Origin of the sequence: Synechococcus sp. WH 8101 (assembly GCF_004209775.1) — a bacterium.
Taxonomy (GTDB): Bacteria; Cyanobacteriota; Cyanobacteriia; order PCC-6307; family Cyanobiaceae; genus Synechococcus_C.
Window position 1 is genome coordinate 2,399,006 of record NZ_CP035914.1, and the last position, 223,990, is coordinate 2,622,995.

Consider the following 223,990-nt stretch of genomic DNA (forward strand, 5'->3'; position numbering starts at 1 on the left):
GCCGAAACCCGGTGCCGCCGCCCAGCACCTGGAACACGAACTCACCCAGCTCAGCCTGCGTTGGGCGGCGCTCGATGATCTGCTGCAGCAGATGGCCAGGCGACTCACCGACTTCACCGGTCTGATGAGCCTGATCACCCGACCCCATCGCAGCACGCCGAGCCTGCAGGCGGTGCGACTGGTGTGCAGCGGCGATCGCTTGCTGGTGATGCTTGTGGAGAGCAGCAACCAGGCCAGCCACCTGAATCTGCGCCTCCCCCATGGCTCAGGGCACCAGCTGGAGGCCATGGAAACCTGGACCCGCCGCCAGCTCGACAGCAGCACGGATGGAAGTCTGGACTGGAACAGCCTGCCCCTGCAGCTCCAGCCCTTCGGGCGGGTGCTCGAGGATGCCATCAGCAGCCACCAACAGCTGAAACAAGCGGAAGAGACGTCCGCTCTCGTCCATGGGGTCTCCCGTCTGATCGCCCAGCCGGAATGTATCGACAGCAGCCTGGTGCGGCCCCTGCTCGAATTGGTGGACCAACGACCGGGCGCCCTGGTGCCGGCGGACCATCCGCCCGAACGGGGGGTGTGGATCGGCGAAGAGCATCCGGAACAAGCCCTGCAGCAGTTCTCAGTGGTTCAGGCGCCCTACCGCAGCGGCAGTGAGGGCATCGGCCATGTGGCCCTGATCGGACCGATGCGCATGGCCTACGCCACGGGTCTGGCCGCGGCTCGCTCCGTGGCTCGAGCCCTGGAGCGCCTGCTGTCCTGAAGGCGCGTCAGCCGCCGAGGGCGTCCCCCAGCTTCTCGGCCACGGTGTTCACGTCCTTGTCGCCTCGCCCGGAACAATTGAGCACCACTTCGGTGCCCTCCGGCAGGGTGGGGCAGAGCTGGTCCAGCCAGGCGAAGGCATGGGCGGTTTCCAGGGCGGGAATGATGCCCTCACAGCGGCTCACCAGCTGCAGTGCATCGAGAGCCTGGGCATCGGTGACGGCGCCGTACTCGGCGCGTCCGATCTCGCGCAGATAGCTGTGCTCCGGCCCGACACCGGGGTAATCCAGACCCGCGCTGATCGAGTGGGCTTCCTGCACCTGACCGTCCTGATCCTGCAGCAGCAGACTCATCGCCCCGTGCAGCACCCCCACCCGGCCTTCCGTGATCGTGGCGGCGTGCCGGCCCGTGTCGACACCATCTCCGGCAGCTTCCACGCCGACCAAACGCACGTCGGTGTCGCCCACAAATGGGTGAAAGAGCCCCATGGCATTGGAGCCCCCGCCCACACAGGCCACCAGCACGTCGGGGTTGCGACCGAAGGCCTCATGGCACTGACGCTTGGTCTCCTCACCGATCACGGCATGGAAGTCGCGCACCAACATCGGATAGGGATGGGGACCCGCCACCGATCCGAGGATGTAATGGGTGGTCTCCACGTTGGTGACCCAGTCGCGGATCGCTTCGCTGGTGGCGTCCTTGAGGGTGGCGGTGCCGGCGGTGACGGGCTGCACCGTGGCGCCCAGCAAGCGCATGCGGAACACATTCAGGGCCTGCCGGCGCATGTCTTCGGCGCCCATGTAGACGACGCACTCCAGGCCGAAGCGAGCGCAGACGGTGGCGGTGGCGACACCATGCTGGCCGGCACCGGTTTCAGCGATGATCCGCTTCTTGCCCATGCGCAAGGCGAGCAAGGCCTGGCCGAGGGCATTGTTGATCTTGTGGGCGCCGGTGTGGTTGAGGTCTTCGCGCTTCAGCCAGATGCGCGGGCCACCCTCGCTGCGGCGGTAATGCTCCGTGAGCCGTTCGGCTTCATACAGCGGGTTGGGGCGCCCCACATAGGTGCGCAGCAGGTGGTGGAAACGATCGGTGAACGCCGGATCCTTCCAGGCTTCCGCCGCGGCCTGCTCCAGTTCGGCCAGCGCCGGCATCAGGGTTTCTGGCACGTATTGCCCGCCGAAGCGACCGAAGCGGCCCAGGGGGCTCGGCCTGGAGCTCACGGCCAGATCCGCGTCGGTGGGCTTGGGAGGCAGGGTGCTGGTCACGGAGCAGCCGACCGCGGAACGATCGTTGAAGCGTGGGGTCAGCGTAAGCAGGCGATCAGGCGATGCCGTGAGTCACGGGCGGTCTGGCGCCGATCCCGGAAACGGCAGGATGGGCAGGGTTGGGATCTCGAGGATGCCGAAGGGAGGCTGGCAGGAATTCAGCAGCGCCGACAGCCTGGCGCGCGCCCCTAACCCGGCGAAGGCCTCCACGCCGAAAAGCCAGCAGATGGTGCGAGTGCAACCGACCCGGGGGGGCCGGGGCGGCAAAACCGTGACCGTGATCCGGGGCCTCGAGCTCGATGCGGCCGGTTTCAAGACCCTTCTGAAAACGCTGAAAAGCCGCATCGGCAGTGGCGGCACGGCGAAAGACGGCATCGTGGAACTTCAGGGCGATCAGGTGGAGTTGGTGCTGGAGCTTCTCAGCAAGGAGGGCTACCGGCCCAAGCGCGCCGGCGGCTGACGCCTCAAGCTGGGCAACAATGACGGGCCGCCATCGCCCCTCGCCATGACCGCTGCTCGCGCCGAGACCCCCAAGGCCACCAACATCGTTTGGCATCACGCCTCGGTCGATCGGGCCGCCCGGGCTGAACAGCGCGGCCATCGCAGCGCCATCCTCTGGTTCACCGGCTTGAGCGGTGCCGGCAAGAGCACCCTGGCCAATGCGGTGAATCAGGCCCTGTTCGAGCGGGGGCTGGCCACTTATGTGCTCGATGGTGACAACATCCGACACGGTCTCTGCAAAGACCTGGGCTTCTCCGATGCAGACCGGGAGGAGAACATCCGTCGCATCGGCGAAGTGGCGAAGCTGTTCCTCGATGCCGGCGTGGTGGTGCTCACCGCCTTCGTGTCTCCCTTCCGCGCCGATCGCGACCGGGCCCGCCAGCTTGTGAGCGCCGGCGATTTCATCGAGATCCACTGCGCCGCCGACCTGGAAACCTGTGAGCAGCGCGACACCAAAGGGTTGTATGCCAAGGCCCGGGCTGGGGAGATCAAGGAATTCACCGGCATTTCCAGCCCCTATGAGGCACCGGAACAGCCCGAGCTGAAGGTCGACACCGGCAGCAGCGATCTAGAGGCCTGCGTGAATCAGGTGGTGCATCACCTGATTCAGCAGGGCATCATTCCGGCTCAGTCCTGAAATCGACCCAGGCATCGAGCAGGGTCTTGAAACAACTGGCGACCGGAACCGCCAGCAGCAGGCCCAACAGTTCGCCCACCCCCAGTAGATCGCCCGCCCTGGCCCCGAGGGGGAGGGCGATCAGCAGCCAGGCGGGTTGCAGGCCAACGATGCTGCCCATCAGGCGGGGCTGGATCACCTGATCCACCACCTGGCCCACACCGATCGCGGCCGCAAGGATCTCCAGCCCGGTGCGCGGATCCTGCACCGCTAACAGGGCGCTGACAGCGACGATGGTGAGGGCACTGGCGTAGGGAATCAGGGTGGTGAACCCGATCACCACCGCAAACAGCACGCCGTAGGGGATGCCGAGAACCGTGAACACCACGATCTGACCAGCGCTGAGGATCAGAGCAAGCAACACCTGGCCGGCGAAATAGCCCCGGAAGGTGCGGGTGATCGTGCTGACCACCAACTGACGCCAACGTTCCGGCAGCCAGCGCGCCAGACCGGCGGTGATCGCATCGCCTCCCAGCAGGAAGAACACCGCGAGCACCAGCACGATCACGGTGTTGATGGTGATGCCGAGGGTGGCTCCCAGGATCGCCAGCAAGCGCTGGCTGAGCTGGCTGGCCACCCGACTGACCCGAGTGAGCAGATCGCTGCTCAGATCACCGAATTCACTGGGCAAGCCGCGGGAGGCCGCCAAATCCTGCAGCCGATTAACCCAGGCCTCCGCCGCCACCAGCCAGCCGGGGAGGGCATTGATCAGCTGGGCGAGCTGGTCGATCAGGCGAGGCACCAGGGTGATGCCGGCCAGCACCACGCCACCCACGGTCACCAGCGTCACAATCAGGATCGCCAACCAGCGCGGCAGGCCGCGGCGGTTGAGCCAGCGACTGGGAATGTCGAGCAGAAAGGCGATCAGGGCCGCGGTGAGAAACAGCCCCGGAAAAGGCGCCAGCGGCAGCAACAACTGCCGGAGCACATAAAGATTCAGGGTGAGCAGCGGCAGGGCCAACCCCCACCGCAACCAGCTGGGCCAGGCCATGCGCATTCGCACCTTGGGCCATTGTGAGGGGAGGCCACCACAGCTGGCAGGGCCGGTCAGCGTCCTGGCATCGCCTCGAGATAGCGGGCGGCTCCGATCGACTGGAGGCGCGCATCCTTGGCCACCACCGTGGCGTGCAACGCCTGGCGATAGTCGGCCAGGCGTTGCGTCAGCTCCCCATCGGTGGTGGCGAGAATCTGGGCCGCCAGCAGGCCGGAATTGAGGCCACCACCGATCGCGACTGTGGCCACGGGAATCCCGCCGGGCATCTGCACGATTGAATGCAGTGAATCCACACCGGAGAGAGCCCGGCTCTGCACCGGCACGCCGATCACCGGCAGGGTGGTGAGGGAGGCGACCATGCCGGGCAGATGGGCCGCACCACCGGCACCGGCCACGATCACCCGCAGGCCGCGATCCCTGGCCTGCTGAGCAAAGTCGACCATCTCCAACGGCGTGCGATGGGCCGACAACACGCGCACCTCCACCGCCACACCCAAACGCTCCAGCACCTCCACAGCAGGTTGCAGGGTGGGCAGATCGGAATCACTGCCCATGATCACCGCCACCTGGGGTGCAGTCGTAGCCATGGCGTTGTCGTCAATGAAGCGAGACTGTCATCGTGTCGCACCCACCGCTGCCGGTCAGGCCCCATGCAACGGATCACCGATGTGCGACTGCCCCGCCGACCGGGTGATGCCTCCAGCCCGACGCTGTGGTGGCTGCAGCTGGATGCAGCGGGCTGCATCGACGCCCTGGGTCCCATGCCGGAGCGGGCGGCCTTGAGCGGCCAAAGCTGGAACGGTGACTGGCTCAGCCCGATGGGCGTGGATCTTCAGATCAATGGCGGCCTCGGACTGGCCTTCCCGGAACTGACGGAAGCGGATCTGCCTCGGCTGCTGCAGTTGCTGGACCAACTCTGGAGCGACGGTGTGGAAGCGATCGCCCCGACCCTGGTGACCTGTGCGGTGGAGCCGCTGCGCAGGGCGCTGGCGGTGCTGCGGCAGGCGCGCGAGCAGCACCAACCCCAGCGCTGCTGCCTGCTCGGGGCCCATCTGGAGGGTCCGTTTCTGGCGGAGGCGCGCCGGGGGGCCCATCCACGCGAGCATCTCTGCGCGCCGAGCCTTGAAGCACTTGAGCAACGCATCGCCGGCTTCGAGCATGAGATCGCCCTGGTGACCCTGGCACCGGAGCTGGCGGGCGCTGAAGCGGTGATCGAACGCTTGCGGGCGCTGGGCATTGCGGTGGCACTCGGTCACAGCGCCGCCAATGCCGACCAGGCCAATGCCGCGTTCAACGGGGGTGTGGCCATGCTCACCCACAGCTTCAATGCCATGGCCGGCCTCCATCACCGTTCGCCCGGACCTGTCGGCGAAGCCTGCCGCCGTGGCGATGTGGCCCTCGGTCTGATCGCCGATGGTGTGCATGTGTCCGCCACGATGGCGGTGCTGCTGCAGCGTCTCGCGGGCGACCGGCTGGTGTTGGTGAGCGATGCCCTGGCGCCCTATGGCCTCAGCGAAGGGCGCCACCGCTGGGATGATCGGGTGCTGCTGGTGCAGGACGGCACCTGCCGCCTCGAGGACGGCACCCTGGCTGGGGTGACCCTGCCGCTGCTGGAAGGTGTGCGGCGCCTGGCGCGCTGGGGTGGCGACTGTGAGGGGGCGATCTGGGCCGCCACCCTGGCGCCGAGAGCAGTGCTCGCGGGCTCAGACGCGGACGCGATCGCCTGGCGCAGCCTTTTGCTGCACCAGCCACTCGCCAACCTTCTGCGCTGGAGCGCCGGACCAAATGGTGATCTGCACTGGCTACACGCTGCTTAGGATCCCGCCGATCTGCCCGCCCGTTCACCCTGATGGCCCCCGATCAGCTGCTGGAGCAAACCAAGGCCGAGAAACAGGAGGTGAAGGGTTACTTCGAATCCACTGGTTTCGATCGCTGGAACCGCATCTACAGCGACAGCGATGATGTGAACAAAGTGCAGCGGAACATCCGCATCGGCCACCAGAAAACGGTGGATGAAGTGCTGCATTGGATCCAAACCAGCGGCGTGTTCCGCGACGTGAGTTTCTGTGATGCAGGCTGCGGCGTCGGCAGCCTCGCCCTGCCCCTGGCGGCCATGGGAGCTGGCTCCATCCAAGCGAGCGACATCTCCGAGGCGATGGTGCAGGAGGCGAAACGACGGGCGGAGGAGGCGGGGCTGGCCATGGACACACTCCACTTCCATACGTCCGATCTGGACAGCCTCAGCGGCTCCTTCCACACCGTGTGCTGCCTGGATGTGTTTATCCACTACCCCCAGGCCCCGGCTGAGGCCATGGTGCGCCACCTCTGCAGCCTCTGCGAAGAACGCCTGATCGTGAGCTTTGCCCCCTACACCCCTCTGCTGGCCCTGCTCAAGGGGATCGGCCAGCTGTTCCCCGGGCCGAGCAAAACCACCCGTGCCTACACCCTCAGAGAAGAAGGCATCGTGAGGGCGGCGATGGCCTGCGGCTTTCAACCGATGCGCCGCAGCCTGAACAAAGCCCCGTTCTATTTCTCCCGCTTGATTGAGTTCAAACGAGCCTGATCGCGCAGGGGCTCGGGCAACGGCGCCTCCAGCTCCAGCAGGCCTCCATCCGGACAGGCCAACCGCAACCGATGGGCATGCAAGTGGTAGCCCCCCTCCCCTGGCAGGGACTGATCAAAAGCGGCCCCACCAGGCAGGTAAAGCGGATCACCAGCCAACGGCGCCCCAATGGCAGCGGCATGAATGCGGATCTGATGGGGGCGGCCCGTGGCAATCGCCACCTCCACAAGGCAGCCCCCCGACCGCCGCTCCAGCAGGGTGAAGCAGCTGCGGGAGGGCAGCGCCTTGGCAACCGATGGATCGGCGGCGCACCAGATCTCCCCCAGCAACGGATGGGGATGCCGACCGATCGCAACGGTGACCTCGCGGGATTCACCCAAGGGCCAGTCGGGTGGCAGAGGCTCCGTGAGGGCGCGGTACACCTTGCGACAGGCCGAGGGGGCGCCGTCCGCGGTGCTGTCGCGCAGCAACCGACTCAGCCAGGCGCGGCTGTCGGGCCGGCGGGCACACACCAACAGGCCGGAGGTGAAACGCCCAAGCCGGTGCACCGGCTTGGGCGCCAGCGGCTCCCCCTGCTCCCGGCTCCACAGCACCAGCTGATGGCTGAGGGTATGCACCAGAAAGCCTCCGGCCGGCATCACCGGCAGCCCCGAGGGCTTGTTGATCACCAACACATCGCCATCGTCGTGCAGGGTCTCCCAGTGCTCGGGAATCGCCGGCTCGCACCAGGGGGGACGATGCCACCGAATCCGATCGCCAGCGGCGACCACGACATCCCCCTGCAGCACCCGGCCATTGAGGCCCAGCTCGCCGCTCTGCAACCGCTGCCGCCAGATCGCAGCAGAGGAGTGGCGGTAGCGGGCCGCCAGCCACGCACTCAGCAGCTGGCCCGACTGACCAGCGGCCACACGATCGCGATAAATCCAGCCTCGATTGAACGCCGCCGGTCGCCATGCCGGCAGAACGCGCCCCGCCGGGCCAGCCCCACTCACTCCACCAGGCGGTGCTGCAAGGCAAAGCGCACCAGCTCGGTGCGACTGGAGGTGCCGGTCTTGATGAACAACCGGCTCACGTATTTCTCGACATTGCGGATCGAGGTTTCCAACTGGCGGGCAATCTCTTTGTTCATCAGCCCCTCCGCCACCAGCTGCAACACACTCGCCTCCCGTGGCGTGAAGCTCAGCTGCGGCGCCTCCGCCGCAGCGACCGCCTCCGCCGCCGCTCCAGAGAGCATCGAACGGATCTCGTTGATCTGCCGCGCCATCTGGCCCACATCCGCATCGGCGAAGCGAGCCGCTTCGGCCAAGAGCCGGTCCTGACGCCGCACCACATTGCGCACGCGTGCCACCAGTTCCTCGGGATCAAACGGCTTGGGGATGTAGTCATCCACGCCGGCCAGATATCCCTGGGTGCGATCGGCCGTCATCCCCTTGGCGGTGAGAAAGATCACCGGGGTGCCGCCCAGACGCTCGTCCTCGCGCATGCGACTGAGCAAGCCGTAACCATCGCAACGGGGCATCATCACGTCGCTGATCACCAGATCGGGCAACAACTGCTGGGCCTTGGCGAAACCCTCCTCGCCATCCACCGCGGTGGTCACGTCAAAGCCCTCGTCCTCGAGGTAGGCCTGCACGGCGCTGCGCAAGCCGGGTTCGTCATCGACCAGGAGCAGGCGGGGGGTGGGCTGGGACGCCTCCGCGTTTGCCGGCGGTTCCTGATCGGCAGGACGGGGAGTCGTCATGGCCGGATGCTGCACTGGCGAAAATCTAGAAGCGTCAGGGACCTGGCACACGCAGGGTTTCCGTGGTTTCCGTGAGCAAACCGCTGTAACCGAGTTGCCGTGCCTGGTCGGCCAGCGTCGCCGGGTCCTTGCCCGCCTCGGCAGGCACGCAGGCCGCCCACCACACGAGATGGTCCTCCCGGTTGCTGTCGTTCACCACCCCGCCCGGGTTGAGGCGGCGGATGTAGATCGCTTCCTGATCGCGGGTGACCCGCAGGGGCTCCGTGGTGCTGCAGTTCACCGATTCGGTGGGCACCACCAGATCGTTGGGATATTCCTTCCAGAGCTTGTAGCGACGCAGATCCGGATCCGAGTCGTCACCCTTGATCGCAAAGATCGCCAGCGTGTAGTCGCCACCAGCCATCGGCTTGGTCTCCAGCACGATCAGATCGGCGGGACGCATGCGCTTCATCTGCTCCAGCAGCTCCCCCCGCTCGATCGCTTCCGCAGGGCCAGCCCCCACGGAGAGGGCACTCAGCGAGAGCCCGGCAGCCAGGCCCAGACTGCAGAGGCGGAAAACGGTGTCCATCCCGATCAGGAGCAAACGCCACACCATGCTGCCAAGCCCGGCCAAAACGGATCCGATCTGCCTCGACTACCAGGCCACCACCCCCTGCGCCGCCGAGGTCATCGAAGCGATGGCACCGTGGTGGCGTGAGCAGTGGGGCAATCCCTCCAGCCGCCAGCACCGCCTCGGGCTCCTGGCCGCCGCTGCCGTGAGCGAGGCTCGGGAGCGTCTGGGCCGCTGCCTTGGTGTGACACCGGAGCGGATCGTCTTCACCAGCGGCGCCACGGAGGCCAACAACCTGGCCCTGCTCGGCCATGCACGCGCCCTGGCGCGTCGACGCAGCAGACCCGGCCATCTGATCAGCGTGGCCACAGAACATCACGCCGTTCTCGATCCCTTGCGCCAGCTGGAACGGGAGGGCTTTCAGCTCACCCTGCTCACACCGGCTGAGGATGGTCTGCTCCAACCGGCCCAGGTGGAAGCGGCGCTACGCGACGACACCCAGCTGGTGAGCGTGATGGCAGCCAACAATGAAATCGGCGTGCTGCAGCCGATGGCAAGCCTGGGCCGGTTGTGCAGGGAGCGGGGCATCACCTTGCACAGCGATGGTGCCCAGGCCTTCGGAGCCATGCCTTTTGAGCCCGATGCGCTCAACATCGATCTGACCAGCCTCAGCGCCCACAAGATCTACGGCCCCAAGGGCGTCGGCGCCCTCGTGCGCCCCCTTGCCTTGCCGATCGAACCGTTGCAATGGGGCGGAGGCCAGGAGGGGGGGCTGAGACCAGGGACGCTGCCCGTGCCCCTGATCGTGGGCTTCGCAACAGCCGCCGAGCTGGCCCTGCGCGATCAAGACCGGCGCATGCAGCGGCTGCAACAGTGGCGCGACCGGCTCTGGATGGGCCTACGGACCGCCCTACCGGATCTGCTCTGCAACGGCAACCTGGAGCAGCGCCTGGCCCACAACCTCAACATCACCATCCCAGGGGTGAGCGGCAGCCGCCTGCATCAGCACCTGCGGCGGCATGTGGTCTGCAGCAGCGGTTCCGCCTGCAGCCGCGGCGAACCCTCGCATGTGTTGATGGCACTCGGCCGCAGCCGCCAGGAGGCTGAGGCCTCACTGCGACTCAGCCTCGGTTGGGCCACCACGGAGCATGACATTGACGCAGCCATTGCAGCGATTGCCGAAACGGTCACCAGGCTGCGCGCGTCAGCGTTGTGACAGGAAACCTGAAAAAAACAGTTAAACCCGCTACTTTCCGCCCAGATCCGCATTGCCCCAGAGCATGGCCGACACTCCCGTCAGCACCAGGCTGCACGTTCTCAAAGCCGTTGAAGACGGCTGGAATGCCTTCACCAAGGCCCCCTGGCCCTTCGTGTTGTTCGCCCTGATCGTGGGGGTGCTCTCGGTGGTGTTTCAACTGATCGGCAATGCCGCCACGGGCGGAGGCGACAACACCACGGTTGGGATCAGCGGAGTCATCCTCACGATCGTGGCCCTGGTCGGTTCGTGGATCGTGAGCCTCTGGGGCGTCACTGGGATGGTGCGGGGCTCCTGGATTGCGCTCGATGGGGGCAAACCCTCCTTCGCTGATTTCAGCCGTTGGGATGGTGCCGCGGCCGGGCGCCTGTTTGTGCGCTGGATTGCCCTTGGCATCGTCTTCTTGGTGATCGCCATCATCTGCGGACTGGTGGGTTTCGGTCTCGCCCAGCTCAACCAGGTGCTGCTCTGGATCCCCGCCGCCGTGGGCCTGATCCTGTTCATTTACCTGTCTGTCAATCAGAAATTTCTGCCCTATGTGGCCCTGCTCGAGCAGCGCGGGCCATTTGAAACCGTGCAGCGCGGCCGTGATGTGGTCGACCCATCCTGGTGGTGGGTGGTGCTGCTGCTGATCGTTGATGCCGTGATCATTGTGATCGGCACCCTGCTCTGCGGCGTTGGACTTCTGGTGGCTGCACCTGTGGTGGCCTGCATCACCACAGCGGCCTACCGCCAACTGTTCGGCAACGAGGATCAGACCGGTCTTCTCAGCGGAAACTGAGCGCCACAAACCCAGCGATTCCGACAAGGGCTAGCAACACCTGAGCCACGCGGCTCACCAGCAGGCCCGCCACAACCGCCACACCGACCACGGCACCACGCTTCATCGCCTGCGGCCATCCCATGGGCTGGGTTGACCGCAGGCACACCACCATTTCCGTTCCAGCCGCTGCCAGCCAAGGGCCAAACAGGGCACCAACCACCGGCCCACCCACGGGGAGCGCTGGCAACAGGCCCACGAGGCCCAGCAACAGACCAACCCCAGCCGCCACTGGAGCCCAACGGCTGGCACCGAGGCGGGCCGACGCCAGGGTGAGAGCCACCACATCGGCGCTGAGTCCGAGGCCGAAGACGGCAAGGGCCAGCACCACAGCGGGCCAGGCCACCGACCAGCCCGCTGCCAACCACCACAGCGCCGCTCCGATCGGCAGCCAGATCAGCCCTGGCAACAGGGGCAGCAGGGTGCCAGGAAGCGCCAGACACTGCACCAGCAGGGCCAGCCACCAGAAGCCTTCCACCGTCATGGCAACCCATCCTGTCCAGCACGGGTTCGCTCCAGGCTGCGAACGGTCTGATGGAGAACCCGCGCCTGGGCATCACTGCCGCCGGCGTGATCGATCCAGCCACGGATTGGCGCCAGCAGCTCCCAGGCTGTCGCCCGCCGGCCGCAGGCCGCGGCCCCGACCGCTTCCACCAGGGTCAGCCCAGCCGGTCGCCAGCACCACCCCGCCTCCGGTCCGGCCACCCGAGCCTGATCGCGGCAATGGTCGAGCAGGGTCTCCAGGTCCTGCTGCTGCCCGGCTCGCCCGAGGCACCAGGCGTAATGACAGGCGATGAAAGGAATCAGCGGCAGGCAAAGACGCTCTTGCACAAGCGGCACCAGCGCAGACCAGAGCGTCTCCTGGGGTTCTGCAGACAGATCAAGCCACCAGCCGAGGGCGATCGCATCGAGGAGGGGGCCGGTGCCCGTTTCGCCACGGAACTCCGCCAGAACATGGATCGCCCGGTCCGGCTGCCCCATCTCCAGGGAGAGGACGGCGGCATGCCAGCGGTTGTGCAGCCGCATCGCCGGCAAGGCCTCCGCCCAACTGGCCCGTCGCTGCCCGGCCCAGTCCAGAGCCCGATCCAGATCGCCCTGGCGTTGCCAGGCATGCAGCAGCGCGTGGTCGGCCCAGGGGTTGAGGCTGCGGGCGCCGATGGCCGTTTGGGCCGCTGCGATCGCCTCGGGACAACAGCCGCAGAGCTCCAGCGCGAAGGCATGAATCGCCAACCAGTCGGGATCGGTGCCATGACTGGCTTCGAGGATGAGGGTCAGATCGAGCAGGGCAGGGCCGTGGAGCTCCTGACCGCGGAGATAGGTGAGCCACTCAGCGATCTTGAGCACCAGCAAACCGTCCGGCGCGCGCTCCGCCAGATCCACCAGCCGCCGCAACGCCGAGCCCAGAGCGCCAGCACTCCAGAGCAGACCGGCTTCCAGCAGCTGCTGCCCCCAGGGATCCAACCGCTGTCGCTGGGCTTGGCACTGCTGCAGGCGAGCCATGGCACGCTCCTGTGCGTCAGGCACCTGCGCGGTGAGCTCCACAAGGGCGGCCAACAGTTGCAGCGGGATCACATCGACGCGCTCGGCCGCTTCGCCAACCAGCGCCATTCCCGGGCAAAACGACAACCAGCCTCGGGCGATCCGCTCGCCCAGGGCCGCGTCCGCAGACGCCATCGAGCCAAGAAAGGACGCCGGCAGGGATGGGCCTGTCATCACGACTCACTACGGCGCCTGGCGATTCGCAGTTTGGCGCTTCTACTGCGCGGGTTCCGTTCCTGCTCCTGCTCAGAAGCCACCAAGGGGCGACGGGTGATCCGCTCCAAACGCTCATCCTGGAGAAACGCCGTTTTCACGCGCCGATCCTCGAGGGAATGAAAGCTGATGATCGCCAGCAGCCCTCCGGGCTGGAGCCAATCAGGAGCGGCGCTCAGCAGCTTGTCCAGCACCCCCAGTTCATTATTGATGGCGATGCGCAGAGCCTGAAACGTGCGAGTCGCCGGATGGATCCGCCCACGCCTGGCCTTGGGTGGGTAGCAGCCGGCGATCGCGTAGGAGAGGGAGGCCGTGCCTGCATAGGCCCCCTGGGCCGCCAGATCAGCCTTGATCCGCCGGGCGATCCGACGAGACAGGCGTTCCTCGCCATAGGCGTAAATGAGATCGGCCAGGTCGGATTCCTCCAACCGCGCGATCAACTCCGCCGCCGTCTCAGCCCCACCCTCTGGATTCATGCGCATGTCGAGGGGACCGTCGTGGCGAAAGCTGAACCCCCGCTCCGCCACATCGAGCTGGGGACTGCTGACGCCGAGGTCCGCCAGCAGCAGCGCCACGGGCTCCTCCGGCCGGTAGGTGGCGAAGTTGGTGGCAACGATGCGCACCCTCTCCGCGCAGGGCAGCAGATGCTCGGCCGCTGCAGCGCGGGCTGTGCTGTCCTGATCGAGCCCGATCAGGTACAGACCGGGGTAATGCTCCAGCAGCAGGCGACTGTGACCACCGCCGCCGAGGGTGACGTCGAGAAGGAGGCCCTGCTGCCAGCGTGGATCGGCGTGCTCCTGCAACGCCTGCAGCAGCACGTCGGCCAACACGGGAACGTGGCTGAAGGCGTGGGCGGACGTTGAGGGCTGATCCGGCATGGGTCCTTCCTAAGATCAGATGCGATTGCTTTGCCACGGCCCCATGACGCAGCTGGAAACGCGCACGGAGCCGATGGTGGTCAACTTCGGCCCCCATCACCCCTCGATGCATGGCGTGCTGCGGCTGGTGGTGACCCTCGACGGCGAAGACGTGGTGGATTGCGAGCCGGTGATCGGCTATCTCCACCGCGGCATGGAAAAGATCGCCGAAAACCGCACGAATGTGATGTTCGTGCCCTACGTGAGCCGCATGGACTACGCGGCGGGCATGTTCTACGAGGCGATCGTGGTCAATGCGCCGGAGCGGCTAGCCGACATCCCTGTGCCGAAGCGGGCCAGCTACATCCGGGTGCTGATGCTGGAGCTCAACCGCATCGCCAATCACCTGCTTTGGCTTGGCCCCTTTCTGGCCGACGTGGGGGCGCAAACGCCATTTTTCTACATCTTCCGCGAGCGGGAGATGATCTATGACCTCTGGGAAGCCGCCACCGGCCAACGCCTGATCAACAATAATTATTTTCGAATCGGTGGTGTGGCAGCCGATCTACCGTTCGGCTGGCTGGAGAAGTGCCGTGATTTCTGCGACTGGTTCGGCCCGAAGATCGACGAATACGAAAAACTGATCACCAACAATCCAATCTTCCGTCGCCGGATCGAGGGGCTGGGCACCATCGGGCGCGAGGAAGCGATCAATTGGAGCCTCTCCGGGCCGATGCTGCGTGCTTCAGGCGTGCCCTGGGATCTGCGCAAGGTGGATCACTACGAGTGCTACGACGATTTCGATTGGGATGTGGCCTGGGAAAAAGAGGGTGACTGCTTCGCGCGCTATCGCGTGCGCATCGAAGAGATGCGCCAGTCGCTGAAGATCCTGCGCCAGGCCTGCGACATGATCCCCGGCGGCCCCACCGAAAACCTTGAGGCCAGGCGCATGGCCGAGGGCAAGAGCAGTGACTTCGCCGGTTTCGATTATCAATATGTGGCCAAAAAGGTGGCGCCCACTTTCAAGATCCCGGAAGGAGAGCTCTACACCCGGCTCGAATCCGGCAAAGGGGAGATCGGTGTGTTCATCCAAGGCAGCAACGATGTGACCCCCTGGCGCTTCAAAATCCGCGCAGCCGACAGCAACAACCTGCAGATCCTTCCCCACATCCTCAAGGGCCACAAAGTGGCCGACATCATGGCGATTCTTGGCTCCATCGACGTGATCATGGGATCCGTTGATCGTTGACGCTTCCAGCTGGCTGACCCTGTCGAGAACGGTGCGCTTCGGCGATACCGATGCCGCTGGCGTGATGCATTTCCATCAACTGTTGCGCTGGTGCCATGAGTCATGGGAGGAGAGCCTGGAGCGCTATGGCGTTGAAGCCGCCGTGGTGTTTCCCGGCTGTCGCCAGCAGGAGCGCTGGCCCGAAGTGGCCTTACCGGTCGTGCATTGCAGCGCCGACTTTCTGCGCCCGGTGCATGGCGGCGATCACCTGACCGTGAAGCTAAAGCCCCAGCGTCTCGACCCGGGCAGCTTTGCCGTGCGTTATCGGTTTCTGCTCAACCACCAGGATGTGGCCCGCGGCCAGATCCGTCAGGTGGCGATCAGCACTGTCTCGCGTCAACGCTGCCGCCTGCCGGAAGCGATTGATCGCTGGCTGGAAGCCTCAGGCCTCGGTCAGATCGGAGAACTTTCAGACGGTTGACTTTCAGAGGGTGGAGTTGCGGGCGATCGGCCCTGATGGATCCAAACCCAAACCAAGGCAGCCAACTGAAGGGGCAACAGACAGGCCAAGACGGGACGCAGAAACAGTTGCGAGCCCTCGGAGAGGTTGCCACCCATCGCAGCAGCGCTGCAGGTGGCACATCCCAGCAACAGGATGGTCGCTGCGGGGCGCGCCAATCGAGAGCGAGGCATCAGAACCAGGCCTTCTGCCCATCGAGATACAGCTCCCGGAATTCCTCCGGCGTTTTGGTGAGATAAATCACTCCCTCGATCAAACCGATCACACCCATCACAAACGACGCTGCCCCACAGGTCACAACGCCACCGGCAATGCTCACCACCAGCATGATGATGCCGGCATTGTGATAACCGAGCACAAATTTGTGCACCCCAAACGAACCGAGAAAGACACCCAGCAAACCCGCGGCCAACTTCTTATTGCTGATTTCCGTCTCGGACAGGCTGGTCATCACAAGCACGGGGCTGTTCCGCTTCTAGCGACTGAAGCCAGGCCTGCCAACGCGACCGTTGCCATTTTCCAGCCGCCGTGGGGGCCAGATCGGGGCAACCATGCCAGGCGATCGGCCGCTCCGCCGGCAACCAGTCAGCCACCAAAGCCTGCAACGCCCGCATCCGCTCCATGGCGCCATCACCAGAATCACCAGATCCCGGCGACCAGCGCACCAACGCCACCAGCCGCTCGCCCCACTCCGGATCTCTGACCCCCAGCAGCAGCAGGGCCTGCACAGGCAACTGATTCGCCCGCACCGATGCCATCAGCCGCAGCTCCAACTGCTCGGGGAACACCGTGACGCCGCCAGAATGAATCGCGCCATCCAGACGTCCGAGGATCCGCCAGCTCACACGCCCCTCGAGCTCACGCGGCGTCGCCAGATCACCGGAGCGCCACCAGCCACCCCCATCCGCCAGGGGCTCAAGCGACCCATCCGCCTGACAACGCGCCAGCGCCAGGCGCGGACAACGCACGGCCAGGCCCCCCTGGGCATCGACCCGCAGCTCCACATCATCCAGCGGCGCACCACAGCCATCGTCACCCCTGAGAAACGCCGCCGGGGTCTGGGCCGCCACCATCGCCGCCGTTTCCGTGGCGCCATAACAGGGCGACAGGGGAAGCCGGGCCTGCCGAGCCCGTTGCGCCAGGTCGTCAGGCAAGGCGGCACCCCCGACCCAGATCACCGTCATGGCACGCAACCACTCGATGCCAGCGGGATCCTTCAACAGACGGGCGAGTTGGGTGGGCACCAGCGACAGCAGCATCGGCCCATCGCGCCAGCGGCGCTGCTGATGGCACCACTCCAGCAGCGCACGGGGTTGTTTCATCAGGGCCGGAGGAAGCCAACCATGACCGGCCCCCCACTGCTGCGCCCTCCACCAAGGCATCAGGCCGCTCACGTGCTGCAGCGGCAACGGATTCCAGATCTGCACCTCCGAAGGGGTGAGGCCGAGGGTCTCCAACCAGCGACCTGTCGCGGCAGCCGATCGATCGCAGTGGGCGATCGGCTGCAGACAGTGCTGACGACCGCCACTGCTGCCACCACTGGCGAGCACCAGACCAGGCCCGGGCGGTAGATCCACAGACCGAGGCACCAACTCCGGATCTCCGGCCGAGGCACGGGGGCCCAGCAGCTGCAGCCAGCCACCAGCGGCGAGCTCCAGCGTCAAGCGTTCCGCCGCCTGGTCGAAGGCCTGCGGATCACAGCGCAACTGACGCCAAGCCGTCATGCCCCCTCCATCACCGTGGCGTTCTCCGCCGCCGCGTTCCACACCTGCTGCGGATCCTGGCTGAACAGAGGGCCCGGCGGACACCAGCCCGGGGCCAGGCCGGGAGCCGTGGGGGTGGGGCCCTGTTGCTGCAGCGCCGCCAACAAGGCGAGCCACCGCGCACCGATGCCGGTTTCAAAGGCGGTGCTCAACATCAGCCGCGGGGCACCCGCCTGCAACTGCCGCAGCAATGGGCGGGGGTCGCCCTCCAGCAGCGGCCGCCGCACCTGCCAACCGTGCCAGTGCTGCCGCCAGGACGGATGCACCTGCAACGTTTCATCCAGCGCCACGGGCACACGCTCCGCCAACTGCCCCAGTCCCTGCAGGTCATCCAGCGCCAGGGGCTGCTCCAACCACTCGAGCCGAGGATCACCCCTCAGCGCCTCAGCCCAGCGTTCAGCGGTTGGGCGATCCCACCCCGCGTTGGCATCCAGGCGCAACCGCACCTGGGGCGGCAGCCGCTCCAGCAACTCCGCCAACAACGCCCACTCGCGTGCGGGATCTGCCGCGGCCACTTTCCACTTCAGCGTTCCCCCCTCCCTGGCCTGACCTGCAGCCAGCCAGTGCTCCAGAGCCGCTGGCATCGCCTCGCCGGCTGGCAACAGCTGGGCCGAAGGGGGAGCCGGCAGCCAGGGTTGCCCATCACGGGCGGAAGATCCCACCACGCCATCCAGTTCGGCCAGGGCAGCACCAAGGGCAAAGGCCAAGGGCGGTGGCCCTTGGTGCAACCGGTCGTTGAGCATCGGCCGATCACAGCACACAGCAGCCGGTTGCAACCACCCGTCGAGGGCTGCAGCGCAGCGTTGCCCCATCCCCGGATCCAATGGCGCCAGCTCACCCCAGCCCAACCGACCCGTCGCGGGTTCCTCCAGGCGCAGCAACCAGCCGGAGCGCTTCCGCCAACAGCCGTGGGCCGTTTGCAGCGGCCTGTGGAGCGCAAAGCGATAGGGCCGGATCTGCAGCCGCAGCGTCATCGCTTCAACCGGATGGCCCCAGCCCCAGCACGGGCTCCAACACAGGCCCCAGGGCCAGGCCGAGGCTCAGACCCAGGCCATTGAGCGCCTGAAAACGCAGGGCCAGAAATTTGCTTTGGGTGATCCGCTCCGGCACGTGATGGTGATCCCGCAACAGGCGAATCAAGGCGGCACCGGCCGGCAGCCCTGCGGCCGCCAACAAGGCGGAGACAGGCCAGTCGCCCTGCAGCACGGGCGCCCACTCCAAAGCGAGGGTGCCGGCCACCATCCAGGGGATCAGGGCTGCAGCGCGGGCCGTGCCCAACCGCACCACCGGCGATCGCTTGCCATGGGCCGCATCCTCCTCCACCTGATGAAAGTGGGAACAGAAGAGCACCAAGGTGGTGGCCAGGGCAGGGCCGGCGCCCAGGCTCAGGGCCGTTCCCCAGGGCACCGCAGCTCCAGCGGTTGCGCCAACCGCGGCAGGGGAGAGAACAAGCAAGGCTGCCGCGGTCGCGAACGGACCGAACGCCAACCAGCAGAGTGGTTCTCCCAGCCCCAGATAGCCCAACCGGAACGGTGGCCCCTGGTAGAGATAGCCCAGGCCGCAGCTCATCAGCACCAGCACCAGCACGGCAGGGCTGCTGCGCCAGGCCAGGGCCAGCATCAGCATCAGACCGCTGAGCAGAGCGCCATGGGCGAGGCGGCGCACCGGACGGCGCCGCCCGAGCAAGGCCACCACCGAGTGGGGTTTGGCGACGGTGTCGACCCCGGTGTCGGCATCAAACAGGTCATTGCTGAGGTTCTCCCAGAGGAGCAGGAGCACCGCCGCAACCAGAAAGCCGAGAAACTGGCCCCAGCGCACCGTCTGGGCACTACCGAGACGCCAGCCCGCCGCCAGCACCACCGGCATCACGGCCACCGAATACATCGGCCACTTGATGGCGGCTTTCCACAACCGCCGGCGATCGCCTGCAGGGGCGTGAAGGGATGCAACAGCCTGGCGATCTGGCATGGACTGGACCCCTGAGGCCCGCATGAAGGCCCATACATTTGAGCAGCATCCCTTTCCCCGCCGCCCGGATGACGGCCGCGCCCGCCAATCCCCACGCTGTCTGCAGCTTCAGTGATCTGCTGGATCAGGCCCTGACGGCCTGGCGCGGGCGCCAGGGGGAGGAAGGGGTGGTCAGCCTGGCCTTGCCGCTGCATGGGGTCGATCCCCTGCTCCAGCTGCCGTTGCTGAGTGCCGCCGATCCGTTCCGCTTCCTGTGGGACAGCGCACCAGGCCTGAGCCTGGCCGCAGCTGGACGCTGCCATCACCTCGACCTGGCTGGCCCGCGTCGGTTTGAACTGGCCCAGCGCTTCAGCGATACAACCCTGTCGCGAATTCTCGATGCAACGCCGGAGGCCCCGGCACAGGCGCGCTCGCGAATCCTGTTGGCCTTCGCGTTTTTCGAGAGCAACAGCGAACAGCACCCCAAACCAGCCATGCCATCGGTGCAGGCGGTGCTGCCGCGCTGGCAACTCAGTCGCCATGGCCGCCAGGGCTGGCTGCGACTGCATGGCAGCGTCAGCCAGAGTGCGGATGTGCGCCACCTGGCGGAAACCCTCTGGCAGATGGCCCAACGGCTGGAGCAGAGTGTTCACGCCCCCTTGCCCGCGTGGTCAACTGCCGTCAGTGGCACCACCACGCCTGGAGCCTGGCAGGAGCGCTATGCCCCGGCTCTGCGCCGAGGCCTGGATCTGGTGAATGGGGGCGACCTGCACAAACTGGTGCTGGCGGTGCGCCAGTCGATTCAGCTCCGGGCCCCGCTCGACCCCCTGCCACTCCTGCAGCGTCTGCGGCAGCAGCAAGCCGGCAGCTGCCGGTTCCTCTGGCAACGCAACAGCGACGACAGCTTCTTCGGCGCCTCGCCAGAACGGTTGCTCTGCCTGCGCAGCGATCAGCTGCGCAGCGATGCCCTGGCAGGGACAGCCGGCCAAGGCGATCGCGGTGATGCCCTGCTCCGTTCCGACAAAGATCGGCGCGAGCACGAGCTGGTGGTGCAGGCAATCACCGACCACCTGCGCGCCCAGGGGCTCAGCCCCCGCAGGCCGCGCCGCCCCCAGCTGGCGCGCCATGGCCAACTGGTGCATCTCCACACCCCGATCACGGCCGCTGCCGCTGGGCGGGCACCGCTTGCTCTCGCGGAGGCCCTCCACCCCACACCCGCCGTGGCCGGCCTGCCACGGCGGGAGGCGATCAGCTGGCTGCGCAGCCTGGAGCCCTTTGAACGCGGGGGCTATGCGGCACCGATCGGCTGGATCGACAACGCCGGCGATGCCGACCTGCGTGTGGCCATCCGCTGCGGCCATGCCAATGGCTGCCAGCTCGATCTCACCGCGGGGGCCGGGCTCGTGCGCGGTTCGGTGGCGGAACGGGAACTGCAGGAAGTGGGCCTCAAACTCACCGTGCTGGCCGATCAGCTGGAGCTTCAGTCCGTTCCGCTCACCACCTGAGCCTGAAGCCGTTCGATCACCTGATCCGCAAGCGGTTGATCCATCAGTCGCTCCACCTCTCGAATGCCGGTGGGGCTGGTGACGTTGATCTCACTGAGCATGCCGCCGATCACATCAATCCCCACGAAGAACAGGCCCTCGGCACGCAGCGATGGGGCCAGCGCCGCACAGATGTGCCGTTCGCGCTCACTCAGTTCCGTGGCTTCGGGATGGCCCCCGACTGCGAGATTGCTGCGGAACTCCCCCTGTTTCGGGCGGCGATTGACGGCGCCGAGCGGTTCACCGTCCACCAGCAGAATCCGCTTGTCACCGTCACTGACTTGGGGCAGGAAGCGCTGGGCCATCACCGGCAGGCGTTCCTGCTCGGTGACCAGTTCCAGGAGCGCCCCGAGGCCAGGCGCATCCGCCGCCACCCGAATCACACCCAGACCGGCACGACCGCCGAGGGGTTTGAGCACGATGTCGCCCTGCTCCTGGGCAAAGGCCGTTAACTCGGCGACACGACCGGCCACCAGGGTGGGGGCCATCCAACGGCTGAAACGGAGGGCGCCGAGCTTTTCATTCCAGGCCCGCAGGGACGACGGACGATTGAGCACGCGCACCCCGGCCCGCTCCGCCACCTCCAGCAGATGGGTGGCGTAGAGATAGGCCTCATCCACCGGCGGATCCTTCCGCATCCAGATCACGCTGAACCCTTCGAGGGGTAGGCGTTCGAGAGCACCGACCTCGAGCCATGGCTCGGGCTGAACCATCGCCGCCATCGCGATCGGGGCATCGCCCATGGCGATCAGATCGGCGGGCGTGCAGGCCCAAAGTTCATGGCCAGCTCTGGCGGCGGCCTGCATCAGGGCTGCAGTGGAATCTTTGGCTGGATTGATGCGCTGGAGCGGATCCAGCACGAACAGGTGACGCATGAAGGGGAGCCTCAGGCGGCGCCAGCGAGCAGGGCGTCGAGCTCTCCGGCCCGTTCCATCGCATGCAGATCGTCGCAACCGCCGATGTGGCGATCGGCGATGAAAATCTGCGGCACGCTGCGGCGACCATCACCGCGGGCTGCCATCGCATCGCGCGCCGGCTCATCCCCATCAATGGCGTACTCGGTGTAAGCCACACCCTTGCGATCGAGCATCTGTTTCGCCCGGACGCAGAACGGGCAGAAACGCCAGGTGTAGATCTCGACGCTCGGCATAAACCCATCATTATGGATCTGGATTTTATGCGGAGCTGACTGCAACGGAGTGATGGCTCTCCGCCCACCTTCAGCCCAACAAATCCGCAACGCTTTCCAGGTGGGGTTCGCAGGCTTCCTGGCCACTGGCCTGTATCTGACCGCTGGCGACGAAGCCCTCCGCGTCGATGCCTTTTACCTGGTTTACGGAGTAGCGCGCAGCCTGCTGCCCACCCCTGAAGCCTCGCTGAAGGCAGCAAGGGCGAGGGTCGTAGGCACAGTCTTCGGTGGCTTCGTGGTGGCGATGCTGATCAAAGCGGTGAGCAACTGGCCCGCCGTGGGCATCGGTTACGTCCTCGTGAAACTGCTGGGACGGCGTCTGGGCATGGATGAAGCCACCTTGATGAATGGCGTGATCATGGCGTTGATGCTGGTGGCCGTGCCCGGATACCAGGAGCTAGGGGGCCTGTACGTGATGTACAGGACTGGCTGGCATCTGATCGGTCTGATGCTCGGCATGGCCGTTGAACGGTTGTTTTGGTTCAGTCCTCTGCTGAAGCGACTGCAAAGAAGCGAAATGGCGCTGATCGCCCTACTGGAAAATCTGCTGAAACAGGCACCGGCCCAACGCGACTTGGAATTAATCGGCGCGTATGACTCCCACTGCAGCCTGCGCAGCATCGTGCTGAGAAGCGGTCAAGCCGCCATGCTCAGCACTCCTGAATCCCAACAACGGCAAGAGTGGCTGGAACAGGCAGTTCGCCATGGCGTCGCTCGGCAACGGGTCAAGGGACCGCTCGTAAGCATCGATGCGGATGAATGCCTTGAAGCCCTGCGTCAGCTCAAGCGGAATAGCGGTATCGCGTGAAGGCGACCCCTCAACTGGCCCTGATCCTGCGCAACGGGTTCGTCCTGATGCTGGCCGTAGCAGCCGTGAACCAGGTCGGTCTTCCTGAGGGGCTATTTCTCGCCCTCGCCATGCTGACGGTTCTTGAGTCGGATCTGGGTGGTGGCGTCATCGCCGGCCGGGAACGAGTTACGGGAACGATCTTGGGATTGCTTGCAGTGGTTATCACCGTGGGAATCTCTCCGGCACTTCCACTGCCGGCACGGGTATTCAGCGGCCTGCTTCTTGTACGCCTGTTCGGCTTCACCGCAGGACTGAACAATGGCTTCATCGTGGGCGGCCATGTGGTGGCCGGCAGCCTCCTTCACGATCTCGACACCTGGTGGCATTACGCCTCATGGCGCACGTTGATGACCATCCTCGGAGTTCTGATCGGCGTGCTTTTGTCCCAGCGCATTTACAGCCAGCGCTCGGAGAGTCACTGGAGAGAGCGATGCCACAGCTGGACCGAAGATTTGGCGGATGCCCTGCTTCATCTCAACGTGATCCCTGACCAGGATCCGTTGTTTCTGACTCTTCGAGAGAGACGCAATGCGCTGCGCCGCAGCCTCCCCCAGCTTGTCGCTGAACAATCTTTGACACAAAGCAATCAGGATGCTGTTCTCTGGGCGCAGGCGGTTCTGCAGCACTGCAGCACTGTGATGAGCAGCTGCAGGGACATCAGTGCCTTGCTTCAGAGCCAGAGGGATCTGACACCTGCTCTGACGAAAACAACGCAAGAATTGCAGCGCTTGGGCAGCCACCGCCTGCGCGCGATCGGTCGTGGGACCTCCGTGCAGCAAGACGAATGGCCCCTTGTTCGCTGTCAACTGCAACAGGCGATCGAAACAGATCTCCTCCAGCCTCAGGGATCTGAAGGCCCCTTCCAGGATTCAGAGCAACAGGGGAGAGTTCTTCTGGCCAGTCGCCTGCTGCTGCTCGCGGATGCCCTTGAGCGACTGGCCGACTTGCCCATGGGGATGGAAAGACACCATGACTCGCTGAGATAAGGTCTCAAAATCTTGCCTTTATGCAACCGTTGCTCGACCTCACCGACTTCAAGCGCGACCTCTCCGAGCTCACTGACCGCCTGGGCCATGCCCAGGACTGTCTTTGACGTTCCTGCTCTGAAAGCCAGGCAACAGGATCTCGAACAACTGGCCTCCCAACCGGATTTCTGGGACGACCAGCAGAACGCTCAGAAGCAGATGCGCCGCCTTGACGAGGTGAAGGCCCAACTGCAGCAACTGGAGCAATGGCGTGGAGCGATCGATGACGCCCAGGCCACCCTGGAGCTCTACGACCTCGAACCAGACGACGACATGCTCAGCGAGGCCCAGGAGGGTCTCACCAACCTGCGCCAGGCCCTCGACCGTTGGGAGCTGGAACGGCTGCTGAGCGGCGAATACGACAAGGAAGGCGCCGTGCTCTCGATCAATGCCGGCGCGGGCGGCACCGACGCCCAGGACTGGGCCCAGATGCTGCTGCGCATGTACACGCGCTGGGCCGAGGATCACGGCATGAAGGTGAGCGTGGATGAACTCTCCGAGGGGGAGGAAGCAGGCATCAAAAGCGCCACGATCGAAATTGATGGCCGCTACGCCTATGGCTATCTGCGCAACGAGAAAGGCACGCACCGGCTCGTGCGCATCTCACCGTTCAACGCCAACGACAAGCGCCAGACCAGCTTCGCCGGCGTGGAGGTGATGCCCAAGCTGGATGACGAGGTCGACATCGACATTCCAGACAAAGACCTGGAAGTCACCACGTCCCGCTCCGGTGGGGCCGGTGGACAGAACGTCAACAAGGTGGAAACGGCCGTGCGGATCCTGCACATCCCCACCGGTCTGGCCGTGCGCTGCACCCAGGAACGCTCCCAGCTGCAGAACAAGGAAAAGGCGATGGCCCTTTTGAAGGCCAAGCTGCTGGTGATCGCCCAGGAACAGCGTGCTGCTGAGATCGCCGACATCCGCGGCGACATCGTCGAGGCGGCCTGGGGCAACCAGATCCGCAACTACGTGTTTCACCCGTATCAGATGGTCAAGGATCTGCGCACCCAGGAGGAGACCACCGATGTACAGGGGGTGATGGATGGCCATCTCGATCCTTTCATCCAGGCCCTGCTGCGCCAGGGTGTGGACAGTCCTGGACGCGATGAGGACGGCTAAACCATGCAAGACGAACCCCAGTCCACTCCGCCGACCCCCTCCTCACCGCCACCCAGCTTCGTGAAGCAGGCGATGCGAAACATGGTGCGCAAGGGGCGCCAGAGCCTGGTGCACTTCGGCCTGACCGCCGTGGGCTTCCTCGGCTTCATCCTTCTGGTCGCCTGGCTGGGGCGACCCACCCTGCCGCAATGACCCCAGGGTTCGAGCTTGATCTGGCCTTCGCCCCTGCCCCGGCAGGCCTGATCCCGGAACCCGGCGACCCTCCGACGCTGGCACGTCTCAGCGACCCGGCCCCCTGGATGGCCGATCTTTCCGCCTGGCTCACCCTGCTGTGTGCCGATGCCAACCTGACCTGCCCCGGGCCGGTGCGCACGGCCCAGGCGATCAGCCTCGGGCTCCAGTTCTGTGACGACGCCACGATTGCCACCCTCAACGGCACCTGGCGCCACAAACCCCAGGCCACTGATGTGCTCTCCTTCGCCGCCTTGGACGGGGATGGACCGATGCCTGACGCTCCCTGCGTGGAATTGGGAGACATCATCGTTTCAGTCGACACCGCCCGCCGCCAGGCCAAAGAGCATGGCCATGGGCTGGTGCATGAACTGCGCTGGCTGGTCAGCCACGGGCTGCTCCATCTGCTGGGCTGGGATCACCCGGATGAAACACAGCTGACCGCCATGCTCCAGTGTCAGGAGCGTCTCCTCGCCATCAGCGGTAAGGTTCAAACCCACGGTGAGATCAGCTGTGAATCAACAGATGGGATCACTGCTGCACTCTGAGGACGACCGGACCTTGACGGACGAGCTCAGCCAGGCCAGCAGGCAAAGAGCCGCCCATCGCGGCGCCTGGCGCATTGCCGGCGACCTCCCCGCCAGCTTCCGCTATGCCGCCCAAGGCCTGGGCTACGGCTTCATCAGCCAGCGCAACTTCCGCATTCACGTGATCATTGGTGCGGTGGTGTTCGCACTCGGCCTGTGGCTGCAGCTGGCGGCCCTGCCCATGGCTGTTCTGGTGCTGACCGTGGCCGCCGTGCTCGTGCTCGAGCTGCTCAACACCGCCATCGAAGCGGTGGTGGATCTGGCGATCGGTCGTCGCTTCCACCCCCTGGCCCGGATCGCCAAGGATTGCGCCGCGGCGGCCGTGCTGGTGGCGGCGATCAGCTCCTTGCTGATCGCCCTGCTCCTGCTGCTGCCACCTCTGATGGAGCGCCTGCAGGGATAATCGACGCCATGCTTCTGGTCATCGACAACTACGACAGCTTCACCTTCAACCTGGTGCAGTATCTGGGGGAGCTGGCCGCTGAGCATCCTGTTGCCGCAGAGCTGCGGGTGGAACGCAACGACGCCCTCAACCTGGAGCAGATTCGCGCTCTGACTCCAGACGCGATCCTGCTCTCCCCAGGCCCCGGCGATCCGGACCAGTCGGGTATTTGCCTCGAGGTGCTGCGGGAGCTTTCACCCACGGTTCCGACCCTGGGCGTCTGCCTTGGCCATCAGGCCCTCGCCCAGGTGTATGGCGGCCGGGTCGTGCGCGCCTCGGAACTGATGCATGGCAAAACCTCCCCGGTGCTGCATGCCGGTGAAGGGGTGTTCGCCGGGCTGCCCCAACCACTCACCGCCACCCGCTATCACAGCCTCATCGCGGATCGCGCCAGCCTGCCCGACTGCCTGGAAGTGACGGCCTGGCTCGAGGACGGCACCATCATGGGTCTGCGCCACCGCAACCACCGCCATCTGCAGGGGGTGCAGTTTCATCCGGAAAGCGTGCTCACCGAAGCTGGTCATCAGCTCCTGGCCAACTTCCTGCGTGACGCGGAGTGATGGCGTCACCGCTGCTAGTTTCCACACCCACCAGGATTCCGCTCCATGCCTGACCGTCCGATGGTTCCGGCCCTGCGGCCCGCCGCAACCCTCCTCGGTGCGGCAATGGCTTGCACCATGGCGGCGCCCATGTGGGCCGGCGGCGTCACGATCACCAGCTACGGCCACAGCGCTCTGCTGATCAATGGCGGTGGACAGACTGTTCTGGTGAATCCCTTCAAAGCGGTGGGATGCGCCCAAGGCCTGCGAGAACCGCGGCTGAACGCCACGGTGGTGCTGGCCAGTTCGGAGTTGCCCGATGAGGGCGCGCGCATCGCCGGCGGCACTTTTCTCTCGAAGCCCGGGTCCTATCGGGTCGGCGGCCTGAAACTGGAGGGATTCGCAGCTCCCCACGACCGCCTTGGCGGGCGGCGCTTCGGTCAGGCGACGATCTGGCGATGGCAGCAGGGTGGCCTGAGCTTCGCCCATCTGGGTGGCACCGCTGCGCAGCTGAGCGGCGAAGACAAAGTGTTGCTGGGCCGCCCGGATGTGCTGATCATCGGCGTCGGTGGTGGCGCCAAGGTCTACAACGGCGAGGAGGCCGCCAAGGTGGTGAGGGAACTCAATCCCCGTCGTGTGATTCCGGTGCAATACGTGAACGGGGACGCTCCCAGCGGCTGCGATCAAGGCGGCGTCGATCCTTTCCTGGAGGCGATGGCCGGCACGGAGGTGCGCCGGGTCGGCGCCACCCTCTCACTCCCGAGCGGCCTGGGTGACAGCACCGTGATCGATGTGATGCGTTGAGCACCCTTGGTGGGGTCAGTGCGTCAGCAACAGCTCAGCGATCCGACCGCGATCCATCCCCTGCAACAGAGCCAGCAACACCAACACCCTGGCTTTCTGGGGGCTGAGGTCATCGGCGGCCAGCAATCCGAGCGAGGCATCGTCGTTGCGGGCTGGCACCCGGCCGTTCCCCGTGCGTGAGGACCTCACGATCACCGGAGTCGCCTGACCGGCCTGCTGCCGCTGCCGACAGGCCTCCTCCAGGGCATCGCGCTCGAAACAGGAGAGCTGACCAGCCCCCGTTCCGGCCACAACCAGGGCATCAACGCCGCTTTGCAGCACACAGGCGAGCCAGGTGGCGGAAGGCTGCACGTAGCCATACAGGATCTCCACTGAAGGCCAGGCCTTCACCTCGGGCCAGGCCTCGAAGCTGGCGCCGCGAACTGCCAAGGCCGACGCCACGGTATGCCGATGACTGGGTGTGCGGGTGAAGCGCACCCCATCACCATCGACCGTGCCGAGGCGACCGTGACCTGGCGAGCGGAAGGCACCGACGCCGGCACAGGCCGCTTTGGTCACCTCCCGCGCACCATGAATCACGCCATCCATCAGCACCAGCACACCCCGACCCATCGCCTGGGGATCCACCGCCAGCTGCAGCGCCTGCAACAGATTCAGAGGGCCATCCGCACTGAGGGCCGTGGCCGGTCGCATCGCCCCCACCAGCACCACCGGTCGCGCATGGGCCAGGGCGAGATGCAACCAATAGGCGGTTTCCTCCAGGGTGTTGGTGCCGTGGGTGATCACCACCCCCGTGAGGTCTGGATCGGCCCTGAAGGCGGCATCAATCCGTTGCAGCAACCGGAACCAGAGTGCATGGCTCATGTCGGCGCTGTCGATGTTGGCGATCTGCTCCACCGTGAGCTCCGCCACGGCACGGGCTTCCGGAAGGGCTGCCAACAACTGTTCGCCGCTGTGCACGCCAGCGCTGTAGGTCTCGAGATCGCAACTGGAGGCCCCCGCACCAGCGATGGTGCCACCGGTGCAGAGCACCAGCAGCCGCGGGCGAGACTGGGAGGAGCACTCGTTCATGTTCGACCAGCCCTCAGGAAAGCGAGGCCAGTGCATCCAGGGAGACATACACCTCCCAGAACCATTGCATCTGCTCCAGCGTGCCGATACTGACCCGAAGGGAGCCATCGATCTGGGGTTTACCGGCCATCGAACGCACCAGGATGCCGGCCGTGCGCAGGTCAGCCTCCACCTCTTGAACAGACCGCTGCGGCCAGATCAGCAGATAGTTGCCGCCAGCGGCATGGTGCCTCACCTTGTGTTGCTCAAGCATCGACAGAAGCCAGCGGCGCGCTTGCTTCACCTCCGCCACATAGGCATCGGTGTAGGGCTGATCGCTGAGGGCTGCGAAGGCGGCCGTCACCGCCACGCTGTTGACGTCGTAGGGGCCGGTGACCCGACTGACGCGATCGACAACGGCGGCATGGCCGATGGCGAAACCGATGCGCAAACCGGCCAAGCCGGCGGTCTTGGCCAGGGATCGCAGCACCAGCAGGTTGGGCGTGACCTCGAAATCAGCGATGGGGAGAACGCTGTCGCCCGTAAAGGCCTCATACAGCTCATCCACCACCACGAGGGTGTCGGGAGCGGCCGCCGCCAACTCCAGCACCTGATCCGCCGCCAGGCGAGTGCCGGTGGGGTTGTTGGGATTGCAGAGCATCAGGATCCGTGGCGTCAGATCCAGAGCCCTTCGGATCGCGGCGAATGGGAAGGCGAAACCCGGCATTGCATGGGGGATCGCCTCGATCGCCATCCCCTGCATTGCCGCACAGGGGGCGTAGTAGCCGAAAGTGGGGCTGGTGGTGAGCAGACCATCACCGGGGCCGCCATAAGCATGGATCACGGCGTGAATCGCCGCATCCACGCCGTTGAAAATACCGATCTGATCCGGGCTCAAGGCACAGCCCAGTCCGGCTGGGGCAGCCGCCAGGTTGGCCAGCACCGCCTCCCTCAGGCCGGCGTATTCGGGATAGATGGCGAGGTGATCGGCGGGAATGGCGCGCAACGCCTCCAGCACCTTCGGGCTGGGGCCAATGGTGTTTTCGTTGAAATCCAGCCGCAACAAGCCGCGACGTCCTTCCAGAGGAGCGCTGTAGGCATGCAGACCCTCCACCTCTTGGCGGGGCTTGGGGAAGGGGGGGTGCACAGCGCTCAAGACTTCAGATCGCTCTAATCGCCACGGTGTCGCAAAGCCGGGTGGGGTTCTGTGCCAGTCGGCTGAGAGGGGCGTCACCACTCACGCTAGTCGCGGGCACGAATCACATGCGCTCGAGGGTGGCAATGCCCAACAGACCCAGACCCAGGTTGAGGGTGTCGGCCGTGAGGCGGCACAGGGCCAGACGCGAGCGGAGTGTGGCCCCCTCAGCCTTGAGCACCGGCACCTGGTCGTAGAAGCGGTTGAACACCTGGCTGAGTTCGAACAGGTAGGTGCAGAGGCGGTTGGGCAGCAACTCCTCCTCCACCTCGGCGATCACCGCATCGAACCTGAGCAGCTCGCGCACCAGGGCCCACTCCTGCGGTTCGTTGAAGTGGAGATCCGCACCGGAGCCTGCCGCAGCACCAGTGCCCGCCGCCGCCAGATCACCCCCCTTGCGGGCGATGCCGGCGATGCGCACCACCGCGTAGAGCAGGTAGGGCGCCGTGTTTCCCTGCAGCGCCAGCATCCGGTCAAAGCTGAACTGGTAGTTGGTGATCCGGTTCTGGCTGAGGTCGGCGTACTTCACCGCCGCCAGGCCCACGGTGGTGGCCACATGGTGGATGAAGGCCTCGTCTTCGTTGCGGCCCTCCTCCTCAAGGCGGCGGCGCAGGTCGGCCTCGGCGCGCTCCACCGCCTCATCGAGCAGGTCGCGCAGACGCACGGTGTCACCGGCGCGGGTTTTGAGCTTCTTGCCGTCTTCACCCTGCACCAGCCCGAAGGGCACGTGCTCGAGCCGGCCGTCTTCCGGCACCCAACCGGCGCGGCGCGCCACCTGGAACACACCGGCGAAATGGTTGGCCTGGCCGGCATCGGTCACATAAATCACCCGGCGGGCGCCATCGCCATCCGGGGCCCCGCCGAAGCGGAAGCGGATCGCCGCCAGGTCGGTGGTGGCGTAGTTAAAACCGCCGTCGCTTTTCTGCACGATCACCGGCAGCGGCTTGCCGTCCTTGCCGCTCACCCCCTCGAGGAACACGCAACGGGCGCCGTCGTCGACCACCAGCAGGCCGGCGGCCTCGAGATCGGCCACCACACCCTCCAGGTAGGGGTTGTAGAAAGATTCGCCGCGCTCGCTCAGGCGAATATCGAGGCGGTCGTAGATCTTCTGGAATTCACGGCGGCTCTGGTCGCAAAGCAGACCCCAGGCCTTGAGCGACACGGGATCACCGCCCTGCAGCTTCACCACCTCTTCCCGCGAAGTGGCCTGGAAGGCGTCGTCGTCGTCGAACCGCTTCTTGGCCTCGCGATAGAAGGCCACCAGATCACCGAGATCCACCGCATCGGCGGTGTCGAGCGCCTCGGGCGCCACCTGCTTGAGGTGGGTGATCAGCATGCCGAACTGGGTGCCCCAGTCACCCACATGGTTGAGGCGCAGCACGGGGTGGCCGCGGAACTCGAGCACCCGCGCCAGCGAGTCGCCGATGATCGTGGAGCGCAGGTGGCCCACGTGCATCTCCTTGGCGATGTTGGGGCTGGAGAAATCCACCACCACCGGCGCGCTGCCCTGCACCGATGGCACCCCCAGGCGCGGATCCCCCAGGCGCTCAGCCACCTCGGCCGTGAGCCGCTCGGGCCTGAGCGTGAGGTTGATGAAACCCGGGCCGGCGATCACGGGTTCCAGGCAGAGCGCGGTAAACGAGGGATCCGCCTGCAGTTGCTCCACAATCGCGCTGGCGATCTGCCGAGGCGCCTGCTTCAGCGGCTTGGCCAGGGGCAGGGCACCATTCGCCTGGAAATCCCCGAATTCGGGCTTGCTGGCCGGGGCGAGCTGGGGATCGAGGGGCTGCCCAGCCTCACGCGCTTGCGCTGCCGCGTCTGGAAACGCCCGGTCCATCGCGCCGCGCAACTGGTTCTCCAGGGTGTGGGCAATGCGCAGCATGAACAGAAATGGGGCGAAGCCAAGCGTTGATCATCCCCCGGCGGGTGGAACCAGCAGCATGAAGTGGTTCACCCACAGGCCCCCGATGGGGAGCGAAACCGATGGCGAGTTCAGGGCACGGCGGTCTACGCCGTGACGCTCTCCGCGCAGCACTCAGCCTGCTCGAAACCGCACGGGACCCGCGCCGCGCAGATCGCATGTATGCGCTGCTGGATGTGGTGACAGCGACGCCGCTGATGGATGCCTGCTTTGCACGACAGGCGCAGCGCTCTGATTTAAGGGAGCTGGTGATCAGCCGATACAGCGCGCCATGGCCCGATCCCGACGCCATGCGCTCCCTGCACCCCGACAGTCTCGGAGCCTGTCTGCAAAGGCGTTCGGATGCTCTGGGGCTCCCTGCCCTGAGGCCGCCCGCTGTGCCGGAGGGCTCCGATGCGACCTATCTGATGCACCGTTTGCGGATCACCCACGACATTCATCACCTGATCCTCGGATTACCGACCACGGTGGCTGGTGAAGCGGCCGCTGCGGCTCACTACGCCGCAGCACTGCAATCCCCTTCGGCCACTGCCGTGCTCACAGCCTGGATGACCCATGGCCTGATGGCGCCCGATCAACATGAATCGATCTGGAAAGGGATTCGTTTCGCCACCGATCTGGCCCTGGACTGGAGCAGCTGCCTGCTGGCCTGGCGATGGGAAGACGCCTGGGACCGACCACTCCAGGACTGGCGAACGCTGGTGGGGCTGGATCCGCTTCTGAAGCGTTCCCCTTTCCAGGAGGAACTTCGGCGCTGGATCACCCCCCGGCGGGGCTGAAGCGCATGCTCAGATCCAGCCAGCTGCTGCGCGTGATCGGTGCACTGGTGGAAATCAGATCGATGCCGGTGGCCGCGTAGGCGGCGAGCGCCTCGGGCTGAAGACCCGAGGCCTCCAGCACCACCGGTGCCGCATCCCTACGGGCACGCGCCTCATCCCGGAGTTTGGGCACCAACATCGCCAGCTCATCCGGGCTGAATTCATCCAGCAGCACCCCATCGGCGCCGGCGCGCACGGCGGCGATCGCTTCCTGCTCGGTTTCCGCCTCCACGATCACCCGCGCCGGCCAGGGGGCCGAAGCCCGCACTGCCGCGATCGCCGGCTCGACCCCACCGGCCCAGGCCAGATGGTTCTCCTTGAGCATGGCCGCATCATCAAGGCCCATGCGGTGGTTCAGCCCACCGCCGCAGCGCACGGCGTATTTCTCCAGAACCCGCAGGCCCGGCGTGGTTTTGCGGGTGTCGACGAGCTGCACCCCCGAACCCTCCAGTTGGGCAATCAGCGCTGCGGTCGCCGTGGCGATGCCGGAGAGGCGCATGGCCAGATTGAGGGCCGTGCGCTCCACTGCCACCAGGGCCTGGGCGGAACCCTCCAGCTCCAGCAACCGCTGTCCAGGCCTGACCCACTCCCCCTCGGCCACCCGCAGCCGCACCCGGGCGGCAGGGTCGAGCAAGCACAGCAAGGGCTCGAGCAACACCCCCCCGCAAAAACGCCCCTCAGCCTTGGCGAGCCAGTGGGCCGCACCCTCGCAACCCTGTAAGGCGGCTGCACTGAGATCGCCGCGGCCGAGGTCCTCCATCAGCCAGGCCTGCAGCTGCCCGCGGAGCTGCGGGGTGATCGGCAAAGGAGTCACCATCAGAGCCAACTGGTTCCGGATGCTTCAAGGGCTTCGATCGAAGGCCAGGCCCCCCAGCCAAACAGGAGCTGATTCAGACGGTCGATCAGGGCCGGCGTTTCCTTGAGAGCCTGACGGGCGGCCCATTCGGCCTCCTGCACCTGGGACTCGGGCAGGTTGAGGGCCTCCAGCAGGCGTCGGTAGGCCACCCGCTCGGCGGCATTGATGGCACTGGCCTCATCCGGTGCCTGACTGCTGCAGGCCATCTGGAAGGCGAGCGACACCATCGCCAAGCGCTCGTCCCTGCCCTGAAGCTGGGCCACCTGGGCCTCGAGATCCAAGGTCTCCTCCGCCTGCAAGGCCGCTAGCGCATCCTCTGGGTCCACCTGGGGCAGCAGCCGGGCCGACAGCTTGTTGAGCAGCGATCGCTCCTCGGCCGCCACATCCCCATCCACACCCGCCACCCAACACAGCAACGTCAACTGGGCCCGTTGGGCAGGGGTGAGACCAGCCAATGGATCAGTCACCGGATACACCGAGCGATGGATGTTCATTCTGAGAGCCCAGCGGCCCTCACTTGCCGATGCAGAAGCGGGAGAAAATGCGATCCAGAACGGATTCGCTGAGCTCCTCGCCGGTGATCGCGCCGAGGCTCTGGATCGCCTGGCGTAGATCGATCGTCCAGAAGTCCCAGGGCAGCCCCTCGGCAGCCACCTGCTCACTGCGGGCGAGGGCTTCAGCCGCTTGCTGAGCCAGATCGGCCTGGCGCTGGTTGAGGGCCAGCAGCAGGGAGCCATCGGTGAGGGCACCGCAACGGGCCAACAGGGTCTGAATCAACTCCGCCTCCCCGACACCGGTGCTGGCGCTGAGGCAAACGTCGGCTGCCACCGCAGCCCCCACCCCCGACCCAGCGGAGGGCCTCAGATCCGCCTTGTTGCCCACCAGCAGATGGGGCACAACGTCAGGGATGCGTTGCCGCAGCGCCTCATCGTCTGCGGTCCAGCCCGCGCTCAGGTCGAACAGGAGCAGCACCAGATCGGCGCTGGCCAGAGCGTCGTGGCTGCGCGCAATACCGAGCTGCTCCACCGCATCGTTCGTCGCCCGAATGCCCGCGGTGTCGAGCAAGGTGATCGGCACCCCCTCCAGCACGATCTCGCTCTCAAGCAGATCCCGGGTGGTGCCGGGCAGGTCGGTCACGATCGCCCGCTCCCGGCGGCTGAGCCGGTTGAGCAGGGAGCTCTTGCCCACATTCGGACGCCCCACCAGGGCCACCCGCAGGCCACTACGCAGGGCGGCGCTCCGTTCACCATCCGCCACCAGGTTGAGCAGATCCCGGCGCACCGCCTGCAGCTCCTCCAGTAAGGCCGCACCATCAAGCGGGGGCAGATCCTCCTCGAAATCCACGCGCGCCTCCAGCTCGCTGAGCTGATCGAGCAAGCGTTCACGCAGGGCCGTGATCCGTTGCTGAATCCCCCCATCCACGCCGGCCATCGCCAGCTGCGCCGCCCGCTGACTGCGCGCCGCCACCAGATCACTGATCGCTTCAGCCCGAGTCAGATCCAAGCGCCCATTGAGCACTGCGCGCTGGCTGAACTCTCCCGGCAGAGCCCGGCGCACCCCGGGCTGCGCCAACACCCGCGCCAACACCCGCTGCACGGCGATCACACCGCCGTGGCAATGGATCTCCACCACGTCTTCGGCGGTGAAACTGCGGGGCGCCAGCATGGGTAGCACCAGCACCTCATCAATCCGCTCCTGCCCGTCAGCAGCGAGCACATGGCCATAGAGCACCCGATGGCTCTCCCAGGGCTGACGGCCGGGAATGCGAGTGATGGTGCGAACAGCGGGCTGCGCGTCAGGGCCGGAGAGACGGATCACGGCAATCCCGCCCTGCCCCGGGGCCACGGCCGTTGCAATCGCTGCAATGGTGTCTCCACTGGGGCTGCACTCAGGCATGGGCGCGTCAGACCGGTTCCAGCTCTCTCCTCTCTACGATCACAGGCCCTTTCCCATCCCGAAGGCGTCGGACAGCAGCCATGGCCCGGATGCTCCTGAAGGATGTGCGCTCCAGAGCCAGTCGAGCGATCACCTGGGTCTGGGAGCAGGAGGGGACGCCCGGTCAAAGGGCGCGGGGTGTCGGCGCTGGCGTCTTCTGCGGCTGCTTTCCCTTCTTCGGGCTGCAGATCATCCTCAGCGTGGGCGTGGCGTCGCTGCTGCGGGGCAATCACCTGCTCGCCGCCGCCGCCACCCTGATCAGCAACCCCTTCACCTATGTGCCGCTCTACTGGTTCAACTACCGGGTAGGTGAAGCACTGCTGGGGAACAACACAGCCCCGATCATGGGCGCCATCAACGCCAACACGCTCTGGGAACACGGCTGGGGCTTCACCGGACGCCTTCTTCTAGGTTCAGCCGTGGTGGCCACAGTCCTCGGCGCCGTGCTCGGCCTGGCGGCCTACGCCGTGTTTCACGCCCGAGAGTCAGCGGCACTGCCGAATGGCAGCAACGGCTCACACAGCTGAACACGCCAATCGCTGCTAAATCCTGGGAGACACGCGGATCGTTCTCAGTGGCGACCCTCCGGCAGCGCCGCTTTGGCGCTCTGTTGATCAGCCCGGTGCTGCTGCTGATCACCAGCCTGTGCTGCGGGCCTCTCCAGGCGGTGCCCCGGCGTCTGATCATCCTGCGCCATGGCGAAAAAGCGAATCCCTATGCCCTCTGCGGCATCGGCCAGCAACGGGCCATCGCTCTGCGCGACACCTATCTGGGCCGCGACGCCACCGAATCCGTGATTCCTCCCGGGGAATCCCCGGCAGCTTTCTTAGCCATGACCCTGCACACGGTGGAACTGGCCACACCCTCCGCCCAGAGTTGGGGACTGCCGGTCACCACCTACGCCGTGGTGCCGATGGAGGGCCGCCCGGAACACGTGAAACGCGAGCAAGAAATCGAGAGCGTGCAAACCGCCGCCGCCGATGTGCTGAACAACCCGGCCTGGCATGACCGCACCGTGGTGATCACCTGGGAACACAGCACCATTGCCCGCGAAAAGCTCGAACGCGAACACCCGGGCGAAGCCGTGACCTTCCGCCAGCTGCTGCACCTCGACACCCTCGCGAACGTGCCCAAGAGCTGGGCCGGCAACAACTACGACTACCTCTGGATCGTGGACTATGCCCCGGAGATCTCCGACCAACCCACAGGGTTCAGGCTGCAACGGCAACTATTTTCAGCTCCGTTCCAGGCTCTCCCCCACAACCTCTGGGGCGCCCCACTGCCCGCCGATTACCCAGCGAGCTGTGAACGCAAGGTGAGCAACTGAGATGGGCCGATTCCACACTCCGCCTTCAAGGGAATGGCACCGTTTCGTGGTGGCGCTGTGCATGGCCATCGCCGCAGGCAGCATGTCCACGGCTGAAGCCGTTCCCCGCCGCATCATCCTGGGGCGCCATGGCGAAAAAGCGAATGCCTATGCCCTCTGCACACGAGGGCAGCAACGCTCCCTCGCCCTGCGCGATCAGTTTCTGGGACGTTCCGCCCGCAGCCAGGCTCTGCTGGAAGGACAACAACCGGTCGCCTTCCTGGCGATCACCCCGCACACCCTGGAAACCCTCGCTCCCTCCGCGCGCAGCTGGTCGCTGCCGGTGGTGATGTTTTCCCAGGTGCCCCAACAAGGGGAGTCGACCGCCACCAAGCGACAGCTGCAGCAGCAACGCACCCGCGAAGCGGCCGCTCAAGTGCTGAGCAATCCGACCTGGGCGGGCGGCACCGTGGTGATGGCCTGGGAGCATCGCACCATTGCCAACCAACAACTCGCCGAACGCTTCCCTGATCAGCCGGTGACCCTGCGACAGCTCCTGAACCTCGATCAGCTGCAGGGTGTTCCCGACACCTGGCCCGACGACACCTACGGCTGGATCTGGATCATCGACTATGACAACGCTCCCTCTCCCATCCCCACGGGCTTCCGGATGGTGCGGGAAGCCTTCGCCGCTCCCTACAGCCACCTGAAGGCTCCGGCCTGGGGAAGGCCGGTGCCACAGGCTGACGGCTGCCTGCCCTGAACCGCCGTCAGGTCAACGCACGGCACAACCCCTCGGTGCCGTGTTCATTCCAGCCGGTGCCGCGCAGGGGAGCAGCGCAAGCGACAGCGACGGCACTACAGAGCAGCAGCAACGGCAAGATCTGCGGATCCCCCTGAAGCGTGAACACAAACAGGGCACAGAACACCGGCGTGCCGCAGGCAGCGGCAAACAGGGCCGTCGCCCCGACTGCCGCCAGCTGCCCCCGTTCCGCCGGCACCATCACCCCATGCCAGGCGCCAGTCCAGGCGATCACCCGCTCCGAGAGGAGGGAGCCGAGGGTCATGGTGTCGTGCATCAGCCCGCCGGGGGCTCCGGCCGCGATGCTCAACCAGGAGGAGAGCGTGCGCCAGAGAACGGTGGCCGGAACTCCGCCCGATCTGCCCGCCAGCGCCGCATCCAGAGACAGCCCACCGTCGTTGAGGCTGAGACCACCACTCCCGAGGGCAATCAGAAGCAGCGCCAGAGCGATCAGCGCTGAACCCCACCAGCGCTGCCGGCGCAGACCAGCCGCCAACCAGCCGGAGAGCGGGATCAACACCTTCACAAACAGAGCACCGGCCATCGCAGCGATCAGCGTGATCACCAGAGCCAGGCCCCACAACTGGATCGGAACCGCGACGAACGCCTGACCCCCAGGCGCTGCCTGCGGCAGTACAGCCTGCAGGAGCAGGGTGCCGCTGCCACCAAGGAGCAGCGTGGGCAACACGAGATCGAGCCCCTTCTGCCGGCTCAGCTCCTCCAGGGCATAGGCCGTGCCCAGCAGAGGCGAGCGGAACGCTGCACCGAGTCCGGCACCGCCGCCGATGGCGGCGACAAGGGGAAGCGACAGACCCGCCAGGGGCTGGGCGGCAGGCCAGCGGCGTCGAATCGCCAACAGCAGCGCCGCCCCCAGGGAAGCCGATGGCGACTCGATCCCAACCGTGAGCCCGCCCAGGTGGGTGAAGAGCATCAAGGGAAGACGCCGAAGCTGAGTGCGCAGGTCGAGGCGATCGAGCAGGGAAGCCTGCTGAGCCGACGGCGCCTGTTGCAGCGCCAGCAAGGGGGGCAAGCCGCCGCCACGGGCTCCGCGCAAGGGTCCCCAGGCCAGCCACACCGTGAGGAAGGAACCGGCGAACACCAGCAAGGCGCCACCACCCCGATGTACAGCAGCTCCCCCCACCAGCCCAGGCAACGCCCAGAAGCGCTGCTGCAACTCAAAACCGAGGGCAGACAGTGCCTGGTAAGGCTGCTCCACCAGGGCCAGCAGAAGGCCGAGCGCCAGGAAAGCAACCAATCGCAAGGCGGTCATGCCGGTTCAGCCTCAGGGGCGCACGCCCCGGGCGAGGAACACCCCTACAAAGGCCCAGGCTCTGGGATCATCCACCAGGGCATCGGCGGACTCCAAGGTGGCGCGAGCCGCTTCGAGTTCCTCTCCTTCAAGCAACAGGCGCTTGAATCCGAGCGTGATATCGAGAAACGCCCGCATCCCGAGCTGTCGCGACGTCACCGTCTCCACATGCACGTCGACCGGGTTGTAGCCGCTCTCCTCCAGCAGGCGACCGAGCTGGCGACCGATCAAGCGATTGCCACCGCGCCGCTCCTGGGCGCGAGCCGCAGCCGCCGTGAAGGTGGCGAAGCCTTCCGGTTCTGGAACCAACGTCAACCAGCTGTCGTCGATATCAAAAATGCACAGCACACCACCGGGCTTCAGCAGGGCCCGGATTGCTTCCAGCGCCTGCAACGGCTGCTCAAGGTGCTGGAAGAGCAGCCGGGCATAAATGAAGTCAAACTGACCCTGCTCCAGGGGAGGGGCATACACATCTCCCTGCACAAACCGAATCGACGCCAACCCCGCGGTCGCCGCTTCCTCGCGGGCGGCGGCGAGCAACGCACCGTTGAGATCCATGGCCGTAACCCGCGACTTGGGATGGGCCTGGGCGATCAATCGACTGATCACACCGGGGCCGCAGGCCAGATCGAGCACCGCCTGACCATCCGCCAATCCCATCCTCTCGAGCAGCTGCAGTTCGAGCTGGGCCGAACGCTGAGCCTGAAGCTGCAGCCGCTCCAATTCACCGCTCGCATCACCGAGGGCGGTGAAGTCATAGGAGCCGGCGGCGTTGGGGTTGGTCGTCATCGGGGGCATCCCAGCTGAGCTGAAGTAGGCGTTCCGTTGTGCTGGAGAGGCGTTCCGACAGCACCAGCGCCAGGTTACGCAGCACGAGCGCCATGGCATCCGGTTGGGTGCGCAGCGCCTTGTTCAGAAAGGCCTGGGTGAGCACCAGCACCCGCATGTCCGTGGCCGCCACCACATCGGCACTGCGTTGCCTGCGGCCGAGGAAGCCCATCTCACCGAACACATCACCGGGCTTGAGCACAGCAAGCTCAAGCCGTTGTCCCTGATGCTGCCGACTCACCTCGGCAAAGCCCTCCATCACCACGAACAGATCCTGCCGAGGTTCCCCCTCCGAAACGATGCGATCTCCGGCGGCGCACTGCAGCACGGTGCCGGTTTTCAGGAGACGACGGGACTGCTCATCGCTCAACCCCTGCAGAAGCGGCAGACCCTGCCCCGGCCGACGCAAGGCCTCGCCAGCCAGCTCCCAAAACTGATCGGGATCCACCAGGCGATGGTTCAGGCCCCAATACCTCTGAGACTGTTGATCGAGCCAAATCCCATCGGCCTCTGCGGCGCCCTCTGCATCAACACATCGCGCCAGCGCCGGATGACGCATCAGGGGAGAACGACTCCGGCGCAGATGGTCGCGATCGCGGAGGGCCAGCAACATCGGCACCTGATAGCCCACACCAGGCCAGGCGATGCCGGCACAGAAGCGGCGATACCCCAGCTGCTCATACAGCTCGATCAATCCGGGATGGGCGTGGCAGAGGTCCAATCGGATGCCCTGATCGAGGGCATCGGCAAAACAACGGTTGAACAACAACCCGAGGGAGCCGCCGCCGCGCCAGTCGGCGCGAAGCATGAGCCTGGAGGTGTAAGACAGCGCTTCAAGGGGCGCCTGCTCCAGCAGAGGCTCCAGGGCAATCGGGCGCAAGGCCTCCCGAGCTGACGCCAGGGCTGCGAGGCGATTGAAACGCAGCGTGCCGACCAGGGCACCGTCTCCATCTCGGAGCACATACAGGCTGGCACTAACATCAAAGCGGTCGGTGAGCTCACGGCGCTCATGGTCGGCATCCGGTGGAGACTTGCCCATCTCCTCCACATACACGGCGTAGCGAAAGCGATACACCTCCTGCCGCTCAGCCTCCGAAACGGCCAGCGCCACACTCGTGTGCTGATCGGTCAACGCCCCATCTCCCGGCAGTCAGCTCTGCCCGGTGCGGGCGATGTCGAGCACATCGGCCATGGAGCGGATCTGCGCCATGGTGCGTTGCAACTGCTCAACGCTGCTGATCTCCACCCGCAGATCAATCCGAGCCGGTTTGTCGTAAGCGGTTTTCACCCGAGCATCACTCACGTTGATCGAACCATCAGACAGACGCATGAGGATGTCCTTGAGAATGCCGACGCGGTCGATCACCTCAATGCGCAACTGGGCCGGGAAACGCTGACCATGGCGGGCCACCGCAGGATTCCAGCTCACCGGCAGACGACGTTCACTGGGAATCGCCTCCACATTGGCGCATTCCTGCCGGTGAATCGTGATGCCGTGATTCCCAAGGGCCACCGTGCCCACGATCGCTTCACCCGGCAAGGGGCTGCAACACCCACCGAGCCTGTAGTCGAGTCCTTCGACGCCGAGAATCGGCACCGAGGATCCCTGGGATGAACGTGGAGATGACGCTTCCGCCTGCTCCACCAAGCGACGCGCCACATCCTCATTGCTGAGGGGCTGGGCCTCGGCCGCGGTCTGCAGGCGGATTTCCTCCCGCAGGCGATTGAGCACCTGATGCAGTGTGACAGCACCAAACCCCAGGGCCGCCAACAGATCATCCGTGCTGTGAAGATTGCAGCGCTCGGCCACCCGCGTCATCGCGTCGCTGTGCAACAAGGCATCGAATCCATTGCGACCTAGCTCCTTCTCCAACAGATCCTTGCCCCGCTGGATCGTTTCATCCCGATGGCTGCGCTTGTACCACTGGCGAATGCGGTTGCGTGCGGTAGGGGTGGCAACGAAATTCAGCCAATCGAGGCTGGGATGGGCTGTTTTGCTGGTAAGGATCGTGATGAAGTCGCCGTTTTGCAGAGGGGTCGACAACGGGGAGAGGCGATCGTTGATGCGCACGCCATGGCAGTGATTTCCCACTTCGGAATGGATGCGATAGGCGAAATCCACGGCCGTTGATCCCTTACGAAGGCCCACCACATCCCCCTTCGGGGTAAACACGAACACCTCCTCATCGAAGAGATCTTCTTTGATCGAGGCGAGGTAGTCGTTGTGGTCATCAGCGCCACCCTCCTGCTGCCAATCGACCAGTTGCCGCAACCAGTTGAAGCGTTCGGTGTCACCTCCCGCAGCCGGCGAGCCTCCCTCCTTGTATTTCCAGTGGGCCGCAATGCCGAACTCGGCCACCTGGTGCATCTCCAGAGTGCGGATCTGCACTTCAATCGGTCGGTGCCGGCCGATCACGGCCGTGTGCAACGACTGATAGCCATTCGGTTTGGGCAGACCGATGTAGTCCTTGAAGCGTCCGGGGATCGGCCGAAACGTGTCGTGCACCACCGCCAGCGCCCGGTAGCAACTCTCCACGTTGGGCGTCAGGATCCGCAGCGCGGCCACGTCGTAGATCTCGTGGAACGCCTTCTGCTGCCGCTGCATCTTGCTCCAGATGCCATAGAGATGCTTCGGCCTGCCGCTCACCTCACAGCTGTCGAGACCGACCGCTGCCAGACGATCGCTCAGCAGTTTGACGGTGACGCCGAGCCGTTCCTCCCGCTCGCTGCGTTTGGTGGCCACCTCCTGCTGGATCTCGCGGAACGCGTCGGGTTCCAGCAGCTTGAAGGCGAGATCCTCGAGCTCCCACTTGAAACGACCAATGCCCAGACGGTTGGCCAGGGGGGCGTAAATCTCCCGCGTTTCCCGGGCAATGCGCTGGCGTTTCTCTTCCTTGAGCGCCCCCAGGGTGCGCATGTTGTGCAGCCGATCGGCCAGCTTCACCAGCACCACACGGATGTCGCTGGCCATGGCCAGAAACATCTTGCGCAGGTTCTCCGCCTGGGCTTCCGTGCGGTTGGTGAAGTGGAGGCCGCCCAGCTTGGTGACCCCCTCCACCAGCTCCCGCACTTCCGCACCGAAGTGACTTTCGAGCTGGGCAGGAGTTAGGTCGGTGTCTTCCACCACATCATGGAGAAAGCCGGCGGCGATCACCGGCGCACTGGCGCCGATGTCGCGGAGCAGATCGGCCACCGCCACCGGGTGCACGATGTAGGGGTCACCACTGGCCCGGAACTGGCCCTGATGCAGCTGGAAGGCAAAATCGAAGGCCGCCGCCAGCAACGCCTCCGGATCGGTTGGACAGCTGTAGCCCTCGCCGGGAGGCACATGGGTGAGGCACTCCCGCAGCCAGTCGGGCAGATCGATGCCGTAATCCTCGATCGTGCGAATCGGATGCACGCGCTGCATCGGCTGGTCGCAGGGCTCTGCAGCACGGACCGCATCGGCCTGGGGCTGTTCCGGCGCAGAGGTGACGTTCAGCATCCGACCCGACGGGGTCAATCCATGGTATTGACTCAGGTGTCCCCGTGCTCCCCCTGATGTCCACCCCGGCGGCAGCAGTGCTGGAGCTGGACCAGCTGCAATTGCGTTACCCGGGCAGCGAACGCTGGACCCTCGATGGGTTGGATCTGCAGCTGGCGCAAGGGGAGCGGCTCGCTCTGGTGGGCCCGTCTGGCTGCGGCAAAAGCACGGTGGCGCGGGCGGTGCTCCAGTTGCTGCCAACGGGCAGCCTTTGCCGGGGTGGCCTGCGCCTGCGCGGGCAGGATCCGCGCCAGCTGAGCCGCAGCGCCCTGCGCCGCTTGCGCGGTGAGGCGGTGGGCCTTGTGTTTCAGGATCCGATGACGCGGCTGAACCCGCTGATGACCGTGGGACGTCACCTGACCGACACCCTCAGCGCCCACCGGACAACATGGTCGGCAACCGCCAAGCGAGAACGGGCGGAACAGTTGCTGGAATCGGTGGGCATCGGCGCCGAGCGCTTCAGCGCCTACCCGCATGAATTCAGCGGTGGCATGCGACAGCGCCTGGCGATCGCCCTGGCCATCGCCCTCGATCCGCCGCTGGTGATCGCCGATGAACCCACCACCAGCCTCGATGTGGCCGTGGCGAATCAGGTGATGGCCGTCCTGCAGGGCCTCTGTGCGGAGCGGGGAAGTGCCCTGCTGCTGATCAGCCATGATCTGGCCATGGCCCACCGCTGGTGCGAGCGGATGGCGGTGCTGGATCAGGGCCGGGTGACCGAGCTCAGCAGCAGCCAGGCGGTGCTGACGCAGCCCCACTCCGACGTGGGCCGGCGTCTGGTGGCGGCAGCGCGCCTGCGGGAGGGAGGGCAGACACCTACTGCGCCAGAGAGCCGACTGCTGCTCCGTGTGGAGAACCTGCGTTGCTGGCACAACCTGGGAGGACCTCCCTGGTCGCCCACCTGGCTGAAAGCGGTGGATGGTGTGAGTTTTGCCCTCCAGGCCGGCGAATCCCTGGGGGTGGTGGGCGGCTCCGGTTGTGGCAAAAGCACGCTCTGCCGCGCCCTCATGGGACTGAACCCGATTCGGGGTGGGCGGGTGTGGCTCAAAGGTGAGGATCTGTTGCGCCTGCGAGGGGAGCGGGAACGAGCGGCACGACGCTCCCTCCAGATGGTGTTTCAGGACCCGCTCGCCTGCCTCAACCCGGCCATGCCGGTGGGGGAAGCGATCGCCGATCCGCTCCTGATCCATAGGCTGGCCAGCACGGCAGCCGCCCGGGAACGGGCCCGGGAGCTGCTGGAGCTGGTGGGCCTGACTCCAGCCGAAGAGTTTCAGAACCGTCGGCCCCGACAGCTCTCAGGTGGGCAGCAACAACGAGTGGCAATCGCCCGTGCCCTCGCTCTCGAACCGCAGGTGCTGATCTGTGATGAAAGCGTGAGCATGCTCGATGCCGAGATTCAAGCGGAGGTGCTCGGCCTGTTGCGGGCGCTGCAGCAACGCCTGGGTCTGGCCCTGATCTTCATCACCCACGACCTGTCGGTGGCCAGTGGGTTCTGCCACAGGGTGATCGTGCTCGACAAGGGCAAGATCGTGGAGGAAGGCCCCGGTGATCAGCTGCTGATTGCACCCCATGCGGCGATCACCCGAAAGCTGGTGGCGGCATGTCCGCGATTGCCGGAGGGCTGATCCGTGATGTCGCGTCACTCCCAGCCTGGCTGGAGATTCCGCCTGCCCACACTCCTGAGCTGCGGGACCATGGCGTTCAGCCTGCTGGGGGGATCCCTTCAGGCTCAGGAGTGGCTGCCCGAGCGGCCGCCGGCTGCGCCGGTGCGGGTGATCTGGTTCCCGAATCCTCCCTATGCCATGGACGCCAAAGGTGTTCCATCGGGGCTGGAAATCGACCTCTGGCGCATGATCGCCGAAACGCGGCAGATTCCCTACGAAATCCAACGGGCCCCAAGTTTCAAAGAATTGCTCGCGGCCATCCGTTCGGGAGAGGCCGATGTGGGCATTTCAGGCGTGCTGATTAACGAAAATCGCAGCAAACAATTTCGCTTCTCCTTCCCAACCGCGAGCAGCCATCTGAAGGCTTACACACTGGAACGCCAGGAACCGGTCGCACTCCAGCTGCTGCACATCATCATCTCCAAGGAAGTGATGTTGATCTTTCTCGGCCTGATCCTGATCGCCTGCCTGTTTGCCATCCCGGTGTGGCTTTTAGAGCGCCACCGCCCTGACTTTGCCAATCTGAACAAACGTCATCAACTGATCTTCATCCTTCAGAAAACCCTGCTGCTCTCCACGGATCACACCAAACGCACCAAAACGCGACTGATCTCCATCGGCTCGTTGTTTGCACGTGTGTTGCTCACGGCCTATTTCGCCTCGTATGTGCTGCGCCTGGCCAGCCAGGATGCCCTGGAGTTCCAGGCCGACACCACCCCGGAGGTACAGATGGACACTCTGAATCAGTTCACCTTTGCGGCGATCCCCGGCTACATCCAAACCTCGATCCTGAAGAGTAATGGCGCCAAAACCATCGACTGCGACGTGGCGCGAACCTGCATCGCCATGCTGCAAAAGGGAAAAGTCAACGCCATTCTTGATGATGTGCAGACCATGAAAACCGCCCTCGCCACCATGCCAGCCACACCGAAAGTGGCGGCGGCTTCCGGAGAACTGATGCCGCTGTTCATGGCCTTTGCCTTCTCCAACGACTTCAACGATGATCCACGATCACGGCAGATTGATGACGCCATTTCCCGCAGTTACTACGACGGCACCTACACCAAACTGCAACAGCATTGGCTGAAAGACTAGCGACGCCTGAGCACCGCCAGAAGCTTCTCCATTACGGCCGGCAACGGCGCCTCAAACAGCATCCGCTCGCGCGTGATCGGATGGTCGAGGCCGAGTTGAAAGGCGTGCAAGGCCTGGCCGGGCAGCTCCACGGGCAGCTTGCGGCAGCGGCTGTAGGTGGGGTCCCCCACCACCGGGTGGTTCATGTGGGCGCAATGCACCCGAATCTGGTGGGTGCGACCGGTGTCGAGCTTGAAACGCAGCAGCGAGTAATCGCCCAACCGCTCCTGCAGGCTCCAGTGGGTGCAGGCATAACGCCCGTTCTCGCCACTCACCACCGCATATTTCTTGCGATCGGCTGGATGGCGACCGATCGCGCCCACGATCGTGCCGCTGTCGCCCCGCGGCACCCCATGCACCACCGCCAGATACTCCCGTGAGGCAATCCGCTTCTGAATCTGCACCTGCAGTTTCACCAGCGCCTCCTGGGATTTGGCGATCACGATGCAACCGGTGGTGTCTTTGTCGAGCCGATGCACGATGCCCGGCCTGAGCTTGCCGCTGATGCCCGGAAGATCGGGGCAGTGATGCAGCAGGCCATTCACCAGGGTTCCATCTTTATTGCCCGGTGCCGGATGCACCGTGAGCCCCGCTGGTTTGTTGATCACGATCAGGTGCTCGTCTTCAAACAGCACATCGAGATCCATCGGCTCCGGCTTCAGGTAGGGCAACGGCTCCGGTGGCGGCATCCACAGCTGCACCGCATCGCCCTGGCGCAGGGGGGTTTTGGCCTTCCCGGTCTTGCCATTCACCCGCACAAAGCCGGCATCAATGAACTTCTGAATCCGGGCCCGGCTCTGCTCACTGCGCTGGCTCACCAACCAACGATCGAGGCGCATCGGCAACGGTTTGGGGTAGGTGAGCTGCACCAGCTCCCCCTCGCCTTCCCCGAAGGCCTGGGTGAAGGTCTCCTCCGGCAGCGGTGGCCTCAAACCGGCAGCTCCAGGGCAATGCTGCCGAGGGCCGACTTGCGGAAGTCATCCATCAAACGCTGACTCATCCGCGCCGTATCGGCGGAGGTATGCCGCTCTGCGGCTGCCTGGATCCAGAGGGCGGGATCGGCCGTGTCGCCTGCCAGGGGGATGCCGTAGCGCGTCTCCAGAAGAGACAGCGACACCCCGGAACCCTGACGCGGCTCGAGGGCAGCCAACAGACGCAGAAACGACTGGGCGGCCCACTCACCGTCGTAGGCGGCCTGGCCGATGTCATCACAGAGGGCCAGGTGCAGCGCCGCCCGTTGATCGTCGAGCCGTGGCGGCAGCACCCCGGGGGCATCGAGCAGATCCAGGTCTTGCCCGAGGCGCACCCAGCGCAGGGTGCGGGTGACGCCAGCGCGGCGAGCACTGGCCACCACCTTCTGCTTCACCAGGCGGTTGATCAGGGCCGACTTGCCCACATTTGGGAAGCCCAGCGTGAGCGCCCGCACCGCCCGGGGGCGCATGCCGCGGTTGCGCCGCCGCTCATTGAGCTGATCACCGGCGCGGATCGCCGCCTGCTGCAGCTGTTTCACCCCCGTTCCGGCTTTGGCATCACACCAGACCGTGCTCTGGCCCTGCCCCTTGAACCACTGCTGCCAGGCGTCCCGCGCCTCCGCCGTGACCATGTCGCGTCGATTGATCACCAACACGTGCTGCTTGCCGTTGATCCAGCGGTTGAGGTGGGGATGACCCGTGGCACGCGGAATCCGGGCGTCGCGCACCTCGATCACCAGATCCACCTTGTCGAGATGGCGCCTGAGCTGTTGCTCCGCTTTAGCGATATGACCTGGATACCACTGAATCGGGGGTGAGGTCACGGCACCACCAGCACCGGGCAGGGGGCCAGCTGGATCACCCGCGCCGCCGTGCTCTCGCTGTCGTCCTCCAGATTCACCCCCCGAGTTCCCATCACGATCACATCCACATTCAACTCGTCGGCGACATCGCAGATCACAAAGGCCGGCTTGCCTTCGCGCTCCACCACCTCGCAGGGCAGGCCGGCATCAACAAAGCGTTGTCGGGCCTGCTCGAGCAGCCCGGCCACCGCCGCCGGATCGTGCATGTCCGGCCGATCGGGCTGCACCACTGAGAGCACGATCAAGCGACTGTCGTGACTGCGGGCCAGCTCCAAGGCCTTGCTGGCGGTCTCCATCGCCTCCCGGCTCTGGTCGATTGGAAAGAGAACGGTGTTGAACATGACGCGTCCTGTCCTCGGGCCCTGTGAACGTCTTAGCGCTGGAGCCGCGACACTCGGGTTAATCTCTCCCCGTTTTCATACCGCACGACACAACCCCATGGCGAAGCGTTCCCTGGCCAGCCTCAGCGGCACCGATCTCAGCGGCAAACGCGTTCTCGTGCGGGTTGATTTCAATGTGCCCCTCAACGATGCCGGTGCGATCACCGACGACACCCGCATCCGTGCCGCCCTTCCCACGATCAAGGATCTGATCGACAAAGGGGCCAAGGTGATCCTTTCCGCTCACTTCGGTCGCCCCAAGGGTCAAGTGAATGAGGGCATGCGTCTCACTCCCGTGGCCGCCCGGCTGGGCGAGCTGCTGGGCAAGCCGGTGGTGAAGACCGACAGCTGCATCGGCCCGGATGCCGAGGCCAAGGTGGCCGCCATGGCCAACGGCGACGTGGTGCTGCTGGAGAACGTGCGCTTCTTCGCTGAAGAAGAAAAGAACGACGACGGTTTCGCTGAAAAGCTGGCTGGCCTGGCCGATGTGTATGTGAACGACGCCTTCGGCGCCGCCCACCGCGCCCACGCCTCCACAGAAGGGGTCACCAAGTTCCTGAAGCCCTCCGTCGCCGGTTTCCTGATGGAGAAGGAGTTGCAATACCTGCAGGGTGCGGTGGATGAGCCCAAGCGCCCCCTGGCGGCGATCGTGGGCGGCTCCAAGGTGAGCTCCAAGATCGGCGTGCTCGAAGCCCTGATCGACAAGTGCGACAAGGTGCTGATCGGCGGCGGCATGATCTTCACCTTCTACAAGGCCCGCGGTCTTGCGGTGGGCAAGAGCCTGGTGGAAGAGGACAAGCTGGAGCTGGCCAAGGAGCTGGAGGCCAAGGCCAAGGCCAAGGGCGTGCAACTGCTCCTGCCCACCGATGTGGTGCTCGCCGACAACTTCGCCCCCGATGCCAACAGCCAGGTGACTGCGATTGATGCCATTCCCGAAGGCTGGATGGGCCTCGACATCGGCCCCGACTCCGTGAAGGTGTTCCAGGAGGCACTGGCCGACTGCCAGACCGTGATCTGGAACGGCCCCATGGGCGTGTTCGAGTTCGATAAGTTCGCCGCCGGCACCAACGCCATCGCCACCACCCTGGCGGATCTGAGCGGCAAGGGCTGCTGCACCATCATCGGTGGCGGCGACTCGGTGGCCGCGGTGGAAAAGGCTGGCCTGGCCGACAAGATGTCGCACATCTCCACCGGTGGTGGTGCCAGCCTCGAGCTGCTCGAAGGGAAGGTGCTGCCCGGCGTCGCCGCCCTCGATGAGGCTGTTTGATCTGATCAGCTGCTCGACCTGATCAGCCTTTGCGCGGGCCGTTCCCCCAGGGTCGGCCCTGCCGCTCCGGCATCGGCGGTAAGCTGAGCTTGCTCCGTTCCGCGTTCATCACCTCACGGCCCTGCGCCTGCAGGGCACGCCAGGCCTGACGCTGCTCCTGTTTGCAACCTCGATACGCCTCAAGCGTGGTTGCTCCCTGCAGGCAGCTCTGGCCTTGGCGCAGCATGGCCAGGCGTTGGTCGTAGCTCCGCAGTTCCCAGGCGCGTCGCGTCTGGAACAACTGCTGTTTCTGGCTGTCGGTGAGGCTGGCCTCGGGCCCGCGACCGCCCACGCGACGGCCCGGCTCCGGATCCGCCAAAGAAAGACCGGGCTGGATCGCGGCGGCAGCAAGCGCGGCACAGGGAATCAACAGGGCACGTTGCCAACGCAATGGGAGGGCCATGGGATTCGGGTCGATGGACTCCGTCATGCTGCGCCGGTTGCGGCGGCAGGATCTGACTGGAATGGCCGCAAACGATGACCGGATCTGACCTGACCTCCCCGGCGCCACTCGCCTTCGTTGGCCTCGGTGCCCTCGGCCTGCCGATGGCGATCAACCTGCATCGCGCCGGCTATCCCCTGCGGCTGCACACGCGCAGCCGGGAGGCAGAGCGCCATCCCGACCTGGCGGGAGCCCTGCCCTGCGCCTCACCAGCCGCCGCCGCAACAGACTGCCGGGCCCTGGTGCTTTGCGTCAGCGATGACGCGGCGGTCGAGGCGGTGTTGTGGGGAGCCGGCGGAGCCGGCAGCACCCTGCCCGCGGGGAGCCTGGTGATCGACTGCTCCACGATCAAACCCGACACGGCCCAAGCGATGGCCCAGAGGCTGGCCGAACGGGACGTGCGCTACCTCGATGCCCCGGTCACCGGCGGCACGGAAGGGGCTCGAGCCGGCAGCCTCACCGTGCTCTGTGGCGGCGCCGAGGCCGACCTCGAGCGGGCACGGCCGCTGCTCGAGGTGCTGTGCAGCGCGATTCACCACTTCGGCGCGGTGGGCGCAGGCCAGCAGGTGAAAGCGATCAATCAGGTGCTGGTGGCCGGTAGTTATGCCGCCGTCGCCGAAGCGGTCGCCCTCGGCCAGCACCTGCGGCTGCCGATGGAGCAGGTGGTGGCGGCACTCCGCCACGGCGCTGCCGGCTCCTGGGCGCTGACTCACCGAGCCGGCGCGATGCTTGCGGATCACTATCCCCTCGGTTTCAAACTGGCCCTGCATCACAAAGACCTGGCCATTGCCCTAGAAGCCGCGGCCGGCGTTGGACTCGAGCTTCCGATCAGCCAGCGGGTGCAGGCCATGGAGGCGGCCCTGATGGCGGACGGGTGGGGCGAGGCGGATGTGTCCGCCCTGCGCCGCAGCCTGCCCCAGCCCCCCGACAACGAGGTCAGAGCCTGAGCTGGCTCTTGTCACTCACCACGCGCACCCGCTTGGTGACCGTAATCACGCCTTCCGGATGCACCACCAGAGCCGCCCAGGTCTGACTGCCGGGCTGATACGGCGCCTTCACGGATTTGAACAGGCCGCCACCACCGAGGGGCTCGAGCTGAATGTCGGGGCTCTGCTGCGCGGCCACCTGCTCCGGGGTCAGACCGATCAAGCCACCGGCGAGCATGGCGTCGCCCAGCGGTTGCTCCAACACCACGTCGACGTCGTAACGACTGCCGGTGAGCACCGCATCCGGGATCAGGAGGCTCACGGGGAAGGGCTGGCTGGCGCTGGAGAGCACCGACTCTTCCTGCAGCACCTCCTGCCCGGTGATCCGACCGCCCGCCACCGTGAGGGCGAGCTGCTGACTCGCCTGCAGCGTGAAGCGCTGGCCATCCAGTTCACGGCTGGCGCTCACCGCGAGCGCCAGGGTCTGACGCCCATCCGCCATCGGCTGACCCGCCTTCAGGCTCCAGCGCGCATCGGGGAAATCCGCGGCGAAACGACGGAAACGACGGCCGATCAACTCTTGCTGATCCGGGGCCAACAGGGCATCAAGACCGTTCTGGTCGGGGGCGTTGAGGGCCTGCTGCAGGCGCGTCACCAGCCCCGAAGCGGTGGCATTGGCGGTGGCGTTGCTGGCCTCAGCGGCGCGGCCGGGCAGGGCAGCGGCGATCCCAGAGGCAGACACCAGAAGGGCCGACAAGGCGGCAAGGGCGGAGCGACGCACGCGGCTGGATCTCTTCGGCACTGCCCTTAAGTTAAGGCGCCTTTCGCAAGCCGCCCGTTGCCATGTCTCGGCTTCTGATCGCTGCCAGCGGCACCGGCGGCCATCTGTTTCCAGCCCTGGCGGTGGCCGAAGCACTTCCAGAGAGCTGGAGCGTGCGCTGGCTGGGCGTGCCCGACCGGCTGGAGACCCGCCTGGTGCCAGAACGCTACGGGCTGGTGACCGTGCAGGCCGGTGGACTGCAGGGGCGGGGCCTGCGCAAGCTGCTGCAGCTGGTGAAGCTGATCGCCGCCGCTGGTGCCGTGCGCCGCCTGATCCGACGCGAGCGGCGCACGGTGGTGTTCACCACCGGGGGCTACATCGCCGCACCGGCGATCCTGGCGGCGCGCTGGTGCGGCATTCCGGTGGTGCTGCATGAATCCAATGCCATTCCCGGTCGGGTGACCCGCTTGCTGGGGCGCTTTTGCCAGCAGGTGGCGGTGGGCCTTCCGGCGGCAGCGGCGCGGATCCCGGGCTGCAAGGCCCTGGTCACCGGAACGCCGGTGCGACGCGAGTTTCTGGAAGCGCAGGCGCTGCCCGACTGGGCACCCCATGGCGATGGCCCGCTCCTGGTGGTGATGGGCGGCAGCCAGGGCGCCGTGGGCCTGAACCGCATGGTGCGCGCCATGCTGCCCGACCTGCTCACCGCCGGTTGCCGGGTGGTGCATCTCAGTGGCAGCCAGGACCCCGAAGCCGGCAGCCTCAACCACCCGGCGCTGGTGGAACGCCCCTTCAGCGACGAGATCCCCGGGTTGCTGCAACACGCCGATCTGGTGATCAGCCGTGCCGGCGCCGGCAGCCTCAGTGAACTGTCGGTGTGCCGCACCCCCACCGTGCTGGTGCCCTTCCCCCAGGCGGCGGATCAGCACCAGGACGCCAATGCCGCCTGCGCCGCCGCTCTGGGCGCTGCGGTGATCGTGCACCAACACCAACCGGAGCACTCCACCCTGCGCACCACCCTCTGGCGCCTGCTCGGCCCACGCCTGCGGGGCTGCGATCCAGCAGCGGATCCACTGCTGCAGCTTGCTGAGGGGATGGAACGGCTGGCGGTGCGCGATGCCGAGCAGCGGCTGGTGGAAGTGCTACAAGATCAGCTGCTCTGAAGTCCGGCTATCGGCGGTTTCACACACCCAGCTCCTGGCGCAGCGCCCGCACGATGCGGCGATTGCCGCGCCGACTCTGCAGGCCGATGCGCAACCAGCGCTCGCCCAATCCATCGAAGGAGCGGCAATCACGCAGCAGCACACCACGGCGGGCCACCCGTTCGCGCAACTCCAGTAAAGAACGTTCTCCCTCCAGCAGCAGATAGTTGGCGTGGGAGGGGCGAGGGTCCAGGCCTGGCAGCTGCTGGAGCTGGGCCCGCATCCAGGCCCCTTCCTGCTGCACCCAGCGCTGCACGCGGGCCTGCCAACGGCGTAACCCCTGGGCATCGGCCATCACCGCCGTACCGGCGGCCAACGCCAGACCGTTCACCGGCCAGGGATCACGCCAGGCACTCCAACGCTGCAAACGCTCCGGCGCAGCGATCGCATAGCCCAAACGCAAGCCGGCGATCGCAAACAACTTGGTGAGGCTGCGGATCACCACCAGGTTGGGGTGCTGGGCCACCAGCGGAATCAGCGACTGAGATTCGCCCTGGGGCAGCAGGGGCAGAAAGGCTTCATCGCAGATCACCAGGGCATGCCGCGCCAGCAGGGGCTGCAGCGAGTCGCGGCTCCAGAGCTGCCCGGTGGGGTTGTGGGGATTGGTGATCCACACCGCCGAGGCGCGCTCCAGAGACTTCGATCCAATCGGAAACGGATGGGGATCGATCGGATCAGGCCAGACGAGCGGCAGCGACACAGGCACGCTGGTGGCATCCCAGCAGTGCAGGGCGCGGGCGTAATCGGCGAAGCCCGGCTGGGGCAAGGCACTCACACCGGCAGCGGCGGCATCACGCGCAGCCCAGGTGAACAGTTCAGCGGCGCCATTGCCGGGCAGAACCGCCTCGGGCATGACGCTGTGCCAGGCAGCGATCGCGTGCCGCAACTCGGCCTGCGAACGGTCGGGATAATCGCGCAGAGCACGTCCGTGCACCGCCTGATGCAGGGCTAAACGCAATGGGCGCGGCGTCGTGAAAGGCACCAGCGAGGCGCTGGCATCCAGGAGCCGCTCAGGCCTTAAACCCAGACGGGCCGCTTCCTGACTGAGGTTGCCGCCATGGCGAGGAACGGTGCTGGGCACGGCAGGACAACGGCAGCGGAAGGGGACCGCCACCATCCTGGACAGGCGAACGCAGTCGACACGACTCTCGGAAGCCGATACAACTCATCTGGTTCATCCCCTGTGCTGTGGTGACGCTGCGTTGCAGCCTCGTTGGTTTGGCCATGGCCATGGGAGCGGTCATCGCTGAGCAAGCACCGCTCAAAGCAGAAGACGCTGCAGACCTCATCCGACTGCTACAGAGTCGTCAGTGCCCCAACTGTCGATTAGCGGATGCGGATCTTGTGCACGCAAATCTGCGTGATGCAGATCTCAAAGGCGCCCGATTACAACGCGCCAACCTTGGACAGGCTCGACTGGATGGTGCGGATCTGAGCGGTGCGGATCTCAGCTTCACAAGTCTGCGGGGTGCCTCACTACGGGGCGCCAATCTATTGGGGGCCAAGATTTATGGAACAGATCTGCGGGACGCCGACCTCGCAGGTGCCACGCTGGACAATGATGCACTTGAAGAAGCGCACTGGCAGGGAGCCAAAGCAATTGCGACTGAAGCACGCAGCCATGCGGCCCTACACAATGCAGGCGTTGAGGCTGCGCAGAATGGCCGTTGGCCTGAAGCAGAACACTTGTTCAGCGAAGCCATCATGCGTCAGCCGAAAGAACCGTTGAGCTGGGTCGCGAGGGGGATCGCGCGCAGCGAACAAGCGAAGGATGATCTGGCAGCGAGCGATTTTCGCTATGCAGGGTCGCTGTTTCAATCCAAAGGCAACTCAGCACTCTCTGATCAGTTACGGCAGGCCGCCGACACTGTTCAGAAACGTCGCACCCAAACCAATAAACAACCACCGGGCAATGGCTGGGGCGGACACATTCTGAGCGGGATGACCGCCGCAGCCCAGGTTCTGGCACCACTGGCCATCAAAGCGTTTGTGCCGATGGGCCTGGGCTTCTAAACACTGACAATCCGTCAAAGATTGCCCTGCAGTAACTGACGCGCGGCAGGCAACGATGGTTGATAGCCGTAACCATAAGAGCCGCCATCTCGATCATCAATGATTCGTGGCGTGACAAGAATCACCAGTTCACGCTTCTGCCGCTGGCCATCACTACCCCTGAAAAACTGACCGACCAAAGGAAGATCACCGAGGATGGGCCACTTCCGCACCCGCTGAAGATCCGAATCTGAAATCACACCCGTGAGGATCAATGTCTGTCCATCGCGAACACGGAGACTGCCCGTATCAAGCCGACGCACGCTCAAAATCGTGACATTTCCGCATCCAGACACACTTTGCTGCTGGTCCGTGGGAGCAGCGATGGACGGCGAGAGCGTAAATGTGACGAAACCATTGTCATCAATCTTGGACACTCTCGCCCCAAATGTCAGGCCCGCAGTGCCAAATTCGGGCTGACAGGAATTGGGTGCACCATTCTGACCAGCCTGAACCGTATAGCTAATGATTTCCTGCGTGCCCACCGTGATGAAGGACTCATTCGCCCTTGGCCGTCCGATTGTTGCCGCATTAAAGGCAGAATCAGCCCCAGAAACAGACACTTCGGCTCCACCGGAGATTTCCGAAGGATTTTCACTCAAAATTAACGTTGGCGATGCTAGTGTTTTCGTACTACTAGAGGTAATCATCGCCCTAACAAAATCAAAGAAATTATCTTTTGGATAAACAGTCCCAGGATTGATTCGCGCCGGGGCGATCGGATCGAGAACCGTGTCAGCGACCTGAGCATTTTCACCGGAAGCCGTAACACGCTCCGGCTTACCACTCTGAGCCTCCCCAGAGATCGTGTCAAAATTATTGTTATTTGGCGGCAGCAAATTACCAAACGCGCCAACAAGCTCACCCCTGTCACTCACAATAAAATTATTACCATAGCGAAAAGCAAAGCTATTATTAATAGCAGCGTCATTATCCAGCGTGACATCCAATATTCGCACCGAAAGAGCAACCTGTCGCTGCCTGAGATCAATCTGCTTGAGATAACTTTCTGCCACTGCAACAAGATTGGAGTCACCCACAAGGGTGATGGTCTGCAAGCGCGAGTCGGTCGTGCCGCTCAAGCCACGCAGGGGCCCAACAGAGGCGCCATAGGTCTCGATATTGGTCAACTGAGACGTCGTCGCAGTGCTGGCAGCGGTGTTATTGGCAGGTGTGCCGGAGGACGCGGTTTCACTCGATGTGATGCTGGTGGTGTTGACCTTGCTGATCGAAGCACCGAGGCTGGCGAGATAATCAGCAGCCGAAGCAGCACTGGCCTGATTCAGGCGATACACCTTCGACACCTGAGGACCGAAGGTCTTTGCTGAAACAGCCGAACCGACCAGCAGGGTGCGCCCATCCAACTTCCCTTGCAGACCCGATGCCAGCAGAACACCGTTCAAAGCTCTGGCATACGACTCGTTCTGAAAGGCCATCGACACAGGTCGCCCACCACCCCCTGAAGCCCCAGGTGCCGTCGAGGCTCCTGATGCATTCGCGGTGGTCACACCTGGAGAAGCGGCATCATCTCCCAAATACACAAAGCCGTAGCCACCGAGCCTGGCCAGCGCCATCAAGGCATCTTTGGCAGGAGCATTGTTGAGCGTGAGCGTCACCGGAGGGCCGCTCACATTCACATAACTCCGGTTCTGCAACACCATGGTGCCCACCGCCATATCACCAAGTGGGGGGGCGACTGCTCTCGGACGCAGCGGTGGTGCATAACGCGGCTGAGGCAGGCGCCCCGGAGTATTCAGATCCAACCGCCCGGTCTGCAAACTTGGGGGAAGAACCAGACCAGAAAACTGAAGAATCAGGTCCTGACCATCAGCGCTGACGACCGGTTCAGACAGGGGCTGCCCCTCCACGAGCTCTACATTGACGCTGTAGGTGGAACCCGCCCCGGAGAGACTGACCTGAGCCAAGCCCAGGCTGGGATCTGAGATCTGCTGCTGACCATTCCGGACACCGGGGGTACCCCGCGTCTGCAAACGGCCCTGCCACTGGCCAGCCTGGATCCGCTGTTGCAATACGGGCTGCTCTCCAACCCCAGCGATCACGACCTCCACGCCATTGGCCGTGCGCCGCATGGCGAGAGACATCACCCCCTGACTCTGGGCCATCACAGAACGACGACCAAGCCCGCCCAAAAGACACGTAGCGTCGGCGGCCACACAACTGATCAGACAACAGGCAGAGATCAGGCGGGTTGAAATCAAGCGCATACCCAGGCCCGATCAACGCAGAGGCTGGCCGGATGGTATCGATCCGATCCGGCTCCAGCCAGCCCGCTACGACGGCGGTGTCGCGGTCTTTGCCTCGTTGGCCTTCTGGGCCTTGGGCGGCAGGGTGTCGTAGAAGCTCAGACGCAGCTTCAGCTCGGTGAGCACCGGCCCGGTGTCCTCATCAGCCCCTGCGTCGTCGTCCGTGGCGCTTGCCACTCCGTTCAGCTCCAGGTCGCTGGGGCGCACCAGCAGATCCAGCGATTCCATCCGCCGCAGAAACGCCAGCACGTTGGGATAGGAGCCGCGCACCTGGAGCAGCACGCTGGTGATGGTGTAGCCGAGCGCCTCCAGAGGATCGCTCGGCGGCTTCGCCGCCTTCTCCTCTTTGCCCTTGTTGGGCTTCGCGGCGCCTTGAGGGTCAGGAGCCTCGGGCTTGGCGGGCACCGGTTCATAGAGCTCGATCTCCACCCCGGTGGCGCGCGCCGCCCGGCTCAGCTCGGCGAGGAAGGTGCGGATCTGGCCCTGGCCCGCCAACAACTCCACAAGCAGGGCCTGCTGGTCGCGCGCTGCCTGCTCCTGCTGCTCCGCCTTCGCCAGCTGCGTCTCGAGCAGGGGCAGGCTCGACTGCTTGGCGCGCAGGGCCTCCAGCCGCTGATGCTGCTGCTGGAGACTCCCCCAGCGGGGCCAGCCAGCGATCAACAGCAAGGCTGCAGCCAGCAGCCCCCCCACAAGAATCGGCAGCCCGAACAGGAGGCGTTCTCCTGTGAATCGCTGGGCCCAGGCTGGCTGATCCGGGCTGAGATTGGTCACAGGGCAACCCCCGCCTGCTGCAGCAACTGGAAGCGCCGCGCCAGCCCATCGGCCCCAAGGGCCTTCAGCGTGGCCAACGAGGGGCGAGCGGCCGGATCCAGCCCCCAGGTGAGGCTGAAGGTCACCGCTTGCACGGGCCCCCCGTCATCGCCGGAGCGCGTCACCTTCACCACCTTTACCCCATCGGACTCGCTGATCGGCAACGCTGCGAGGGCCAGCACCAGGGCATTGATCCGCTCCAGGGGTCCGGGATCCAGCGACGCCTGCGCTTCACCCGACAGTTCGATCGCATTCCCCTGCACGCGCAGGCTCTGGAGCTGCACCCCCGCGGGGGTCACCCGCCGCAGTTGCTCCAGCAGCGCTGAACCGGAGGGCACCGCCACCAGCTGCTCCGCCAAACGGGTGTTGTTTTTGCGCAGAGCCATCGTGGTCGCGCGCAGGCGACGCAAGCGCGATTCCGCCCGCGTCACCCGCTGCTCCACCGGCATCAGTTGCGCCAGCTGCTGGGCCTGCTGCCCCTCCTGCCAGCCCATCAGGGCGAGCAACAGCAGCGACGCCAGCACCAGGCCGCCGCCCCAGAGGCTGCCCTGCAGCAGCAGAGCCCGCGCGGGCGGCGCCCCGGACCCAGCCCCAACCCCGGCGACCGATGCCGCCAGGCCCAGCTCCCGGCGGCGCTCCTCGAGCAGATCCAACCCCGGTGGCGGCGCCTCCGCCTCCGAGCCCGGGTCGGGGAGCGCCAGGCTCTCGAGCGACGCAAAGCGCGCACCGCCCGCCTCCTCGGCCCAACGACCGCCCAGCCCCCCCTGCAGCTGCTGCCGCGCCTCCGCAGGCGCCGTGATCCAACAGCGCATCGCTGGCGATGACGCACCGGCATGGCGCTCCCAGGCCAGCAGCAGCGCCTCTAGATCGCTGCGCAGGGCATCGGCGGAGGAGAACACCCGCTCCAGCTCCGGCCAGCCATCCCGCAGCACTAGCAACCGCCAGGCGCTGCCCTGCTGGAGCAGCCAGGCCAGATCACCGCTCAATGGCATCCCCTCCGCTTCGCACCGCGCCAGCAAGCCCCGCCGGGCGGCGGGCAACAGCCCGTCCACACGCTCCAGACGAAGATCCGCCGCTTCGATCACAGCCAGCCAAGACTGAAACAGCAGCCGCTCCGCTCCCACCAGCAGCTGCGACCCCGACGGCAGGCCAGACGACTCCAAAGCCAGCACCAGCTCAGGCAAAGGAAGCGACCAACCCAGATCCGGTTGGAGGCTGCGCAGGGCTTCAGTGCTGATCGGGGCCTGAGCGTCAGGGGGCACCACCAGGCGCCAATGGCAGCACTGCAGCGGCAGCAACAGCACCAGGTCCACCACCGGAGGCGGCAGCCCGTTCTCCAGCAGCCAATCGGCGAGGAAATCCGCCAGAGCATCGCGCTGCAGGGGCAAACCGTCCCGGCACACGTCCTCCGGCAACGGCACACACCGCTGCTCCCACACGCGTCCCTGGCACCAGGCCAGGGTCAGCTGCGCATCGTTGGGAGCGAGCCACACGGTCTGGCGCCGGGCGAGGGCACGCCAGGCGAGCATCGACCGCTCCAGGGCCGGGAACCGTTCGCGCAGTGCCGCCAGCTCCAAAGGTGTGTGGCATACCGCCGCTGCCGGAAGGGTATCGACTATTGCCAGGGCACGCCGCTGCCCACCGCATCGCGGAGATGGCGAAAGCCATGGCGGTCGAGCTGTTGCAACAGACCCTCCAGAATTCTCGGAACGAGATCAGGGCCTTCAAAAATCCAGCCCGTGTAGAGCTGAATCAGGGAAGCGCCGGCGGTGATCCGTTCCCAGGCCGACTCAGGAGACTCAATCCCTCCCACCCCGATCAGGGGCAGGGAAGGGCCGGCGGTGGCCCGCAGGCGCCGTATCACCTCCAGGGCGCGAGGACGCAGGGGTGCACCGCTGAGTCCACCGGCCTCCTCCGCCAGAGTGCGGCCGGTCTGGGCCAGGCGCCGCTGCTCCAGCCCGAGCCGATCCAGGCTGGTGTTGACGGCGATCACCCCAGCCAGACCCTCCTCGTAGGCGAGGCGGGCGATGCCATCGATCGCGTCATCCTCCAGATCCGGCGCGATCTTCACCAGCAGGGGCGGACAGGCCGGCAGGCGACGCAGGCGCTCCACCAGACGACGCAGCTGGGCGGAATCCTGCAGCTCCCGCAGGCCGGGGGTGTTGGGGGAGCTGACATTGATCACGGCATAGTCGGCCAGGGGAGCGAGCAGCTCCAGCGAAGAGGCGTAATCGTCGGGGGCCTGCTCCAGCGACGTGACCTTGGACTTGCCCAGATTGATGCCCAGAACAGCCGGCCGCTGTCCGGGAGGAGGCAGGGCCTGCCGCTCCAGGGTGCGGCGCATCGCTTCGGCACCGTTGTTGTTGAAGCCCATCCGGTTCAGGGCGGCCCGTTCCGCCGCCAAACGGAACAGACGCGGCCTGGGGTTACCCGGCTGACCATGCCAGGTGACCGTTCCCACCTCGGCGAAACCGAACCCGAAGCGATCCCACACGCCGGCAGCGACGCCGTTCTTATCGAAACCGGCCGCCAGACCTACCGGGTTGGCAAAACGACAGCCAAACAACACCTGCTCCAAGCGGAGATCACGACGATTCAGTTCGCCGGCCACCCCCTGCAGCACCGTCGACACCCCGGGCCACTGGCGCCTGAGGCTGGCCTGACCCAGAGCCAACAGGGCCGAGCGACTCAATTGCTCCGCATCCAGCCCCTCATCGCGGGCCAACACCGGACCGAGCCAGCGGCGGTAAAAGCTCCCGGTGGAGAACGGCTCGGCCATCAGCCCGCCCAGTCAGTGCAACTCTGATCCTGCCGTGCCACGGGAGAAGGCGACAGCGATCTGGTCGACGCGATCGTTATCGGGATCCCCACTGTGCCCTTTGACGTAACGCAAGGGCACATCCGCCAAGCGGGCGCTGTCGAGTGCCTTCCACAGGTCTTGATTGAGCACGGGTTTGCCTGCCGCCGTCTTCCAACCCTTGCGTTTCCAACCAGCCATCCAAGACCCAAGGCCATCAATCAGGTATTTGCTGTCGGTGCGCAGAGTCAGATCGGGGTGCCTGGGGAGATCCTTCAGCCGTTCCAGGGCCGCAAGCGCGGCCTGCAGTTCCATCCGGTTGTTGGTGGTAGCCGGATCGAAGCCGCCGAACTCCTCGACGCTGCCATCCTCAAACCGAATCAGAACACCCCAGCCGCCGGGGCCCGGATTGCCACTGCAGGCCCCATCCGTGGCCACGGCCACGACCCGACCGCGGCCATCAGCATCGGAGCGCTCAGCCATTGGTCACCTCGGGGCATGTTCGATACAACACGGTGACGTCCCCGCCAAGGAGAACACCGCCATGTCGCGAACCTACCCTGGAAGCCTGGCGGCGGGCCTGCTGCTGAGCCTCACGGGCCTGCCCCTGCTGGCAGCCGGCCTGTTCGACAGCCAACCCCTCGACGAGGAGCGGTTTGCCGTGCTGGCCCAGGCCGTGGGGAGCAACAGCTGGAAGTTGCTGGTGCTGGAGCAGATCAAAGCGCGACCGCTCTGCTGGGAGGATCGGGCCGATGGCCTCGTGAAGCCTTCACTGAACGACTTCGACTTCACAGGCATCTGCAGCCGCTATCTCGACAGCAACGGCTATTCCCTGCGCGCCGGTGGTGAAGACATGGACCGCAGCTTCCGGCTGCGGCTCCAGCAGGATCGCGACGATCTGGTGCTGATGGCGATTGATCCGGATCAGGGCGTGCCGATCCCGGTGGCCCGCGCCAACCGTCCGCGTCGCGACCGGAACGCCTTCGTGAAACTGAACCTGGATCCAGGCTGGAGCCTGGAGCGACGGGCCTACCAAGGGCGCACCCTCAGCCATGTCTATTTCGCCCACCAGAACTCCACCCCCCAACTGCTGGCCAAGGCGCGGGGCGGCGAACCGCCCCAACGCTTCCGAGGCCTGGGGCTACCGCCGACACCCAGCGGGCCGCAACTGGCGTCCCGCGGCGGCCGCCTGCAAGGTCAGGGACCGATCCGGCTGGAGGTGATCCCCTACCGCCCCTGAGGGCAGGGACAGTTCCAGGAGCGCCCCTGAAGGAGCACATCCACCGATTCACGACCTTAATTTTGTGATGTGAGGAGTGCCGAGCGCCTCTTCAGGGTCGAAACAAGGACAGACTCCTGCAAAGCGTTCCACTCAAGACTTCGCCTTTGGCGGGGTCTTTTTTATTGGACGGGTTACCGCCGCGACAGCAGAGACGACGCCCCATCAAAAAAGCCGGCCCCTGGGGGCCGGCCTAGTGCTTGCAACAGCAGGAGCCTCAGCCCCTGACGATCACTTGAGGGTGACCTTGCCGCCGGCCTCTTCGATGGCCTTCTTGAGGGCTTCAGCCTCATCCTTCGACACACCTTCCTTGATGGCCTTAGGAGCGGCTTCCACCATGGCTTTCGCATCGCCGAGGCCGAGGCCGGTGGCTTCGCGAACAGCCTTGAGGACCTTGATCTTGGCGGAAGCTTCGAAGCTTTCCAGCACAACATCGAATTCGGTCTTTTCTTCAGCAGCTTCAGCACCACCGCCAGCAGCGGCGCCAGGAGCGGCCATCACCACACCAGCGGATGCGGCAGCAGACACACCGAAAGCCTCCTCGATCTGCTTGACAAGCTCAGAGGCTTCCAGCAGGGAGAGAGATTTCAGTGATTCGAGAATTTCGTCGGTTTTTGCAGACATGGTTGGGAATCAGCAACAGATCAAATAAACAGTCGGGTCGAAGACGATCAGCTGTCGCCGGATTCGGCGTGCTGCTTGAGCGCCCGAGCGAGACCGGAGGGAACCTCGTTGATGCCAACAGCCACCTTGGTGGCCACTGCATTGATGGCACCGGCAATCTGGGCCATGAGCACTTCCTTGGAGGGAAGGTCACCGATGGCTTTGATCTCGTCCTGAGAGAGAAGCTTGCCTTCGAAAAGGCCGCCCTTGGTCTCGGATTTCTTGGTGTCCTTCTGGAAAGCCTGAACGGCTTTCACGGCACCACCCACATCGCCCTTCACCAGGACGAAGGCGTTGGTGCCGGTCAGCAGGGAGTCGAGGTTTGACCATGCACTGTCACCATCAATGGCACGACGCATCAAGGTGTTTTTGGTCACCTTGCACACACCGTTGCTGGCCTGCAGACGCGTCCGCAGATCAGACATCTCTTTGATGGAAAGGCCCTGATAATCCAGAACCAGTGCCATTTCGGCCTCGCCGAGGAGCTGCTTGAGCTCTTCGACGATCTGTTGCTTGCTCTCCAGCGTGCGGCCCATAGGAATTGGATCGGATCGAGGGGAACAAGCTGGGCACGCGGCCGATCAACACCCCTGTGAGAGAGCGGAGGCCGCGTGTCGATCCAATCCCGTCAGGGAAAAACCGTCGCGTCTGCCTCGGCAGGACTTATGGCGTTCAACTCTTGATTCAAAAAACCAGGAGTGATCGTCACCTGCTGTCTATGGCCGGGCGCGTGCCCGTCTGGCAATAGCCAGTCAATCAATCTACACGAGAGCGTCAGCCCTCCTGTTTGATGTCCTGCAGCGCAGCCACATCCACTTCCACAGAAGGCCCCATGGTGGAGGTCACGTAGAGGCTCTTCCAGTACCGGCCTTTGGCACCACTGGGCTTGTTGCGATCAATCGTTTCCTGAAGCGTCTTCAGATTCTCCAGCAGCGCATCCGCCGCAAAGCTGGCCTTGCCAAAGCGCACATGCACGATGCCGGTGCGATCAGCGCGGAATTCCAGCTTGCCCGCTTTGAATTCCTTAATTGCGCCGGCGAGATCGGTGGTGACGGTGCCGGCCTTCGGATTCGGCATCAGGCCACGGGGACCGAGCACACGACCCAATTTCGCCACCTTAGGCATCATGTCGGGGGTGGCGATCAGCAGATCGAAGTCCATCTCCCCCTTGGCGATGGTCTCCACCAGGTCGTCATCACCAGCGAGTTCAGCGCCGGCAGCCTTGGCTTCCGCCACCTTTTCACCGCGGGTCACCACGGCGATGCGCACGGTCTGCCCCGTGCCATTCGGCAGTGCCACGGTGGTGCGCAGCTGCTGATCGGTGTACTTGGGGTCGATGCCGAGGCGCACATGGGCCTCCATCGTTTCGTCGAACTTGGCGGTGGCGTTGTCTTTGACGAGCTGAATCGCCTCAAGCGGCTCGTACGCACGCTCCTCGATCTTCTGAACGAGGCTGGCCAGACGTTTGGAGAGTTTTGGCATAGCAGAGATGGGGTGCAGACGATCGGCGCGATCTCCCCCGAAAATGAACAGTTGGGTGAAACGGAGTGGACGACCGCTGATCAGTCGTTGATGGCCACGCCCATGTTGCGGGCTGTGCCTTCAATGATGCGCATGGCTGACTCAACGCTGGTGCAGTTGAGGTCAGGCAGCTTGGTCTTGGCGATCTCCTCGAGCTGGGTGCGACTGATCGAGCCAACGCTGCCCTTGGCGGATTCACCGGAACCTTTCTCGATTCCAGCGGCCTTGGTGATCAGCACCGACGCCGGAGGCGTTTTGGTGATGAAGGTGAAACTGCGGTCTTCAAAGACCGAAATCTCAACCGGGATCACAAACCCGGCCTTGTCCTGAGTGCGGGCGTTGTACTCCTTGCAGAACGCCATGATGTTGACCCCGTGTTGACCGAGGGCAGGACCCACGGGCGGTGCAGGGTTGGCTTTGCCGGCCTGAAGGGCCAGCTTGATCACAGCTACGACTTTCTTGGCCATCGGCGAGCGGAGTTGAACATCTGCGGATCACCTGACCCGTGGGCCAGGTGCGGCGGGATGACGAAGCATCCCTCAGGCCGTCCTCCGCAGGGAGACGGCCGCCGCCCATTCAGTTCTGTTTGCTGACCTGGGAGAACTCAAGCTCCACAGGTGTCTCCCGACCGAAGATCGAAAGCAGAGCCTTGAGCTTGCTCCGTTCTCCGGACACCTCGATCACCTCACCCTGGAAGTCCTTGAATGGACCTGCCGTGACGAGGATCTGATCGCCTTCGGTGAGATCGACCTTCACCACGGTTTTCTTCTCTGCCGCCCGCTTGAAGATGCGATCCACCTCCGAGCGACTGAGGGGGCGAGGTTTGATGTGCCCCCGGGCCTTCCCGGTGGCGCGGCGATCTTCGGCACCCACGAAATTGATCACGTTCGGGGTGCTGCGCACCGCCATCATCGTGTCTTCATCGAGCACCATCCGCACCAACACATACCCCGGAAACACCTTTTCCTCGGTCGACTGACGGCTGCCGTCCTTTTTGACCTTCACCGCCGGTGTTTCCGGAATCTCAATCTCCAGAATCCGGTTGCTGACGCCGAGGGTGACCGCCCGTTGCTCCAACGTGGCCTTCACTTTCTTCTCGCAGCTGGATGCCACCTGCACGGCATACCAGCGGGCTACGGACGTGCGGGCCGCCGTCGACGCCGTGCCCTGCTCACCCTCATTCGGTGCGGGAAGATCGAGAACTTCAGGAGTCTCGCTGGTGAGATCGACGTCAGACACTGGCGGGGGATGAAGAAATGCGGAAATGAAAAGCTCGAAGGGAAGGGCCTCGCCCTGGCCTCAACGGAACAGCTGGGATGCCGCCCAGCCATAGAACCGACTGAGCGCAGCGATGGCTGCCGCCGACAGACTCACCATCAAGATCACAGCGATGGATTCGCTGAACAGCTGCTGACGGCTGGGCCAGACCACCAATTTCAGCTCCTCGACCGTGGCTGCCAGAAATCCCCCCTTCCGACCCTCGGCGGAAGGAGCCTGCGGCTTGCTCGCTGCTTTGTCCTCGGAAGTGGGGGTGGTCACGGTTTCGGAGCCGGAATTGCCGTCGGCGTGCATGACACCTGTCGGCAAACAGTCACCTTACCGGATGCCTGACAGGCTCAATCCTCTGGCGCGAACAGGAACGACTCCAAGGCCCCGTCGCCGCAACGCACACGCACGGCGGACGCGCCGCTGAAGCGATCCTCGAGAAGCTGGGTCGCCAGAGGATTCTCCAACTGGCGACGCAACACCCGACGCAGGGGCCGAGCACCGTATTCCGGCTCAAAGCCCTGCTCCGCCAGCGCCCGCACCACCGCCGGATCGACCCGCAGCTCCAGATCCTGCTCACGCATCAACTGGGCCAGTTCGGCGAGTTGCAAGTGCACGATGCGCTCCAGATCCTCGATCGCCAGAGGCCGGAAGCGAATCACCTCATCAATGCGATTGAGAAATTCCGGCCGGAACTGCCTGGCGAGCGCCTCATCCACCCGGGCCGCAAGCGCCTGATCGAGGGCCGCCTGATCCGCATCGGGCTGCTGTCCCTCGCGGGCCCGATCGAGGATGGCGCGACTGGCGAGATTGCTGGTCATCACCACCACCGTGTGGCGGAAATCCACGGTGCGGCCCTGGGAATCGGTGAGACGCCCGTCATCGAGCACCTGCAGCAGCACGTTGAACACATCCGGATGGGCCTTCTCCACCTCGTCGAGCAAGAGCAACGCATAGGGGCGACGCCGCACCGCCTCGGTGAGCTGCCCTCCTTCCTCGTAGCCCACATAACCAGGCGGCGCCCCGAGCAGACGGGCCACCGCATTGCGCTCCATGAACTCGCTCATGTCGAGACGCACGAGCGCCTCCTCCTCATCGAACAGCAGGGCCGCCAGGGCCTTGGCCAACTCGGTCTTACCGACACCGGTGGGTCCGAGAAACAGGAAGGAGCCCACGGGGCGGCGTGGATCCTTCATCCCGGCCCGGGCCCGACGGATCGCCGACGCCACCGCCTGCACCGCCTCGGGCTGCCCAACCACCCGCTGCTGGAGCTGGGTCTCCAGCTCCAGCAGCTTCTGACGCTCACCGGCCAGCAGACGCTGCACAGGAATCCCGGTCCAGCGGGCCACCACATCGGCGATGTCGCCGGCTTCCACCTGCTCGCGCAGCAGGGCCGTGCCTTGCTCCTGGGCCTCCACCAACACCTGCTCCAGGTCGGTGCGGCGCTGCTGAACGCGATGCAGCTGGTCGTATTCCAACCGGGCCGCCTCCTCCAGATCACCGTTGCGTTCGGCTTCGGCGATCGCATGGCGAAGGGTTTCGTCCTCCTGGAGCAACTGACGCAGTTCCTCCAACTGGTCCCGTTCCGCCTGCCAACGACCGCGCAAATCTTCAAGACAGGCCGAGGCCTCCAGGCGGGAGCGCTGGAGCTGCACCCGCTCCGCCTCCGGAGCCTGTTCCGCCGCCAGCAAGGCCAGTTCAACCCGCCGCAGCTCGGTTTCGGCGTCCTCCACCACCTGGGGCTTGGAGGTCACGTCCATCTTGAGCTGGGCGGCTGCCTCGTCGATCAGATCGATCGCCTTATCGGGCAGGCAACGGTCGCTGATGTAGCGATCGGCGAGCCGAGCGGCGGCGGTGAGGGCCCCGTCGGTGATCGTCACCCCGTGGTGGAGCTCATAGCGCTCCTTCAGGCCGCGCAGGATCTCGATGCTGAGTTCAATCGAGGGCTCGAGGATCGGCACCTGCTGAAAGCGCCGGCTAAGAGCGGGATCCTTCTCAACGGTGCGGCGATAGTCCTCTGGAGTGGTGGCGGCGATGCAGCGCAGTTCACCACGCGCCAGGGCCGGCTTGAGCAAGCTGCCCGCATCAGCACTGGAGCGATCACTGCTCACCACCGTGTGCAGTTCGTCGATGAACAACACGACGCCGGCATCGGCATCACTCACCTCCGCCAGCACGGAACGGAGGCGCTCTTCAAATTGGCCGCGAAATTTGGCGCCGGCAATCAGCGCCCCCACATCGAGGGCGACCAAGCGCTGGCCCCGCAGCGAATCGGGCACCTCACCGGCCACGATCCGCTGGGCCAGACATTCGGCAATCGCCGTTTTGCCCACACCCGGAGCCCCGATCAGCACAGGGTTGTTCTTGCCGCGACGGGACAGCACCTTGATCAGGCGCCGGATCTCCCCATCCCGGCCAATCACCGGATCCAGCTGTCCAGCCTCCGCCGCCGCAGTCAGATCACGCCCATACAACTGAAGCGCAGACGGTTCCTCCGGCTCGGCGCTGACCGACACCGCGGCAGGCGATGGGGGTGGCGGGGTCGCTGCCGGCGCAGGGGCAGCTGGAGTGGGGGTCGCTGGCGATGCTGGCACTGGCGGCGGCGACACCGGAGCAGCTGCTGCGGTCGGCCTCTGGCGACGCAACTCCGACTCGAGCCGGTCGGCTGGCAATCCAGCGCTGGCCAAGCAATCGGCACCGATGCGTGGATCGCGCCCCATGGCGATCAACAGGTGGGATAGTTCGATCAGGCGGGATCCCCACAGGGCGCGCACCCGGTCAGCCACCTCCAACAGCTGTTCGAGGTCTTCACCGATGAACAGATCCTCGCTGCGGGCTACGGGCTGCTCCGCCAGAAAGCCCTCCAGCTGATCGAGCAGGTCGTCCGCATCAAGCGACAACCCCCGCAGCGAGCCGGCAAAACGCCTGTCGCTGAACAGCACCTGCATCAGGTGCTCCACATCGAGCTCACCGTGGCGCCAGCGGCGCGCCAGATCCTGGCCAGCCAGAAGCAGCTCCCAGGCCTCGTCGCTGAACCGGTCCGGCTCCGACGTGAGACTGACAGGGAAATCGATGGCGGGACGGTCTTCAGAGAGCATGCGGTTGCGCCGAAGCGATCAGGACGACGCCCTGGACGCGAGCTGAATCAACTCCACTTTGTAGCCATCCGGATCCTCCACGAAGGCGATCACCGTGCTGCCGTGCTTCATCGGCCCCGGTTCCCGCACCACGCGCCCACCCTTCTCGGCAATCGCCGCACAGGTGGCATGGATGTCGTCCACACCGAGGGCGATGTGGCCGTAGCCATCACCCAGGGCGTAATGGTCGGTGTCCCAGTTATGGGTCAGCTCCAGCACGGTGTGATCGCTCTCCTCGCCGTATCCCACAAAAGCAAGCGTGAACCGGCCGGAGGGGTAGTCCTTGCGGCGCAGCAACTGCATCCCCAGCACCTCGGTGTAGAAGCGCAGCGATCGCTCCAGATCCCCCACACGCAGCATCGTGTGCAGCATGCGCATTGGCGTCAACTCCCAGCCCTTCTCCCAGCATGGTGCCAAAGCACACCAAGAGGGGTCAGGGGGAGACCCATAAGATCCTCCGATCTCCGATCGACAGCACGTGTTCGATTCCCTAGACCTCGTCATCGACACCATCGTGGCCAGGGAGGTACTCGATTCCCGCGGCAACCCCACTGTGGAAGCGGAAGTGCTGCTCGAGGGTGGTGCCAGCGGTCGGGCGATCGTGCCCAGCGGCGCCAGCACCGGTGCCCATGAAGCCCATGAACTGCGTGATGGCGGCAGTCGTTACATGGGCAAAGGGGTGACACAGGCGGTGGATCACATTGAAGAGCGCATCGCCCCGGCGCTCTGCGGCCTCTCCGCCCTGGATCAGGCGAGTGTGGATGCGGCGATGCAGGAGCTCGACGGCAGCGCCAACAAGTCGACGCTTGGTGCGAACGCGATCCTGGCAGTGAGCCTGGCCACGGCCCGTGCCGCCGCCAACGGTGTGGGATTGCCCTTGTATCGCTATCTGGGCGGACCGATGGCCTCCCTGCTGCCGGTGCCCTTGATGAACGTGATCAACGGCGGAGCGCATGCCGCCAACAGCCTGGATTTCCAAGAATTCATGCTGGTGCCCCACGGCGCTCCCAGCTTCCGCGAGGCCCTGCGCATGGGCACTGAGGTGTTTCACACCCTCAAGGGACTGCTTCAGGAGCGTGGCCTGAGCACATCGGTGGGCGATGAGGGCGGTTTCGCTCCCGATCTGGGCAATAACGAAGCGGGCGACATCCTGGTGCAGGCGATTGAAAAAGCCGGCTACAAGCCTGGTGAGCAGATCGCCCTGGCCCTCGATGTGGCCAGCACGGAGTTCTACGCCGATGGCCGTTACGCCTTCGGCGGCGGCAGTTTCAGCAGTGCCGAGATGGTGGATCAGCTTGAGGCGTTGGTGAATCGTTTCCCGATCGTCTCGATCGAAGATGGCCTGGCAGAAGACGACTGGGACGGCTGGAAACTGTTGACCGAGCGCCTGGGCAGCCGTGTGCAGCTCGTGGGTGATGACCTGTTCGTGACCAACAGCCAACGGCTACAACAGGGCATTGACAACAACACAGCGAATTCAATCCTCATCAAGGTGAACCAGATCGGTTCGCTCACTGAAACCCTGCAGGCAATCGATCTGGCTGGCCGCAGCGGTTATACGAGCGTGATCAGCCACCGCAGCGGTGAAACGGAAGACACCACCATCGCCGACCTGGCCGTGGCCACCCGGGCCGGTCAGATCAAAACCGGTTCCCTCAGCCGCAGCGAACGGGTCGCCAAATACAACCAGCTGCTGCGCATCGAAGACGAACTGGGCAGCCAGGCCGTGTACGCCGGCGCCGTGGGCCAAGGGCCTCGCGGCCGAGGCTGACCGCCTTCGATCGATGCCCGCGGATTCTGGCGGTCATTGGCTGATCCCTCAACTACTTGACCCCAAGCGGTTGAGCAAGATGCGTGATCAGCTGATTGCACGGGCAGATTCGAAGACGCTGCAATCAGGACGCCAGGCCTTACTCGGAATCCAGGCCGATGGTTCCCACCTGGCACGATCATCCTTGGATGAGGATCTGTTTGCCCTTCTGACAGATCCCGCCCTGATCGCAGCGGTGAAACGGGTGAGCGGATGCCCAATGGTGCGCCCTTTCCAATTCGATCTGCTCACGAAGGCGCCCGGAGCACCTGAAACCCCTTGGCATAGAGATCGCGATTTTCTTCCAATTGATCGGCAGAGTTACACCTGCTGGATTCCCCTCGATCCCATCCCTGAGGACTGCACCCTGGTGTACGCGGAAGGTACGGCCTCGATGGCCCCCACCTGCACAGATATGCCTGACCCCGCAAGCCTCAAGTGCCTGCTCGAGAACCATGGTTCACCGTTCCGGCGGCTGCCGGAGATGAAGCCTGGCGATGTGGACATCCACGAAGGACACGTCTGGCACTTCGGCCCTGCCAACAGCACACCGCACTGGCGTCGGGCTCTCGGCGTGGCCTTCGTTGAACATGGAACCTTGCTTTGCACCGATCCCGAAGGCTTTTCAGGCCCTGCAGGAGCACGGATGCGGCGCGCAACCTTGCACTCGCTCTTCGGCCCGAATGCCGAGGGCCAACCCGTCGAGGGCGAGCGACATCCGCTTCTTTGATGGTGTCATTTGAAGCCTTCACGGCGGAGATCACGCGTGGCAAGCATGACCACCTCCTGCCAGAACACACCTTCGTGCAATGTCTACCCAAGATGGGCTCAACGGCGTTGAGCGCATCACTCAACAATGCCATTCACGAGTTCGAGATGGACTCAGCGCCACAGCTGGCAGCTCAGCGCAATCAGCCAGGCTTTACATCAGCCCGCTGGCAGTGGCTTCATCATCGCCGCCTGACGCTTAAGGGAAAAACAGACGTCTGCACCAGCCTTTTTCTGCTGACGGCTGATCTTCCCACCACCGAGTTGGAAGCCAGGGGATTCCGCCGCCTTTTCTTGAACCGCTCCCTGAGACCCTGGCTTCAAAGTATCGCCAACTGGAGCTTTCAACACCGTCAGAACCCGCTCCGCGACACATGGCAACGGAGCTATCAGCAATTCGTCAGCACAAGTGACCCATCCCTGGCAGACACCATGCCTCCATCCTTAACAACGTTGAAGGAGATGGTTCGCTTCTGGATCCCCATTTGGCTGACTTATCAACACTGGATCGCGACCGCCCATCTCGCCACAGCACCCAGTTCAAACCAGCACCAGACTGTGTTGATCATCGACCATCACTCCATCCCCAAAGTCGCTAACAAAAGTCAGTTTTCCAGTCAGTTCAAAAGAGAGTTCGATCGGCTGATCCCTGCCATGCCAACCCTGAGTGGCAATCCAGCCAAAGACAACGCTTTCCACCAGGCTGTTCGGGCGAAACTTCTCAACGACAAATCAACGCTCTGAAGACGAGAACGATTCCAATCGCCCATCGCGTCGCAACTTGATTTGCAAGCGCAACCAACCGCTCCCGACCGGAACAGCAGCTGCCAGAGGCAGCAGGGCCCACAAAGGCCTCGGGCCCGCCCCGAGCAGGGCGGCGGCCAACGCCAGAGAACCCAGCAACACCGACTGACCCACCGCATGCTGGGCCGTCACCATGCGGCGGAACTGGCGGTCGGATTCACCCATGCGGATCTGCAGTTGCAGATCTCCCTGTTCGAGGCGTTCGAGACTTTCGTCCAGGCGCCTGGGAATCCCTGCGGCCCGACTGCTGAGCGCCCCCACCTGGCGGCCGAGCTCGTTGAACAGGTCATTGGGGCCGGATCCGCTGGCACTCATCAGGGGAAGCAGGTAGGGCTTGGCGATCGCAACCAGGCTAAAGCTGGGATCGAGGCTGCGTCCGACCCCTTCAAAGGTGGAGAGAGCCCGCATCACAAAGATCAGCTCCACCGGCAGACGGAACGGCTGGCCATACACCAGCTCGTAGAGATCTCCCGACAATTTGTCGATCACATTGGCAGTGAACGGAGGCGTGAGGGCTTCCTGCAACATCAAACGCACCAGACGACGCACGGGGCCGAGATCGACCCCTCCGGCAATCACCCCGGCGGCCTGCATTTCACTGACCAGAGCCGACGCATCCCGGGTCGCAGCCGCCCGGACCATGGCCCCAAGCCGTCGGCGCAGACCATCAGACAGCAGGCCCATCATGCCGAAGTCGTAGTAGATCAGGGCGCCATCACTGGCCACCGCCAGATTGCCGGGATGGGGGTCGGCGTGGAAGAAGCCGTAACGCACCAATTGCTGCAGATAGCTGGCTGCACCGATCTCCGCCACGGCTGCCGGGTCAATCCCCGCCGCCAACAGGGCCTCGCGATCATTCACCTTGGTCCCCGGCAGATAATCCAGACAGAGCACCCGCCGGCTGCTCAATTCCCAGATCACGCCAGGCACACGGATGCGCGGATCTTCCAGAAACTGCTGCCGGAAACGGGCGGCGTACTGGGCCTCCACGCGGAAATCGAGTTCCCGCAACAACACTCGGCGGCATTCCTGGGCGATCGCCACCCAATCGCGCCCGCGCCCCCAGCTGGGATGGCGCTGCAGCACAGCGGCCACCTGCTGCATCACCTCAAGATCGAGCCGGAACACCCGTTCCAGACCCGGGCGCTGAATCTTGAGCACCACCTGCCTTCCACTGCGCAAGCTGGCGCGATGCACCTGGGCAAGCGAAGCCGCACCGAGCGGCTGCTCATCCAGGTCGATGATTTCGGCGCAACGGGCGCCCAGCTCCTCCTCCAGCACCGCCTGAGCCCGATCGAAGGGAAAGGGGGGCACCCGATCCTGCAGGTCGGCCAACTCAGCGACCCAGCCCGCCGGGAGCACATCCGGACGCGCGGAGAGCAACTGACCGAGTTTGATGAAGGCTGAGCCCAGCGCGAGAAGCTCTGCCGTCAGCCAGCGGGCCCGGCGTTGCTGACGTGCTTCACGTCGCTCTGGTGTGCAACCCCCCGGATAGGTCCAGCGGCGACCATCCCACCACAACAGAACCATCAAGGTGAGCACGGCGCGCCAAATGCGCAGAGCCCTCAGAGCGCTGGGCACCACGGCACCACCGAGCCTGCCGGCCATCACGGCGACTCCTCGAGGGTCCGACACAACTCAGCCACCTGGGCACGGAGACGATCGATCTGCTGCTGAGGGTCGTCTGTGGTGGCCGAGGTGGCCGACGCCGCCTCAGTCGCCGCCGCTTCTGGCTGGTCCGAATCCAGCCGTTCCGCTTCGGCTTTCACTTCCTCCTGAAACAGATCCCATTCGCGCCGCAGACGCTCCGGTGCGTCCTGGGCAAGAACAGCCACTTCGGCGGCCGCTCCCGCCAGACCATGGCCGAGTCGGGCCGCAAGCCGGTTCACGGTGGCTCTGAGCAGGGCATCGGGGGAGGGCATGGCCTCGGCAGAGCTGATGGGGAAACTGTGGCAGATCCCGAGTGCGGCGCGTGATCAGTCGCTCCAGCGTCAGGGGCTGGGAGGGGCCACCGGCGGTGCCGGGAAGGGAGCGGCCACTGGAGCCGGCTCCGCCAGCACAGGAGCGGGACTGGGCGGCAGTGCCGGTGCGGGCTCAGCCACAACGGGTTGCGGTTTCGGCTCGGGCTTCGGAAGCACAGGTGCCGGCATCGCCTGCTCCGGCTGTGTCCAGGCTGGCTCGGGCAGCACAGGTTCCGGCGCCACCGCCGGAAGCAGCGCCTGCTGTTCAGCGCGGCGCTTGGCTTCAGCGGCGATGCGCTCCGCCTCCTGCCGCGACTTTTCAGCCTCCCGTTCCCGGGCCAGCTCCGCCTCCTTGGTGGCCACATCAGCCGTGAGATCACGGGAGAACTCGCCATGGCGACGGCGCAAGGCCTCGAGGCCCTCGCCCGGGAACGCCTGGCTGGCAAAGGCTTCGCGACGCGGCTCCTGCAGGGCTCCCTGCATCACGATGATCCGCTGGGTGATGCCGTAACCGAGCGCAAAACACCCTCCCGCCACCAATGGGCCGACCCAGAAACGTGGACGCTTGGCTTGCTCTCCCTCGCGTGCAGACCCCGATGCCTTGGCCACAGCTTCGAATCCCCCGCACCACACCGGCGATTCTGACAGGGTCGGTCAGCGCCTACGTCGTGTAATCGGCGTTGATACACACGGACACTTCATAAGTATACACACCTAACCCCTAGACGATTGCTACCACTACGCTGGGTCAACAGGGCAGTTATCACAGAATTATCACAAGTGATGGAAATTATTATCACATGTGCCAGTAGAGGAACCTTGCCATGGCACGACACTTGCCACCCTGACTGGGAATTGGCAGGTGTGTATCGCCACTGACATCACAAAGCGATCACACAACGAGGAGAGGTGGGCATAACTCCAGACCTCGACAAGCGCCCTCAAGAAAGATACCCAATACTGGGCAGGAGTCACCAAACACAACCAGCAATCATGTTAATGTGGTAAAATATATTTAGAGCACTCGGATCAATGATAAGGAAAATTATCACATCACTTACACCCTTGTCAGTTCTATTATTTTCCTGTGGGTTCGCCGCCCAATCCAGCGTTTCAGTTCCAGACGAATTTGAGGGAGATATTTTAGTAGCCAAGAATCTCGAGATCAACAAAAAGACTCCCAAAGACAGCCTTACTCCCAGCCTCTCATCCAGTCTTCCGATATCTCGGGATCTTTTACGTAAATTCCAGAGAACAGGTCAGACCTATCGGTACGAATCATCTTTGGCAATTTCAAAACTCTGGGAGGAAGGTCAAATCAAACAAGCAACATTTGAAATATATCGTGTAGACACGACAACAGGAAAAGAGTCAAAGCGGAAAAGGGCAAATATATATTGCCTCGGATCAGCGGTGCCCGACAAGGAGGAAACACAAAAGCAAGTGAGAAGCCTGTATGGAAGCACTGTTACTAATCCGTACTACTACAAAGGGCTTCGTGAGCTCTATTCGTATACGCCCCAAGAACACGCTTTGCTCTTGAAAGTCTGTTCATCGATAGTGAAGTAATCATCCTTTTTTAAAAAAGGCATTGGAGGCGAATGACGCCACCATCCTCACTAACCGCCAACAACACCAGGACCCTGGTTATACATCAGATTCTCTATACCACATAAAGACTCTTTAGGCAAATCAACTCGTAGCCATCTGTAGCAAATATCATCCCATGGGCGTCTTGAGATTGCTCATTCTCAGATATCAAGACATAGCCTGTTTTTATACTTGGTAAAATTGACAGAAGACAAAGTTAGAATGATGGAGAGGCAAGGTTGATGGTCCTGTGTGACCTCCCACGCCACTAATCAGTCTTCTAAGTCCAAATTCATGTGTAAGACAAACAGGAGTGGTAAGTCTGCTGTGCTCAACAAGAGGCAGCTGGAGATGGTCTTCGCTTCTCTACCTGAGAAGTATTCACTATTGGCGGAGATTCTCTACTACTCAGCGGGCAGGGTCTCGGAAGTTACCAACCTCAAGGTCAACAACATCAACTTCACGGATGGTCTGGTGACCTTTGAGAAGTCCTCTACCAAAACGAAAGAGACCCGCCAGGTGCCACTACCGCCATCAGTCTTGGACAACTTATCCATATGGGTAGGTAGTCATGGTCTAAAGGGTGATGACTACATCTTCTTCACCAACTCTAGAAACATGAAACTCAAGGCAGGTGAGAAGTCTGTATCCACTCAGTCTGTAGACAACTTCCTTCGTAAGGCATACGACTGGACTGGCATACAAGGAGCTTCTACACACTCCATGAGACGCTCACGCCTGACTCATCTTCATATTGAGGAGTCATGGTCACTACGAGAAATCATGAATATCAGCGGTCACAGAAATCTGATGTCTCTACAACAATACCTGGATAGCGACAGACGCCAAACCTTTGACAAATACAGAGAATTATTTGTGAAGGAGGGTGTTTGATTATCCTATCATTATAATATTGATGACAGTTATTGTCAACATAGTAAGTATCATCCAGGGGTTGACAATATACAATAACTTGAGTAGAATAACTCTGTAGCAGTTTCAAGGAAGTTATAGCTACTAAGTTACTTCAAGGTCAGGGATGACGAAAAGTTTTTCATGACCTCCAGATTGAGCTACTATCGCCAAGAGTCTTGGTGTCACAGGCGTGAAGGTAGTAGAGGTCCCAGTTGATGCCATCAAGGTTAGGGTCCGAATGAGGACACCATCTGATGAAAAGGTGGAAGGGTTGGCAGAGTCTATTAGAGATATTGGGACACTAATCAATCCCATCACTATTGATGGTAACTACAACCTTATCGCTGGTTACCATCGTCTACTGGCATTCCAGTCCTTAGGTAAAGAGACTATCCCTGCCACCATCCAGGAAGAAAGTAATGATACCTTCAACGAGCTCCTGGAGATTGATGAAAATCTTCTCCGTAATGAGTTGGATTACATAGAGGAAGCAGACCATCTAGTAAGGCGAGAGGAGTTGATGGCATCTCTCGGCACTATCTACAGGACAGGTGACAATCAACACACTAGTGGTGAAAGTAAAGTAAGCGTAGAAGAATTAGCTAGTAGCGTTGGACTATCCAAGAGGTCGTATCAACAACGAAAACAGATTTATAAACTACATCCTGAGGTAAAGTCATTTCTATCTGGCACAGAATTTGCTAAGTCACTTGTAGACCTTATAAAACTATCATCAGAAGAAGACCACATTCAGATTGAAATCGCCAACCTACTTATTACTGGTGAATGTAGGACATGGAAACAATCATTCTTCCAGGCGAAGATGAAGGACCATAAGTTGAAGACCACACCTCAGGTGGACTTCAACATCAAAGAGCGTTGGGGTGGAATGCCAAAGTCGTTGATGAAATTCCCGAGAGTGGAAGATGACTTACGGAAGGTATGTAACTTAGTCAACCACACAGAAGACTTGAGGCACACAAAAGCGACACTTGCCTTTGGTGACATGCCGATACGACTACATCAGCAGAATCCTGACCAATCTAGATTCTCTATTGATTACTACACTCGTCCAGGTCACTTAGTGTGTGACCCATTCAACGGCAGAGCTACTACAGCAGTCACGGCACTCCACCTCCAGAGAAGGTTTATTGGGTTTGAGATAAACGCTCTAGCGGCACGGAAGACTAGAGAAGTCATCACTACCCATATGGAGGTTGAGGACTCTTCCTGGACCTTGTATGAAGAGTGTGGCGTTGAAATGGAAAGTCTCCGTAACGAGAGCGGAATCTTGGATGCCATATACACCAGTCCTCCGTATTTCAATTTTGCTGAGAGCTACAACACGGAAGATGAAAGAGACCTATCTAACATGCCACTCCCTCAGTTTCTAGAGAAGATAGATATCCTCTTCGGCAACATCAGCAGACTAATCAAGACTAGTAACTACAAGGATAGAATCTTCCATCCAATCATCATGACCTTAGGCACAGCTAGAGATGGTGAGAATGGCATCCTAGACATGTCATACCACTTCCAGACAATTGCCAAGAGTCATGGTCTAACTCTGTGGGACCAAATGTTTGTAGAGGTCAACAATCCCTTCGCTTGGTCATCACATCAAACAAACTACAATCTAGGTTTCGTCACCAAAAACTATGAGACACAGGTGGCATGGGTAAAATTCAATTAGTCCATCTTGATTGTTACAATCTTCTGACACTTCCGTAAGTTTTCAGTAAAACTATTATAGATAGAATGTGATGAGATTTCCTTTAGAGACTTACTTAGAGAATCTTCTGGGCATGAAGACACCCAAAACCAATTTTTTATATCTAAATAAACATAGGTGGGAAGTGTGCCTTAGACCGAAAGTCATGGGGACAACATTTACACCAGAAGTTTTCCTACTGAAGTCTTATTGAATATGCTACCTACATCTCACTCCACACCTGTTGTGTTGTCCATCTCTTACAGGACCAACGATGACAAGATTCTAATGATGGAAGATTGGTTGATGAATCAGATGGGTTACAACAGAAGTCAACTTCATAAACAATTAGTCCGTAAAGAATACCTAGCACAAAGGATGATGTGAGATGAATCTCCAGAAAGAATTTGACAGACTTGAGTCAACACTAGAATTCCTATATTCCAAGATGGAGTTACTAGGCGAAGACGAATTAGTCCAACACCAAATGATGTATCTTTCCGAAGAGATAGACATCACAAAGGCGAAGCTCCTAGACATAGAGATGAAAATCTTTCTATCCACACTCTCTAACGACGAAGAAGATGAATCCATTCACTAAAGTAAAGGACCAAGTTATTGTTGAGATGCTGAAGGATATCTCAAAGAGAAAGAAACTTACACCTGAGAAGATGATTGAGAAACTTGTATATGATGCCTATCACAATCCTAAGTTTTAGAGTACAATTAGACAGCGATTCAGATTGTTATATTTGGGTCCCATCTAGGGATGACAATCTATAACACCCTTTTGCCATAACCAACATATCGCTATCAGAAAAATTTCGCCAGGTAAACCATCTCCCGTAAGTTGAATATGAATAGACTTGACCGCTACCAATTATCAGTCCATGCCTCAAAACTAGCTACCGAGTTGAAAGGTATCAGTAGAAAGACAGAAGGTGGAATGCCAAAGTTTGTCAATCTTGAGTGTCCTGTATGTAAGTCCACCAAGTGTTGTGGACTCATTCCAACTGAGAGTAGAGACAACTACCGACTGATATGTAAGAGAGACTCTTGTGGATTGAATTCCATCTCTCTCAATATGGCGATGGAAGAATATGCTACACACCAGACCAAATCAGATTGGCGTGATGCCTTGGGATGGCGTCCTAAGAATGAGTGGCATGGAATCAAACACAGACGACCTAGAGGAAAGAGTCAGAAGAGTGATGCCACTTCCTTTAGAGAGTCACAACAACAGAGACAGACACTCCAACACCTGAAGCTCCTACGAGATTTCCAGAGAGAGCGTGGCGAGTGGTAATACCAAGTCTCTAGGTCATTCTTCAATTGATAGAGGCAAGGACACCTAGTCCACCTGACAGGCACCTTCTAGGTCCTTCTAGACATGCCTGAGGTCATGAAAAGTTTTTCGTGGTCACCATGTCAATGTTGACATGATGCTACCCACATGATGATGAAACTAGTGATTGAGTATCAGGACCAACATGGTTACTGGAAGAGATATCAAACATGCCACCATCAGCAGAATGCTTACAAAACTGCTGTCATACGAGCTAGACAGACAGGCAAGCGTTTTCGGTTAGTAGATGACGATGGTCATCTTCTGGACCTTATCAATCCTTAGGGTCTACATCCATGATGTCCTCAATCTCCACCAGGACATAATTTTCATGTCGCTTCAACTTATTGAAGAAGACTCTATTCTGAGAAAGTGTCTCCCATGTCTGCTTAGATTCACTCTCATGATGAAAGTAGACATCTTCTAAGTATCGTGTGCCTGTGCCACAATTCCTACTCAGCAGTAGCATCGGCACGCCTCTACTCACAGCGAAACTGATTCCTGTGTGCCTGAAGCTATACCAAGTTATATTTTTCTGATTCCAATATCGGTCGGCACATTCAGACTTGATATCTTTCCAGAGTCTGTCCCATGTGCCTTGTCCCATGGGTTGGTCTGGGTGACCAAACTTACTAATAACAAAATCATTCAACCTATCGGGAGGGACATGTGGGAATGGACCTCTGTGTTTAGGGATGCCAGATAACTCACGAATGGTCTGAAAATGCTTAGTAGTAGGAGACTGAATAGTCCTTGACTCACCAGTCTTTGTTGCCTCAGGTCTGATACGAATCAGATGACCAACCTTCTGGTCCTCCTTACTCAAATTCGTATTGGGGTCTAGGTCACGCCAGCGTAGCTTCCTCAATTCACCCACTCGCTGGCAACTATTAGACATCACAAGAATCGCCTGGTAGATAACCTGGCGGTTGTATTCCTGAGATGGCGTCAGATTCTTAGACTTGGACCACGCCCTAATAGTGTTGATAGTTTGCTGATACTGGCGTGGTGACAAGTAGTCACGCCTGTTATTTCTAAGCGACTCACTTCTAACCTTCTCAAACTCAGGTTTCCTAGGTAGCAGACCTTTCTCAAATAGAAAATCAAAATATGCTTTTATGGTTGTGAGCTCTGTCCTGATGGTGTGTTGAGTCTTAGGTGGTGAAGGATTCCAGGTTTCATCTTTAGTCCTACGCCATGTCGGATATTTCTGTAGTTTAGGATAATCTAAATCTTCTAACCTAATACTTCTATCATGATAAAACCTCTTCAGCATCTTCAGATGATGTGACTTTATCCTGAAGGTCTCAGAAGTTATGTGATTAGGTTTGTTGTAGTCAGCGACACGCTCCTTCTCAGATGCCAGATATTCATCTATGAAATCAAACATCTTTTTGACACGCCGTGCCTTGAGACCTTGCTTCTGTCTCATCATCACTTCAAGTTTTCTGTCCCTAGCTACCTGGAGTGCCTCTACCTGATTCTTCTTCTTCGTAGATTTACGCTCAACACCCTCACCAGGGATAGTCAGAAAATATTGCCAGGTGCCTGAGTTGGGTCGTTTGTAGATGTAGCAATCCTCCTCTGGAGGAAACACCAGCGTCTTCTCCTGGACCCACTTGCCTTCGGATGGTCTCGCCACGACAGGCGTAACAAAGATTTCGTGTGTAGCATTATCACACTATTGTCACAGGTCAGCAAGGTATGTAGTCAGCAGGCAGGCAAAATGCTTGGCATGACTAGAGAGTCTACTTATCACAATACCTATGTTGTGTAGTCGGCGTTGATACGGACATACTGATCGGAGAGATCGCAACCCCAGGCCTGGCCCTGACCGGGGCCATCACCGACCCGCAACCGGATCCTCACACTGTCGTCCTGCAAGTAGGCACCCGCCGCTCGCTCGCGCAGGTATCGGGACGCTGCAGGACGATCAAAAGGCAGGGGCTGTCCAGCGGCCATTAATTGATGCTCGCCAAGCCAGAGCGCCACGGTCTCGGGGTCAAAGTGCACCCCGGCGCGGCCAGCGGCGGCAATGATCCGGCCCCAGTTGGGATCGCGACCATGAATGGCGGTTTTCACCAACGACGACCCACACACGGTGCGAGCGATCCGCTGCGCCTCCGCTTCCGAGGCGGCACCGTCCACCCGCACATCCATCAGACAGGTGGCCCCTTCACCGTCACGGGCAATGGCGCGGGCCAGATGCTGAGCCACCTGGGTCACACCCTCTTCCAAGGCCGCCAGCTGATCCGGCGGCAAGGGGGCTCCGGCGGCAAACGCCAGAAACGAATCATTGGTGCTCGTGTCACCGTCCACGGTGATGGCGTTGAACGACCGCTGCACCGCCCGCTGCACCAGCGCCTGCCACTGATCCGCGGGCACCGCAGCATCACAGGTGAGGTAGCCGAGCATCGTGGCCATATCGGGATGAATCATTCCCGACCCCTTGGCCATGCCACCGATGCGCACGCGCCGGCCGCCGAGATTGGCCTCCAGGGCGATCTGCTTGTCGATCAGATCGGTGGTGAGAATCGCTGTGGCAGCTGCCGCGCCACCATCGCCGCTCAAGGCCGACGCCAGAGGATCGATCCCCGCCAACAAAATATCCATCGGGATCGGCACCCCGATCACACCGGTGGAGCAGATCAGCACCTCCTCTGCCGTCAGCCCCAGCCGATCCGCCAGCGCCTGGGTGGCCCGCTGGCTATCGATCAAGCCGCGATCCCCCGTGCAGGCATTGGCCTGACCGGAATTGGTGAGCACCGCCCGCACCTGGCCACCACGGCGCTGCAACCGTTCGATGCAAAGATCCACGCAGGCCGCCCGCACCACCGATGTGGTGAAGGTGCCGGCACACACCGCTCCCTCCGGCGCCAACAGCAGAGCGAGATCTGGTTTCCCGGAAGCCTTCAGCCCGGCGGTGAAGCCTGAGGCCTGAAACCCATCCGGAGCCGTGAGGCCTCCCGGCACGGCAACCCAAGTGGGCGAGAGGGATCCGCTGTTGGCCACCATCACGCCTGCAGGGGAGACACTGGATCCATCCTCACCCCGCGCCATGCCCAGCCAACGCCGGATTGGCCTCACCGGAGGGATTGCCAGCGGCAAGAGCAGCGTCGGTCGCTGGCTGGCGCAACGGGGTATTCCCGTGCTCGATGCCGATCAGGTCGCGCGGGAGGTTTTGGCTTCAGGCAGCGAAGCCACCCGGCAAGTGATCGCCCATTTCGGCGATCGGGTGCGCGCCAAGGGCGCCACAGGGGAGGAGGCTTGTCTCGATCGCGCGGCCCTGGGCCGGATCGTGTTCAGCGACCCAGACGAGCGACGCTGGCTGGAGCAGCTGGTGCACCCTCGCGTGCGTGATCACTTCGATGTGGAGCTGCTGAGGCTCCAGCAGGAGCCAATCGTGGTGCTGATGATTCCGCTGCTGTTTGAAGCAGGCCTGGAGAGCCTCTGCACAGAAATCTGGGTCGTGACCTGCTCAGAACAGCAGCAACAAGAACGACTCATGGCCCGAGACGGCCTGACGGTCGAAGAAGCCCGGCTCAGGATCGCCGCCCAGATGCCCCTCGCCAGCAAATGCGCCAGAGCAGACCTGGTGATTGACAACGGTGAACGGCCAGAAGCGTGGAGCGCCCTGATCGATTCAAAGCTCTGAGACCCGGTCCTGATCGGGAGAAGCAAGAAGAACATCGACCGGGGTGCAGACGATCTCAGCTCCTGTGATCAAGCTCACAGGCCAAGGAGACCGACATCAACAAGCGGCACCGCAATCGCAGAGATCTTGGGTTCATCGGCAGCAGATGGCTCTGCTTCATCGCACCTCACTCCCCAGCACTCACTCCCATGCACCGCTCCCTCTCCCTCCTCTCTGCCCTCGCTCTCGGTTCCACCGCTCTGGTGATCGCCCACGGCCCCAAAGCCGATGCCATGGCCATCGCCTTCGACTGCTTCGATCGCACCACCAGTCAGCTCGTTGCCCGCAGCGCCGTCGACATGACCAGCCCCATCGTGAGCTGCCTGCCCGTTCCCGGCACCAGCACCACACCCGCCCAAACTTCACCTTCACCAACCAGCCCAGATCCCGTGATTGAGATCGGCACAAGCGAGGCGGATTTCACGGGAGGCGGAGCTGTTGAGCCAGATTTCAGCGATCCAGCAGTACCCCCTGCACCCGAGATGAGCACCGGCGATCAACTCGGCTCTGCCGTTGGCCAACACCTCGGCAAATTACTTGGACAAGGCATCGCCGATCTTTTCCGCTAAGCCGAACGTCGCTTCACAACAAACATTTTTCAATCATCCGTCAAAACCAACACACTCACTACCTTTCAAACACCAACCAAAAGCAAACGACATGCCTCTCCTCAAGCAGGCCCGCACAGCAACCAGCACCCTCACGGCCTCCGCACTGATGGCCGCCGCAAGCTTGCAAGCCCCCTCAGCCTCCGCCAACAACGGTGTGAACTGCGAAAACGGACGCTCCCTCGGCCAGTTTGTGATCAAGTCAAAGTTGAATGACCGCTATGTGAGCGGCGGCCATCACAACGATGCTCTGAAAGCCAAACTCCGTAACCAACCAGCCCCCGGCAGTGAAGGCGTCTTCGAACTCTTTGATGTCAGCAACCTGCCTGGCGCCTCCAGAAACACATTTGCCCTGCGCAGCGTGAAAAACCCCAATAAGTGGTGGCGCGTAAAAAACAACAATGAAACCGTGCTGCTCGACTCCTACCAATGCAAGTCAAACCGGGAAAGCACCACTTTCATCGCAACGGGACTAGGCGGGCAGATGGCGTTGCAATCCCGCAAAAACGACAAGTGGCTCAAAGTCAATAATGACGAAAGGCTGAAGGCCTCCGTCGACAATCCCAACAGACGCGACAAAACCATCTTTCTGTTCAGCCAACTCAATCAACCTGCACCTCCCAACCCTCAGCCACAACCTGACCCCCAACCCGAACAGCCCATCAACCTCAACGGCTGGTGGCGCGGTGATCGCAGCGGCTACTACTCCATTCAAACCAGTGGTTCCAACTTCCAGATGAAGGGTTTCTCCAACAATGGCGCCGCCCTGAACTTGTTCACCGGCACCATCACTGGCAACCGCATCACTGGCTCCTGGAAGAACTTCTGTGATAACCGCACCGGCAATGCCGTGCTCGAGTTCAGCAACGGCCAGCTCCGCCGGATGAGTGGCTCCACCGCCAACAGCCAATGGTCTCGTTCTGCACGTCCGAGCAACGTTCAGGCCAACCCCACCTGCAGCACACCCCAACCACCTCAAGACCAGACGCCTAAGAACCTGAATGGCTGGTGGAAAGGCAATAACAATGGTTTTTACGACATCCTGCAAACCCAGGAAATCCCGGGCCAGAACAACTTTCGAATGCGCGGCTACTCGAATTCCGGACAACTTCTGAACACCTTGATTGGACGGACCAGTGGCAACAGAATCACCGGCCGATGGACCAACGCTTGTGACCAGCGAACCGGCAACATCACACTGGAAGTCCGAAACGGGAAACTGGTGAAGCTCAGTGGATCACCCACCATCAACACGAGCTGGTCAACGACCAACAATCCGCCCCGCGCTCTCAAGGACAGCTGCAATCAAGGAAATCCTGACCCCAGCAATCGGGCGATCAAACAGGTGCTCAGACTCACAAAAACCGTTTACATTGTTGATCACGATAGCCTCTCAAGAAACGAAACCGGACAACGCACCTTCTCCAAAACGCTGCAACTTCAGCGACCAGAAAACAACGGAGAACGTTTCAGCGCCTTTTTCCCATCCTCCAACAAAACCCGCTTCTGTGTTGACAGAGAGGTGAGATCCGACGACTGGGACAAGGTTTGGATTGACCGCAATGGCAATGCCAACCTTGGTGTCGAAGTGAAGCTCTACGAGGGAACGAGCTGCAGAGGTCGATTGATCGGCACTTATATGTACCGCAAGATCCTGACCGTAGCCCCGGGGCAGACCGGTCGGTATGAAGTTCCCCTCCCCACCAATGAGGGCAGCTCGGTGCGGGTGACCTACACCCTCTCCAACCGCACCGCACGCTGACAACACCAACCACCGAACCTGTGCCCCGCCATGGCGGGGCTTATCCAACGCTTTGGGTTTGTCCATCAGAATTCAGGAATGAACTACCTGCTCCATCTGAGTGCCGTGGGCTTGAGCGCCTGCAGCCTTGCCGCCGCCAGCATCAGTTTCGGCAACGCTGCCCAAGCACAGGCAATCACGTTCCGCTGTTATGACCGTGCATCGGGAGCCCTTGTCGCTGTCAGCACAATCGACCTGACCACACCACAAGTGAGCTGCACGTCGAGCACCGAACCGGAGAGTTCATCGGCACCAGATCCAGGTGAAGCTCCAGCACCGGGCAACGCTGCAATCCCTGGCAGCAGCGCAAACGATCCCCTCGCCGCACGACGCAGCATCAACCTGGCTCGCGACACAGCAATCCGGCTCAACGGTGGGCTCAGCGTCTACAGACCCGCCAGTTGCATGTTCGCCGGCGCTACGGGCAATCCCTGCCTCAGCCGTGAGAATGACGACTTCGTGTTCAACATCCCTGGGGGGCCACCGGGTTGGGAGCAGAGCGGTGACGCCCCCAGCATTCAGACAATTCTCAAAATCGCTGCCGATGGCCGCTCGGTGCTGAACGAGCTGTACAACGGCCCTCCGCAAACCAACTGAGACGGAGCTTTAGCCCCCCTTCAGCTTCTGACTAAGGATCTGATTGGCCAGCTTCGGATCGGCCTTGCCGCCGGTCTTCTTCATCAGCTGACCCACAAAGAAGCCCTGCAGCTTGTTCTTACCGCCCCGGAAGGCTTCCACCTCCTCAGGGTGAGCAGCCAGGAGCTCATCAACGATGGCACCAATCGCTGCAGGATCACTGATCATGCCCAGGCCGCGCTCATCGACGATCTGGGCCGGTGAGCCACCCTTCTCGAGCAACTCAGGAAGAATTTCCTTGGCGATCTTGCCACTGATCTTGCCGCCATCGATCAGCTTCACCATCTCCGCCAGCTGTTCGGGGCGGAAGGGCAGCGAGGCGTAGTTGATGCGGTTGCTGTTCACATAGGCGGCGATATCGCCCGTGATCCAGTTCGCCGCCAACTTGGCATCAGCGCCGGCTGCCACCACTGCTTCGAAGTAGTCGGCCATCGGCCGTTCGTCGGTGAGCACGCGGGCGTCGTACTGCGACAGCCCCAGGGTCTCTGCGTAGCGATGACGCTTGGCGGCGGGAAGCTCCGGCAATTCAGCACGCCAGGCTTCACGCTGGTCTGCACTCACCTCGATCGGTCCCAGATCGGGATCGGGGAAGTAGCGGTAGTCGCTGGCTCCCTCCTTGCTACGCATGCTCTTGGTGAGCTGCTTGCCCTCATCCCAGAGGCGGGTTTCCTGAACGATCGTTTCGCCGCTCTCGTAGGCCTTGATCTGGCGCTGGATCTCGTAGTCGCAGGCCTTCTGAATCGCCGAAAAAGAGTTCATGTTCTTGATCTCCACCTTCGTGCCGAAGGGCGCGTCAGGGCCGCGACGCACGGAGATGTTCACGTCACAACGCAGGGATCCCTCCTGCATGTTGCCGTCGCTCACGCCGAGATAACGCATGATGCGGCGAATCTCCGAGGCGTATTCAGCAGCTTCACGACCCGTGCGCAGATCCGGCTTGCTCACGATCTCCGCGAGGGCCACACCAGCGCGGTTGTAATCCACCAGCGAATGGGTGGAACCCGCCAGGCGATCGCTGCCGGCGTGCACCAACTTGCCGGCATCTTCCTCCATATGCAGACGCTCAATGCCGATGGTTTTCAGATAAGTCTCTTTGCCCTTCTCCGCCACCTCCACCTCGATCCAACCGTCTTCGGCGATCGGTTCGTCGTATTGGGAGATCTGGTAGTTCTTCGGCAGATCGGGATAGAAATACTGCTTGCGGTCGAATTTGCTGTGCTCAGCGATCTTGAGGTTGAGGGCCATCGCCGCCTTCACCGCATACTCGAGCACCTTCTGATTCAGCACCGGCAGGGTGCCGGGCAAGCCGCACACCACCGGGTCGATGTGAGTGTTGGGGTCATCACCGAAGGCCGTGGAGGCACCCGTGAAGATCTTGCTCTCGGTGCCCAGCTGCACGTGGGTCTCCAGACCGATCACGGCTTCCCACTCGCCCGTTCCAGCCCCGTTGACAGCCATCCGCCCAGAGTCTCGCTAGCCGATCAATCCTATGGAATGGTGCCGGTAGGGTCAGGGATGTGATCCACAGCAGCGATGGCGGGCGAACCCGTTGTGATCCTCGGTGGCGGCCTGATCGGCCTGGCGGTGGCCCACCAGCTGGCCCGCCGCGGCCGCACCGTCACCGTGCTCAGTCGGCGCCGCAGTGAAGCAGCAGGCTTTGTGGCCGCCGGCATGCTCGCCCCCCACGCCGAAGGGCTCGTTGGCGATCAACTGACCTTGGGTCAACGCAGTCTGGACCGCATTCCCAGCTGGGTTGCCCAGATCGAAGCCGACAGTGGCCTCTCCTGCGGGCTCCGCACCAGCGGCATCATCGTGCCCTTCGAGGAGGCCGCCGCGCGAGACCGCTACCCCACCGCCACCTGCGGACAAGCGCTGAATCGGCAACAACTGGAGCGCGAACTGCCCGGCCTGGGCGAGGCCTGGACCGCCGGGCTGCTGTTTGAGCAGGATGGTCAGATCGACAACCGACGGCAGCTGATGCGGGCGCTGGAAAGTGCCTGTGCCGATCGGGGTGTGCGCTTCCTCGAGGGTGTGGATGTGCTGGCCCTCGAGCAGAGCGGCGGCGGCCTGCAGGGCGCACGGGTTCGCGATGCCGAAGGACACGACTACACGCTCGCCTGCACCGAAGCGGTGCTCTGCGCCGGCGCCTGGAGTGCTCGTTTGTTGCCGGAGCTGCAGATTGCGCCTGTGAAAGGACAGATGCTCTCGCTGCAGGCACCCCGTGGCGCCCTCAAGCGAGTGATCTTCGGCCCAGGCACCTACCTGGTGCCCCGCGAGGACGGGCTGGTGGTGGTCGGTGCCACATCGGAGCCGGAGGCCGGCTTCAGCGAAGGCCTCACCCCCCAGGGCCAGCGCACCCTGCAGGCGGGGATCGCCTCCCTGCTGCCGCAGGCGACGCACTGGCCACCGATGGAACGTTGGTGGGGCTTCCGTCCCTGCACCCCCGATGAGGGGCCGGTGCTAGGGGCGAGTTCGATCGAAGGGCTCTGGCTGGCCTGTGGCCATCACCGCAACGGCGTGCTGATGGCGGGCCTGACCGCAGAGCTGTTGGCCGGCGTCATCACCGGCCAACCACTGGATAACGACACCAAGACGCTGCTGCAGGCCTTTCGCTGGGATCGCTTTGAAAACTCAGCGAAGGCGTCAACGCTCTGAAATCGCCAAGAGATCGACTCCAGCCCAACGGAGCGCGTGAGCCTTGATGCCTGGGTGAAGCGATCAGCCCTCGGTGCGCCAACCCTGATCCGACGGGGTCCAGTCGCTCAGCTCGGAGGGCTGGAACCACAGGCCGATCTCGAACTCGGCGGTTTCGGGAGCATCGGAGCCGTGGATCACATTGCGGCCGATGTTGATCGCCAGATCACCGCGGATCGTGCCGGGCTCGGCCTCGAGGGGCTTGGTGGCACCGATCAGCTTGCGGGCACTGGCGATGACGCCATCGCCCTCCCACACCATCGCCACCACAGGGCCGGAGGTGATGAAGTCGACCAAACCAGCAAAGAAAGGACGCTCCTTATGCACGCCGTAGTGCTGCTCTGCCAGTTCCCGGCTGGGGGTGAGCTGCTTGAGACCCACCAACTTGAATCCCTTGCGCTCGAAGCGACCAAGGATTTCGCCCACGAGACCACGCTGGACGCCATCGGGCTTGATGGCGATGAAAGTGCGTTCGGCCATGGAAGGAAAGCGTCAGATCCGGGCCATCGTCCGTGGCGGGGCTGCCGGTTGGCAAGCACAACCCCCTAGCCAATAATGACCATGGGCATGTGACTAGGCTCAAGACGATTCGATGATGACCATGGCCATCGCACCCCGTCAGGTCTCCAAGTCGCAGTTCAAGGCCCAGGCTCTGGCCCTCTTCCGCGAGATCGAAACCAGCGGGGAACCGCTGGTGATCACGGATCACGGCCGACCGGCCCTGGAAGTTCGGCCCTATCGGCCCCTGCAGAACGATGCAGCCGATCCACTGGATGCACTGCGCGGGTCCGTCACCTACTTCGACCAACCGTTTGAACCCGTTTCTGAGGGTGACTGGGAGGCCCTGGCGTGATCCTGCTCGACACGCACGTGTTGATCTGGTGGGCCAACGGTGAGCACGAAAGACTCTCCTCTGCAGCGATCGCGGCGATCGAAGCGGAAGAACAGCAACGCCTGGTGTCGGCCATCAGCTGCTGGGAAGTGGCCATGCTGGTGGAACGGGGGCGACTCGGTCTGAGCGTCGACATGGAACGCTGGCTCAACCTGGTGGTATCAGTACCCAGGCTGCAGCTGCTGCCCCTTAGCCCGGCAGTCGCGGTGGCCTCCACCCGACTCCCGGGAACCTTTCATGCCGACCCCGCTGATCGGTTCCTCGTGGCCCAGGCCCGCCATCTGAACATCGCCTTGGTGACGGCAGACTCCAAAATCAGGACTTACCCGCACGTCCGCAGTCTGTGGTGATCGCCCCCTCCGCCAGCGCAGGCCAGCACCAGGGCTGGACCCCAGCCGACAGTGCCGAGCTCTATGGCTTGGAGCGTTGGGGCGAGCCCTACTTCTCAATCAATCCACGCGGCCATGTGAGCGTGCAACCACGCGGTGATCGCGGCGGCAGCCTCGATCTGATCGACCTGGTGGCAGGTCTGCAGGACCGCAATCTGGGCCTGCCGCTGCTAATCCGCTTCGACGACATTCTCGAAGACCGGCTGGAACGGCTGCATGGCGCTTTCGAACGGGCGATCACCCGGTATGGCTACGCCGGGCGTTACCAGGGCGTCTTCCCGGTGAAATGCAACCAGCAGCGCCACGTGGTGGAAGAGCTGGTGAGCTGCGGTAAACGCTGGCATTTCGGACTGGAAGCCGGCAGCAAGGCCGAGCTGCTGATCGCCCTCTCCTTGATCGACGATCCGGAGGCCTTGCTGATCTGCAACGGCTACAAAGATCAGCGCTACATCGAAACGGCGATCCTGGCGCGCCGACTCGGACGCCGTCCAGTGGTGGTGATCGAGCAGGCCGACGAGGTGCAGCGCATCATCGCGGCCAGCGAGGCGCTGGGGGCGGCACCGCTGATCGGCATCCGGGCCCGGCTCTCCAGTCGCAGCACAGGCCGCTGGGGCAGCTCCGTGGGCGAAAAAGCGAAATTCGGCCTGCCGGTGCCAGAGATTCTCGCCACCGTCGAAGCCCTGCGGGAAGCCAACCTCCTGGAGGAACTGCGGCTGCTGCATTTCCACGTGGGCAGTCAGATCAATGACATCGCCGTGGTGAAAGACGCCCTGCAGGAGGCCTCCAGGATTTATGTGGAACTGCATGCCCTGGGCGCACCGATGGGCTACCTGGACGTGGGCGGTGGCCTGGGGATCGACTACGACGGCAGCCGTACGGCCACGGCGGCCTCCACCAACTACTCGCTGCAGAACTACGCCAATGACGTGGTGGCAACGGTGCAGGAAGGCTGCGCCCCCCACGGGGTGGCCGTGCCAACGCTGGTGAGCGAAAGCGGGCGGGCAATCGCGAGCCATTTCTCCGTACTCGTGTTCGATGTGCTCGGCAGTGGCGGCCTGCAGCAGAGCGCTCCCCCCGAGGCGGGTGAAGAACCGCTGATTGTGCGCAACCTGCGCGACACCCTGGCGGGCATCCACACCCTCCCCGCCGATGCAACCGCCGATGTCTCCCGGCTCCAGGAGGCCTGGAACGATGCACTCAAATTCAAAGCTGATGCCCTGGCTGCCTTCCGGCTCGGCTATCTGAGCCTGCAAGACCGCAGCCTGGCGGAACAACTCACCTGGGCCTGTGCCCGTGCCCTGTTGGATCGTTTACCGGAAGACGGCACTCTGCCTGAAGATCTCAAGGAACTGCCTGCTGTTTTGGCGGAGACCTACTACGCCAACCTGTCGATTTTTCGTTCCGCTCCCGACACCTGGGCGATCCAGCAGCTCTTCCCTGTGATGCCACTGCATCGCCTCGATGAGAAGCCAACACGCCTGGGGCATTTCGCCGATCTCACCTGCGATTCCGATGGACGGTTGAGCCGTTTCATCAGCGATGGCCGCAGCAAACCGCTGCTCGAGCTCCACTCCCTGGTGGCTGACCAGCCCTATCTGATCGGCCTGTTTCTCGGCGGCGCCTATCAGGAGGTGATGGGCAATCTGCACAATCTGTTCGGCAGCACCGATGCGGTACACATCCGCCTTGCACCCGGCGGCGACTACCAGGTGGACCATGTGGTGCGGGGCGACACCAACGCGGATGTGCTTCAGGCGATGGAGCATGTGCCGGATCTGTTGCTCGAACGGCTGCGCATCGCCAGCGAACAGGCGATCAGCCGCGGCGCTCTCCGCATCAGCGACGCCCGCCTGCTGATGGACCATCTGGAAAGCAGCCTGCGCCAGAGCACTTACCTGAAGAACTGATCCATCCCGCTGTCACACCAGCAGACCCCGCTTGCGCAGCGGTTCCAGGTCACTGAGTTGCAGGCCGCCGTTCGCCTCGCTCACCACGCCCCTGCTGCGTAACTTGCTGAGGGTGCGCGAGGCCGTTTCCCTGGCCAGGCCAGCCAGAAGCGCGATCTCCTTCTGGGCCAGGGGCGGAATCGGCGCTTCCACATCATCCTGGCCGGAACTCTTCCGGGCCAGGTAAGCGAGGGCATCGAGCAGGCGTGTTGTGGCGTCGGCGCTCTGCAGGGCGAAGCGTTGATTCAGATCACGCAGACGTCCCGCCTCGAGGCGGGCCAGGGCCAGAGCGAAGTCGGGCTGCTGCCGCAACAGCGCAGCGAAGGGAGCCGAGCGCAGCTTCACCAGACGCAGGGGAGTCAGGGCCACCACATCCGCCGAACGCGATGCGCCATCTAAAGCCGCCATCTCACCGAAAACATCCCCCGGGCCCAGGAGCGACATGATCGCCTCATCACCTTCGGCGGTGGTGGTGCGCACCTTGGCCAGACCGTCGCGAATCAGAAACAGCGACTCGCCCCAGTCCTGTTCCATCACAATCACCTGATCGATCTGGTGATCGCTCTGGCGATGACGATCGAGCAGATGATCGAGATCGTCGCCGTTGAGATCTGCAAAGAGGGTGATCGCAGCGAGGGTCTCATGGGTGAGCGCAGACATGAACTCAGAAACGAACGATCAGACCCACCCAGATCAGTTTGCAAAGCAAATGCAATGCCTGATCGAGGCCAAGCGAAAAGCGCAGACGGCCCTTCAGCCAGTCAATGATCGCGTGCAGCAGCGTTTCAGCCAGACCCAGCAGCGGCACCTCGGTGATCAACGCCACGGCCAAACCATGGGTGGCGGCATGGGCCACCAACCACCAGCGCCAATTGAGCGTGGCATCTGCCCCCGGCAGCTTCTCCTGCGCCATCCGATCGCTCTGGAGAACGAAGTCGCACACGAAATGAGCGCCCACCAGGAGGATCAGCAGATTGAGAGCGTTGATGACACCAGCAGCAGGACTGGGATGACGCTAAGAGACAACGCGAGGTCAACCGCAGCAAACAGCGCCAACCTGGGGGATGACTCCGCCTGGTCACCATGAAGCTCAACCTGAAGGAGCGGCTGCAGAGCCTGAAGATGGTGGCTGGCCTCGCCACCTTCCTCAAGAATCCCGGCTCGCTCGACAGCGTCTTCGCTGTGGCAGCCAGCTTCAAGGACAGCCCGCTGGGCGAGCAGATGGTGCAGCACCTGCTGGCTGACAACGAGTTCCGATCGCTGGTGGACGAGGGCTGGCGACCGGCGCCGATCAATCTCGACCAGCTGCAACAGCTGCCTGAGGGCAGCCTGGGTCGGGTGTATGCGGATCAACTGATCCGCCAAGGGATCACTCCTGACACCTTGATCGATCCCTCTCCGGTGACCAACGCCCAGGAGTTTGTGGTGCATCGGCTTAAGGAAACCCACGACATCGTGCACGTGCTGACGGGGTTCGGAATCGACGGAGTCAGTGAGCTCGGGCTCCAGGGGTTCAACCTGGCTCAGAACCGGTCGCCCCTGGCGGTGATGCTGATTTTCGGTGGTCTGCTCAGCGCCCTGCAGAACAACGAATCGCTCGCCCCACTTCTGCGCGCCCTGGCGCATGGGTTCCAGATGGGCCTGGATGCGGATCTGGTGATCGCCCGCAAACTGGAAGACGGCTGGGAGCGTCCACTGCAGGAGTGGCGCCGGGACCTGAAGCTGCCCAGCGCCCCAGGCGAAGACTCACAGCAAAGCTGAACCAAGCTGCTCACGCGCTGTGTCCAGTGCCTGATCCAGCGCGGCACCATCGCGCCCTCCGGCCTGGGCCAGGTTGGGGCGGCCGCCACCGCCACCGCCGCAGACCTTGGCGATTCCACCAATGAACTTGCCGGCCTGCTGCCCCCTGGCGATCACAGCCTTGCCGAAGGCCGCCACCAGGATCACCTTGCCCAAATCGCCGGGATCGGGAAGACCGCCCAGCACCACCGCCGCGCCGTCGCCGAGCTGATCCGCCAGGCCCTGCGCGGCGCTCTGCAGGCCGCCGCCCTCCACACCATCGAGGCGCGCCACCAGCAGCTGGTGCGCACCCACCGCCACCGCCTGCCCCGCCAGCGCCGCTGACTTGGCCAGCGCCAACTCCTCCCGCGCCTCGGCCAAAGCCTTCTGGCTGGCCTTGAGCTCATCCGCCAACTGCACCACACGATCCACGATCTCGGCGGGCTGGGCCTTGAAGCGCTCACCCAGCTGTTTCACCACCGCATCGCGCTCGTTGAGATACGCCAGCACCGCCGGGCCGGCCACGGCCTCGATGCGGCGGATGCCGGCAGCCACGCCGCTCTCGCTCACGATCTTGAAGAGACCGATCTCAGCGGTGTTGGCCACGTGGGTACCGCCGCAGAGCTCCATCGACACGCCGGGCACATCCACCACCCGCACCACATCCGCGTATTTTTCGCCGAACATCGCCACGGCGCCGGCGGCCTTGGCTGTCTCGATCGCCATCTCCTGAACCTCGAGGCTGTGGGCCTCGCTGATCCAGCCGTTGATCAGCGCTTCGATCTGCTCGAGCTCGGCGGCGGTGACGGCGCGGGGGCAGTGGAAGTCGAAGCGCAGGCGATCAAAATCCACCAGCGAACCGGCCTGGCCGATGCCCGGGTCCACCACCTGCTTCAGGGCCGCCTGCAGCAGGTGCGTGGCGGTGTGGTTCGCCTGGGCGCGGCGGCGGCAGGCCCGGTCCACCTGGCCATGCACCACATCACCCACGCTCAGCGTGCCCCGCTCGATGCGGCCGCTGTGCACAAACACGCTGCGGTTCCGGCTTACCGCCTCGATCGCCACGATCAGCCCATGGCCATCCGGCCCGTCGCCGCTGAGCACGCCCCGATCACCCACCTGGCCACCGCCTTCGCCATAGAAGGGCGTGGTGTCGAGCACCACCTGCACGGCATCGCCAGCGACCGCCCGCTCAGCCGGATCACCGTTCACCACCAGGGCCAGCACCGAACTGCTGTGTTCGAGCAGCTCGTAGCCACGGAAGGCGGTGGCCTCCAGATCAGCCGCCACCTGATCGATGGCGTCCTGCAGGGTGAGATCGATGCTCACCGCCGCAGCCTTGGCCCGCTGGCGCTGGGCCTCCATCGCCGCCTCAAACCCGGCGAGATCCACCGTGAGGCCGTGCTCCTCGGCGATCTCCTCGGTGAGCTCCAGCGGGAAGCCATAGGTGTCGTAGAGCTCAAAGGCCTGCTCGCCGGAGATCTGCCTGGGCTTGGCGGCCAGCACATCGGCCAGAAGCTTCTCGCCCCGCTCCAGCGTTTCAAGGAAGCGGGCCTCCTCGCGCTGCAGCTCCGCCAGGATCACCTCCTTTCGCTCCACCAGCTGCGGATAGGCGCTCTGCATCAGCGCGATCGAGGCTTCACCCATCGCCGTGAGGAACGGCTTGTCGATGCCGAGCAGGCGGCCGTGGCGCACCACGCGGCGCAGCAACCGGCGCAGGATGTAGCCGCGGCCGAGGTTGCTGGCGGTGACCCCATCGCAGATCAGCTGGGTGATGGCGCGGCTGTGGTCGCCGATCACCTTGAGCGAGGTTTTGCCCTTCTCATCGAGCCCGCGGTAATCAACCCCTGCCAACCCCGCCGCCGTCTCGATCAGCGGCACAATCAAGTCGGTTTCGTAGTTGTTGGGCACCCCCTGCAGGATCTGGGCCATCCGCTCCAGGCCCATGCCGGTGTCGATGTTGCGGTTCTCCAGCGGCGTGAGGTTGCCCTCGGCGTCGCGGTTGTACTGCATGAACACCAGGTTGTAGAACTCGATGAAGCGCGAGTCGTCCTCGAGGTCGATGCCGTCGTCGCCGATTTCGGGCTTGAAGTCGTAATAGATCTCCGAGCAGGGGCCGCAGGGGCCGGTGGGACCGGAGGCCCAGAAGTTGTCGGCCTCATCCATACGGATGATCCGCGAGGGGTTCACCCCCACCACATCCCGCCAGATCGCCTCGGCTTCGTCATCCTCGCGAAACACGCTCACCACGAGATTGTTCGGCGAGAGGCCGAACACCTCGGTGCTCAGCTCCCAGGCCCACTGGATCGCCTGCTCCTTGAAGTAGTCGCCGAAGGAGAAGTTGCCGAGCATCTCGAAAAACGTGTGATGCCGCGCCGTGCGGCCCACGTTTTCGATGTCGTTGGTGCGGATGCACTTCTGGGAACTGGTGGCACAGGGCGCCGGACGCTGTTGCTGCCCCAGGAACACCGGCTTGAAGGGGAGCATGCCGGCGATGGTGAGCAACACTGTGGGGTCGTCCGGCACCAAGGAGGCGCTGGCGATGCGCTGGTGGCCGCGCTGCTCATAAAAGGCCAGAAAGGCCTCGCGAATCTGCTCACCGCTGCGGGGACGTGGCTCCTGCGGACGCGACGATCGTGCAACAGCCATGGCGGATTCGGGCGTGGGAGGCAGGTCCAGCAGCCATGATCGCCCCTGAGCCGCCGCACACGTTGGCCGCCCCGCCTCCCGCCACCACCGCTCCCGCCGCCGCCGCGGCCCCAACGGAAAGTCGCGCCAGCCTGCGCCTGCGCTCCCTTGGCTGGGCTCTGCTGGCGGGCACCTGCGCCGGACTGATGAGCCTGCCTCTCGGCCCCGAGATGGCGGTGCGGTCCACCGGCTGCGGACTCTTCTATGGCTTACTGGCCTTCCATCTCGAGCGGGTTGATCCGGAGGATTCCCACCTGCGGGCGGGTCTTGTGGGGGCAGTGTGCGGGATCCGCAGCCTGGGGATGCCCCTGCCCTCACCCCTGGGGGGGCCTGACGCCCTGGCATCATTGGTGCAGGAACTCCTCTTGGCGTGGTTGCCGTTGATCGGCAGCGCACTCCTGCTTCACGGAACCCACCGCATGTTGTCTGCGTCGCGGCCATGAGCCTGCTGCACGCCACCTGGCTCCCGGCCATCCGCACACCCACCAGTTCCGGGCGTCCCGCCCTGCTGGTGTGGGCGGACACCTGGCGTGTGGCGGAGCCGGCGGGCCCCGGCGTGACCCCGGCCACCCATCCCTTCACCCTCAGCGCCGATGACCTGCGCGCCTGGTTGAGCGAACGGGACCTGCTGCCCGACGGCATCATCGATGCCACCGCTTGCCTCACCCTGCCCAGCCGCACGGTGAAGCCGAAACGGAAGCGTGGCGAGACCGCCCCTGTGGATGAGGGCTGGACGGGTCTACCCCTGCAGGCGGGGGAGCCGATTCCGAAGCAAACCGAATGGTGGCCCTGGCAAGTGCAGGGCCTGGCGGTCGAACCCGGTGCAGCCACCGCCTGGCTGGCCCGCTTGCCCCTCTCCGGCCGACACCCCGACCTCGCCGATGAGCTGCGCTGGTGGAGCCACATGCAGCGCTGGGCCCTCAGCCTGATTGCTCGCAGTCGCTGGATTCCCCAGGTGGAGCTGAGCAAAGGGGAGGGCTACCCCCACCGCGCCCGTTGGGTGCCCCTGCTCAATCGCGAAGACGATCGCCGCCGCCTGGAAGACATGGCGGCCCGACTACCGCTGGTGGCCACCTGCGCTCTTCCCTGGCGCGAACCCACCGGGAAGCGCAGCAACCGCACCACCCGGCTGCGGCCTGAGGCGATGCGGGCGGCCAATCCGGTGGCCTGTTGTCGCCCCCGCAGCGGTCGACTGCGCGTCGCCACCCTGCTCGAAGACCTGGTGGATGCCCAGCTGCGCACGGGCTTCACGGCCCAGACGGAAGGGCTCGATCCCCTGCTTGCCGCCTGGGAAGAGGCCCTCGGCAGCGACACCGGCGTGATCCATCTGGGCGATGAAGACGCAGAGCGTCTGGCCACCGCCAGCCATCACTGGCGCGAAGGTGTGGCCGGCACTGTGGCGGCGGCGCGAGCCTGCCTCGAACTGGAAACCCCCGACGACGGCGACGATCTCTGGACCCTGCGGTTCGCACTGCAGGCCGAGGCGGATCCCACACTCAAGGTGCCGGCCGGCCTCGCCTGGGCGGCCGGACCGAAGGGACTCCAGCTCGGCGAAATCGCCGTGGAGCATCCGGGCGAACTGCTGCTGGAAGGCATGGGCCGGGCGCTCACCGTATTTCCACCGATCGAACGCGGTCTCGACAGCGCCACGCCCGAGGGGATGCAACTCACCCCCGCCGAAGCCTTCGTGCTGGTGCGCACCGCAGCCCGCGAACTCCGCGATGTGGGGGTGGGCGTGGAGCTTCCCGCCAGCCTCTCGGGGGGCCTGGCGAGCCGGCTCGGCCTGGCGATTCAGGCGGAGCTGCCGGAGAAATCCCGCGGTTTCACGCTGGGCGAAACCCTCGACTGGAGCTGGGAGCTGATGATCGGCGGCGTCACCCTGACGCTGCGGGAACTGGAGCGCCTCGCGGGCAAGCGCAGCCCCCTGGTGCGGCACAAAGGCGCCTGGATCGAGCTGCGCCCCAACGATCTCAAGAATGCCGAGCGGTTTTTCGCCGCCAAGCCCGATCTCAGCCTCGACGATGCCCTGCGCCTCACCGCCAGCGAAGGCGACACACTGATGCGCATGCCGGTGCACCGCCTGGAGGCGGGCCCACGGCTGCAGGCGGTGCTCGAGCAGTACCACCAACAGAAAGCCCCCGATCCCCTGCCGGCGCCGGAAGGCTTCTGCGGCCAGCTGCGGCCTTACCAGGAGCGGGGCCTCGGCTGGCTGGCCTTTCTGCACCGCTTTGATCAGGGCGCTTGCCTGGCCGACGACATGGGTCTGGGCAAAACCATTCAGCTGCTCGCCTTTCTGCAGCACCTGAAGGCCGAGCAGGAGCTGAAGCGGCCGGTGTTGCTCGTGGCGCCCACCTCAGTGCTCACCAACTGGAAGCGGGAGGCCGCCGCCTTCACGCCGGAGCTCGAGGTGAAGGAGCACTACGGGCCACGACGCCCTTCCACCCCGGCAGCGCTCAAAAAGAGCCTCAAGGATGTGGATCTGGTGCTCACCAGCTACGGCCTGCTCCAACGCGACAGCGAACTGCTGGAGAGTCTCGATTGGCAGGGGGTGGTGATCGACGAAGCGCAGGCGATCAAGAACCCGAGCGCCAAACAGAGCATGGCGGCCCGGGACCTGGCCCGTCCAGGACGTAGCAGCCGCTTCCGCATTGCCCTCACCGGCACGCCGGTGGAGAACCGGGTGAGTGAGCTCTGGGCCTTGATGGATTTCCTCAACCCGCGTGTGCTCGGCGAAGAGGACTTCTTCCGGCAGCGCTACCGCATGCCGATTGAGCGCTACGGCGACATGTCGTCGCTGCGGGATCTGAAATCCCGCGTGGGACCTTTCATTCTTCGCCGGCTCAAAACCGACAAAGCGATCATTTCCGACCTGCCCGAAAAGGTCGAACTGAGCGAATGGGTGGGATTGAGCAAAGAGCAAAAAGCGCTGTATGCCAAAACCGTCGAAGACACCCTTGATGCGATCGCGCGGGCGCCCCGCGGACAACGGCATGGCCAGGTGCTGGGGTTGCTCACCAAGCTCAAGCAGATCTGCAACCACCCCGCCCTGGCCCTAAAAGAGGAGGCTGCCGGCGACGACTTCCTGCAGCGTTCCGTGAAACTGCAGCGCCTGGAAGAAATCCTCGAGGAAGTGATCGAAGCCGGCGACCGCGCCCTGCTCTTCACCCAGTTCGCTGAATGGGGCCATCTGCTGCAGGGTTACCTGCAACGGCGCTGGCGCAGCGAAGTGCCGTTTCTGAGCGGCAGCACCAGCAAGAGCGAACGCCAGGCGATGGTCGATCGCTTCCAAGAGGACCCGCGTGGGCCTCAGCTGTTCCTGCTGTCACTGAAAGCCGGTGGCGTGGGCCTCAACCTCACCCGCGCCAGCCATGTGTTTCACATCGATCGCTGGTGGAATCCGGCGGTGGAAAACCAGGCCACCGACCGCGCCTACCGGATCGGCCAGACGAACCGGGTGATGGTGCACAAGTTCATCACCAGTGGATCGGTCGAAGAAAAAATCGACCGGATGATCCGGGAGAAATCACGCCTCGCCGAAGACATCATCGGCTCAGGCGAAGATTGGCTCGGCGGGCTCGACATGGGCCAGCTGAAGGAACTGGTGAGCCTCGACGACAACGGATCACTATCAGCATGACCCTCACCCCTCCCGGCAACGGCATCAACACCTCCCTCGGCGATGAGGGGCTGGGGCAGCAGCCCTGGTGGGTGGAGCAGTGGATGGAGCTGATCAACTCCTACCGCTTCAAAAAACGGTTGGAGCGCGCCTGGGCCTATGCCCGCGAAGGGCATGTGACCTCGATCCGCTTCGAAGGGCGGCGAGTGCACGCCCGCGTGCAGGGCACCGGCGAAGACCCCTACAAGGTGAAGCTCTGGCTCGATGTGCTCAGCGACGAAGACTGGGGCTATGTGCTCGAAGCCCTGACCCAGAAAGCGCGCTGGTCGGCGCAGTTGCTGGCGGGAATCATGCCGGCGGATATCGAACGGGCCTTCGCGGCCAGCGGCCGACGCCTCTTTCCCTTCAAGCTCCAGGAGGTGCGCAGCGAATGCAGCTGTCCCGATAAAGCCAACCCCTGCAAACACATCAGTGCCGTGTATTTCCTGATGGGGGAGCGGTTCAGCGAAGACCCGTTTGTGCTCTTCCAACTGCGCGGTCGCACCCGCGCCAAGCTGCTGGAAGATCTGGCCGAACACCGCCGGCAAGCCCTGGAGGCGCTCGCGGAGTCGTCGGAAGCGAATCAAAACGAAGGCCAGGGTGCCGACGACAGCCCGGCAACCCTGGCGCCACCCCATCCCGCCGTGCTCGACCCCACCCTCTGGTGGCGCTATGACGCCGCTCTCGACGGCGATCTGGTGGTGATCACCCCGGCCATGGACGGCGACACAGGCCTGGATGCGGCCGGTGAGCTGCCCTTGGCGGAGGAACCACGCTTCCCTGAGGCCAAACAGCACTTCCTGACCCACCTGCGCGAGCAAGGCCAAACGCTCGCCCAACAAGCGATGCTCGCCGCCATGGCCGCCGGTGGCTGAAGCGCCCTGGCTGAGCTTGGCAACACAGGGCCTGGTGACGCTCCTGCTGGACTCCCACCAGCGCGCCTTCGGCCAACCCCTGCTGGCCTGCGACCGAAGCGGTAACGCACGCCGATTGATCTGCCAGGAAATCTTCGCTGCCGATATGGCCGTGCTCGCCCACGACAGCGCCGCTCTCGACGCAGGCGAAGGGCCCCGACTCACCTATGCCAATGCCGCCGCCCTGCGGTTGTGGCAACGGCCCTGGTCCGCCATGGTGGGCATGCCCTCCCGACGCACGGCACCGGAGAGCGAGCGGCGGGAACGGGCGCAGGCCCTCAACACCGCGCAACAGCGCGATGCCTTTCGCGGCTATCGGGGCATCCGCATCGACCGGAATGGGCGTCGTTTCGTGATCAATAACGCCCGCATCTGGACCCTCTGGGACGGGAACGGTCGCGCCTGCGGTCAGGCGGCCGCCTTCGCCGACTGGTGGCTGCTCTAAAGACAAACGGCTCTGAGGGCCGGTTGTCACGACACGGCAGTGGGGGCAACCGAAGCAGGTGGTCCAGACCGAACCTGAACGGCCGGTTCTCCTGCTGTTGGTGCCCAAGCACAGGGCGCAGATTGGCTGTGCGGGTGACAACCAACACCCCCAACTTCCACCTTCTGGAGGACACAACCATGATCACCCTTCGTCAATCTCCCTTCGATCTGTTTGAGCGCCTGGAACAGCAACTGTCCCAGGCCGAGCGGGTTCCTGCAGCGGAAATCCACGACACGGCCGAGGCCTATGTGATCAGCCTTGAGCTGCCCGGTGTCGACAAGAGCACGATCGACGTGCAGGCCACCGATCGCAGCATCAGCGTGACCGCGGAACGTCGGCACCCCGACAACGCCGAGGAGGCTGACAACGCCCTGCTCAGCGAGTTCCGCTACGGCAGCTGGAGCCGCAGTTTCCGCTTCCCCCAGGGACTCAACCGTGAGCAACTCCAGGCCAGTTATCGCGATGGTGTGCTCACAATCCGTGCCGGAAAAGTGAACAGCCACACCGCGGTTGCTGTTCAGGTGGAGAGCTGAGCAGAAACCAGCGGCCCACGCTGATGTTCAGCGGCCAACACCGAGCAGGTCGTGGCCAATGAACACCAGCGTGAACAGCACAAAGAACACCAGCCCCAGCCAGCACAACCCCCGCATCCAGGGTCCGTAGCGGTGCTCCAGCGGCACCAGGGCACTGTTCATCGTGTCCATCGCCATCCAGGCGAACAGCGGGGCGGTGACAAAGCTGCCGGTCATCGCTCCGAACACAAAATCCGTGACCCCCACACCACCGCTGGATGCAAGCAACAGGGCCAGCACGGAGGCGAGGAAGTGGAGCACAACCCAGAGCGCCAGGCGGCGCCGCTGAGGACCCGGCGCCGAATCGCCCCGATCCTTGCCCTGGAGCAGGCCCTGAATCGCCGAAATGCTGCGCGGATAGGCATCCAGACAGGTGAGGGTGGTGCTGAACATGGCCGAGAACGCAGCCGGAATGATCACCCAGGCGGCCCAGCCGCCCATCGCTTCGGTGTAAAGCCGGATCAGCTTCTGCGCAAACGACACGCCACTGCCGGAGAGCATGCCGTCACCGGTGCCGTACATGGTGTAGGCACCAAGAATCACGAAGAACAGGGCCGTCGCCACCGTGACGGCGTAGCCCAGATTGAAGTCAAATTCCGCCTCCTGGCGGCTGGCGGTGTGATGACTGTCGCGGGCGCGCGAGAACATCCACAGCGATGGCCACACACACATCTCCACCGGCCCCGGCATCCAACCCATCAGAGGGATCAGAAAACCGAGGTTGGCCCAGGTCCAGGGGCTGGGATCGGCAGCGGTCCAGCTACTGGCCACATCCGCCACGGGCCCGCGGAGCAGCAGGGTGAAGGCCGCGACGCCGGTGAGCAGGGTGAGCAGCGCCACCAACACTTTCGAGATCCGGTCGAGGGCGCGGTAATGCCCCAGGAGGAGCAGGAGCGCACTGACCAGCAGCACGGCAATCGCCAGGCCATAGGGATCGAAGCCGGCAAGCACCGGAACATTCGTGAGCAGAAGCCCGGCCACGAAGCTCACCGCGGCGATGGTGAGCGTGCCCGTCACCAAGCTCACGATCAGATACAAAGGCAGATAGGCGCGGCTGCGGGCCTGAAATCCCTCCAGCAGCGACTGCCCCGTGGCCGCCGTGAAGCGACTGCCCACCAGCAGAAACGGGTACTTGAGCAGGTTGGTGAGCAGGATCAGGCCCACCAGGGCAAAACCGAAACGGGCGCCGGCGGTGGTGGACGACATCAGATGGGAGCCGCCGATGCAGGCCCCTGCCAGCAGAATTCCCGGCCCCAGGCTCTGACGCAATCCGCGCCAGCCCCGGTCAACGGTTGTGGTCATGATCGCCAGCGCACGGACGGCCATCTTCCGTTGCCGCCCCACCACTCGCCATCAGGCCGCCTGGGCGGCGATGTAACGCGCGAGCGTCGGCCAGGTCTGAAAACGGGAGCTGTTTCTACAGTCAACGTTCGCCGCACGCAATGGGATGGCAGCTGCCACCGGCCGACTCAGCCTGCAGTGCGAGGTGATCGGGGCCGACACCACCACGATCCGCTCGCTCGACTGGGACCGCAGTCGCTTCGACATCGAATTCGGCCTGCGCAACGGCACCACCTACAACAGCTTCCTGGTGCGGGGTGAGCGCACCGCCCTGATCGACAGCAGCCACCTCAAGTTTGAGAGCACCTGGCTGCCGCTGGTGCAGGAGCAGATCGATCCGAAAGCGATCGATCACCTGATCGTGAGCCACACCGAGCCGGATCATTCGGGGCTGATCGGGCATCTGATCGACCTCAACCCCGAGATCGAGATCGTGGCCTCGAAGGTGGCGATCCTGTTCCTGGAGAACCAGGTGCATCGCCCCTTCAAAAGCCGGGCGGTGAAGAGTGGCGAGGAGCTCGATCTAGGCACCAACCCGGCCAGCGGCGTGCAGCACCGCTTCGAGTTTTTGAGCGCCCCCAACCTGCACTGGCCCGACACGATCTTTTCCTTCGATCACGGCACCGGCATCCTTTACACCTGCGACGCCTTCGGCCTGCACTACTGCTCCGACGAGGTGTTTGATCTGGACCCAGGCGCAATCGCACCGGACTTCCGCTTCTATTACGACTGTCTGATGGGCCCCAATGCCCGCAGCGTGTTGCAGGCGCTCAAGCGCATGGATGGCCTGCCGGAAATCCACACCATCGCCGTGGGGCATGGCCCGCTGCTGCGCCACCATCTCAGCCACTGGATCAGCGATTACCGCGACTGGAGCAGTGTGCGCAGCCAGGGGGAGAGCTACGCCGCCGTTTGCTATCTCAGCCAATACGGCTTCTGCGACCGGCTCAGCCAGGCGATCGCCCACGGCATCGGCAAGGCGGAAGCTCAGGTGCAGCTGGTGGACCTGCGCGCCACCGATGCCCAGGAACTCACGGCCCTGATCGGTGATGCCAAAGCGGTGGTGGTGCCCACCTGGCCGGCGGAAGCCGACAGCGACCTCCAGGCCTCCATCGGCACCCTGCTGGCGGCATTGCATCCCAAACAGCTGGTGGGCGTGTATGACGCCTTCGGCGGCAATGACGAACCAATCGATGCCGTGGCAAGCCAACTGCGCAGCCAAGGCCAGAAGGAAGCGTTCGCGCCGCTCCGCATCCGCCAGCTTCCCGATGGACAGGACTACCAGCGCTGCGAAGAGGCCGGCACCGACCTGGGGCAGCTGCTGACGCGTGACAAGGCGATCGCAGCAATGAAAAGCCTCGATGGTGATCTCGACAAAGCCCTGGGGCGCCTCAGTGGTGGCCTCTACGTGGTGACGGCGAGCCAGGGGGAGAACGGCAGCCGCCGCCGCAGCGCCATGGTGGCCAGCTGGGTGAGCCAGGCCAGCTTCTCACCACCGGGTCTGACGATTGCTGTCGCCAAAGACCGGGCGATCGAAACCCTGATGCAGGTGGGCGATCGCTTCGTGCTGAATGTGCTGCGCGACGACAACCACCAACCGCTGCTGCGGCACTTTCTCAAGCGCTTTCCACCGGGTGCCGATCGCTTCGCCGGCGTCAACACCCTGGAAGGCGTGGCCGCCGGCGGCCCGGTGCTCGGCGATGCGCTCGCCTACCTGAGCTGCCGCGTTGACCAACGCATGGAGGGTCCTGACCACTGGATCATCTACGCCGTGGTGGAGCAGGGGAACGTGGCAGATGCCGACGCCCGCACCGCCGTTCACCACCGCAAAGTGGGGAACCACTACTAATGACCACTGCCAGCGCCAGCCTTCAAGACAGTTCCGGCAGGGAGGTGATCGACCTGCCGCTCGACCGGGGCCTCGTCGCCCTGAGGGGATTGAGCCCCCAGCGCCTGCGCTTCGAGCTCGAATATTCCCTCGAGCGCGGCAGCACCGCCAATAGCTTTCTGTACGCCGCCGGCACAGACGCCGATGGGCAGCCCTGTACGGCCGTTCTGGTGCATCCACCCGGTGTCGCCTACGCCGAGGTGTTTCTGCCCGCCCTCGCCCGCCACCTCTCCACGACAACACTCCCTGCAGAGACCCAGGCGCTGCAGGTGGTAGTGGGCCATGTGAACCCCAACCGGGTGGCCCTGCTGCACAAGTTGGCGGAGCACTACCCCGGGTTGGAACTGATCAGTTCGAACCCGGGCGCCAAGCTGCTGGAGGAGCTCTGGCATCAACGCAAACCCCTGCCTCCAGGGGACGACGACCACCGCCCCCCCCTGCCGGCGCTGCCCACGCTGCGGGTGATCCGCCAGGAGACGACCCTGCCTTTGGCGGAGGGTCGCCGGCTGCTGCTGCTTCCCGCTCCCACCCCGCGCTGGCCGGGCGGCCTCCTGGCCTTCGAGGAATCGGACGGCCTGCTGATGAGCGACAAGTTCTTCGCCGCCCACCTCTGCACCAGCACCTGGGCCGAAACCAGCCGCAACGACACTGAAGAAGAACGACGCCACTTCTACGACTGCCTGATGGCCTCGATGGCCACCCAGGTGGACAGCGTGGTGGAACGGCTCGAGGAACTCGACATCCGCACGATCGCGCCCGGCCACGGGCCGGCGATCGAAGCCAGCTGGCGCAGCCTGCTCAGCGACTACCGCCGCTGGGGTGAACGCCAGCACAAGGCAGCTCTCACGGTGGTGCTGCTGTTCGCCAGCGCCTACGGCAACACCGCCGCAATCGCCGATGCCCTCGCCCGCGGCGTCGGACGCACGGGCGTGCGCGTCACCAGCCTCAACTGCGAATTCACGCCCGCCGACGATCTGGTGCAGGCGATCCGCAAAGCCGACGCGATCCTGATCGGCTCACCAACCCTGGGGGGCCATGCGCCGACCCCGATCGTCTCCGCCCTGGGCACCGTGCTGGCGGAGGGGGATCGCAGCAAACCGGTAGGCGTGTTCGGCAGCTTCGGCTGGAGTGGCGAAGCCCTCGATCTGCTTGAGAGCAAGCTGCGCGATGGCGGCTTCAGCTTCGGCTTCGAACCGATCCGGATCAAATTCAGCCCCGATGCCGCCACCGTCCGCACCCTGGAGGAGACGGGCACGCGATTCGCCAGGCAACTGCAACAAGAGCGCCGCAAGCAACAGCGCCGCTCGGCCGGAGGCCTAAGCGAAAGCCGCAGCGACCCGGCCGTGCTGGCTCTGGGCCGGGTGGTGGGGTCGCTCTGTGTGCTCACCGCCCGTAAGGGGACAGCGGACACCAGCCAGACCGGCGCCATGGTGGCCAACTGGGTGAGCCAGGCCAGCTTCACCCCACCGGGCATCACGGTGGCCGTGGCCAAGGATCGGGCCGTGGAAGCGCTCCTGCACAAGGGCGATCGCTTCGCCCTCAACGTGCTGGCGGAGGGGCGCGAAAGCGCACCGATGAAGCAATTCCTGCGCCCCTTTGCGCCCGGAGACGATCGCTTCGCAGGGCTGGATTTGTCGAGCAGTCCGGCGGACCAGCCCCTGCTGCCGGACGCCCTGGCCTGGCTCGAAGCAGAGGTGAAACAACGGATGGAATGCGGCGATCACTGGCTGATCTATGCCGAAGTCCGAGAGGGCGGCGTGCTGGACAGCGACGGACAAACCGCCGTACACCATCGTCGCAGTGGCGCCAACTACTGAGCCGAGGGACGGCCTGGACCACACTCTCCACACCAGCCCCTGAAGGCCAACTCATACTCGTTATGAGTTCGGTTAAGCTGTTGCTGTTGCTTCCCACCCAGTCATGGACCTGAACAACGCGGCCACCCACGCCAACCTCGAAGCCGCCTTCGGTGGCGAGAGCATGGCCAACCGCAAATATCTCTTCTTCGCCGATGTGGCCAAGAAGCTCGGCAACACCGAACTGGCCAAACTCTTCCGCGACACCGCCGCCCAGGAAACCGAGCACGCCTTCGCCCACTTCCGCCTGCTCCACCCCGAGCTGGTGATCGACGATCCGGCCAGCCTCAGCGACGAAGCCAAGCAGGCGATGCTGGCCCGCTGCCTGGAACTGGCCATCGAAGGTGAAACCTACGAGTACACCACCATGTACCCCGAGTTCGCCGCCCAGGCCCGCAGCGATCGTGATAGCGGTGCCGAAGCTGAATTCAACGACCAGATCGACGAATCCAAGGAACACGCCGGCATGTTCCGCACCGCCGCCAAAAATTTCGGCCTACTTGCACCGGTCGAGCAGCATCATGCTGAGCGCTACGGCGTCGCCCTCGAAGCGCTGCAAGGCAAGGGTGAGGCCGGAGAGGCCGATGAACCGGTGGCCGGCCTCTGGATCTGCAAGGTGTGCTCGATGATCTACGACCCCGCCCAGGGTGACCCCGACTCCGGCATTGCTCCAGGCACGCCCTTTGAAGCGATTCCCGACGACTGGACCTGCCCGATCTGCGGCGCCCGCAAGGCCAGCTTCGTTCCCTATCGGGAAGCCGAACTGAAAGTCGCCTGAGTCCGCGCGGCAGCCCGGCCTATTTTCAGCCCCAGCACCCCTTCACGCGATGTCTGCCACCAGCCCCGATCTCCTGGTGATCACCGCCAGCAATGGTGAAAACCTCAAACTGGCGCAGCGCTTCGTGGAGCAGGCCCAACAGCTGGGGCAACAGGCCGAGCTGCTCGATCTCACCAGCCTCGATCTGCCCCTCTACACCCCCCGGGCCCAGGAGAAGGGAACGCCGGCAGCCGTCGCTCCCCTGCAGGAGCAATTGATGGCGGCGCCGCGCTGGGTGATCTGCGCCCCTGAATACAACGGATCCATCCCCCCCTCCCTCACCAACGCCATCGCCTGGTTGTCGGTGCAGGGGGATGACTTCCGCACCCTGTTCAACGGTCGGCCGATCGCCATGGCCACCTTCTCGGGAGGCGGGGGCATGGCCCTGCTCCATGCCCTGCGCATCCAGCTCACCCATCTCGGCGCCGAAGTGGTGGGACGCCAACTGCTGAGCAACTACGCCAAGCCGGCGAAGGACGACAGCCTCCAGGATCTGCTCCAACGCCTGATCCAGAAACAGCCTCTGCAAGTCTGAGCCCCTCACCCTGAACCCAGCCATGGTGTCTGCGCTGCCCTCCCCACAACCGCTGTTCCGCCCAGCCGCTGAACGCTTCCACAGCAGCCTTGACTGGCTCGACTCCTGGCACAGTTTTTCCTTTGCAGGCCACCACCACCCCGACTGGATGGGCTACGGCCCACTGCGGGTGATCAACGACGACACCATCGCCGCCGGTCGGGGCTTCGGCATGCATCCCCACCGCGACATGGAGATCATCACCGTGATGGTGGAGGGGGAACTGACCCACACCGACTCCATGGGTCACAACGCCGTGCTGCGGGCAGGGGAAGTGCAGCGCATGAGTGCCGGCACCGGCATCGTGCACAGCGAAATCAACCAGAGCCCCGATCCCTGCAGGCTGCTGCAAATTTGGATTGAGCCGACCCAGACCGGCCTCAGCCCCGCCTATGAGCAACAGCCGATGCCAACGGGATCGGGATGGACCCTTCTGCTGGACCCGGATCGCAAGGATGGTGCCCTAGCGATCGCTCGCCCTGTTCGGCTGTGGCGTGCTCAGGTGGAGGCGGGCGACAAGCTGGATTGGCCCATAGACCTGACAGGTTCGGGCTGGCTTCAGGTCATCGACGGTCAGCTCACGCTGAACGCAGCAGCAGCAACGCTGCCTGCCCAGCTGCGTCGCGGTGATGGCCTCGGCTTCACGAACGATTCGATTCCTGGAAGCGGCCTGGAAGCTCTGGAGGCCAGTGATCTGCTGCTGTTTGCACTGGCCTGAAGCCAACGGAACGCAACACCGCGTGAATGCGATCCCGAAGATTATCGAAAGTTCAGCACCACACCAGATGTGGTGGTTTGAAATGGCTTCGACACGATTTGTCCCGCTGCGATGGGAACCGCCACAGAATCAAGACCCGCGGTGCGCTACCGGGGCTTTCTTCTGTTGACACAAGCGAATGGAACCTGGCTGGTGAGGCCCGAACGCAGTCCGATGACACTGCTGCCTTTTCGCACACCCACCTGCTCGTTGGAGGATGTCAAGGCCCTAGTGGACTGGCGTTTATCTGAAAGCACCAGCCGGATCAGGTCGGCCTGATCCGAACGCGTCAGCGCAACGCGCTACCTCAGGCGGCCTGCGGCGGCGGGGTGGGCGAACCGAGAGGCTGAAATGGGAGCACCAGGGTGGCCCAACGCTCCGGACGGCCGGGGCGCTCACGGCGAGCCTGGCGCACCCCGAAAGGCACGCGCACGACGTTGGTGCCCTCCACTTGCAGGGTATGACCCCGCTGAAGAGCCGCTTCGAGACAATCCGGTAGCTCCGGAACTTTGGTCACTGGAGTGGTGGCTGGAGTGCGCTTGCTGGCCATGTCCCCTCGACAAGGTTGCTGATGCCGCACAGTGTGGTGATGCACAAACACTGCGGCTGAAATCGGCAATGATTATTTCCGATTTCGGTGAAAATTTACCCTGCCGGTTGGACTGCCGCCAGCTCTTCAACAGACGGACAGGTGCAGATCAGATTGCGATCGCCGAAGGCATTGTCGATCCGGGCCACATGGGGCCAGAACTTGGCCTCCCGTTGATTGGGCATTGGATACGCCGCCTCAGTCCGCGTATAAGGACGATCCCAGTGGTCAGCGGTCACCGCAGCCAGGGTGTGTGGCGCACGCTTGAGAGGATTGTTCTGGGAATCCATCTGGCCGGATTCAATCGCAGCCGCCTCGGCACGAATCGCGATCATGGCGTCGCAGAAGCGATCCAGTTCCGGCAGGCTTTCACTCTCTGTGGGCTCCACCATCACCGTTCCCGCCACCGGCCAGCTCACCGTGGGCGCATGGAAGCCGTAATCCATCAAGCGCTTGGCGATATCGTCCACATCCAGGCCAGCGGAACGCTTCAGATCACGCAGATCAAGAATGCACTCATGGGCCACGAGGCCAGCGTCACCGCGAAACAGCACCGGGTAGTGGTCGCCGAGCCGATGGGCGAGGTAATTGGCCGATAACAGTGCCACAGCTGACGCCCGCCGCAGACCACGGGGCCCCATCAAACGCAGATACATCCAGCTGATCGGCAGGATGCCCGCACTTCCCCAGGGTGCGGCGGACACGGGCGAAATCGCCTGGTTGCCGCCACAGGCCACCAGGGGGTGACCGGGCAGAAAGGGTTGGAGGTGAGCCGCCACGCCGATCGGACCGACCCCGGGACCTCCACCACCATGGGGAATGCAGAAGGTTTTATGCAGGTTTAGATGGCAGACATCAGCCCCATAGACACCGGGCCGGCAGAGACCCACCTGGGCGTTGAGGTTGGCGCCATCGAGATACACCTGACCACCGTGCAGATGCACGAGATCGCAGATCTCGCGGATCCGAGTTTCGAACACCCCATGCGTTGAGGGATATGTGACCATCAGGGCCGCCAGGGAGGCACTGTGTTGCTCTGCCTTGGCCCGCAGATCTTCCACATCCACATTGCCCTGCGCATCACAGGCCACCGGCACGACGCGCAGGCCGGCCATCACCGCACTGGCGGGATTGGTGCCATGGGCGCTGGTGGGAATCAAACAGACATCGCGATGGGCGTCCTGGCGGGAGCGATGCCAGGCCCGGATCACCAGCAAACCGGCATACTCCCCCTGGGAACCGGCGTTGGGCTGCAATGACACAGCGGCAAAGCCGGTGAGAGCAGCCAGCCAACCTTCCAGATCGTCGACCAGCTGCTGCAAACCGCGACACTGCTCCGCTGGCGCAAATGGATGCAGGCCAGAGAATGAGCGCCAGCTCACCGGCACCAGTTCAGCCGCCGCATTGAGCTTCATGGTGCAGCTCCCCAGGGGGATCATGCTGTGCACCAGCGAAAGATCGCGGCTCACCAGCCGCTGGATGTAGCGCAGCAGCTCGGTTTCGCTGCGGTAGCGCTGGAACACCGGCTGTTGGAGCCAGCGGCCGCGGCGCAGGGGAAGCTCGGGAAGAGCTTGTTCCAGATCGACACTCTCCGGTGTCGTTGCCAGAGAATCCAGTGCCGGTACGGGCTGATCGACCGCCTCCGCCAGCACGGTCAACAGCGCCTGCAGCTCGCCTGGTTCGGTGAGTTCATCGAGGCTGAGTCCAAAGCCCTCCGCCTGCTCCGGAGGAGCGCCATCGGGCAGCACGCGCAGATTGAAGCCGCGCTCGCTCGCCCGTTGATGCACGGCGGGGGCCAGGGGAGTGACCACATCGAAGCCATCAAAGCGGGGGGCCTGAGGCAACGGATACCCGAGGGCCACCAGACCCCGCTCCAATGCGATGCGCTGCCCCACCAGGCGCCGGGCGATCGCCGCGAGGCCATCCGGGCCGTGATGAATCGCATAAAACGACGCCATCACTGCCAGCAGCACCTGCGCAGTGCAGATGTTGCTGGTGGCCTTGTCGCGGCGGATGTGTTGTTCACGGGTCTGCAGAGCCAGGCGCAAGGCCGGGCGCCCTTCCGCATCCACCGACTGGCCGACGATCCGGCCGGGCACCTGACGCTTGTAGCTCTCACGGGTGGCAAAAAAGGCGGCATGGGGACCGCCGCCAGCCATGGGCACGCCGAAGCGCTGGGCGCTGCCCACGGCAATGTCAGCTCCGAGTGAGCCGACGGGAGCGAGCAGCACCTGGGCCAGGGGATCAATCGCCACGGTGGCCAGAGCACCGTGCGCATGGGCCGCCGTGATCAGCGCCGATGGATCCCAGAGATGGCCGTTGCGACCGGGCAGTTGCAGCAGCACCCCGAACACGTCCTCATCCCAGCGGAAGGCGTCAGGCTCACCAATCTCCAGGCTGATCCCCAGCGGCACGGCCCGGGTCTCAAGAACCGCCAAGGTCTGTGGCAGGGCGGCCGCATCCACCAGGAAGCGACGGGCCTGCGGGCGCTTGCACACAGCCAAACTGAGGCTCATCGCCTCAGCGCAGGCTGTGCTCTCATCGAGCAAGGACGCATTGGCGATCGGCAGCCCGGTGAGCTCGCTGATCAGGGTCTGAAAGTTGAGAAGAGCCTCCAACCGCCCCTGGGCAATCTCAGCCTGATACGGGGTGTAGGCCGTGTACCAGGCCGGATTCTCCAGCACATGACGCTGAATCAGAGCCGGCGTCGCTGTGTCGTGATAGCCGAGTCCGATCAGAGAACGATGCAGACGATTCGCGGAAGCGATCTCGCGCAGCTCCGCCAGAGCCTGTGCTTCAACCACACCCTCGGGCATGGCCTGCAGCGGCGGCTCGGCATCGAGGATGTCGGCGGGCACCACCGCCCGCACAAAGGCGTCCAACGACTCAAAGCCGAGAACCTGGAGCATGCGCTGCTGTTGCTCCGGATCAGGGCCGAGATGCCGCTCCACAAAGGGCGACAGCCTGTGTTGCTCAATAGCTTCTGCAGACGCGGCGCAGCGCTGTTCCAGAAGGGTCACGGCCTTTGAGCAGCAGGCGCGACTGTAGGGAACGGAACCGCAGACCGTCTGCCGTTCAGGAAGCGGCGATCTTGGTGGTGTAGGTGGCCGCATCCATCAATTCAGCCAGCTGCGATGTGTCAGCAGGGCGAATCACCAGCAACCACCCCTCCCCATGGGGGTCGTTCTGCAGTTCTTCCGGGCTCGCCAGCACCGCTTCATTGCGCTGCACCACTTCACCGCTAAGGGGGGCATACATGTCTTCCACCGCCTTCACCGACTCCACCGATCCGAACCCGGTGCCGCGATTCAGGCTGGCACCCACATCAGGGAGATCGACAAAGACGATGTCGCCGAGCTGATCCACCGCAAAGGCACTGAGGCCCACCCGCACCAGATCGCCATCGAGGTAGGCATATTCATGGCTGTCGGCGAAGCGGAACTGGTCAGGAAAATCGAAGGCCATCGGGCCAGAAGCGGGCAGACACTTCACCCAGTGTGGGGTAGATCCACCAGTCGTGCCTCCTCGAGCGCCACCAGCGCTCGGATCAGAGCCAGTTCGAGATGGCTGCGATGGGTGCCGCCCTGCACATACAAATTGAAGGGCTCCCGCAGAGGAGCATCGGCGGAAAACTCACTGGTGCTGCCGTCGATGAAGGTGCCGCCGGCCATCACCAGATCACTGGCATAGCCGGGCATGGCCGCGGGCACCGGATCGAGATAGGCGCCCACCGGGGAGCAGGCCTGAAACGCTCGGCACACCACCTTGAGAGCTTCGGGATCACCGAGCTGCACCGCCTGAATCAGATCGCTGCGGTGTTCACCCGGAGAGGGTTGCACCGGATAGCCCAGGGCCGCGAAGGTGCCAGCCACCAGCTCGGCGCCGATGAGCGCTTCCGCCACCATCTGCGGGGCGAGAAACAGCCCCTGCAGGATCAGTCGGTGCAGGTCAAATCCGGTGCCACCCTCACTGCCGATGCCAGGGGCGGTGAGCCGACAGCAGGCCCGTTCCACCAGATCGGCGCGACCGGCCACATAACCACCGGTGGGCGCCAGAGTGCCCCCCAGATTCTTGATCAGGGAGCCGGCGATCAGATCGGCACCGACAGCGGGCGGCTCCCGCTCCTCCACCAGCTCGCCATAACAGTTGTCGACGAAGCAGACACACTCCGGCTGGCGGGCATGAATGCGCTGGCACACCGTCTCGATCTGAGCGATCGAAACAGACGGCCGCCAGCTGTAGCCGCAGCTGCGCTGAATCAGGATCAGGCGGATGGGCTGGTCCAGGGCCTGATCCAGCGCCTGCAGATCAAGCGAACCATCGGGGTTCAGATCGCATTCGGCGTAATCGACACCGAAATCGACCAGGGACCCCTGCCCCTCTCCGCGCAGGCCGATCACCTCCTCCAGGGTGTCGTAGGGCCGCCCAGTGATCGACAGCATCCGATCCCCGGGGCGCAGCACCCCGAACAGGGCGGCGGCGATGGCATGGGTGCCACTGACGAACTGCAGGCGCACCGCTGCTTGTTCCGCCCCCAACACCCGCGCGAAGACCCGATCGAGCACCTCACGCCCCTGATCACCATGGCCGTACCCGGTGAGGGAGGCGAAATGCTGGGTGCCAACCCGCTCCGCCGCGAAGGCCGCCAGGATCCGCTCCAGACGCAACCTCACCCCGGCCGTGCGGGCGGCGGCAGCGGGCGCCTGTTGCGCCACCACACGCTGCACCAATGCGCGGGCCCGCGCCTCGGGCGAACCAGAAGGCCAAGCATCGGAACTTGAAAGCATCAATCGCTGCGTCTCGCTGCTGCATCCGTTGCTCTTCTACATTCTCAGCTCCAACCCAACGCCTGATCGCCGCGGCATTCACCGCAGCGACCAACGATTCGGTTCGTGGAGTTTTCCTTGGTCACAACCCCTTTGGCGTCTGCCGCCACCGATCGCGAGCTGCGCATGCGTGCGGCGGTGATGGCACCCCGGGGCCCCTTGCCTCGCCGGCAGCGACGCATCAAATGGGGCACCACCAGTTTCATGCTCACCATGCATGTGCTGGCCACCGTCGCCCTCCTGCCCCGGTTCTGGAGCTGGCAAGGCGTTGTGGCTCTGGCGGTGCTCTATTGGATGACCGTGCTGGGGGTGACCCTCGGCCTGCACCGCCTGGTCGCCCACCGCAGCCTCAGCGTGCCCCGCTGGCTGGAGCGCACCCTGGTGATCATGGGAACCCTGGCCTGCCAGAGCGGACCGATCGAATGGGTGGGCCTGCATCGTCATCACCACCGCTTCTCCGACCAACCCAACGACCACCACGACGCCGCCCGCGGCCTCTGGTGGAGTCACAGCGAGTGGATGCTGCACGACATCCCCGCTCTGGAGCACATCGACCGCTATGCGGGCGACCTCCAGGCCGACCCCTTCTATCGCTGGCTCGATCGCTGGTTCCTGCTGCTGCAGATTCCCCTGGGCCTGGCCCTCTACGCCTACGGCCAGATGGCCGACGTGCATGGTGGCGGCCTGGGGTTGGTGCTCTGGGCGATTCCGCTGCGCCTGGTGATCGTCTATCACGTCACCTGGCTGGTGAACTCGGCCACCCACGCCTGTGGCTACCGCAATTTCGATTGCCCCGACCTCTCCCGCAATTGCTGGTGGGTGGCCCTGCTCTCATTCGGCGAGGGCTGGCACAACAACCATCACGCCCATCCGGCCAGCGCCCGCCATGGTCTGCGCTGGTTTGAACTCGACATCACCTGGCTGCACATCCGCCTGCTGCGCCGACTGCGCCTGGCCCACCGCATCCGCCAGGCCCGTTATGCGCCCTCAGAGCTGCCCTGAGCGTTGGCGTCCATCGCTGCAGCCCGCTCCCGCAGCTGGGCCAGAAACCCCTCGGCCCCTCGCTGACTGGATCCACCCAGCCTTTCATAGGTGGCATGCAGGTCGAGGAGTTCCCCGTCGAGCTCCTCAGCGGAGTAATCACGCAAACCGGCCATCACGGCCGCGAAACGCTCGCGCCGCTGCGTCTTGCTGGGGGGATAGGCCTGCATCACCTGATCGCGGCACTGGCGCCAGGACTGCCCGCTGCAGAGCAGATCGGCGAGGGCCGCACTGAGGGCCACGCCCTCCCGGGCATCGATCCGCCAGTCGAACCCAGGAGGCAGCGGTGCCAGCCCCACGAAGATCTCCAGCAGATCGCCGGCACCGAGCGCCCGACCGGCGCTGTTGCGCATCGGTTCCCGCCCGGCTTCCAGCACCTGCAGCAATTCCGGGTGCACCTCCTGCAGATGCTCCCGAAGCGGCTCCAGGCCGGCCTCAAGCACCGCGTTGGCCTGGCCGAGGGCGAGGAACACTTCCGGGCCGGGCGACGCGAGCTTGCCGTTGCGGAGATTGGAGATCTGGGAGTTGTGCACCCGACCGAGATCCAGGGTTTCGGCCAGGGCAGGCAAGACCTTGTGCGACCAACCATTGCGTTCATGCCAGACGTGCACGAGGTGCGCCATCGCCCGGCGCCCCTGGGCCAAACGCTCTCGGTAACCATTGGTCACAGAGTCAGGATAAAGATCAGCTTCGACCACTTGATACGGATACTGATTGCCTGTAGCTTATCGGTAGTCAAAGGAACAAGCCATGGTCTCCAGCGTGATTACAACGCCATCACCGCCGAGCCGACCAGCCGCGCCGGCCGTTGCCCTCAAGAAAGCGGCCGCCCTGCACCAACCTCGCAAAGGCGAAGCACCCGTCAGCCTTGATCTGGGCAAGCGCTGGGGAACCATGGGCTTCATGATCGCGATCCACGTGCTCGCCATCGTCGCCCTTCTGCCCGGATTCTGGAGCTGGCAAGCGGTCGCCACCCTGCTCGTTCTCTACTGGGTCACCGCCTGTCTGGGGGTGACGATCGGCTATCACCGCCTGCTCTCCCACCGCTCCTTCCGCGTACCTCACTGGCTGGAGCGCTTCTTCGCCACCTGTGGCGCCCTGAGCTGCCAGCACGGTCCAATCGACTGGGTGGGGCTGCACCGCCACCATCACAAGTTTTCGGATACGGATGCGGATCACCACAACAGCCATCGCGGCTTCTGGTGGAGCCACATGGGTTGGATGTTCGAGCCCATCCCGGCCATGCAGGCCGTGCCACGGATGACCGGTGATCTGGCTAGCGACCCCTACTACCGCTGGCTCAACAACAACTTCCTGTTGCTGCAACTGCCCCTGGCCGGCCTGCTCTTCTGGATTGGCACGGTCACCGGTGCCGGCGGCTGGGCCCTGGTGCTGTGGGGCATCCCCCTCCGACTGGTGCTCGTGTATCACATCACCTGGTTGGTGAATTCCGCCACCCACTGCTGGGGTGAGGTGGTGTACGAGAGCGGCGACGCCTCACGCAATAACAAGTGGGTGGCCGCGCTCACCTTTGGTGAGGGCTGGCACAACAACCACCACGCCTTCCCCCATTCCGCACGCCACGGTCTCCAACCCGGACAGATCGACCTCACCTGGCAGCACATTCGCTTGATGCGGGCCCTTGGCCTCGCCACCAAAATCCGCCTGCCGGTCGCGTCCTAAGCTGATCGATCGCTCATCTGTCCCCGTCCGCAACCGATAGCCATGGCCAAGCGCGTTCAAGTCGTTCTGAATGAGGACGTTCTCAGCCTCGGTCGGGATGGGGATCTGGTGGAAGTGGCCCCCGGCTACGCCCGCAACTTCCTGCTCCCCTTCGGCAAAGCGGTTCCCGTGACGCCGGCCGTGATGAAGCAGGTGGAGCACCGCCGCGCCAAGGAAGCAGAACGTCAGGCCGCCCTCAAGCAGGAGGCCATGGCGTTCCGCACGGCACTCGACACCATCGGTCGTTTCACCGTCAAGAAGCAGACCGGTGGAGACGATGTGCTGTTCGGCACCGTCACCAATGGCGATGTGGCCGAAGCGATCGAAGCCGCCACCAAGAAAGAGGTGGATCGTCGTGACATCAGCGTGCCCGACATCCACCGCACCGGCTCCTACAAGGTGCAGGTGAAGCTCCACAGCGACGTCACCGCTGAAATCAACCTGGAAGTGGTCAGCTACTGATCCGAGGGTGCGTCAGAGTGGGCTTTCGCTTTTGAGCCCACAACGCCATGGTGAGCGTTCCCCTCAACGAACCAGGCGGCGAGTCCGCCGGAGGGGGGCGCCGTGGCTTCGGCCAGGGGCGAAGGAGGGATGAACCCAATTTCGAAGCGCTGCCCGACTCGATTCCACCCCAAAACCTGGAGGCGGAAGAGGCGGTTCTGGGCGGCATCCTGCTCGACCCCGATGCCATCGGTCGTGTGGCCGATGTGTTGCAGCCGGAAGCCTTTTATCTCGGTGCCCATCGGGAGATCTACCGCACAGCGGTGATGCTCCACAGCCAGGGCAAACCCACCGATCTCACTGCCATGACCGCCTGGCTCGCGGATACCGGCGCCTTGGAGAAAGTGGGCGGCAGCGGCCGGCTGGTGGAGTTGGTGGAACGGGTGGCCACCACAGCATCGATCGAGCAGGTGGCCCGTCTGGTGATGGACAAGTTCCTGCGCCGCCAGCTGATCCGATCAGGCAATGAGGTGATCCAGCTCGGCTTCGACCAGAGCCTGCCGATGGACCAGGTGCTTGACCAGGCCGAACAAACAATTTTTGCGATCAGCCAGGAGAAGCCATCCAAGGGGCTGACGCCCACGGCCGAGATCCTCACCAGCACGTTCAACGAGATCGAGAGCCGCTCCCTCGGCACCTCGGTGGCGGGCATCCCGGTGAACTTCTACGACCTGGATGCCATGACCCAGGGCCTGCAGCGCAGTGACCTCATCATCGTGGCGGGACGGCCGGCCATGGGCAAAACCTCGATCGTGCTCAACCTGGCCAAGAACGTGGCGCAGCTGCACAACCTGCCGGTGTGCGTGTTCTCCCTGGAGATGAGCAAAGAGCAGCTCACCTACCGGTTGCTCTCGATGGAAGTGGGCATCGAAGCCGGGCGCCTGCGCACCGGTCGTCTGCAACAGGAGGAGTGGCCCCTGCTGGGCCAGGGCATCAACACCCTCGGCCAACTGCCGATCTACATCGACGACAAGCCCAACTCGGGCGTGCTCGAGATGCGGTCGCTCTGCCGCCGACTCATGGCGGAACAGGGCAGGGATCTGGGGCTGGTGGTGATCGATTACCTGCAGCTGATGGAGGGATCGACCCCAGACAACCGGGTGCAGGAGCTCTCGCGGATCACCCGGGGGCTGAAGGGGATGGCCCGGGAACTGAACGTGCCGGTGATCGCCCTCTCCCAGCTCAGCCGGGGCGTGGAGTCGCGCACCAACAAACGACCGATGCTCAGCGACCTGCGCGAATCGGGCTCAATCGAGCAGGACGCCGACCTAGTGCTGATGATCTACCGCGACGAGTACTACAACCCGGAAACCCCCGACCGGGGCATCACCGAAGTGATCGTGACCAAGCACCGCAACGGCCCAGTCGGCACGGTGAAACTGCTGTTCGAGCCCCAGTTCACCCGCTTCCGCAACCTGGCGGCGTGAGTCGTTTCCGATACTGGTGGGATGACGCCCAGCCCAGCCCCCACTGAAGTCTTCGACCTGATCGTCGTGGGGGGTGGCCATGCCGGCTGCGAAGCCGCCATCACCGCCGCTCGGCTGGGCTTGAACACGGCCCTGTTCAGCCTCAACCTCGACCGCATCGCCTGGCAGCCCTGCAATCCGGCCGTGGGCGGACCGGCCAAGAGCCAGCTGGTGCACGAAGTGGATGCCCTCGGTGGCGTCATCGGTCGTTTGGCCGATGCCACGGCGATTCAGAAACGCATCCTCAATGCCAGTCGCGGCCCGGCCGTCTGGGCCCTGCGCGCCCAGACCGACAAGCGCCAGTATTCCCGTCAGATGCTGCAACTGCTGCAGCACACCCCCAATCTGGCCCTGCGCGAAGCGATGGTGACGGGCCTGGAAATCGAAGGCGATCCCGCAGGCGGTGGCGACGACTGGGATCCGCGGCAAGGACCGGCCGCGCGCATCACCGGCGTGCGCACCTATTTCGGCAGCGTTTACGGCGCCAAGGCCGTCGTGCTCACGGCCGGCACCTTCTTAGGGGGGCGCATCTGGGTGGGCCATCAATCGATGGCGGCTGGCCGCGCCGGTGAGCAGGCCGCCGAAGGTCTCACCGAAGCGCTCCAGCAACTCGGCTTCCACACCGACCGCCTCAAGACCGGCACCCCCGCCCGCGTCGACCGGCGCAGCATTGCCCTCGATCAACTCGAAGAGCAACCCAGCGATGCCGCCGACCGTTTCTTTTCCTTTGACCCGGCGGCCTGGGTCAGCGGTGAACAGATGAGTTGCCACATCACCCGCACCACAGCCGCCACCCACCAGCTGATCAAAGACAATCTGCATCTCACCGCCATCTACGGCGGCGTGATCGACAGCAAAGGCCCGCGCTACTGCCCCTCAATCGAAGACAAGATCGTGCGCTTTGCCGATAAAGACAGCCACCAGATCTTCCTGGAGCCCGAGGGACGCGACACCCCGGAGATCTACGTGCAGGGCTTCTCCACCGGCCTGCCCGAGCCGATCCAACTGCAACTGCTGCGCAGCCTGCCGGGGCTGGAACAGTGCGTGATGCTGCGGGCGGCCTATTCGGTGGATTACGACTACCTGCCGGCCACCCAGCTGCTGCCCTCGCTGGAAACCAAGCGGGTGGAGGGCCTCTTCAGCGCCGGCCAGCTCAATGGCACCACCGGCTACGAGGAAGCCGCGGCCCAGGGCCTGGTGGCCGGTCTCAACGCCGCCCGCCGCATTCGCGGCCAGGAGCCGGTGCACTTCCCCAGGGAAGGCAGCTACATCGGCACGATGATCGATGACCTGGTGAGCAAAGATCTGCGCGAGCCCTACCGGGTGCTCACGAGCCGCAGTGAGTACCGGCTGGTGCTGCGCGGCGATAACGCCGACCGCCGTCTCACACCTCTGGGCCGGGAGCTGGGGTTGATCGACGACCGCCGCTGGCACCTCTTCCAGGAGAAACTGGCGGCGCTCGAGGGCGAAACACAACGCCTGGAACGGCAGCGGCTCAAGGTGAGCGATCCGGTGGCGCCTGCGGTGGAAGCGGAAACCGGCGCACCGATCAAAGGATCGATCACCCTGGCGGATCTACTGCGTCGCCCGGGCATGCACAGCGCCGATCTGGTGCGCCACGGCCTGGCCGATGCCGGCCTCCCCCTGCCGGTGCGCGAAGGCGCCGAGATCGACATTAAATACAGCGGCTATCTGCAACGGCAACAACAGCAGATCGATCAGGTGAAGCGCCAAGGACAACGCCGCCTGCCGGCGGATCTGGACTACACCAACATCGGCACCCTCTCGCGGGAGGCACGGGAAAAACTCGCGGCCGTGCGTCCGATCACCCTGGGGCAGGCCAGCCAGATCCCAGGCGTCAGCCAGGCCGACCTCACCGCTCTCCTGGTGTGGCTGGAACTGCAGCAACGCCGTCGCCAGCCTGGCGCGTCAGACCTCGCCTCCACGCCAGCCTCTCGATAGCGTTGCAGCAGACAATGGTCTGCGGTGCCACCACGCCTTTCCACCTCCAGGGCCTACTGGAACCTGCGTGCCGAGCAGGTGATGGATCGGGTGTTCAGCGATGGTGAGCGAACGCTCGAGGCGGTGCAGGTGCGGGTGGATCCTGCGCCCCTCAACGTTGAACCCACAGAACACACACCCCCTGAATCCAGAACAACGGGCTGGTGGCACCGACGGCTGCTACTGCTGCTTTTTGCCGTCCCCACGGTCACGAGTGTGGCCATCAGCCTCTGGCTGGCCCGGAATTGGCACACCACACAGGCAGCCCTGAATCGTGAACGGGATCTGCAGCTGATCGAACGGGTGCGCAACCTACCGCCCACCACGGCGGAGCCCCAACCTGCCACCGCGACCGCCGCGACCGCCGGCGACCCCATCCAGCTCCCCGCCAGCCTGGAGCCGGTGATGATTCCACTGCCGGCCGGTCCCCTTCCCAGCGACCAAGCCCCGGCGGCAGAAAGCCCGGTGACAGCCAGCCCGTCAGTCGCCACCACTCCGCGCACTGACACCGCTCCGCTACCGGCTGCTGCACCGGAACCGCTGCTGGTGGGGGTGGTGCATGCGGGAGGTGGCAAGGGCTCGGCGATTTTCCGGCTCGACCAGCTCTCCCTCTCGGCCACCCCCGGCGAGCTGATCGGCAACAGCGGCTGGCGCCTCCACTCCGTGCAGGCCAGTGGTGCGGTGATTGAACGCCAGGGCCAGCAGCGCAACCTCACGGTGGGAGGCGCCTTCTGAGCAACGCCTCAGCCCTGCTGCCCTCACCGGAACCACTCTGGGACGCTGCTACCGCGGCGGTGATCGGCGGCGACGGCCCCTGGGATCTACCCGGGCCCTGGCGCCTGCTGTTGCTAGGAGACGGCAGCCCCACCCGCCATCTACGCCTGCTCACAGGTCATCCGGTGGCCGTGCGCCTGATCGCCATGGAGGCCGATGTCACCATGGCAGGGGCCCCACGGGAAGTGCGGGAGCTGCGTCATCCCCTCCTGCGTCGCCAGGTGTGGCTCGCCTGCGGCGGTCAGACCCTGGCCTGGGCCGAGAGCTGGTGGAATCAGACCGAGGCCGACCAGCACCTGCAGGACCGCAATCTGCCGATCTGGCTGAGCCTCACCCAGGGGCGTTCGGAACTGTTCCGCGAGGTGGATGGGCTCGCCCTGGTGCAAAGCCCCTGGCTGGAGACGGGCTTCGCTGCAACCGGACCGTTCTGGAGCCGCCACTACCGCTTCTTTCGCCAGGGTCGGGAGCTGACGGTGATCCGGGAGGTGTTCAGCCCTGCTCTGGAACAGTGGCTGGGCCCAGCGCCACGGGACGCACTTCACCTGGCGTCATGAAGGAATGGGTCGGATTGTCCCGTTTTCCTCTTGACAACTTGCGGGTAAATATGCTGCCCCCATCATGGTGGCAACCGCCCACCCGATCCGATGGCACACCGCACCTGGCTGAGCCTCTCCGAACTGGGGCAGCTCTTCGGTATTTCCTCCCGTCACTGTGAACGAGCCCTCGACCAGGCGGGCTGGCTCGACCGCCATGGCCGGCCCACCCCAGCCGCCATCGAAGCCGGCGCCGCCTCGCTTCAGGGACCCCAATGTCATCCCCGCGGCTGTCGCTGGAATGGAGAGGTCTGCCGTGACCTGCTGATGACCCGGGGCTACAAGCCGGTCAGTCGTGATCAACACGTGAAGCAGTGGGTGGCTCTTCTGGAGGCGATGAACGAGGGATCGGCCGCCATCAATGCCACCGCCGATCAGATGGCGGAGGATCTCCCCGCTGAGCTGGTCGACGACGTCAATGCCCAGCTCAGTCAGCGAGGCTGCACGTATCAGGCCAGGCGCAGGGCTTCCGCCTGCTGACGGGCCTTCTCCAACTGCTCCCGCAGGCTCTCCTCATCGGCATGGCTCAGGCTCGTCTGAATCAGACGGGCGTGGGGAGCATGGCGACGCAACTTCTCGATCACCCGATCGGCCGTTGCCTCACGCACCAGCAGGGCCAGCGCCGCCGTTCCCTTCGGCAGGGTCTCACCGAGATCGCGCAAGAACTGATCATTGATGCCCATATCGCTGAGGGCTCCCGAGGCGGCACCAGCGCCGGCTCCCACCGCCAGACCAAGCAAGGGATTGGCGAAAAGCAGACCCACCAACATGCCCCAGAAGCTGCCGCCCACCGCACCGGCGGCCGCCAGGTTGATCGCCTGCCGCAGGTGGACATGACCATCCTCGGCATGCTCGAGCACCACCGCATCCTCCAGCGCAATCAGGTGCTCCTGCTGAATGCCCACCAGCTCACGCCGGACGTCTTCGGCCTCCTCCACCTTGGGGAAGCCCACCACCACAAGATTGCTCATCAGGCCCAACGCAGGTGCCCGAAGACTAAGCACACCAACAGAGACTGCTCAGTCGCGGCGGCGACTCGACCGGGGCAGGGAGCGACGACTGGCAGGCGCCGGCTCCACCGGAGCCCGTCGGGGTTGGGAACGCTCGACGGGCCGCTGCCAGCGATCCACCCGGAAGTCGCTCTCCTCGGGCCAGGCGTCATCCGGCCAAGCGTCATCCCGGGTCACAGCTGGCTGAAGCGACTGAGGCGTGGGGGGAATCCGGGCGGGTTGTCGCCTGGAAATCGCCTCCAGCGGACGTTTGGCTCTGGACGGCGAAGCCATCGATCGTTGCGGTGGCGTTGACGTCGGTAGAGAGGCATCGGACTGCCAGACGTCGCCGCCGTCATCCTCTTCATCGAGCAGCCAGTCGATCTTGTCGCCCACCCAGCGACCGACCGCATCGAGTCGGGCCGACGTCCCCCTGCCGGAGCGTCGACCGGGGCGTGTGCCAGCGACACCGTCCACGAACTGCCGTCCGGTTTCAAGCCACTGATCGAGGCGCTGCGCCTGTTGCCGTCTTGCATCCATGCCCTGACGTTACCGACGCCGGCGACGCAACCAACACTCCCGTCGCCAACCCACCAGGGCGATGCTGATTCCTCCGCACTGCAGCACCAGGAGAAACAGATCCATCTCAGCCATGCCGGCACTCGACGGCCTGGTCAGATGCTGGATCCCCACCCTCATAGGGCTCAAAGCGAAGCAGACAACTGGCATGCCAGCGGCCGCCATAGTGACGTTCACAACAGCGGCGACAAGCCGCCTGATGCAAACGACGCCGATAGGGCAGCTGATGACCGCAGCGGGGACAGACCGCAAGCCAGCGGGGCGGCGTGACCGGCACGGGAAAACGATGGCGGATGCTCACCACGAAGCGATCCTGTGCAGCGTTGATCGCAGCCATCCGCGCCCGGAACTGGGGTCCGTGGCTCTCGCGTCGGCCCAACACCAGATCCACCCAGGCATGAATCATCTCGTGGCAAAGCGTGCTTTCCGTGGCCGCCCTCGGTAACGGCTCCAACAAGGGCCGAGACAGGACAATCTCGCGACCCAAGGGGGGTGCCACCGCAGGGCCGCGGCGATACAAGCCGGCGGTGCGGGTCATGCGTCCATCACTCCAGCGCACGGCCAACAGAGGGTGCGGCCCCCGCACCAGGCTCCCGTCGAAGTGCTCACGGTTCAGACGATGAAATAGGGGGAGCAGGGGCTCCAGGGACACAAGACAGGACGGCACCGGTGGTCAGCAGTCAGTCAGACTCACTGCGCATCGTCAACTGCGTGCCGCGGATGGATCTGGCTCTGGTTCGGGAACTCGGAAGCAAGGCCCTGCTGGCCGGCGCTGGAGCCCTACTTCTCTACTGGACGATCACGGCGGTGAAGCTGGTGCTCAGCGCCCGCGGCATCAATCCTCTGATCAAGCAGTTCTTCACCCAGGTGGCGGCCGGACGCATCGATGCCGCCTATCTGCTCACCACCAAGACCTACCGCCAGCACGTGAACCGTCAACAGTTCATTCGTTTCCTCGCCGGACTGAAGCTGAATCGATTCCGCAACCTGAAATCGGGCCGGCCGCGCATGCAGGAAGGCAACATCATCCTCACCGTGAAACTGCTGGCCGACAACAAGGAGGAACTCCCCCTCGACTTCACGTTCACCAAAGTGGAGGAGTCGTGGCGCATCGAACGGATCAACCCGGTGAAGGCCTGATCCGGCAACGATGACGCGCCCATCCGGGGAACGGGCACGGGAGCTGCGCACCCTGCTCAATCGCGCTGCCCACGCCTATTACGTGCTGGATTCTCCCGAGATGGAGGATCCGGTGTATGACCGGCTCTACCGGGAACTGGTGGAGCTCGAGCAGGCGGATCCCAGCCTGCTCAGCCCCGACAGCCCCACCCAGCGCGTCGGCGGGCCACCTGCCGCGGGCTTCCAGAGCGTGCGCCATCGCATCGGCCTGCTCAGCCTCGACAACGCGTTCAACATCGGCGAGCTGGAGGCCTGGTACGGCCGGCTGATCCGGGTGCTCGACCGCGAGCCTGGCGCCGGTGACCCCCTGCCGGCGCTGCCGATGGTGGGGGAACTGAAAATCGACGGCAATGCCCTGGCCCTGAGCTACGAGCAGGGCGTTCTGGTGCGGGCCGCCACCCGCGGCGACGGCGAGCAGGGCGAGGCCATCACTGCCAATGTGCGCACGATCGGCGCCGTGCCGTTGCGCCTGCAGCTCACACATCCACCGGACTGGCTGGAAGTGCGCGGCGAGGCCTTCATCCCCGATGGCACCTTCAGCGCAATCAACGCGGAACGGGAGGCCCGCGGCGAGGCCCTGTTCGCCAACCCGCGCAACGCCTGTGCCGGCACCCTGCGCCAGCTCGACCCGAAGGTGGTGGCAGCGCGTCGTCTCGATTTTTTCGCCTACACCCTGCACCTACCCGACGACTGGGAGGCGGAAGGCAGCGACCCGGCCCGCCCCAGCAGCCAATGGGAAAGCCTGCAGTGGCTGAGGCGGGCAGGTTTCAAGGTGAACCCCAACGCCGAACTGCTGCCGGATCTGGCAGCGGTAGAAGCCTTCTTCTCCGCCTGGGACACGGGCCGCCACGCCCTCGATTACGCCACCGACGGCGTGGTGGTGAAACTCAACGACCTACGCCTGCAGGATGCGGCCGGTTTCACCCAGAAGGCACCGCGCTGGGCGATCGCCCTCAAGTATCCGGCCGAGGAGGCCCCCAGCAAGCTGTTGCGTCTGACCTGCCAGGTGGGACGCACCGGGGTGGTGACGCCGGTGGCCGAGTTTGAAGCGGTGCCGCTGGCTGGCACGAGCGTCAGCCGCGCCACCCTGCACAACGCCGATCGCCTGGCGGAACTGGATCTGCACGCCGGTGACACGATCGTGGTGCGCAAGGCCGGCGAAATCATCCCCGAGGTGGTGCGGGTTCTCACAGAGCTGCGGCCAGCGGATGCAGGGCGACTCGAACTGCCCCACACCTGCCCGGAATGCGGCTCCGCACTGGTGCGTGAAGAGGGCGAAGCCGCCACCCGCTGCGTGAACAGCAGCTGCCCAGCGATCCTGCGCGGCGCCCTGCGCCACTGGGTGAGCAAAGCGGCCCTGGATGTGGATGGGCTCGGCAGCAAATTGATCGAGCAGCTGGTGGATCGGGGCCTGGTGGGCTCGATCGCCGATCTCTACCGGCTCGATGCCGCCCTGCTCTCCAGCCTGGAGCGCATGGGCCAGAAAAGCGCCGACAACCTCGTCGCCGCCCTGGCCGACTCCAAAGCGCAGCCCTGGCACCGGCAGCTCTATGGGCTCGGCATTCACCATGTGGGGGAGGTGAACGCCAAAGCTCTCGCTACCACCTTCCCCAGTGCCGCGGATCTGGCTACGGCCGCCGCTGATCACACCGACGCGATCACCGCCGTGTTCGGCATCGGCGCCGAGATCGCCCAGAGCCTGCAGCAGTGGTTCGCCACCCCCGCCAACCTGAACCTGCTATCTGAACTGGAACGCCTGGGCTTCAGCCTCGCCAGCAGTGAAGAGGAACTCCAGGCCGCCGCAGAACGCAGCACCGCCAGCGCCCAGCTCAACGGCCAGACCTTCGTGCTCACCGGCACCCTGCCCAGCCTGAGCCGCAGCCAGGCCAAGGAGCTGATCGAAGCCGCCGGCGGCAAGGTGAGCGGCTCAGTCAGCAAAAAAACCAGCTACGTGGTAGCCGGCGAGGAGGCCGGCAGCAAACTCAGCAAGGCCGAAAACCTTGGGGTTCCGGTGCTGGATGAGGCAGGGCTGCAGGCTTTGCTGGCTGCAAGCTGAAACTCAAGCCCTCAGCCCCTCGCGCCTCAGCGATAACCAGGGCGGTTCACCGGACCACCGGCATTCGGCCCCACTCCTGGGCCGGCAGCAGGACGCAATCCCGCTCCTGGCGCTCCGTAGCCCACACCAGGGGAAGGATTGACCACCGGTCCGCCCGGACGGGCGTCGACACCCACTGGCTCAACCTCCACACAACCTGGGGGATATCCGGGGCCGGTGCACACCACCGCAGCCTTGAGCGGACTGGCGGCCAACACACTCAGGCCGGCCAATGCACCGGCGAACAACCCATACCAACCCATCCAGACCTCAACATCACAGCAATCTCCATCCTGGCCGCGGCAGGAACAACGCACCATCCATAACCTGGCGGGATGGAACAACCCGCCATCCACCGCTGGATCAAAACCGAGTGTGGCCGAGCGAAGTACGCCGAACTGGCAGCCAGGCCGGGCCCCTTGGCACGCCTGCGCCTTGGCTGGTTTGTGCTGATCGCCGCGTTGCGCGACTGGCCTCTGAGCAATCACCCCGGCGGCTCCGAATCCTGAAGGGCCTGCCGAGCCGCTCGCCCCACCAGCCACACCACTGCCACTGTGGCCAGGATGCCGATGAGGCGCAGCGCCCAGGTGGCGGGATCGGCCTCGCCGCTGAGCACCTCGCCGAAACGGGCCACATCCCCGGCGAGCGCTCCCAACCCGCAGAACAGGATCGTGCCCGGCAAAATGCCGATGAGACCAAGCGTGTAATCGCGCAGGCTCACCTCACTGAGGCCATAGGCCAGGTTGAGCAGCGAGAAGGGGAAAGCGGGCGAGAGGCGGGTGAGCAGCACCAGCTTCAGGCCCTCACGGCTCACGGCCCGTTCCACCGCCTGCAGCTTCGGCAGGCCGGCGAGGCGGCGCTGCGCCCACGCCCGCAGCCAGGTGCGCCCCAGCAGAAACACCACCTGCGCTCCGAGGCAGGCGCCCACGAACACGATCAGGCTCCCCCACCAGGTGCCATACAGGGCACCCGCGAGCATCGACGCCCACACCCCCGGCAACAGCAGCGTCACCCAAAGGGCGTAGAGGGGCACGAACGCAACAGCACCGGCAGGAGACTGCAAGGCCGGCAGCAGCGCCTGAAAGCTCTCGACCAAGGAGGCGGCTTGCATACTCACTGGCTTTCCAAGCGGGGGAAACAAGCCACGGTGCGACAGGGAAACCCTCCCACGCTGCCAGGCCCGGAGCGATCCGTTGCCAGTGGCGTTGCTGACCGATAGGGTCACCCCTCAGTCGCAACCGTCTCATCACCGATCTACAGACCGCCGCGATCCACAACGTGGAGTTCCTGCAGACCACCTCAGGTCTGCTCACCGGCACGGCCCTGCTCGGCGGCCTGTGGTTGATGCTGCAGCTTCTCGGACGGCATGGCCGCAACCTCGGCAACAAACTCGCCCTGACCCTGCGCCGTCCAGTGCTGATCGGCCTGGGCATCACCCTCTACGCCACCTGGCTGACCCAGCTCATCAACCGCGAAGTCGCCTTGGTGAGTCAACAGATGCTCAACCGCTTTTCACTCACATTGCTGATCAGCACGATCAGCTGGGCGAGCCTGAACGCGGGCCATGCCTTCATCCGCTCGGGGCAAATGCGCCGCTGGCTGCAGATGAAAGACCCCAAGGATCAGGCCATGCTGATCAACTTAATGGGGAGGCTTTACACCATTCTAGTGCTGCTGTTCACCGCAGCGGCGCTGATGGTGAACTTCGGCATCCCCTCAGCTGCGATCGCCACCATGCTTGGCGGCGCTGGCATCGGCATCACCTTTGCCACCCAGCAGGTGAGTCAGAATTTCCTGTCTGGCTTCATGCTGTTCTTCAATCGCCCCTTCAAAGAAGGCGACTGGATCTGCGCCGATTCGTTTCAGGGAACGGTTGAGACAATCGGCTGGTATTACACCAGGGTGCAAACTTTTGACCGCAGACCTCTCTTCATCCCCAACTCGGTGTTTGCAACAACCCCGATCGAGAATCCGGGCCAGATGTACAACCGCAGAATCCTGGCCAATATCAGCCTGCGCTACGAAGACCTCGGCCGCATCGCCGGCATCACCACCGACGTGCGCCAGCTTCTGGAACAGCATCCCGACATCGATCAGAGGCAGACCATTCTGGTGAACTTCAACGAATGGGATGCCTCGTCGATCAACATGATGGTGTATTGCTTCACCAAAACAACGGTGTGGCGAGAATGGCTCGACATTCAACAGTCCATCTTCCTGGAGATCGCTGCCATCGTGCAACGCTCCGGCGCTGATTTTGCCTTCAACTGCACCACGCTGTATCCAGCGCCGGAATCGGATGGAGCCACACTGGCCAACCTGATCCCTCGCCGGAATCAGGCGGCCTGACGTCAGGGCCAATCCGGCTCAACTGAGATCCAGCAGCCGCTTGCGCGCCAGCTCGGCCTGAGCTTCAGCTTCGGCCAGATTGGCTTTGCATTCCGCCACCACCTCTGCCGGTGCCTTATCGGTGAAGTTGGGATTCGCCAGGCGGCCGCTCAGTCCCTTGATCTCCTTGTCGGCCTTGGCGATGTCCTTCTCGAGGCGTCCGCGCAGGGCGTCGAGGTCGACGAGGCCCTCGATCGGCAACAACACTTGAAGTTCACCGCTCACACCCGCCAGCGCCTTGGCCACCGGGGCCGCATCCGCCTGCTCCGGCGTCATCACATCAACGCTCTCAGCGCGCGTGAGCGCAGTGATATCGGCCGTGGTCTCTCCCAGCACCGCCGCCAGATCACCGCGCCCCGTGATGAAGCGAACCGGAACGGATTGGGATGGCTTCAACCCCGCCACGGCCCGAAGGTTGCGCACCACCCGAATCGCCGCGATCAGCTCGGAGAACGCTGCTTCGAGCGCGTCATCCAATGCCACTGCATCCAGCACCGGCCAGGGCTGCAAGGCCAGGAAGGTGGTCTCCCCGGCCCCTGTGACGCTGTGCCAGAGCTCCTCGGTGAGATGGGGCATCAAGGGGTGCAGCATCAGGTGCATCTCACTGATCACCTTGGCGAGAACCTGTCGGGCGGTGCGCTGATCGGCCAACACCTCAGGAGAAGGCGCCTCGCCTGGATTGAGCCGACGCTTGCTCAACTCCAGATACCAATCGCACACATCATTCCAGGCGAATTCATACAACCCCTTGGCCGCTTCACCGAGGCCATAGCTGCCATAACGCTCTGCCGTTTCACGGTTCACCCGGGCCAGGCGCGAGAGAATCCAGCGATCCGCCAGCTGCAGGGCCGCAGGCTCAGGCTCGCCAAGGCTTGCGGGGGTCTCGCCGCCCAGATTCATCAACGCAAACCGGGTCGCATTCCAGAGCTTGTTGGCAAAGTTGCGCGCTGCCTCCACGGTGGCGGAAGTGTCGGTCTTGCGGTCGTAATCCAGGCGAATGTCCTGACCGGCGCCGGCCACCTCCCGCACGAGAGCAAAGCGGAGAGCATCCGTGCCATAGCGACCGATCAGCAGCAGGGGATCGATGCCATTGCCCGCTGATTTACTCATCTTGCGGTTCTGCTCATCCCGCACCAGGCCGTGGATGTAGACGTCCTTGAAGGGCATCTCGCCGGTAAAGGCGCCGGCCATCATCGTCATCCGGGCCACCCAGAAGAAAATGATGTCGAAGCCGGTCACCAGGGTGCTGGTGGGATACCAGCGCTGCAGATCAGCGCTGGCTGTATCGGGCCACCCCAGGGTGGAGAAAGGCCACAGCCCGCTGGAGAACCAGGTGTCGAGCACGTCCTCGTCTTGCTCAATCACGGCATCGGCACCGAAGCGCGCCTGGGCCTTCTCGAGGGCCTCGGCGTCATTGCGCGCCACCACATAAGGCGTGGTGTCGGTGTATTTGCCGCCGGTCTCGCTGATCACAAACCAGGCGGGGATGCGATGGCCCCACCAAAGCTGGCGGCTGATGCACCAATCACGGATGTCGGTGAGCCAGTCGCGATACACCTTCTCCCAACGCTCGGGGATGAAACGGGGATCCTGTTGCGCCAGGGCCTGCCGGCAGCGGGCAGCCAGGGGCTCGGTCTTCACGAACCACTGGGTGGAGAGCAGAGGCTCCACCGGCACTTTGCCCCGGTCGGAGTAGGGAACGCTGTGCCGGTGTTCCTCCACCTTCACGAGCAATCCCTCGGCCTCCAGCGCCGCCACCACTGCCTTGCGTGCCTCAAAGCGATCGAGTCCCTCGAAACGTCCGGCATGGGCATTCATGCTGCCGTTCTTGCGCATCACCGTGATCTGGGGCAGACCATGGCGCTGACCGATCGCAAAGTCATTGGGGTCGTGGGCGGGCGTCACCTTGACGCAGCCGGTTCCAAACCCCTTCTCCACATGCTCATCAGCGATCACGGGGATCTCCCGCCCCACCAGCGGCAGGGTCAGGGTCTCACCGACCAGATGGACATAACGCTCGTCGGTGGGGTTCACGGCCACCGCCACATCACCGAGCATCGTTTCCGGCCGCGTGGTGGCCACCTCCAGATAGCCCTCACCGCTGCTGAGGGGATAGCGAAAATGCCAGAGGTGGCCATCCACCTCCTTCATCTCCACCTCCAGGTCACTCACCGCTGAAGCGGAGGCGGGGCACCAGTTCACCAGGTATTCGCCGCGGTAGATCAGGCCCTGCTCATGCAGGCGCACGAAGGCTTCCTTCACGGCCTCGCTCAGCCCCTCATCGAGGGTGAAGCGCTGCCGCTGCCAATCCACCGAATAGCCGAGACGACGCAGCTGATCGACGATGCGGCCGCCGCTTTCGGCCTTCCATTGCCAGGCCCGCTCCAGGAACGCTTCGCGGCCGAGGTCGTGGCGAGTCTTGCCCTCCTCCTTGAGCTGCTTCTCCAGGATCGTCTGCACCGCGATCGAGGCGTGATCGGTACCGGGCAGACACAACACGTTGCGGCCCTGGAGGCGCTGGAAGCGCACGATCGTGTCGATCAGGGCTGTGTTGAAGGCATGGCCCATGTGCAGGCTGCCGGTCACGTTCGGCGGCGGAATCACCACCGAGAAGGGATCCTCCGGCGCAGCCGGATCCGGGTGAAACGCCCCGTGGGTCTCCCAGGCCTGCTGCCAACGGGCTTCCGTACCCACCGGGTCATAGGTCTTGGCCAAGTCAGACACGAAAGCCCTCCACACAGCGGCGCCATGCTCGCAAAACGCCGAAAAGCAGCGAGAATCCGCAGGATTGGATCTTCACGTGTCCAGCTGTCGCCGCCTTGCCGCCATCACCGGATTCGCTCTGGCGTTAACGGGCTGCAGCCAGATCAACAGCAACCTGCCGATCAACCTCTATCTGGCTATCGGCCTCGAAGACTCCTCGGTGATCAGCGAAAAAAGCCACCGCTTTTTCAGGGATCGCGTCTCACTTGTGGTGAACGAATTCAGGAAGATCAACCCCAACATTCACGTGCAGGTGGCTCTCTATCCAGAAAGCTCGCTGCTGGACCGGATCCAAAAACGCAATCAGGCTGATCTTGGTCCAGACCTGATCCTCACCGATGCCTTCATCTCAAGGGAGCTTTTTGAGCGTCACCTGACCGTGGCGATCCCCGATGCAAAGGCGCTTCAGAAAAACATCTTCCCCAGCCTGCTGCAGCGGGTCACAACACCAAAACAAAACATTGCCGGACAACCATTTGTTGTCTACATGCAAATCGCATGCTTCAACCGCCGCAAGATTCCTCGCCCCCCTGAAACAACCCAGGAGCTTCTCGAAATCAGCGCCGCCGGCAAAAACTTCGGACTGTCTTACGACGCAGCACAAATCTTTTGGTCGGCCGGCAGTCTCGGCGCCTTGCATTCCCTGAATCAGATCAGCAGCAAGAAGCTCATCAAGACAGACGATCGACGCGCCATCACCACTTGGCTGGCATGGCTTCAGCAAGCCGCAGCACAACAGCGCGTCGCCTTCTTCGCTCATCAAAATGAGCTCAAAACAGGTCTCTTGAAAGGAGAACTGGACTGGATCACATGCGGCAGCTCCAATCTTGCCGAGCTACGCGCCAGCCTCGGCCAAGACCTCGGCGTGTCGTCACTGCCACGCGGCCCTCGCCATGCGGCAAGCCCATTCAACCGCTTACGAGTGATCAGCCTGGGAGAAAACTCAAGCGACCGCCAGCGAGAGGCAGCCATCAAACTCTTGAATTACATGCTTCAACCACAAATACAGCGCAACTTCACCCTTCAAACCCTGTCATTTCTACCCACGAACAAACACGTCAAGATACCCATCAAGAGCTCCTCAACGCTGCGAGCTATGGTGACATCAAGGCAACAATCAGATGCCTCGTCAACCTTTCTCAACCATTTCAATCTGAACCAAAGCCTGAGGGATGGCATGACCGACATCCTGACCCCCCTGATCTTCGGCCTCAAAACGCCAGAAGAAAGCACGGATGAGCTGATTACATTTCTAAGGCAATCAAAATCATGAATGAGCTGTTTCAGGAAGTGCTCGGCTGGCTGGGCTACCTCGAGAGACCAGAGGTCAGCGCCCAGATCATTCTGATCATCATCATCGCCATCGGCAGCCATTCTCTTCACAGACCAGCTCTGACCCGAAGGCTGCCGCGTCTACTCAGGGCCTTCATCGGACCAGCCGTCGCTGGCCTTGTGGTGCTGATTCTTCAACAACACCAGCACGCCAACGGCCTGATGTGGTTTCTCTCAGCGGCCTGGCTCGGCTGGGCACTCCTGCTCCTGCTGGAAAGAGGCCTGCTTCGGGTGCTGCCGGCCCAACGAGTGCATGAACTGCTAAGCCGTCTTTTGAGACCACTCTATTTGCTCCTCATCGTTCTGCTGTTGATCAACCGACTGGATAGTCTTCAGGATCTGGCTGTCATTGGCGTGGGCCAGTTCTTTGGCGCTGAGTTGACCCTTGGCAAACTCTTTGGCTCCTTGCTGATCAGCTATTTGCTGCTCATCGGTAGCGGCCCACCGGCAGCTGGTTTCGCCTGGGTGATGCAGAAACTGATCGGTTACAGCGACGGCAGCCGCAAGGCGCTGGAGCTGATCATTCGTTATGTCGTCGTGGGAATCGGCATTACCGCAGTTGGCATGCAAATTGGCCTCAATGCCACCGCCTTGGTGGCCATCGCCGGTGGCTTATCGGTGGGCCTGGGCTTTGGCGTCAAAGAAGTATTTTCCAACTTCATCAGCGGGATCTGGCTGTTGTTTGAAGGCTCGGTGCGACCCGGGGAAGTGTTGATGGTGGATGGGGATCCTTGTGAAGTGCGCCGACTCGGCCTGCGCGCCACCCTGCTCTGGCGCGACCGAGACAACGCCGAACTACTGATCCCCAATCAGATGTTCTTCACCGATCAGGCCACCACTTATACCGCCAGTGATCGGATGCGCCGGAGCGAAATCCGCATTGGCGTTGCCTATCGCCATGATCCACGCACGGTGCTAGCTCTACTGGAACAGACTGCGCTCAGCGTTCCGCGCGTGCTGAATCAACCAGCACCTCGTGCGCTTCAGGTGGCTTATGACGATTACGCCATCACCTATTCCCTGCGCTACTGGATCGCCAATCCGATGGACAACATCGGCATCATCAGCGAAGTGAATCAAGCGATCTGGATCGCCTTCAAACACGAAGGCATTGAAATCCCATTGCCACAACGCGTGAACACCATTCGTGACTGGCCCACGCTCACGCACGAGCCAGACGCTGAAGATAGCGATCTCTCGAGCCCGCATTGATCCAGCCGGTGGCAATCGTTTTGCTCTGCTCCTGAGTCACCCGACCACGGTGAATGTGACTCGGACCGGCAGGAAAAATCACGATCTTGCCCCGTTCCGCGTCTTCATGGTGCTGCTGCCAGTGGAATTCCGTGCCCGCCTCAGGCACGCTGTTGCAGTAGAGAATCCAGGCGAGCACCCGATGCACCGGCTCGGTGGCCTCATCACCAATCGTCCAGTCGCAGTGCCACTGCCGGAACCCTTCACCAGGCGCATATCGCTGCAGATTGAAAATCGGCAGCACAAACAACTCCTGATCGGGGCAAACCTGGCGGAACAACGGTCGCTCCTGCAAATAGCGATCCAGGGCGGCGCTGACGCCACGAACGATCACCTCAGCTAAAGCGAAGGCTTCAGGATCGCTGCGATCGATCGCCACCAGGCTGATATCGGTGCTCACCTTGGCGGGTTCGGAGGCATCCGCCGGCCCAAACGCCACTCCAGGACGCTGCAGATCAGGGCGACGATCAAAGAACGCCATCACCCCATCGGCGACAGCGCCGTAACCGGCATTGCTGTAGCGGGCGATCAGGTCCATGGAATCGCCACCACCGCATCCAGCCGCTGCCAACGCTCCCGATCCGGCGTGACCTGATCCAACAGTCCGATCCGCTCCAAAGCCACCACCAAACGCTCCTGCTCCAGAACCGAGGAATCCTGAGGTGCCAACGACAAGATCAGCACCTGCTGCTCCGCTGGATCCGCGAGCACCTGCAGCTCCAGATCGGTGAGGTCACGTTCGAAGAACACCCGCCGCAACCGACCGGTGAGCCGCGGCCCAAGGGCCGCCGCAAAGTCTTCCAGGGCATCCCGCTCTCCCGACAGCCCGCAGTTCAGGGCCAGCCAGATCAGCAACTTGGCCCAGCTATCTGCGGTCCAGAGAGGCTCAAAGCTGTCCCGATTCCGGCGGATCAGCTCCAAAAGGGCGAAATCCACCAATGTGGCCTGCAGCTGAGCCTCTGTGGGCCGGGACTCGCCGGGCTGCTGTTGGCTGGAGCGCTGCGTCATGCCTGCCATCCTCCCCTCCAGAGGTCAGACTGTCGTCAAGATGACCGCCAAGGCCATGACCCTGGATCTCAACGATCCCGAACTCGAGTTCTCCGACCTTGTTTACGCCTACCAAAGCTGGGTGATGGCGGTGATCAATGACGAAAAGCTGGACAGCGAGGACCAGCTGCTCACTGAAGAGATCACCGAGGATGCACTCAATGCGATGCGCTTCCTTCCCGGTGAAGTGACCAGCGCGATCGAAACCAGCCTCGCCCGCGTCTACGACGTGGATGCCGATGAGCTGGCCAGCCTGCTGTTCCCGGAAGACTGAATCCCTGCATGGGCTGGTCCGCAGCCGACATCCCCGATCAACGGGGTCGCCTCGTCTTGGTGACCGGAGCCAACAGCGGCCTCGGCCTGGAAACCACCCGGGCCCTGCACGCCCACGGCGCCACCGTGCTGATGGCCTGCCGCAACCGCGAGCGGGGGGAAACGGCACGCCGGATCCTGACCGACCAAAGCGTCTCGATGGAAGGTGGCATCGAGCTGCTGGATCTCGATCTGGCCGATCTGGAGAGTGTGGATCGCTGCGCACAAACGATTCGCCAGCGCTTTGGCCGCCTTGATCTGCTGATCAACAACGCCGGAGTGATGGCTCCGCCCCGGCAGTGCAGCCGGCAGGGTCACGAGCTGCAGTTCGCCACCAACCATCTCGGCCACATGGCGCTCACCAGAGCGCTGCTGCCACTGATGGAGGGACAGCCGGATGCACGGGTGGTCACCGTCACCTCAGGAGCCCAGTATTTCGGCCGGATCGCCTGGGAGGATCCCAATGGCGAGCAGCGTTACGACCGCTGGCAGGCCTACGGCCAGAGCAAACTGGCCAATGTGATGTTCGCACTTGAACTCGACCGGCAACTCCGTGATCGAGGCAGCAGCATCCGCTCCCTGGCGGCCCATCCCGGCTTGGCGCGCACCAACCTGCAACCAGCGTCGGTTTCGGCGAATGGCTCCCGGCTGGAAGCCCAGGCCTATCGCCTGATGGATCCCCTGTTCCAGACTGCCGCCATGGGAGCTCTCCCCCAGCTTCATGCCGCCACTGCCGGATCAGCCCAAAGCGGGCAGCACTACGGCCCAAGCCGCCTGGGGGGGTTGCGGGGCTACCCCAAACGCCAACGTGTGGCTCCCGCCGCCGAGGACCCCCAGCAACGAGAGCGGTTGTGGGACCTCAGCCTCAAGCTGATCGAAGCCGGCCCGGCACTCCGCTAGACCACCTCCGGAGCGACACCACCGATGGCTATCCGTCCCACCTCAGCCAATGCGCGACAACAGCGGCTGCTGGACGAACTCGAGCACTGCGGCGATGAGATGAGCGGCCAACAGCTGCATCGCGTGCTGCAGGACGGCAACCAACCGATGGGACTGGCCACGGTGTATCGCCACCTGCGCCTGCTGCAGCAACAGGGACTGGTGCGCTGTCGCCACCTGCCCAATGGCGAAGCGATGTATGCCCCACTCGGCCGCGATCGCCATCACCTCACCTGCGTCAGCTGCGGCCAGACCCGCGTCTTACCGCAATGCCCGATTCACGATCTGACGGTGCCGAAGGAGCAGCGGCAGGATTTCGCGCTGCTCTTCCACACCCTCGAGTTCTTCGGACTCTGTTCGCACTGCCAGAGCCAGCAGGAGACCGCTGGATGAAGGGCATGGGCGATGCCGGGATCGAACCAGCGACAATCTGCTTGTAAGGCAGGTGCTCTACCGCTGAGCTAATCGCCCTTGCTGCCGATTGTGCCTGAGGGCGGCACGCTGGGTCCAACGCTTTCCCCTCTGATGGCCTCCGGCAGGGACCATGACCGTGCCACGACGATCGCAAGCCTGCCGCTGGCACTCCTGCTGATGCCGATCTTCGGAAACGGAGCGGCTGCGCTGGGCGGCCTGACATTTCTGATCGGCGGCCTCTGGCTCTCTCCCGACCTCGACACCCACTCCCGCGCCTTCCAGCGCTGGGGACCGCTGCGCCCGCTCTGGTGGCCCTACCAACGGCTGTTGCGCCATCGCTCCCTGATCTCCCATTCCCCGGTGCTCGGTAGCGCCGGTCGGCTGCTGTATCTGGCCGGCCTGATCGCCGGGCTGGCCTGGCTGCTCCAACCCTGGGGGACCCCCAGCCCCGGGGAGCTGGGATCGGCACTGAGCAGGCTGTGGCAAGACCAGCGCGCCACGAGCCTGGCCATGCTGTGTGGGTTGGAAGCCAGCGCCTGGCTGCATTTGATCCAGGACGGCGACCCGATGCCACACCTGCCTCGCTTACTGCGCCGCCAACGCCGCAAGTACCACCACCGAACGAGGCCACGACGCTGAGCGGTGCGAGGGTGGCGCCACCGCCTGAATGCCAGCCCATGGCCGCCGATCCCGCCACCAGCACAGCCCTAAACGAGCTGATCGCCGTGGTGGCCCAGCTGCGCAACCCAGAAGGGGGCTGCCCCTGGGATCTGGAACAGACCCATGCCTCCCTGGTGCCCTATGTGCTGGAGGAAGCCCATGAAGTGGCCGATGCGATCCGTCACGGCGATGACGCCCACCTCAAAGAAGAGCTCGGTGATCTACTGCTGCAGGTGGTGCTCCATGCCCAGATCGCCCAGGAGGAGGGCCGATTCGGTCTGGCTCAGATCGCCTCAGGCATTAGCGAGAAGCTGATTCGCCGCCACCCCCATGTGTTTGCCGGTGCCGAAGCGGCCGACAGCGATGCCGTGAAGGCCAACTGGGAGGCAATCAAGGCAGCAGAGAAGGCAACGGAACCTTCATCCAGCCCACTCAGCGATCGCCTCGCGGGCAAGGTGCGCGGCCAACCCGCTCTGGCGGGGGCCATGACGATCTCCAAAAAGGCGGCCGCCGCCGGCTTTGAGTGGGACGCCATGGCCGGCGTGTGGGACAAAGTGCACGAAGAACTCGATGAGCTCAAGGAGGCGGTGGCCAACGGCAACCAAGCCCACGCCCAGGAGGAACTCGGCGATGTGCTGTTCACCCTGGTGAATGTGGCCCGCTGGTGCGGCATCGACCCGGAAGCCGGCCTGGCCGGCACCAACCGCCGCTTCCTCGATCGCTTCTCTCGCGTGGAGGCCGCCCTCGACGGCGACCTGCAGGGCCGCAGAATCCAGGAACTGGAAGGCCTGTGGCAGCAGGCGAAGGCCGAGATCCGGGCCGAAGAGGCCTCCTTAGCAGCCGACTGATCCGGCAAGTTCCTGATCAAGAAAACTGATCACCTCACCCCAAGCCTGATCAGCCAACTGAGGATCCCAACGGTCACCGTCATCGCGCAGAAATGTGTGATTGGCTTCATACAGAAGTGTCCGATGACAGAGATCGGGCAAGGCCTCGAGAGTCGAAAGAATTCCAGCCCGCGCGTCTGCCGGTACGTGGGGATCCAAGCTGCCAAAAATGGTGAGCAAGGCACCTTTGATCTCCCCTGCCCTCTGGATGCTGTCGGCGGGAGTCAAGCCCAACGTCCCGTCCTGCAAACCAGTGGGATATACACAGACGCACGCTCGCACATCGGCTCTAAAAGCAGCCCGGAAGGCCAGGTGACCACCAATGCAAAAGCCGAGAGCCCCAAGCCGTCGAGCATCCACCAATGGTTGAGCACCAAGCCAAGCCAGTGTGGCCACGGTATCGGCGTCATAGGCAGCAATCGGAGTGTTGCGAGCATTGTGATTTCCCCGCAACCGGCCGAGCGCATCGGGCTCGATCGTCGTTCCGATCGGTTCTCGACGATGGAAGATCTCTGGTGCTGCCACCACATAGCCATAACCAGCCAATCGATCCACCAGGCGGGTCATGGGGGCACCGAGCTGATAGATATCGGAGAAAAAAACAATCCCTGGCCAGCAACCCGACGTCACAGGCTGTGCCACATAAAGGCGCATCAGGCTGCCTTCAACCGTGAGCCCGACCGAATCACGAGAAATGCGCATGGGAGAAACCGCCCGATCGAATGACCGTAGGAAGACCGAGCGGCACTGTCAGCAACAGTGGAAAACCTCTGTCAATCCTCAAGCGAAGGCCTGCCCTGCCGACGCCGTTTGAGCTGGCTGCGCTGTGCCTTGGCCTCAAGGCGCCGTTGCACTGCCGCCCGTCCGGGACGGGTGGAACGACGCTGGGGAGGGGGTGGCCTGAGCCCTTCGCGCAGCAGAGCCGCAAGACGCCCCAGGGCTAATTGACGGTTCTGCCATTGTGAGCGTTCCTCAGCCGCTACAACACGCAGACAATCGCCCTCGAGGCGAGTTTTGAGGCGATCCTGAAGCCTGGCGCGACGGAAGGGCCCCAACACGCGGGACTGCTTCAGGTCAAACACCAGCTCCACACGAGAATCCGTGGTATTCACTCCCTGACCACCGGGACCGGAAGCGCGAGAGAACCGCCACTGCAGCTCCGCCGCCGGGATAACCAACCGCTCGTTGACGATGCAGTTCAAGGGATCAGAACTGAGCTGGACCAAGACGACAGCATGACAACCCAACCTCCGGCGGGTGCACTTAATCTAGAGAAGAGCCTGGCGGTGCGTTCGATGGCCTTTCAACTCAAGGAGTTCTTTGCGCCCTGGCTCAACAGCACAGCCGAGAAAAGAGCCTTTTTTCTTTCCCACCCAAGGGAAGCTATGGAGGAAATCGTTGGCGTTCCAAGCGACATCCAAATCACAATTACCCAGAACAATCAGCAGATTTGGTTTCGCGCTTCTATCCCCAAAATGACGAACAACACAGCAGGATCGCTTGGGCACATGCGCCAAAACAATCAGCGCATTCTCAAGTGCCCTGTCTTAAAAGTCTCGGGAACTGAATTCATCCAGAATCACGAAAGTATTCTGATGGACTACGGCATTCGCGTGCCAGATGACGTCATCGTTTCAATAGACAACGATGCCCAGGGCATGATTCATTTTGATGTGCGCCTGGACACCCTCTACTCCTGAAGGCTGATCTCTGACCTGACAGGAGACCTCCTGACGGTTTTAGCTGGATGTGGACCCTGCCACCCCCTGTATGACCCACGATGCCGCGGCATCCAAATCCACCCCAGGCTGGATCGACGAGCACCACCTCGGCGTGCGTTACGGCCTGGAAGGCCGGGTGCTGGTGGAGGAACAGAGCCCCTTCCAGCGGATCACCGTGATCGACAGCCTGCGCTACGGCAAGGGCCTACTGCTCGACGGCTGCTGGATGACAGCGGAGCGCCAGGAACGGCACTACCACGAATCTCTGGTTCACCCCGCACTCTGCAGCGCCGCCCAGATCGAACGGGTGCTGGTGATCGGCGGCGGCGATGGCGGCACCGCCCGCGAGTGCCTGCGCCACCCGGGCGTTCAGCACCTCGACATGGTGGAAATCGATGGACGGGTGGTGGCACTGAGTCAGCAACACCTGCCCTCCATCGGTGGCGGTTGCTGGCAGGACCCCCGCTTTCACCTCACCGTGGGCGATGGCATCGCCTGGGCCGCCAACGCTTCAACCGCCAGCTATGACGTGGTGCTCGTGGATGGCTCCGATCCCGCCGGTCCGGCCGAGGGCCTGTTCAACCGCGCCTTTTTCGAGCAATGCCGGCGCATCCTCAAACCCGGTGGCGTGTTTGCCACCCAGAGCGAGTCACCGGAAGCCTTCCGCCAAGTGCACATCGACACTGTGACGGTGATCCGCGACGTGTTCGGCCACGCCGATCCGATGTACGGCTGGGTACCGATGTATCCGAGCGGCTGGTGGAGCTGGACCTTTGCCGCCACCGACAGTCGCCGCTACGTCAATCCGGATCCCTCCCGCGCCGCAGCCGTGGCCGAGGGTTGCGAGATCTGGAGCCCCCGCTGGCAACGCGGCGCATTTGATGCGATTCCCGCCGCGATCGAGCGGGCGCTCAACGCCTGACGCCATGACCGACCACACACGCTTCGACACCGACGGCGCCATCTACATGGGCTCCAGGCGCGACCCTGGCGGCTGCCGCGTCGGCCTGTTCGGTGTGCCCTACGACGGCACCACCTCCTTCCGCCCCGGCACCCGCTTCGGGCCGGCCGCCATTCGGGAGGTGAGTTCGGGCCTGGAAACCTATTGCCCCCAACTGGATCTGGACCTGGAGGCCATGGCCTTCGCCGATCTGGGTGCTGTCGAGATTCCCGTCGGCGATCCGGAACCGGTGGTGGAGGCGGTCAAGCAGGCCACCGACACCGTGCTCGCCCTAGGGCTCAAACCGCTGATGCTCGGCGGTGAGCACTCGATCAGTTCCGGCGCCGTGGCGGCGGTGGCGGACAAGCATCCCGATCTGGCACTGGTGCAGCTCGATGCCCACGCCGATCTGCGCCACGACTGGCTGGGTGCCCACCACAGCCATGCCTGCGCCATGCGCCGCTGCCTCGAGGTGCTGCCGAGTCAGCAGCTGCTGCAGATGGCCATCCGCAGTGGCACCCGTGAGGAGTTCCTGGAGCTCCGTCAGACCGGCCGACTGATCGCCCGCGAGCGGATGCTCGAGGCCCTACAACCGCTGCGGGGGATTCCCCTCTATCTCACTGTCGATCTCGACTGGTTTGATCCAGCGGTGATGGCCGGCACCGGAACCCCTGAACCCGGCGGCTTCCTCTGGAGCGACTTCGCCGAGCTGGTGGCGGAACTGCGTCACCACAACCTGGTGGCCGCCGATGTGGTGGAACTGGCTCCCCAGCTGGATCCCTCGGGCGTGAGCAGCGTGCTGGCGAGCAAAGTGGTGCGCAGCTTGCTCATGCTGCTGCATCAGTAGTAGTGGCAGGCATCGAGCCGCTGCTCCCGCAAGCGGGCGTGCTGCCGCTCCAGCAGGCTGATCACCATGGTGGGGTGGCGGTGAATCAGCTCCAGAAAGGTGTTGCGAGGAAGACGCACCACTGAAATGGGAGTCAGCGCCCTGGCCTCGCGGCTGTGATGCAGCCGCTGGCGAGCCAGATCCTCGAAAAAGAACATCTCGCCGCGGCTGTAACGAAGCCGCCCATCGAGCGGTGCGGACAACTCCACCAGGCCCTGCTCGAGGGCATACACGGACTTGACCATCTCGCCACGACGGAAAAGTACGCCGCCGGTGGGAAAGGTGAGCCGATCGGCGTGATCGTGTTCGGCGATCAACTCCACCGGCGATGGCAGGGTGCTGGTGGCGATCAACGCGTCAGGGTTCACGGGCGAACCCCTATCCTCACGAACGCGCCGACTGGGCGGGGTCGCATGGAGCACAGAGCCCCACGGTCCATCAATTTTTTTGCTTTTCTTCAGAATTCCGACTCATCCATCCAATCCAGCCGCCACCGGCATGGGGCGTTGGTCGAGTTCCAGCTGCACATCAGCCCGAACACCTGGTGGCTCCAACGCCTGCAACCGGGGCAATTCAGGGGGCCTGGCCGTCCAGTGATGACACCAGGCCACGCGAGCCAATTCCGCATGCACCGGCAACCGCCGCAAGCGACACCAGCCCCCCTCCGCCGCCGCAGCCAACCCGCTGGCGGCGCAATGGAGACAGCTGTGGCAGCAGACGTCAGCCAAACAGAAGGCTCGGGAGCACCCAGGGTAAGGACGGTCAAAAAAGCGAACCAGCTGAAGCCACAAATCTGCGCCTTTGCTTCCACTTTCAGTCGCCAGCTTGCGGCGATCCATAGGATCGCCGCACACCGCATCTACGGCTGCATGGACCTGAAGCGCACGCCCCTGCACGACCTCTGTCTGGCGGCCGGGGCTCGCATGGTTCCCTTCGCGGGCTGGGAGATGCCTCTGCAATTCTCCGGTCTGCTGGCGGAGCACCGGGCTGTCCGCGAGGCGGCGGGCCTCTTCGACATCTCCCATATGGGCGTGGTGCGTCTGGACGGGGCCAACCCCAAAGATGCGCTTCAAGGGCTGGTGCCAAGCGACCTGCATCGGATCGGACCCGGCCAGGCCTGCTACACCGTGCTGCTGAACGCCAACGGCGGCATTCTCGACGATCTGATTGTGTACGACCTCGAGGATGGCGCCCTTCTCCTGGTAATCAATGCGGCCTGCGCAGCCAGTGACACCGCCTGGCTACGCGAACACCTAGAACCGGCCGGGATCCACCTCAGCGATGCCAAAGGGGAGGGCCTCCTGCTCGCCCTGCAGGGACCGGAAGCCCGGGAACATCTCGAAGCACTTTCCGGCAACGATCTGCAGGAACTGCCGCGCTTCGGCCACCGCTGGCTACAGATCAACGGCCTGACACCCGAGCCCACCCGGGTGCTGGCAGCGCGCACGGGTTACACCGGTGAAGACGGTTTTGAACTGCTGTTGCCGCGCGAAGCAGGCCGGGCCCTCTGGTCACAGCTCCTAGAGCGCGGTGTGCGCCCCTGCGGGCTGGGTGCACGCGACAGCCTGCGCCTGGAAGCGGCGATGCATCTCTATGGACAGGACATGGATCAGACCACCAGCCCCCTGGAAGCGGGGCTCGGCTGGTTGGTGCACCTGGAGAACCCGGTGCCGTTCATCGGCCGCGATGCCTTGGAGCGAGAGGTTGAACAGGGCAGCGAGCGACGCCTGGTGGGACTGCGCCTTGAGGGACGGGCGATTCCACGCCATGGCTATCCGATCCTGCACGACGGCCAACCCGTGGGCACCATCACCAGCGGCGGCTGGTCACCAACGCTGGAAGCGGGCATCGGTCTCGGCTACGTGAGCCGCTCTCTGGCCCGCGTGGGCACCGATCTGGCCGTGGAGATCCGAGGCCAACATCAACCCGCCACGGTGGTGAAGCGACCCTTCTATCGGCGCCCGGGCTGAGCCAGGACCGGGTGGGGGCCCTGTGGGAAACTCGCTTTTCTCCCACCATCAACGGCCCCCATGCGCAGCAACGGATGCGGCGACCTGCGCAAGCAGCAGATCGACGACCAGGTGCAGCTCTGCGGCTGGGTAGACCGTCGTCGTGATCACGGTGGTGTGATTTTCATCGACCTGCGCGACCGCAGCGGCACCATTCAGGTGACGGTGGATCCCGACCTTGGCGCGGAAGCCTTTGCCGTGGCGGAACATCTGCGCAGCGAATCGGTGCTGCAGGTGGGCGGCACGGTGCGCGCCAGACCAGAAGAGTCGAGGAATGAACGCCTCGCCACCGGTGACGTGGAGGTGCTGGCCAGCAGCATCACCGTGCTCAATGGTGTGAAAGGCACGCTGCCCTTCCCGGTGTCGATTCACGACGAGGAAAACACCCGCGAGGAGCTGCGCCTGCGCCATCGCTATCTCGATCTGCGCCGCAAGCGCATGAACGACAACCTGCGCCTACGCGCCCACACCATCCAAACCGCGCGGCGCTTCCTCGAAGACGAGGGGTTCATCGAGGTGGAGACCCCGGTGTTGACGCGCTCCACCCCGGAGGGCGCTCGCGACTACATCCTGCCGAGTCGGGTGTGTGGCGGTGAGTGGTTCGCCCTGCCCCAGTCGCCCCAGCTGTTCAAGCAACTGCTGATGGTGGGTGGCATCGAGCGGTACTACCAGGTCGCCCGCTGCTTCCGCGACGAAGACCTGCGCGCCGATCGGCAGCCGGAATTCACCCAGCTGGATATGGAGATGAGCTTCATGGATCAGGACGAGATCCTCGATTTCAACGAACGCCTGATCTGCAGCATCTGGAAGGCCGTGAAGGGCGTGGAGCTGCCCCGCCCCTTCCCGCGGATGACCTGGCACGACGCCATGGAGCGCTATGGCACCGACAGGCCCGACACCCGCTACGGCATGGAGCTCACCAATGTGAGCGACATCGTGGCCAGCATGGGCTTCAAGGTGTTCAGCGGTGCCGTCAAGGCCGGCGGTTCGGTGAAATGCATCGCCGTGCCCGGTGGCAACGACGCCGTGAGCAATGTGCGCATCAAACCCGGTGGCGATGTGTTCAGTGAGGCCCAGCAAGCGGGCGCCGGCGGTCTCGCCTTCATCCGAGTGCGCGAAGGCGGCGAGATCGACACGATCGGCGCGATCAAAGACAACCTCTCTGAAGAGCAAAAGCAGGAGCTGCTCCAGCGCACCGGCGCCGAGGCCGGCACCCTGCTGCTGTTCGGCGCCGGCGACACCGCCACGGTGAACAAAGCCCTGGATCGGGTGCGCCAGTACCTGGCCAGAGAGCTGGGCCTGGTGCCAGCGGATCGCGACAACGATCAGTGGAATTTCCTCTGGGTCCTGGATTTCCCCATGTTCGAGTTCAACGCCGATGAGAACCGGCTCGAAGCGCTGCATCACCCTTTCTGCGCGCCCAACGGCAACGATCTCGGCAGCGATCCGGCCGCCTGGGCCGACACCCTCCCCGGCGCCCGCGCCCAGGCCTACGACCTGGTGCTGAACGGCCTCGAACTGGGCGGCGGCTCCTTGCGCATCCACGATTCAGCCCTGCAGCGCCAGGTGCTGCAGACCATCGGCCTGCCGGAAGCCGAGGCGAAGGAGCAGTTCGGCTTCCTGATCGACGCCCTCGACATGGGGGCGCCACCACACGGAGGCCTGGCCTTCGGCCTGGATCGGATGGTGATGTTGCTCGCTGGCGAGGAATCGATCCGCGACACCATCGCCTTCCCAAAAACCCAGCAGGCACGGTGCCTGATGACCGCCGCACCCGCCAGCGTCTCCGAGCGCCAGCTCGAGGAGCTGCACGTGGCCAGCACCTGGGTGGATCCCGAATAGATTCCGCGCATTCCAGTCACTGGCAACAATCCAGCGGAACCCTGAAGGCATTCAGGCGAACGGCTGTTGACCACAAGCGAACGATCGACCGGCGTCAGCCGGAGTCGCGCCGGTGCCGGAAACGACCTGTTGCGCCTGTATCTCCAGGACATCGGCCGGGTGAACCTGCTCAGCAATGAGGAGGAGGTGCTGCTGGCCCGGCAGGTGCAACGCCGGGAGCAGCTCTTGCGGCAGGAACGGGAGCTGGCTGAAGCGCATCCGGTTCTGCGCCGTTTGCTGGAGCTGGAGGAACTGCAGCAGCGGGAAGCCAATCACCACTGCCACTGGCCGACCCGCCAAGAATGGGCCCGGGCGGCAGGGATGAGCGTCGCCGAGCTGCAAACGATCCTCAACGAGGGCTACGGCACCTGGAGCCGCCTGATCGACCTGGAGCCACGCACGCTCAAAGCCCAGCTGCGCGATGGACGCCGCGCGCGCGACCGGATGATCGCCGCCAACCTGCGCCTGGTGGTGACGGTGGCGAAGAAGTATCAGCAGCGGGGTCTTGAGCTCCTGGATCTGGTGCAGGAGGGCACCCTGGGCCTGGAGCGAGCGGTGGAGAAATTTGATCCCACCCGCGGTTTCCGCTTCAGCACCTATGCCTACTGGTGGATTCGCCAGGGCATCACCCGGGCAATTGCCACCCAGAGCCGCACGATCCGCCTGCCGGTTCATGTGACGGAAAAGCTCAACAGGATCAAGCGGGTGCAACAGGAGATCGCCAGTCAGGAGGGCCGGATCGCCACCCTCACCGACCTGGCCCAGAAGCTGGGGCTCAGCGAGGAGACCGTGCGCCTCACCCTGATGCGTGTGCCGCGCTCGGTGTCTCTAGAGATGCGGGTGGGCAAGGAACAGGACACCCAGCTGGGTGATCTGCTGGAAGACGGCAAGGCAACCCCGGAGCAGGAACTGACCCGCGCTGCCCTGCATCACGATCTGGAGCACCTGCTCGATGAACTCACCGACCGGGAAGCGGCGGTGATCCGGCTGCGCTTCGGACTGGAAGACGACACCCCCTGCACCCTGGCGCAGATCGGTGAAACGATGGCCCTCTCGCGCGAAAGGGTGCGACAGATCGAGACCCGGGCCCTGCTCAAATTGCGCCAGCCCCAGCGGCGCTGCAAGGTGCGCGATTACATCCAGGGTCTGGATTCCTGAGCGGAAGCGGCCCAGCGGCGCTAACAAGGACTCAGACCGTCGCACCCGACATGGCCAGCGCTCCCTCGATCGACATCGGCATTGCCGCCAGCCAGCGTGAAGAGATTGCCGCCGGGCTCAGCCGCCTGCTGGCCGACACCTATGTGCTGTATGGCAAGACCCACGGCTTTCACTGGAACGTGACCGGGCCGATGTTCAACACGCTCCACCTGATGTTCATGGAGCAATACACCGAGCTCTGGAACGCCCTCGACGAAATCGCCGAACGGATCCGCGCCCTCGGCGTGGTCGCTCCCCATGGCGGCAGCACCCTGGCCGGGCTGGCCTCAATCCAGGAAGCGGATCAGCAGCCGGCAGCGCTCGATATGGTGCGCGAACTGGTGGCAGGCCATGAAGCGGTGGCCCGCACGGCCCGCAGTGTGTTTCCCCTGGCCGATGCTGCCAGCGATGAACCCACGGCCGATCTGCTCACGCAGCGGCTGCAGATTCACGAGAAAACGGCCTGGATGCTGCGCAGCCTTCTGGAAGCGTGATCCCCAGAGGGCGCTCGGTACATTGAAGAGTCGCCCGGGGGGTCATGGCCAAGTTCGTCTTCGTCACCGGTGGAGTGGTCTCCAGCATCGGCAAGGGAATTGTGGCCGCCAGCCTGGGACGCCTGCTCAAATCCCGCGGCTACAACGTTTCGATCCTGAAGCTGGATCCCTATCTGAATGTGGATCCGGGCACGATGAGTCCGTTTCAGCATGGCGAAGTGTTCGTCACAGAAGACGGCGCCGAAACCGACCTCGACCTGGGCCATTACGAGCGCTTCACCGACACGGCAATGTCGCGGCTCAACAGCGTGACCACCGGTTCGATCTACCAATCGGTGATCAACAAGGAACGGCGGGGTGACTACAACGGCGGCACGGTGCAGGTGATCCCCCACATCACCGGCGAGATTCGCGAACGCATTCATCGCGTCGCCGCCAACTCAGGCGCCGATGTGGTAATCACCGAGATCGGCGGCACCGTGGGCGACATCGAATCGCTGCCTTTTCTGGAAGCGATCCGAGAGTTCCGGGGCGATGTGGGCCGGCATGACCTGGCCTACATCCATGTGACCCTGCTGCCTTACATCGGCACCTCGGGCGAACTGAAAACCAAACCCACTCAGCACTCGGTGAAGGAGCTGCGCTCCATCGGTATCCAGCCCGATCTGCTCGTGTGCCGCAGCGACCGGGAGATCAACGACGAGCTCAAACGCAAGATCGGCGGCTTCTGCGGAGTGCCGCAGCGAGCGGTGATTCCCTCCCTCGACGCCGACAGCATCTACGCCGTGCCCCTGACCCTCGAGGAGGAGGGCCTCTGCCGCGAGGTGCTGGATGTGCTGCAACTCACCGATCATGAGAGCGACATGACCGGCTGGGCCCAGCTGGTGCACAAACTGCGCAACCCCGGCCCCGCCGTGAAGGTGGCTCTGGTGGGGAAGTATGTGCAGCTCAACGACGCCTACCTGTCGGTGGTGGAAGCGTTGCGCCACGCCTGCCTGGCCCAGGATGCCTCCCTGGATCTGCACTGGGTCTGCGCTGAGGAGATCGAGAGCCGCGGGCCCGAGCCTCTGCTGCAGGGCATGGATGCGGTGGTGGTGCCCGGGGGCTTCGGCAACCGGGGGGTGGATGGCAAGGTGGCGGCGATCCGCTGGGCCCGTGAACAGCGGGTGCCCTTCCTGGGCCTCTGCCTTGGCATGCAAACCGCCGTGATCGAGTGGGCCCGCAACCAGGCGGGGCTGAGCGGCGCCTCCAGCGCCGAGCTGGACCCAGGCACGACCCATCCGGTGATCCACCTGCTGCCCGAACAACAGGATGTGGTGGATCTGGGGGGCACGATGCGACTCGGTGTCTATCCCTGCCGTCTGGCGCCGGGCACGATGGCGGCGCGGCTGTATGGCGCCGAGGTGGTGTATGAGCGGCATCGCCACCGCTACGAATTCAACAACGCCTATCGCAGCCTGTTCCTGGAATCGGGCTATGCAATCAGCGGCACCTCCCCGGATGGACGCCTGGTGGAACTGATCGAACTGCCGGATCATCCCTTCTTCACCGCCTGCCAATACCACCCCGAATTTCTCTCCCGGCCTGGGCGCCCCCATCCCCTCTTCCGCGGTCTGATCGAGGCGGCCCAACAGCGCTTGGCATGAGCGAGACGCTGCCCGTGGTGGAAACCTTCCACTCACTCCAGGGTGAGGGTCTCCATGCCGGGCGCAGTGCCTTCTTCCTCCGCCTCGGGGGCTGCACGGTGGGCTGCCCCTGGTGCGACACCAAACACTCCTGGCCGGCGGAGGCCCATCCGCAACGAAGCGTCAACAGCCTCGCCACTGCCACAGCAGAAGCGGCCAGTGCAGGGGCTGCCTTTGTGGTGATCACCGGCGGCGAACCGCTGCATCACCAACTCGACGCCCTCACCACGGCAATCCGTGGCGTCTGCAGCCTTCCAGTGCATCTGGAAACCAGTGGCGTGGATCCCCTCAGCGGTGCACCCGACTGGATCACCCTCTCACCGAAGCGCCACAGCCCGCCGCGCGCCGAGCTGCTGCAGGCCTGTGATGAACTCAAGGTGGTGGTGCACGAGCCGGCGGATCTGCTCTTTGCCGAGGTGGTGGCGACCCAGGCACCACAGGCCACCTGGCTGCTTCAACCGGGATGGAGCAGCGAGGAAGGACAGGAGCTGGCCATCGCGATGGCCCGCGGCAACAGCCGCTGGCGCCTCAGCCTCCAGAGCCACAAGTGGCTAGGGGTGCGTTGAATCGACCCAGATCACAGCTGCACCGCTGGCTGCTGGAGGGTCTCGGCCTTCCAGAGACGCCAGCGCAGATCCAGATTGGCCGGCAGATCCACCACGATCGGCCAGGAGGCGTTGTAAGGCACCAGATAGGGCTGCTTGCCGAGGGAGAGGAAGGAAGGCTCGGGCTTCTGATCCGGCGGGCAGGCCTTGCGGGTGCTGACCACCATCACAGGACCTTTTACTTCAAACAGGGCCCGTCCGGACGCCTGCGGCAGGCGGCGCATCGTTAGGCCAGGCCCCGACAGACGCTGCAGGTTGCAATCCAGCATCACCTCCCGGCCCACGATCAGCTGGATGCGCCAATCGATCGGGTTGGCAGAAATCCTGGGATCCGAGCTCTTCGGCAGCAGGCCGGAGGGCTGAATCACCCAACGCTTCAGACCAGGTGCCGGTGCGGGATACCCACTCAGATCGAGGCGGGGGATCGCCTTGGTGGGAGCAGCAGCGCCCAGGGCGCTGATCAACAATGCTGCCGCCCATGCTCGCCGCCCCACCGTCTGGCTCCACGTTCTGGTCATCACCCCGCGGCAACAGAATGCCCAGCATGACCGATTCCCTCGCGATTGCCCTGCTCTCGGGCGGGCTTGATTCCGCCACCGCCGCGGCCCTGGCGCTGGAAGCCGGCCATCGAGTGATCGGCCTCTCCTTCGACTACGGCCAGCGCCATCGCCGGGAGCTGGAGGCCGCCCGCCATCTGGCCGACAGCCTCGGCCTGGATGAGCACCACACGATCGCCGTCAACCTGGCCAGCTGGGGCGGCTCCTCGCTGACCGATCGCCGCCAGGAGCTGCCCAAGGAGGGGGTGCAGCAGGGTGTGATTCCCAGCACCTATGTGCCAGGACGCAACACCGTGTTCATTGCCATCGGCCTCAGCCTGGCCGAAGCCCGTGGAGCTGATCAGCTTGTGCTGGGCGTGAATGCCGTGGATTACTCCGGCTATCCCGATTGCCGGCCCGACTATCTCAGCGCCTATCAGACCCTGGCCGATCTGAGCAGTCGCGCCGGGCGGGAAGGCCACGGCCCCCGCCTCTGGGCACCGCTGGTGGAGTGGAGCAAGCAACGGATCGTGGCGGAAGCCCTCCGCCTCGGGGTCCCGATCGCGCAAACCTGGAGTTGCTATAGCGGCGGCGCCCAACCCTGCGGAGTGTGTGACAGCTGCCGAATCCGCGATGAAGCCCTGAGGGCCGCCGGCCGCCCCGATCTGTGCAGCCCCGGCACACCATGAGCAGCAGCATGGCCAGCTGCCCAGGGCTGATCCGCAAGGCCTGCCCATGGCGGGAACCGGATCAGCTTGCCCAGGCCCTGGCCTGCGACCACGGCGACGAGGGGCTGATCTGGCTCGATGGCGACGGCAGCGCACTGGGGCGCTGGCTCACCCTGGCGGTGCAACCGCTGGAGCAACGTTGCTGCCGCGGCCTTCCTGGTGATCCAGACGCCCGGAACCCGTTTGAAAGCCTGCGCAATCTGCCCCCGGGCCACTGGACCGGCTGGCTCAGCTACGACGCGGCCGCCTGGCTCGAACCGGGCCAACCCTGGCGGCCCGATGCGATGGCCAGCCTCTGGATCGCCCGGCACGACCCGGTGCTGCGCTTCGATCTGCAGGAACAGGAGCTGTGGCTCGAGGGCCTCGATCCGGTCCGCCATGCCGCCATGGCGCACTGGCTAGAGACCCTGCCCCGCTCCGCTGCATCAGCCCAGGCCACAACCCCGATCCACAGCCCCTGGCAACGCCACAGCGATCGCCATGGCTTCATGGCCGGAGTGCAGCGCATCCGCGAACTGATCAGCGCCGGCGATCTGTTTCAGGCCAATCTCACCGCCTGCAGCAGCACCCAACTGCTGAAGCCGATCAGCAACCTGGCCCTGTTCACACGCCTGCGCCAGCGCTGCCCCGCCCCCTTCGCCGGCCTGGTGGTGGGGGCGGGCGACGCCGCCGGTGAGGCGATTCTGTCGACATCACCCGAGCGGTTCCTCTCCGTGGGGCCCGACGGTTGGGTGGAGACTCGCCCGATCAAAGGCACCAGGCCCAGGCATCCCGATCCGGAACGAGATGCGGATCTGGCGGCTGAACTGATCTGCAGCAGCAAGGACCGGGCCGAGAACGTGATGATCGTGGACCTGTTGCGCAATGACCTCGGCCGGGTGTGCCGACCGGGATCGGTGCAGGTGCCGCAGCTGGTGGGGCTGGAGAGCTACGCGAGCGTGCATCACCTCACCTCCGTTGTTACCGGTCAGCTCCAGGACGGCGCCGACTGGGTGGATCTGCTGGAAGCCTGCTGGCCGGGCGGCTCGATCAGCGGCGCCCCAAAACTGCGCGCCTGCCAGCGCCTCGGCGAACTGGAGCCGGTGGGGCGCGGTCCTTACTGCGGCTCACTACTACGCCTCGATTGGGATGGTCGGCTCGACAGCAACATCCTCATCCGCACCGTATTGCGCCGCCACGACCAGCTCCGGGTGCATGCCGGCTGCGGCATCGTTGCCGATTCCGATCCAGCCACGGAAGCCGACGAACTGGATTGGAAGCTGCTGCCCCTGCTGGAGGCCCTGGGATGAGCTTCCCCCCCCAACCCCCCGGGCAAGTTGGCGCCATCAGCTGGTGCAACGGCGCCTGGGGCGGCACCCAGCAGCTGATGCTGCCGCTCAGTGACCGGGGCCTGCAGCTGGCGGATGGCCTGTTTGAAACGGTGCTCATACAGGGCGGCCGCCCCAGGCTTCTGGACGCGCACCTGCAGCGCTGGCAAACCAGTGCCGCCCAGCTCGGCATGGCGGCACCCCCGAAGGCGGAATGGCTGAAAGGCCTGATCGCAGAAGCGGTGGCCCGCAGCGGAATCGGCAGCGGCTGCGGCGCCCTGCGGCTCAACTGGAGCCGAGGGGATGGCCCGGAACGCGGCATCGACCTACCGCAAGGCGATCCCTCAGCCGACTCCCACCGCTTCTGGTTGAGCCTGCACCCCCACACACCACACTTCAGCGCCGTGGCCGCCTGGATCAGTCGCCACGAACGCCGGAACGCCTCCAGCCGCTTGAGCAGCTGCAAAAGCTTCGCCTACGGCCAGGCGATCCAGGCGCGGCGAGAAGCCAGGCAGCAGGGTGCCGATGAGGCCTTGCTGCTGAGCACCTCAGGAGAGCTCTGCTGCGGCAGCACGGCCAATCTGCTGGTGCAACGCAAGGGAACCTGGTGGACGCCACCCCTCAGCAGCGGCTGTTTGCCGGGGGTGATGCGCGGCCGGGCACTGGCACTGGGACTCGCGCGCGAACAACGCCTGGACCCCCAGCCCGATCCCAACGACTCCTGGCTGCTGATCAACAGCCTGGGCTGCCGCCCCCTGCGCAGCGTTGATGGCCATCCCCTGAACGCCCAGGTGGAAGCGCACGCCCTCTGGACCAGCCTTCTCGATCAGGACGATCAGGGATGACCCTGTGGCGCGATCCGCCAGTTCTGTCAATCCTGGGGGGACGCCAACGACACCCATGGAACTGAAGCGGGATCTGGGGGTCAGCACCCTCATCCTGGCGGTGGTGACCAGCACGATCGGATCGGGCTGGCTCTTCGCGCCGTATTTCTCCGCCCGCAGCGCCGGGCCGGCCAGTCTGGTGGCCTGGGTCGCCGGTGGCGCCATGGCCTTCGTGCTGGCTCTGGTGTTCGCCGAACTCGGCGCCCTGGTCAACAGTTCCGGAGCCCTGGCCCAGATCCCCCTGCTCAGCCATGGACGCCTTTCCGGCTTCATTGGCGGCTGGAGCGCCTGGATTTCCTATGTGTCCCTCCCCACGATCGAGGTGCTCGCCCTACTCCAGTACCTGGCCAGCAGCCTGCCCTGGCTCACCCGCGACCAGGGCACCCTGCAGGTGCTCAGCGGCGCCGGTCAACTGGTGGCTGTGGTCCTGCTGGTGCTGTTCACGTGGATCAACCTGGCGGGCGTCAGCCGACTCGCCCGCTGGATCGACAGCCTCACGATCTGGAAACTGATCGTGCCGATTCTGGTGTCGGTAACCCTGATGCTGCTCTCGGGCCATTGGGGCAATCTGGGCGTGAAAGTGACGATGGGGCAAGGTGCCCTGGTGGATGCGATCGGCAGCGGCGGCATTCTCTTCAGCCTGTTGGGCTTCCGTACGGCGATGGATCTGGCCGGTGAAGCGCGCCGCCCCCAGCGCGATGTGCCCCTGGCGATGGGGGTTGGCCTGGGCCTGTGCCTGGTGATCTACCTGATCCTGCAACTGGCCTTCCTGGTGAGCGTGCCCCCGGCCGATCTCCACAGCGGCTGGACCGCACTGACCCTCACAGCCCATGGCGGCCCGATGGTGGCCCTCGCCCTCGGGCTTGGCCTGGGCTGGGTGGCCACCCTGCTGCTGATCGACGCGGTGATCTCACCAGGCGCCACGGCCCTCACCTTTGTGGGGGTGTCAGCGCGGGTGAGCTGGATGATGGGGGAGTGCGGCCTGTTGCCAAAGGGGCTCGGACGACTCAACAGTCGCGGCGTTCCCCACTGGGCTCTGATCAGCAGCCTGGTGGTGGGCTACGCCCTGCTCTGGATCGGGCCGAGCTGGCAGACCGTGGTGAGCTTTCTCACCTCCACCCTGGTGATTGCCCTGGCGATGGGGCCGGTAAGCCTGCTCAGCCTGAGGCGGCAACTGCCCGCGGAACAGCGGCCGTTCCGGATTCCCCAGGCCACCCTGCTGTGCAGCATCGCCTTTGTGATGGCCACCTGGGCCACCAGCTGGTGCGGTCGCCAGGCGCTCGAAGGCGCGGTGACCGTGATCCTGATCCCCACCCTGATCTATGCCATCAATCGCTGGCGCCAGCGCCAACCGATCGACCTGCGCTCCGGTCTGTGGTGGGCGCTCTATCTGGGGGTGCTTCTGCTCGACATGGAGCTCTTCAGCAATGGGCAGCCGCTAGAGCTGCCGGCGCTGTTGCACATGCTCGTTCTGGCGGGCCTGTCGCTGCTGATCCTGCCCCTGGCGGTGAACAGTGCCCTGCCCGAAATCTCGCCCCATGCCCTTACCGATCTCGGACAAACCGAGCCCGCAACCTGATCCTCAAGACTGGTGAGCCGTCGCCGCAACGGTTTGCTCCTCGATCGACGCTCCTTTTTGCTGGGGGCCGGCCTCAGCGGCATCGGTCTGTGGGGGGCAGGGCGCACTACCGCGGCTCAAGCGGCCGCTCCGGCCTCACCCCGCAGCTGCCGGCCTACCAACCCGCTCCAGGCCCTGCGCGACGGCAACGCCCGCTTCGCCGCCGCCTGGCAGCAAGCGGACGAGGCCCGCAGCGCCGACGCCCGCGCCCAGCGGATGGCTGCACTCTGGAGCGGGCACTGTTTTCTGCCGGCCAGCGTGCTGACGCAGGGCCAGGCCCCCTGGGCCTGCGTCCTCACCTGCGCCGATTCACGGGTGGCACCGGAATGGATCTTTGATGCCGCCCCCGCCGACCTGTTTGTGATCCGCAGCGCCGGCAACACCGCCTTCGCCGCCGCGATCGCCTCGGTGGAATTCAGTGTGCTGGAACTGGCCACACCCCTGGTGATGGTGATGGGCCACAGCGGTTGTGGTGCCGTCACGGCGGCACGCTCCGGCGATGCCCCCACCCCGCTGCTCACGGAACTGCTCACGCCGATCCGCGCCGCGATCAGCCCCGATCAGAATCTGGAAGCGGCGATCAAAGCCAACGCCCGCGAGGCGGCCCAGCAGCTGATCAGCCGCAGCAACGTGATCGAGGCTGCTGTCAACAATGGCAACCTCGAGATCGTGGTGGGCTACTTCGACATCGGCAGCGGCACGGTGACCTTGGTCTGACGCTCAGACACGTCTGAGATTCACACGCTGAGGAAACGATCCACCACCGCCTGGCTGAGTTCGGCGGTGGGGCCACTGGCAACGATGCCACCCCGTTGCATGGCGTAGTAGCGGTCGGCCTGGCGCACGAAATGCAGATGCTGCTCCACCAGGAGCACACCGATGCCTGTTTCGGCAATGATGCGCCGCACGGCAGCCTCGATGTCTTGCACGATGTTGGGCTGAATCCCCTCGGTGGGTTCATCAAGCAACAGCAATTTGGGGCGACCGAGTAGGGCACGGGCGATGGCCAGCTGCTGCTGCTGCCCCCCGGAGAGATCCCCACCCTTGCGCGGCAGAAACTCCCGCAGAATCGGAAACAACTCATACACCAGGGGATCGATCCGGCGATTGCGCGCCAGGCCACCCGGCAGGGCTTCCATGCCGAGCATCAGGTTCTCCTCCACCGTGAGCTGGGGAATGATCTCCCGCCCCTGAGGGACGTAACCAATCCCGGCCCGGGCCCGTTGGTGGGGCGACAGGCGCTGCAAGGACCGCTCTTCCAACAGCAGATCACCGCTGCGGGGTTTCAGCAAACCGATCAACGACTTGAGCAAGGTGGTCTTGCCAACGCCGTTGCGTCCGATCAGGCAGACCATCTCTCCGGCCTGCACCGACAGGTCCACATCCCGGAGGATATGGCTCTCGCCGTAATAGGTGTTCAAGCCCTGAATCTCCAGCAGTGTCATGCGTGCTCCTCATCAGCGCTGCCCAGATACACCTCGATCACCTTGGGATCGCTCTGAATCACATCCATCGAGCCTTCACAGAGCACATGGCCCTGATGCAGCACCGTGACCGGGCTGTCGAGCCGACGGATGAATTCCATGTCATGTTCAATCACCAGAACGGTGTGATCACCCGCCAGTGACCTGAGCAAATCGGCGGTGAGTTCCGTCTCCTCATCGGTGAGACCCGCCACCGGCTCATCGACTAACAGCAAATCGGGATCCTGTCCCACGAGCATGGCGATCTCCAGCCACTGCTTTTGACCATGCGACAAGGAGCCAGCAGCCTGCTGGGCCCGGCTCTGCAGGTTCACGATCGCCATCAACTGGTTGATTTTCTCGTCCTGCGTCGTCGACAACCCAGACATCAACAAAGGCCAGGGACGCTTCGGACGGCTCACCGCCAGGGCGAGATTCTCATGCACCGTGAGCTGCTCAAACACCCGGGGGCTCTGAAATTTGCGACCGATGCCCAAACGGGCAATGCGGTGTTCGGGCAGTCCCCGCAGGCTGCACCCCTTGAACAGCACCTCGCCACGGGTTGGCTGCACCTTGCCGGTGATCACATCCAGGAAGGTGGTTTTCCCGGCCCCGTTCGGGCCGATCACGGCGCGCAGCTCACCGGGCTTGAGGCAGAGGTTGAGATCATTGAGGGCGAGAAAACCATCAAAACTGACGCTGATCGCCCGCAACTCGATCAAATGGGTCGAGGCCGTCATGGCTGCACCTCCTCATCACCATCCAGCTCCAAACGCGGATAGGTGGCCAAACGTCTCGGCACACCGAGCCGGAGCAGGAGATTGCGCGGACCATCGCTACGCCACCACCCCAGCAGTCCCTCCGGCAACACAGTCACCACCAGGATGAAGAGACCGCCCTGAATGAACATCCAGGATTCGGGAATCGCTTCACTCACCAGGCTCTTGGCGTAGTTGATCAACACGGCCCCCAACACGGCCCCGAGCAGGGTGCCCCGTCCACCCACGGCGACCCAGATCACCATCTCGATCGAAAAGGGCACCGTCATGTATTGGGGCGAGACAATGCCCGATTGCACCGTGTAGAGAGCACCCGACACACCGGCGAGAGCGCCGGCCAAGGCAAACACGATCGTTTTGAACTGGGTCGGGTTGTAACCCGTGAACCTCAGGCGCGGTTCATCGTCGCGAATCGCAATCAGTACATCACCGAAGCGACCACGCACCAGCCAGCGCACAAACAACCAGCTCACGATCACCAGAGCAGCCGTGAGCCAGAAAAAGCCCCGCTGCATGCCTTCGGAGCCCACCATCTGACCGAACAGCATGGTGACATCGGTCTTGAGACCGTTGGTGCCATTGATCAGCTTCTGCTGGCCGTTGAAGAAATTGAAGAACACCAGCAGGGCTGCCTGGGTCAGGATCGAGAAATACACCCCCTTGATCCGGTTGCGGAACACGAGATACCCGAGGCCTGCCGCCACCAGCGCAGGAATCAGGGCGATGGCGATGAGCGTGAACAAGGGCGATCGAAAGGGCTCCCAGAACAGGGGCAGCTGATCAACGCCATAGAGACTGAAGAACTCCGGCAGCCCATGGGCCGCCTCCGATGCACTGCCGAGCTGCAGAAACATGGCCGCGGCATAACCACCGAGGGCGAAGAAAATCCCCTGGCCCAGACTGAGCAAACCAGTGAACCCCCAGATCAGGTCAATCCCAAGGGCCACGATCGCCAGGGCCAGATAGCGGCCGAGAAGGTTGAGGCGAAACACAGGCAACACCGATGGCGCCAGCAGCACCGCCACGATCACGACGGCCCAGAGCAGCCATGACCAAGGAAAACGAGGACGGGTCATCATTCAGGCCTCCACCATCCGGCCCTTCTGAGGGAAGAGACCGGCGGGTCGGAACTGCAGGAACACGACAATCAGGGCGAACACCAGCACCCGCGCCATGCTCGTAGTGGCAAAGAACTGCACGGTGGATTCCAATGGCGCTGGCATCTCGGGCCAGAGCGTGAGCAGACGGCCGGCGCCGATCAGATCGGTGAGCACACCGATGGCCAGGGAGGCGATCACGGTGCCGAGCAGGTTGCCGACACCACCAAGCACCACCACCATGAAACAGGCCACGATGTAAGACGAACCCACGTTCGGGCCGACCGAACCCAGCATCGACACCGCCACACCGGCAATGCCTGCCAGGCCGGAACCGATGCCGAAGGTGAGCACATCCACGGTGTCGGTGGAGATTCCCAGACAATCACTCATGGAGCGGTTCTGCGTAACGGCCCGAATGCGCAGGCCCCAAACGCTGCGATTGAGGAACCAGGCGATCGCCACCAGGGCCAGCACGGTGATCACGATGATCACCAAACGGGGCACGGGAAAGGTGACATCCATCCACTCGATCCCGCCACGCATCCAGGCAGGCGCGGTGACATCCACATTGCGTGCATCCGGGCGAGAGAGTTTGCGGATGGCTGCGGCCAATCCACCGGCCGACAACGCACCAACGAGGGCGCCAATGGCCCAACTGCCTAGTCGAAGCCAACGCGAAGTCGCTTGCAGCTGCAGCCGCTCCGGCAGCAACGCCGGTAGCAGAAAACCGATCAGCAGGGCTAGCACAAGTCCGGCGCCGTAGGCGAGGGGCACACTGCGAACGAACTGCTGCAAAATCAAACTCACACCCCAGGTGGCGAGCAACGTCTCCAAAGGGTTGCCGTAAAGACGGCGGATGATCGTGCGCTCCAGCAAAATGCCAACAACGCCACTCACCACAAAGGCAATCGGCAGAGCAACAATCAAGTAGATGCCGTAGACGGGTTGAAGCGCAGGCTGCTTAAAAATCAGCTGCACCACATAGGTGGTGTAAGCACCAAGCATGATCAGCTCACCGTGGGCGAGATTGATCACACCCATCAGACCGAACACAATGGCCAGGCCAAGTGCTGCAATCAACAGCACAGAACCAATCGCCAGACCATTGAAGAGGCTTTCAAGAAGAAGCTCCACTGGCAATTATCAGAGAGTGAAAAAGAAGCGGGAGTGTCGATCCACTCCCGCAGTATTAAAGCCAGTGATCAGAGCTTGTATTTCTCGCCCTTACTGGGATCGCTCCAGTCGCAGGCGAAGCCTTTAGAGGAAGGATCAAACTGGTTCCAGGCCTGGGGATCGATCGGGTTATCCGACTGAGCCACAATCTCAAACTGACCTGCGGGAGTGATCTTACCGATCCTGGCAATCTGAGAGATGTGGTGATTGGGACGCACTTCGATCGGCCCTTGAGGAGCATCAAACTTGACACCGATCAAAGCTTCCCGCACCTTGTCGTCATCGAAGCTGCCGGCTTTTTCAACCGCCTTCTTCCAGAGATAGACCATGTTGTAGGCCGACTCCTGGGGATCAGCCACCACGGCATCGGGATCATCTGTGAACTTCTTGTAGTTGGCAGCGAAGGTCTTGGATGCCGGCGTATCGATCGACATCATGTAGTTCCAGGCGCCGTAATGGCCCTTGAGGAACTCGGGTCCAATCGTTTTGATTTCCTCCTCAGCAATGGAGTAGCTCATCACGTAATAGCCATTCTCGGGCGTGATGCCAGCATCCTGAATCTGCTTGAAGAAAGCTACGTTCTGGTCGCCATTCAAAGTGTTGATGATCACACCACCATCAGGGAGAGCCTCTTTGATCTTGGCGATGATTGGCGCCACCTCGGTGTTGCCGAGAGGGAGATAGTCTTCACCCACCACCTTGCCACCAAGCACGGCCAGTTGTGCCTTGGTGATCGTATTCGAAGTGCGGGGGAAGACGTAATCAGAGCCCACGAGGAAGAAGGGTTTCCCGGCAGCCGGCGACTTCAGATACATGAACTCGGTGGCTGGCTCCGATTGCTGATTCGGAGTCGCACCGGTGTAGAAGATGTTCTTGGAACACTCCTGCCCCTCATATTGAATCGGGTAATAGAGGAAAGCATCCTTCGACTCATAGACCGGCAGCATCGCCTTGCGGCTTGCTGAAGTCCAGCCGCCGAACACAACCGCAACCTTGTCGGAATCAATCAGCTTCTTGGACTTTTCGGCAAAGGTGGGCCAATCCGACGCCCCATCCTCAACGATGTAATCGATTTTATATTTCTTGCCATCCACTTCAATGCCACCCGCGGCATTGATTTCCTCAATGGCCATCTTCTCAGTATCCACCAAGGTGGTTTCCGAGATCGCCATGGTGCCACTCAGAGAGTGAAGGATGCCCACCTTGACGGAATCATCAAACTGGCCGCTATCTGCCGTTTTTTCACCACCGCCACAGGCCGTGACCGACACACCGAGGGAAACAGCTGCGAGCCCAATTAGGAACCGCTTTGACAATGGTTGAGTCATTGTGCATCTGGAAATTCGTGAGTCGCGCGCTTGTCAAAGCGGCACATTTACCCTCCCAGCGCCTGTGCCCAGCGCGGGTATCAATGGCAACGCTTTTGCAGGCGCCTGGCGATCAACTCCTCAATTCGGTAGTTGTTGCAACACAAACGCCTCCACCTCATCCAGACCTTCGCCGCTGTTGAGGTTGGTGAAGCACCAAGGACGCGCACCTCGCATCCGTACGGTGTCCCGTTCCATTACCTGCAGATCCGCCCCGACCAGCGGCGCCAGATCGATCTTGTTGATCACCAACAGATCAGAGCGGGTGATTCCCGGCCCCCCTTTACGAGGAATCTTGTCGCCGGCCGCCACATCGATCACATACAGACAGAGATCCACCAGTTCCGGGCTGAAACTGGCCGCCAGATTGTCGCCACCGCTTTCCACCATCACGAGATCCAGATCGGGGAACGCCGCCTCCAGCTCCGCCACAGCCGCCCGGTTGATCGAACAGTCCTCCCGAATCGCGGTGTGCGGGCAACCGCCGGTTTCCACCCCCCGGATCCGTTCCGGCTCCAGCGCACCGGCGCGGGTCAGGAACTGGGCGTCCTCCTGGGTGTAGATGTCATTGGTGACCACCGCCAGCTGAAGGCGATCACGCAGGCGGCGGCAGAGCGCTTCCACCAGAGCCGTTTTTCCAGACCCCACCGGCCCGGCAACGCCAAGCCTCAATTTGCTGCCGGCCATCAGCTTCGGAACAGTTTTGAATACAGCTCAGCATGCAAGAGCTGGGCCATCGAAGCACCCACCCCGGAGCTCCAGAGCTGGCGCGGATCCTGATTCTGCAACGACGCGGCCTGGGCAGCGATCAGGGGCAGTAGCCGGCGCTGCAGCAGCTGAGCCCGGCTGGGGCCCAGAGGCACCAACCGAACGGCGGCGCTGAGCTGATTGGCAACCCAGCTGTAGAGATAGCCCTCGGCCAACTCCAGCGGGCCCAACTCCCAGACCAGCCCCGCCCAGGCGAAGGCAGCCGGATATGCAAGCGCGGGCTCCACCCTGTCGCCGTAGGGCGAAGGCAACGGATGGCCGAGGTCGGCCAGCAACTGCTGCAGGGAGCGACCCATCTGCCGCTGCTGGACCCGCATCGCCGGCGCCTCCCGCTGGGCCAGCAACCAGCGATCGAGGTCGAGCAGGCGCTGGCGGGCTTCGTCATCAGCAACGCCATGGGACGACTGATCTCTCCATTGCTGCAAGGCCAGGCGCAGTGGTGCCAGGGCGGCGGTGTCGATCCGCACGGCACCACGCTCGAGTTCGGCCCGCAGCCAGGCTTCCAGCGCCTGCTGATCCGGCAGGGCCCCCTGTTGCTGCTGCTGTTCCAGCCCCTCGGAATAACTGAATGCGCCCACCGGCAACGCCGGACTGACCAACTGCAGCAGGGCGAGCGATCGGCTCATGGCCGGGGGTCAGCATGGGAATGGCCATGGGCCGCCGCATAGGCGCCCCCCTCGGGATGAAAGGGCAGGCAACCGGTCTCCACCTGCAGACCTCGACGCCGCAACATCTCCGCCAGCACCGAATCCTCCAACAAGCGCAGCTCCCCCTCCTGCAGTTCCAGGGCAACGTGGCGGTTGCCCAGGTGATAAGCCGCCCGAAGCAGGGCCAACGGCGAGGGCGCACGCACCACCAGCAGGGGTTCCGGTGCCGCCACCACCTTCACCTCCAGGCTGTGGCAAGCATCGCTGAGCACCTCGCCCGGCTGCAGCGGCTCGGTGCGGGGCAGTTGAAGCAACACCGCACGGCCACAGGCGGTGCGACGCCGTCCGCGCAGACGGGTGCGCTCCTCGGCGCTGAGGGGCAGCAGCAAAGCGGAGCCTGCAGCGCCGCCCTCAACGGGATGACGAGAACAGAGCTCCACCAACTCCCCTGCCCCATCCATCGCGGTGCCTTTGCTGTGCGTTGGGATCCAGCCTGCCCAGGGGAGCGGAGCGGCTTTGGTGTGAACCGCTACAGAGTGATCAGACCGATGCGGCGCAGGGTGAGGCGATGCAAGCCTCAGAGCAGCCTCCGTACCAACAGGCTCCGTCCCAACAGACTCTTTGCCAACAGCCAACCGAACCGTGGCATGGCCATTGCGACCTCCATCTGCTGCACCGCCGGGGGGTCACCATCCATCAGGGCGGCTGCAGCGCTCCGCTGAAACTGATGCGCGCCGAACGGGGCGCCGATGGTCGCTGCCAACTCCCTCTGCTGCACACCGCCGGAGGTCTGGTGGGCGGTGATGCCCTGACCATCCAGCTGGAGGCCGACAGGGGCAGCCGCGGCCTGATCACGAGCGTGGCCGCCCAGAAGGTGTATGGAAGCGTCGGGCGCAGCCGGCTGCATCCCGCTGGCGCCTGGGCCCGGCAGACCTGCCGCTTCAAGCTCGCGCCCGGCAGCGATCTGGAATGGCTGCCCCAGGAGCTGGTGCTGTTTGAAGGCGGGCTCTATGAACAAACCATGCAGGTGGAGCTCGGCCCAGGCGCCTCCTATCTCGGCGGAGAACTGGTGCGCCTGGGCCGCACCGCCGCCGGAGAAACGGTGGGGGCGGGGTGCTGGCGCTCCAGCCTGGAGATTCATCGATCGGATGGCAGCAACAGCCGCTGGGAACTGGTGGACCGGCTGGAACTGGGCGGCCATGACCTCAGCTCAGCCCATGGCATGCAACAGCAACCAGTGTTCGGATCACTGGTTTGGGCTGCACCGGAGCCATCAGACGCCGACACGCTCGTCGCCTTGCTGGCGCAGGGCCGGGAGGCCCGCAACGGCCTGACGGGAACGATGGCCTGCGATGCGCTCGATCAGGGCCTGGTCGCCCGATACCTCGGCCCATCCAGCCGGGACGCCCGGATCTGGTTCAGTCGGGTGTGGTGGCTGATCCGCCGGGCGCGCAGGCTGTCAGCACCGCAATGGCCCCGGGTGTGGCCATTGCAGGAAGACCCACTGGTGGGCTGGAACCACTGAGCACCTGCTGGATGGAGCGATGAAGTGTTCACCACGAACCAGAACAGTGCCGGCCCGCTGCAAAGGTTGAGGCTGGGTGTGCAGGCGTCACACCCATCACCATGCCCGCCATGCATCTCTCCCCCCAGGAGAAAGACAAACTCCTGATCGTGACCGCAGCGCTGCTGGCGGAACGGCGGCTCCAACGGGGCCTCAAGCTCAACCATCCCGAAGCCGTGGCCTGGCTCAGCTTCCTGGTGCTGGAAGGAGCCCGCGACGGCAAAAGCGTGGCCGAACTGATGCAGGAGGGCAGCACCTGGCTGGGCCGCGATCAGGTGATGGAGGGTGTGCCGGAACTGGTGCATGAGGTGCAGATCGAAGCGGTGTTTCCCGATGGCACCAAGCTCGTGACCCTGCACGACCCGATTCGCTGACCCACCCCTTCCCATCCCTGCCATGGCCCCCTCCATCCCCGGCAACCTCATTCCCGGCGAACTGCTGCCCGAACCGGGGGAGATCGAACTCAACGCCGGTCGCCCCGTCACCACGATTTCGGTGGCCAACAGCGGCGACAGGCCGGTGCAGGTGGGCTCCCACTTCCACTTCGCCGAAGCCAACGCCGCCCTGCAGTTCAACCGCGAGGCCGCCAGAGGCCAGCGCCTCGACATCCCCGCCGGCACGGCAATCCGGTTTGAACCGGGCGACAGCCGCGACGTGAACCTGATCCCCTTCGCCGGTGCCCGGCGGGTGATCGGCTTCAACGGCCAGATCAACGGACCCCTCGACGCCTGACGCCATGCCGACTCACCTCTCCCGCCAGGCCTACGCCGAGACCTACGGACCCACCACGGGCGACCGCCTGCGACTTGCTGACACCGACCTGATCCTCGAGGTGGAGCAGGACTTCACCGTGTATGGCGACGAGGTGAAGTTCGGCGGCGGCAAGGTGATCCGGGACGGCATGGGCCAGGCCCAAACCAGCCGGGCTGATGGCGCGGTGGACACGGTGATCACTAATGCCCTGATCCTCGACTGGTGGGGCATCGTCAAGGCGGATGTGGGCCTGAAAGACGGCCGCATCGTGGCGATCGGCAAAGCCGGCAATCCCGACATCCAGGACGGGGTGACGATCGTGGTGGGCCCCGGCACCGAAGCGATCGCCGGGGAAGGGCACATCCTCACCGCAGGTGGCATCGACACCCACATCCACTTCATCTGCCCTCAACAGATCGAGACCGCCCTGGCCAGCGGCGTCACCACCCTGCTCGGAGGTGGCACCGGCCCCGCCACCGGCACCAACGCCACCACTTGCACCCCCGGCGCCTTCCACATCGGCCGCATGCTCCAGGCCGCCGAAGGCCTGCCGGTGAACCTCGGTTTCTTCGGCAAGGGCAACGCCAGCACACCCGAAGCCCTGGAGGAACAGGTGCGGGCCGGCGCCTGCGGCCTCAAGCTGCATGAAGACTGGGGCACCACACCGGCTGCGATCGATACCTGCCTGTCGGTCGCCGACCGCATGGATGTGCAGGTGTGCATCCACACCGACACCCTCAACGAGGCGGGCTTCGTGGAAGACACGATCCGCGCCATCGGCGGCCGCACGATCCACACCTTCCACACCGAAGGGGCCGGTGGCGGCCACGCCCCCGACATCATCAGGATCTGCGGTGAGGCGAACGTGCTGCCCAGCAGCACCAACCCCACCCGGCCCTACACCCGCAACACGCTCGAGGAGCACCTCGACATGCTGATGGTGTGCCACCACCTCGATCCGAAGATCCCGGAAGATGTGGCCTTTGCCGAATCGCGCATCCGTCGCGAAACGATCGCCGCGGAAGACATCCTGCACGACCTCGGCGCCTTCTCGATCATCGCCAGCGACTCCCAGGCGATGGGTCGTGTTGGAGAAGTGATCACCCGCACCTTCCAGACGGCCCACAAGATGAAGGTGCAACGGGGTGCCCTGCCGGAAGACTCGAGCCGCAACGACAACCACCGGCTGAAGCGCTACATCGCCAAGGTGACGATCAACCCGGCCTTGGCGCACGGCATCAGCCGCCAGGTGGGGTCGATCGAAACCGGCAAACTCGCCGATCTGGTGCTCTGGAAACCCGGCTTTTTCGGGATCCGGCCGGAGCTGGTGCTCAAGGGTGGTTCGATCGTCTGGGCCCAGATGGGCGATGCCAACGCCTCGATCCCCACGCCCGGGCCGGTGCACGGCCGGCCGATGTTCGGCGCTTACGGCAAAGCCCTCGCCCCCAGTTGTCTCACCTTCGTGAGCGAAGCGGCGATGGACGCCGGCATCCCCCAGGAGCTAGGCCTCGAACGGCCCTGCGTGCCGGTGCAGGAGACACGCAGTGTGGGGAAAGGCGCCCTCAAGCTCAACGCCGCCCTGCCCAAGGTGAGCGTCGACCCGCAGACCTACGAAGTGTTTGCCGATGGTGAGCTGCTCACCTGCGAGCCCGCCGAGGTGCTGCCCCTGGCCCAGCGCTACCTGCTGCTTTAGGGGAACTGCTTCAGGCCGGGATCCACCTGGTTGAGCTGGTCGCGGCTGAAGCGGGGGCTGATCAGCAACCGCAGCGGCTCGCTGCCACTGAACACTCCGGATGTGGCCGTCGGTGCTAGCAACGGCGGCGCGGATGGGGTGTTGCGGAGGTGTTGATCGAAGAAAGCGCGGGCCATCCCCTTCAATTCCTCTCGCGCCAGGGGCTGATCCGGGCCGATCACGAAGGGGGGCAGCTTGGCGCTGCCATCGAGAAAGGACAGATGGGTGCCGTTGTGTTGCAAGGCCAACAACGACCCGGGCTGCTGAATCGAGGTGAAGGGAATCAGCTGCTGGGAGATGGGCGGCGCGAAAATATCGTCGGTGCCGGAGACGAACAGAATCGGTGCGGCGATCGCCTTCAGCGACGTGGGGCTGAAGATCGGATTGGTCACCGGATTCACGGCCACCGCCGCCTTCACGCGCGGATCGCGGAAACTCTTGCGTTGCACCACCTGGCCGGGCGCCACGCATTGCCACACCACCGCGGCATTGAGCACCACCTTGTCGGGGTCATTCAGCTCAGCACATCCCTTGATGAGATGGGGCCAATCCAGTTCGGCACCGGCCAGAGCCGTCACGGTGTACCCACCCAACGACTGACCGAGCACGCCCACCTCGCGGGTGTTCACCCGATTGCCGTAGCGCTGCTGCATCTGATCAATCAGGTCACTGACGCTGAGCGGTTGGCTGTACCAGGCATTCGGGGGCGGAATCGTGCCCGTGCCCTGAATCACCGCCTTGATCGTGTTGGCGCTGGTGAAGGGGAAATCCAGCGACGCCACCGCATACCCATGGCTCGCCAGCTGCTTGCCCACATACAGAAGGGCATTCATGTCGGTGTTGAGGCCGGGAGCGATCACCACAAGCCGGGCCGGGCGGGCGCTGGTGGCACTACTGGGGAGATAGGCGATCGCGCTGATCGTGGTACCGAGGCGGCCCTGAAATTGAAACGGGGTCTGCGTGAAACGCTCCTCGCCCTTGGCGGCCAGCGTCGCCAGATCAGGACCCTGGGCCGGTGCTCCCTGAATGGAAGCGATGCGAGGAAACAGCTTGTTCTGCAGGTTGAACTGCTGGGTGAGCGAATCAGCGAGAGACAACACTGCGGCAACATTGACCGGCAGGATCTGGGTGGGATAGGCCTCCAACACATCGATGAGGCGCAACTCACCCGACTTGGCCGCACCGAGAATTAAGGCGGACGACAGAGCGGGCTCAGCGATCGCGGCGGGCTGAACCAGCACCTTGACCAGCTGCTGCAGGGAGCGTTGACCGAGGGGGGTGCTCAGGAAGTTCGATGCCATCACATCGGTGACTGGCAGGCTCTGATTGAGCAGCTTGCGCAGCGACTGCTGCTGTTGTGGGTTGAGGAGATCGAGATAGGTCTGCAGGTCTTCATTCACCTGACCCGTTTCCGTGAAGGTGACCAGCGATGGCACCGAAACATCACGGGAAAACTCACCGAACTGAAAGCGAATGCGCTCTGCCGCGTCTGCCGCCGGCGCAAGAGCGAGGGCGCCCGTGACGGCGGTCATCAGCTTCAGAAGCAGCGCACGCATAAAGAACTCGTTTCACTCGCAGCACCTTCTCCGATTCCCGCCCGCTTGACAACATCCGGACAGGGCCGATCCAGGATTTTGGATTCGGTAACGAATGCGACCTGCCCCGGCAGGACGGAAGCCTTGGATGGGCCCAGCCTGTTCACGGCTCATGTTCACGGATTACAGACCCAGCCGCGGCTACGACGAATATTTCTGCAGCGAGCAGGCCGAACCGCGCAGCGCCCTGCTGCCCCTGCTCTCCTCCCTGGGTCGGATCGGGCTCGATGAACTGAATCGCTCCCATGCCTCCGCCAGCAACCTGCTCCGGCGCCTCGGAGCCACCTTCCGCCTCAATGACTCCGGTCAACAGGGCGGCGAACGGATTCTTCCCTTCGACCCCCTGCCGCGCCTGATCAGCCGCTCGGAATGGAGCACCCTCGAGCGCGGTCTGCTGCAGCGCCTGGAGGCGATCGACTGTTTCCTGGCCGATGTGTATGGCGACCAGGCGATCCTCCGGGATGGGGTGATCCCCCGAGACGACGTGGAAAGTTCCCAGGGCTGGCGCCCCCAGATGCAGGGGATGACCATGCCGCTCAACCGTTGGTGCCACATCTCCGGTCTGGATCTGATCCGTGATGGACAGGGCAACTGGCGCGTCCTGGAAGACAACCTGCGCTGCCCGTCCGGTGTTGCCTACTTCCTGGAAAACAGGCGCGTGATGAAACGCCTGTTCCCCAGCCTGTTCGAGGGACGCACGGTGCAACCGATCGATGACTATCCCTCCCACCTGCTTCGCACCCTCAAGGAACTCGCCCCCTGGACCGACACACCCCGGGTGGTGCTGCTGACACCAGGCGTGTTCAACAGCGCCTACTTCGAGCACAGCTATCTGGCCCAGCAGATGGGAATCGGCCTGGTGGAAGGTCGGGATCTGGTGTGTGAGAACGGGCGCGTGTGGATGCGCAGCACCCGCGGCCTCGAACCGGTGGATGTCATTTATCGGCGCATTGATGATGACTTCCTCGATCCCCAGGTGTTCCGGCGTGATTCGATGCTGGGTGTTCCCGGCTTGATCGAGGTGATGCGTCAGGGGCGGGTGGCGATCGCCAATGCCCCTGGCACCGGCGTCGCCGACGACAAATTGATCTATGCCTACGTGCCGGAGATGATCCGGTATTACCTCAACGAGGAGCCGGTGATCGCCAATGTGCCCACCTACCTCTGCTCCCGACCCGACGATCTGAGGTATGTGCTGGAGCATCTGGAGGAGCTGGTGGTGAAGTCGGTGGCGGAAGCGGGCGGCTACGGCATGCTCATCGGCCCCCACGCCAGCCGGGAGGAGATCGAGGCCTTTGCCGTGCGCATTCAGGCCAACCCCCGCAACTACATCGCCCAACCCACCCTTGAACTCTCCACCGTGCCTTCCCTCAGTGAAGGTGTGCTCTACCCCTGCCATGTGGATCTGCGTCCCTATGTGTTACGCGGGCGGAGCAATTGGGTGAGTCCGGGAGGCCTCACGCGCGTGGCCCTGAAGCGGGGATCCTTGGTGGTGAATTCCTCCCAGGGCGGCGGCTGCAAGGACACCTGGGTGGTGAGCGACAGCCAGGTGGTGAGCGACAGCCAGGTGGTGAGCGACAGCCAGGTGGTGAGCGACAACACGCCATGTTGAGCCGCGTTGCCGATTCGCTCTACTGGATCAATCGCTACGTGGAGCGGGCCGAGAACATCTCCCGTTTTGTGGAGGTGAGTGAAGCGATGGCCCTCGACTGCCCGCCAGGCAGCGCTGAGCCCTGGCTGCCCCTGGTGGATGCCAGTGGTGATCGCGACCTATTCGATCGTCAGGCGGGCGGCCAGAACCCGAAGGATGTGATCCGCTTCCTCGTGTCGGATCACGAGAACCCCAACAGCATCGTGAGCTGCATCGCCATGGCGCGGGAAAACGCGCGCCAGATCCGCGATGTGATCACCACCGAGATGTGGGAGCAGATCAACGGTCTCTACTGGAGCCTGCAGGATGGCGAAGCGATCTGGCAGGAGCCGGAACAGGAACAGTTGCGCGACATCCGGCGAGGTTGCCAGCTCTTCTATGGCATCACCGATGCCACCCTCAGCCGCGACCTCTCCTGGCTGTTCAGCCGGCTGGGTCGCCTGATCGAACGGGCCGACAAAACCTCCCGGATCCTCGATGTGAAGTATTTCCTGCTGCTGCCCTCACCAGAGGAGGTGGGGGGCGTGCTGGATGAACTGCAATGGATTGCCCTGCTGCGATCCGCCGGTGCCTATCAGATGTTCCGCCAGAGCATGCAGGAGGCGATCGCCCCCAGCGCCGTAGCCTCCTTCCTGCTGCTCGATCCGATCTTTCCCCGCTCGGTGCGCTGCTGTCTGCAGGGCATCAGCGACACCCTGCAACAGATCCAGCGCCAGCCGGTGCCAGGCCCACCGGATGATCTGGAGTGTCTTCGGGGCCAGTTGCTGGCGCGCTGGAGTTATGTGCGCATCGACGCCCTGATTGGCAGCGGCCTGCATGAAGCGATCGACCAGCTCCAATCCGACCTGAACCGCTTGCATCAACTGATCCACGAGCGCTATTTCACCCTCGCCGATCTCCGTTCCATTCCCGCCGATCCCGCATGCGCGCTCAGCTGATCCATCGCCTCTCCTACCGGTATGCGGCGCCGGTGAACCTGGGCGAGCATCGCCTCTGTTTGCGGCCGCGCGGCCAGGGATTTCAGCGCCTGATCAGCCATCAGCTTGAAATCACCCCTGACCCGCTCCATCGCCACGAACTGGTGGCCTCCAGTGGCGATGAAATCTGTCGGGTGCGCTTTCTCGGCGCCACCGACCGACTCAGCTTCGTGGCGCGCAGCCTGGTGGAAACGCGCCAGGCACCACCGCTGGAAGACTGTTTCAGCGGCATGGAACCCTCCTTGCCCTATCCGCGCGGCCTGTTGAACCGAGACTTGCAGGGCGCCCTTGAGGGCTGGCTGCCGGATGGACAGCACGACCCCTCAGCGGTGGAACTGGCCCAGGACGCCCTGATGGGCAGCAATCAGCAGGCCCTGCCCTTCCTGCGCCAACTGGTGGAGATGATCCAGGATCGGGTCAAGTACACCCAACGCCACATCGGCCCGGCCTGGCCTGCCGGTCGCACCCTGCGGGAGCGGGTCGGCTCCTGTCGCGACCTGGCGATGCTGATGATCGAATGCTGCCGCTGCGTGGGACTGCCGGCTCGTTTCGTGAGCGGATACCACCTGGTGGATCCGGCGCCGGAGCAGTACGACCTGCATGCCTGGGCGGAGGTGTATCTGCCGGGGGCCGGCTGGCGGGGCTTTGATCCGAGCGGCTGCGGCGCCATCGATGATCGCTACATCGTGGTGGCCAGCTCCTCCAGGCCTGAGCTCACAGCCGCGGTAACCGGCAGCTTCAGCGGCCCGCCGAACACCGCCAGTGAACTGCACTGGAGCATCGAGGCGGAGATTGATGGCGACGGCCTGCTGCTCCGAGGCGACCAGGGAAAGGACTCTGTCTCCAAGCAGGTTCAGGCGGCCTGAACCAGCGGCGCCAGGCCATGCAACCTGGGGCGTGGCGCCGCCGTGGAGGTGACGGCATAGAGCCGCGGAATCCGCTCACTGTTGTAAACGCGGAATTCACGCACGAGAGAAGCACCTGGATCACGAAGGGCCTGGTTGAGCACCACCGAACCCTCCGGATCGGACACGGAGCGATGAAAGGTGCCCCTGGGAATGCGCAGGATGTCGCCGCCGCTCTCCAGCCGCACGATGTGAAACGGCTCTGTCCAGCTGAGATTGACCAGGTAAAACGTGCGTCCGCCGCTGGCGGCGAGCAGGTTGTCTTCCTGATGGGGATGCAGATAGAACTGCCAGGCGCCGGTGTCGGGGGCATTGGGGGGGCTGACCGCCGGACCGCTGTGGATCACCAGATCGCGGGCATTGGAGCCGTTGACCGTGACATCAAAAAAGCGCACAGAGGGCGTATCCCGAAAGCGTTCATAAGAGAGCAGTTCGAACACTGAGACGGCATCCTGTCCGTGGCAACCACCGTTGTACGAGTCAGCCCTGGCAGCGTCGGTGACCGATGCGACCGAATCCACCAACCGGCGTTCAGCCACCGAGATAGGCCATCTCCGCACGCTCAGGCACAAGTCCCGATTTCAGGCCGCGTTCCTCGCTGTAACGGTCGGTTCGTGCTCTCCAGTGCTGACGGAGCACTGCGCAGAGAGCCTCAGGGTCGTTGCATGGCTCGAGCCACGGCCGAAGGTTGAGACCCGTCGAGGCAAAGAGGCAGGTGAACAGCTGGCCATCAGCGGTGATCCGGGCCCGATTGCAATCAGAGCAAAACGGCTCGCTCACAGAGGCGATCATCGCCACCACGCCGGCTCCATCTCGGTAACGCCACCGCCGGGCCGTACCCCCCACTGGCCGACCCAGGGGCTCCAGGGGCCAAACCGTTTGCAGTTGACGGAGCATCTCCGCCGCCGGCATGACCTGATCGCCGCTCCAGCCGTTCCGATGCCCCACATCCATGAACTCGATCAGGCGTAGTTCCAGCCCCTGGTCACGGGCAAAGGCCGCCAAGGGCAGCAGCTGATCCTCATTGCGACCCCGTTGGATCACGCTGTTGAGCTTGAGTGCACCCAAACGAGGGTCAAAGCCAGCCTCACGAGCCACCACAATCGCCTCCCTCACCGCAGCAAGAGCACGGGCACCCGCCTCGCCCACCTCCGGCAATCCAGCCATGGCGGCCACCACGGCGGCATCGAGGCCATCGAGGCTGAGGGTGATCCGATCCAGACCAGCTCGCCGAAGACGCTCAGCCCTGGCTTGATCCAGGAGCAAGCCATTGCTGGTGAGAGCCACCTCCTCCAGTTGCGACAGTGGATCGCCTGGCTGTTGTCGCCGCAGGCGAATCGCCTCAAGCAAGGGCTCCAGCTGGTCACTGAGCAAGGGTTCACCACCGGTGAGGCGCAGGGAGCGAACACCAAGGCGACAGCAGGCCTCGATCAGCGCCAGGCGCTGCGACTGACTCAGCAACCCGCTCACCTCCCTGTGGTCGGGCTGGCAATAGGAACAGGCGAGATTGCAACGGGCCGTCAACGACAGACGCAACACCTGAAGAGGGCGCTGCCTGCGGTCCGTCACCAACTCAGAACTCACCATCAGTCAACGCTGCCAGATCAGCGGAATGGTTGGCATTGAGCAGCAGCTCTGGAGGCAGAAAAAAGGATCGGTGGGGAATCTGGTGCAACCAATCGTGCCAGCGATGGCAGCCGCGACCTAACTGCCGCTCGAGGGCAGCGTGGGAGCAAGCCATACCGGGATAAATCCCAAGCAGGGGCTGCTGCCGTTCGCCGTCATGCGCCACCAAGGCCGCGTGCTCCTGTTCCCGCCAGGCGGCCAACAGCGTGTCCAGCGCAGGGGAGGTGAGGCAAGGCAAATCGATCGGCAGCACCAACCAGGCCTCATCGCTCCGAGCCGAGAACACAGCGGCGAAAGCCTGCAGAGGCCCGGCAGGCGGCCAAGGCTCAGACAGCACACGCAACTGCGGGGACCGGGAAGCTAAATACTCCTGATGACTGGCATGACCAGAAAGCACCAGCACCGGCAACTCGAGGGCCATCGCCAAGGCCACGGTGTTGTCCAGCCAGGTGCCGCCTCTGGGATGGGGCAGCAGAGCTTTGTCAGAACCCATGCGACGACTGGCGCCACCGGCAAGCACACAGGCACGTAGCAGTCGCGGCACAGCACTGACCCGGAACTTCATCACTTAGCACCACAGCAGAGGGGAGATTCCGTAACAACAGCGACCAAAGAGGTGGCCAGGAAGTGGTGAAATAAAACTGCGGTCAGCATTCGCGCCGCAACGGAAATCCTGGACGCTGCTTTTTGAAGCCGGGGTTTGATCCCTCCTCATTCATCACCCCATGCTTGGCGATCTCTGGTCGTTCCAAGGGAGATATCGAACGCTCCATCTTACTTGGTTCGCCTTTTTTCTCACTTTTGTTGTCTGGTTCAATCTGGCTCCTCTGGCCACCACAGTGAAAGCAGATTTCGGCCTCAGTGTTCCCCAGATCCGAACCCTGGCGATCTGCAACGTGGCACTGACCGTGCCTGCTCGCATCCTGATCGGGATGTTGCTCGACAAATTCGGACCGCGGATCACCTACTCCACTCTGCTGGTGTTTTCGGCCGTTCCCTGCCTGATGTTTGCCGCTGCCCAAGACTTCAATCAGCTGGTCGTCGCTCGCCTGCTGCTTTCCATTGTGGGCGCTGGCTTCGTGATCGGGATCCGCATGGTGGCCGAATGGTTCCCTCCCAAGGAAATCGGTCTAGCGGAGGGGATCTATGGTGGTTGGGGCAACTTTGGCTCCGCCTTTTCCGCCCTCACACTCGTCCTTGTGGCCGGCTGGCTTTCCTTCTCCGGTGGCTTTGAGCTTCCCAATGGCGAAATCCTGAACTGGCGTGGCGCCATTGCACTCACGGGCATCATTTCGGCTGTTTACGGTTTCATCTATTACGCAAGCGTCAGCGACACACCTCCTGGCAAGACCTACCAGAAGCCTGTCAAATCAGCCGGCCTGGAAGTGACCTCGATGAAGGACTTTTGGGGTCTGCTTGGCATGAATGTGCCCTTCGCCGCCATCCTCTCAGTGCTCTGCTGGCGCCTCAAAAAAGTCGGTTTTCTGAATGACGACACCTATCCCCTGGCCTTGCTTGCGGTGCTGATCTGGTTCGCCTTTCAGACCTGGGGAATCATCCGCACCAACCGTGAGCTGATCCTAGGCACCCAAACTTATCCCAAAGAAGATCGCTACGAATTCAAGCAAGTCGCCATCCTCGAACTCACCTACATCGTCAACTTCGGTTCCGAGCTGGCCGTGGTGTCGATGCTGCCTGCATTCTTCGAAAGCACCTTCGATCTGCCCAAGGCCACTGCTGGCATCCTGGCCTCCTGTTTTGCCTTCGTGAACCTCGTCGCCCGTCCAGGCGGCGGTCTGATCTCCGATCGCCTTGGAAGCCGCAAAGGCACGATGGGTTTCCTCACCATCGGCCTGGGCATTGGCTATCTGGTGATGAGTCTGATCAAACCGGGCACCTTCAGCGGCAGTGCCGGCATTGCCATCGCTGTCTTGCTCACCATGGCCTGCTCCTTCTTTGTGCAAGCCGGTGAGGGTGCCACCTTCGCCATGGTGCCACTTGTGAAAAAGCGGGTCACCGGCCAGGTTGCCGGCATGGTTGGGGCTTACGGCAACGTTGGAGCTGTGGCCTATCTGACCATCTTCAGCCTTCTGCCCATCTGGATGGGTGGCGATGCCAAGGATCCCTCACCCGAAATCGTGGCAGCCTCCAACAGTGCCTTCTTCCAGGTGCTGGGGATCGCCGGCCTGATCGTGGGCTTCCTCTGCTTCTTCTTTCTGAAGGAACCGAAGGGATCTTTTGCTGAAGAGCATGCCGATGAGGTCGCGCTGGCAAGGATCTGAATCACCCTTTTCCAGCGCTGATGCTCCCTGCGCCAATCTCCCTCTCTCGCCATGGCCGAGCCGTTAACAAGCCAACACAGCCAGTGTCCCTACTGCGGTGTTGGCTGCGGTCTTGAGCTTCTACCTCCCGGGGAAGCCGGCAAGGCCGTCAAGCGTGATGCCGATGGAACACCGATGTGGAGCTCCCGCGGTGATCGAGACCATCCCTCCAGCCTCGGGCAGGTTTGCATCAAAGGGGCCACGGTCGGGGAGACCCTGGCCCGAGGTCGACTCAATCAACCTCTCTATCGCGCCAGTCTCGACCAGGATTTTCAGCCGATCGACTGGGATCAGGCCCTGGATCTGCTTGAAGGTCGAATTCGTAGCAGCCTCGCTGGCAAGGGGCCCCAGGCGATCGCCATGTATGGCTCAGGCCAGTTCCACACCGAGGACTACTACCTCGCGCAGAAACTGCTGAAGGGGGCCCTGGGCACCAACAACTTTGATGCCAACTCCCGTCTCTGCATGAGTTCAGCGGTAGCCGGCTACAGCCGCAGCCTCGGCTCAGATGGCCCCCCCTGCTGTTACGACGATCTCGACCACTGCTCGGTCGCCGTCCTGATCGGCACCAACACGGCTGAGTGCCATCCAGTGCTGTTTCAGCGTCTGCTCAAGCGCAAGAAACGGGACCCCAAGGGCCTCACGATCGTGGTGGTCGATCCCCGGGCGACTGATACAAGCAGGATCGCCGATTACCATCTGGCGATTGCCCCCGGCACCGATCTTGCCCTGCTGCATGGTCTTGCCCGACTGATCGTTCAGGACAACGGCTTCGACAGCGACTTCATTGATGAAGCCACCGAAGGCTTCGCCGCCTACGCGAAGACCATCAGGGCCTGGACTCCCGCCAAGGTGGCCGCACTCTGCGGCATCAGCGAGAAGGAACTGCGACAGGTCGCCAGGCTCTGGAGTCGCAGTCAGGGGGTGCTCAGCCTTTGGTCGATGGGTGTCAACCAACGGCGGGAGGGCACCGCCGTTGTGAGCGGCATCATCAACCTGCACCTGCTCACCGGGCAGATCGGCAAGCCAGGGGCCGGACCCTTCTCGCTCACTGGCCAACCGAACGCGATGGGGGGGCGAGAGGCCGGCGGCCTGGCCCATCTGCTTCCGGGATATCGCCTGGTGAGCAATTCCGAACACAGAACCGAACTGGAGCGGGCCTGGGGTCTTCCGGAGGGCTCGATCCACCCGACCCCGGGCCTGACCGCCTGGCAGCAGGTGGAGGCGATGGAACGGGGCGAGCTGGATCTCTGGTGGGTAGCTGCCACCAATCCCCTGGTGAGCATGCCCAACCTGAAGCGGGTGAAGGCAGCCATGCAGCGCTGCCCCCTCGTGGTGGTGAGTGAGGCCTACGCCGACACGGAGACCTCCCACTACGCCCACTTACTCCTGCCCGCAGCGCAGTGGAGTGAGAAGGCTGGAGCGATGACCAATTCAGAGCGACGCGTGACCTTTTGCCCCGCCTTCCGGCCCCGCCACGGTGCGAGCCGTCCCGACTGGGAGGTGTTTGCCGAGCTGGGGCGACGCCTGGGATTCATCGAGCAGTTCAGCTACGCCTCCTCTGCGGAGGTGTATGCGGAATTCACCGCGCTCACCGCAGGCCGGGTGTGCGACATGTCGGGGCTCAGCCATCAACTCCTGGCGCAGCATGGGCCGCAGCAGTGGCCCTTCGAAGCCGGACGCTTACCGAGCAACAGCTCCCGACGGCTCTACAGCGACCATCGCTTCCCCACCAGCAGTGGACGGGCCCGGTTTCACGCCGAAGATCCCCTTGGCCTGGCCGAACCCCCCTGCGAGATGTACCCGCTGGTGCTCAGCGTGGGCCGCTACCTCGGTCAGTGGCACACCATGACGCGCACCGGCAAGGTGGAGCGCTTGCGGGCGATGCATCCGGAACCGCGCCTGGAAATCCATCCGGAAGACGCAGCCCGCTTCCGCCTGGAAGCCGATGACCTGGCGGCGATCAGTTCACGGCGGGGCACCCTCACCGCCCGCGTCACGATCACAGAGCAGATTCGCAGGGGGTCGGTGTTTCTGCCGATGCACTGGGGATTCAGTCAGGACCATGCCTGTGAAGCCAACGCTCTGATGCATGAGCTGGCCTGCCCAATCTCCAAACAACCGGAACTGAAGGCGACTGCCGTCGTGGTGGCCCCTGCCGTGTCGGTGGTCCAACCGATCGAACAGAACAGCCAACGTCTGGAGCCATTGCGACGCTGGCTCAGGCCAGCACTTCGCTGAAGGCTGCCTCCAGGTTGTGATGATCGTGGCCGGGCCGGGCCAGCTTGCAAAGCGCGAAGCGCTCCAGTTCACTCAGCCCAGCCCAACGGTCGAGCACGAGGGGAATCCGCCTCCGCTGGGCAGCCTCCAACAACAGGTCCGGCAGCTGGTCAGGGCATTGCCAGGGCTCAGCAATGGCGACAGGCAGGTCGGTCACCATGCCGTCGGCCATCGCAGCGGTGCAGAGGCGCAAATGATCCCGAAACAGGTCAAGAGCCTTGGGATCATCGGCCCAATCCACCAGCTCCTGACGTTGCTGCTGACTGAGGCCAAGCCAGTGGTTGAGCTTCAGCTTCACACCGCTCAAATCGAGTTTGCGCCGAACACACAGAGGAATGCAGCGCCAGTTGCCGATGAAATCCTGCTCAAAGGCAAAGCAATGGCGGGCCTGATCGATAACGCGTTCCGACATTGGTATCAACAACAACCCTGCTTTCTTCTTTAGCCGAAAACGGTGTATCTGATCACCAACTGGGCCGGCGGCCGCCTGCAAGCTCTGTGCGATCGTCGCACAAGTGATCATGCGTCTCGCTCTCTGTCTTGGCATGCTGATGGGCGTCACTCATGGCTGGCTGGTCTCGGAGGGTCACGCCTCCGACTGGTTCACCATCAATCCGGAAAGAACCATGACATTTCCGGGGCTGAATCGGTCATTCGGTAGCGAATCATTCAGTGCTTTTCCATAGTGGGATCTTCATCCCTTGCACTGCCTCCATGGCAACCAGCAACGTTTCGGCAACGAGCACCCGCAGCCCGATCAGCATCGCCGCCGGTTTCATCGGTGCCTTCATCGTCGGCTCCCTGGCCGTTCAGATGGTACTCAGCCAGATCGCGATCCATCCTGTGAATGCCGAGGGATCCAGGTCGACGGCCGTGAAACCCGTGATTCCTTCCCAGGCCAGCCTTTGGTCGGTGCTCGGCGAGCGCTGAATCCAAAGCGTTGGACCCAGACGCAGACAAGCCGATGGCTGATGGTCTCACCCACCTCTCCGGCCAAGGAGAGGTGCACATGGTCGATGTGGGCGATCGAGCCGTCAGCCGAAGGGAGGCTGTCGCAGAAGGGTGCCTGCGCATGAAGTCCAGCACCCTGCAGCGGGTCATCCAGGGAAACACTCCCAAGGGTGATCTGCTGGCCGTGGCCAGAGTCGCCGCGATCCAGGCCGCCAAACGCACCGCCGAGCTGATTCCCCTCTGCCATCCCCTGCCCCTGAGCGGCATCGAGGTTGCGATCAAGCCTGACCAAGAGCTGCCTGGGCTACGCCTGCGGGTGTGTTGCCGAACCACTGGGCAGACCGGTGTGGAAATGGAGGCACTCACCGCCGTCTCGATCGGGCTTATCACTCTCTACGACATGCTCAAGTCTGTGGACCCCGGCATGACCATCGAGTCGATTGGTCTGATCGAAAAGCATGGCGGGCGCCATGGCAGCTGGCACCGCGAGGCTGAACCTGTCGCATCGGCAGGCCATGACGGCTGAACCTTACGGCCGCGAAGGGCTGCCGCTGGAGCAGGCGCGCGAGCAGATCCTCGAAGCGTTGCAACCCCTTGGCCGCACCGAAGTTCTACCCCTGATGCAGGCCCTCGGTCGCACCACCGCCAGCCCGGTGCAGGCGCTGGCCGCAGTGCCGGGGTTTCGCGCCTCGATCATGGACGGTTACGCGATCGCCGGTGCGGAACAACCGGAGCCAGGTGCCCGCTGGCGTCTGGTGGGGACTTCGGCAGCCGGTGCGCCCTATGGCGCCAAGCTTGCAGCTGGTGAGGCAGTGCGCATCCTCACAGGTGCGGTGGTGCCGGAAGGGAGCAAACGCGTGCTGCCCCAGGAGCTGGTGGCTGCCGCGGGTGATCAGATGGAGTTACTGAAACCCTGCGGGACCAACCCCTGGATCCGGCCGCCGGAGGAGGAAGCCGCTCCTGACCAGATCCTGGTGCCATCGGGCTGGCGCCTGGGGGTGGCCGACCTCGGGCGATTGGCCAGTTGCGGGGTGCAGACGCTTCAGCTGACGAATCGCGCACGCATTGGTCTTCTCATCAGCGGCGATGAGCTGGTGCCACCTGGGCAGGAGCGGGGAGCAGGGCAGATCTGGGAGAGCAATTCCACACTGCTGTCCGCTCTGCTCCAGCGCCTTGGCTACCCGGTGACCAAACAGCTGGTAGTGGCTGACGCGCCGGAACCACTGCGCGAAGCCCTGCTGGAACTGGCAGCGACCTGTGATGTGGTGGTGAGCACCGGTGGCGTGTCGGCGGGAGACAGCGACTGGATCCGGCCCCTCGTGGACGAGCTGGGGGAGGTGGCCTTCTGGAAGCTGTTCCTCAAACCCGGACGCCCCTTTGCCTGGGGGCAGGTGGCGGGGGTGCCTTTCTTCGGACTGCCGGGCAATCCGGTGGCGGCAGCGATCACGGCGCTGCAACTGCTGTGGCCGGCGCTGCAACGCCTGGAAGGAGCTGAGGTTGAGCTGCTGCCACGGCTGAAGGTAAGGCTGGAGGCACCCCTGCGCCGTGGTTCCGGCCGGCCGGAGCTGGCGCGGGCTCGACTGAGGGTGGCGGCTGATGGCACCTTGCAAGCCAGGGTGGAGGGGTCCCAAGCCTCCTCACGGATCGGTTCACTGACAGGGGCAGATCTGCTCCTGGAAATTCCGGCTGAACCAGGAGCCCTCGAAGCGGGCACAGAGCTATGGGCTCAGCTGCTGCGTCTACCACTGCTGTGAGCTCAGAGCGGTGTATTCCCCGTGATCCAGTTGCTGCTGCCGTCGACGTGCCATTCCCTTTTCCAGAACGGAGCGTCATGCTTCAGCGCCTCCAGTACCTCCTGACAGCACCGCTGGGCAGGGCCGCGGCGGTCGGCACCGATCGCCACGAGCACAATCGGCTCGCCTGGGAGCACGCGCCCGACGCGGTGCTGAATCAGGCAGCTGCGTGCTTGATGGCGCCTGCCACAGGCTTGAGCCAGTTGCTCGAGAGAGCGCTCGGTCATGCCGGGGTAATGCTCCAGCTCCAGAGCCTCCAGATCACTGCCATCAGCGGCTTCTCCTCGCACGCGGCCAATGAATAGGGCCTCGGCAGCGCTACCGGAATGACCTTGATCGTGGAGCTGTCGGTGCCATTGCTCGAGGCAGCTGAATGGGTAAAAAGGTTGATCACGCAGTGCGATCCTGAGGTGCATGGGTCCAGCGTCAGCGATCTGAGTCAGTCGGAACACTCGGATCACCCCCCGGTGAAAGGAGGCAGGAAGGCCAGCTCATCACCGGCATGCACCCGTTGCTGAGGCTCCACCAGATTTTGGTTGATCGCAACCCGAAGGCTGGCACTCCAGGGACCGAGATTCAGCCGATTCCACACATCAAGGGCCGAGAGGCAAGAATCTGCCGGCAGCGGCAACTCCCTTGCAGACCAACCGGCCCGATCCTGCAGCAGCGCGAAGAGCCGCACCTGCACGGTTTCGGAAGCCACTTGCTCAGAACCTCCTTGCGACACCTTGTCCACCACGACGACTGTGCAGGTTTTAGCGTCAACGCCTGCAAAGCATGTTGCACTGACTCTTTCGATTGCCCTGCTGACGGTTTCCGATACCCGCACCCTGGCGGAGGATCGTGCTGGTGATGCCCTGCAGAGGCGGCTGGAGGCTGCTGGTCATTGCCTTGCGGAGCGCCGGATCTGCCCCGACGATCGCTACAAGATCCGTGCCTGCGTCAGCGCCTGGATCGCCGATGACACTGTGCAGGTGGTCATCACCAGCGGCGGCACCGGACTGACGGGGAGAGACGGCACCCCGGAAGCGATTGAGCCGCTGCTCGACAAATGCATCGACGGTTTCGGCGAACTGTTCCGGGTGCTCTCGTTTGAAACGATCGGCACAAGCAGCCTTCAGAGTCGCTGCCTGGCGGGCGTGGCCAATGGATCGATCGTGTTTGTTCTTCCTGGCTCCCTCGATGCAGTCGAAACCGCCTGGGATCGCTTGATCCAGGCTCAACTCGATGCAACGACCCAACCCTGCAATCTCGTGCAGCTCATCCCCCGGTTGCGAGAGGCAGCTGACCGTCAGGCGCCGAAGCAGCTCAAAAGGGAATCGGCATCGTGACCGCCGCCGGCTGAGGCGCACAAGCCTCGATCTGCTCTGCCACCACATCACCCACCACCACAATCGAAGGCGAAGCCAACGCCTCATCGCGAGTCCGGTCGGCCACCGTGGCCAGCGTGGCCTTGAGACAGCGCTGGCCGGAGACCGTGCCCTGCTGGATGACGGCGACGGGCGTCTCTGCAGGTCGACCACCCTGAATCAGCTCAGCGGCGATACGAGGCAGGTTATGGAGGCCCATGTAGATCACCAGCCCATCGCTCGCCAGCGCAAGCGCCTGCCAATTGACACTGGGTCGGACTTTGTCGATCTCCTCATGACCGGTGACGAACGTCACCGACGATCCTGCTCGCCGGTGAGTGACGGGAATGCCGGCGTAGGCCGGTGCGGCAATCCCTGATGTGATGCCTGGCACCACCTGCACGGAAACCCCATGGCTGACGAGATGGGCCGCTTCCTCACCGCCTCGGCCAAACAGGAAGGGGTCGCCCCCTTTGAGACGCACCACACAGCGATGCCGCTGGGCCAACTCCACGAGCACCGCATTGGTGCTGGGCTGAGGCACGGAGTGATGCCCTCGGCGCTTGCCGACGAAATAGCGCTCAGAACCCTCGGGGACGAGGTCAAGCACCTCCCGCGGCACCAGAGAGTCATAGACGACCGCATCACAGCCCTGGAGCAGCCGATGCGCTTTCACCGTGAGCAGGTCGGGATCCCCCGGACCGGCACCGACGAGATACACAGTTCCCACCGTTGCGTCTCCCACATTGGATTCGTGCGCAGTTGCAATGGTCACGGCAGGGCAGCAAGGAGATCGATCAGACCAGAGCGCACCAGAGGAACCTCCAGCAGAGCAGGCGATCCTCCAGCCTGCCGCAGGGCCTCCGCCATCCGGTTCGGCGCAAGCGCCAGTGGCCGAGGCTGATACCCCGGATGTTCGGTCTCAAAAACCTCCCACTGATCCGCCGGCACCAACGGACAACCCAGTTGAGTTGCCAGAAGGTTCAAGTAGCGATCGGCAGGCCCCGGTCGCACGGGGTGATGCACCACAGCCTGAGATGCCGCAGCCAGATCATCCGCAGATGTCAGCCAGCGACCCAGCAAGTCACGCCAGTGGGGCCAGGCACCGAGGAAGGGCAGCAGAGTGGTGGATGTCCCGGTCTCGCGTAGACGCTGACGAATCTGTGGCAGATCGGAACGCACATGACTGCCGGGCAGAAGTAGTAAGGGAACAAGCCACTGGTGCTCGGGGTTGGATCCCGGAACCATCACCCCGGCCGGGACTGGTTCAGCCGCTGTCAGCGCCTCCAGCAGAACTGGCGCCTGGCGACGCCTCGCCACAACATCGGCCAACTCGAGCCAACACGATGGAATCACGCCGCCACTGCGGCCATGGACCACCAAGCGAAGTGCAGAGAGCTGGCAGGAACCGGATTTCCGTAACAACCGCCACGGATCAAAACGAGCAAGCGCTGATGAAGTCAGATTGAACTGATCGAGAGCCATCGCATCATGACCAGACAACGCCCACGGCCGAGCGTCAAATCCCACCGCAGGCGGCACGAACGGATGCCAACCAAGAGTCGGTCGGAGCTCGATCGTGACCTGGCGGCGATGGCAAGAGTCTGGTGGATGATCCGGCAGGGCGCCGTGCGAATGCTGGGTGAAATCGGTCGTCAATACTGACCAGGACTCCCATGGATCAAGATGCTGCCATGCAGCCAGAAGGCGTCGCACTCACTTGTAGCGAAACAGACAAAATCGCGGGCTCGCATCCCTTAGCCGTTTGGTTCCAACCGCTACCGATGGATCCCCGGGCCAACCGCTAAACAACTCCTGCAGCGCGCCTTTCGTTCTGAAGTGCTGCACCGACGCTCCGGATTGGAGCGACCGCACTTCACAACACAATCATGCACGCAAGCTCACCTTCCAGGCCATACCTGGAAGGCAAAAAGCTCAACAAAATTGAGCAGAACAAAGCCGCCAAGGATGGCCTCCTGGTGGGATCAGAACTTGAGCACTTCGCCAGGATCGGTTGGGAAGAGGTTGATGAAACCGATCTTCAACTGCGCCTGAAGTGGTATGGCATGTTCTGGCGACCGAAAACGCCGGGGCTGTTCATGTTGCGCCTGCGCATCCCCAATGGCGTGCTCACAAGCGCGCAGCTGCGGGTGGTCGCCTCGATCGTGGAGCGCTACGGCGACCATGGCAGTTGCGACATCACCACCCGGCAGAACCTGCAACTGCGCGGTGTTGTGTTGTGTGACCTGCCGGACATTCTCAAGCGCCTCAAGCTTGCCGGCCTGAGCACAATCCAATCAGGGTTTGACAATCCCCGCAACGTCACTGGCAATCCCCTTGCCGGCATCGATCCCCACGAAATCGTCGACACCCGCCCCTACACCCAAGCTCTCAACGATTTCCTCACCAACAACGCCGAAGGCAACAGCGACTATTCCAACCTGCCGCGCAAATGGAACACGGCTGTCGCCGGCTCGAAGGATCACTTCCTACTTCACAACGACATCGTGTTTCATCCGGTCGAGCACAATGGCGAGCTCGGGTTCGGTGTGTGGATCGGTGGCATTCTCTCCTCCCAGATGAATGCCTATGCGCTGCCGCTCAATGCCTGGGTGAAGCCTGATCAACTCTGCGCCATCACCGATGCCGTGATCAGCATCTGGCGCGACAACGGTGAACGCGACAAGCGACCAAAAGGACGGTTCCGCCTCTATCTCGATCAGGTGGGGCTGGAGCCGTTCCGGGCCATGGTGGAGGAGCGCTTCGGGCCACTCACCCCCGATCCGGGCTCAACCTTTGACGCCGAACCCCGTTCCCATTACGGCATCCATCCGCAGAAACAACACGGCCTCCATTTCGCCGGCCTCCACATTCCGGTCGGACGACTCACGGCGGAGGACCTGCACGATCTGGCGAACGCCAGCCTCGAGCATGGCTGCGGAGAAGTTCGCTTCACCGAAGATCAGAACGTGATCCTTCCAGGGATCCCGACCGATCGCCTCAGCGCCCTGGAAGCGGATCCGCTGCTGGAACGCTTCCCCCTCGCTCCCGGAAGTGTCGCCGCTGGGACCGTGTCCTGCACCGGCAGCACCTATTGCGGTTTTGCCCTCACCAACACCAAGGATCAGGCCCTGCAAGCTGCCCGAGCTCTGGATGCCGAGCTGGAGCTCCCCGAAGAGCTGAAGATCCACTGGACCGGTTGCCCGAACAGCTGCGGCCAGGCCTACATGGGGGCGATCGGTCTCACCGGCACCAAGGCCAAGAACGCCGACGGCGCAATGGGTGAGGGCTACACCCTCACCCTGGGGGGATCCCAGGGTGCTGACCCACAGATCGGCTCCGTTGCCGAAAAAGCCATTCCCGCCGAGCAGATCCAGTCGGTTCTGCGCCAGGTGCTGATCGAGCGCTTCGGCGCCCGGCCCCGTCACTGACCCACTCCGGCGCGGGAGCGTGGCGCTGACCTTCTGAAGCCATGGCCCCTCACAACTTGATTCCAACAACCTCCTGCCAACGATTGCGATGCGCCCCTCCAACGATCTCTTCTCCCGACTGATCAACTGGTTCAGCCATTGCGGTGCGGATCAAGCACCGATTTCACGCCCCCAAGAGCAACAGGATCTGTTCTCCAGGTTGATGAACCGCATCAGCGGTTGAAAGTCGATCCAAATCCGTTCCGTTCTCTCCTCCACCCACCCTTGCCTGCCCCGATTCCATGAGTGCCTCCGCCTCCCAGATGGACTACGTCCTGCCCAATGAGCTGGTCGACGGCATGATCGCCGCTGGCGGCAAGAAAGCCACCGTCAGCGTGAAAAATCTGCTGCTGCGTGGTTTTTATTCCGGCGCCATCCTTGGACTCGCCGTGATCCTCGCCCTCACCGTGGCGATTCAGAGCAAACTGCCCTTCCTCGGCTCCGTTCTCTTCCCTTTCGGGTTCGCCAGCATCGTGCTCTTTGGCATGGAACTGGTCACCGGTAATTTCGCCCTGCTGCCCATGGCCACCTGGGCAGGGAAAAGCTCCTGGAGTGCCACATTCCGCAACTGGAGCTGGGTGTGGATCGGCAACTTCATCGGCACCCTGCTGGTGGCCGTGATCATGGCCATCAGCCTCACCAGCGGTGGCACGGTGGATCCTTCAGCCGATGGTGGCGTGTGGCAGAAAGTAGCCCAGAAGATCATCAGCCTCAACATCGCCAATGTCGAGAAAAAATACGAAGCGCTGGGAAGTCTTGGCTTTTTCCTGGCCATCCTGCGCGGCATGGTGGCGAACTGGCTGGTGTGCCTGGGCGTCACCATGGCCCTGGTGAGCAAGAGTGTTCCCGGCAAACTGCTGGCCTGCTGGCTGCCGATCACGGCGTTCCAAACCATGGGCATGGAACACATCGTGGTGAACCAGTTTCTGCACACGGCAGGGCCGATCCTGGGCTCCGGCGTTCCCTTCTACAAGGTGATTTTCTGGAACTTCCTGCCCGTCACGATCGGCAACATCATCGGTGGCATGGTGTTCATCGGCATGCTCTTCTACAGCACCCATCGCACCAAGATCGAAAACGTGCTGCCCCAAGAGCATGATGAGAAACTGGAGCGTGAACTGGCTGCCGAGCTCGGCGCCCGCTGAATCTACGCGTTGTGTCTGTGATCGATGAGGCCGCTCTCTGGGAGCGGCTCTCGCAATCCCGCCGGAATCCACTCGATCCATCCTGGCTGGGGGAGACCTACTCCCCCAGCCTTTCTGCTGAACTGCGGGCAGCCATCAGCGAACAACTCGGGCTCATGGCAGGCCGCGGCTGGCCCGTGATCGCCACCCTGATCGAACGCTTTGGCCCTAGCCCGGATCTGGTACATGCCGCCGGCCTCTGCCATCAGGAGCCGGCTCGCGACTGGTTGCTGACTCAACTGCGGCAGAACGAGGCCGCAAGCCACCATGCCGATCCCGCCCTGCTCGATGCCCTGCAGTGCTGGGGTGCCGCCTTGACGCTGAGCGAACTCACCCCAATCCTGCAGGCACCATCCCAGTCCATGCGCCTCACGGGGCTGCGATTGCTCCGCTTCAAGGCCCATCAACTGGATGCACCAACGCTGCTGAGCCTCTGTGCCCCTTGCCTGGAGGATTGGCGTGATCCGGTCACGGTTGCGGCGATTCGCCTGCTGCAACGCCGCGATGACCCCAGCATCAGTGAGGCCCTGGCCCAGATCGGCAGGCACGGATCGGAAGCCAGTGCCCAGGCTGCCCTGAAAGCCCTGGGCTGCATCGCCACACCCCACAGCCGAGCCTTGCTGCAGGCGCTTGCCGATGAGCTTCCGCCAGGGGAAAGACAGCGCCAGGCAATGCGCCAGCTTGAGCAGCAGTTGGACATGTGAACACTGGCCAACAAAAAAGCCCGGCATGATGCCGGGCTTGACCATGTTCCGCCTGTTCACCCAAGCACTGCTGGTCAGCACCACTGCTGGTCAGTGGCAACTCACCATTTCTTGTAAGGAAGAAACTTGCCACACATGGTGATCTTTACCCGATCGCCCTTGGGATCCTCCACCTTGTCGACATCCAGGGTAAAGTCAATCGCGCTCATGATGCCATCACCAAATTTCTCCTGAATCACATCCTTCAGGGGCATGCCATACACCTGCATGATTTCATAAAACCGATAAATCAAGGGATCCGTCGGGATCACTGGATCCAGGCTTCCCTTGGTGGGAAACTCCTGAATGGCGGCCGTGATGGCCGGATCGAGATCCAGCAGGGAGGCCAGCTTTTCAGCCTCCTGTGCCGATGCGGTGGCCTGGCCATAAAACAGTGAAGCGATCCAGACCTCGTCAAGCCCCATCGCTGCTTCCAGGTCTGCAAAGCTCATGCCTTTGGCTTTTTTTGCAGCCATCAACGTGGCGGTAATGGTGGCCTGCGAAGGAGCCGCCAATGTGGGGGTCAATGTGGAAGCCGTCATGCTGAAACGTGAGGGTGTGCACTGCCTCAAAATCAGCATCTCGCGAGAGATGTCTCAGCAGTGAAGTCACCCTCTCGCGCCACGCCTGGCCCGACTGAAGCATCGGCTACCAAACATCAAGATCGCGTTGATGATTCCGCAGTCGATGCGACGGAATCATCACCAGCAGACCCTCAAACTGAATTCGATGTAGGACGTTCTGCTTCACCATGATGTCCAGAATCCGAAACGCACTCAAAGCGTGGCAACAGGGCCGTCCCTCCGCCCCATCACCCTCAGCGCCGCGCCCTTTCCCCAACCTGATCATGGAGCGGCTGTACTACGCCGAAGGTCGCCACCACCCCGACCATCCCCTGCATGGGCAACAAACCGGCCTGGCCCATTGGTAACCATTGCTACCTCCAAGGGGTGAAGCGATGAAGAACGATCGGCTCCATTCGATTCACTTTCCCCTTGCCTGAACTGGCGTCTCCACCCACCGACCCCCGCAGCCGTTTCAAAGCATTGCTGCGCAAAGTGGGCAGCGGCGAACACACCAGCCGGGGGCTGAGTCGAGCGGAGGCGGCCGAAGCTCTGGAACTGATGCTCACCGGCGGTGCCAGCGACACCCAGATCGGTGCCTTCCTGATCGCCCATCGCATTCGTCGCCCGGAGCCCCAGGAACTGGCAGGCATGGTGGATGTCTACCGAGATCGGGGGCCAAGCCTGCGGAGTGGCGCTGGCCAGCGCCGCCCCCTGTGTGTCGGCATGCCCTACGACGGACGCACCCGCACGGCCCCCCTCTATCCCCTCACGGCTCTGGTGCTGCTCGCAGCCGGCCAACCGGTGCTGCTTCAGGGAGGTGCGCGCATGCCGGTGAAATACGGCGTCACCGCCGTGGAGCTGTTCGGATCCCTTGGCCTTGCCCTGGAAGGGCTCGACCTATCAACGCTGGAGAGCGGTTTCCAGACCCATGGCCTCGCCCTGATCCATCAACCCGATCACTTTCCCCTCGCCGACAACCTGATCCGCCATCGCGATGACCTGGGAAAACGCCCACCGGTGGCCAGCGCTGAACTGCTCTGGACCGCCCATCGCGGCGACCATCTGCTGGTGAGCGGATTCGTGCATCCCCCCACCGAAAGCCGCGCCTGGGAAACCCTGCGCCTGCTGCAGGAAAAGGATGTGATCACGGTGAAGGGGCTGGAGGGCAGCACCGACCTGCCGATCGGCCGGGCCTGCATCACGGCCCGGATGGCAAACGGCATGAGCGCTGAGCGATTGATCCTCCACCCGCGTGACCACGGCTGTTTCGGGCCGGATCCGGAATGGCAGACCCTGGACATCTGGACCCTGCAGGCCCGAGAAGCGCTTCAGGGCCAGGGCCCCCTGGCGGCTTCCCTCCGCTGGAATGCCGGCACCTACCTCTGGCTCGCCGGCATCAGCGCCAGCCTCGAAGCCGGCCTCGAGCAGGCGACAGCGTGTCTGCAGAACGGTGAAGCCGACGCCAAGCTCCAGGAGCTGATCGCCTGGCGCGCTGCGGTATGAGGGGGGAATCTCCCTGGCGTTCCCGCCTTGCGACGGTTTCACGTACCCACCCTGTTCAGCGCCTTTCTGACGCTGCTCAATGATCGGCTGGGCGAAAGCATCGTCTTTCCCTTGCTGCCTTTTTTGCTGGCGGGGTTTAATGCCGATGGCCGCACCCTCGGCCTGCTCGCCGGCAGTTATGCCCTGGCCCAGTTCACGGTCACACCCCTGATCGGCGCGCTCAGCGACCGCTACGGGCGCAGGCCAGTGATCGCCACCTGCGTGAGCGGCTCTGTGCTGGGACTCGGATTGTTTGCCGTCACGGTGAGCCTGGATTGGCCGGCCGGGTCCGGCCTGCCCCTGGTCCTGCTGTTTGGAGCCAGGCTGATCGACGGTGTCAGTGGGGGCACCGCAGCCACAGCCGGCGCCGTTCTGGCGGATGTGACGCCGCCGGAACGGCGCGCCCAGGCCTTCGGCCTGATCGGCGTCGCCTTCGGTCTGGGCTTCATCATCGGCCCCTTCCTGGGGGGACAGCTGGCGCGACTGACCGTAACCCTGCCGGTGTGGGTCGCCACGGGGTTCGCCCTGCTCAACCTGGTGGTCGTGCTGCTACTGCTGCCAGAAACCCACCCCCAAGACGCCCGCCGGCAGATGCCGCGCAAACGGGACCTCAATCCCTTCGCACAAATCGCCCGCGTCATGGGCAACCCGGCGGTGGGTCGACTCTGCCTGGGTTTCTTTCTCTTTTTCCTGGCCTTCAACGGTTTCACCGCCATCCTGGTGCTCTATTTCAAGCAGCGGTTCAACTGGGGGCCGGAACTCGCCACCACGGCTTTCCTGATCGTGGGCGTGGTCGCCACCCTGGTGCAGGGCGGTTTGATCGGTCCCCTGGTGAAACGCTTCGGAGAGTGGCGCCTCACCCTGATCGGCCTGGGACTGGTGATCGCCGGTTGCCTGCTCATCCCCGCCACCGATCCGGAGCGGGCCCGCCTGGGGGTGTTCAGCGCCGTCGCCATCCTGGCCACCGGCACTGGCCTGGTCACCCCCAGCCTGCGCAGCCTCGTGTCCCGTCGTCTCGATGGCGAAGGGCAGGGTGCCGCCCTCGGCAGCCTGCAGGCACTGCAGAGTCTGGGCAGTTTTCTCGGACCACCGCTGGCCGGCCTCAGCTACGACCTGATTGGCGCCTCAAGCCCCTTTGTGGGCGGGGGCCTGCTACTCGCTCTGGTGATCCTGCTGGTGACGGCGGGAGGCTCGCCCGAAGCCGGACATCCAGAACACCGTCGGGCCGGACTGTGATTGCTACGTTGCGCGGGCATCAGCCCACCAGGCTTTTCCAATGTCTGCGCACCACCTGGCCCCGGAGCTCTACATCAATCGGGAGCTGAGTTGGATCGCGTTCAACGAACGGGTTCTGGAGCTGGCGCTCGACCCACGCACCCCGTTGCTGGAACAGGCCAAATTCAGCGCCATCTTCAGCAACAACCTCGATGAATTCTTCATGGTCAGGGTCGCCTCGCTGAAGAGTCAGGTGGAGGCTGGGATCAGCCGCCGCAGCGAAGACGGGCTGACCCCGATGGAGCAACTGCATGCGATCCGCGATCGGTTGACCCCGGTGCTGGAACAACAGCAGGAGCACTACCGGAACCGGCTGAAATTCCAGCTGCTCGATCACGGCGCCCACCTGCTCGACTATGAGCAACTGAACGAAAAACAGCGCCTCTGGATCGACAACTACTTCCAGACCGCGATCTTCCCCGTTCTCACCCCCCTGGCGGTGGACCCGGCCCACCCGTTTCCGTTCGTCAGCAACCTCAGCCTCAACGTCGCTGCCCTGATCCTTGACCCACAGACCGGACAACGCCAGCTAGCACGGGTGAAGGTTCCCCAGAAGATCCTGCCCCGTTTTGTGGCGATCCCCACCGATCTGAGTGGCATGGACAGCGAGCCGCTCTACACCGCAGTGCCCCTGGAGCAGGTGGTGGCCTTCAACCTCAGCCTGCTCTTCCCAGGCATGAAGATCGAAGGGCATTATTTCTTCCGCGTCACCCGCGACGCCGACCTGGAACTGCGTGATCTCGAAGCCGACGATCTGATGATCGCGATCGAGCAGGGCCTGCGCAAACGCCGCATGGGCGGTGAGGTGGTGCGCCTCGAGGTGGCCGACGAAATGCCTCAGGACGTGATCGAGATGCTGATGGAAGGCATGTCGGTGGAAGAAGAAGATCTTTATCGAATCGGCGGGCCCCTGGGCCTCGACGATCTCTTCGGTCTGCTGGCGATTCCCCTGCCCCAGCTCAAGGATCCGAGCCACAACGGGCAGACCCCGGCCCTGCTGACCCGAGCTCAGCGCAGCATGCTGGAGGACGGCTCGATCAAAGAAGAGGAGTTCGAAAGCATCTTCTCGGTGATTCGCCGCCGGGATGTGCTGTTGCACCATCCCTACGACCTGTTCTCCACCTCCGTGGAGGAATTCATCAACCAGGCAGCCGATGATCCCCTGGTGATGGGGATCAAGATGACCCTCTATCGCACCTCAAAGGATTCACCGATCATCGCTGCCCTGATTCGAGCGGCCGAAAACGGCAAGCAGGTGATGGCCCTGGTGGAACTGAAGGCCCGCTTCGATGAAGACAACAACATTCAGTGGGCCAAGCACCTGGAACGGTCCGGGGTGCACGTGGTGTATGGCGTGCTCGGCCTGAAGACCCACACAAAAATTGTGCTGGTGGTGCGCAGGGAGAAAGAGCGGCTGCGCAGCTATGTGCATATCGGCACCGGCAATTACAACTCAAAAACCTCGCGGCTCTACACCGACGTTGGCCTCCTCTCGGCCCGCCCCGAACTCGGGCAGGACCTGGTGGAATTGTTCAACTACCTCACCGGTTTCTCCAAGCAGCAGAGTTTCCGACGGCTTCTGGTGGCACCCGTGTCGCTGCGCAAGGGAATGGAACAACTGATCCGCCGCGAGATTCAGCACGCCCAGGAAGGTCGTGGTGGTCACATCCGCGCCAAGATGAATTCCTTGGTGGATCCCGGCATCGTCGCCCTGCTCTACGAGGCCTCCCAGGCTGGCGTGACGATCGAGCTGATCATTCGAGGCATGTGCTGTCTCTATCCAGGACGCAAAGGACTCAGCGAGACCATCAGCGTGGTGAGCATTCTGGGACGGTTTCTGGAGCACTCCCGGATCTTCTGGTTCGCCAACGCCAGCCAGCCGGAGGTGTTCATCGGCAGTGCCGACTGGATGCCCCGCAACCTCGACCGCAGGGTGGAGGCCGTCACTCCAGTGGAAGAACCGGCCCTGCGCCAGCAACTGGAACGGCTGCTGGAGCTCTACCTTGCTGATGATGCGGGTTCCTGGGATATGCAGAGCGACGGCAGCTTCCGCCGCCGCTGCAGCGAGGGTGAGCCACGCAGCTCCCAATTGCAGCTGATCGACCTCTGGCGCAACGGCATCACGGAACAAAGCTGAAAATCACTGAGACAACAAGAGAGTGGGATTAAAAAACGTCGCGTTGGCTACATCTTGACCCTTGCGATTGCTCCTTAAAACCCAGTAACCGCGACTCACAAAAATTCCTGAATCCGCAAACTTTCTCCATGACAGGCCAGCACTGAATCGCAACGATTGGAGCTCCTGAAAGACTTCCGATTCAGCGCCACCACCCCCGAGCGGCGGTGCTAAATTTCGCCCAAATCTAATTTCAGGAGGCCAGGGTGATGGGGATCCCTCTGGAATCCACGGGGGGAGCCAAAAACTCCACTTCGATGGAACCTGCGTTGCCGAACACATCCAGTGCTCGCGGCAACACACGTGCACGACTGTCGCCATCCAATCGCTCCACGCGATCCAGTGGGCGTCTTTCCACCGACTCGATCGGCTATTACCTAAGCAGCATTGGCAGGGTGCCCCTGCTCACTGCGGCTGAAGAGATCGAGCTGGCCCACCATGTGCAGGCCATGAAGCAGCTGCTAGAGCTGCCCGAAGCTGAGCGCACCCCTCGGCAGCGCCACCAAATCCGGATGGGCAAACGGGCGCGCGACCGGATGATGGCCGCCAACCTCCGGCTGGTGGTGAGCGTTGCCAAGAAGTATCAGAACCAGGGCCTGGAACTGCTGGACCTCGTGCAGGAAGGGGCGATCGGCCTGGAGCGAGCTGTCGACAAGTTTGACCCCGCCATGGGTTACAAGTTCTCGACCTATGCCTACTGGTGGATTCGCCAGGGCATGACCCGGGCGATCGACAACAGCGCCCGGACGATTCGACTGCCGATTCACATCAGCGAAAAGCTCTCCAAGATGCGGCGCATCTCCCGGGAGTTGTCGCACCGGTTCGGCCGCCAGCCGAACCGGCTCGAACTGGCCCATGCGATGGGGATCGAACCCAAGGATCTCGAGGATCTGATCTCCCAAAGCGCCCCCTGCGCCTCCCTCGATGCCCACGCCCGCGGGGAAGAAGACCGCAGCACCCTCGGCGAACTGATCCCAGATCCCAACGGTGATGAACCGATGGAAGGGATGGACCGCAGCATCCAGAAGGAACACCTCGGCGGCTGGCTGGCCCAGCTGAATGACCGGGAGCAGAAAATCCTGCGCCTGCGCTTCGGCCTCGACGGCGAAGAGCCACTGACCCTGGCGGAAATCGGACGCCAGATCAACGTGTCCCGTGAACGGGTGCGACAGCTGGAAGCGAAAGCGATCCTGAAGCTGCGCATGATGAGCAACCACCAACAAGCGGCCTGATCGCGCCGGTGCCCTCCCTGCTGCTGATTGCCGCCTGGATGGCGCTGGTGCTGATCGGTGCCGTGCTGACGTCCCAACGCTGGCCCGAACGCAAGGAGCTCAGCCGCAAAATCGTGCACATCGGCACAGGTCCGGTGGTGCTCCTGGCCTGGTGGCTGCAGATTCCAGCCATGCTGGCCGTGCCCACGGCCCTGTTGGCCACCCTGATCGCCCTGATCAACCACCGCTGGCGCCTGCTGCCAGGAGTGGAAGATGTGCAGCGCTTCAGCTATGGAACCGTGGCCTACGGACTGGCGATCAGCCTGCTGCTGATCATGTTCTGGCCAGACCACGCTGCGGTGGTGTGCAGTGGCGTGCTGGTGATGGCCTTCGGGGATGGCCTCGCCGGACTGATGGGTCGGGCTGTTCCCTCCGCCAGCTGGAGCCTGTGGGGTCAACGAAAATCAGTGGTGGGCACGCTCACGATGGCTCTGGTGAGCCTGATCGTGCTGAGCAGCCTCGCCGCACTGACGGCTCAGCCGGTGGCGTGGATCACCCTGGTGAGCATCAGCCTGCTGGCAACAGCGCTGGAACAGCTGAGTGGCTGGGGGCTGGACAATCTCAGTGTGCCGATCGGCGTGGCCCTCTGCTGGCGCTGGCTGACCTAAACCCGCAACAGATGCTCCCAGTGCCGGCCCCAGTCGCCGTGGCTGCCAAGACCGGCGACGAGGACCTGCTCCTGGGGCAGCTGACGCAACCGTGCTTGCCAGACACGGATCTGTTCCGCCTTCTCCATCCAGAGACGCATCACCTGCTGCTGAAGCAGCTCGCCATCCCAATGCTGCTGGGCCGCCGCCGCCTGACTCCACTGCAACACCCCATCCAGCTGGAGGGGGCGGAAGCCCTGCAAGACAAGCCCGGTTTGCCGCTCGAGTTCAAACAAGCGCAGCGAATCTCCGAATCCAAAGAAATGCAAAAACACCATCAGCGCCCTACCTCCTGAACAGATGGCGCCAATGTAGGCATTAACAAAGAGGAAGAAGTTCAGATTGAACGCATCTCTTAAGCCTCACACTTTTAGATGCTGCGCCTCAAGCAAGCTGGCACTCTTACCGCGAGAGTGCCAACGGCCGGCCCGCCGCCACCGCCGCTGCCAACTGCTCCAGCAGGGTTTCGGTGGTGTCGATGCTGATGCAGGCATCGGTGATGCTCTGGCCGTAGGTCATCGCCGTGCGATCGGCATTGAGCTTCTGATTGCCTTCCACCAGATGGCTCTCCAGCATCACGCCCATCACATGATCAGAACCCTGCCGCACCTGGGCGGCGACCGCCTCCAGCACCTCACCCTGGCGACGGTAATCCTTATTGGAATTGCCATGGCTGCAATCCACCATCAAACGATCGGGCAGGCCTGCCGCCGCCAGGGCCGCCGCCGACTCCTGCACCGCATCCAGGTGATAGTTGGCTCCCCGGCTGCCGCCTCGCAGCACTAAGTGGCCATCCGGGTTGCCGGTGGTGCTCACGATCGAGGCAATGCCCTGCCCGTTGATACCCAGAAAATGATGGGGCCTGGAGGCCGCCTGGATCGCGTGAATGGCGATAGTGACACTGCCATCGGTGCTGTTTTTGTAGCCGACCGGCATCGACAGGCCTGAGGCCATCTCGCGGTGGGTCTGGCTTTCGGTGGTCCGGGCGCCGATGGCCGTCCAGCTGATCAGATCGGCGATGTATTGAGGCACCACCGGATCGAGCAGCTCCGTGGCCGCCGGCATGCCGACGCGGGCCAGGTCGAGCAGCAAAGAGCGCGCCAGACGCAGGCCGGTGTTGATGTCGTAAGAGCCATCGAGATGCGGATCATTGATCAGCCCTTTCCAACCCACGGTGGTGCGCGGTTTCTCGAAGTACACCCGCATCACCACTTCCAGTTCGGCGGCATGCCGCTCACGCAGCGGCGCCAGACGACGCGCGTACTCCCGCGCCGCCTCTACATCGTGCACCGAGCAAGGGCCGACGATCACCAGCAGACGCTGATCGTCGCCGCGAAGGATGGACTGAATTTTCCTGCGGGTGCCCACCACCGTGGCTGTAGCCGCCGCATCGGTTCTGAGATCCGCGTGCAAGAGAGCTGGAGCCACCAGTGGGCGGTTCTCCACCACATGCAGATCGGAGGTGGTGGTCATGCCCCTCAACCGGAAAAACCCAGATTACGGACAATCCCGGCAGCAACCGACACCCGGCCGGTGCGCTCCAACAAGAAGAATGGATGTCAAGACCGCTGCCTGAGCCATCGTCATGCTGAGTGCCTATCGCGCCGCCGCCGCCGAACGGACTGCCCAGGGGATCCCGCCCCTGCCCCTCACCGCGGAGCAGACGCAGGCCCTCACCCAGTTGCTCGAACAGCCTCCTGCCGGTGAAGAACAGGAGCTGCTGCACCTCCTCAGCGAACGCATCCCGCCCGGGGTGGATGAAGCGGCCTATGTGAAAGCCACCTGGCTGAGCGCCGTTGCCCAGGGCAGTACCACCAGCCCGTTGGTATCGCCCCTGGACGCCGTGCGTCTGCTGGGAACGATGGTGGGCGGATACAACGTGGCCGCCCTGATCGAGCTGCTGCAACACCACGACGACGCACTGGCCAAGGCTGCCGCCGAAGGGCTCAGCCGCACGCTGCTGGTGTACGACGCCTTCCACGATGTGATGGAGCTCTCCAGCTCCAACCGCTTTGCCAAGCAGGTGGTCGACAGCTGGGCGGGCGCCGAGTGGTTCACCGCCAAGCCGGAGCTGCCCGCGGAGATCACCGTGACGGTGTTCAAGGTGGAGGGCGAAACCAACACCGACGACCTCTCCCCGGCCACCCACGCCACCACGCGCCCCGACATCCCCCTGCACGCCCTGGCCATGCTGGAAAGCCGCATGCCCGGCGGCCTGGAGCTGATCGCTGAGCTGAAGCAAAAGGGCCATCCCGTCGCCTATGTGGGCGATGTGGTGGGCACCGGCAGCTCGCGCAAATCAGCGATCAATTCCGTGCTCTGGCACACGGGGGACGACATTCCCCATGTGCCCAACAAACAGGCCGGGGGCGTGATCCTGGGCGGCAAAATCGCACCGATCTTTTTCAACACGGCGGAAGACTCCGGCGCCCTGCCGATCGAATGCGACGTCTCCGCCCTGCACACCGGCGACGTGATCACGATCCGTCCCCACAACGGCACGATCGAAAGGGCGGCGGGGGAGACCGACGCCGGCGAGGTGATCGCCCGTTTCGAACTCAAGCCCGACACGATCCAAGACGAGGTCAGGGCCGGCGGACGCATCCCCCTGATGATCGGGCGCGCCCTCACCGACAAGGTGCGCGCCCAGCTCGGACTGCCCCCCTCCGATCTGTTCATCCGTCCCGCTGCGCCGGCGGACAGCGGCAAGGGTTTCACCCTGGCCCAGAAGATGGTGGGGAAAGCCTGCGGTCTGCCGGGAGTGCGACCCGGCACCAGTTGTGAGCCGTTGATGACCACGGTCGGCAGCCAGGACACCACCGGGCCGATGACCCGCGACGAGATGAAGGAGCTGGCCTGCCTCGGCTTCTCCGCCGATCTGGTGATGCAGAGCTTCTGCCACACCGCCGCCTATCCCAAGCCGGTGGACCTGCAGACCCAGAAGGAGCTCCCCGATTTCTTCGCTGAGCGGGGAGGCGTCGCCCTCCGTCCCGGTGACGGCATCATTCACAGCTGGCTCAACCGCATGCTGCTGCCCGACACCGTGGGGACTGGCGGTGACAGCCACACCCGCTTCCCCCTGGGCATCTCCTTCCCCGGTGGCTCGGGCATCGTCGCCTTCGCCGCCGCCATCGGCGCCATGCCCCTCGACATGCCCGAATCGGTGCTGGTGCGCTTCAGCGGCTCGCTTCAACCGGGCGTCACGCTCCGGGATGTGGTGAACGCCATCCCCTGGGTGGCCATCCAGCGCGGTCTGCTGACCGTGGAGAAAGCGAACAAGAAAAATGTGTTCAACGGCCGGATCATGGAGATCGAAGGGCTGCCAGACCTGAAGCTGGAGCAGGCCTTCGAGCTCACCGATGCCTCCGCCGAACGTTCCTGCGCCGGCTGCACGATCAAACTCTCGGAAGCAACCGTGAGCGAGTACCTGCGCAGCAACGTGGCGCTGATGAAGAACATGATTGCTCGCGGCTACACCGACGCCCGCACCCTGGCGCGCCGGATCAAGGCCATGGAAGCCTGGCTGGCCAAACCAAGCCTGCTCAGCGCCGATGCCGATGCCGAGTATGCGGAGGTGATCGAGATCAACCTCGATGAACTCACCGAACCGGTGCTGGCCTGCCCCAACGACCCCGACAACGTGAAACGGCTCAGCGAAGTGGCCGGTGATCCGGTGCAGGAGGTGTTCATCGGCTCCTGCATGACCAACATCGGCCATTACCGGGCCGCGGCCAAGGTGCTGGAAGGGGCTGGCAGCAACCAGGCCCGCCTCTGGGTCTGCCCGCCCACGCGCATGGATGAGGACAAACTGAAGGAAGAGGGCTACTACGCCATCTTCGAGGCGGCGGGCAGTCGGATGGAAATGCCGGGCTGCTCCCTCTGCATGGGCAATCAGGCGCGCGTGGAGGACAACACCACCGTGTTCTCCACCAGCACCCGCAACTTCAACAACCGCCTGGGCAAGGGTGCCCAGGTGTATCTGGGCAGTGCCGAGCTGGCTGCCGTGTGTGCCCTGCTCGGCCGGATCCCCACAGCGGAGGAGTATCGACGCATCGCTGCGGAGAAGATCGATCCCCTCTCCGATGAGCTCTACCGCTATCTCAACTTCGATCAGATCGAAGGCTTTGCTGATGCGGGACGGGTCGTGAGCGCCAGTGACCAGGCGGAGGTGATGGCCGGGGTCTGACGCCGACCCCGATCACCTCCATGGTTGTTCTGAGTGAACTGAAACAACGCCGCCACCAACTCGGTTCCAGTCGCAGCATCCGCCGGCTGCTGGAACGGCGCTGGTGGGTGGTGGTGCTGGCCCTGATGCTCACCGGTCTTGGGGCCGCCCTCACCGGGGTGCTGTTCAAAGCCGGCATCAAGCTTCTGGGCAGCTGGCGCCTGGATCTGCTGGCAGGCCTGCCGGCGTGGGCCGTCCTCCCCGCCCTTGGCGCCCTGGGGGGGCTGATCTCAGGCCTGATGGTGTCCAACCTGGCGCCCGCCGCTGGCGGCTCCGGCATCACCCACATCATGGGCTTTCTCAAACACAGAGCCGTGCCCATGGGCCTCCAGGTGGGCCTGGTGAAACTGGTGGCGGGCATCGTGGCCATCGGCAGCGGCTTTCCCCTCGGCCCGGAAGGTCCTGCCGTCCAGATGGGTGGCTCGGTGGCGTGGCAGATGGCGCGCTGGTTGAAGGCCCCGGTGGCGTTCCGCCGAGTGATCGTGGCTGCCGGCGGTGGCGCCGGCATCGCCGCGGTGTTCAGTGCACCGATCGGTGGCTTTGTGTATGCGGTGGAGGAACTGTTGCATTCCGCCCGGCCGGTGGTGTTGCTGCTGGTGATCGTCACCACCTTCTGGGCCGATGCCTGGGCCGACGTCCTGGGCCTGGCCGGCCTCAGTCCCAGCAGCGGCGGACTTGACGCCACCGAAGGCTTTCAACTCGAAAGGGAATACACACCGCTGGTGAATTTTCTACCGATCGATCTCGGCTATCTGATCGCGCTAGGCATGGTCGTCGGAGTGCTCGCAGAGCTCTACTGCCGCTATGTGCTGGCCATGCAGCGCCGCGGCAATGCCTGGTTCGGAGACCGACTCGTGCTGCGCATGGTGATCAGTGGTGGCGTGCTGGGAGGGGTCTATGCCTTCCTGCCCGAACCGTTTCACAACCTCGAAGGCCTCCAGCATCTGATCGCCGACGGCAAGGCCGACATCCCGATGGCCCTGGGCACCTTTGCCGTCTTGTTCTTCAGCACGGGGCTGGCGGCCTCATCCGGAGCGCCGGGCGGGCTCTTCTTTCCCATGCTCACCCTGGGAGGAGCCATCGGCCTGGCCTGCGGCATCTGGGTGGAGGCGCTCACCGGCCACGTGCCCAGCACCTATGTGTTTGCCGGCATGGGCGCCTTTGTGGCCAGCTGTTCCCGCACGCCGATCACAGCGATGTTTCTGGCCTTTGCCCTCACCAAGGATCTGCTGATCCTCAAACCGATCCTGGTGGCGTGCCTGGCCAGTTTTCTCGTGGCACGGCTGTTTGATCACCGTTCAATCTATGAACGCCAGATGGGGATGGAGCTGCTGGTGGAGAGCCATCTGCAGGCCCAACGGGAACGGCGCGGCGGCATTCACCATGCCTGGGATGGTTCGGTGCGCCGTCGTGCCTTTCAGCCCCCCCAGCCCCCTGGCCGGACCGCCCGATCGCCGGACGACCCTGCAGGATGACAGGGTGATGCCATTGTCCTGCTGAACCAGGAAACCCTGCTGTTTGAGCCCGCGGTGCCGGAGGCCGGTGCCCTGAAGGTGGTGCTTGCCTTTCCCAGCACGTACACCGTGGGCATCACCAGCCTCGGCTTCCAACTCGTGTGGGCCAGCCTGGCGATGCGCGCCGATCTGGATGTGCGCCGCCTCTTCACCGATCAGGGCGACCCCCAGCATCGCCACTGCGATCTGTTCGGTCTCTCCCTGAGCTGGGAGCTGGATGGTCCGGTGCTGCTCGATCTGCTGGAGCAGCAGAACATTCCGATCTGGAGTGCCGATCGCGGCGACACCGATCCGCTGGTGTTCGGTGGTGGGCCGGTGCTCACCGCCAACCCGGAGCCGTTGGCTCCCTTCTTCGATGTGATCCTGCTCGGCGACGGCGAAGAGCTCCTGCCCCGCTTCATCGATGCTCTCCAGGCCTGTCGGGATGGCCGCCGCAGCGAACGCCTGCAGCATCTGGCCTCGGTGCCAGGGGTCTACGTGCCGGCTCTCTATGCCCCCCGCTACGACAGCAACGGCCACTTGCGCGCCATCGAAGCCACCCAGGCGTCGCTTCCGCCGCGGATCGCGAAACAAACCTGGCGCGGCAACAGCCTCAGCCACTCCACCGTGATCACACCCGAGGCGGCCTGGCCCAACATCCACATGGTGGAAGTGGTGCGCAGCTGCCCGGAGCTTTGCCGTTTCTGTTTGGCCAGCTACCTCACCCTTCCCTTCCGCACCCCCTCACTGGAGGACGGCCTGATCCCGGCGGTGGAACAGGGTTTAACCGCCACGCGCCGCCTGGGACTGCTGGGGGCATCGGTGACCCAGCACCCCCAGTTCGAGGCGCTACTGCAATGGCTGAACCAAGATCGCTTCAACGACCTGCGGGTCAGCGTCAGTTCGGTGCGCGCGGCCACGGTCACCCCTGAGCTGGCCAGCACCCTGTCCCGGCGCGGCAGCAAATCCCTCACGATCGCGATCGAGAGCGGCAGCGAACGGATGCGCCAGCTGGTGAACAAGAAGCTCAGCACGGCGGAGATTGAAGCGGCGGCTCGCCATGCCAAGGAGGGGGGGCTGAGCGGGCTGAAGCTCTACGGCATGGTGGGACTGCCGCAGGAGGAGAACGACGATGTGGAGGCAACGGCCAAGCTCCTGCTGGAGTTGAAACAGCACACACCGGGTCTGCGCCTGACGCTGGGCGTGAGCACCTTCGTGCCCAAGGCCCAGACCCCATTCCAGTGGCAGGGGGTGAGGCCGGAAGCGGAGAAGCGGCTGAAACTGCTGGCCAAGCGTCTGAAACCGAAGGGCATCGACCTGCGCCCGGAAAGCTATGGCTGGAGTGTGATCCAGGCCCTGCTGTCACGCAGCGATCGCCGCCTCGCCCCCGTGATCGCAGCCGTGCGGGGCTCCCAGGACAGCCTGGGGGGGTGGAAAAAGGCCTACCGCCAAGCCCGCGCCGGTGAACTGGCACCAGCCCGGAGTGCCGGCGTGGAGCTGCCCCTGCCACCGCCCTGGGAGGAGGTGGTGCATGACACCTGGAGCGAGGAGCGGACCTTGCCCTGGAGCCATCTCGACGGCCCCCTCAACCAAGAGACGCTGCAGGGGCATCGCCGGCAGGCTCTCGGCCTGACCTGATCTGACAGCGCAGACCGGCCAGCAGGATCCAGCCGGCGATGTTGAGACGACTGTCGAAAAAAGGCATGTCGGTGCCATGGAGCACCACGAGGATCAACACCGCTGCCCACCAGGCCCGCTCGAACAGTCCGCGCAGGCCCAGGCGCAGGGACGTGATCAACAACGCCAACACCAGGCCGATCACGGCCAGGGCCACCGGCAGGCCATGGCTCACGGCCAGCTCGAGGGGAAGATTGTGGGCATGGCCATGCCACTTGCCGGTGCGCAGGGGATAGAGCACGGAGAACGCAGCGGCGCCCCAACCGAGCCAGGGGCGTTCACTGATCAGCTGCAGAGCCACCCCCCACTGACTGAGGCGCGTCGACGCGACGGCCCGCTCCGCCCCGTAGCGGCTGTCGGTGAGCCTCGACCAGATGCCGTCGGGCACCAGGGCACGGGCCGGCTGTTGCAAGAGCAACGGCACACCGGGAAGCACCGCCAACAGCACGGGGAGCAGGGCGAGCAACAGCAGCGGCAACAACCAGGGCCAGCTCGGAGGGCCCAGCACCACCGGCACCGTCAGCACCAGGGCCCCCCAGGCGTTACGGGAATCGGTGAGCAGGAGCGCCGCCACCTGCGCCGCCGCCAACATCACCACCACGGCACGCCGACGAACGCTGAGACCGGGCTGCACCAAGGCAGCGAGGGCGAACGGCCAGACCATCGCCAACCAGGCCCCGGCGATGTTGGCGTAATCAAACAGCCCCGAAAGACGACCGCTCGGCTCACCGCCGGGGGTCACAAACCAGATGATCAGCCCACCGAACAACTGCCAGGGGCCCTGCCACCCCCACCACAGCTGACCCAACCCCGTGACCAGCACCGGCACGGTGCCGGCCACCAGACAGAGTCCGGCACGGCGACGGGCGCGAGCATCGGCGACAAAGGGCTGAAACCCCCAGAACCCCCAGAAGAAGGGCAACCAGTTGGCGAGACCGGCCCAGGCGAGGGAACCGGAATAGGCACCGAAGCACCCCAGCAGCATCGCCGTTGCGGCGAACAGGAGTGGGGCATTCCAGGGATCCGCCCAGAAGGGACCTTCACGACGGACGCTGCCGACCAGCAGGGCTGGGAACAACAGCAGGCTCGCCAGCAGCGCCGAAGAAGGCAACAGAAACAGACCCAGCTGGAACAGCACCCAAGCGATCGTCATGGCAGCCCGGCCATCAGGCGAACACGGCTGTTCGGCCGCGATAGACCATCACCTGGCGACGCAGATGCAGTCGCAGCGCCCGGGCCAGAGCGAGACGCTCCGTATCGCGCCCTTTCCGGATCAGATCCTCCACCTCATCGCGATGGCTCACGTGGGCAATCGTCTGCTCGATGATCGGTCCGGCATCCAGGTCCTCCGTCACATAGTGGGCGGTGGCACCGATCAATTTGACGCCCCGCTCCCAGGCCCGGTGGTAGGGCTGCGCGCCCTTGAAGGCGGGCAGGAAGGAGTGGTGAATGTTGATCACGGTGGGGAACTGCTCCAGAAAATCGGCGCTCAGCACCTGCATGTATTTGGCGAGCACCGCGAGTTCCACGTCGTGCTCCCGGAGCAGTTGCAGCATGGTCTGCTCCGCTTCCGCCTTGCGATTGCGCTCCACAGGCACACACACAAACGGAATGTTGAAATCGGCACAGATCGGCTCGAGATCAGGGTGATTGGCGATCACCAACGGCACCTGCATCGGCAGTTCGCCGCTGCGCGCTCGCCAGAGCAGATCAAGCAGACAGTGGCTCTGCTTGCTGGCGAGAATCGCCACCCGGGGATGTTCATCGGAGAAATGGAGCTGGGCCTCGCCGTCGAGCCGTTGGGCCAGGGCCGCTGCGGAGGGGGCAATCGCCTCGCGGGGCAGCCCGAACCCCTCCAGACCCCATTCGATCCGGCTGAGGAACAAGCCGGCGCCAGCGTCGGTGTGGTGATCGGCATGGCGGATGTTGCCGCCGTTCGCCGCCACCCAGCCCGCCAGCTCACTCACCAAGGCGGGCCGATCCGGACAGATCAGCTGAAGAATCACCGAAGCGGACAACACGGCTGGAGCGTGGGGACGCTTCGATTCTGACCCTGCAGGATCCAGAGGAAGGCCTCCGCGGAACGCAGCTAAAGTCGCCAAACCTTGTCTCGAATCCCATGCTGAGCGCTCTGCGTCGCCTCGCTGCGTTCTGCCTCTGTCTGGTCCTCTGCTTCGGCCTCGCGGCCTGCAGCGGCAATGCCAAAGCCAAGCCCATCACGATCAGCCCCGACGACATGGCCGTGATCCGCCGCCAGGCGGAGGGATTCCTGAGTGCTCAGGAGCGACTGCCGGAATTGGCCACGCTGGTGAACCAGCGCGACTGGACCTTCACCCGCAACCTGATTCATGGCCCCATGCAGGAGGTGGGCCGCGAGATGCTTTACATCAACCAGCGCCTGCTCCCCCAGGATCGCGCCAATGCTGAGGCGCTCGCCGCAAGCCTGAAGAGTTCCCTGGCCGAACTCGATGAAGCAGCCCGTCTTCAGGACGGCACCAAACTGCAGAAGGCCTATGTGGACGTGGCCACCGGCTTCTCCAATTACGCCAAGGTGATTCCGGCGCAGGCGCTCAGCTGACCGGATCGATTGCTGTGATCGGAGCCGGCGCCGTCGGTGCCGGCTGTGCCTGGCGCCTGGTGCGCGAGGGATTCGAGGTCACCCTGATCGATCCCGGCCTTCAGGCGCCCCTCTCACGCCAACCGGAGAGTGGCGGCCCTGCCCCAGCCAGACATGGTCTGAACGGCACGATGGCCTCCCTCGGCATCCTGATGGGGCTGGTGTTCCGTCGCTCCAGCGGCAGGGCCTGGCGCTTGCGCCAAAGAAGCATGGCGCTCTGGCCCGAGTGGGCCGAGGAGCTGAACCGGCCCGAGAGTCCGCTGCAACTCGAGACGTCTTTGGTGCAGATGGCCGCCAGTGCCGAAGAAGGCCAACGCCAGCAGCAGCTGGCGGCGGAGCGAGCTGACCTGGGCCTGCGCTTCCTGAGCCCCCAGACCTTGAAACGTCAGCATCCGCACTGGCCCGGTGCTGACCACGGCGCCCTGCAATCCGAGCGTGATGGTCGGATCGATCCGCTCGCCCTGCTGGGAGCCCTCAGGCACGCGCTGCATCAACGCGGTGTGCGCCAGATCGCCGCCTCGGTGTCCGCAATCGAACGACCGACAGCGGGCCGAACCCAACCCTGGCAGCTACAGCTCGACACGGGTGAGAGCCTGCAGGTGGAGCAACTGCTGATCTGCGCGGCTCTCGCCAGCCAGACCCTGTTGCGGCAACTCAACCACGATCTGCCGATGGAGCCGGTGCTGGGGCAGGTGCTCGATCTGCAACTGCCGGATGGGATCAGGCCAGGAGCCGACTGGCCAGCGGTGCTCGTCTGCCAGGGCTTCAATCTGGTGCGCCACAGCCACAACCGACTCTGGCTCGGGGCCACACTCGAACCCGGCGCAGAGGCGGACCCTGCCCGGCTCAACGCCATGCAAACCCTGCAAGGCCAAGCCCCCGACTGGTTGCAAGCCGCTGAAGTGATCCAGTGCTGGCAGGGCCTGAGAGCGCGACCGCTGAACCGGCCGGCACCACTGCTGGAGGTGCTCGAACCCGGTCTAATGGTGGCGACCGGTCACTACCGCAATGGTGTGCTGCTCGCACCGGCCACAGCGGAATGGGCCTGCACCCAGGCCAAGCGGCTGTGAAGCGCGAGCCTTACGTCGTCTTAAACTCGATTTCGCTTGCTCTGCATAGGGTTTCCAGGTGGACCTGACTCCACCGACCCCTTTCTGTCGAGAACATGCGTCGAACCCTCCGCAACCGTGCGCTGACCGCAGCTGCCGGCGTGACCGCCACCCTGACCCTGGCCTCCTGCTCCTTCGGAGGCGGTGGTGGTGGTGGTGATCAGGTCAAGGGCAACCTGAGCGGCGCCGGTGCGTCCTTCCCCGCCGCGATCTACACCCGCTGGTTCCAGGAACTCGCTCCTGAAGGAGTCAACGTCAATTATCAGTCAGTCGGCTCCGGCGCCGGTGTCCGCCAGTTCACCGCCGGCACCGTGGACTTCGGCGCCTCCGATGCGCCGATGAAGCCCGATGAAGTGGCGAAAGTGGCCCGCGGCGTGCTCCAGATCCCGATGACCGCCGGTGCCATCGCGGTGGCCTACAACAACCCCGGTTGTGAACTGAAGCTCACCCAAGAGCAACTTGCCGGCATCTTCCTCGGCAAGATCACCAACTACAACGAGCTCGGCTGCGGCGACAAAAAGATCTCTGTCGTGCATCGTTCCGATGGTTCCGGCACCACCTACAACTTCACCAAGCACCTTGCCGCCATCAGCGAAGCCTGGAAAAACGGCCCTGGTGCAGCCAAGACAGTCGCCTGGCCCACCGGTGTTGGTGCCAAGGGCAATGAGGGTGTGGCAGCCCAGCTGAATCAGATTGAGGGTGGTCTGGGCTACGTGGAAGTGGCCTACGTGAAAGGCAATCTCCAGGCTGCCGCCCTTGCCAACGCGTCCGGTGAGCAGGTGAAGCCCACCAACGAATCCGAGAGCACCGCCCTCGATTCGATCGACCTCGGCCCCGAGCTGATCGGTGGTAACCCCAATCCCCCCAAGGGCTATCCCATCGTCACCTTCACCTGGATCCTGGCCTACAAGGAAGGCAACGGTGAGAAGACCGAGCTGCTGAAAAAAGCGTTCGATTTCATGCTCTCCGAGAAGTCGCAGAGCCAGGCTCCGGAACTGGGCTATGTGTCGCTTCCCGCCGGTGTGGTGGAGAAGTCGAAAGCCGCTGTGGCCCAGATCAGCAAGTGATCCTCTGAACCCAAACCGTCTGATGCGTCAGACAACAAAAAGGGGGGCCTTAGGGCCCCCCTTTCTTCATGCGGATATTAGCGCGATCCAACACTCAGACGTGAATCACTTCGATTCGGTGAATTCCGCGTCGATCACATCATCACCAGCATTGCTGCCAGATCCGGCTGCACCGGGAGCGCCATCGGCGCCGGGGGCTGCAGCGCCATCAGCGCCGGCCTGTTGATACACCGAGGCACCCAGGGCGTAGAGCTCCTGCTGCAACTGCTCGAGCAGAGACTTCATGCTGTCGAAGTCTTCCTTCTCCGTGGCTTCCTTCAGCTGGGTACGCTTCTCCTCCACCTTGGCCTTGGCCTCGGCGTCCACCTTGTCACCCAGTTCGCCCAGCTGTTTTTCGGCCTGATACACGAGCGTTTCCGCCTGGTTCTTCAGGTCGATCCGCTCACGCTTCTCCTTATCGGCGCTGGCATTGGCCTCGGCATCCTTCACCATATTCTCCACCTCCTGCTCGGAGAGTGTGGAGGCACCGGTGATCGAGATGCTCTGCTCCTTGCCGCTGCCCTTGTCCTTGGCGGTCACGCTCAGAATGCCGTTGGCATCGATGTCGAAAGTCACTTCGATCTGAGGCACGCCACGGGGAGCGGGGGGAATGCCGTCGAGGCGGAAGGTTCCAAGCGACTTGTTGTCGCTGGCCATCTCGCGCTCACCCTGGAGCACGTGAATTTCCACATTGGTCTGACCATCCACCGCCGTGGAATAGGTCTCCGACTTCTTCGTGGGAACGGTGGTGTTGCGCGGAATCATCTTGGTCATCACACCACCCAGGGTCTCCACACCGAGAGACAGGGGGGTGACATCAAGCAGCAGGATGTCCTTAACCTCACCGGCGAGCACACCGCCCTGAATGGCGGCGCCCACGGCCACCACTTCATCGGGGTTCACGGTCTGGTTGGGGTCCTTACCGGTGATCCGCTTCACCAGCTCCAACACGGCGGGGATCCGGGTGGATCCACCCACCATCACGATCTCATCGAGTTCACCAGCGGAGAGCTTGGCGTCCTTGAGCGCCTGCTCCACAGGCACGCGGCAACGATCGATCAGCTTGGAGGCCAGCTCCTCGAACTTGGCGCGGGTGAGGGTGAGGTCGAGATGCTTCGGGCCCTCAGGGGTCGCGGTGATGAAGGGCAGATTGATCTCACTCTGCGTGGCGCTGGAGAGTTCGATCTTGGCTTTTTCGGCCGCTTCCGTGAGGCGCTGCAGGGCCTGCTTGTCCTGACGCAGGTCAATGCCTTCATTGGATTTGAAGCTGTCGGCCAGGTGATCCACAATCACCTTGTCGAAATCGTCACCACCGAGATGGGTGTCGCCGGAGGTGGAGAGCACCTCGAACACGCCATCGCCCACTTCGAGCACGGACACATCGAAGGTGCCGCCACCGAGGTCGAAGACCAGGATGCGCTCATTGCTCTTCTTGTCGAGGCCGTAGGCGAGAGCAGCGGCGGTGGGTTCGTTGATGATGCGCAGCACCTCAAGGCCGGCAATCTTGCCGGCATCCTTGGTGGCCTGGCGCTGGGAATCGTTGAAATAGGCGGGAACGGTGATCACCGCCTGGGTCACTGTTTCTCCCAGGTATTTGCCGGCATCCTCAGCCAACTTGCGCAGCACCTGGGCACTCACCTCCTCAGGGGCGAATTGCTTGTCGAGCACCGGACACTTGACCTTGACGTTGGAGCCAGCTTTCTCAACGGAATAGCTGACCTCCTTCGACTCCTCATTCACTTCATCAACACGACGACCGATGAACCGCTTGACGGAATAAAACGTGTTGTCAGGGTTCATCACCGCCTGACGTTTGGCGATCTGCCCCACCAGCTGATCCTGGTTCTTCGTGTAGGCCACCACCGATGGTGTGGTACGGAACCCTTCCGCGTTGGCGATCACGGTGGGCTTGCCACCCTCCATCACCGCCACGCAGCTATTCGTGGTTCCAAGGTCAATGCCGACAACCTTGCCCATCGATGCCCACCTCCTAAAAACAGTCCGTCTTGAACCTCTGCATCCTCATCAGGGGTGAGCCCTGCAGGCGAGGTGTGGTTCCCGAACAGACAGGCCGGTCGATCCTGGACACTGACCCCATGACCAACCCAACGACAGCCAACGCTCGAACAGCCCTGGTGGGTCTGCTCGGTGATCCGGTGCACCACTCCCTCTCACCGGTGATGCACAACGCCGCCCTGGAAGCGATGGGGCTCGACTGGATCTTTCTGGCGCTTCCCACCCAGGCCAACGATCTGGAAACCGTGGTGCGAGGCCTGCGCGCCGTGGGCTGCCGCGGCCTCAACGTGACCATCCCGCACAAACACAGCGTGGTGCCCCTCTGCGCCGAGCTCAGCCCCCTGGCCCAGCGCCTCGGCGCGGTCAATGCCCTGGTGCCGCGCGCCGACGGTGGCTGGTTTGGCACCAACACGGATGTGGAGGGATTCATCGCACCGCTGCGGGAGGCCCAATCCGACTGGCAAGGTCGCAAAGCCCTGGTGCTCGGCTGTGGCGGCAGCGCCAGGGCGATCGTGGCCGCCATCACCACCCTGGGTTGTGAGCAGATCCAGATCGCCGGACGGCGTCCCGACGCCTTGGCGGCATTCCAACAGGATTGCGGCGCCTGGGCACCGAGTCTCACCGGCCTGGACTGGCGCCATCAGGCGGCTCTGGAGCAGGCTCTGGAAATGGCCGATCTGGTGGTGAACACCACGCCACTGGGCATGGCCTCACCCCACAACCCCGACGCTGTCCTCGCCAGCCCCCTCACCCCTGGCGACATCCAGCGACTGAAGCCCGAGTGCTGGGTTTACGACATCATCTACACGCCGCGACCGACCCGACTGCTCACCGATGCGGCCGCCCATGGCTGCCGCACGCTGGATGGACTGGAGATGCTGGTGCAACAAGGGGCTGCTGCCCTGAGGCTCTGGTCTGAGCGAAGCGACGTGCCCGTTGCCGTGATGCGCCACGCCGCCGAAGCGGCCCTGGCTGATCGGGGCTGACCGCCTAGCGTCACCCAAATCACCAACCCTCGATGACGACTCCCGTCTGGCAGCGGCTTCTCGGGCTGCTGGTCTACCTGTTGCCCTGGAGTGATGCGATCCCCTTCGGCGGCCACCTGATGGGCCAGTTCCCCTGGCTGCAATGGCTGACGTTGCCTTCCTTGCCGCTGGTGCTCCTGGAACGGGGGATCCCCTTCGGCAATCTGCTGGTCTTCTTCCTGCTGTTTCTTGCGGTGGTCCGCAATCCCAACGTTCCCTACTTCATCCGCTTCAACACCCTGCAGGCCCTGCTGGTGGACATCATCGTGGTGCTGCTGGGCTATGCCTTCGCGATCCTGCTGCAACCTCTGGGGGGCGGTCTGATCCTGCGCACGTTGTCCAGCACAGTGATGATCGCTGTGCTGGCGGTGGTGATCTTTGCGGTGATCGAATGCGTGCGCGGTCGGGAACCGGATCTGCCCGGATTGAGCCAGGCGGTGCGGATGCAGCTCTACTGAACGGTCAACCCCCCGGGCGATAAGGTGGTGGATCCGTCGCTCACCCTGGTGAGCCTTCAGTCCTCGTCGGATCGGATTCCATGACCTTGCAGCCGTATTACGAAACCATGTACATCCTCCGTCCGGATATCCCGGAGGAGGAAGTTGAGTCGCACCTGACCAAATATCGGGACATCCTTGTGGAAGCGGGTGCCGAGGTGCTCGACAACCAGATGCGCGGCAAACGTCGCCTGGCCTATCCAATCGCCAAGCACAAGGAAGGCATCTACGTGCAGCTGAGCCACAACGGTGACGGGCAACAGGTGGCCGTGCTGGAAAAAGCGATGCGGCTCAGCGAAGACGTGATCCGTTACCTCACCGTCAAGCAGGACGGTCCTCTGCCTGCACCGCGCGTCATGCCCGGCAGCGAAGCCGCTGCTGCTCAGAGCGAAGCCGCCGCCCCGGCCTGATCCAGTCCCGGACCAGGGATTGTGCCCGCCGTGGCCTGGCGATAGCGTCCGGCCATGGATGAGCCCTCCCAGTTCCATCAGGCCCCTGCGCCCCTCTGGCTGCAACGCACAACCAGCGACGATCAAGCCACAGCGCCATCCCCCAGCTCTGAAGTGATCCAGCTCCGGCAGCGCGTGCGGGAGCTGGAAGCTCAGCTCGACGACTACGAAGCCCTGCTGGCTGAACTTCCAGAGCTGTTTGAACGCAAGTTCCAGCAACGATTGGAACCGTTGCTGGAACGCTATCGGCTGTTGGCGAGAACCCAGACCCTGCTGCACAGTTCCACGCCACCCCTGCTCAAGGCGGCGATGCGTTGGCGCCGCCGCACCCCGGATGCCGCCTCACAACAGGACGCAGCCTGAACGCCGATCAACGCCGACGCGCTGCGGCCCAGAGCCGGATCGGCAGGCCCCACACGTAGATAAACCCCTCGGCAGCACGGTGGTCGAACTGGTCTTCGCTGCCGTAAGACGCCATCGCCGGTACGTAGAGGCTGCTGGTTGAGGAGGCACGACCGGTGACCATGGCCGAGCCCTTGTGCAGTCGCAGCCGCACCACTCCGTGCACATGCTCCTGGGTGCGATCCATGAAGCCATCCAGCGCTTCCTTCAGCGGTCCGAACCAGAGCCCCTGATACACCAGATCGGCCCACTGCATTTCCAGCTGGCGCTTGGTGCGCAACACATCCGCCGCCAGGGTGAGGCTTTCCAGCTCCTGATGGGCCTGGATCAACAACAACAGCCCCGGGGTCTCATAGATCTCGCGACTCTTGATCCCCACGACCCGGTTCTCAATCATGTCGAGACGGCCGATGCCGTGAAGGCCGGCAAGGCGATTCGCCTCCCGGATCAGCGCCACTGGATCGAGACGCTGGCCATTGATGGCCACTGGGTTGCCGGCCTCAAAACTGATCTCAATCTCCTCAGCGGCATCGGGGGTCTCGGCCACCGGACGCGTCATCGCGAACACCTCCTCCGGAGGTGCCACCATCGGATCCTCAAGGGGACCGGCCTCAACGCTGCGGCCCAGCAAATTGAGATCGATCGAGTAGGGCGACTTTTTGCTGACCGGTGCCGGGATGCCACAGCGCTCGCCATAGGCGATCGTTTCTTCACGACTCATGCCCCACTCACGCGCCGGAGTCAGCACTTTGAGGTCTGGAGCCAGGGCGGCGATCGCCACATCAAACCGCACCTGATCGTTGCCCTTCCCGGTGCAGCCATGGGCCACCGCATCGGCACCCACCTCCCGAGCCACCTCCACCAACCGGCGGGCGATCAAGGGACGGGCCAGGGCGGTGGAGAGGGGATAGCGCCCCTCATAAAGCGCATTGGCACGGATGGCCGGAAACGCGAACTCCCGGATGAAGGGATCGACCAGATCGCCCACCAGCGACTGACTGGCCCCGGCCTCCAGCGCTTTGATCCGGATGGGCTCTAGTTCATCCCCCTGTCCGAGATCGGCAGCGAAGGTGATCACCTCCTCGACGCCCCACTCCTGTTTCAGGTAGGGAATGCAAACGCTGGTATCCACCCCACCCGAATAGGCGAGCACCACCTTCTTCGCGCGCCCCATCAACTGGACTCCAGATCACGATCGTCTGATTCTCCATCCCAGCCGATCCGGGCCAGCAGCAGCCAGACCGCCAGCACAAGGGCAGGGCCGAACACGAGCACCGGCACCGTGAGCCAGCCGATCGCCACAGGGCCGGGATGGGTCGCACCCCAGACCCGCAGTGCAAGGCTGATCAGCAGCGCCAGCAGCCACACGGCGCCGAGACGCATCCATTCATCGATCACGGGAGGCTGGGAAGCGGTCTTCTATGATGGTGGATTGGACTGATTGGACTTGTCCTCCGCGATGAGCAGTGCCCTCGACAGCATCAACCCGGCCCTCACCCGTTACGGGCGCCGGGAGCCGGCGCCGGTGCTGCCGCTGCGGGAAGAGCCCGATCTGCTGAGCTGGCTGGAGACCAGTGGCCGTCTTGTGGAAGATGAGGAATCAACCTCACCGGAAGTGAGCACGGTGGAAGAGGAAGAGCTCTCGGCACTGATGGGCGAAAAGGAGGACTACAACGCCGCCGACGAGCAGAACGAAGAGAACTGGGAAGACTGAATCCCGGACGTCTGGGTCGCCCTATCCTCGGCCCGTCTCTGCGCCCTGCCTGCCGTGAGCGACCTTTCGGCGCCATCGCCATCGGCGAATCGCTCCAACCAGGTGGTGGGCCGCATCAGTGCCTTGGTGCTGGCGGTTGTGATCGTTGTTGCAGCCTTCGCCGCGGATCGCTGGATCCCCAACAGCCTGTTGAGTGTGCCCTTGGTGGTGGCGACCCTGATCGCCACCGTCACCACCGCCTGGGGTGTACCCAGGTTGCGTGCTTTGAAAATGGGCCAGGTGATCCGGGAGGACGGGCCCCAGGCCCACCTGCGCAAGGGGGGCACGCCCACGATGGGTGGCCTGCTCGTGGTGCCGGTGGGCGTGATCATCGGCTCCCTCAGCGCCGTGGGGCAAGACAATGCCAACCGCCTGCTCGCTGTTGCGGCCGTGACCCTGGCTTACATGGTGATTGGCGGCATCGATGACTGGCGCAGCCTCACCCGAAAGACCAACAAGGGGCTGACGGCACGGGGAAAACTGCTCCTCCAAGCTCTCATCGCGGCACTGTTCCTGGCGGTCGCCGCCTGGCAGGGCTGGATCAGCAGCAGCATCGCCCTGCCTTGGAACCTCGCCCTGCCCCTGGCCTGGCTGATCTGGCCCCTGGCCCTGTTTGTGTTCCTGGCGGAGAGCAATGCCACGAACCTCACCGATGGTCTCGATGGTCTGGCCTCCGGCTGCGGTGCTCTTGTGTTCACAGGCCTGGCCCTGCAGCTGATGCTGCGAGGCAACAGCGGTGATCCGGCCCTGGCTGGCTTCTGCATGGCGATGGCAGGAGCCTGGCTCGGCTTTCTGGCCCACAACCGCAATCCAGCCCGCCTGTTCATGGGTGACACCGGATCGCTGGCGATGGGAGCCTGTCTCAGCGCCGTGGCACTCCTCAGCAACAGCCTCTGGCCTCTGCTGCTGATGGGGGGCGTGTTCCTGGCGGAATCGCTGTCGGTGATTCTCCAGGTGTGGGTGTTCAAAGCCACCAAAGGAGCCGATGGGGTAGGCAGACGCCTGTTCCGGATGGCCCCCCTGCACCATCACTTTGAGCTCAGCGGTTGGAGCGAACAAACTGTGGTGCGCCGCTTCTGGCTGATCACTGCCGCTCTGGTGCTGATCGGTCTGGCTCTTCGCCCCACCTGACTGCACCACCATGCACTACTTCACCTGGAAGGAAGCCGGTCTGACCAGTGACTGCGCCAGTCTGGAAGCGATGGCGGCACGGTTTGAAGAGGCGGCCAGCCTGATGCGACGGATGGCTGCCGAGGGCTTCAGCCTCGAGCATCAACACGGTCAACCGCGCATCACCCATGGCGATCCGGAGGTTTTCGCCGCTTGGGGTTTCATCAACGAAGCCTCGCCTGAACGGCAACTCACCCTGATCAACGATCTCGACCCATGACCCGGGGCTGATGCACCGCACCCTGCGCGACACCGCGACACTCCTACGCCATCACGGCCTGACGCGGTGGTCGCTGCTGCTGCTGCCAGCACTCACCCTGGTGCTGACCGCTCCTCTGCAGCCGGAAGGTGCCGGGATGGAAGCGGTGCGCTTTCTCGGCTTCGGTGTGGCCCTGGTGCCACTGGCCCGGATGATTTCGATCCTGGTGGATGAGCTGAGTGAGCACCTGGGTGACCGCTATAGCGGTGTGGTGAGCGTGGGCCTCAGCAACCTGGTGGAGCTGGTGATCTCGATCACCGCCCTGGGCAGCGGTCTCTACAGCCTGGTGGTGGTGTCGGTGGCCGGCGCCGTGATCACCAATTGCCTGCTGGTGCTGGGAGTCAGCACCATCTGGGCCGGTCGTCGCCAGAAAAAGGTGAAGATCAGGCCACACAGCACCAATCTGCAGGCGCGCCAACTGTTGCTCAGCCTGCTGTTCCTTGCGGTGCCCACCGTCTTCGGCATCGGTGAAGGCATCCAACCGATGTCGGGCACCAACGCCCTCGATCGCTTTGCCGTCTATTCCCTGATCGTGGCGCTGCTGATCCTGGGCTACTACCTGCTGTCCTTCCTGCTCCAGCTCGGCACCCATCGCACCTTCTTCAATGCTGAGGCGGATGACATCCTGCAAGCGGATGGCGTCGAAGCAGCCGAGAACGATCGGCGCCATCTGCCCCGTCTGCCCGCGATCCTCGCGGCCATGGCCGTGGTGAGTGTGCTGGTGGTGCTGGTTTCCGAGCCCCTGGTGGATGCCCTGGAAACCCTGGTGCAGGGGAGCCATCTCAGCGAATTGTTCATCGGTCTGTTTCTGCTGCCCTTGTTCGGCTGCACCGCCGAAGGCGTGATCGCCATCAGCGCCGCCTCCCGCGGCCGCATGGATCTGGCTGTGACCAGCACCCTGGAATCCAGCGGCCAGTTGCTGATGTTCGTGCTGCCGGTGCTGGTGTTGCTGGGATGGCCGATGGGTCGCTTCCTGCACCTGAGCATCCCCCTGGTCGCTCTGGGTTGCACCACCATTACGGTGTTGGCCGTGCATTGGATTACTGAAAACAACGAACTCGACTGGTATGAAGGAGTCCAGCTTGTTGCTCTCTACGGAGTGATGGGGCTTGGGTCGTTGTTGCTCTGAGGATCATGCTCGAACTGGAACTGGCGTCGCTGCTTGGAATCTCAGCCCCCGTCGTGGCGGGTGTGGGCGCACTGGTGCTGATCCGCCGCTGGCGACAGCGCCGGAACTCACCCCGCACAAGCCCGCTGACACCACTACCGGCAGCGCTGCAGAACCAGGCCACCACCCTGCCGAAAGGACAGGAACGCTGGCTCTGGATCCTGAGGCTGCTGCGCAGAATCCCCGGCTACGTTGGATCCCGCCTGCAACAGCTGGTCGAAACCCTGATCACCCCCTCAGCCTTCATGGCCTGGTCCTGAGGGCCCCCACGATCCACACGATCACAAAGGCCAGGGAAGACACACCCAGATAAATCAGGGCCCACTTCTGCAAGCTGGCAATCTCCCAACCGAAGAGCAGTCCATCCGCCGCATCCCCGGCCGTGGATAAGGCAAGAACGAAGGGCATAGCCGGCAGAGCGCGAAGATCACCCCATGCTGCCCTGCCCCCAACGATGACCCTGTTTCCGAAAACGGTGCTGCTGCTGGGCAGCGGCGAACTGGGAAAAGAGATGGCAATTGCAGCCCAGCGGCTGGGCTGTCGGGTGATCGCCTGCGACCGCTACGCCGAGGCACCGGCCATGCAGGTGGCCGATCAAGCGGAGGTGTTCACCATGACCGACGCAGAAGCTTTGCAGGCCGTGGTGCGACGACACCAGCCCGATGTGGTGATCCCGGAAATCGAAGCCCTGGCGGTGGATGCGCTCGCCGCTGTGGAATCCGAAGGGATCCGGGTCATCCCCACAGCCCGGGCCACGGCCGTGACCATGAATCGCGACCGGATTCGGGACCTGGCCGCCGGCAGCCTCGGCCTGCGCACAGCCCGCTTTGCCTATGCCTCCAGCCTGAAAGAGCTGCAAGAGGTTGCAGCACCTCTCGGCTGGCCTGTGGTGGTGAAGCCGGTGATGAGCTCCTCCGGCAAAGGGCAGAGCGTGGTGCAGGCTGCGTCCGACCTCGCCGCAGCCTGGCAGACGGCCGTGTCCGGAGCCCGCGGCAGTGGTGACCGGGTGATCGTGGAGGAATTCCTGCGCTTTGATCTGGAAATCACCCTGCTCACCATCCGCCAACTGGATGGCACCACCCTGTTCTGCCCACCGATCGGTCATGAACAGAGCGGCGGTGACTATCAGTGCAGCTGGCAACCCGCAGCCCTCTCCAACGCACAACTGGAGCAGGCCCAGGCCATGGCCCGGGCCGTCACCGACAATCTCGGGGGCGCCGGATTGTTCGGTGTGGAATTCTTCCTTTGTGGCGACGAGGTGATCTTCTCGGAGCTGTCACCCCGACCCCATGACACCGGACTGGTCACCCTGATCAGTCAGAACCTGAGCGAATTCGACCTGCACCTCCGGGCCGTGCTCGGCCTGCCGATCCCGGCGATCCGCTGCCGCCAACCCTCCGCCAGCCGGGTGATCCTGGCCGAGCAACATCTGAGCACCGTGCGGTTTTCCGGCCTGCACGCTGCCCTCCAGCTCGAGGACACCGAGGTGTTGCTGTTCGGAAAGCCCAGTGCAAGGCCGGGCCGGCGCATGGGTGTGGCCCTGGCGCAGGGTCACGATCTGGACACGGCCCGCCGCCGAGCCGATCAGGCCGCCGCTTGCATCCAGGTGCTGGAGACCTAACGCCGCGAGAGAAAGCGGTAGTGCTGCAATCCCTCCAGCAGGCCGGACAGGCGCGAACGGCTGGCAAAGAACACCCGCTGCTGCTGACGGAAACACTCCAGGCTGGGGTCGTGGTCAGCGAGAACCACCGTGGCGGGAAGGCCACGCACCAGTTCCCCATCCCCCTGCTGGCTGGCCACCACAAGAATCCGCTCGAGTGGAAGCTGCCAGCGCAGGGAGAGAAATCGGATGGCCTCACTGCGGGAGGCCCGCAGCGGCAACACATCGAGAAACCAGTGACAACGCAGATGGGGACGGGCGGCGAGTCGCCGCTGCCGCAACCTTTGACGCACCAGGGGCAGGATCGCTTCACCTGATTGCCGCAGCAGAAAACTGAGCTTGAAAGGACCCTGCTGAGCAGGGTCCTGGCGTTCCAGATGGGCGCTGAGATCAGCCAGGGCTTGCTCCACGTCCTGACGCTGCCAATCCACGCCGATCCGTTCCGACCAGAGCGGGTCGGGATCCTGCTGATCGGCATAAACAATTTCCGTGCCAGCCCTGGTGATCCAGACAGCCGGCTGCGGCAAGTGAAGCTCAGCGAAACGCTGACGAGCCGCCGCCAGGGAGCGTCCGGTCAGGACGCCCAGACTGCCGGCGGATGACGTGGCGGACCCCTCCGGTGCGTTGAGGTGCTGACGCAGGGCCTGGAGCGCCTCGGTCTCCGGCTGTTCCAGGCTGCTGTCGAGGTCGAGAAGCAGCAGGCGATCGGCCAGCGGCCGCGGCTCCAGTAGCAGCGAACGCGGCTGGGACCGGGCCAGCGACTGCGCTCGCTCGATGCGGCGCTGCATCAGGGCCAGGTAATGGCGGACATGGGCATCCCAACTGAAGTGGCGGCTGACCGCCTCAATGCCGTTGTCGCGCCAACGCCGCCAGCGCTCGGGATCGGATCCGGCCCGCTCCAGACCGTCTTGAAGCGCCTCCAGATCGGTCACGTCCACGAGCAGACCGTTATCGCAGCGGGCCAGGATGTCGCGGGGCCCACCGTCATCGGTGGCCACCATCGGCATGCCGCAGGCCGCGGCCTCCAGCAGGGTGAGCCCGAAGGGTTCGGTGAGCGCCGGGTTCACAAACAGGCCGCGCCGCTGGGCCGCCCAGCGATAGATGGCCGGAATCTGAGCGCGCCGGTGCTGTTTCGGGTAGGCCACCTGACCGTAAAGGTCGTAGCGATCCACCAGGTCGAACACCTGCTGAAACACCTCCCGCTGCTGTTTCTCCAGCTGGCGCGGATCCTCACGACAGCCCAGCACCAGCACCAGGTTGTGGCGTTGACGCAGGAGCGAGGAACGACCGAAAGCTTCCACCAGGGCGGGGATGTTCTTGCGTCGCACCGCCCGGGAAATTGCCAGCAGAGGCGGCAGAGACGGGTCCCTCAGAAAAGGATCCAGCAACCCGTCCACAGCCTCGGATTCAGCAGGAATGGAGCGGGGATGGAAACGACTGGCATCCACACCTGGCGGCACCACCTCCGCCTGATCGGCCCGGAAGCGTCCGTAGCGGCAATACTGCTCCTGGGCCTCCTGCCGGGTGCTGGTGATCACCAGATCGGCATGGGCCAGAGCCAATTCCTCCGCATCGATGCGGCGGCTGATCGAAAACGACTGCTCGATCTGCTTGTGATCCCCACCGGCGGCCAACAACCGACGCAACTTCTCACGACCGAGGGAGTGGCCTGTGAACACCAACGGAATGCCAAGCCGGCGACTCACCAGGGCACCGACATACCCGGCGTCGGCGTAATGGGCATGGATCCAGTCGGGGCGATGCTGGGGCTGCTGGAGGCGTGCCACCAGCTGATCGGCCAGCTCATCGAGATAGGGCCAGAGCTGTTCCTTGCGCAGATAGCGACGCGGTCCAAAGGGAAGGCGAAGAATCGTGGCGCCGGGGGCGATGGTCTCCTGGGGCTGGGCGTAATCGCTCGACACGCGTCGGTCCTGGATCAGGCGAGTCACCACCTCAACCCGCTCCACCTCCGGACGGGCAACCAGTCCTCGAGCCAACTCGAGCACGTAGAGGGTCTGGCCACCGGTGTCGGCATCACGCCCGAGTTCAAGCTCATGGGACCGGAACAGACCGTGCAGATGCAGATGCAGCAGCTTGAACCCCATCACCCAACCCGATCACACATCGCAGCAATCGATCGACTGCCTTGATCAACTGTTAGGGGAAGCATCCATCAACAAAGATGAAAAGATCCTGAGATCTAAAGATGGCGATCGACGATTTCCGCCAAAAAGCAAGACCCACACTGACGTTTTCACGCATCGTGCAGCCAACACTCCGTGCCCTTCATGTGGAACTGCAAACGATTCAGGGCTTGATTCGCCCGGGGGTCCTGTCTTAACGAGGTGACGACAACGATGGGGTCACATCCACCAGGGCGTACTCGGCGTTGCCCCAGCCACCGCCCTGAAAGGTGATGGCGGCAGGAACAGCCAACTGTTGATTCACCCAGGCCAGAATCAAAGGACCGAGCACGGCGGGAGAGGCCCCATCGGCTGGGGCGCGCAGGTTGAAGTGGTCTCCTCCCTCCACCAGCACCAGGCGATGGCCCAAGGGGCCGATCCCGGCCTGGCGCAAAGGACTCACCGCTTCGGGATCCGGAGGAACGACCCAATCGCTGGTGCCGCTGACGATCAGGGTGCGGGCCTGGGCTTCGCCAACACGGCTCTGATCGAACAACAGCTTCAGCGGTGGGCTCACCGCCACCACAGCCTGCACACGCGGATCAGCAAGCGATCCCTGGTCCGAACCCTCGAGCCAACTGCACTGCAACACCCAACTGAGATTCCGCTCGGGATCGGCGGGGTCGTTGCAGCGTGCTTTCAACTTGCTGCTCGTGGTGTTCAGTCCACCCAGCTGCAGCGCCGCCGTGGCACCCCAGGAATGGCCCACAACCGCCACCAGGGATGGGGTCACCCCGGAGCCCGGCAACAAGCGGCCAGCTGCAACCCCATCCAGCACCGCGCTGACATCCAACGGACGCCAACGCATTTCTTCCGGTCCCGGCGGCGGCTGATCACCCATCAACATCGCCTGTTGCTGAGCGGAATCACTGCCGGGATGTCTGGGCAGCACCACGGTGTACCCGTTCATCACCAGCAGCCGAGCCCAACCCTCAAAGTTGGCGGGATCGTCCCAGAGACCATGGGAGATCACCACCAGACGACCATTGGCAGATTGCTGGGGTTGATAGGTGATCAGCGTGAGCGGCTCAGGACGATGCGGCACAGGCAGCGTCACCTCCTGCCGCCGCCATGCCGATGGATCAAGGGTGCCGATCGAAGCCGACGCAGGCGTCGCGGCAGTGGCCTGACGCAAAAGGCGCCTGGCCTCATCTTGATTGTTCTGAAGCCGCTGGGCATAGGCCGCAAGCGCCTGGAGATTGAGCGTGATGCGCTCCCCGGGAACCTGGCGCAACAAGCCGAGAAGGTGGGGTTCACCGGCGCGATAGGCCGCATCCAGCGCTGCCGCAATCACGGGCCCGCGCCCCTCGGGCGGCAGGCCCTCCACCTCCACCAGTTCAGAGGCGGCCAGCAAGGCCTGTTCGAACAAGGGCTGACCCAACGACTGCTGAACCACCCCGGTGATCTGCTCCGGTAAAGGAGCCGTGAGCAACTGCTCGAGCAGGCGCTGCACCGCACCATCACCGGCCCGGTCGAGCTCCTGAAGGTCGACATTGGCTCGAATCAAATCGGCGGCCGTGCGCGACTCACCGATCTGCAGCTGGATGGTCATGTCCATCACCGGCAGGCGCAGGTCCAACTGCTCTACCGCTGCAGCGGGAGTGGCAGTAAGACCGGGCATGCACCAGGCACTGCCGAAGGCAACGGCTGCAGCAACGAGGCGATGCGACAAAGAAAAGGTCATGCGGAATGCATCAGGCGGCGGCGAGCTCCGGGGCCGGGTGCTGCTCGAGCACCTTGCGTAGATAGCGCCCCGTATGGGATGTGGGGTGTGCCGCCACCTCCTCTGGCGTGCCGGTGGCAACGATCTGCCCGCCCTTGTCGCCGCCTTCCGGACCGAGATCAATGATCCAGTCAGAACAGCGGATCACATCAAGGTTGTGCTCAATGCAGATGATCGAATTGCCCTTATCGACCAACCGCTGCATCACATCCATCAGCTTGTGGACGTCATAAAAACTGAGGCCCGTGGTGGGCTCATCGATCAAATAGAGCGTTTTGCCGGTGGCCCGGCGTGACAACTCCGTGGCCAGCTTCACCCGCTGCGCTTCACCGCCGGAGAGGGTGGGCGCCGGCTGCCCCAGCTTCACGTAGCCCAGACCCACATCCACCAGCGTGCGCAGCCGATCCGCCGCCTGGGGAATCGCTGAAAACACATCGGCCGCCTGCTCGACGGTCATCTCAAGCACGTCGGCAATGGTGTGACCCTTGTAGGTCACCTGAAGCGTCTCCCGGTTGAAACGGGCGCCCTTACAGACATCGCACTGCACATACACATCGGGCAGGAAATTCATCTCGATCACGTTCACGCCCTGACCGCGACAGGCCTCACAACGGCCGCCCTTGACGTTGAAGCTGAACTGACCCACCTGGTAGCCCCGGGCCTTGGCCTCCACGGTGGCGGCAAACACCTGACGGATCGGATCAAAGGCGCCGGTGTAGGTGGCGGGATTGGAGCGGGGCGTCCGACCGATCGGTGACTGGTCGATCACGATCACCTTGTCGATCGACTTCAGACCCCGCAGCTCGGCGAGACCTGCCGGGAAGGGCACCTTGTGGCCGAGGCCGTGTTCCAGAGCGGGATGGAGCAACTCGTTCACCAGGGTGCTCTTGCCGCTGCCGCTGACCCCGGTGACCGACACCAGCCGCCCCAGCGGAAACTCCACGCTCAGATTCTTGAGATTGTTGCGGGCGCAATCAAGCAATTTGAGACTGCGACTGCCGGCGTTGCGACGCTCGGGCGGCGTCGGAATGGAACGGCGACCACTGAGATAAGCGCCCGTGAGGGACTGCTCCGCGGTCAGCAGATCCTCGAGCGACCCCTCCGCCACGATATGGCCGCCATGCACGCCGGCACCGGGGCCGATGTCCACCAGATGGTCGGCCGCGCGGATGGTGTCTTCATCGTGTTCCACCACCACCAGGGTGTTCCCCAGGTCGCGCAGACGCTCCAGGGTGGCGAGCAGACGATCGTTGTCGCGCTGATGTAAGCCGATGCTCGGTTCATCGAGCACATACAGCACACCGGTGAGTCCGGCACCGATCTGCGTGGCCAGACGAATGCGCTGCGCTTCACCGCCGGACAGGGTCATCGCCGGTCGATCCAGGCTCAGGTAGTCAAGCCCCACATCAAGCAGGAACCTCAGACGCATGCGGATCTCCCGCAGCACCAGATCACCGATCTGAATCTGGCGCGACGTCAGCAGCGGCTCTGCCCCCTCTGCGGCACCCACCCCCATCAAACGCTCGATCCGCTCCAGGGTCTGCCCCACACTCACGGCAGTCAATTC

General features: G+C 63.7%; 228 protein-coding genes, 1 tRNA gene and 1 pseudogene (2 of these 230 cut by a window edge). 127 read left to right on the forward strand and 103 right to left on the reverse strand.

What is annotated here, in order from left to right:
- Positions 1-757, forward strand: the 3' portion of a protein-coding gene (locus SynWH8101_RS12785; protein ID WP_165380992.1) for a heat-inducible transcriptional repressor HrcA. 242 nt of this gene lie to the left of the window's left edge; only the last 757 of its 999 coding nucleotides appear in the window; its start codon lies beyond the left edge, outside the window; the stop codon is at positions 755-757.
- Between the two features lie 7 nt (positions 758-764).
- Here SynWH8101_RS12785 and trpB read toward each other — a convergent pair whose 3' ends face one another.
- On the reverse strand, positions 765-2,021 hold the full coding sequence (gene trpB, locus SynWH8101_RS12790) for a tryptophan synthase subunit beta (RefSeq protein WP_130130072.1): 1,257 nt from the start codon (positions 2,019-2,021) through the stop codon (positions 765-767).
- 133 nt (positions 2,022-2,154) lie between these two features.
- Between trpB and SynWH8101_RS12795 the strand changes: the two genes are divergently transcribed.
- A complete protein-coding gene (locus SynWH8101_RS12795) occupies positions 2,155-2,481 on the forward strand; it encodes a translation initiation factor (RefSeq protein WP_130130073.1) in 327 nt (108 codons plus the stop codon).
- 45 nt (positions 2,482-2,526) lie between these two features.
- Complete coding sequence (cysC, locus tag SynWH8101_RS12800) at positions 2,527-3,159, forward strand: adenylyl-sulfate kinase (protein ID WP_130130074.1); 633 nt, start codon at positions 2,527-2,529, stop codon at positions 3,157-3,159.
- Here the strand turns inward: cysC and SynWH8101_RS12805 are convergent.
- Both SynWH8101_RS12805 and purE read right to left on the reverse strand, forming a co-directional pair.
- Positions 3,140-4,189, reverse strand: coding sequence for an AI-2E family transporter (locus SynWH8101_RS12805; RefSeq protein ID WP_130130075.1), 1,050 nt, complete (start codon positions 4,187-4,189; stop codon positions 3,140-3,142). The genes cysC and SynWH8101_RS12805 overlap by 20 nt on opposite strands.
- Before the next feature lie 56 nt (positions 4,190-4,245).
- Positions 4,246-4,779, reverse strand: coding sequence for a 5-(carboxyamino)imidazole ribonucleotide mutase (gene purE / locus SynWH8101_RS12810; protein ID WP_130130076.1), 534 nt, complete (start codon positions 4,777-4,779; stop codon positions 4,246-4,248).
- A gap of 63 nt (positions 4,780-4,842) precedes the next feature.
- Between purE and SynWH8101_RS12815 the strand changes: the two genes are divergently transcribed.
- Both SynWH8101_RS12815 and bchM read left to right on the forward strand, forming a co-directional pair.
- Positions 4,843-6,009 (forward strand): N-acetylglucosamine-6-phosphate deacetylase, encoded by a 1,167-nt coding sequence (locus tag SynWH8101_RS12815; RefSeq protein ID WP_130130077.1) that lies wholly within the window; start codon positions 4,843-4,845, stop codon positions 6,007-6,009.
- A 32-nt stretch (positions 6,010-6,041) separates the two neighbouring features.
- A complete protein-coding gene (gene bchM, locus SynWH8101_RS12820) occupies positions 6,042-6,755 on the forward strand; it encodes a magnesium protoporphyrin IX methyltransferase (RefSeq protein ID WP_130130078.1) in 714 nt (237 codons plus the stop codon).
- Here the strand turns inward: bchM and SynWH8101_RS12825 are convergent.
- The 3 genes from SynWH8101_RS12825 to SynWH8101_RS12835 are packed head-to-tail and all read right to left on the reverse strand — an operon-like array spanning position 6,719 to position 9,064.
- Positions 6,719-7,747 carry an RluA family pseudouridine synthase gene (locus tag SynWH8101_RS12825; RefSeq protein WP_130130079.1) on the reverse strand — a complete coding sequence of 343 codons (1,029 nt, stop codon included), beginning with the start codon at positions 7,745-7,747 and terminating at the stop codon, positions 6,719-6,721. The genes bchM and SynWH8101_RS12825 overlap by 37 nt on opposite strands.
- Positions 7,744-8,496 (reverse strand): response regulator transcription factor, encoded by a 753-nt coding sequence (locus SynWH8101_RS12830; RefSeq protein WP_165380993.1) that lies wholly within the window; start codon positions 8,494-8,496, stop codon positions 7,744-7,746. The genes SynWH8101_RS12825 and SynWH8101_RS12830 overlap by 4 nt, the downstream gene beginning before the upstream one ends.
- A 34-nt stretch (positions 8,497-8,530) precedes the next feature.
- On the reverse strand, positions 8,531-9,064 hold the full coding sequence (locus SynWH8101_RS12835) for a hypothetical protein (protein ID WP_254427976.1): 534 nt from the start codon (positions 9,062-9,064) through the stop codon (positions 8,531-8,533).
- A gap of 25 nt (positions 9,065-9,089) precedes the next feature.
- Between SynWH8101_RS12835 and SynWH8101_RS12840 the strand changes: the two genes are divergently transcribed.
- Complete coding sequence (locus tag SynWH8101_RS12840) at positions 9,090-10,262, forward strand: cysteine desulfurase family protein (RefSeq protein WP_130130081.1); 1,173 nt, start codon at positions 9,090-9,092, stop codon at positions 10,260-10,262.
- Between the two features lie 64 nt (positions 10,263-10,326).
- The gene (locus tag SynWH8101_RS12845) at positions 10,327-11,082 is read left to right on the forward strand and encodes a hypothetical protein (protein WP_130130082.1); all 756 of its coding nucleotides are present in this window, start codon (positions 10,327-10,329) and stop codon (positions 11,080-11,082) included.
- Here SynWH8101_RS12845 and SynWH8101_RS12850 read toward each other — a convergent pair.
- The 3 genes from SynWH8101_RS12850 to rsmH are packed head-to-tail and all read right to left on the reverse strand — an operon-like array spanning position 11,069 to position 13,751.
- Entirely contained in the window at positions 11,069-11,605 is a 537-nt protein-coding gene (locus SynWH8101_RS12850; RefSeq protein ID WP_130130083.1) for a DUF456 family protein, read from the reverse strand. The two genes, SynWH8101_RS12845 and SynWH8101_RS12850, sit on opposite strands and share 14 nt — an antisense overlap.
- A complete protein-coding gene (locus SynWH8101_RS12855; protein WP_130130084.1) occupies positions 11,602-12,834 on the reverse strand; it encodes a tetratricopeptide repeat protein in 1,233 nt (410 codons plus the stop codon). The genes SynWH8101_RS12850 and SynWH8101_RS12855 overlap by 4 nt, the downstream gene beginning before the upstream one ends.
- A complete protein-coding gene (gene rsmH, locus SynWH8101_RS12860) occupies positions 12,834-13,751 on the reverse strand; it encodes a 16S rRNA (cytosine(1402)-N(4))-methyltransferase RsmH (RefSeq protein WP_130130085.1) in 918 nt (305 codons plus the stop codon). Before rsmH ends, SynWH8101_RS12855 begins: the two co-directional genes overlap by 1 nt.
- Before the next feature lie 43 nt (positions 13,752-13,794).
- Between rsmH and SynWH8101_RS12865 the strand changes: the two genes are divergently transcribed.
- Positions 13,795-14,979, forward strand: coding sequence for an NAD(P)H-quinone oxidoreductase subunit H (locus SynWH8101_RS12865; RefSeq protein ID WP_130130086.1), 1,185 nt, complete (start codon positions 13,795-13,797; stop codon positions 14,977-14,979).
- Positions 14,969-15,439, forward strand: coding sequence for a thioesterase family protein (locus SynWH8101_RS12870; protein ID WP_130130087.1), 471 nt, complete (start codon positions 14,969-14,971; stop codon positions 15,437-15,439). The genes SynWH8101_RS12865 and SynWH8101_RS12870 overlap by 11 nt, the downstream gene beginning before the upstream one ends.
- Positions 15,440-15,650: 211 nt before the next feature.
- Here the strand turns inward: SynWH8101_RS12870 and SynWH8101_RS12875 are convergent, their stop codons facing one another.
- Genes SynWH8101_RS12875 through menA form a run of 4 tightly spaced genes read right to left on the reverse strand, consistent with a single transcriptional unit; the run spans position 15,651 to position 19,209 of the window.
- Positions 15,651-15,929, reverse strand: a complete 279-nt coding sequence (locus tag SynWH8101_RS12875; protein WP_007101356.1) for a TM2 domain-containing protein — start codon at positions 15,927-15,929, stop codon at positions 15,651-15,653.
- A complete protein-coding gene (locus tag SynWH8101_RS12880) occupies positions 15,895-17,202 on the reverse strand; it encodes an AMP-binding protein (protein ID WP_130130088.1) in 1,308 nt (435 codons plus the stop codon). Before SynWH8101_RS12880 ends, SynWH8101_RS12875 begins: the two co-directional genes overlap by 35 nt.
- Positions 17,199-18,215: an o-succinylbenzoate synthase gene (locus tag SynWH8101_RS12885; protein ID WP_130130089.1), complete on the reverse strand. Its 1,017-nt coding sequence runs from the start codon at positions 18,213-18,215 to the stop codon at positions 17,199-17,201. The genes SynWH8101_RS12880 and SynWH8101_RS12885 overlap by 4 nt, the downstream gene beginning before the upstream one ends.
- A gap of 4 nt (positions 18,216-18,219) precedes the next feature.
- A complete protein-coding gene (gene menA, locus SynWH8101_RS12890) occupies positions 18,220-19,209 on the reverse strand; it encodes a 2-carboxy-1,4-naphthoquinone phytyltransferase (protein WP_130130090.1) in 990 nt (329 codons plus the stop codon).
- A 68-nt stretch (positions 19,210-19,277) separates the two neighbouring features.
- Here menA and SynWH8101_RS12895 point away from each other — a divergent pair, with 68 nt between their 5' ends.
- On the forward strand, positions 19,278-20,693 hold the full coding sequence (locus SynWH8101_RS12895; RefSeq protein WP_130130091.1) for an isochorismate synthase MenF: 1,416 nt from the start codon (positions 19,278-19,280) through the stop codon (positions 20,691-20,693).
- Here the strand turns inward: SynWH8101_RS12895 and gshB are convergent.
- On the reverse strand, positions 20,669-21,607 hold the full coding sequence (gshB, locus tag SynWH8101_RS12900) for a glutathione synthase (protein WP_130130092.1): 939 nt from the start codon (positions 21,605-21,607) through the stop codon (positions 20,669-20,671). The genes SynWH8101_RS12895 and gshB overlap by 25 nt on opposite strands.
- An 11-nt stretch (positions 21,608-21,618) precedes the next feature.
- Positions 21,619-21,882: a glutaredoxin 3 gene (grxC, locus tag SynWH8101_RS12905; protein WP_130130093.1), complete on the reverse strand. Its 264-nt coding sequence runs from the start codon at positions 21,880-21,882 to the stop codon at positions 21,619-21,621.
- Positions 21,883-21,934: 52 nt separating this feature from the next.
- On the opposite strand from grxC, the gene SynWH8101_RS12910 reads away from it, so the two are divergent.
- The 8 genes from SynWH8101_RS12910 (at position 21,935) to SynWH8101_RS12945 (ending at position 27,518) form a co-directional block, all read left to right on the forward strand.
- A complete protein-coding gene (locus SynWH8101_RS12910) occupies positions 21,935-22,729 on the forward strand; it encodes an FUSC family protein (RefSeq protein ID WP_130130094.1) in 795 nt (264 codons plus the stop codon).
- Positions 22,726-23,757 carry an aromatic acid exporter family protein gene (locus tag SynWH8101_RS12915; RefSeq protein ID WP_130130095.1) on the forward strand — a complete coding sequence of 344 codons (1,032 nt, stop codon included), beginning with the start codon at positions 22,726-22,728 and terminating at the stop codon, positions 23,755-23,757. The genes SynWH8101_RS12910 and SynWH8101_RS12915 overlap by 4 nt, the downstream gene beginning before the upstream one ends.
- A 20-nt stretch (positions 23,758-23,777) precedes the next feature.
- Positions 23,778-24,915 (forward strand): peptide chain release factor 2 gene (prfB, locus tag SynWH8101_RS12920; protein ID WP_165380994.1). Its coding sequence is split into 2 segments (ribosomal slippage): positions 23,778-23,861 and positions 23,863-24,915, totalling 1,137 coding nucleotides; the frame shifts between segments, so codons are not numbered across the junction.
- Between the two features lie 3 nt (positions 24,916-24,918).
- Positions 24,919-25,107, forward strand: coding sequence for a DUF3285 domain-containing protein (locus SynWH8101_RS12925; RefSeq protein WP_130130096.1), 189 nt, complete (start codon positions 24,919-24,921; stop codon positions 25,105-25,107).
- Entirely contained in the window at positions 25,104-25,694 is a 591-nt protein-coding gene (gene ybeY / locus SynWH8101_RS12930) for an rRNA maturation RNase YbeY (RefSeq protein ID WP_130130097.1), read from the forward strand. Before SynWH8101_RS12925 ends, ybeY begins: the two co-directional genes overlap by 4 nt.
- Positions 25,672-26,136, forward strand: coding sequence for a diacylglycerol kinase family protein (locus tag SynWH8101_RS12935; protein ID WP_007101346.1), 465 nt, complete (start codon positions 25,672-25,674; stop codon positions 26,134-26,136). Before ybeY ends, SynWH8101_RS12935 begins: the two co-directional genes overlap by 23 nt.
- A gap of 8 nt (positions 26,137-26,144) precedes the next feature.
- Entirely contained in the window at positions 26,145-26,735 is a 591-nt protein-coding gene (locus SynWH8101_RS12940; protein WP_130130098.1) for an aminodeoxychorismate/anthranilate synthase component II, read from the forward strand.
- 105 nt (positions 26,736-26,840) lie between these two features.
- A complete protein-coding gene (locus tag SynWH8101_RS12945; RefSeq protein WP_254428130.1) occupies positions 26,841-27,518 on the forward strand; it encodes an MBL fold metallo-hydrolase in 678 nt (225 codons plus the stop codon).
- A gap of 15 nt (positions 27,519-27,533) precedes the next feature.
- On the opposite strand, the gene SynWH8101_RS12950 is transcribed toward SynWH8101_RS12945, so the two are convergent.
- From SynWH8101_RS12950 to argS, 3 genes are all read right to left on the reverse strand, one after another.
- A complete protein-coding gene (locus SynWH8101_RS12950) occupies positions 27,534-28,589 on the reverse strand; it encodes an asparaginase (protein WP_130130100.1) in 1,056 nt (351 codons plus the stop codon).
- A gap of 13 nt (positions 28,590-28,602) precedes the next feature.
- A complete protein-coding gene (locus SynWH8101_RS12955) occupies positions 28,603-29,724 on the reverse strand; it encodes a histidinol-phosphate transaminase (RefSeq protein WP_130130101.1) in 1,122 nt (373 codons plus the stop codon).
- Positions 29,725-29,827: 103 nt separating this feature from the next.
- Positions 29,828-31,645, reverse strand: a complete 1,818-nt coding sequence (gene argS, locus SynWH8101_RS12960) for an arginine--tRNA ligase (protein ID WP_130130102.1) — start codon at positions 31,643-31,645, stop codon at positions 29,828-29,830.
- Between the two features lie 101 nt (positions 31,646-31,746).
- On the opposite strand from argS, the gene SynWH8101_RS12965 reads away from it, so the two are divergent.
- On the forward strand, positions 31,747-32,463 hold the full coding sequence (locus tag SynWH8101_RS12965; protein ID WP_130130103.1) for a Coq4 family protein: 717 nt from the start codon (positions 31,747-31,749) through the stop codon (positions 32,461-32,463).
- On the opposite strand, the gene nadC is transcribed toward SynWH8101_RS12965, so the two are convergent.
- Genes nadC through mnmE form a run of 3 tightly spaced genes read right to left on the reverse strand, consistent with a single transcriptional unit; the run spans position 32,444 to position 35,254 of the window.
- On the reverse strand, positions 32,444-33,319 hold the full coding sequence (gene nadC, locus SynWH8101_RS12970) for a carboxylating nicotinate-nucleotide diphosphorylase (protein WP_130130104.1): 876 nt from the start codon (positions 33,317-33,319) through the stop codon (positions 32,444-32,446). The genes SynWH8101_RS12965 and nadC overlap by 20 nt on opposite strands.
- Complete coding sequence (locus SynWH8101_RS12975; protein WP_254427977.1) at positions 33,319-33,852, reverse strand: TerB family tellurite resistance protein; 534 nt, start codon at positions 33,850-33,852, stop codon at positions 33,319-33,321. Before SynWH8101_RS12975 ends, nadC begins: the two co-directional genes overlap by 1 nt.
- Before the next feature lie 19 nt (positions 33,853-33,871).
- The gene (gene mnmE, locus SynWH8101_RS12980) at positions 33,872-35,254 is read right to left on the reverse strand and encodes a tRNA uridine-5-carboxymethylaminomethyl(34) synthesis GTPase MnmE (RefSeq protein WP_130130105.1); all 1,383 of its coding nucleotides are present in this window, start codon (positions 35,252-35,254) and stop codon (positions 33,872-33,874) included.
- Between the two features lie 80 nt (positions 35,255-35,334).
- Here mnmE and SynWH8101_RS12985 point away from each other — a divergent pair, with 80 nt between their 5' ends.
- From SynWH8101_RS12985 to SynWH8101_RS12995, 3 genes are read left to right on the forward strand one after another with little or no spacing between them, the layout of a single operon-like run.
- Positions 35,335-35,820 carry a DUF2062 domain-containing protein gene (locus SynWH8101_RS12985; protein WP_130130106.1) on the forward strand — a complete coding sequence of 162 codons (486 nt, stop codon included), beginning with the start codon at positions 35,335-35,337 and terminating at the stop codon, positions 35,818-35,820.
- 47 nt (positions 35,821-35,867) lie between these two features.
- Positions 35,868-36,620 (forward strand): histidine phosphatase family protein, encoded by a 753-nt coding sequence (locus tag SynWH8101_RS12990; RefSeq protein WP_130130107.1) that lies wholly within the window; start codon positions 35,868-35,870, stop codon positions 36,618-36,620.
- A gap of 1 nt (position 36,621) precedes the next feature.
- The gene (locus SynWH8101_RS12995) at positions 36,622-37,362 is read left to right on the forward strand and encodes a histidine phosphatase family protein (protein ID WP_130130108.1); all 741 of its coding nucleotides are present in this window, start codon (positions 36,622-36,624) and stop codon (positions 37,360-37,362) included.
- A 7-nt stretch (positions 37,363-37,369) separates the two neighbouring features.
- Here the strand turns inward: SynWH8101_RS12995 and SynWH8101_RS13000 are convergent, their stop codons facing one another.
- The 4 genes from SynWH8101_RS13000 to SynWH8101_RS13015 are packed head-to-tail and all read right to left on the reverse strand — an operon-like array spanning position 37,370 to position 42,947.
- Positions 37,370-38,671: a chloride channel protein gene (locus tag SynWH8101_RS13000; RefSeq protein WP_130130109.1), complete on the reverse strand. Its 1,302-nt coding sequence runs from the start codon at positions 38,669-38,671 to the stop codon at positions 37,370-37,372.
- A 12-nt stretch (positions 38,672-38,683) separates the two neighbouring features.
- A complete protein-coding gene (locus tag SynWH8101_RS13005; protein ID WP_130130110.1) occupies positions 38,684-39,499 on the reverse strand; it encodes a class I SAM-dependent methyltransferase in 816 nt (271 codons plus the stop codon).
- The gene (locus SynWH8101_RS13010; RefSeq protein ID WP_130130111.1) at positions 39,465-40,670 is read right to left on the reverse strand and encodes a cyclic nucleotide-binding domain-containing protein; all 1,206 of its coding nucleotides are present in this window, start codon (positions 40,668-40,670) and stop codon (positions 39,465-39,467) included. Before SynWH8101_RS13010 ends, SynWH8101_RS13005 begins: the two co-directional genes overlap by 35 nt.
- A gap of 18 nt (positions 40,671-40,688) precedes the next feature.
- Complete coding sequence (locus tag SynWH8101_RS13015; RefSeq protein ID WP_370587034.1) at positions 40,689-42,947, reverse strand: bifunctional (p)ppGpp synthetase/guanosine-3',5'-bis(diphosphate) 3'-pyrophosphohydrolase; 2,259 nt, start codon at positions 42,945-42,947, stop codon at positions 40,689-40,691.
- Positions 42,948-43,078: 131 nt separating this feature from the next.
- Between SynWH8101_RS13015 and SynWH8101_RS13020 the strand changes: the two genes are divergently transcribed.
- Positions 43,079-44,686, forward strand: coding sequence for an ABC transporter ATP-binding protein (locus SynWH8101_RS13020; protein ID WP_130130113.1), 1,608 nt, complete (start codon positions 43,079-43,081; stop codon positions 44,684-44,686).
- Between the two features lie 69 nt (positions 44,687-44,755).
- Complete coding sequence (locus SynWH8101_RS13025) at positions 44,756-45,820, forward strand: transporter substrate-binding domain-containing protein (protein WP_165380996.1); 1,065 nt, start codon at positions 44,756-44,758, stop codon at positions 45,818-45,820.
- Here SynWH8101_RS13025 and SynWH8101_RS13030 read toward each other — a convergent pair.
- From SynWH8101_RS13030 to SynWH8101_RS13040, 3 genes are read right to left on the reverse strand one after another with little or no spacing between them, the layout of a single operon-like run.
- On the reverse strand, positions 45,817-46,791 hold the full coding sequence (locus SynWH8101_RS13030) for an RluA family pseudouridine synthase (RefSeq protein ID WP_130130115.1): 975 nt from the start codon (positions 46,789-46,791) through the stop codon (positions 45,817-45,819). The genes SynWH8101_RS13025 and SynWH8101_RS13030 overlap by 4 nt on opposite strands.
- Positions 46,788-47,654: a ribosome biogenesis GTPase YlqF gene (gene ylqF / locus SynWH8101_RS13035; RefSeq protein ID WP_130130116.1), complete on the reverse strand. Its 867-nt coding sequence runs from the start codon at positions 47,652-47,654 to the stop codon at positions 46,788-46,790. Before ylqF ends, SynWH8101_RS13030 begins: the two co-directional genes overlap by 4 nt.
- Entirely contained in the window at positions 47,651-48,034 is a 384-nt protein-coding gene (locus SynWH8101_RS13040) for a universal stress protein (protein WP_130130117.1), read from the reverse strand. The genes ylqF and SynWH8101_RS13040 overlap by 4 nt, the downstream gene beginning before the upstream one ends.
- A gap of 97 nt (positions 48,035-48,131) precedes the next feature.
- Between SynWH8101_RS13040 and pgk the strand changes: the two genes are divergently transcribed.
- A complete protein-coding gene (gene pgk / locus SynWH8101_RS13045; protein WP_130130118.1) occupies positions 48,132-49,340 on the forward strand; it encodes a phosphoglycerate kinase in 1,209 nt (402 codons plus the stop codon).
- Positions 49,341-49,362: 22 nt separating this feature from the next.
- On the opposite strand, the gene SynWH8101_RS13050 is transcribed toward pgk, so the two are convergent.
- Positions 49,363-49,809 (reverse strand): hypothetical protein, encoded by a 447-nt coding sequence (locus tag SynWH8101_RS13050; protein WP_130130119.1) that lies wholly within the window; start codon positions 49,807-49,809, stop codon positions 49,363-49,365.
- 47 nt (positions 49,810-49,856) lie between these two features.
- On the opposite strand from SynWH8101_RS13050, the gene SynWH8101_RS13055 reads away from it, so the two are divergent.
- Positions 49,857-50,768: an NAD(P)-dependent oxidoreductase gene (locus SynWH8101_RS13055; protein ID WP_130130120.1), complete on the forward strand. Its 912-nt coding sequence runs from the start codon at positions 49,857-49,859 to the stop codon at positions 50,766-50,768.
- Here the strand turns inward: SynWH8101_RS13055 and SynWH8101_RS13060 are convergent.
- On the reverse strand, positions 50,758-51,528 hold the full coding sequence (locus SynWH8101_RS13060) for a nuclear transport factor 2 family protein (RefSeq protein WP_130130121.1): 771 nt from the start codon (positions 51,526-51,528) through the stop codon (positions 50,758-50,760). The two genes, SynWH8101_RS13055 and SynWH8101_RS13060, sit on opposite strands and share 11 nt — an antisense overlap.
- A gap of 62 nt (positions 51,529-51,590) precedes the next feature.
- On the opposite strand from SynWH8101_RS13060, the gene murG reads away from it, so the two are divergent.
- Positions 51,591-52,667 carry an undecaprenyldiphospho-muramoylpentapeptide beta-N-acetylglucosaminyltransferase gene (gene murG / locus SynWH8101_RS13065; RefSeq protein WP_130130122.1) on the forward strand — a complete coding sequence of 359 codons (1,077 nt, stop codon included), beginning with the start codon at positions 51,591-51,593 and terminating at the stop codon, positions 52,665-52,667.
- A 19-nt stretch (positions 52,668-52,686) separates the two neighbouring features.
- On the opposite strand, the gene SynWH8101_RS13070 is transcribed toward murG, so the two are convergent.
- Positions 52,687-53,787, reverse strand: a complete 1,101-nt coding sequence (locus SynWH8101_RS13070) for a histidinol-phosphate transaminase (RefSeq protein ID WP_254427978.1) — start codon at positions 53,785-53,787, stop codon at positions 52,687-52,689.
- Positions 53,788-53,936: 149 nt separating this feature from the next.
- Here SynWH8101_RS13070 and SynWH8101_RS13075 point away from each other — a divergent pair, with 149 nt between their 5' ends.
- Complete coding sequence (locus SynWH8101_RS13075) at positions 53,937-54,719, forward strand: pentapeptide repeat-containing protein (protein ID WP_254427979.1); 783 nt, start codon at positions 53,937-53,939, stop codon at positions 54,717-54,719.
- 14 nt (positions 54,720-54,733) lie between these two features.
- Here SynWH8101_RS13075 and SynWH8101_RS13080 read toward each other — a convergent pair whose 3' ends face one another.
- The 5 genes and pseudogenes from SynWH8101_RS13080 to rnhA all read right to left on the reverse strand — a co-directional run.
- Positions 54,734-56,983 carry a type II secretion system protein GspD gene (locus SynWH8101_RS13080; RefSeq protein WP_130130125.1) on the reverse strand — a complete coding sequence of 750 codons (2,250 nt, stop codon included), beginning with the start codon at positions 56,981-56,983 and terminating at the stop codon, positions 54,734-54,736.
- Between the two features lie 66 nt (positions 56,984-57,049).
- Positions 57,050-57,793 carry a hypothetical protein gene (locus SynWH8101_RS13085; RefSeq protein WP_130130126.1) on the reverse strand — a complete coding sequence of 248 codons (744 nt, stop codon included), beginning with the start codon at positions 57,791-57,793 and terminating at the stop codon, positions 57,050-57,052.
- Positions 57,790-59,409 carry a PilN domain-containing protein gene (locus tag SynWH8101_RS14470; protein ID WP_254427980.1) on the reverse strand — a complete coding sequence of 540 codons (1,620 nt, stop codon included), beginning with the start codon at positions 59,407-59,409 and terminating at the stop codon, positions 57,790-57,792. The genes SynWH8101_RS13085 and SynWH8101_RS14470 overlap by 4 nt, the downstream gene beginning before the upstream one ends.
- 38 nt (positions 59,410-59,447) lie before the next feature.
- Positions 59,448-60,611: a quinone-dependent dihydroorotate dehydrogenase gene (locus SynWH8101_RS13095; protein WP_130130127.1), complete on the reverse strand. Its 1,164-nt coding sequence runs from the start codon at positions 60,609-60,611 to the stop codon at positions 59,448-59,450.
- 30 nt (positions 60,612-60,641) lie between these two features.
- Positions 60,642-61,112, reverse strand: a pseudogene (gene rnhA / locus SynWH8101_RS13100) (ribonuclease HI); the annotation flags it as partial.
- A gap of 61 nt (positions 61,113-61,173) precedes the next feature.
- Here rnhA and SynWH8101_RS13105 point away from each other — a divergent pair.
- The gene (locus tag SynWH8101_RS13105) at positions 61,174-61,869 is read left to right on the forward strand and encodes a DUF3747 domain-containing protein (RefSeq protein ID WP_130130129.1); all 696 of its coding nucleotides are present in this window, start codon (positions 61,174-61,176) and stop codon (positions 61,867-61,869) included.
- A 270-nt stretch (positions 61,870-62,139) separates the two neighbouring features.
- On the opposite strand, the gene rplL is transcribed toward SynWH8101_RS13105, so the two are convergent.
- From rplL to gloA, 8 genes are all read right to left on the reverse strand, one after another.
- Entirely contained in the window at positions 62,140-62,532 is a 393-nt protein-coding gene (rplL, locus tag SynWH8101_RS13110; protein ID WP_130130130.1) for a 50S ribosomal protein L7/L12, read from the reverse strand.
- A gap of 47 nt (positions 62,533-62,579) precedes the next feature.
- On the reverse strand, positions 62,580-63,107 hold the full coding sequence (gene rplJ, locus SynWH8101_RS13115; protein ID WP_130130131.1) for a 50S ribosomal protein L10: 528 nt from the start codon (positions 63,105-63,107) through the stop codon (positions 62,580-62,582).
- Positions 63,108-63,345: 238 nt separating this feature from the next.
- On the reverse strand, positions 63,346-64,053 hold the full coding sequence (gene rplA / locus SynWH8101_RS13120) for a 50S ribosomal protein L1 (protein WP_130130132.1): 708 nt from the start codon (positions 64,051-64,053) through the stop codon (positions 63,346-63,348).
- Between the two features lie 80 nt (positions 64,054-64,133).
- A complete protein-coding gene (rplK, locus tag SynWH8101_RS13125) occupies positions 64,134-64,559 on the reverse strand; it encodes a 50S ribosomal protein L11 (RefSeq protein ID WP_007101296.1) in 426 nt (141 codons plus the stop codon).
- A gap of 109 nt (positions 64,560-64,668) precedes the next feature.
- Complete coding sequence (nusG, locus tag SynWH8101_RS13130; protein WP_130130133.1) at positions 64,669-65,331, reverse strand: transcription termination/antitermination protein NusG; 663 nt, start codon at positions 65,329-65,331, stop codon at positions 64,669-64,671.
- A 60-nt stretch (positions 65,332-65,391) separates the two neighbouring features.
- The gene (gene secE, locus SynWH8101_RS13135) at positions 65,392-65,664 is read right to left on the reverse strand and encodes a preprotein translocase subunit SecE (protein ID WP_130130134.1); all 273 of its coding nucleotides are present in this window, start codon (positions 65,662-65,664) and stop codon (positions 65,392-65,394) included.
- 44 nt (positions 65,665-65,708) lie between these two features.
- Positions 65,709-68,456, reverse strand: a complete 2,748-nt coding sequence (locus tag SynWH8101_RS13140; RefSeq protein ID WP_130130135.1) for an ATP-dependent Clp protease ATP-binding subunit — start codon at positions 68,454-68,456, stop codon at positions 65,709-65,711.
- Between the two features lie 18 nt (positions 68,457-68,474).
- Positions 68,475-68,873: a lactoylglutathione lyase gene (gloA, locus tag SynWH8101_RS13145; RefSeq protein ID WP_130130543.1), complete on the reverse strand. Its 399-nt coding sequence runs from the start codon at positions 68,871-68,873 to the stop codon at positions 68,475-68,477.
- A 100-nt stretch (positions 68,874-68,973) separates the two neighbouring features.
- Between gloA and eno the strand changes: the two genes are divergently transcribed.
- The 3 genes from eno to SynWH8101_RS13160 are packed head-to-tail and all read left to right on the forward strand — an operon-like array spanning position 68,974 to position 71,817.
- Positions 68,974-70,266, forward strand: a complete 1,293-nt coding sequence (gene eno / locus SynWH8101_RS13150) for a phosphopyruvate hydratase (protein ID WP_130130136.1) — start codon at positions 68,974-68,976, stop codon at positions 70,264-70,266.
- Between the two features lie 13 nt (positions 70,267-70,279).
- Positions 70,280-71,035 (forward strand): phytanoyl-CoA dioxygenase family protein, encoded by a 756-nt coding sequence (locus SynWH8101_RS13155; RefSeq protein ID WP_130130137.1) that lies wholly within the window; start codon positions 70,280-70,282, stop codon positions 71,033-71,035.
- Positions 71,036-71,037: 2 nt separating this feature from the next.
- Positions 71,038-71,817 carry a hypothetical protein gene (locus tag SynWH8101_RS13160; protein ID WP_130130138.1) on the forward strand — a complete coding sequence of 260 codons (780 nt, stop codon included), beginning with the start codon at positions 71,038-71,040 and terminating at the stop codon, positions 71,815-71,817.
- Here the strand turns inward: SynWH8101_RS13160 and SynWH8101_RS13165 are convergent.
- The 3 genes from SynWH8101_RS13165 to SynWH8101_RS13175 all read right to left on the reverse strand — a co-directional run bounded on the left by SynWH8101_RS13165 (position 71,806) and on the right by SynWH8101_RS13175 (position 74,375).
- A complete protein-coding gene (locus tag SynWH8101_RS13165; RefSeq protein ID WP_130130139.1) occupies positions 71,806-73,485 on the reverse strand; it encodes an AarF/ABC1/UbiB kinase family protein in 1,680 nt (559 codons plus the stop codon). The two genes, SynWH8101_RS13160 and SynWH8101_RS13165, sit on opposite strands and share 12 nt — an antisense overlap.
- Positions 73,485-73,799, reverse strand: a complete 315-nt coding sequence (locus SynWH8101_RS13170) for a hypothetical protein (RefSeq protein ID WP_130130140.1) — start codon at positions 73,797-73,799, stop codon at positions 73,485-73,487. Before SynWH8101_RS13170 ends, SynWH8101_RS13165 begins: the two co-directional genes overlap by 1 nt.
- Positions 73,800-73,868: 69 nt before the next feature.
- The gene (locus tag SynWH8101_RS13175) at positions 73,869-74,375 is read right to left on the reverse strand and encodes a hypothetical protein (RefSeq protein ID WP_174719523.1); all 507 of its coding nucleotides are present in this window, start codon (positions 74,373-74,375) and stop codon (positions 73,869-73,871) included.
- Positions 74,376-75,680: 1,305 nt separating this feature from the next.
- Here SynWH8101_RS13175 and SynWH8101_RS13180 point away from each other — a divergent pair.
- Positions 75,681-76,322, forward strand: a complete 642-nt coding sequence (locus SynWH8101_RS13180) for a site-specific integrase (protein ID WP_130130141.1) — start codon at positions 75,681-75,683, stop codon at positions 76,320-76,322.
- A gap of 211 nt (positions 76,323-76,533) precedes the next feature.
- Positions 76,534-78,036, forward strand: a complete 1,503-nt coding sequence (locus tag SynWH8101_RS13185) for a DNA methyltransferase (RefSeq protein WP_130130142.1) — start codon at positions 76,534-76,536, stop codon at positions 78,034-78,036.
- Positions 78,037-79,673: 1,637 nt separating this feature from the next.
- Here SynWH8101_RS13185 and SynWH8101_RS13190 read toward each other — a convergent pair.
- Together SynWH8101_RS13190 and argJ are read right to left on the reverse strand one after the other, a co-directional pair.
- On the reverse strand, positions 79,674-81,041 hold the full coding sequence (locus SynWH8101_RS13190; RefSeq protein WP_130130143.1) for a phage integrase SAM-like domain-containing protein: 1,368 nt from the start codon (positions 81,039-81,041) through the stop codon (positions 79,674-79,676).
- Positions 81,042-81,163: 122 nt separating this feature from the next.
- Entirely contained in the window at positions 81,164-82,459 is a 1,296-nt protein-coding gene (gene argJ, locus SynWH8101_RS13195; protein ID WP_174719524.1) for a bifunctional glutamate N-acetyltransferase/amino-acid acetyltransferase ArgJ, read from the reverse strand.
- On the opposite strand from argJ, the gene coaE reads away from it, so the two are divergent.
- The 4 genes from coaE to SynWH8101_RS13215 all read left to right on the forward strand — a co-directional run bounded on the left by coaE (position 82,458) and on the right by SynWH8101_RS13215 (position 86,099).
- Positions 82,458-83,054, forward strand: a complete 597-nt coding sequence (coaE, locus tag SynWH8101_RS13200; protein WP_130130145.1) for a dephospho-CoA kinase — start codon at positions 82,458-82,460, stop codon at positions 83,052-83,054. The two genes, argJ and coaE, sit on opposite strands and share 2 nt — an antisense overlap.
- A 188-nt stretch (positions 83,055-83,242) precedes the next feature.
- Positions 83,243-83,662 carry a hypothetical protein gene (locus tag SynWH8101_RS13205; protein ID WP_130130146.1) on the forward strand — a complete coding sequence of 140 codons (420 nt, stop codon included), beginning with the start codon at positions 83,243-83,245 and terminating at the stop codon, positions 83,660-83,662.
- Entirely contained in the window at positions 83,607-85,463 is a 1,857-nt protein-coding gene (locus tag SynWH8101_RS13210) for a hypothetical protein (RefSeq protein WP_130130147.1), read from the forward strand. The genes SynWH8101_RS13205 and SynWH8101_RS13210 overlap by 56 nt, the downstream gene beginning before the upstream one ends.
- A gap of 78 nt (positions 85,464-85,541) precedes the next feature.
- Positions 85,542-86,099, forward strand: a complete 558-nt coding sequence (locus SynWH8101_RS13215) for a hypothetical protein (RefSeq protein ID WP_254427981.1) — start codon at positions 85,542-85,544, stop codon at positions 86,097-86,099.
- Positions 86,100-86,108: 9 nt separating this feature from the next.
- On the opposite strand, the gene gatB is transcribed toward SynWH8101_RS13215, so the two are convergent.
- Entirely contained in the window at positions 86,109-87,596 is a 1,488-nt protein-coding gene (gene gatB / locus SynWH8101_RS13220; RefSeq protein ID WP_130130148.1) for an Asp-tRNA(Asn)/Glu-tRNA(Gln) amidotransferase subunit GatB, read from the reverse strand.
- A 75-nt stretch (positions 87,597-87,671) separates the two neighbouring features.
- On the opposite strand from gatB, the gene SynWH8101_RS13225 reads away from it, so the two are divergent.
- Positions 87,672-88,793, forward strand: a complete 1,122-nt coding sequence (locus SynWH8101_RS13225; RefSeq protein WP_130130149.1) for an FAD-binding oxidoreductase — start codon at positions 87,672-87,674, stop codon at positions 88,791-88,793.
- Between the two features lie 63 nt (positions 88,794-88,856).
- On the opposite strand, the gene ndk is transcribed toward SynWH8101_RS13225, so the two are convergent.
- Positions 88,857-89,312 (reverse strand): nucleoside-diphosphate kinase, encoded by a 456-nt coding sequence (gene ndk / locus SynWH8101_RS13230; RefSeq protein ID WP_130130150.1) that lies wholly within the window; start codon positions 89,310-89,312, stop codon positions 88,857-88,859.
- A 121-nt stretch (positions 89,313-89,433) separates the two neighbouring features.
- On the opposite strand from ndk, the gene SynWH8101_RS13235 reads away from it, so the two are divergent.
- From SynWH8101_RS13235 to speA, 3 genes are read left to right on the forward strand one after another with little or no spacing between them, the layout of a single operon-like run.
- On the forward strand, positions 89,434-89,685 hold the full coding sequence (locus tag SynWH8101_RS13235) for a type II toxin-antitoxin system Phd/YefM family antitoxin (RefSeq protein ID WP_130130151.1): 252 nt from the start codon (positions 89,434-89,436) through the stop codon (positions 89,683-89,685).
- Positions 89,682-90,074, forward strand: a complete 393-nt coding sequence (locus tag SynWH8101_RS13240) for a type II toxin-antitoxin system VapC family toxin (RefSeq protein ID WP_130130152.1) — start codon at positions 89,682-89,684, stop codon at positions 90,072-90,074. The genes SynWH8101_RS13235 and SynWH8101_RS13240 overlap by 4 nt, the downstream gene beginning before the upstream one ends.
- Positions 90,068-92,020, forward strand: a complete 1,953-nt coding sequence (speA, locus tag SynWH8101_RS13245; protein ID WP_130130153.1) for a biosynthetic arginine decarboxylase — start codon at positions 90,068-90,070, stop codon at positions 92,018-92,020. The genes SynWH8101_RS13240 and speA overlap by 7 nt, the downstream gene beginning before the upstream one ends.
- Positions 92,021-92,032: 12 nt before the next feature.
- Here the strand turns inward: speA and SynWH8101_RS13250 are convergent, their stop codons facing one another.
- Both SynWH8101_RS13250 and SynWH8101_RS13255 read right to left on the reverse strand, forming a co-directional pair.
- Positions 92,033-92,719 carry a Crp/Fnr family transcriptional regulator gene (locus SynWH8101_RS13250; RefSeq protein ID WP_130130154.1) on the reverse strand — a complete coding sequence of 229 codons (687 nt, stop codon included), beginning with the start codon at positions 92,717-92,719 and terminating at the stop codon, positions 92,033-92,035.
- Between the two features lie 4 nt (positions 92,720-92,723).
- Positions 92,724-93,047, reverse strand: coding sequence for a DUF3307 domain-containing protein (locus tag SynWH8101_RS13255; RefSeq protein ID WP_165381029.1), 324 nt, complete (start codon positions 93,045-93,047; stop codon positions 92,724-92,726).
- Between the two features lie 95 nt (positions 93,048-93,142).
- On the opposite strand from SynWH8101_RS13255, the gene SynWH8101_RS13260 reads away from it, so the two are divergent.
- Complete coding sequence (locus SynWH8101_RS13260) at positions 93,143-93,820, forward strand: Coq4 family protein (RefSeq protein ID WP_130130156.1); 678 nt, start codon at positions 93,143-93,145, stop codon at positions 93,818-93,820.
- Here SynWH8101_RS13260 and alaS read toward each other — a convergent pair.
- Entirely contained in the window at positions 93,806-96,484 is a 2,679-nt protein-coding gene (gene alaS / locus SynWH8101_RS13265; RefSeq protein ID WP_130130157.1) for an alanine--tRNA ligase, read from the reverse strand. The genes SynWH8101_RS13260 and alaS overlap by 15 nt on opposite strands.
- Positions 96,485-96,519: 35 nt before the next feature.
- Here alaS and SynWH8101_RS13270 point away from each other — a divergent pair, with 35 nt between their 5' ends.
- The 5 genes from SynWH8101_RS13270 (at position 96,520) to SynWH8101_RS13290 (ending at position 102,112) form a co-directional block, all read left to right on the forward strand.
- Complete coding sequence (locus SynWH8101_RS13270) at positions 96,520-96,966, forward strand: hypothetical protein (protein ID WP_130130158.1); 447 nt, start codon at positions 96,520-96,522, stop codon at positions 96,964-96,966.
- Entirely contained in the window at positions 96,963-100,160 is a 3,198-nt protein-coding gene (locus SynWH8101_RS13275) for a DEAD/DEAH box helicase (RefSeq protein WP_130130159.1), read from the forward strand. The genes SynWH8101_RS13270 and SynWH8101_RS13275 overlap by 4 nt, the downstream gene beginning before the upstream one ends.
- Positions 100,157-101,053 carry an SWIM zinc finger family protein gene (locus SynWH8101_RS13280; RefSeq protein ID WP_130130160.1) on the forward strand — a complete coding sequence of 299 codons (897 nt, stop codon included), beginning with the start codon at positions 100,157-100,159 and terminating at the stop codon, positions 101,051-101,053. The genes SynWH8101_RS13275 and SynWH8101_RS13280 overlap by 4 nt, the downstream gene beginning before the upstream one ends.
- A gap of 16 nt (positions 101,054-101,069) precedes the next feature.
- The gene (locus tag SynWH8101_RS13285; protein ID WP_370587000.1) at positions 101,070-101,537 is read left to right on the forward strand and encodes an MEKHLA domain-containing protein; all 468 of its coding nucleotides are present in this window, start codon (positions 101,070-101,072) and stop codon (positions 101,535-101,537) included.
- 179 nt (positions 101,538-101,716) lie between these two features.
- Positions 101,717-102,112, forward strand: coding sequence for an Hsp20/alpha crystallin family protein (locus SynWH8101_RS13290; protein ID WP_130130162.1), 396 nt, complete (start codon positions 101,717-101,719; stop codon positions 102,110-102,112).
- Between the two features lie 27 nt (positions 102,113-102,139).
- On the opposite strand, the gene SynWH8101_RS13295 is transcribed toward SynWH8101_RS13290, so the two are convergent.
- Positions 102,140-103,453 (reverse strand): NRAMP family divalent metal transporter, encoded by a 1,314-nt coding sequence (locus SynWH8101_RS13295; RefSeq protein WP_130130163.1) that lies wholly within the window; start codon positions 103,451-103,453, stop codon positions 102,140-102,142.
- A 145-nt stretch (positions 103,454-103,598) separates the two neighbouring features.
- On the opposite strand from SynWH8101_RS13295, the gene SynWH8101_RS13300 reads away from it, so the two are divergent.
- From SynWH8101_RS13300 to SynWH8101_RS14485, 6 genes are all read left to right on the forward strand, one after another.
- Complete coding sequence (locus SynWH8101_RS13300; RefSeq protein ID WP_130130164.1) at positions 103,599-105,341, forward strand: diflavin flavoprotein; 1,743 nt, start codon at positions 103,599-103,601, stop codon at positions 105,339-105,341.
- A complete protein-coding gene (locus tag SynWH8101_RS13305; protein WP_130130165.1) occupies positions 105,341-107,197 on the forward strand; it encodes a diflavin flavoprotein in 1,857 nt (618 codons plus the stop codon). The genes SynWH8101_RS13300 and SynWH8101_RS13305 overlap by 1 nt, the downstream gene beginning before the upstream one ends.
- A 103-nt stretch (positions 107,198-107,300) precedes the next feature.
- On the forward strand, positions 107,301-108,014 hold the full coding sequence (locus SynWH8101_RS14565; RefSeq protein ID WP_130130166.1) for a rubrerythrin family protein: 714 nt from the start codon (positions 107,301-107,303) through the stop codon (positions 108,012-108,014).
- Positions 108,015-108,063: 49 nt separating this feature from the next.
- Entirely contained in the window at positions 108,064-108,588 is a 525-nt protein-coding gene (locus tag SynWH8101_RS13315) for an NADPH-dependent FMN reductase (protein ID WP_130130167.1), read from the forward strand.
- A 22-nt stretch (positions 108,589-108,610) separates the two neighbouring features.
- Positions 108,611-109,345 carry a pirin-like bicupin family protein gene (locus SynWH8101_RS13320; RefSeq protein ID WP_130130168.1) on the forward strand — a complete coding sequence of 245 codons (735 nt, stop codon included), beginning with the start codon at positions 108,611-108,613 and terminating at the stop codon, positions 109,343-109,345.
- Positions 109,346-109,456: 111 nt separating this feature from the next.
- Positions 109,457-109,663, forward strand: coding sequence for a hypothetical protein (locus SynWH8101_RS14485; protein WP_130130169.1), 207 nt, complete (start codon positions 109,457-109,459; stop codon positions 109,661-109,663).
- 28 nt (positions 109,664-109,691) lie between these two features.
- Here SynWH8101_RS14485 and SynWH8101_RS13330 read toward each other — a convergent pair whose 3' ends face one another.
- From SynWH8101_RS13330 to SynWH8101_RS13345, 4 genes are all read right to left on the reverse strand, one after another.
- Positions 109,692-109,934, reverse strand: a complete 243-nt coding sequence (locus SynWH8101_RS13330; protein WP_130130170.1) for a hypothetical protein — start codon at positions 109,932-109,934, stop codon at positions 109,692-109,694.
- A 95-nt stretch (positions 109,935-110,029) separates the two neighbouring features.
- Complete coding sequence (gene gcvP, locus SynWH8101_RS13335; protein ID WP_130130171.1) at positions 110,030-112,993, reverse strand: aminomethyl-transferring glycine dehydrogenase; 2,964 nt, start codon at positions 112,991-112,993, stop codon at positions 110,030-110,032.
- Between the two features lie 55 nt (positions 112,994-113,048).
- The gene (gene gcvH / locus SynWH8101_RS13340; RefSeq protein WP_130130172.1) at positions 113,049-113,438 is read right to left on the reverse strand and encodes a glycine cleavage system protein GcvH; all 390 of its coding nucleotides are present in this window, start codon (positions 113,436-113,438) and stop codon (positions 113,049-113,051) included.
- A gap of 23 nt (positions 113,439-113,461) precedes the next feature.
- The gene (locus SynWH8101_RS13345; RefSeq protein WP_130130173.1) at positions 113,462-114,760 is read right to left on the reverse strand and encodes an aminotransferase class I/II-fold pyridoxal phosphate-dependent enzyme; all 1,299 of its coding nucleotides are present in this window, start codon (positions 114,758-114,760) and stop codon (positions 113,462-113,464) included.
- Between the two features lie 165 nt (positions 114,761-114,925).
- Here SynWH8101_RS13345 and SynWH8101_RS13350 point away from each other — a divergent pair, with 165 nt between their 5' ends.
- Positions 114,926-115,801 carry a fatty acid desaturase gene (locus SynWH8101_RS13350; RefSeq protein ID WP_174719562.1) on the forward strand — a complete coding sequence of 292 codons (876 nt, stop codon included), beginning with the start codon at positions 114,926-114,928 and terminating at the stop codon, positions 115,799-115,801.
- Here SynWH8101_RS13350 and SynWH8101_RS13355 read toward each other — a convergent pair.
- Complete coding sequence (locus tag SynWH8101_RS13355) at positions 115,777-116,508, reverse strand: hypothetical protein (RefSeq protein ID WP_165380998.1); 732 nt, start codon at positions 116,506-116,508, stop codon at positions 115,777-115,779. The two genes, SynWH8101_RS13350 and SynWH8101_RS13355, sit on opposite strands and share 25 nt — an antisense overlap.
- A gap of 82 nt (positions 116,509-116,590) precedes the next feature.
- Between SynWH8101_RS13355 and SynWH8101_RS13360 the strand changes: the two genes are divergently transcribed.
- From SynWH8101_RS13360 to SynWH8101_RS13390, 7 genes are all read left to right on the forward strand, one after another.
- Entirely contained in the window at positions 116,591-117,523 is a 933-nt protein-coding gene (locus tag SynWH8101_RS13360) for a fatty acid desaturase (protein ID WP_130130175.1), read from the forward strand.
- Between the two features lie 42 nt (positions 117,524-117,565).
- The gene (gene rplI, locus SynWH8101_RS13365; protein ID WP_130130176.1) at positions 117,566-118,024 is read left to right on the forward strand and encodes a 50S ribosomal protein L9; all 459 of its coding nucleotides are present in this window, start codon (positions 117,566-117,568) and stop codon (positions 118,022-118,024) included.
- 47 nt (positions 118,025-118,071) lie between these two features.
- On the forward strand, positions 118,072-119,490 hold the full coding sequence (gene dnaB / locus SynWH8101_RS13370) for a replicative DNA helicase (protein ID WP_130130177.1): 1,419 nt from the start codon (positions 118,072-118,074) through the stop codon (positions 119,488-119,490).
- 21 nt (positions 119,491-119,511) lie between these two features.
- Positions 119,512-121,491 carry a tRNA uridine-5-carboxymethylaminomethyl(34) synthesis enzyme MnmG gene (mnmG, locus tag SynWH8101_RS13375; protein ID WP_130130178.1) on the forward strand — a complete coding sequence of 660 codons (1,980 nt, stop codon included), beginning with the start codon at positions 119,512-119,514 and terminating at the stop codon, positions 121,489-121,491.
- A gap of 24 nt (positions 121,492-121,515) precedes the next feature.
- On the forward strand, positions 121,516-122,265 hold the full coding sequence (locus SynWH8101_RS13380; protein ID WP_130130179.1) for a hypothetical protein: 750 nt from the start codon (positions 121,516-121,518) through the stop codon (positions 122,263-122,265).
- A gap of 14 nt (positions 122,266-122,279) precedes the next feature.
- Entirely contained in the window at positions 122,280-122,858 is a 579-nt protein-coding gene (locus SynWH8101_RS13385; protein ID WP_174719563.1) for a chorismate lyase, read from the forward strand.
- 90 nt (positions 122,859-122,948) lie between these two features.
- A complete protein-coding gene (locus SynWH8101_RS13390; RefSeq protein WP_130130181.1) occupies positions 122,949-123,377 on the forward strand; it encodes a hypothetical protein in 429 nt (142 codons plus the stop codon).
- Here the strand turns inward: SynWH8101_RS13390 and SynWH8101_RS13395 are convergent.
- The 3 genes from SynWH8101_RS13395 to SynWH8101_RS13405 form a co-directional block, all read right to left on the reverse strand.
- Positions 123,347-123,868, reverse strand: coding sequence for a DUF1269 domain-containing protein (locus SynWH8101_RS13395; RefSeq protein ID WP_007101239.1), 522 nt, complete (start codon positions 123,866-123,868; stop codon positions 123,347-123,349). The genes SynWH8101_RS13390 and SynWH8101_RS13395 overlap by 31 nt on opposite strands.
- A 48-nt stretch (positions 123,869-123,916) precedes the next feature.
- Entirely contained in the window at positions 123,917-124,426 is a 510-nt protein-coding gene (locus tag SynWH8101_RS13400; RefSeq protein WP_130130182.1) for an RNA helicase, read from the reverse strand.
- A 106-nt stretch (positions 124,427-124,532) separates the two neighbouring features.
- A complete protein-coding gene (locus SynWH8101_RS13405) occupies positions 124,533-125,117 on the reverse strand; it encodes a SprT family zinc-dependent metalloprotease (RefSeq protein WP_130130546.1) in 585 nt (194 codons plus the stop codon).
- 68 nt (positions 125,118-125,185) lie between these two features.
- Between SynWH8101_RS13405 and SynWH8101_RS13410 the strand changes: the two genes are divergently transcribed.
- Positions 125,186-125,605 (forward strand): hypothetical protein, encoded by a 420-nt coding sequence (locus SynWH8101_RS13410; RefSeq protein ID WP_007101235.1) that lies wholly within the window; start codon positions 125,186-125,188, stop codon positions 125,603-125,605.
- A 10-nt stretch (positions 125,606-125,615) separates the two neighbouring features.
- On the forward strand, positions 125,616-127,700 hold the full coding sequence (gene ligA, locus SynWH8101_RS13415; RefSeq protein ID WP_130130183.1) for an NAD-dependent DNA ligase LigA: 2,085 nt from the start codon (positions 125,616-125,618) through the stop codon (positions 127,698-127,700).
- Positions 127,701-127,726: 26 nt separating this feature from the next.
- On the opposite strand, the gene SynWH8101_RS13420 is transcribed toward ligA, so the two are convergent.
- On the reverse strand, positions 127,727-128,059 hold the full coding sequence (locus tag SynWH8101_RS13420) for a hypothetical protein (RefSeq protein WP_217350136.1): 333 nt from the start codon (positions 128,057-128,059) through the stop codon (positions 127,727-127,729).
- Between the two features lie 15 nt (positions 128,060-128,074).
- Between SynWH8101_RS13420 and SynWH8101_RS14230 the strand changes: the two genes are divergently transcribed.
- Positions 128,075-128,248, forward strand: coding sequence for a hypothetical protein (locus SynWH8101_RS14230; RefSeq protein WP_165380999.1), 174 nt, complete (start codon positions 128,075-128,077; stop codon positions 128,246-128,248).
- Here SynWH8101_RS14230 and SynWH8101_RS13425 read toward each other — a convergent pair.
- Positions 128,224-128,850 carry a TVP38/TMEM64 family protein gene (locus SynWH8101_RS13425; protein ID WP_130130184.1) on the reverse strand — a complete coding sequence of 209 codons (627 nt, stop codon included), beginning with the start codon at positions 128,848-128,850 and terminating at the stop codon, positions 128,224-128,226. The two genes, SynWH8101_RS14230 and SynWH8101_RS13425, sit on opposite strands and share 25 nt — an antisense overlap.
- Positions 128,851-129,017: 167 nt before the next feature.
- On the opposite strand from SynWH8101_RS13425, the gene SynWH8101_RS13430 reads away from it, so the two are divergent.
- Complete coding sequence (locus SynWH8101_RS13430) at positions 129,018-130,088, forward strand: mechanosensitive ion channel family protein (protein ID WP_130130185.1); 1,071 nt, start codon at positions 129,018-129,020, stop codon at positions 130,086-130,088.
- An 18-nt stretch (positions 130,089-130,106) separates the two neighbouring features.
- On the opposite strand, the gene SynWH8101_RS13435 is transcribed toward SynWH8101_RS13430, so the two are convergent.
- Positions 130,107-132,851 (reverse strand): valine--tRNA ligase, encoded by a 2,745-nt coding sequence (locus SynWH8101_RS13435; protein WP_130130186.1) that lies wholly within the window; start codon positions 132,849-132,851, stop codon positions 130,107-130,109.
- Between SynWH8101_RS13435 and SynWH8101_RS13440 the strand changes: the two genes are divergently transcribed.
- Together SynWH8101_RS13440 and SynWH8101_RS13445 are read left to right on the forward strand one after the other, a co-directional pair.
- A complete protein-coding gene (locus tag SynWH8101_RS13440; protein ID WP_130130187.1) occupies positions 132,835-134,163 on the forward strand; it encodes an extracellular solute-binding protein in 1,329 nt (442 codons plus the stop codon). The genes SynWH8101_RS13435 and SynWH8101_RS13440 overlap by 17 nt on opposite strands.
- The gene (locus SynWH8101_RS13445) at positions 134,160-135,434 is read left to right on the forward strand and encodes a mechanosensitive ion channel family protein (protein ID WP_130130188.1); all 1,275 of its coding nucleotides are present in this window, start codon (positions 134,160-134,162) and stop codon (positions 135,432-135,434) included. The genes SynWH8101_RS13440 and SynWH8101_RS13445 overlap by 4 nt, the downstream gene beginning before the upstream one ends.
- Here SynWH8101_RS13445 and SynWH8101_RS13450 read toward each other — a convergent pair.
- Complete coding sequence (locus tag SynWH8101_RS13450; protein WP_130130548.1) at positions 135,385-136,011, reverse strand: 2OG-Fe(II) oxygenase; 627 nt, start codon at positions 136,009-136,011, stop codon at positions 135,385-135,387. The two genes, SynWH8101_RS13445 and SynWH8101_RS13450, sit on opposite strands and share 50 nt — an antisense overlap.
- A complete protein-coding gene (locus SynWH8101_RS13455) occupies positions 136,002-136,481 on the reverse strand; it encodes a protein phosphatase (RefSeq protein WP_130130189.1) in 480 nt (159 codons plus the stop codon). Before SynWH8101_RS13455 ends, SynWH8101_RS13450 begins: the two co-directional genes overlap by 10 nt.
- A gap of 55 nt (positions 136,482-136,536) precedes the next feature.
- On the opposite strand from SynWH8101_RS13455, the gene SynWH8101_RS13460 reads away from it, so the two are divergent.
- The 3 genes from SynWH8101_RS13460 to SynWH8101_RS13470 are packed head-to-tail and all read left to right on the forward strand — an operon-like array spanning position 136,537 to position 138,164.
- A complete protein-coding gene (locus tag SynWH8101_RS13460; RefSeq protein WP_130130549.1) occupies positions 136,537-136,794 on the forward strand; it encodes a hypothetical protein in 258 nt (85 codons plus the stop codon).
- Positions 136,795-136,802: 8 nt separating this feature from the next.
- On the forward strand, positions 136,803-137,732 hold the full coding sequence (locus SynWH8101_RS13465; protein WP_130130190.1) for an oxidoreductase: 930 nt from the start codon (positions 136,803-136,805) through the stop codon (positions 137,730-137,732).
- 24 nt (positions 137,733-137,756) lie between these two features.
- Positions 137,757-138,164: a transcriptional repressor gene (locus SynWH8101_RS13470; protein WP_130130191.1), complete on the forward strand. Its 408-nt coding sequence runs from the start codon at positions 137,757-137,759 to the stop codon at positions 138,162-138,164.
- 6 nt (positions 138,165-138,170) lie between these two features.
- On the opposite strand, the gene SynWH8101_RS13475 is transcribed toward SynWH8101_RS13470, so the two are convergent.
- Positions 138,171-138,242, reverse strand: a tRNA-Val gene (locus tag SynWH8101_RS13475).
- 54 nt (positions 138,243-138,296) lie between these two features.
- Here SynWH8101_RS13475 and SynWH8101_RS13480 point away from each other — a divergent pair.
- Positions 138,297-138,824 (forward strand): metal-binding protein, encoded by a 528-nt coding sequence (locus SynWH8101_RS13480; protein ID WP_130130192.1) that lies wholly within the window; start codon positions 138,297-138,299, stop codon positions 138,822-138,824.
- 38 nt (positions 138,825-138,862) lie between these two features.
- Positions 138,863-139,693: a nucleoside triphosphate pyrophosphohydrolase gene (gene mazG / locus SynWH8101_RS13485; protein WP_130130193.1), complete on the forward strand. Its 831-nt coding sequence runs from the start codon at positions 138,863-138,865 to the stop codon at positions 139,691-139,693.
- Here the strand turns inward: mazG and SynWH8101_RS13490 are convergent.
- Positions 139,679-140,434, reverse strand: a complete 756-nt coding sequence (locus SynWH8101_RS13490) for a dienelactone hydrolase family protein (protein WP_130130194.1) — start codon at positions 140,432-140,434, stop codon at positions 139,679-139,681. The two genes, mazG and SynWH8101_RS13490, sit on opposite strands and share 15 nt — an antisense overlap.
- 71 nt (positions 140,435-140,505) lie before the next feature.
- Positions 140,506-140,934: an alternative ribosome rescue aminoacyl-tRNA hydrolase ArfB gene (gene arfB / locus SynWH8101_RS13495; protein WP_254427982.1), complete on the reverse strand. Its 429-nt coding sequence runs from the start codon at positions 140,932-140,934 to the stop codon at positions 140,506-140,508.
- Between the two features lie 33 nt (positions 140,935-140,967).
- Here arfB and SynWH8101_RS13500 point away from each other — a divergent pair, with 33 nt between their 5' ends.
- The 3 genes from SynWH8101_RS13500 to speB all read left to right on the forward strand — a co-directional run bounded on the left by SynWH8101_RS13500 (position 140,968) and on the right by speB (position 143,240).
- Positions 140,968-141,432, forward strand: a complete 465-nt coding sequence (locus tag SynWH8101_RS13500; RefSeq protein ID WP_254427983.1) for a hypothetical protein — start codon at positions 140,968-140,970, stop codon at positions 141,430-141,432.
- 70 nt (positions 141,433-141,502) lie between these two features.
- On the forward strand, positions 141,503-142,375 hold the full coding sequence (speE, locus tag SynWH8101_RS13505; protein ID WP_130130196.1) for a polyamine aminopropyltransferase: 873 nt from the start codon (positions 141,503-141,505) through the stop codon (positions 142,373-142,375).
- Positions 142,376-142,379: 4 nt separating this feature from the next.
- Positions 142,380-143,240: an agmatinase gene (gene speB, locus SynWH8101_RS13510; RefSeq protein WP_130130197.1), complete on the forward strand. Its 861-nt coding sequence runs from the start codon at positions 142,380-142,382 to the stop codon at positions 143,238-143,240.
- On the opposite strand, the gene SynWH8101_RS13515 is transcribed toward speB, so the two are convergent.
- Together SynWH8101_RS13515 and SynWH8101_RS13520 are read right to left on the reverse strand one after the other, a co-directional pair.
- A complete protein-coding gene (locus tag SynWH8101_RS13515; protein WP_174719526.1) occupies positions 143,234-143,647 on the reverse strand; it encodes a Crp/Fnr family transcriptional regulator in 414 nt (137 codons plus the stop codon). The two genes, speB and SynWH8101_RS13515, sit on opposite strands and share 7 nt — an antisense overlap.
- A 102-nt stretch (positions 143,648-143,749) precedes the next feature.
- Positions 143,750-144,007, reverse strand: coding sequence for a hypothetical protein (locus SynWH8101_RS13520; protein WP_254427984.1), 258 nt, complete (start codon positions 144,005-144,007; stop codon positions 143,750-143,752).
- A gap of 141 nt (positions 144,008-144,148) precedes the next feature.
- Here SynWH8101_RS13520 and gcvT point away from each other — a divergent pair, with 141 nt between their 5' ends.
- From gcvT to SynWH8101_RS13550, 6 genes are all read left to right on the forward strand, one after another.
- Complete coding sequence (gcvT, locus tag SynWH8101_RS13525) at positions 144,149-145,249, forward strand: glycine cleavage system aminomethyltransferase GcvT (RefSeq protein WP_130130198.1); 1,101 nt, start codon at positions 144,149-144,151, stop codon at positions 145,247-145,249.
- Positions 145,250-145,309: 60 nt separating this feature from the next.
- The gene (gene aspS, locus SynWH8101_RS13530) at positions 145,310-147,130 is read left to right on the forward strand and encodes an aspartate--tRNA ligase (protein WP_130130199.1); all 1,821 of its coding nucleotides are present in this window, start codon (positions 145,310-145,312) and stop codon (positions 147,128-147,130) included.
- A 66-nt stretch (positions 147,131-147,196) separates the two neighbouring features.
- Positions 147,197-148,327: an RNA polymerase sigma factor, RpoD/SigA family gene (locus tag SynWH8101_RS13535; protein WP_130130200.1), complete on the forward strand. Its 1,131-nt coding sequence runs from the start codon at positions 147,197-147,199 to the stop codon at positions 148,325-148,327.
- A 50-nt stretch (positions 148,328-148,377) separates the two neighbouring features.
- Positions 148,378-148,860, forward strand: coding sequence for a Dps family protein (locus SynWH8101_RS13540; protein WP_130130201.1), 483 nt, complete (start codon positions 148,378-148,380; stop codon positions 148,858-148,860).
- A 44-nt stretch (positions 148,861-148,904) separates the two neighbouring features.
- Positions 148,905-150,506, forward strand: a complete 1,602-nt coding sequence (locus SynWH8101_RS13545; protein WP_130130202.1) for a CTP synthase — start codon at positions 148,905-148,907, stop codon at positions 150,504-150,506.
- Positions 150,503-151,111, forward strand: coding sequence for a 7-carboxy-7-deazaguanine synthase QueE (locus tag SynWH8101_RS13550; RefSeq protein ID WP_130130203.1), 609 nt, complete (start codon positions 150,503-150,505; stop codon positions 151,109-151,111). Before SynWH8101_RS13545 ends, SynWH8101_RS13550 begins: the two co-directional genes overlap by 4 nt.
- 11 nt (positions 151,112-151,122) lie before the next feature.
- Here SynWH8101_RS13550 and SynWH8101_RS13555 read toward each other — a convergent pair whose 3' ends face one another.
- Positions 151,123-151,668 carry an ecotin family protein gene (locus SynWH8101_RS13555; protein ID WP_165381000.1) on the reverse strand — a complete coding sequence of 182 codons (546 nt, stop codon included), beginning with the start codon at positions 151,666-151,668 and terminating at the stop codon, positions 151,123-151,125.
- A gap of 26 nt (positions 151,669-151,694) precedes the next feature.
- On the opposite strand from SynWH8101_RS13555, the gene queC reads away from it, so the two are divergent.
- From queC to SynWH8101_RS13580, 5 genes are read left to right on the forward strand one after another with little or no spacing between them, the layout of a single operon-like run.
- The gene (gene queC, locus SynWH8101_RS13560; RefSeq protein ID WP_370587001.1) at positions 151,695-152,375 is read left to right on the forward strand and encodes a 7-cyano-7-deazaguanine synthase QueC; all 681 of its coding nucleotides are present in this window, start codon (positions 151,695-151,697) and stop codon (positions 152,373-152,375) included.
- Between the two features lie 8 nt (positions 152,376-152,383).
- Entirely contained in the window at positions 152,384-153,703 is a 1,320-nt protein-coding gene (locus SynWH8101_RS13565) for an anthranilate synthase component I family protein (protein ID WP_370587002.1), read from the forward strand.
- Positions 153,700-154,566 carry an aminotransferase class IV gene (locus SynWH8101_RS13570; RefSeq protein WP_130130206.1) on the forward strand — a complete coding sequence of 289 codons (867 nt, stop codon included), beginning with the start codon at positions 153,700-153,702 and terminating at the stop codon, positions 154,564-154,566. The genes SynWH8101_RS13565 and SynWH8101_RS13570 overlap by 4 nt, the downstream gene beginning before the upstream one ends.
- A gap of 55 nt (positions 154,567-154,621) precedes the next feature.
- Complete coding sequence (locus SynWH8101_RS13575) at positions 154,622-156,184, forward strand: APC family permease (protein ID WP_130130207.1); 1,563 nt, start codon at positions 154,622-154,624, stop codon at positions 156,182-156,184.
- Positions 156,185-156,196: 12 nt separating this feature from the next.
- On the forward strand, positions 156,197-156,940 hold the full coding sequence (locus tag SynWH8101_RS13580; RefSeq protein WP_130130208.1) for a carbonic anhydrase: 744 nt from the start codon (positions 156,197-156,199) through the stop codon (positions 156,938-156,940).
- Positions 156,941-156,960: 20 nt separating this feature from the next.
- Here SynWH8101_RS13580 and urtE read toward each other — a convergent pair whose 3' ends face one another.
- From urtE to ureE, 8 genes are all read right to left on the reverse strand, one after another.
- Positions 156,961-157,668, reverse strand: coding sequence for an urea ABC transporter ATP-binding subunit UrtE (gene urtE / locus SynWH8101_RS13585; RefSeq protein ID WP_130130209.1), 708 nt, complete (start codon positions 157,666-157,668; stop codon positions 156,961-156,963).
- Positions 157,665-158,426: an urea ABC transporter ATP-binding protein UrtD gene (gene urtD, locus SynWH8101_RS13590; protein WP_130130210.1), complete on the reverse strand. Its 762-nt coding sequence runs from the start codon at positions 158,424-158,426 to the stop codon at positions 157,665-157,667. The genes urtE and urtD overlap by 4 nt, the downstream gene beginning before the upstream one ends.
- Positions 158,423-159,544 carry an urea ABC transporter permease subunit UrtC gene (gene urtC, locus SynWH8101_RS13595; protein WP_130130211.1) on the reverse strand — a complete coding sequence of 374 codons (1,122 nt, stop codon included), beginning with the start codon at positions 159,542-159,544 and terminating at the stop codon, positions 158,423-158,425. The genes urtD and urtC overlap by 4 nt, the downstream gene beginning before the upstream one ends.
- On the reverse strand, positions 159,545-160,699 hold the full coding sequence (locus SynWH8101_RS13600) for a branched-chain amino acid ABC transporter permease (protein ID WP_130130212.1): 1,155 nt from the start codon (positions 160,697-160,699) through the stop codon (positions 159,545-159,547).
- A gap of 68 nt (positions 160,700-160,767) precedes the next feature.
- Positions 160,768-162,066, reverse strand: coding sequence for an urea ABC transporter substrate-binding protein (gene urtA / locus SynWH8101_RS13605; protein ID WP_130130213.1), 1,299 nt, complete (start codon positions 162,064-162,066; stop codon positions 160,768-160,770).
- 120 nt (positions 162,067-162,186) lie between these two features.
- The gene (gene ureG / locus SynWH8101_RS13610) at positions 162,187-162,792 is read right to left on the reverse strand and encodes an urease accessory protein UreG (RefSeq protein WP_130130214.1); all 606 of its coding nucleotides are present in this window, start codon (positions 162,790-162,792) and stop codon (positions 162,187-162,189) included.
- Positions 162,792-163,499, reverse strand: coding sequence for an urease accessory protein UreF (locus SynWH8101_RS13615; protein ID WP_130130215.1), 708 nt, complete (start codon positions 163,497-163,499; stop codon positions 162,792-162,794). The genes ureG and SynWH8101_RS13615 overlap by 1 nt, the downstream gene beginning before the upstream one ends.
- Positions 163,496-163,981, reverse strand: coding sequence for an urease accessory protein UreE (gene ureE, locus SynWH8101_RS13620; RefSeq protein ID WP_130130216.1), 486 nt, complete (start codon positions 163,979-163,981; stop codon positions 163,496-163,498). The genes SynWH8101_RS13615 and ureE overlap by 4 nt, the downstream gene beginning before the upstream one ends.
- A 107-nt stretch (positions 163,982-164,088) precedes the next feature.
- Between ureE and SynWH8101_RS13625 the strand changes: the two genes are divergently transcribed.
- From SynWH8101_RS13625 to ureC, 4 genes are all read left to right on the forward strand, one after another.
- The gene (locus SynWH8101_RS13625; RefSeq protein WP_130130554.1) at positions 164,089-165,045 is read left to right on the forward strand and encodes an urease accessory protein UreD; all 957 of its coding nucleotides are present in this window, start codon (positions 164,089-164,091) and stop codon (positions 165,043-165,045) included.
- Between the two features lie 110 nt (positions 165,046-165,155).
- On the forward strand, positions 165,156-165,458 hold the full coding sequence (locus SynWH8101_RS13630) for an urease subunit gamma (RefSeq protein WP_130130555.1): 303 nt from the start codon (positions 165,156-165,158) through the stop codon (positions 165,456-165,458).
- A gap of 22 nt (positions 165,459-165,480) precedes the next feature.
- A complete protein-coding gene (locus SynWH8101_RS13635) occupies positions 165,481-165,816 on the forward strand; it encodes an urease subunit beta (RefSeq protein ID WP_130130217.1) in 336 nt (111 codons plus the stop codon).
- A 4-nt stretch (positions 165,817-165,820) separates the two neighbouring features.
- On the forward strand, positions 165,821-167,530 hold the full coding sequence (gene ureC, locus SynWH8101_RS13640) for an urease subunit alpha (RefSeq protein ID WP_130130218.1): 1,710 nt from the start codon (positions 165,821-165,823) through the stop codon (positions 167,528-167,530).
- On the opposite strand, the gene SynWH8101_RS13645 is transcribed toward ureC, so the two are convergent.
- Positions 167,527-169,101: an alpha/beta hydrolase gene (locus SynWH8101_RS13645; RefSeq protein WP_254427985.1), complete on the reverse strand. Its 1,575-nt coding sequence runs from the start codon at positions 169,099-169,101 to the stop codon at positions 167,527-167,529. The two genes, ureC and SynWH8101_RS13645, sit on opposite strands and share 4 nt — an antisense overlap.
- A 175-nt stretch (positions 169,102-169,276) precedes the next feature.
- On the opposite strand from SynWH8101_RS13645, the gene SynWH8101_RS13650 reads away from it, so the two are divergent.
- From SynWH8101_RS13650 to SynWH8101_RS13660, 3 genes are read left to right on the forward strand one after another with little or no spacing between them, the layout of a single operon-like run.
- Entirely contained in the window at positions 169,277-170,776 is a 1,500-nt protein-coding gene (locus SynWH8101_RS13650; protein WP_130130220.1) for a circularly permuted type 2 ATP-grasp protein, read from the forward strand.
- Complete coding sequence (locus tag SynWH8101_RS13655) at positions 170,770-171,753, forward strand: alpha-E domain-containing protein (protein WP_130130221.1); 984 nt, start codon at positions 170,770-170,772, stop codon at positions 171,751-171,753. Before SynWH8101_RS13650 ends, SynWH8101_RS13655 begins: the two co-directional genes overlap by 7 nt.
- Positions 171,738-172,658, forward strand: coding sequence for a transglutaminase family protein (locus tag SynWH8101_RS13660; protein ID WP_130130222.1), 921 nt, complete (start codon positions 171,738-171,740; stop codon positions 172,656-172,658). Before SynWH8101_RS13655 ends, SynWH8101_RS13660 begins: the two co-directional genes overlap by 16 nt.
- Here SynWH8101_RS13660 and SynWH8101_RS13665 read toward each other — a convergent pair.
- From SynWH8101_RS13665 to SynWH8101_RS13675, 3 genes are all read right to left on the reverse strand, one after another.
- Positions 172,646-173,137, reverse strand: a complete 492-nt coding sequence (locus SynWH8101_RS13665; RefSeq protein ID WP_130130556.1) for a redox protein — start codon at positions 173,135-173,137, stop codon at positions 172,646-172,648. The two genes, SynWH8101_RS13660 and SynWH8101_RS13665, sit on opposite strands and share 13 nt — an antisense overlap.
- A gap of 91 nt (positions 173,138-173,228) precedes the next feature.
- The gene (locus tag SynWH8101_RS13670; RefSeq protein ID WP_130130223.1) at positions 173,229-174,284 is read right to left on the reverse strand and encodes a GTP 3',8-cyclase MoaA; all 1,056 of its coding nucleotides are present in this window, start codon (positions 174,282-174,284) and stop codon (positions 173,229-173,231) included.
- Complete coding sequence (locus SynWH8101_RS13675; RefSeq protein WP_254427986.1) at positions 174,271-174,888, reverse strand: molybdenum cofactor guanylyltransferase; 618 nt, start codon at positions 174,886-174,888, stop codon at positions 174,271-174,273. Before SynWH8101_RS13675 ends, SynWH8101_RS13670 begins: the two co-directional genes overlap by 14 nt.
- Positions 174,889-175,048: 160 nt before the next feature.
- Between SynWH8101_RS13675 and SynWH8101_RS13680 the strand changes: the two genes are divergently transcribed.
- Positions 175,049-176,605, forward strand: a complete 1,557-nt coding sequence (locus SynWH8101_RS13680) for an MFS transporter (RefSeq protein ID WP_130130224.1) — start codon at positions 175,049-175,051, stop codon at positions 176,603-176,605.
- A gap of 51 nt (positions 176,606-176,656) precedes the next feature.
- Positions 176,657-178,885, forward strand: a complete 2,229-nt coding sequence (locus SynWH8101_RS13685; RefSeq protein WP_130130225.1) for a molybdopterin oxidoreductase family protein — start codon at positions 176,657-176,659, stop codon at positions 178,883-178,885.
- Here SynWH8101_RS13685 and SynWH8101_RS13690 read toward each other — a convergent pair.
- The gene (locus tag SynWH8101_RS13690; protein WP_130130226.1) at positions 178,866-179,336 is read right to left on the reverse strand and encodes a nitrate reductase associated protein; all 471 of its coding nucleotides are present in this window, start codon (positions 179,334-179,336) and stop codon (positions 178,866-178,868) included. The two genes, SynWH8101_RS13685 and SynWH8101_RS13690, sit on opposite strands and share 20 nt — an antisense overlap.
- A gap of 302 nt (positions 179,337-179,638) precedes the next feature.
- Between SynWH8101_RS13690 and SynWH8101_RS13695 the strand changes: the two genes are divergently transcribed.
- The 3 genes from SynWH8101_RS13695 to SynWH8101_RS13705 are packed head-to-tail and all read left to right on the forward strand — an operon-like array spanning position 179,639 to position 181,629.
- Positions 179,639-179,854 (forward strand): hypothetical protein, encoded by a 216-nt coding sequence (locus tag SynWH8101_RS13695; RefSeq protein WP_130130227.1) that lies wholly within the window; start codon positions 179,639-179,641, stop codon positions 179,852-179,854.
- Between the two features lie 34 nt (positions 179,855-179,888).
- Positions 179,889-180,401, forward strand: coding sequence for a cyclic pyranopterin monophosphate synthase MoaC (moaC, locus tag SynWH8101_RS13700; protein ID WP_130130558.1), 513 nt, complete (start codon positions 179,889-179,891; stop codon positions 180,399-180,401).
- Complete coding sequence (locus SynWH8101_RS13705) at positions 180,391-181,629, forward strand: molybdopterin molybdotransferase MoeA (RefSeq protein ID WP_130130228.1); 1,239 nt, start codon at positions 180,391-180,393, stop codon at positions 181,627-181,629. Before moaC ends, SynWH8101_RS13705 begins: the two co-directional genes overlap by 11 nt.
- Positions 181,630-181,631: 2 nt before the next feature.
- Here the strand turns inward: SynWH8101_RS13705 and SynWH8101_RS13710 are convergent, their stop codons facing one another.
- Positions 181,632-182,084 (reverse strand): molybdenum cofactor biosynthesis protein MoaE, encoded by a 453-nt coding sequence (locus SynWH8101_RS13710; protein WP_130130229.1) that lies wholly within the window; start codon positions 182,082-182,084, stop codon positions 181,632-181,634.
- A 41-nt stretch (positions 182,085-182,125) separates the two neighbouring features.
- Positions 182,126-182,371, reverse strand: coding sequence for a MoaD/ThiS family protein (locus SynWH8101_RS13715; protein ID WP_254427987.1), 246 nt, complete (start codon positions 182,369-182,371; stop codon positions 182,126-182,128).
- A gap of 82 nt (positions 182,372-182,453) precedes the next feature.
- Between SynWH8101_RS13715 and moaB the strand changes: the two genes are divergently transcribed.
- Positions 182,454-182,999 carry a molybdenum cofactor biosynthesis protein B gene (moaB, locus tag SynWH8101_RS13720; protein WP_130130561.1) on the forward strand — a complete coding sequence of 182 codons (546 nt, stop codon included), beginning with the start codon at positions 182,454-182,456 and terminating at the stop codon, positions 182,997-182,999.
- On the opposite strand, the gene cobA is transcribed toward moaB, so the two are convergent.
- Together cobA and SynWH8101_RS13730 are read right to left on the reverse strand one after the other, a co-directional pair.
- Positions 182,977-183,792 carry a uroporphyrinogen-III C-methyltransferase gene (gene cobA, locus SynWH8101_RS13725; protein WP_254427988.1) on the reverse strand — a complete coding sequence of 272 codons (816 nt, stop codon included), beginning with the start codon at positions 183,790-183,792 and terminating at the stop codon, positions 182,977-182,979. The genes moaB and cobA overlap by 23 nt on opposite strands.
- The gene (locus SynWH8101_RS13730) at positions 183,789-184,397 is read right to left on the reverse strand and encodes a CbiX/SirB N-terminal domain-containing protein (protein ID WP_370587035.1); all 609 of its coding nucleotides are present in this window, start codon (positions 184,395-184,397) and stop codon (positions 183,789-183,791) included. The genes cobA and SynWH8101_RS13730 overlap by 4 nt, the downstream gene beginning before the upstream one ends.
- A 111-nt stretch (positions 184,398-184,508) precedes the next feature.
- On the opposite strand from SynWH8101_RS13730, the gene SynWH8101_RS14235 reads away from it, so the two are divergent.
- From SynWH8101_RS14235 to SynWH8101_RS13750, 5 genes are all read left to right on the forward strand, one after another.
- Positions 184,509-184,682, forward strand: coding sequence for a hypothetical protein (locus SynWH8101_RS14235; RefSeq protein ID WP_165380884.1), 174 nt, complete (start codon positions 184,509-184,511; stop codon positions 184,680-184,682).
- A 224-nt stretch (positions 184,683-184,906) separates the two neighbouring features.
- Positions 184,907-186,448, forward strand: coding sequence for a ferredoxin--nitrite reductase (locus tag SynWH8101_RS13735; protein ID WP_130130230.1), 1,542 nt, complete (start codon positions 184,907-184,909; stop codon positions 186,446-186,448).
- Positions 186,449-186,536: 88 nt separating this feature from the next.
- Entirely contained in the window at positions 186,537-186,671 is a 135-nt protein-coding gene (locus tag SynWH8101_RS13740; RefSeq protein ID WP_130130231.1) for a ferredoxin--nitrite reductase, read from the forward strand.
- Positions 186,672-186,750: 79 nt separating this feature from the next.
- A complete protein-coding gene (locus SynWH8101_RS13745; RefSeq protein WP_130130563.1) occupies positions 186,751-187,632 on the forward strand; it encodes a formate/nitrite transporter family protein in 882 nt (293 codons plus the stop codon).
- An 11-nt stretch (positions 187,633-187,643) separates the two neighbouring features.
- Positions 187,644-188,375: a HEAT repeat domain-containing protein gene (locus SynWH8101_RS13750; protein WP_130130232.1), complete on the forward strand. Its 732-nt coding sequence runs from the start codon at positions 187,644-187,646 to the stop codon at positions 188,373-188,375.
- A 101-nt stretch (positions 188,376-188,476) separates the two neighbouring features.
- Here SynWH8101_RS13750 and cynS read toward each other — a convergent pair whose 3' ends face one another.
- Complete coding sequence (gene cynS / locus SynWH8101_RS13755) at positions 188,477-188,929, reverse strand: cyanase (protein WP_130130564.1); 453 nt, start codon at positions 188,927-188,929, stop codon at positions 188,477-188,479.
- A gap of 239 nt (positions 188,930-189,168) precedes the next feature.
- Here cynS and SynWH8101_RS14245 point away from each other — a divergent pair, with 239 nt between their 5' ends.
- The 6 genes from SynWH8101_RS14245 (at position 189,169) to SynWH8101_RS13780 (ending at position 195,852) form a co-directional block, all read left to right on the forward strand.
- Complete coding sequence (locus tag SynWH8101_RS14245; RefSeq protein WP_165380886.1) at positions 189,169-189,345, forward strand: hypothetical protein; 177 nt, start codon at positions 189,169-189,171, stop codon at positions 189,343-189,345.
- 73 nt (positions 189,346-189,418) lie between these two features.
- Positions 189,419-190,483 (forward strand): anthranilate phosphoribosyltransferase family protein, encoded by a 1,065-nt coding sequence (locus tag SynWH8101_RS13760; protein ID WP_130130565.1) that lies wholly within the window; start codon positions 189,419-189,421, stop codon positions 190,481-190,483.
- Positions 190,484-190,510: 27 nt separating this feature from the next.
- On the forward strand, positions 190,511-191,758 hold the full coding sequence (locus SynWH8101_RS13765; RefSeq protein ID WP_130130233.1) for an MFS transporter: 1,248 nt from the start codon (positions 190,511-190,513) through the stop codon (positions 191,756-191,758).
- Positions 191,759-191,798: 40 nt separating this feature from the next.
- On the forward strand, positions 191,799-193,934 hold the full coding sequence (ppk1, locus tag SynWH8101_RS13770) for a polyphosphate kinase 1 (RefSeq protein WP_130130234.1): 2,136 nt from the start codon (positions 191,799-191,801) through the stop codon (positions 193,932-193,934).
- Positions 193,935-194,182: 248 nt separating this feature from the next.
- The gene (locus SynWH8101_RS13775; RefSeq protein ID WP_130130235.1) at positions 194,183-195,205 is read left to right on the forward strand and encodes an RpoD/SigA family RNA polymerase sigma factor; all 1,023 of its coding nucleotides are present in this window, start codon (positions 194,183-194,185) and stop codon (positions 195,203-195,205) included.
- An 8-nt stretch (positions 195,206-195,213) separates the two neighbouring features.
- Entirely contained in the window at positions 195,214-195,852 is a 639-nt protein-coding gene (locus tag SynWH8101_RS13780; protein WP_130130236.1) for a diacylglycerol/polyprenol kinase family protein, read from the forward strand.
- Here the strand turns inward: SynWH8101_RS13780 and SynWH8101_RS13785 are convergent.
- Complete coding sequence (locus tag SynWH8101_RS13785; RefSeq protein WP_130130237.1) at positions 195,849-196,169, reverse strand: hypothetical protein; 321 nt, start codon at positions 196,167-196,169, stop codon at positions 195,849-195,851. The two genes, SynWH8101_RS13780 and SynWH8101_RS13785, sit on opposite strands and share 4 nt — an antisense overlap.
- A gap of 124 nt (positions 196,170-196,293) precedes the next feature.
- Entirely contained in the window at positions 196,294-197,364 is a 1,071-nt protein-coding gene (locus tag SynWH8101_RS13790; RefSeq protein WP_130130238.1) for a 3-deoxy-7-phosphoheptulonate synthase, read from the reverse strand.
- Between the two features lie 112 nt (positions 197,365-197,476).
- Between SynWH8101_RS13790 and acnB the strand changes: the two genes are divergently transcribed.
- From acnB to SynWH8101_RS13805, 3 genes are all read left to right on the forward strand, one after another.
- Positions 197,477-200,077 carry a bifunctional aconitate hydratase 2/2-methylisocitrate dehydratase gene (gene acnB, locus SynWH8101_RS13795; RefSeq protein WP_130130239.1) on the forward strand — a complete coding sequence of 867 codons (2,601 nt, stop codon included), beginning with the start codon at positions 197,477-197,479 and terminating at the stop codon, positions 200,075-200,077.
- A 20-nt stretch (positions 200,078-200,097) separates the two neighbouring features.
- Positions 200,098-201,591, forward strand: a complete 1,494-nt coding sequence (locus tag SynWH8101_RS13800; protein WP_130130240.1) for a ClC family H(+)/Cl(-) exchange transporter — start codon at positions 200,098-200,100, stop codon at positions 201,589-201,591.
- 81 nt (positions 201,592-201,672) lie between these two features.
- Complete coding sequence (locus tag SynWH8101_RS13805; protein WP_254428134.1) at positions 201,673-203,247, forward strand: radical SAM protein; 1,575 nt, start codon at positions 201,673-201,675, stop codon at positions 203,245-203,247.
- Here the strand turns inward: SynWH8101_RS13805 and SynWH8101_RS13810 are convergent.
- Entirely contained in the window at positions 203,195-204,439 is a 1,245-nt protein-coding gene (locus tag SynWH8101_RS13810; protein WP_130130242.1) for an O-antigen ligase, read from the reverse strand. The two genes, SynWH8101_RS13805 and SynWH8101_RS13810, sit on opposite strands and share 53 nt — an antisense overlap.
- A 13-nt stretch (positions 204,440-204,452) precedes the next feature.
- A complete protein-coding gene (gene purU, locus SynWH8101_RS13815; RefSeq protein WP_038000999.1) occupies positions 204,453-205,307 on the reverse strand; it encodes a formyltetrahydrofolate deformylase in 855 nt (284 codons plus the stop codon).
- A 98-nt stretch (positions 205,308-205,405) separates the two neighbouring features.
- Between purU and psbQ the strand changes: the two genes are divergently transcribed.
- The 3 genes from psbQ to pstS all read left to right on the forward strand — a co-directional run bounded on the left by psbQ (position 205,406) and on the right by pstS (position 208,079).
- Positions 205,406-205,864: a photosystem II protein PsbQ gene (gene psbQ / locus SynWH8101_RS13820; RefSeq protein ID WP_130130243.1), complete on the forward strand. Its 459-nt coding sequence runs from the start codon at positions 205,406-205,408 to the stop codon at positions 205,862-205,864.
- Positions 205,865-205,878: 14 nt separating this feature from the next.
- Positions 205,879-206,973 (forward strand): FAD-binding oxidoreductase, encoded by a 1,095-nt coding sequence (locus SynWH8101_RS13825; RefSeq protein ID WP_130130244.1) that lies wholly within the window; start codon positions 205,879-205,881, stop codon positions 206,971-206,973.
- Positions 206,974-207,068: 95 nt separating this feature from the next.
- Entirely contained in the window at positions 207,069-208,079 is a 1,011-nt protein-coding gene (gene pstS, locus SynWH8101_RS13830) for a phosphate ABC transporter substrate-binding protein PstS (protein ID WP_130130245.1), read from the forward strand.
- Positions 208,080-208,184: 105 nt separating this feature from the next.
- On the opposite strand, the gene dnaK is transcribed toward pstS, so the two are convergent.
- Positions 208,185-210,095: a molecular chaperone DnaK gene (dnaK, locus tag SynWH8101_RS13835; RefSeq protein WP_130130246.1), complete on the reverse strand. Its 1,911-nt coding sequence runs from the start codon at positions 210,093-210,095 to the stop codon at positions 208,185-208,187.
- 119 nt (positions 210,096-210,214) lie between these two features.
- Here dnaK and SynWH8101_RS13840 point away from each other — a divergent pair, with 119 nt between their 5' ends.
- From SynWH8101_RS13840 to SynWH8101_RS13855, 4 genes are all read left to right on the forward strand, one after another.
- The gene (locus tag SynWH8101_RS13840) at positions 210,215-211,120 is read left to right on the forward strand and encodes a shikimate dehydrogenase (RefSeq protein ID WP_130130247.1); all 906 of its coding nucleotides are present in this window, start codon (positions 210,215-210,217) and stop codon (positions 211,118-211,120) included.
- A 32-nt stretch (positions 211,121-211,152) separates the two neighbouring features.
- Positions 211,153-211,617, forward strand: coding sequence for a Tic20 family protein (locus SynWH8101_RS13845; RefSeq protein WP_130130248.1), 465 nt, complete (start codon positions 211,153-211,155; stop codon positions 211,615-211,617).
- An 80-nt stretch (positions 211,618-211,697) separates the two neighbouring features.
- On the forward strand, positions 211,698-212,066 hold the full coding sequence (rpsF, locus tag SynWH8101_RS13850; protein WP_130130249.1) for a 30S ribosomal protein S6: 369 nt from the start codon (positions 211,698-211,700) through the stop codon (positions 212,064-212,066).
- A 54-nt stretch (positions 212,067-212,120) separates the two neighbouring features.
- On the forward strand, positions 212,121-212,468 hold the full coding sequence (locus SynWH8101_RS13855) for a hypothetical protein (RefSeq protein WP_130130250.1): 348 nt from the start codon (positions 212,121-212,123) through the stop codon (positions 212,466-212,468).
- A gap of 7 nt (positions 212,469-212,475) precedes the next feature.
- Here SynWH8101_RS13855 and SynWH8101_RS13860 read toward each other — a convergent pair whose 3' ends face one another.
- Positions 212,476-213,681, reverse strand: coding sequence for an argininosuccinate synthase (locus SynWH8101_RS13860; protein ID WP_130130251.1), 1,206 nt, complete (start codon positions 213,679-213,681; stop codon positions 212,476-212,478).
- Positions 213,681-213,905 (reverse strand): hypothetical protein, encoded by a 225-nt coding sequence (locus SynWH8101_RS13865; RefSeq protein WP_130130252.1) that lies wholly within the window; start codon positions 213,903-213,905, stop codon positions 213,681-213,683. Before SynWH8101_RS13865 ends, SynWH8101_RS13860 begins: the two co-directional genes overlap by 1 nt.
- 61 nt (positions 213,906-213,966) lie before the next feature.
- Between SynWH8101_RS13865 and SynWH8101_RS13870 the strand changes: the two genes are divergently transcribed.
- Genes SynWH8101_RS13870 through SynWH8101_RS13890 form a run of 5 tightly spaced genes read left to right on the forward strand, consistent with a single transcriptional unit; the run spans position 213,967 to position 217,117 of the window.
- Positions 213,967-214,221 carry a DUF3134 domain-containing protein gene (locus SynWH8101_RS13870; RefSeq protein ID WP_007101149.1) on the forward strand — a complete coding sequence of 85 codons (255 nt, stop codon included), beginning with the start codon at positions 213,967-213,969 and terminating at the stop codon, positions 214,219-214,221.
- A 54-nt stretch (positions 214,222-214,275) separates the two neighbouring features.
- A complete protein-coding gene (gene mraY, locus SynWH8101_RS13875) occupies positions 214,276-215,391 on the forward strand; it encodes a phospho-N-acetylmuramoyl-pentapeptide-transferase (RefSeq protein ID WP_130130253.1) in 1,116 nt (371 codons plus the stop codon).
- 10 nt (positions 215,392-215,401) lie between these two features.
- Positions 215,402-215,650, forward strand: a complete 249-nt coding sequence (locus tag SynWH8101_RS13880) for a hypothetical protein (RefSeq protein WP_007101147.1) — start codon at positions 215,402-215,404, stop codon at positions 215,648-215,650.
- 10 nt (positions 215,651-215,660) lie between these two features.
- The gene (locus tag SynWH8101_RS13885) at positions 215,661-216,818 is read left to right on the forward strand and encodes a calcium:proton antiporter (protein WP_130130254.1); all 1,158 of its coding nucleotides are present in this window, start codon (positions 215,661-215,663) and stop codon (positions 216,816-216,818) included.
- Positions 216,819-216,823: 5 nt separating this feature from the next.
- Positions 216,824-217,117, forward strand: coding sequence for a hypothetical protein (locus tag SynWH8101_RS13890; protein ID WP_130130255.1), 294 nt, complete (start codon positions 216,824-216,826; stop codon positions 217,115-217,117).
- On the opposite strand, the gene SynWH8101_RS13895 is transcribed toward SynWH8101_RS13890, so the two are convergent.
- Entirely contained in the window at positions 217,101-217,265 is a 165-nt protein-coding gene (locus SynWH8101_RS13895) for a hypothetical protein (protein WP_007101144.1), read from the reverse strand. The two genes, SynWH8101_RS13890 and SynWH8101_RS13895, sit on opposite strands and share 17 nt — an antisense overlap.
- 46 nt (positions 217,266-217,311) lie before the next feature.
- Between SynWH8101_RS13895 and purT the strand changes: the two genes are divergently transcribed.
- A complete protein-coding gene (gene purT / locus SynWH8101_RS13900) occupies positions 217,312-218,478 on the forward strand; it encodes a formate-dependent phosphoribosylglycinamide formyltransferase (protein ID WP_130130256.1) in 1,167 nt (388 codons plus the stop codon).
- Here purT and SynWH8101_RS13905 read toward each other — a convergent pair.
- The 3 genes from SynWH8101_RS13905 to uvrA form a co-directional block, all read right to left on the reverse strand.
- Positions 218,475-220,622 (reverse strand): HAD family hydrolase, encoded by a 2,148-nt coding sequence (locus tag SynWH8101_RS13905; RefSeq protein ID WP_130130257.1) that lies wholly within the window; start codon positions 220,620-220,622, stop codon positions 218,475-218,477. The two genes, purT and SynWH8101_RS13905, sit on opposite strands and share 4 nt — an antisense overlap.
- A gap of 232 nt (positions 220,623-220,854) precedes the next feature.
- A complete protein-coding gene (locus SynWH8101_RS13910; protein ID WP_130130258.1) occupies positions 220,855-222,384 on the reverse strand; it encodes an esterase in 1,530 nt (509 codons plus the stop codon).
- A 10-nt stretch (positions 222,385-222,394) separates the two neighbouring features.
- On the reverse strand, positions 222,395-223,990 hold the 3' portion of the coding sequence (gene uvrA, locus SynWH8101_RS13915; RefSeq protein ID WP_130130259.1) for an excinuclease ABC subunit UvrA. It continues 1,380 nt past the right edge of the window; the window shows 1,596 of its 2,976 coding nt (coding positions 1,381-2,976); the start codon falls outside the window, past its right edge; the stop codon is at positions 222,395-222,397.

Excerpts from the sequence above, each read along its gene's own strand:
- SynWH8101_RS12795 (WP_130130073.1), top strand. The coding sequence starts at position 2,155 with ATGCCGAAGGGAGGCTGGCAGGAATTCAGCAGCGCCGACAGCCTGGCG.
- cysC (WP_130130074.1), top strand. The coding sequence starts at position 2,527 with ATGACCGCTGCTCGCGCCGAGACCCCCAAGGCCACCAACATCGTTTGG.
- SynWH8101_RS12805 (WP_130130075.1), bottom strand. The coding sequence starts at position 4,189 with ATGGCCTGGCCCAGCTGGTTGCGGTGGGGGTTGGCCCTGCCGCTGCTC.
- purE (WP_130130076.1), bottom strand. The coding sequence starts at position 4,779 with ATGGCTACGACTGCACCCCAGGTGGCGGTGATCATGGGCAGTGATTCC.
- SynWH8101_RS12815 (WP_130130077.1), top strand. The coding sequence starts at position 4,843 with ATGCAACGGATCACCGATGTGCGACTGCCCCGCCGACCGGGTGATGCC.
- bchM (WP_130130078.1), top strand. The coding sequence starts at position 6,042 with ATGGCCCCCGATCAGCTGCTGGAGCAAACCAAGGCCGAGAAACAGGAG.
- SynWH8101_RS12830 (WP_165380993.1), bottom strand. The coding sequence starts at position 8,496 with ATGACGACTCCCCGTCCTGCCGATCAGGAACCGCCGGCAAACGCGGAG.
- SynWH8101_RS12835 (WP_254427976.1), bottom strand. The coding sequence starts at position 9,064 with ATGGACACCGTTTTCCGCCTCTGCAGTCTGGGCCTGGCTGCCGGGCTC.
- SynWH8101_RS12840 (WP_130130081.1), top strand. The coding sequence starts at position 9,090 with ATGCTGCCAAGCCCGGCCAAAACGGATCCGATCTGCCTCGACTACCAG.
- SynWH8101_RS12845 (WP_130130082.1), top strand. The coding sequence starts at position 10,327 with ATGGCCGACACTCCCGTCAGCACCAGGCTGCACGTTCTCAAAGCCGTT.
- SynWH8101_RS12850 (WP_130130083.1), bottom strand. The coding sequence starts at position 11,605 with ATGACGGTGGAAGGCTTCTGGTGGCTGGCCCTGCTGGTGCAGTGTCTG.
- SynWH8101_RS12855 (WP_130130084.1), bottom strand. The coding sequence starts at position 12,834 with ATGACAGGCCCATCCCTGCCGGCGTCCTTTCTTGGCTCGATGGCGTCT.
- rsmH (WP_130130085.1), bottom strand. The coding sequence starts at position 13,751 with ATGCCGGATCAGCCCTCAACGTCCGCCCACGCCTTCAGCCACGTTCCC.
- SynWH8101_RS12865 (WP_130130086.1), top strand. The coding sequence starts at position 13,795 with ATGACGCAGCTGGAAACGCGCACGGAGCCGATGGTGGTCAACTTCGGC.
- SynWH8101_RS12875 (WP_007101356.1), bottom strand. The coding sequence starts at position 15,929 with ATGACCAGCCTGTCCGAGACGGAAATCAGCAATAAGAAGTTGGCCGCG.
- SynWH8101_RS12880 (WP_130130088.1), bottom strand. The coding sequence starts at position 17,202 with ATGACGGCTTGGCGTCAGTTGCGCTGTGATCCGCAGGCCTTCGACCAG.
- SynWH8101_RS12885 (WP_130130089.1), bottom strand. The coding sequence starts at position 18,215 with ATGACGCTGCGGCTGCAGATCCGGCCCTATCGCTTTGCGCTCCACAGG.
- menA (WP_130130090.1), bottom strand. The coding sequence starts at position 19,209 with ATGCCAGATCGCCAGGCTGTTGCATCCCTTCACGCCCCTGCAGGCGAT.
- SynWH8101_RS12895 (WP_130130091.1), top strand. The coding sequence starts at position 19,278 with ATGACGGCCGCGCCCGCCAATCCCCACGCTGTCTGCAGCTTCAGTGAT.
- gshB (WP_130130092.1), bottom strand. The coding sequence starts at position 21,607 with ATGCGTCACCTGTTCGTGCTGGATCCGCTCCAGCGCATCAATCCAGCC.
- grxC (WP_130130093.1), bottom strand. The coding sequence starts at position 21,882 with ATGCCGAGCGTCGAGATCTACACCTGGCGTTTCTGCCCGTTCTGCGTC.
- SynWH8101_RS12910 (WP_130130094.1), top strand. The coding sequence starts at position 21,935 with ATGGCTCTCCGCCCACCTTCAGCCCAACAAATCCGCAACGCTTTCCAG.
- SynWH8101_RS12925 (WP_130130096.1), top strand. The coding sequence starts at position 24,919 with ATGCAAGACGAACCCCAGTCCACTCCGCCGACCCCCTCCTCACCGCCA.
- ybeY (WP_130130097.1), top strand. The coding sequence starts at position 25,104 with ATGACCCCAGGGTTCGAGCTTGATCTGGCCTTCGCCCCTGCCCCGGCA.
- SynWH8101_RS12935 (WP_007101346.1), top strand. The coding sequence starts at position 25,672 with ATGGGATCACTGCTGCACTCTGAGGACGACCGGACCTTGACGGACGAG.
- SynWH8101_RS12940 (WP_130130098.1), top strand. The coding sequence starts at position 26,145 with ATGCTTCTGGTCATCGACAACTACGACAGCTTCACCTTCAACCTGGTG.
- SynWH8101_RS12945 (WP_254428130.1), top strand. The coding sequence starts at position 26,841 with ATGGCTTGCACCATGGCGGCGCCCATGTGGGCCGGCGGCGTCACGATC.
- SynWH8101_RS12950 (WP_130130100.1), bottom strand. The coding sequence starts at position 28,589 with ATGAACGAGTGCTCCTCCCAGTCTCGCCCGCGGCTGCTGGTGCTCTGC.
- argS (WP_130130102.1), bottom strand. The coding sequence starts at position 31,645 with ATGCTGCGCATTGCCCACACCCTGGAGAACCAGTTGCGCGGCGCGATG.
- SynWH8101_RS12965 (WP_130130103.1), top strand. The coding sequence starts at position 31,747 with ATGGCGAGTTCAGGGCACGGCGGTCTACGCCGTGACGCTCTCCGCGCA.
- nadC (WP_130130104.1), bottom strand. The coding sequence starts at position 33,319 with ATGGTGACTCCTTTGCCGATCACCCCGCAGCTCCGCGGGCAGCTGCAG.
- SynWH8101_RS12975 (WP_254427977.1), bottom strand. The coding sequence starts at position 33,852 with ATGAACATCCATCGCTCGGTGTATCCGGTGACTGATCCATTGGCTGGT.
- mnmE (WP_130130105.1), bottom strand. The coding sequence starts at position 35,254 with ATGCCTGAGTGCAGCCCCAGTGGAGACACCATTGCAGCGATTGCAACG.
- SynWH8101_RS12985 (WP_130130106.1), top strand. The coding sequence starts at position 35,335 with ATGGCCCGGATGCTCCTGAAGGATGTGCGCTCCAGAGCCAGTCGAGCG.
- SynWH8101_RS12995 (WP_130130108.1), top strand. The coding sequence starts at position 36,622 with ATGGGCCGATTCCACACTCCGCCTTCAAGGGAATGGCACCGTTTCGTG.
- SynWH8101_RS13000 (WP_130130109.1), bottom strand. The coding sequence starts at position 38,671 with ATGACCGCCTTGCGATTGGTTGCTTTCCTGGCGCTCGGCCTTCTGCTG.
- SynWH8101_RS13005 (WP_130130110.1), bottom strand. The coding sequence starts at position 39,499 with ATGACGACCAACCCCAACGCCGCCGGCTCCTATGACTTCACCGCCCTC.
- SynWH8101_RS13015 (WP_370587034.1), bottom strand. The coding sequence starts at position 42,947 with ATGCAGCGCGTGCATCCGATTCGCACGATCGAGGATTACGGCATCGAT.
- SynWH8101_RS13020 (WP_130130113.1), top strand. The coding sequence starts at position 43,079 with ATGTCCACCCCGGCGGCAGCAGTGCTGGAGCTGGACCAGCTGCAATTG.
- SynWH8101_RS13025 (WP_165380996.1), top strand. The coding sequence starts at position 44,756 with ATGGCGTTCAGCCTGCTGGGGGGATCCCTTCAGGCTCAGGAGTGGCTG.
- SynWH8101_RS13040 (WP_130130117.1), bottom strand. The coding sequence starts at position 48,034 with ATGTTCAACACCGTTCTCTTTCCAATCGACCAGAGCCGGGAGGCGATG.
- pgk (WP_130130118.1), top strand. The coding sequence starts at position 48,132 with ATGGCGAAGCGTTCCCTGGCCAGCCTCAGCGGCACCGATCTCAGCGGC.
- SynWH8101_RS13050 (WP_130130119.1), bottom strand. The coding sequence starts at position 49,809 with ATGACGGAGTCCATCGACCCGAATCCCATGGCCCTCCCATTGCGTTGG.
- SynWH8101_RS13055 (WP_130130120.1), top strand. The coding sequence starts at position 49,857 with ATGACCGGATCTGACCTGACCTCCCCGGCGCCACTCGCCTTCGTTGGC.
- murG (WP_130130122.1), top strand. The coding sequence starts at position 51,591 with ATGTCTCGGCTTCTGATCGCTGCCAGCGGCACCGGCGGCCATCTGTTT.
- SynWH8101_RS13075 (WP_254427979.1), top strand. The coding sequence starts at position 53,937 with ATGGGAGCGGTCATCGCTGAGCAAGCACCGCTCAAAGCAGAAGACGCT.
- SynWH8101_RS13080 (WP_130130125.1), bottom strand. The coding sequence starts at position 56,983 with ATGCGCTTGATTTCAACCCGCCTGATCTCTGCCTGTTGTCTGATCAGT.
- SynWH8101_RS13095 (WP_130130127.1), bottom strand. The coding sequence starts at position 60,611 with ATGGCCGAGCCGTTCTCCACCGGGAGCTTTTACCGCCGCTGGCTCGGT.
- SynWH8101_RS13105 (WP_130130129.1), top strand. The coding sequence starts at position 61,174 with ATGTCGCGAACCTACCCTGGAAGCCTGGCGGCGGGCCTGCTGCTGAGC.
- rplL (WP_130130130.1), bottom strand. The coding sequence starts at position 62,532 with ATGTCTGCAAAAACCGACGAAATTCTCGAATCACTGAAATCTCTCTCC.
- rplJ (WP_130130131.1), bottom strand. The coding sequence starts at position 63,107 with ATGGGCCGCACGCTGGAGAGCAAGCAACAGATCGTCGAAGAGCTCAAG.
- rplA (WP_130130132.1), bottom strand. The coding sequence starts at position 64,053 with ATGCCAAAACTCTCCAAACGTCTGGCCAGCCTCGTTCAGAAGATCGAG.
- rplK (WP_007101296.1), bottom strand. The coding sequence starts at position 64,559 with ATGGCCAAGAAAGTCGTAGCTGTGATCAAGCTGGCCCTTCAGGCCGGC.
- secE (WP_130130134.1), bottom strand. The coding sequence starts at position 65,664 with ATGCACGCCGACGGCAATTCCGGCTCCGAAACCGTGACCACCCCCACT.
- SynWH8101_RS13140 (WP_130130135.1), bottom strand. The coding sequence starts at position 68,456 with ATGCTCTCTGAAGACCGTCCCGCCATCGATTTCCCTGTCAGTCTCACG.
- gloA (WP_130130543.1), bottom strand. The coding sequence starts at position 68,873 with ATGCGCATGCTGCACACGATGCTGCGTGTGGGGGATCTGGAGCGATCG.
- SynWH8101_RS13155 (WP_130130137.1), top strand. The coding sequence starts at position 70,280 with ATGCCCGCGGATTCTGGCGGTCATTGGCTGATCCCTCAACTACTTGAC.
- SynWH8101_RS13165 (WP_130130139.1), bottom strand. The coding sequence starts at position 73,485 with ATGGCCGGCAGGCTCGGTGGTGCCGTGGTGCCCAGCGCTCTGAGGGCT.
- SynWH8101_RS13170 (WP_130130140.1), bottom strand. The coding sequence starts at position 73,799 with ATGCCCTCCCCCGATGCCCTGCTCAGAGCCACCGTGAACCGGCTTGCG.
- coaE (WP_130130145.1), top strand. The coding sequence starts at position 82,458 with ATGCCCAGCCAACGCCGGATTGGCCTCACCGGAGGGATTGCCAGCGGC.
- argJ (WP_174719524.1), bottom strand. The coding sequence starts at position 82,459 with ATGGCGCGGGGTGAGGATGGATCCAGTGTCTCCCCTGCAGGCGTGATG.
- SynWH8101_RS13205 (WP_130130146.1), top strand. The coding sequence starts at position 83,243 with ATGCACCGCTCCCTCTCCCTCCTCTCTGCCCTCGCTCTCGGTTCCACC.
- SynWH8101_RS13215 (WP_254427981.1), top strand. The coding sequence starts at position 85,542 with ATGAACTACCTGCTCCATCTGAGTGCCGTGGGCTTGAGCGCCTGCAGC.
- gatB (WP_130130148.1), bottom strand. The coding sequence starts at position 87,596 with ATGGCTGTCAACGGGGCTGGAACGGGCGAGTGGGAAGCCGTGATCGGT.
- SynWH8101_RS13225 (WP_130130149.1), top strand. The coding sequence starts at position 87,672 with ATGGCGGGCGAACCCGTTGTGATCCTCGGTGGCGGCCTGATCGGCCTG.
- ndk (WP_130130150.1), bottom strand. The coding sequence starts at position 89,312 with ATGGCCGAACGCACTTTCATCGCCATCAAGCCCGATGGCGTCCAGCGT.
- SynWH8101_RS13235 (WP_130130151.1), top strand. The coding sequence starts at position 89,434 with ATGGCCATCGCACCCCGTCAGGTCTCCAAGTCGCAGTTCAAGGCCCAG.
- SynWH8101_RS13250 (WP_130130154.1), bottom strand. The coding sequence starts at position 92,719 with ATGTCTGCGCTCACCCATGAGACCCTCGCTGCGATCACCCTCTTTGCA.
- SynWH8101_RS13260 (WP_130130156.1), top strand. The coding sequence starts at position 93,143 with ATGAAGCTCAACCTGAAGGAGCGGCTGCAGAGCCTGAAGATGGTGGCT.
- alaS (WP_130130157.1), bottom strand. The coding sequence starts at position 96,484 with ATGGCTGTTGCACGATCGTCGCGTCCGCAGGAGCCACGTCCCCGCAGC.
- SynWH8101_RS13270 (WP_130130158.1), top strand. The coding sequence starts at position 96,520 with ATGATCGCCCCTGAGCCGCCGCACACGTTGGCCGCCCCGCCTCCCGCC.
- SynWH8101_RS13275 (WP_130130159.1), top strand. The coding sequence starts at position 96,963 with ATGAGCCTGCTGCACGCCACCTGGCTCCCGGCCATCCGCACACCCACC.
- SynWH8101_RS13280 (WP_130130160.1), top strand. The coding sequence starts at position 100,157 with ATGACCCTCACCCCTCCCGGCAACGGCATCAACACCTCCCTCGGCGAT.
- SynWH8101_RS13290 (WP_130130162.1), top strand. The coding sequence starts at position 101,717 with ATGATCACCCTTCGTCAATCTCCCTTCGATCTGTTTGAGCGCCTGGAA.
- SynWH8101_RS13295 (WP_130130163.1), bottom strand. The coding sequence starts at position 103,453 with ATGACCACAACCGTTGACCGGGGCTGGCGCGGATTGCGTCAGAGCCTG.
- SynWH8101_RS13300 (WP_130130164.1), top strand. The coding sequence starts at position 103,599 with ATGGCAGCTGCCACCGGCCGACTCAGCCTGCAGTGCGAGGTGATCGGG.
- SynWH8101_RS13305 (WP_130130165.1), top strand. The coding sequence starts at position 105,341 with ATGACCACTGCCAGCGCCAGCCTTCAAGACAGTTCCGGCAGGGAGGTG.
- SynWH8101_RS14565 (WP_130130166.1), top strand. The coding sequence starts at position 107,301 with ATGGACCTGAACAACGCGGCCACCCACGCCAACCTCGAAGCCGCCTTC.
- SynWH8101_RS13315 (WP_130130167.1), top strand. The coding sequence starts at position 108,064 with ATGTCTGCCACCAGCCCCGATCTCCTGGTGATCACCGCCAGCAATGGT.
- SynWH8101_RS13320 (WP_130130168.1), top strand. The coding sequence starts at position 108,611 with ATGGTGTCTGCGCTGCCCTCCCCACAACCGCTGTTCCGCCCAGCCGCT.
- SynWH8101_RS14485 (WP_130130169.1), top strand. The coding sequence starts at position 109,457 with ATGGGAACCGCCACAGAATCAAGACCCGCGGTGCGCTACCGGGGCTTT.
- SynWH8101_RS13330 (WP_130130170.1), bottom strand. The coding sequence starts at position 109,934 with ATGGCCAGCAAGCGCACTCCAGCCACCACTCCAGTGACCAAAGTTCCG.
- gcvH (WP_130130172.1), bottom strand. The coding sequence starts at position 113,438 with ATGGCCTTCGATTTTCCTGACCAGTTCCGCTTCGCCGACAGCCATGAA.
- SynWH8101_RS13345 (WP_130130173.1), bottom strand. The coding sequence starts at position 114,760 with ATGCTTTCAAGTTCCGATGCTTGGCCTTCTGGTTCGCCCGAGGCGCGG.
- SynWH8101_RS13350 (WP_174719562.1), top strand. The coding sequence starts at position 114,926 with ATGCGTGCGGCGGTGATGGCACCCCGGGGCCCCTTGCCTCGCCGGCAG.
- SynWH8101_RS13360 (WP_130130175.1), top strand. The coding sequence starts at position 116,591 with ATGGTCTCCAGCGTGATTACAACGCCATCACCGCCGAGCCGACCAGCC.
- rplI (WP_130130176.1), top strand. The coding sequence starts at position 117,566 with ATGGCCAAGCGCGTTCAAGTCGTTCTGAATGAGGACGTTCTCAGCCTC.
- dnaB (WP_130130177.1), top strand. The coding sequence starts at position 118,072 with ATGGTGAGCGTTCCCCTCAACGAACCAGGCGGCGAGTCCGCCGGAGGG.
- mnmG (WP_130130178.1), top strand. The coding sequence starts at position 119,512 with ATGACGCCCAGCCCAGCCCCCACTGAAGTCTTCGACCTGATCGTCGTG.
- SynWH8101_RS13390 (WP_130130181.1), top strand. The coding sequence starts at position 122,949 with ATGGCACACCGCACCTGGCTGAGCCTCTCCGAACTGGGGCAGCTCTTC.
- SynWH8101_RS13395 (WP_007101239.1), bottom strand. The coding sequence starts at position 123,868 with ATGAGCAATCTTGTGGTGGTGGGCTTCCCCAAGGTGGAGGAGGCCGAA.
- SynWH8101_RS13400 (WP_130130182.1), bottom strand. The coding sequence starts at position 124,426 with ATGGATGCAAGACGGCAACAGGCGCAGCGCCTCGATCAGTGGCTTGAA.
- SynWH8101_RS13410 (WP_007101235.1), top strand. The coding sequence starts at position 125,186 with ATGGATCTGGCTCTGGTTCGGGAACTCGGAAGCAAGGCCCTGCTGGCC.
- ligA (WP_130130183.1), top strand. The coding sequence starts at position 125,616 with ATGACGCGCCCATCCGGGGAACGGGCACGGGAGCTGCGCACCCTGCTC.
- SynWH8101_RS13420 (WP_217350136.1), bottom strand. The coding sequence starts at position 128,059 with ATGGTGCGTTGTTCCTGCCGCGGCCAGGATGGAGATTGCTGTGATGTT.
- SynWH8101_RS14230 (WP_165380999.1), top strand. The coding sequence starts at position 128,075 with ATGGAACAACCCGCCATCCACCGCTGGATCAAAACCGAGTGTGGCCGA.
- SynWH8101_RS13425 (WP_130130184.1), bottom strand. The coding sequence starts at position 128,850 with ATGCAAGCCGCCTCCTTGGTCGAGAGCTTTCAGGCGCTGCTGCCGGCC.
- SynWH8101_RS13445 (WP_130130188.1), top strand. The coding sequence starts at position 134,160 with ATGAATGAGCTGTTTCAGGAAGTGCTCGGCTGGCTGGGCTACCTCGAG.
- SynWH8101_RS13450 (WP_130130548.1), bottom strand. The coding sequence starts at position 136,011 with ATGGACCTGATCGCCCGCTACAGCAATGCCGGTTACGGCGCTGTCGCC.
- SynWH8101_RS13455 (WP_130130189.1), bottom strand. The coding sequence starts at position 136,481 with ATGACGCAGCGCTCCAGCCAACAGCAGCCCGGCGAGTCCCGGCCCACA.
- SynWH8101_RS13460 (WP_130130549.1), top strand. The coding sequence starts at position 136,537 with ATGACCCTGGATCTCAACGATCCCGAACTCGAGTTCTCCGACCTTGTT.
- SynWH8101_RS13465 (WP_130130190.1), top strand. The coding sequence starts at position 136,803 with ATGGGCTGGTCCGCAGCCGACATCCCCGATCAACGGGGTCGCCTCGTC.
- SynWH8101_RS13470 (WP_130130191.1), top strand. The coding sequence starts at position 137,757 with ATGGCTATCCGTCCCACCTCAGCCAATGCGCGACAACAGCGGCTGCTG.
- SynWH8101_RS13480 (WP_130130192.1), top strand. The coding sequence starts at position 138,297 with ATGGCCTCCGGCAGGGACCATGACCGTGCCACGACGATCGCAAGCCTG.
- mazG (WP_130130193.1), top strand. The coding sequence starts at position 138,863 with ATGGCCGCCGATCCCGCCACCAGCACAGCCCTAAACGAGCTGATCGCC.
- SynWH8101_RS13490 (WP_130130194.1), bottom strand. The coding sequence starts at position 140,434 with ATGCGCATTTCTCGTGATTCGGTCGGGCTCACGGTTGAAGGCAGCCTG.
- SynWH8101_RS13500 (WP_254427983.1), top strand. The coding sequence starts at position 140,968 with ATGACAACCCAACCTCCGGCGGGTGCACTTAATCTAGAGAAGAGCCTG.
- speE (WP_130130196.1), top strand. The coding sequence starts at position 141,503 with ATGACCCACGATGCCGCGGCATCCAAATCCACCCCAGGCTGGATCGAC.
- speB (WP_130130197.1), top strand. The coding sequence starts at position 142,380 with ATGACCGACCACACACGCTTCGACACCGACGGCGCCATCTACATGGGC.
- gcvT (WP_130130198.1), top strand. The coding sequence starts at position 144,149 with ATGGACCTGAAGCGCACGCCCCTGCACGACCTCTGTCTGGCGGCCGGG.
- aspS (WP_130130199.1), top strand. The coding sequence starts at position 145,310 with ATGCGCAGCAACGGATGCGGCGACCTGCGCAAGCAGCAGATCGACGAC.
- SynWH8101_RS13540 (WP_130130201.1), top strand. The coding sequence starts at position 148,378 with ATGGCCAGCGCTCCCTCGATCGACATCGGCATTGCCGCCAGCCAGCGT.
- SynWH8101_RS13545 (WP_130130202.1), top strand. The coding sequence starts at position 148,905 with ATGGCCAAGTTCGTCTTCGTCACCGGTGGAGTGGTCTCCAGCATCGGC.
- SynWH8101_RS13550 (WP_130130203.1), top strand. The coding sequence starts at position 150,503 with ATGAGCGAGACGCTGCCCGTGGTGGAAACCTTCCACTCACTCCAGGGT.
- SynWH8101_RS13555 (WP_165381000.1), bottom strand. The coding sequence starts at position 151,668 with ATGACCAGAACGTGGAGCCAGACGGTGGGGCGGCGAGCATGGGCGGCA.
- queC (WP_370587001.1), top strand. The coding sequence starts at position 151,695 with ATGACCGATTCCCTCGCGATTGCCCTGCTCTCGGGCGGGCTTGATTCC.
- SynWH8101_RS13565 (WP_370587002.1), top strand. The coding sequence starts at position 152,384 with ATGGCCAGCTGCCCAGGGCTGATCCGCAAGGCCTGCCCATGGCGGGAA.
- SynWH8101_RS13570 (WP_130130206.1), top strand. The coding sequence starts at position 153,700 with ATGAGCTTCCCCCCCCAACCCCCCGGGCAAGTTGGCGCCATCAGCTGG.
- SynWH8101_RS13575 (WP_130130207.1), top strand. The coding sequence starts at position 154,622 with ATGGAACTGAAGCGGGATCTGGGGGTCAGCACCCTCATCCTGGCGGTG.
- urtE (WP_130130209.1), bottom strand. The coding sequence starts at position 157,668 with ATGACACTGCTGGAGATTCAGGGCTTGAACACCTATTACGGCGAGAGC.
- urtD (WP_130130210.1), bottom strand. The coding sequence starts at position 158,426 with ATGACGGCCTCGACCCATTTGATCGAGTTGCGGGCGATCAGCGTCAGT.
- urtC (WP_130130211.1), bottom strand. The coding sequence starts at position 159,544 with ATGATGACCCGTCCTCGTTTTCCTTGGTCATGGCTGCTCTGGGCCGTC.
- urtA (WP_130130213.1), bottom strand. The coding sequence starts at position 162,066 with ATGACTCAACCATTGTCAAAGCGGTTCCTAATTGGGCTCGCAGCTGTT.
- ureG (WP_130130214.1), bottom strand. The coding sequence starts at position 162,792 with ATGGCCGGCAGCAAATTGAGGCTTGGCGTTGCCGGGCCGGTGGGGTCT.
- SynWH8101_RS13615 (WP_130130215.1), bottom strand. The coding sequence starts at position 163,499 with ATGAGCCGATCGCTCGCCCTGCTGCAGTTGGTCAGTCCGGCGTTGCCG.
- ureE (WP_130130216.1), bottom strand. The coding sequence starts at position 163,981 with ATGGATGGGGCAGGGGAGTTGGTGGAGCTCTGTTCTCGTCATCCCGTT.
- SynWH8101_RS13625 (WP_130130554.1), top strand. The coding sequence starts at position 164,089 with ATGCAAGCCTCAGAGCAGCCTCCGTACCAACAGGCTCCGTCCCAACAG.
- SynWH8101_RS13630 (WP_130130555.1), top strand. The coding sequence starts at position 165,156 with ATGCATCTCTCCCCCCAGGAGAAAGACAAACTCCTGATCGTGACCGCA.
- SynWH8101_RS13635 (WP_130130217.1), top strand. The coding sequence starts at position 165,481 with ATGGCCCCCTCCATCCCCGGCAACCTCATTCCCGGCGAACTGCTGCCC.
- ureC (WP_130130218.1), top strand. The coding sequence starts at position 165,821 with ATGCCGACTCACCTCTCCCGCCAGGCCTACGCCGAGACCTACGGACCC.
- SynWH8101_RS13645 (WP_254427985.1), bottom strand. The coding sequence starts at position 169,101 with ATGACCGCCGTCACGGGCGCCCTCGCTCTTGCGCCGGCGGCAGACGCG.
- SynWH8101_RS13650 (WP_130130220.1), top strand. The coding sequence starts at position 169,277 with ATGTTCACGGATTACAGACCCAGCCGCGGCTACGACGAATATTTCTGC.
- SynWH8101_RS13655 (WP_130130221.1), top strand. The coding sequence starts at position 170,770 with ATGTTGAGCCGCGTTGCCGATTCGCTCTACTGGATCAATCGCTACGTG.
- SynWH8101_RS13660 (WP_130130222.1), top strand. The coding sequence starts at position 171,738 with ATGCGCGCTCAGCTGATCCATCGCCTCTCCTACCGGTATGCGGCGCCG.
- SynWH8101_RS13670 (WP_130130223.1), bottom strand. The coding sequence starts at position 174,284 with ATGGTGAGTTCTGAGTTGGTGACGGACCGCAGGCAGCGCCCTCTTCAG.
- SynWH8101_RS13675 (WP_254427986.1), bottom strand. The coding sequence starts at position 174,888 with ATGAAGTTCCGGGTCAGTGCTGTGCCGCGACTGCTACGTGCCTGTGTG.
- SynWH8101_RS13680 (WP_130130224.1), top strand. The coding sequence starts at position 175,049 with ATGCTTGGCGATCTCTGGTCGTTCCAAGGGAGATATCGAACGCTCCAT.
- SynWH8101_RS13685 (WP_130130225.1), top strand. The coding sequence starts at position 176,657 with ATGGCCGAGCCGTTAACAAGCCAACACAGCCAGTGTCCCTACTGCGGT.
- SynWH8101_RS13690 (WP_130130226.1), bottom strand. The coding sequence starts at position 179,336 with ATGTCGGAACGCGTTATCGATCAGGCCCGCCATTGCTTTGCCTTTGAG.
- SynWH8101_RS13695 (WP_130130227.1), top strand. The coding sequence starts at position 179,639 with ATGGCAACCAGCAACGTTTCGGCAACGAGCACCCGCAGCCCGATCAGC.
- moaC (WP_130130558.1), top strand. The coding sequence starts at position 179,889 with ATGGCTGATGGTCTCACCCACCTCTCCGGCCAAGGAGAGGTGCACATG.
- SynWH8101_RS13705 (WP_130130228.1), top strand. The coding sequence starts at position 180,391 with ATGACGGCTGAACCTTACGGCCGCGAAGGGCTGCCGCTGGAGCAGGCG.
- SynWH8101_RS13710 (WP_130130229.1), bottom strand. The coding sequence starts at position 182,084 with ATGCACCTCAGGATCGCACTGCGTGATCAACCTTTTTACCCATTCAGC.
- SynWH8101_RS14235 (WP_165380884.1), top strand. The coding sequence starts at position 184,509 with ATGACCAGACAACGCCCACGGCCGAGCGTCAAATCCCACCGCAGGCGG.
- SynWH8101_RS13735 (WP_130130230.1), top strand. The coding sequence starts at position 184,907 with ATGCACGCAAGCTCACCTTCCAGGCCATACCTGGAAGGCAAAAAGCTC.
- SynWH8101_RS13740 (WP_130130231.1), top strand. The coding sequence starts at position 186,537 with ATGCGCCCCTCCAACGATCTCTTCTCCCGACTGATCAACTGGTTCAGC.
- SynWH8101_RS13745 (WP_130130563.1), top strand. The coding sequence starts at position 186,751 with ATGGACTACGTCCTGCCCAATGAGCTGGTCGACGGCATGATCGCCGCT.
- SynWH8101_RS14245 (WP_165380886.1), top strand. The coding sequence starts at position 189,169 with ATGTCCAGAATCCGAAACGCACTCAAAGCGTGGCAACAGGGCCGTCCC.
- ppk1 (WP_130130234.1), top strand. The coding sequence starts at position 191,799 with ATGTCTGCGCACCACCTGGCCCCGGAGCTCTACATCAATCGGGAGCTG.
- SynWH8101_RS13775 (WP_130130235.1), top strand. The coding sequence starts at position 194,183 with ATGGGGATCCCTCTGGAATCCACGGGGGGAGCCAAAAACTCCACTTCG.
- SynWH8101_RS13785 (WP_130130237.1), bottom strand. The coding sequence starts at position 196,169 with ATGGTGTTTTTGCATTTCTTTGGATTCGGAGATTCGCTGCGCTTGTTT.
- SynWH8101_RS13790 (WP_130130238.1), bottom strand. The coding sequence starts at position 197,364 with ATGACCACCACCTCCGATCTGCATGTGGTGGAGAACCGCCCACTGGTG.
- acnB (WP_130130239.1), top strand. The coding sequence starts at position 197,477 with ATGCTGAGTGCCTATCGCGCCGCCGCCGCCGAACGGACTGCCCAGGGG.
- SynWH8101_RS13800 (WP_130130240.1), top strand. The coding sequence starts at position 200,098 with ATGGTTGTTCTGAGTGAACTGAAACAACGCCGCCACCAACTCGGTTCC.
- SynWH8101_RS13810 (WP_130130242.1), bottom strand. The coding sequence starts at position 204,439 with ATGACGATCGCTTGGGTGCTGTTCCAGCTGGGTCTGTTTCTGTTGCCT.
- psbQ (WP_130130243.1), top strand. The coding sequence starts at position 205,406 with ATGCTGAGCGCTCTGCGTCGCCTCGCTGCGTTCTGCCTCTGTCTGGTC.
- pstS (WP_130130245.1), top strand. The coding sequence starts at position 207,069 with ATGCGTCGAACCCTCCGCAACCGTGCGCTGACCGCAGCTGCCGGCGTG.
- dnaK (WP_130130246.1), bottom strand. The coding sequence starts at position 210,095 with ATGGGCAAGGTTGTCGGCATTGACCTTGGAACCACGAATAGCTGCGTG.
- SynWH8101_RS13840 (WP_130130247.1), top strand. The coding sequence starts at position 210,215 with ATGACCAACCCAACGACAGCCAACGCTCGAACAGCCCTGGTGGGTCTG.
- SynWH8101_RS13845 (WP_130130248.1), top strand. The coding sequence starts at position 211,153 with ATGACGACTCCCGTCTGGCAGCGGCTTCTCGGGCTGCTGGTCTACCTG.
- rpsF (WP_130130249.1), top strand. The coding sequence starts at position 211,698 with ATGACCTTGCAGCCGTATTACGAAACCATGTACATCCTCCGTCCGGAT.
- SynWH8101_RS13855 (WP_130130250.1), top strand. The coding sequence starts at position 212,121 with ATGGATGAGCCCTCCCAGTTCCATCAGGCCCCTGCGCCCCTCTGGCTG.
- SynWH8101_RS13860 (WP_130130251.1), bottom strand. The coding sequence starts at position 213,681 with ATGGGGCGCGCGAAGAAGGTGGTGCTCGCCTATTCGGGTGGGGTGGAT.
- SynWH8101_RS13870 (WP_007101149.1), top strand. The coding sequence starts at position 213,967 with ATGAGCAGTGCCCTCGACAGCATCAACCCGGCCCTCACCCGTTACGGG.
- SynWH8101_RS13880 (WP_007101147.1), top strand. The coding sequence starts at position 215,402 with ATGCACTACTTCACCTGGAAGGAAGCCGGTCTGACCAGTGACTGCGCC.
- SynWH8101_RS13885 (WP_130130254.1), top strand. The coding sequence starts at position 215,661 with ATGCACCGCACCCTGCGCGACACCGCGACACTCCTACGCCATCACGGC.
- SynWH8101_RS13890 (WP_130130255.1), top strand. The coding sequence starts at position 216,824 with ATGCTCGAACTGGAACTGGCGTCGCTGCTTGGAATCTCAGCCCCCGTC.
- SynWH8101_RS13895 (WP_007101144.1), bottom strand. The coding sequence starts at position 217,265 with ATGCCCTTCGTTCTTGCCTTATCCACGGCCGGGGATGCGGCGGATGGA.
- purT (WP_130130256.1), top strand. The coding sequence starts at position 217,312 with ATGACCCTGTTTCCGAAAACGGTGCTGCTGCTGGGCAGCGGCGAACTG.
- SynWH8101_RS13905 (WP_130130257.1), bottom strand. The coding sequence starts at position 220,622 with ATGGGGTTCAAGCTGCTGCATCTGCATCTGCACGGTCTGTTCCGGTCC.
- SynWH8101_RS13910 (WP_130130258.1), bottom strand. The coding sequence starts at position 222,384 with ATGACCTTTTCTTTGTCGCATCGCCTCGTTGCTGCAGCCGTTGCCTTC.